The sequence below is a fragment of the Vibrio sp. 10N.247.311.47 genome (assembly GCF_041467535.1).
Classification (GTDB): Bacteria; Pseudomonadota; Gammaproteobacteria; order Enterobacterales; family Vibrionaceae; genus Vibrio; species Vibrio crassostreae_C.
In genome coordinates this window covers 1-207,243 of sequence record NZ_JBFSUR010000006.1, presented here as the reverse complement: position 1 = coordinate 207,243, position 207,243 = coordinate 1, and the positions used below count along the sequence as shown (strand labels likewise).

Here is a 207,243-nt window from a genome sequence, read left to right as displayed (position 1 = left end):
CTAAGCTAATGACTAGCTGCTCGGGTAATATCGCCCGACACCGTTTCATCAGGCCAGTACTTTTCGCCATTTTTTGGAGGGTGTCAGCATTAAAGAATTGCTTAAATTGCTTCTGTAAGGAGATAATCGTCATCGGCTTCACTATTGATGTAGGTAGTTTGTTTGGCGACGATTATCTGATCATAAATGAAGCCTTTTTTCTATCTAAATAAACAAGTTAGCTCTTAAGATCCTGTCTATGACAGAGTTTAAGGAAGGCATTCTTCCACAAAGTATCCAGCAACCCATCGCATTGGTATTGGACGAATACGACGCGGGTCGACCTGATGTGATGTTTGTGATTCAGCAACTCTTAGAGCAAGACGGCAAATACACTTCTCTCGAGCAAAACCGCGTGATCACTCCCCACCCTTCTTTCCGCCTGTTTGCTACGTGCAACACGCTTGGCTTGGGTAATTTTTCAGGTTTGTATTCGGGTACTCAAGTGCTTAACCACAGTCAGTTAGATAGATGGAACATCATCGCTACGCTCAACTATTTAGACCCACAACATGAAACCAAGATAGTGTTGTCAAAGCGCCCGGAGCTAAACGATGAAAGCGGTCAACAATTAGTAGAGAAAATGATCGCCACCGCTGGTTTAACGCGTAACGGGTTTCGGGCTGGCGACCTTTCAACGGTGATGTCTCCGCGTACAGTGCTCACTTGGGCTGAAAACATCCAAATATTCGACGATGTAGCGACGGCATTTAGGCTTTCATTCTTAAATCGCTGCGAAGACGAAGAGAAAGAACTGGTTAGCGAATACTATTTCCGTTGCTTTGGTGAAGCCTTGGAAGCGCATACTCAAAATTATTCGCACTCGGAGTCGTAAACCATGGCCAATATTTCTTCTCAGCAGAAAAAGATCCTCGATATTGGTGTGTCTGTCGCCAGAGCAATCAGTGGTGAACTCGATCTGAACTATCGGGGAGAACGACTCTATAAAGGCAATAAGCCCTGTTATTACCAGTCTGCCCACACCAACGATCTCACCTTTGTATCTCGCCACGAGCTGAAAAACAGTAAGCTTTCGATGCAAGGCAAGATCGATTCATCGGCATTACGACTCTTGCTTTCAGATGCTGATCTTCACTACTCATTGCGACCGAAAAACGAGGTCGAACGTCTGTTATATGACTTCTGCGAGCAGGTGCGAATTGAATCGCAAGTTCCATCTTATCTAAAAGGCGTTACCACCAGCATTCAGTTCAACTTTGCGTATTGGAGCGACCAATATCATCAGAATGGCTTCACCGAATCACGAATAGGCATGTTGCTGTTTACTCTGATGCAAGTCATCCACACCCGCTTAACCGGTGTTCCGGTTTCGGAACCCATTGCTGAGACCATTGAATCGACTCGCGCCGGCATCGTGCCTACCTTCGGTCACAGCTTTAAACGCTTAAAGCAACATAGAACAGACCAAGAACAGTTTGCACACAGTGCCAATGAGCTTGCAGCCCTTGCACAAGAGTTAATCATCCAAGAACAGGAAAGTGATAACTCACCCACACCAACCGTTGAAGAAGACATCAAGATCCTTGCACAGCTTGCCTTGATTGTTGATGGTGACATTCAAGATCAAGACGTCGATACCGACATCACAGGCAGTAGCAAGGTATTCGAGTTGTCGGGCGCCAATTATCAGGTCTTTAATTCAGAATTTGATCAAGTCATCGCCGCAGACAAACTCGTCAGGCGTACCCTATTACTCGAACTGAGACAAAAGCTAACCGATGACATCATGGCGAGACAAGTCAACACTCGCCGTTTAGCCGCTATGCTTACTAGCTTTGTTGCCACACCACAGAGGAACCGACGTCAGGACCATTTAGAAGAAGGCATTGTTAACGCCACCACCATCACCAAGCTCGCCACATCGCCATTGGATAGCACTGTCTTTTATCAACCTGACATCGGTACATCTCATCAATGTGCCACCACATTTTTGATGGACTGCTCTGGCTCAATGCAAAAGCACAGTCACAAGCTAAGCCTACTGATTGATACAATTCTCAAATCCGTTGGACTGGCCAACATCCCTTTCGAGATTATTGGCTTTACGACCAATAACTGGAACGGTGGCAAGGTCTATCGGCAGTGGCTTAAACAAGGCCAACCAAAGCACCCGGGCCGCTTAAACGAAGTTCGGCACATCGTGTTTAAGGATTTTGATACCCATTGGAGACGTTCTCGACTTGGCATTGCGAGTCTTCGTAAAGCCGACATCTTTAAAGAAGGGATTGATGGCGAAGCGGTTCAGTTCGCGAGTCATCGATTGCAGCAGCACACCGCCCAGCGAAAGGTTTTGATTGTGTTCTCAGACGGCTGCCCGATGGATACCGCTACCAGTACCGCCAACGATCAGTTCTATTTAGATAACCATCTCAAACAGGTGATTGAACGTGAGTCGACCAAAAACGGTATTGAGCTTCATGGTGTGGGAATGGGAGTGGATTTGAGCCCGTACTATCGGAGCAACATCACGCTAGATGTACAAGAGAGCTGCTTGTTTGGGCTATCTAGGAGCATATTTGAGATGCTAAAGCGTGTTTAAACAGGGAAGCTTAGGCTAGCGAATCACTAGCCTCCTTTGTCGAGAATGGTTTTACGAGGAGCCAAACAACGACCATGCAGAGGCAGCCATCAAATATCCGCCTATCAGCATTAACACCGTAAACACCAGCTTTCTGAGTTGATCATTAGACAACGGCGGTGGGAAACGCCGAGCAAACATTGTGACAAGCGCCACCAGAGGAACAGCAATAGCGGATAACCACAATATGCTCTGTTCCATGTCGCCCGCCGCATAGACATTGACCGTACGGGACATCGACGTACAAGCGAAAACCATCAGCAGTGTGCTTCGCACCAGATCGAGCGAAAAAGGTTGCCGATAGAGATGATAAACAATCGGTGGACCTGCCATCCCAAATAATCCCCCCGCTAACCCAGAGCTAAATCCTGAGACAAGGAAAGATACGGTTGTCGAACGGACCGTTCTAGTTTTAGGTTTAAACATAAAGCTCAAACCAGCGAACAACACCATGGCACCCAATAGCCCTCGTAGGATTTGGGTTGCCGACTCGCTCAACGCGTCCAGCAAGTACACGCCCATCGATACGCCGGGAATAATACCGATGACTAACACCACCAGAATCTTGAGTTCCCCAAGCAGTGGCTTACCCATCAACGCCACCAAGCAATTGAACAAGGTCACAATACTGACCACAGCGGCTATAACGGGTAGGGATACCAAATTAAGGCTGACCGTTAGCCCAATCACAATGATACCGAGACCAAATCCAGTGACAGTTTGGAAATAAGTACCTACCGCAATGGTGGCAAGAATGGCGAGTAAAACAGGTAACTCCATTAGCTATCCTAATTAGGTTATTTGGGGGTAAATATGAGTGCAAGATTCCGCATTAGTTTAAGCAACGAGTGTTAATACCGGAATTCAAACTCCGACTCTTCTCTTTCTTCAACATCAGCTTCAGAGTCAGCCTTAGAGTCAGATGCTTTCCCTTGCTGCGCTTGTACCGCGGTAACGGCAATGACATTAAAGATATCTTCGGCACTACAGCCTCTGGACAAGTCATTCGCTGGTTGATTCAGCCCTTGCAGCAACGGGCCAATCGCAACAGCCCCACCTAGCCTTTCCGCAAGCTTATAACCGATATTACCGGCTTCTAAGTTAGGAAATATCAACACGTTAGATTGACCTTTGACCTCTGAATCAGGCAACTTTTTCGCCGCTATTTCAGTGACAATCGCCGCATCGAGTTGAACGTCCTGATCGACGGCGATTCCGGGACAACGTTGTTTCACGAGTTGAGCAGCATTACGAACCTTATCGACCGATTCGTGTTTGGCACTCCCGTTGGTCGAAAACGACAGCATCGCTACTTTAGGCTCTTCCATCAGTAGCGTTTGAGCACTGTTTGATGCGGCCACGGCAATCGATGCCAGCTCGGTTTCAGTGGGGTTAATCACCAAACCACAATCGCTGAAAATCATACCGCCTTTAAGATTATGGAAAGGCTCACACAGCATCATCAAGAAGAAACTCGACACCAATTCGCTGTCCGGTGCAGGGCCGATAATCTGCAGCGCAGCTCGCACCACATCAGACGTGGTATAAACCGCGCCATTAACTGTGCCGTCTACCAGTCCTTCCCTTACCATCAAATTGGCAAAAACAAGTGGATCTTGAACCAGCTCTAGGGCGTCATCATAAGTCATGCCTTTAGCTTTCCTTAATGTATACAGCCGCTCAGCGAGCACTTCTTTGAGTGACGACGCCTGTGGAGAAACAATATGAATGCCAGCGAGGTTAATGTGGTGAAGTTCTGCAGCAGCGATGATCGCCGATTCATCGCCCACAAGTGTGATGTGAGCGAGCTGTTTGTCGATTGCTATTCTTGCAGCAGCTAGCACTCGCGGGTCCTCCGCTTCACTCAAAACAACGCGCTTACGATCTAAATGAGCTTTATCAATAATCCGTTCAATCGCATTCATCTTTAAATCCCATTTATTGAGATTAATTGTTCCATAATTTATATTTATATTATTGGAATAACAAAAAAGGTCAAATTTTATTCAGATAATTGAAGAATAATGATTTGGTATGTACACTCTTAGGCATAGACATATCGCAAGGATGAATCACTGTATGCAAACAGAAACACCGCAAGTTCAAGGGGATACACCGACCCTCCGACTTTTTGCACTATTAGAGGTGATAGCGCAAAAAGACGAGTTTATTTCTCTGCAAGGTTTAGTCGAAGAGACCGGATTGCCAAAACCCACGCTGCACCGAATGCTTCAACAGTTAGAAGCGGCGGGCATCATTCAAAGAGATGGCGACGAAAAGCACTACAGCTCAGGTATTCGACTCAGAAAACTTGCCGAAAACCTACTTTTGAATAGCACCATGCACAGCGCGCGACGCACTATCCTTGAGAACCTGAGAGCAGAAGTCGGTGAGAGTTGTAACCTGACCGCTCTTTCAAGTGGCGAAATCATCTATCTCGATCGTGCCGAAACTGAAGCCCCCCTTCGCTTTCACCTGCACCCCGGCTCTCGCGTTCCCGTGCACTGCTCGGCTACCGGCAAACTGTTTTTAGCACACATGTCTAAGTCGCAGCGCAGACGATTAATTGAAAACGTGCCGCTGACTCAATACACCGTGAACACGATTACCGACTATTCGACTCTAGAGAAAGACATCGAAGAAGCGAAAATCCAAGGTTTTGCTATTGATGATGAAGAGTTTTTGCCAGGCTTAGTCTGTATCGCTGTGCTGATACCCTCACCAACAGGTCAATCAAACCTAGGCCTAGCGATACAAGCACCTGTGATTCGAGTGAAACCGGACGAAGCAATAAAATTCTTGCCCGCACTTCAAAAAGCAGCAAAAGCATTAGCGAAGATAGAAGCAGACAACTGGGCGCAAGAATAACCTTGGCAGGCTAAAGCGAATCATCAGCACTGCATAGACATCAACTCAATAACAGCACCAACACGTGTTAAGTAATCATCAAGAAGGAATCACATGCTAGAAATTAATAACCAGCGCTTACTCTCTTTTATGGTGACAGAAGCGAATAACGCGGTTGCCGTGACCAATCCAGCAACGGGTGAACTCATCGGGCACGCACCGGTATCATCAAAAACAGAGTTAGCGAGCGCGATTGAACGAGCTCATTTAGCACAGAAAGAGTGGGCAAAAATTCCTGCTAAATCTCGTGCTGCACTGCTTCATCGCTGGCACCAGTTGATCCTTGAAAACAAAGATGACCTTGCTCGAATCATGACAATGGAACAGGGTAAGCCGTTAGCCGAAGCGACAGGTGAAGTGGTGTATGGCGCGAGCTTCATTGAATGGTTTGCAGAAGAAGCGAAGCGCACTTATGGTGATTCCATTCCTAGCACAGTCGCTGGCAAACGCTTGGTGACCATCAAGCAGCCTATTGGTGTCGCATGTGCGATTACGCCATGGAACTTCCCGATTGCAATGATCACTCGTAAAGCGGCTCCTGCCTTAGCAGCGGGTTGTAGCTTTGTCGTGAAACCTTCAGATGAGACACCGCTTTCTGCGTTTGCTGTGGTTGAACTGGCTTATCAAGCGGGTATCCCTAAGGATCTACTTCAAGTCGTTCTTGGTGAAAGCCCTGAACAAGTGGGCAACCTATTCACTTCGCATCCGTTGATCAAAAAAATCTCTTTCACTGGGTCGACCCGTGTGGGCAGCATTTTGATGGCTCAAGCTGCAAAAGGCATCAAACGCACCTCTATGGAGCTTGGTGGCAATGCACCTTTTATTGTGTTTGACGATGCTGACATCGACGCGGCCGTTCAAGGCGCAATGGCGTCGAAGTTCCGTAATGCAGGTCAAACATGTGTCTGTGCAAACCGATTCTACGTTCACAGTAAAGTGTACGATGAGTTTGTGGCTAAATTCGATCAAGCGGTTCAGCAGCTTAAGATTGGTAACGGTTTAGATGAGGGTGTCACGATTGGACCTGTTGTCAGCCTGAATGCGAAGAACAACATCCAAGCTTTGATAAACCGAGCGATTGAACAAGGTGCTGCGCCTGTCACGCCAACTCAGGAGCTTAATGGGCTTTTCATTCAGCCTGTTGTTCTTAAAGATGTAAAACACAGCATGGACATCGTTCAACAAGAGATCTTTGGCCCAGTCGCGCCTGTGATGAAATTCGACACGGACGAAGAGCTTATCGAGATGGCCAACGATACCATTTATGGATTAGCGTCGTACTTCTACAGTCAGAACATTCATCGAGTATGGAACATCGCAGAGGCACTTGAGTACGGTATGGTGGGTATTAATGATGGCCTGATCTCAACCGAAGTCGCGCCTTTCGGTGGCGTGAAACAATCAGGTATTGGCCGTGAAGGTGCGAAAGAAGGCATCGATGAGTACATGGACATTAAGTATCTTTGCTTTGGCGGAAAATAAGGTTGGTAGTAACTAAGTTCTGGCAGTGATTAGGGCTCGGAAATAATTAAGTCTTAGTGATCACTAACCTGACCTACTTTCCACCTTTCCCTTCACAAAAATGAATCAAAAAAAAGCCGCGCTATAAAAGCGCGGCACCTTGGGCTCGGTTAAAGGGGGGTTTCTTTTTTTAGTATTTTACATTCTCTATTTTTGTTATTCGGTTGCTTCGCTATTCCTGTGCTTTCAGTTTTAGACGCATCGCGTGCAGTACTGGCTCGGTGTAACCGCTCGGCTGAGCACAGCCTTCGAATACCAACTGACACGCCGCTGAAAATGCAATGCTGTTTTCAAAGTCAGGCGCCATGTTACGGTAGCTCTGGTCGCCAGCGTTTTGCTCATCCACCACTGCGGCCATGCGCTTCATGGTTTTCATTACCTGAGCTTCCTCGCAAATGCCGTGACGTAACCAGTTCGCAATATGTTGGCTTGAAATACGCAGCGTCGCTCGGTCTTCCATCAAGCCGACATCGTTAATATCAGGTACCTTCGAACAACCAACGCCTTGATCAATCCAACGAACCACGTACCCCAGAATACCTTGTGTGTTGTTATCCAGCTCACTTTGAATATCTTGCGCAGTCAGCTTTTGGTTGCCCAGTAGCGGGATAGTAAGAATATCATCAACATTGGCTCTCACTCGCTCACGAAGCTCTTTCTGACGGCTTGGTACACTCACCTTGTGATAGTGCAGCGCGTGCAAAGTCGCGGCGGTTGGAGAAGGAACCCAAGCAGTATTGGCACCCGCTTGTGGATGTCCGATTTTCGCGTCCATCATCTTCGCCATATTATCCGGCTCTGGCCACATACCTTTACCAATCTGGGCTTTACCTTGCAGGCCACAAGCTAAGCCAAGATCAACGTTTTGATCTTCGTATGCGCCAATCCAAGTCATGGTTTTCAGCTGTGTTTTAGGAGCAAAAGGCCCCGCTTCCATACTGGTGTGAATCTCATCACCCGTTCGGTCTAAGAAACCTGTGTTGATAAACACAACACGATCTTTAGCTGCACGAATACATTCTTTAAGGTTAACCGAAGTACGACGCTCTTCGTCCATGATGCCGACTTTTATCGTGAATCGATCTAGCCCTAATGCATCTTCAATACGGCCAAACAATTCATTAGTAAAGGCGACTTCTTCAGGGCCATGCATCTTAGGTTTTACGATGTTGATACTGTTCGCAGTCGAGTTTTGGTACGCGCTGTTGCCTTTTAAATCATGCATCGCAATTAACGAAGTGATCATGCCATCCATAATGCCTTCAGGCACTTCATTACCTTCGGCATCAATAATCGCAGGGTTAGTCATCAAGTGGCCGACATTACGGATGAACAACATGCTGCGGCCTTTTAGTGAAATCTCACCACCCGTCACGCTGGTGTATTGGCGATCGGGATTAAGGTTACGAACAATAGTTTTGCCGTTTTTCTCTAGTGATTCTTGCAGATCACCTTTCATCAAGCCTAACCAGTTACGGTAAGCCAATGCTTTGTCTTCACCATCAACTGCAGCAACCGAGTCTTCGCAATCCATAATGGTTGTTAGGGCAGCTTCGACCAACACATCTTTAATACCCGCCACATCAACGCTACCAATCGGTGCGCTTGGGTCAATTTGAATTTCGATGTGCAGATTATTGTGTTTAAGAAGAATGCACGAAGGGGAACTTGCGTCACCTTGATAGCCAATGAACTGGTCGCTATCAATGAGAGTGACTTCTTCGCCGTTATCGAGTGTCGCTATGAGCTTATTGCCGATGCTAGCGTTACTGATGCTGTATTTGGTCACGTCTTTATGAGAGACACCGTTTAATGGCGCTGCATCATCAAGGAACTCACGAGCATAAGTCACTACTTTAGCGCCACGAGCAGGGTTAAAGCTTCCACCCTTTTCCGCGCCATCACTTTCACTGATCACGTCCGTTCCGTAGAGCGCATCATATAGACTGCCCCAACGCGCATTGGCTGCGTTAAGTGCAAAGCGTGCGTTCATGATTGGCACCACAAGCTGCGGCCCTGCTTGTGTTGCGATCTCAGGTTCTACGCTGGCTGTCGTCACTTGAAAGTCATCGCCTTCAGGAACCAAATAACCGATCTGCTGTAAGAACTGTTTGTACTCTACAGGATCTAGCGTTTGCCCGGCACGCTCTTGGTGCCAAACGTCAATTTGATGTTGAAGATCTTCACGCTTGATAAGCAATGCGCGATTTTTTGGCGCCAAATCTTCAAGAATGGTTGCAAATGATTGCCAAAAGTCTTCAGCGACAATGCCTGTTCCAGGAATCACCTGCTCATTAATTAATTGGTAGAGGGTGCTATCAATGTTCAAGCTTCCCTGTTGAATACGACTGCTCATAAAATCTCTCTCAAACTAATTTATGGCTACTCAATAAATTTTCGTGACTAGCTCAAATTTACTTTACTGACTTAAACTTACTTAACGGACATGAATTTAGCTAATTTATGCCGGTTATATTGGATATTCATATAAAAAATACCCTAAAAACTGTGTTATTCCGTTACTCCACTCTCGATTTCGTTAGCGACACTTTTAATCAAACGACGCATCCACTGGTGGTCTGGATTGGTTTGTAACAATGGACTCCACGCCATCTTCACCTCAAAGGGTTCAATCGCAAATGGCGCAGGCTTGATCAACAATCTAGGGTTATTGCGCTGCAGTTGAGCGGCTTTGGTAGGAATAGTCAGGATCAGGTTCTTCTGTTGTGCGAAGAGAATCGCCGACAAGTAGTGTCGCGTAAACACCGTGATGTTACGGGTTTTACCAATGCGCATTAGTGCTTCATCTATCCAACCAAGCTTTTGTGCTTCGCTTGGGTTTATCCCGACTCCCGTTCCCATACCAGTCTTACTTACCCAAATATGTTGCGCCTTTAAATAAGACAAAATATCGAAATTGTCGGCTATCGGGTTGTCACAACTAAATAGACAAGAAAACCCGTCGTGCCAAAGGCTCATCTGGTGAAACGACTGAGGAATATCGTCAAATCGGTTGATAATTATATCAACGGTACCTTGCTCTACATCCTGATAGCTCACATCACTTGGCGTCATTATATCCAGTCGTATTTTCGGTGCTATCTCGCTCAGTTTTTTTAATAGCGGCTGAATAATGGTCGACTCTGCATAGTCACTCGCCATGATACGAAACACGCGTTCACTGTCTTCTGCATTAAACTCTGTGGTCGGCTGCAGTGTCTTCTCTACATTCGCCAAGATGTTTCGAATCAGTGGCTGCAACTTGTGCGCGCGTTCGGTCGGTATCATCCCTTCACTTGTTCTCACTAATAGCGGGTCTTCAAACAGATCACGCAATCGGCGAAGGCCATTACTCATGGCTGGTTGAGTAATACCCAATTGATTTGCTGCTCGTGTAACGTTTCTTTCACGTAGCAACATGTCTAAATACACAAGCAAATTAAGGTCTATACGAGCAATATTCATAAGAAAAATACCGAATATAATAACTATAAATTAACAAAATTATCACATGCGTGGTTATTCTTTGTCCATAGCAAAGTTTTAATCCAAGCCAATTTGGCAACCATACCCCACGTGAAACTAAGGAATAGTTATGTCGCAAATTACACAAGATATCGAAATGATAGAAGTTGCAAAAAGCGCTGCAGGTGCTCCATGGGATGCAATCAATGCTGAATCTGCTGCTCGTATGCGAGCTCAAAACAAATTCAAAACAGGTCTAGATATCGCGCAATACACGGCAGATATCATGCGTGCGGATATGGAGGCTTACGATAAAGACAGTTCTCAATACACTCAGTCTTTAGGCTGCTGGCATGGTTTTATCGGCCAACAAAAGTTGATTTCTATTAAGAAGCACTTTGATGGCAAGACAGACCGACGCTACCTATACCTATCAGGCTGGATGGTTGCAGCACTTCGCTCAGACTTTGGTCCACTTCCAGACCAATCTATGCATGAGAAAACATCGGTTGCAGGCCTAGTAGAAGAACTATACACATTCCTGCGCCAAGCTGATGCACGTGAACTGGGTGGTTTATTCCGTGAGCTAGACGCTGCACGTGAAGCGGGCGACGTTAACCAACAAGACCTTATCCAAGACAAAATCGACAATCACGTAACACACGTGGTGCCAATCATCGCCGATATCGATGCAGGTTTTGGTAACGCAGAAGCGACCTACCTAATGGCTAAGCAGATGATTGAAGCAGGCGCATGTTGTCTACAAATTGAAAACCAAGTTGCCGATGAGAAGCAATGTGGTCACCAAGACGGCAAAGTAACGGTTCCACACGCTGACTTCCACGCAAAACTTCGCGCACTTCGTTACGCTTTCCTTGAACTAGGCATCGACAACGGCGTTATTGTTGCTCGTACCGATTCTCAAGGTGCTGGCCTAACAAAAGAAATCGCAGTAGTGAAAGAGCCGGGCGACCAAGGTGATATCTACAACTCATACCTAGATGTTGAAGAGATCGATGTTGCAGATATGGCAGAAGGCGACGTTTGCTTTAACCGTGACGGCAAGCTAGTTCGACCTAAGCGTCTACCTTCAGGCTTATACCAATTCCGCCAAGGTACTGGTGAAGACCGTTGTGTATTCGACTGTATTGAAGCAATCAACGCGGGTGCTGACCTACTATGGATTGAGACTGAGAAGCCACACATCGGTCAAATCAAAGAGATGATGGACGGCGTACGTGAAGTTCACCCTAATGCGAAGCTGGTTTACAACAACTCTCCATCATTCAACTGGACGCTAAACTTCCGCCAACAAGCATACGATGCGATGGTAGCAGAAGGTAAAGATGTTTCAGCTTACGACCGTGCAAGCCTAATGAGCGCGGAATACGATGAAACTGAACTGTCTGCAAGCGCTGACGAGAAGATCCGTACATTCCAAGCAGACGCATCACGTGAAGCGGGTATTTTCCACCACTTGATTACGCTACCGACTTACCACACTGCTGCGCTGTCTACTGACAACCTAGCGAAAGAGTACTTCGGCGACCAAGGCATGTTAGGTTACGTTGCGAATGTTCAGCGTAAAGAAATCCGCCAAGGCATCGCATGTGTTAAACACCAAAACATGTCTGGTTCTGACATGGGTGATGACCACAAAGAGTACTTTGCTGGTGAGAACGCACTAAAAGCTGCAGGTGAAGCGAATACATCGAACCAATTTGATTAATCGCTAACGCTAAAGCCTCCCCCGTCCTTCTCTCTTACTTAGGTAAGATCCGGGGGAAGGCTTTGAGATAAAGCTTGTACTGCCAGCTTTATCTCAAAGCCTCAGATTTGTGTTCCACACCACGGTTAACCGAACAACTTCTGTTTAAGCTAACTGTATACGTATTTGTTCAGATTCCTATTTGTTAAGATTCTTATTTTTTGAGAGTGCCTATGACTTCAATACCTACACACCTACAAGATGCAAAAACACTGTTATCAGAGAATGGTTTCGCGACGGGTGATACTTGGTATCACGGCACATCTTCCGCTTTATTGGCTTCTATTCAAGGCCAAGGTTTAAAACGTTCTGGAGACAAAGCGCTCAACGAAGCAGCTTCAAAAACTATGGCGACCATCGGCAACAACTACACCGAATCGGTTGAGCCAGTGTTTCTCACCCAGAGCAAAGAACTGGCATATTACTGGGCTCAACAAACCGTTCGTGAGCGAGGCGTTCGCTTCGAAGGTGAAGAACAGCCTATCGTATTAGCGGTAAACTTATCTGAAAAGCAACGTGCCAAAGTAAGACCGGACGTAGGAGCAATGAGTCTATTGATGATGAGTGTGGGCGAGCAATTCATGTCTCACCTCACTGAAATTTATCAAGCCAATAACATTGCAGGCCCCGACATCGAGCTTCGCACTGCTGATCGCATGGACTACCTCAATAAACTCGGTATGGCCTACATTGATGAAGACATCAGCCGTGCTTGTGTTCAGGAGTTAGCTGAGCCCGAGTTGGCCGACTGAAAACGTTCAACAAATCAGTCTTCTTAAAAACAAAAATGGCTCCCAATACGGAGCCATTTTTATTTGCTATAAGCCTATCTCACAAGATACAGACGCATCTAGATTATGAGCACAGAAGACCTTTCTGTGCAGGTTGCGTCATTTCGATGTCACCTTGTAGAGAACGGTAAACGATGGTGTTCCACACTTCACCATTATCCATTTCAAACTCAATAGCGTAATTCAAACCCGCGACAACCTGAGTTCGAACACTCAAGATCTGCTTGAGCTCAGCTGAAGTGTTCATTTGGCTAAGAACTGCGTTTAAAGCTTGCTTGGCTTCTGGTGTTATCTCACTTTTCGACCAACCACCCGTCAGGTTTTTAGTGCTGCAGATGGGGTTCGCATTCTCTTGCGGTTGAGTTGGTACTTCTGATTTCTGACTACACCCAGCTAACGCCACGACACTAAACAAGGTTGCTGTTCCAAGTAATGATGTTAATCGTACGTTCTTCATAAATTCTCTCTACCTCAATCATTTACGAGGGATTACTCGCAATAATGTTTCATATGCAGGCAAGCTTAAACCTCGAATGTCATCACTTCATCAGAGATTATGGTGTAACTACTCTATAAACACAGGAGATTGTCAGGAAAACAAGACGAGCACTGGAGCTCTGCTTTTATCCACCTGATATTTAAATCATTAAAATGAGTAGCGAGAGAATAAGCGAGTAATAATACAGACACAATTAATCAGATAATTACATACTTCACACCAAAAACATTCCTATCACGATTAATAAGATGAGCTCATCTTGATGTGGATTGTGATATTGGTTCAAAAAATAGATATTTGAAATTATTTTATAAATCCAAAAGTTTATGCTCGACTTAATCATGTCTAATTTTAAAACTGTGATCCAACCCTACAAGTTGTTGATAATAATGTATTTTGTTCATCTTTGAATTCATTCAAATATGGAAAATCTTTATTGTTGAGGGTGAGTGCAAGTAGTAAAATCTCGCCCGATTATGCAACTTACCTCTCACACCATGGACACAAGTAAAGTTACGATTGGCTCTCTCAAAGTAACGTAACTTCAAACACATACCTAAAATCAGTGTCCTATAGATAATGCAGATCAAATAAAAATAATTATATAAACCTAGGCTAGGTTAAACATGAAATTAACGTCGTCTTTAGGCTCACTGTTGGCTAGCAGTCTGTCTATCGAAATAAAACAGCGAGCGCTGATAGAGCTCGTCATCAACACTTATCAGCCACATGAGCGCACTGAGCTTTTTCAAAACGTGACTGAATATCGTAGAAGCCAGTTAGAATTGCTTTTCCCAGAGCATCAAAACAAAAGCTACTCTGTATTGTTTGAGGTGATGGACTACCGCGATCTGATTCTGCGCTATCCAAATACACTATCTGCAGAAATTGCTCTTCTAGAACAGGCTGTAGGGCAGTGCTATATGCATTGGCTAGATTTCTGGTGTGAGTGTGAAATTGCTGCGATCAAAGCAAAATCTCCATTAAATCCAAGCTCCATTTCTCATGTCGACCTCCCTATCAATGACAGTGCTTATTACGGTGCGATCATCGAACAGATAGAACATGAGCCACTTTTGGTACAAACACCGAGTCACCCACAAGGAATGCCAATCAGCGATGCCATTGCTTTAAGCAATCTCGAGGTGTTCATCAAGGGCGAGAAATGGTTTGAGATGCTGCCTTTATTACACCTTTCTCAGGCAGGTAAGCATTTTATTCTGCTCAAGCATCCAGTCGATGAAGCCTTTCCAACACTGGTTTCCTCTGCGCTGATTCAAGACTGGTCTAAGAATGACACTTGGCTAAGTTACGCACCGCCGTTCAGCAATGAGCAATGGCAATACTGTTTACCCAATTACGGCTACGATGAACTCGCAGGGTTACAACTTTTCACACCGCCTACACTGTCAAAATGTTACTCTCTCCCAGAATTTGACCAACAATTCCAGTTACAATTGTCCGACAAAGATGCCCTGTGTGAGGTGTTACGTCTGACAGTCAGTGGCAATACCCAACAAAAGCTCTATTTCCTCTACCTTTCTCAAAAAGAGCTGATGAGTGTGTTACACCAAATAGGCTATAAGATTGGCTTCACTATTATCGAGCAACCTTTCATGCTTCAGTTTTATCAAACCATTGATTCCAATGCATACTTCCATTCTGGATATTGCGAATTAAATGACGATGGCACGACAATTTATCGTGGATTCTGGAATTTTGAGATGATGGTAAAAGCGTTCAATAATGTCGCTTTTCGAAGCTACAAACGCGCAGTGCGAGAAAGCAGAAAGTCATTAGAAAAGTCGCGCTCGGCAGGAAAAACTAGCTCGGTGAAAAAGGATGAACATGTTTGATTTCGGCCTAGAGGCGATCATCTATGCAAAAGCAATCACACTGCTTGCAACCGTGGCTGTGGTTGTCATGTGGTTGTTCTATTACTGCTATCGCCTGAAACAGAAGAACGAAGTGATCGCAGGGACACACCATGCCCCTTACATCGCGTATTCGATCTGCATTGTTGCGTGGATCAGCAGTAACGCTTATTTCCATACCGACTTATTACCGGAACTTGGGGCCTCGGCCGCCGTGTTCGCCGCAAAGTTTGCCAACCTCGCCTCGTTCTTTGCGTTTGCCTTTGCCTATTACTTCTCGTGCAAACTCGCCGCTGAACAACGTAATGGTAAGGTTCATGTGTGGCAGCAAGCCATTTTCGTCACCCTGACCGTCTACTCCTTCTTTATCAATTTAAGTCCGGGGTTAACCGTTGAACACGTCACCATTGCAGGCCCAAGCCAGTTCGTGATTGAGTTTGGCCCGCATACGCCGTACTTCTTTATTGGGATGATTAGCTTTGTAGTGCTAACACTACTCAACCTGGTGGCCATGCGCGCCAACAGCAGCAAGCTAACTTTAGCCAAATCCAACTATATGATCGCCGGCATTTTAGTCTTCATGCTGTCTACTGCGACGATCCACCTAGGCATGACCTACTTCTTGCGTGATTTCTCGCTCACTTGGCTGCCACCAGCTTTGTCGATAAGTGAAATGTTGTTCGTTGGCTATGCCCTGCTGACCTCGCGCTTCTACAGCGTGAAATACCTGGCGTACATGAGCCTAAATGCGATGTTGGTTTGTGCTATTTTGGTGATCCCTTTTGGCGCGATATTTATCCCGCTGACAGACGACAGTCAATGGCTTGTTGCTATCCCAATCTGCGCGATTATCGGCATCACGTGGCATGTTCTCTACAAGCGCGTAAGCCACTACGCCTCGTTCTTTGTCTACGGAAACAAGAAAACGCCAGTACAACAGATCCTCGCGCTAGAAGAGGATTTCAAGCTATCAATTGATGATGCAATGCGTCGTTTGGGTAGCCTACTGCAAATTCCAGAAGATAAGCTACGTCTAGTTAACAGCAACTATAACGAAACCTTCTACGAAGATTATCTGTCTACTAACAAGTCCGTTTTAGTGTTCGATGAGTTGTCTCAGGAGCTTGATTACACCGCACCAGCCAAGCGCTCAATCAAAGCCCTGTATGACAAGATGAGCTCCAACGATACCGCTTTGGTGATGCCTCTGTTTGGTCAGGGGAAATCGGTCACGCACTTGTTAGTATCGTCACACAAGAGCAACGATCAGATGTTCTCTAACGAAGAGATCTCTGCCCTGCAAACCTTGTTAACTCGAGTACAAAGCACTATCGAAGCCGATAGACGCATCCGCCAAAGCCGTGCCCTTGCTAACTCAATCGCTCATGAAATGCGTAACCCACTGGCTCAAGTGCAATTGCAATTTGAACTATTAAAACAGCACATTGATAATCAAGCCCCAGCTAAACAAATCCTAAAGGATATTGAGAATGGCCAAGCTGCGATTCAACGTGGGCGACAACTGATTGATATCATCCTGCGCGAAGTCAGTGACAGTACGCCTGAACACGGCCCTGTGGCCATGACCTCTATCCACAAAGCCGTAGATCAAGCCGTAAGCCACTATGGTTTTGAGAATGAAAAGATCATTGAACGCATTCGTTTACCACAACACGCTGATTTTGTAGCAAAGCTCAATGAAACCTTATTCAATTTCGTTATTTTCAACCTGATACGTAATGCAATCTATTACTTTGATTCTTATCCAGAAAGCCAAATTGAGATCAGCACCAACACAGGGCCTTACGAGAACGTTCTGATATTCCGAGATACCGGCCCTGGCATTGACGAAGCCATTGCACATAAGATCTTTGATGACTTCTTCTCTTACCAAAAAAGCGGTGGTAGCGGCCTAGGGCTTGGCTATTGCCAACGTGTGATGCGTTCATTTGGCGGCCGAGTTGAGTGCCACTCTAAACTTGGGGAGTTTACTGAGTTCCACCTGTACTTCCCGGTGGTACCCAATGCCCCCAAAGCAGACGCACTTCGTACGCCTTACTTCGATGATTGGAAAGGTAATCAAACCGCAACTGAAAACAAAACCAACGCTGAAGCTAAGCCAGATAACCAAGCAGAAACGCAAAGTTCAGAACCAACAAGTACGCTAACCCCAGAGAATCATTTGGCTCCAACCGTGCTTATCGTCGATGACAAAGAGGTACAACGCACGCTTGTTCAGATGTACCTGAGTCGACTTGGTGTAAATAGCTTGCAAGCCAAAAACGGTGAGAATGCCGTCGAGCTGTTCAAAACACACAAGGTCGATTTGATCTTAATGGACGTACAAATGCCGATAATGAATGGTTTTGACGCAAGCCAAATCATCAAGGCACGCTCACCTCAAACACCAATCATTGCTTTGTCTGGCGAATCAGGACAACACGAGTTAGATATGATCAGCAAACTGATGGATGGTCGCTTAGAGAAGCCAACCTCTTTGAAGGCACTGCAACGCGTGCTCGATAACTGGCTAGAGAAAGGCTGTGCCTCAAATGCTTCCAAAGAAACCGAAGATGAAGAGTAGATGCAGGAAAACACGAATCGCAATTTAGCCAGTTGATTACTGTTTGTCTCATTACATTGCTTTAATTATTCATCAAAAAGCCAGCCGAACAAGGCTGGCTCTATCAGAACTAAACGCTCTAATTAATCTAAAAGTGAACGAACATAATCAGCGATTTCTTGGTTTTGGCAATGCTCAAAGAAGCATTGTTGGAAACGTTCGCTGCCAACCGCTGTTTTCACTAGATCTTGGTCGATGGCTCTCAGAGAATCAATAAAGTTATCTTTTACCACCGCCGCTTTCACTTCATTCAAAATTGCTGCATTACGTTGCTGTGGTTCTGCACGCTCTAGTGGATACCCATTACCACGCTCGCCTGTGAACGCTTTTTCAAAGATATAACGAATGTTGAGTTCACCTGCCCAGCCAAAGCCTTTAGCAAAAGCGAGAGCGAGAGCATTACCGTTGTTAATTTGGTTAAACAAGAAAGCATCTGATGGCTCTAGGCAGTAACCACAAACCACCCCCGGATGCAGGTTCAGTGACATCAAAGCACCTTGGCCAGTGCCACATCCTGTCACAACAAAGTCAACAGCCTTTGAGTTAATCAGAATGCTCGCCATAATACCTAGATGAATATACGTTAAGTGGTGATCGTTCTCGTCTGTCATTCCTAGGTTGAAGACATCGTGACCAAAACCACCAGCAACTGACTCTAGTTCAGCTGATACCATAGCATTTTTGCCTGCTTGACTGTTTTCCATCATTAAAGCGATTTTCATTTATCTTCTCCTGCAAGATTGCTGCAAACTCAAAATTTAGAATAAAAAACTAATTAGCGTGCTAACCAACCACCGTCAACAGCAATGGTATAGCCATTAATGTAATCCGATGCTGATGATGCTAAGAACACACAAGGACCTGCGATATCTTGCGGTTTACCCCAACGTTCAGCCGGAATACGCTCAAGAATCGCTTGATTACGCTCAGCATCTTCACGCAGAGCTTGAGTATTGTTCGTTTCCATATAACCGGGGGCTATCGCATTCACGTTGATATTATCGCGCGCCCATTCGTTCGCCATCGCACGTGTCACGCCCATCACAGCACTTTTTGAAGCCGTATAGGAAGGAACTCGAATGCCACCTTGGAATGAGAGCATCGATGCAATGTTAATGATCTTTCCGCCAGTACCTTGAGCCTTAAATTGCTTTGCAACAGCCTGAGACATAAAGAACACCGTCTTGGTGTTCACGTTCATTACGTCATCCCAATCTTGCTCTGAGAACTCAATAGCATCTTGGCGGCGAATAATTCCTGCATTGTTCACGAGAATGTCGACTTGGCCAAACTCAGCCAAAGTGCGCTCTATAACCCCTGGAATGCACGCTTGCTCGAGAAGATCAGCACTCACGTTTAGGAACGAATGACCTGCTGCACTCATTTTCTCAATAGTCTCTTCAGGCTCTGTTCGGTTAACACCGACAACCTTACAACCGGCTTCCGCTAGGCCTAATGCAATACCTTGCCCAAGCCCCGTGTTACAGCCCGTCACTATCGCTACTTTACCTTCCAGACTGAATGACTCTAAGATCATGCTCGCTTCCTCAATTACATTGGATTCATTGCGTATCGTTATTACCAATAATTAAATCATACAATAAGATGTAAATACGAGAGCGACGTTGTAGAAGTTCGATCTTGCACCAAAATCAGTCGAACAAGTGAAACGGCACCACAAACTAAATGAATAGGGGAAAGTGATTTGAAGACGAGAAACCTATAACCCACTATGAACAATGAGTTCGAAGATCACCCAAACCAGATATTGTAGGGATTTGACAACAATTCATGATTTAAAAGAGTAAAAGGGTTATACATAATAATGTGTTATCTAAATTACTGAAATTATCATGACGCTCAAAGAGATCCTTAAAATTCCTAATGTCCGCTACTTCTTAATGTTTAGAAGCAGCTACTTTGCGCGTTTTTACTACCCTATATTCACCCTACTTTATTTAGATTACGGGTTAACCCTGTCTCAATTCGCGATGCTCAATGTAGTTTGGGCGGCCACCATTGTGCTTGCTGAAGTACCGTCGGGTGCATTCGCCGATACCTTAGGCCGCAAGAAACTGGTGGTGCTGTCTTCGATTGTGATGTTTGTTGAGATCGCCATGATAGCGCTCGTACCAACCGGAAACCCAGACTTGGTGTTCATTGTTTTTCTGATTAACCGGATTCTCAGTGGCTTAGCGATGGCACTGGCCAGCGGTGCTGACGAGGCATTGGCTTACGACACCTTAAAAGAACAAGGCAATGAAGAGTTGTGGCCTCGAGTGCTGCAAATCCAGCTTCGTGTCGCCTCAACGGTCGGTATCTTTGTCACACTAATTGGTGCGGCGATGTACGACGTGAATTTTATGACGAACATCTTTCATTTCCTTGGACTAGCCGAACCAGAAAGCACCAAAGATCTGATGCGTATTCCTGTGTTCGCCACCCTATTTGTAGCGATGATCGCTATCTATGCCGCGATTAATATGCGCGAAGAAAAGAAGGTGATGCCAAGCGACCAAACCAAATTGGCAACCACCATCTCAAGTCTTAAATTGACGATCGATGCAGGTAAATGGGTATTCGCTACGCCTTACGTGCTGTTCATCTTGCTCTACTACAGCCTATTCGAACACACCTCACGCATGTTCCTAACCATGAACAGCCAATACTATCTGGCCATTGATATTCCAATTATCTACTTTGGTTTTATTGGTGCGGGTATCAGCTTGCTTAAGATTATATTGGCAGGACAAAGCCGAAGATTAGCAGAGAGTATGGAGGCTAAAACCTTCATTGTGGTTATGGGATTGGCAAGCATGGCGACTTATTACTGGATCAGTTTAGGTTGGTCGATTTACGGAGTCATTCCGGCACTAGTATTAATCTTTATCATCATGACGATGAACATTTTCATCAGCTACCACCTGAATAAAAAAACCGAATCACACAACAGAGCCACCGTTCTTAGTTTCAAAGGTTTGATGTTTAACCTCGGATACGGTCTGATCGGTATCTTGTACGCTTACTACTATAAGTTGGTGTCTCAGGGCTACACCGAACAAGAAATAGAACAGAACCTTGCCTTCTTGGCCTCACTGTCTTCTTTTTTCTATTACTTCACCTTACTGTTCGTTTTGATCAGCGCGCTGTTCTACTTCAAGAACAGAAAAGAAGCGATTTTCTAAACAATCGATTGATGTCGAGTGACAAGTAAATGAAGCCGTTAAGGTTTACAGCGCAAGTTTTAAAGACCGAATATTCTTCAAAACCGAGCGATTCACGCAACTGACTATTGCTTATTAAAAGAACAAGTCGCTTCTTATATTGGTTTTATTTGTTAATATAATCAGCAAATTACATAACACATGGACGCGTCATGTCTTTTAGTTGGATAGCCTTTACTCTCCTTGCTGCCTTTAGCCAATCTTGGCGCAATGCCTTTCAAAGTAAATTAAGTGGCACCATGAGCGTGGCTGGCGTGACGTTGGCGCGTTTTATTTGGGCTGGCCCAATCGCCCTTATTTACCTCTACACCCTCTATCAATGGCAGCCAGTCTCCGCACCGGATTTTTCGGGTGAGTTTGTTTTCTATATTGTTGCTGCCGCCATCATGCAGATCCTCGCGACCGGCTTAATGGTGATGCTGTTCAAGCTAGGAAACTATGCGATAGGCGCAGGATTAGCCAAGTGTGAAGCCCCCGTGTCTGCGGTGCTATCCGTATTGTTTTTTGGTACTGCTTTGACACTAACAGGTTGGGTCGGCGTACTTATTGGTACTTTAGGCGTGCTAATCATGAGTAGTGCTTCTGGCTGGCGAAGCTTGTCCCCGAGAGTGTTCTTGCTAGGTATGGCGTGTAGTACTGCTTTTGCTTTAACATCTCTTTGGGTACGGGAAGCAAGTTTGAGCATAGGGTTGCCCTTCCCTCATAGCGCCGCATGGGTGCTGTTCCTCGTCATTTCCCTTCAGACAGTGATTATCTGTACGTATCTCTTTTTCAGAGAACGCGACACGCTGCGCCTGATATTCAAGAAGTCGAAACTGGTCGTAATGACAAGCCTAGCGAGTGTTATCGGTTCTCTGGGTTGGTTTAGCGCAATGTCACTTCAAGCCGTTCCGTACGTAAAGACGCTTGGGCAAGTCGAAGTGATCTTCATGGTGTTGATATCCTACTTCTGGTTAGGACAAAGCATCGCACGCAAAGACATTCTTGCACTCATCTTACTCTCTATTGCAGCGGTATTGGTGATGTGGCAGTGACGATCTCGTTAATATGACTAGGACAAATTGAAGTCATATTGCGACCGTTTGTTTTCGCTTGATATAACGCTTTGTCGGCTCGAGTAATAAACCCATCCCAATTCTCATCTGGGTGAAGCTGAGCGACACCGAAACTCGACGTCAGAAACATCTCATTCCCTTGTACGGCTGAGATCTCTGAAATAGATAATCGCAGCTTACAAGCAATAGCCTGTGCTTGTAGGAAATTAACATTGGGCAATAAAATCATTATCTCGTCTCCGCCAAAACGAAACGCACTGGCTGTTGGCGATGTTTTGATTGCACTTTGAACCATTTCAGCAAAAGACTTGATCACGAGATCACCCACAATGTGTCCGTGTTGGTCATTGATCGACTTAAAGTTATCAATATCCATCATAATGGCACTAACAGGTGCAGTCCCCGCCTGCTTCATGACGACTGGAACCATTTCATCTAAAGCTCTGCGGTTTCCAAGTGCCGTTAAAGGGTCGCTGTAAGACAGGTCATGAATAGACCTAAGCAACCTTGCATTAATCAACCAGAGCATTGTGAAGCTCATCGACACGATAAGAACAATACTCATTAAAAAGGCAAGTTGATGAATGAGTGCGGCTGCCATGAAATCCTGAAGCTCAGTTGAAAATAGCGTCACCAGTACTCGGAAAACCATAAACCCACCATATATCAAAAATGATAAGGCCATCATTCGAGTTGCTAGGGTCAAGTCATCACGTTGACCCTTTAACACCACAAAGGCAGTGCAAAGAGTAACAAAGGCCAAATATAAACTAATGAGAATAATTCGAGCTTTGATGGAAGGTTCATAGTACGTGAAGTGAATAAAACCTAGCAAAAGAGCCAACATCATCAGACTGCTGAGGTAGGTGCATTTTAGGGAATATTCTCGAAACAGGCACAAGCTATACAAAGCGAGATGAAAGCCAAGCGCAATGACCATGTTGGCGCCAATAACAGTGATCCAATCAGGGAGTTCCCCTCTTAGGCTCAACATCAACGGCCCACTTCCGATAACAAATATTGAAATGGAAAAAATTGAAAGCCCTTTAATGGACTGTTGGGTAAATTGGAACAGCAACAAGCCAATGCAGTAAATGAAAGAGAACAAAATAATAATAAAATTAAGTGTTCTCATATCCAGCGAAAAACCATCCATGATTTTCTATCTTCCATACGCAACCAAATTTCAACATGGTCAATAATCATGCAAACCACAAAAACATTCACCATATGAATCTTTTCATTTTATAAAAAAAGGGGGTAGATCACATATGCGGAGATTTTTGTCGCATGAGTCCATGATGTGGATAGGCATGTAACACTCGCCCTCAATATTGCTTCATAACATCACCGAATTTACAGGCTTCTTCACTCGTTACTTGGTTGAACGACAACTGTCTGGCATTATGCGCCCAAGAAATCTCTAGGGGCTGTTGACCTTAGTTATTATACAGCAAAGAATGAACGAAGGTAGTCAGTGGTAGAAAACAGCCAACAATTAAGTGACCGTTACGACGAACATGGTTACTTTGTTATCAGAAATTATTTCAATGAAGCTCAAATTGCATCGCTTAGAAAAGTCGTGCTGAAATTTCATGAATCATGGAAAGCAGACAACGAAGAATTCTATAAAGAAGAAGCATTTAACTCGTCTTTAATTACGGGAAGCGAGTATTTGCCTGCCGACGATAGAAGCGTGCTTTTCGACTTCATCAGCTCGAAACAAGTGATGGATGTGGTTGATGCGGTGATTCCGAACAAGCCGGCATTCATGAATACACAGCTGTTTTTCAACCCAGTAAACCCGCAGCAAAAAGACTTCTGGCATCGTGACTGTCAATACGACTACGACATTGATGACCAGATGAAAGTCATCATGGAAACCCAAGTATTGCATCTGCGAGTGCCCCTTTTTGATGAGCCCGGCATGGAACTTATCCCCGGCACGCACAAACGTTGGGATAACGAAGAAGAGTACAATGTTCGCCAAGAAGAAAACGGCAAAGTGAGCAGCGATGACATCTCTGGTGGTAAGCAGATACCGTTAGCCGCAGGTGACTTATTGGTGTTTTCAGCGGATATGATCCACCGAGGCCGATATGGCTTGGATCGTTTGGCTTTGGATATTTTGATCTTCGATTCGGCGGCAGACTATGTCGACTACGTTGATGACGACTGTTTACCGACGCCAGCTATGTTAAGCAATATTAGCGACCCAAGGTTGTTTATGAACACGCTACACTTAAAATCAATGCAGTACTCATAATCCATAAAGGTGCCCAAACTATGACTGACACTAAGCAAAATACCCGAATTAGCCAGTTCCGTTTCGGTCAGCCAAAAGAATCTCTCAAGTTAGAACATGTCGCTTTAGGGGTACTAGACAGAGATAAAGTTCGCGTACAAATTGAAGCGACTAACATCAACCCTAGTGATCTGTTGTCGATTTATGGTGTGGGCCAATACAAACATAGCCATCAGCCGCCGAGAGTACCGGGATTTGAAGCGGTAGGAAGGATTGTAGAATCCAGCAGTGCTGAGTTTATAGTGAATCAACGAGTGCTTGTGGCAACCAGTGGAACATGGCAGAACTATGTTGATGTATCACCAGATGATCTGTTCCAAATTCCTCAACATTTAGACAATGGCTACGCCTGTCAGTTGTACATTAATACGCTAACCGCATGGGTGCTAACGACAGAAATAGCCAAGCTGACCCAAGAGGATGTGTTGATCATCAACGCGGGCAGTTCAGCCATCGGTAAGATCTTCTCCCAGTTATCAGCATCACTCGGCTTCAACATCATTGTCGTTACATCACAGCAGACACAATACCCTGCCACTTCCTGTTGGGTGATAGATGCGAACGCTGATCTAGTTTCTCAAATTAAGGCATTAGGCTTGCCTATGCCAACCGTTGCCTTTGATGCGATTGGCGGCTCACCCGGAACCGATCTTGTTCACACCCTTGGCAACAACGGGCGCTTTATCAACTATGGGACGCTGTCGTTGGATTTTTACGAGCCACGCTTCTTTGAGTACGCGAAAAACCAACACATCGATTTCAGCACCTTCTTCTTGCGTTATTGGGAGGAAGCAGAAGGTAAAGATGTTCGCCGTGATAAGTTCACGACCATGCTAGATCACTTCATCACAAACGACATTCAGCTCGACGTTGACCGCTATCTACCATTCGATGAAGTACAAACCGCGATTGATCTCATTGAATCGAAAACCACACGCCTAGAGGGCAAGATCATCTTACTGCCACAGTAAGTGAGAGTTGGACGATATATACCTTGTTTATTTCAACAGGCAAGACGTTCAACAGCTTACAAGCGTGCTTGTTAATACACCATCGCTTAGGAAGTTTGATTAAAGAAATCGAAGATTGAAAAGATAGCGAAGAGTTGTGGTGCATTTCTCCATAACTTAAGTGGTTACGAGATGGTCATGAATCACATTTATTTGAAACATCAATTAGTTATATCATTAGAAATGTGATACTGATCACCCATAAGATAACCTCGATTCTATATGGTAGCGTCATACTTAAAACCACGATGTGAACATACTTATGAAAAGACACATACTATCAAGCGCCATCCTACTCTCTCTAGCCTTTCCCACCTTTGCAGCTGATGGCGATATACACGATGTCACGATACTGGGTACTTCAGATATCCACGGTCATTTTATGGCGTGGGATTACGCGGCAGATAAACTCAACACTCGTGGTAGCTTGAGCCAAATCGCGACCAAAGTTGGTGAGATCCGCAAAGAGCAATCTAACATTATCCTTGTCGACGCTGGCGATACCATCCAAGGCAACTTCGTAGAAACCTTCAAAGACGAGCCCGTTGATCCAATGATACTTGGCTTTAATCACATGAAATACGATGTGTGGGTTTTAGGTAACCACGAATTCGACTTTGGCCTCAAAACCCTCAACAGGGCCGTTACCCAATTTAAAGGGCAGTCTCTCGGTGGCAACATCAAGAACAAAAACGGAAACCCATTCCTGCCTGGTTACACCATCCTAGAACGCGGTAGCATTAAGATCGGCGTGATCGGAATGGATACCCCAATGACGGAGGTCTTTGCGCAAGGTACCAACCGTTTAGAAGGCGTCACTTTCACTAATCCAACCTTGGAAGTGAAGAAAATCGTCAAAGAGATTGATGATAAAGTGGATGCCATCATATTGGTTGCCCATATGGGAATTGAGAACGAGAATGACATTGCCGACACCGGTGTCACCGACATTGCCAATGCAAACCCAGAGCTTGATGCCATCGTCGCTGGCCACATGCACACTCGCATCGATAAAGCCGTTGTAAATGGCGTTATTATTACTGAACCCGACAAATATGGCCGCGCCCTATCTCGTATTGATCTTCAATTTGAAGAGCGCGATGGCACATTCACTCTCGTCAACAAAGACAGCTTCACCTATAAAATTAAAGGTATAGATTCTGATCAGAATATGGACGAGCTATACCAGCCTTATCACAAACAACTCCGAGAAATGGCGAACAGACCTGTCGCTCAGCTTACCGGCGTTGATTTAGTCCCTGAAAATGAAATCCGCGGTATCCCTCAAGTCCACGTTCAAGACACAGGCATCAGTGCGCTATACCAAGAAGCGAGCTTCTTCTATGCACCCAAAGCCAATGTCATTGCACTTCAAATAGACAACGACAATGCAGAGCTCGATGTTGGCCCAATCAAAGCCAAAGACATCGCGTACAACTACCAATACGCAGGTGGCGAAATCACTGTCTACCAGATGACAGGCAAAGAGTTAAGAACCTACATGGAATGGTCTGCGGGCTACTTCAACTCAGTGCAACCCGGTGATGTGACCTACAGCTTTAACCCTGAACGCAGAGCTTCAAAATACTCAACTAATGACTTCTTCGCGGGCGTGACTTATACCATCGACCTCACTCAGCCTGCAGGTACACGCATCACCAACCTCGCGTTTGCAGATGGCACACCGGTTACTGATCAAACAGAAATCCGTATTGGTATGAATAGCTATCGAATGGGTCATCTAACCAAGAAAGGCGGCGTGCTAGAAGGTGAATCATTCCCTGTACTCTTTGATACGGAAGCAGAGTATGGAGAAGAAGCAGGCACGATCCGTAATATGACAATCAAGTATCTTAAAGAAGAAAAGAACGGTCAGTATGAAGGTAAAACTCAGCAGCGATGGGCTCTTTCTGGTTTAGAGAGCCGCTACAATGAACAGCGAGAGATCGTAAAGTCTTTGATTAATGATGAAACCATATCAATCCCGACCAGTGACGATGGCCGCTACACAAACATCGCTTCTATCAACGTAAAAGAACTGATGTTCACATCTGACGAAGCCAAACAAGCAGCCATAACCACACGCGAAAAGAAACTGGCGCAGGCAACTGAGCAAGAGAGTAAGCAGATCAAACGCGAAATCACTCTGATCGAAGCACTCAATTAACCCCTGACCTCAAACCAATAACGACTTAACGACGCTTAGAGCGTGGTTAGGTCGTTTTTGTTCCCATTTTCCAACACCACATCTGTACTGAGTAAAACGGTTAATATTGGATGAATGATCTGCAAAGGCCAACTCATAGTTGGACAAAATCTTCTCAGCGAGTTTCCTAAATTAGTGATTTATGAATCACTTCAAGTATTGCAAACCTCCAATCAAGTGGCCAAATTCACTCAGCCACTACAGTACCACTACACGGTTGCTATAACGCCAACTCGTAAAGGTGATAAACGTCTTCACTGGTCAACGTTCTTGGGTTGCCTCCCATACAAACATCATCCATGGCTTTTTGAACCCAACCATCAATATCCGCATGCTTAACCCCAAGATGAGCCAGCCCAGAAGGGATACCCACTTCACGAGACAACGTGCAAATCAGGTCCACCGCTAATAGGGCTGCATTAGTGTCGTCTAACTGAGACGTATCCCCACCCATCGCTTCAGCTACTTCCCTAAACGCACTTGGAATCGTTTGAGCATTGAATGCGCTCACCACAGGCAGCAAGATAGCATTACAAACGCCATGCGCTAGGTTGTGTGTTGCCGAAGGCTGATGTGACAACGCATGAACCGCGCCTAATCCGGCTGAGTTGAACGACATCCCCGCTAAAAATTGCGCATCAGCAAGTGCCGACCGAGCTTCTATGTTCGCTCCATCCTTTACTGCCATAGGCAGCCATTTGGCAATTAGCTTAACCGCCTCGAGTGCGGTCGGAAGTGTTAAACGATGGGCGCCAGGAGTCACAACCGACTCAATGGCATGGGTCAGCGCATCCATACCCGTTGCAGCGGTAACAGAGGCAGGCAAACCAACCATCAATGATGGGTCGTTAACCGCAACATCTGGAATCTGTTTGGTGTCGACGATCACCATCTTAACGAGATTCTTCTCATCGGTAATCACCGAATTGGACGTCATCTCCGCCGCTGTTCCCGCCGTTGTATTAATAGCAATAAAGAACGCACCGCTATTCTTAACCAGGCCGACCCCATTATAATCGGTGATTTCGCCTTCATTTGATGTGACAATACGAATCGCTTTCGCACAATCAATAGGGCTACCGCCACCAACCGCAATCAAACAATCGCACCCGCTCTGTTGGTAAAACTCAGCACCTTGATTAACCAAACTAACGGTCGGGTTAGGGGTGACCTTATCAAAGGTGACATAATCGAACCCTTTATCATCGAGTGCACAATAAAGAGAATCTAATATCCCCAATTCAATAAGGTTTTTATCTGTCACTATCATTGCTTTTTTTACGGGTCGACAGTCCAACACTGCAACAGATTCTGCCACCGCACCTACGCCGGATAATGATAGTTTTGGTAAATTTAATGCAAACACCATAGTCATTCCTTTACGGTAAGAGCCCGACGGATCGGGCCGATATCAATTACTTCTCAACTCGCAATCCATACGTCTTGAACTTATCGAGTACATGATCCATCTCTTGGTTTGGAAGCACTGGAACGTCTGGCTGAATCGCTGCACACTTGAGATAAAGCTCAGCCAATACCTCGGTTTCATGTGCTAACCACAATGCTTTCTTCAGATTTTCACCAACGGTGATCATGCCATGATGTTGAAGAAGAATAGATTTACTTTGACGAATGCCAGCATCTACATAATCAGCCAACTTAGGAGAGCCAAAGGTAGCATAAGGTACACAAGGTATTTCTGCCGCGCCCGATGCTGCAACCATATAGTGGATCGCCTGGATTGGACGATTGAGTATAGACACTGCTGTCGCGTTAATGGCGTGGTTGTGAACAACGGCATGGCAATCCTCTCTCGCTTGGTAGCAGGTTAGGTGGAAAGCCCATTCGCTTGATGGAATTTTGCCTTCCTCAAATTCTCCGGATTCGCTTACAAAAACGATCTTTTCCGGTGTCAGATTCTCATATTCAATACCCGTTGGAGTGATCAATAAACCACCTTCATAGCGCACCGAGACATTACCTGCGGTGCCTTGGTTTAATCCCAGCTTAGTCATCTCTAAGCATGTATCGATAATGTCTTGTGCTAGTTCATTTCTTGTTATTGTCATCGTATTACTTCCTTAAGCTGGCGTTACGCCTTTCTTTAAAATGATGTTTCCGTATTTAGCGGTTTCGCCCGTCAGTACAACTGCAAAGCATTTTTCGGCGCGGTCGTAAAAATCAAAACGATCCATGTGTTCTAATGCAGGCTTGTCTTTCGTGGTCTTTGTGATTGCCGCCATGTATTTCGATTCAACTGTTGGGTCGAGCTGGTCACCCTCTACTGCTTGCATCATGATCAGCGGGCTTTGGCAGTACACGTCGAGCTCAAATAGCGGTATTGTGCCCTCTAACAGCGTATCGATATTCACGCCATCGGCTCTTAGCACCACATGCGATCCAAACGTCTCCGCAGGAAAATGGGCGTCGGCAAACAGAATTTCATCGCCATGCCCCATTCGACTTAATACGGCAAGCAGTTCTGGGCTTATTGCCGGATGGATTCCTTTAAGCATTGTGTATTTCCTCCAATAACTGGGCGTATTGTTCACGGCTCTCAGACGGGGTGATGACTTGGTAAGCAGGCTTCATATTTTCTTGGGCATGATTGGCATCAATAAATACCCCAGCCCCTGCAAAGGCATACATCGCTGCCCCCGTCACTGTGGCTTCAGGCTGTTCAACCACATGGATAGGGATGCCAACAACGTCAGCTCTTATTTGGTTCCACAGTCTATTTTTAGACCCACCACCCACCACCATTAAACACTCGGTATTTAAGCGACAAGTCGTGGAAAGATAGTGCAGACTGCTCTTGAGTTTGAAGGCCAGTCCTTCTAGAGCGGCGCGGTATATCTCACCCCTTGTGGCATTAATGGACAGGCCAGTAATCGCACCATTTCCTTTACCGTCACCACCAAGTAAAAAGGATGGATCGAACCTAACGCCATTTGCACCGATAGGGGCCGCTTCCCCTTCCGAAACCATCACCGCGTATTTACTGCTGCTCTCGGCAATATCCGTAAAGTAGGTGTTGGCGACCCATTCCATTACTGCACTAGAGAGCCATTGGATTGCTGGGTTAAACAAATCATTTTTAGCATCAAGCTCTGTTGTCATGCCCTCTTTGAGATAGTCAGGTTTTAACTGAGGACGTGGCGAACGAGCCATCAAGATCTCCCAAGTCCCTGAGCTTAAGAAAGACTGATTCTCTTTGGCACCAGAGCCGAACAAAGCAAACTGAGTGTCGTGACCTGCTGAAATCACTGGAACTCTGTTTGGAATGCCAAGCAGGAAGGCGACATCGTCTTTTAAACAACCCACTATTTCGCCCGCTTCAACCATGGGAGGAAAGTGCGCCTTCGTCAGCTCTAGGTACTGTAATACCCCTTCATTCCAGTCACCGCTGTCTAGGTCCGTCATCATCGACGTGCCAGCCATCGTTCGATCGGTTGTTAATTCGCCCGTCAGCTTTTGTGTCAACATCGACGAAATAAACACCCACTTATCCATATTGCTATAGACTTTTGGTTCGTTGTCTTTCAACCACTTAAGCTTGAATAAGGTATTGAACGAATAATCCCCGATGCCGTTGGTCAAATACAGTTCATCGCGGTCAATATCTTGCGAGATCTGGCTCATCACAGGCGCGGTACGAGCACATTTCCAAGAAATAATGGGATAGATCTGCTTTCCATCTTTATCGAAGGGCGCCCCGTCCACTCCAAAGGTAGTGACAGAAACGGCAACAATATCCGTCGAATTAATTTGAGCCGTTACCTGCTTTGAACACTCAACAAGCTTTTTCCAAATCTGTTGAAAATCCCAAACATGTTTAGTGCCATTCTGTAGCGTTTCATTAGCAATATAGTGCGACGCAACAATTTCACCTTGCTGGTTAATCGCAATAGAGCGGACGTTGGTGGCTCCGCAATCAAGAATAATAGCAATCGACATAACTCACCCCTTTAAGGCCTACCCCAAGTTGGGGCAGGCAAAATTAGTTACCTATTGAATTACTTATAGATAGGGCCGAAGTTCTGACAAGCGCGATAGTCCTGTCCCTCAACATCCTGACCAAATGCAGACCAAGTATGCGGACGAAAGATGTCTTGGCTATCCACGTTATGCATCGATACCGGAATACGCAGCATTGCAGCGAGAGAGATTAAATCGCCGCCAACGTGGCCTGAAGTGATAACACAGTGGTTAGCGCCCCAGTTTGCCATAACGTCATAAACCGATTTAAATGCGCCTTGGCCAGTCAAGCGAGGGACGAACCAGGTCGTTGGCCAAGTCGCGTTAGTGCGCTCATTTAGGGTATTATGAACATCTTCTGGCAGTTCGATAGAGTGCCCCTCAGCAATTTGCAGCACTGGACCAATACCCGAGATAATGTTGATTCGATGCATAGTAAATGGCATGCCACCTTCAGTTAGGAACTGAGACGAGAAGCCGCCCCCACGGAAGTATTCTTCAATGGCTGGGCACCATTTCGTTGCATTTAGAGACGCTTCAACGTCGGCTTGTGTCAGTTCCCAGTGCGGTTTCATCGCCGGCTTACCATCAGCTGTTCTCGCTTTACCTGCCCCATCGAGCGCTGCTGAGCCAGAGTTAACCAGGTGCAAGAAACCGGAATCTGGGCGGGTCCCTGTCACACGCTCTACCGCATCTTCAGACCAGTAGGTACGAACATCATGGAAAACCTGAGCCTCACCCGTCAGTAGCTTACCAAACATCATATTTACGCCGTTCAACGCGTCGTTTTCTGTTGCCACACAGATTGGTTCACGAATGCCGTTCCAATCAAATGAGGAGTTCAAGATGGCCTCTGAAAAATCGCCATTGGGCAAATGATCGGTCCAATGACGCTGACCTTGGAAGCCAGCCAGAATAGCATTGTGTCCTAGCGATTCTTCACCAAAGCCTAGCTCTGCAAGTTTTGGGTTGCCTTGCATCAAATCGCGCATGATCATGGTCATCTTAATGACGGTATCCCAATCCTCTGCTTTACGCTCTTCGGTGAAAGGGGTGCCGTTATAATCTTTACCTTCTTTACACCAGTCTCGTACCCAAGCACGTGCCAGTTCAAACTCTTTCTTGTCATAGACTTCTCGATCCAAACGGCGTTTGATTTCTGTCATATCGACATATTCATTACGCATGCCCAGATACTTCTGGAAGAACTCAGGGTTAACCACAGAGCCCGCGATGCCCATAGATACAGAGCCCATCGAGAGATAAGATTTACCGCGCATTGACGCGACGGCTAAACCTGCACGGCAGAAGCGAAGAATCTTGTCCTGTACGTCACTTGGGATTGACTCGTCTCCTGCGTCTTGCACTTCTTTGCCGTAAATTGAGAATGCCGGTAAACCCACTTGTGAGTGGCCTGCCATCGCGGCGGCTAGGTATACTGCACCTGGACGCTCAGTACCATTGAAACCCCAGATGGCTTTTGGTGTATGCGGGTCCATATCAATGGTTTCTGTGCCATAACACCAACACGGTGTTACTGTCAGTACAAGGCCCACATTTTCACGTTTAAATTTGTCAGCCGTCGCAGCAGATTCTGCTACACCACCAATACAAGAGTCGGCAAGGACACACTTCACTTTCTCTCCGCTAGCATGGCGAATATTCTCTTGAATAAAATGAGCTGCGCGCTGAGCCATTCCCATAGTTTGATCTTCAAGAGATTCGCGTACACCCATTTGACGACCGTCGATGGTAGGACGAATACCGATTTTAACTAACTGTGACATCATTGATGTTCCTTATTATTTCTTTAATTCAGGGGGCAGGTTAATGCTGCCCCTGTGGATAATTCTTTACTTAACTTGGTAACCTTTTGCGCCGTAGTACACTAGGTAAACGAAGCCAATGAATGGGATAACAAATGCGGCACCAATGCCTGCTGCATCTGAGATTTGCCCCATGATGGCGGTTAGCAGTGCACCACCCAGGATTGCCATGATTAAGAAGCTTCCACCAAACTTTGAATCAGACCCTAAATCTCTCAGTGATAGCCCAAAAATAGTCGGGAACATCAGAGACATACATGCAGACACACCGACTAGTGCATAAGCTCCTGCTAACCCACCCACTACCATGATTACAGCGACTAAAATCGCAGCGATCGCAGCCAAAGCAGCAAGTAGTTTTTGTGGTTCAATGTGTTTCATCAGCGCGACACAAACCCAGCGCATGACAGAGAAAATCACAATAGATGTCAGTAGGTATGTTGATGCTTCTGCTTCTGTACCGCCGACTTCTTGCATCACGTAACGAATAGTCCATGACCAACAACCAATTTGCGCACCGACATAGAAAAACTGAGCTAACACGCCTTTGGTGAAGTGGCTTCGCTTGACAATACGGCGGTACGCCTGACCAAATGTAGACTCACCGGTAGTACTTGTGTCCTTTGCGGCCGGCATCTTAGTTTTAAGAATCAATAGCCAAATTAAAGCAATAACAACTGCTACGCCCATATAGGGCATCATTACTGCGTACAGTTCGTCAGATTGAATTTTCGCTAGTTCGTCAGCAGCCATGGCCGCACGTTCACTATCCGTTGCAGGGTTTAGTTGCGATAAGATGTAAAATTTGCCAATTAACACCCCAGTGATCGAACCAATAGGGTTACAAGCTTGAGCAATATTTAGACGTCGAGTTGCGGTTTCTTCAGGACCCATCGCTAATATGTATGGGTTGGCACTTGTTTCTAGAATGGAGAGACCGCCAGCTAGAACAAATAATGCCAGCAAGAAAGGTAAATATTCCATTGCTTGCGCGGCGGGATAAAATAGCAGTGCGCCGGTTGCAAACAATCCAAGGCCCAAAAGCACTCCGGCTTTATAACTGTATCGCTGTATGAAAAGCGCAGCGGGAAGAGCCAAACAAAAATAAGCGCCATAGAAAGCCGTTTGTACCAAACCGGATTGCATATCGGTTAAAGTAAATACTTTTCGAAACTGTGCAATAAGTACATCAGTCATGTTATTTGCCAAACCCCACATGGCAAAACAACAACATAGTAGCCAAAAAGCAAATTTAATTTCCTTTGGTATTACCTCTACTTTATTATTCCTCTGTGTTTCAGACGAACTTATATTGAGAGTATCATTCATAAGATATCCTTATTTATTAATTAAATTATTTATTTTTATTTTAAAGTTTATTTTGTTTCACGTTATTACAAATCAGTTATTACTACATCTACCGATTCGTTATCACATATTTTAAGAAGACTTCTTTTTTTGTATTTAGATTTATCGGCAATTAGAATAACTTGATCAGATATATCGATAAAACTTCTTTTTATTTGATAGTTATATTCATTTGAATCCCAAACTCCTGAGTCATAATCAAACCCAACGCAGGAAAAGAAGCAGACGTCCAAAGACATATTAGCCAGTGTCTCCACTGCTAGTGGACCATAGAAACTACTGTACTTCTCGGAATAACTGCCACCAGTACAAATTACATTAATATTACTTTTACCTTCAAGGGCAATAACATTCTGAAGAGAATTGGTAATAATAGTGCAACTGATATTTGGAATCTCTCGAGCGAGACACCAACTTGATGAACTTGCGTCTAAACCTATTACCATTTCTTCTTTAATATAATCTAACGCTTTGCTTACCAGTAATTCCTTTTCTTCTATATAGTCCTTAGAACGCGCATGAAAAGAAAGACCTTCATCAATTTCTTGAACACTAATAGCCCCACCATGAACTCTTTTAAGTGCGCCCGATTCATCAAGCTTTTTTAAATCTCGACGAATGGTTTCCACAGAAACATTAAAGGCTTCTGCTATTTCTTCGACGGTTGCACTTCTTTGATCATTTATTAGTTCAACAATTTGTAGGCTTCTCATAATGGTCTCCCGCTTGCTTGATTATTAATTTACCAATGAAAAAATGGCAAAACTGTGACGAAATCGCCATCAAGCCCGTTATTGACCGATTTGTGACTGATATTGTGGACTATTAAACACAAATGCCCGAAACTTATAAAAACAGTCATTCATTAATAAGGAATTATAATTGTTAGAACAGCTTGTAATCACCACTTACATAGATTGAATGATATTGCGAATACTTGCCTATTTAGACCAAAGCGTATAACTCAGGAGAGGGGAGGACACGAAATGTCTGCACAGAGACAGTAATAAGAATCCACCAAGTAAACATGAAACAATGATTAGTTGAACTTGGCTAACTAAAGTGGGTAAAAACAAGAGAATTAATACTCTAAGAAACTTGGGGGCATTAACAAGTTAGAGAAACAGCACTATCCCCCTCCCCCAACACACTTTCATAAAGAAAACCTTTAACACGTTAAACCATGATTTATTGCACTTAAACGTGGTCACGAACCGTCTGACGATAAATTCGAAAGCCTCTGAGGTGACTCTAAGCTCCCACAAACACCTGTATTCCTCCTCACACTGATCTATTTCTCTCTTTTCGCAGTACAAGTTATTAATTATTCGATATAAATCGCTTTCTTTTTCAAATTGTTGTCTACAGTTTTATAGAGCTTGTCGCTTCAGTAATTGCCACAAGTAACGACACCTTTTGATGGTAGGTTTTGTTTATAAGGAAAGGAAATGGAAAGCCCAATTGTCACACTCACACATGCCAGCAAAAGCTTTGTTGATGGTAAAGACACTCATAGCGTGTTGGAAAATGTCGACTTCGCTTTGGCAACAGGGGCAAGCGTGGCTTTGACAGGGGCGAGTGGTAGCGGGAAAAGTACTCTGCTGAACATCATTGCGGGGTTTGAACCTCTATCTGGTGGTGAGTTGTGGCTCGATGGCGAGAACTCATTAGATTGGAAAGATCCACAGTGGAGCCGATTCCGCCATCAAAATTTGGGCGTTGTCTTTCAACAGTTCAACTTGTTAACCCCACTCAACGTAAAACAGAACATCGCCTTCCCTCTCCATTTAAATCAACAAAAATGGGGCGACTGGTGCGATTACTTAGTGGAAGCGTTAGGCATCAGTGAATTGCTCGATAGGCATGTATCTGCACTCTCTGGCGGTCAACAACAACGAGTCGCAATAGCGCGTGCGCTAGCCCATAAACCCAAACTATTGCTTGCCGACGAACCCACAGGCAACCTCGACCACAAAGCAGGGTTAGAGGTTATGAAACTGCTGAGTGAAATCACTACACAAGGCAACACTGCCGTGCTTTTGGTTACGCACAGCCCGGAATGTGCCAGCTTTATGCAGACAAAATTGGTGTTAGATGATGGTTGTTTAAAGAACGTAGATCGAACCAAAACCAAAGAGCAGCAACTTTGTGAGTAATCCAATGAAGCAAACTGGCTTCGTTCAGAACCAGCTCACCCATACCAAACTGACTCTGAACCTATTCGCGGCACACTATCGTCAATCACCATTGCAAGCCGCAGCGATTCTGATCGGCATTGTGTTAGCGGTCACCTTGTTTGTCGCAGTGCAAGCCATCAACCTCAATGCCAAGCGCAGTTATGCAGAATCGACCGAGCAACTTAGCGCTCAAGCGCAGAACCTTATCATTCCACTAGCAGGGCAAAACTATTTGCCGGAATCGCTCTACTTCAGCTTAAGACAAAGTGGATTAAGCGCAGCGCTACCTGTTATAGAAGGGCGAGTAAGAGACGAGCAAGGTCGACGTTGGTCAGTTCAAGGCAGTGAGTTGATCGCCGCCCTCACTTCAAGATCTCGTCACGCTCGCGTCGACGAACAAAGCAACACTCAAACCAAAGAACCAAACATTTCCCTGTTCGACAATGCCTTACCTTTGCCGCAACTCTTAGCGGGTGAACCCATTGTGATGATGAGCCAGTCGCAACACCAGAACTTGGGAGGAGTAGACACACTCACTTTGGATGAAGTGCTCACTCAAGTGGTAGTGCTACCAGATGAATGGCAGCTAGGTAGCCGAATGTTGATGGATATTGGGTTCGCTCAGCAACTGCTTAACAAGCAAGGGCAACTGAGCTACATCGCTATTTTTGACACTAAGAGCGACACTAAGAGCAATCCTCAGGATAAATGGCAAAGCCTTATTGGCGAGCAAGGACGATGGATTTCCAACAACCAAAGTACGGATCCGGGTTCAATTACCGATAGCTTTCACCTCAATCTCACCGCCATGAGTCTGTTGGCGTTTTTGGTTGGCCTATTCATCGCTTACAATGGTGTGAAGTACAGTTTACTGAAGCGTAATCGGCTATTGGTGCAAATTCAACAAGCCGGCATTGCGCCAAGCATCGTGTTTTCAGCTCTGTTAGTCGAGCTGACTCTTTTAGTCACACTAGGCGCGTCGCTTGGTTTCATTCTCGGCATCCAACTCAGCCATTGGCTGCATCCAACCGTCGCGATAACACTTGAGCAACTTTATGGTGCAACACTGCTTCCCGGTACATGGCAGTGGCAATGGTTAATGCAGGCACTGCTACTCACGCTGGCCGCAACGCTTGTCGCTTGTTGGCAACACTTTAAACAGCGGGTGCGACAACCCCTCTCTTCCCATGGCGGTTTCTATCAAGCGCCGGAAACGTCTAACGAAAATCAGCTGTTTGTTATCGGGTCAGTATTAACTATTCTCGCGTTAGCAGGTTTATGGATGAGCGAACATCATCGCTTCACCATGGCATGGCTCGGTGTGTTAGTGGTATCGATTCCTTTGTACCTGCCCAAAACGCTAAGCGTGCTAGCGAACTGGAGCGAAAAACGCACCCAATCGGGGTTAATACAATATCTGTTTGCTGAGCTACGTGAACTTATTTCCCCTCTCTCCCTTGCCATGATGGCGTTGCTTCTCGCTGTCACCGCCAATATCGGAATGAATACCTTAGTCGGCAGCTTTGAATCCACGTTAAAGCAATGGCTTGAACAGCGCTTACATGCCGATATTTACGTTAGCCCTGCCCAAGGTGAAATCGCGAATGTGGAACGTGCGTTAGAGCAGTTTGAAAATGTTGAAACCGTTTATAAGCAATATTATGTCGATGATAACTTGCAGGGCTTACCTACTTTGCTCGGCACCAAAGACAAAGACACACTTGAGCAAACCATGGTATTTCAATCCCACCTTGATGATTTCTGGACGCGCTTTTACCAAGGTGAATTCGTGGCGATCAGCGAACCTACGGCAGTGAAGCTCGGCTTGCCGCTTGGAAGCCGACTCAAGCTCGACGCGATCCAAGACAAAGCGCTCATCGTCGGGGCGATTTTCCACGATTACGGCTCACCGAATGGCGAAGTGTTACTTGCACCTAATCTATGGCTCGAAAGCGGATTTACTGACTTACCCACCAGCTTGGGAATCAAGGTCTCTGGCGACCCACAAGTGGTATATGAACAGCTACGCCAACAACTCAATCTGCACCCTAGTCAGCTTTACGATCAAGCGCAGATCAAATCGATCGCTTTAGATATCTTCTCACAAACCTTTGCTATCACTCGGGCGCTTAATGGCGTCACTTTAATGGTGGCGGTGATAGGGTTGTTCTGCGCCTGTTTCATGTTGCTCGATGCACGCAAAGCCGCCATTGCAAGGCTGTATGCGCTCGGTGTAAGTCAGAAAAATTGATGGCGATGATGGTCGGGCAAATCGTTGTTCTGGTCGCCTTCACTCTGGTTATCGCTTTACCACTCGGCGCTATGGTCGGTTATGTGTTGACGGACATCGTTACCCTGCGCGCCTTTGGTTGGAGTTTAAATTATATGTGGAATTGGAGTGATGCACTCAGCATCGCAGCCATCACCATTTTAGTGGCGGTGATTGCGACCTTGATTCCACTGTGGCGTTTGGTCAGTAAACCCGTGGTATCCAGTTTGCAAAGCGAGGTGTTGTGATGAATCGAGCAATAAGCGTTTTTGTTCTCACGCTTGCCGTCTTGTTTCTTTTAGGATGCGAGGAGTCCACTCAACCATCAGCTCAAAATATGGGTTCGATACTCGGTACTGAAACACAAACCGAGAATGAAACGGCAATCGATCAAGCGCAATTTTCTCCGGTAGTAAAAGGTATCGACATCACTTTCCCTGCCGACCATCAAGCACACCCTGATTTTCGTCATGAATGGTGGTATTTAACCGCAAACTTGATTGATGAAGAAGGCAATGCGTTAGGCGTGCAATGGACACAGTTCCGCTTTGCGGCTGCACCACAGGAAAGTGGCAATAGCACCAAGGAAACCACGTGGCAAAGCCAGCCAATCTACATGGCGCACAGTGCTGTCACCACTAAAGACAAACACTATGCCGATGAAAAATGGTCACGTGACCAAGCTGAACTGGCGGGTGTCAGCACTTCACCGTTTCGGGTCTATCTCGATGATTGGCAATGGACGTCGACGACCGATGACCTGTTCCCAGCTACATTGGTCGCTAACTCGAGTCAATTTGGATACTCGCTTAAGTTAACCAACAACGCGCCTTATCAAAAGCAAGGCGAACAAGGCTACAGCACTAAAAGTAGCGATGGCAAAGTGGCTTCCTATTACTACAGCCAACCATTCATCGATGTATCGGGCGAAGTAACCATTGATGGCATCACGCATCAGGTGTCTGGTAAAGGTTGGATAGACAGAGAGTGGAGCTCGCAGTTCTTACTCGACTCGCAACAAGGCTGGGATTGGTTTGCGCTGAGGCTTAATGATAAAACCAGCTTGGTCATGTTCCAACTACGAAATTCAACAACAGGCGAAGCCAGTTATGCTAACGCAAGATTAATGCAGCAAGACGGTTCTGGCATTGCCATTTCACAACAAGAGATAACCCTAACCGCTATTAATCAAACGGAAATCGATGGACGTGACTACCCAACAGAATGGCAAATTTCGATTCCAAGCCAGCAAATAGAACTGACCGTCTCGGCACTCAATCCAAATGCCAAAATGCCGCTGTCGGTTCCCTATTGGGAGGGGCCAATCGTGATTAAAGGTTCTCATTTCGGAGCTGGCTATATGGAATTGACTGGGTATTAAGTCGTGTATTAATAAAGGTGGAATCTGACAACAAATACATAGCGATAGCCATGGACTAAACCACTTTTAACCAAAGCCTCCACGACGGAGGCTTTTTGCTATTCATCATGTTCTATTTATCTAAACGCTTGTTACAAAATATCTAATTTAACCAAACACTGAGCTCCCCTAAAATACCAATCAAATGATTAGGGGAGATAGAACATGATTAGCTCAGTACACAATGACGAACTCAACAGATACATAGAAAGACTAGACTTAAACCTTACAAAGGCTCAGGTTCGTGAACTTGGTTGGCAGCAAAGCAATGAAGAGGTAGGAAAAGAAAAAACAGTATTAGGCTTGTGGTTTTTCTTTTCTTTCTTTGGTTTATGTACGTCTGCATGTCTTGCGCTGCTGATGTATATCTCATGAAGATAAACAAAACAATGACCACGTATAACCAGCATGGAACGTTCAATTGGTTCGAGGTCGATGGAGAAACGTACATACTGTTCAAGGTCGGCAGCATCAGTGCTCTATTGAATCAATACTATGAGGATATCACCGAACAACAGAGCGAAATATATGGGCTGTTGGGTGCGATTCCATAATCTCCTACTGCACGTATTCACTTATGGTGTATCTATTTACTTATGGTCTATCGACTCACTAACTAGTGAAAACATCCGTTCTTTTGGGAACACGAGCTAGCTACAACAAACGGTTCTTATACTGTTCTGGCGTTTGGTTCGCGTAACGTTTGAACATGGTGATAAATGGGCTTGCTTGGTTATAACCCAATGTAAGGGCGACCTCTTTAACCGATTGGCCGTTTCTTAACAAGTCCATTGAGTACAGGTAGCGCACTCGTAGTCGCCACTCGGTAAAGCTCATTCCAAGCTCCGTCTGGCAGTGGCGAGAAAGGGTTCTTTCCGTAGTGTGGACACGTTCAGCCCAATCTTTCAGCGTCACTTCATCGGTTGGGTTCTCTTCAACAGAAGCTAATATAGGCGCTAGATACTTATTGTCGGTTGAAGGCAAGAAGTGGTGTTCAACCTCACGCTGCGCAAGTTGGTCAAGCAGTACCTGAACGAGCCTTTGATCTTGCTCTTTTTCTGCAACATTGATTCCACGCTCGCGAAAGTCATCGATAATAGAAGACACAATCGGCGTGATCTTTATAAGGCTGGTTTTATCTGGCAGGTGTTGCGTGAGTTCTGGGGCGATATTTAGCGAACAGTAGTCCAAAGGCTTACGGTTATAACTGCAATGCATCACCCCGGCAGGTACCCAAATCGCCAAATGTGGTGGCGCTAGAAATCGAGTGCTTTCCGCTTCCATCTCTAATATACCGCCACTGATCAATTGAACCTGTCCCCATGAGTGGCTATGAACTCGGGTTTCAGTGTTCGAAAGAAACGCTTCAAAATTCATAAATACGTTGGATGGTGCCTTATCAATTGATAAGGATGGATGAAGGTTTCTGGACTGTTTTTTCAAACTTGTCTTCCTATCGCGCCTGATGTCTTTCTAAAGATACTTGTAAGTATAACGACCTGTCAAACTAGCCGCATCAACTCATTTGCGACGGAATTCACATGCATTATCTCTTACCATTTTTTACAGTCTGTATCTGGGGCGCCAATGCAATCGTCAACAAGCTTGCTGCAAGCACCATAGAACCTAGCGCGATGAGTTTTTACCGCTGGTTTTTTGCGATGTTAATTCTCACGCCTTTCTGTATTCGCCCGGTGATGAAGCAGTGGGCTGTCATTAAGCCAAACCTATCGAAATTAGCGTTCCTCGGATTTTTAGGCATGGTATTGAACCAATCTCTAGGTTACTACGCAGGCTTAACCACAACCGCTTCCAACATGGCCTTGATCACGTCTTTAGTCCCATTGATCAGCGTGTTTCTAAGCGTTCCTTTGTTGCACAAGTCGATTTCTAGTTTGAGTATTGTTGGCGGTGTGTTGTCACTGTCAGGCTTAGCTCTGATGTTAGGTAAAGGCGACCCTTTGTTCTTCATGCATCAAGAATTGACTCAAGGTGATGGTTATATGCTAATTGCAGCCTTTGTTTATGCGTCTTACTGTGTGCTCTTGAAACGCTGGAAAATGCCCATCAGTAGCTGGGTGGTGATTTACATTCAGGGTCTGTTTGCTGTCGCGATGCTTACGCCACTTTGGCTTACCAGCGAACAGCTTTTACCACCACAACAAGCGATCCCATTGATAGCTTACGCCGCAGTTGCCGCTTCAATTTTAGCGCCTTGGATGTGGGTGAAGGCGATTGACACGATTGGTGCTGACTCAAGCGCGATGTTCATGAACTTGCTTCCGGTTGTTGCGATCGTATTAGCCACGACATGGCTTGGTGAAGAGATTAACCAGTTCCACATCATTGGTGGTGTGATGGTGATTTCCGGTGTCATCCTTGCTCAAATCAAAAGAAAACCAAGGCTTGAGGCTCCTCTCCCTCAACAAAGCTAAACGCATTACCCAACGCTCACATTAGGGTAAAAATTCAAACTCACGTTTCACACAGCAAATGAGAGTGGCTACTGTAATCCATACTATGATGAGCCCTTACAGCAAGCGAGTAAAACGGAAGGTTAGTCTAAACGCTTTACTTTATATCAGCACGATGAGTCGTTACTCAACTATTCTTCAGTAGTTATACCTTTATATCATTACAATCACACACGATTAGTGCGAAATACACTAAAAGGCTTCCCAAACAATAATCCGAAAGGAAATATCTACGCGAAGGATCTATACTTTTTAAAACAGTAAAAGTGAGCTGATAAGAAAACAATAATCACTACCACTTTAGTGGTATCTGAGATACAGCCACTTTAACTAAACCAAATCAACAGCGGTTGGTTGGCTAACACAAAAAAGTACCGACATGAGTACCACACGGCTTAGAAACACCTAGCATTACGCTAGGTGTTTTTTTTGCAATCGACCTATCTAGTGACTTAATCAGTATTTCTATTCTCTTGCTTGATATCACTTCATCCATGTTTGCCATTCGCCTGATACGCCTTTAAGCACCAATATTCATCAACTGATCATCTGTTTGAAAAAAATAGTCTTAACCATGAGATTATCCGCTTTAACTTATGTCATCTTAAGTATATTGTTACTAGCAAGTAACAAGCATGTTACGCAGCAAAATAATAATGAAGGAAGATAGATGAGCAGTAGCAATAGCCGACAAGATGGTAAACGAGACGTTACTCTGCGTTTTTTAGCTGAACCCGGGGATGTGAACTTTGGTGGTAAAGTTCATGGTGGTGCAGCAATGAAGTGGATCGATTTAGCAGCCTACGCTTGTTCCGCAGGTTGGAGCGGTAAATACTGTATAACAGCCTATGCAGGCGGAATTCGATTCGTTGCCCCAATTCATGTAGGCAACCTTGTGGAAGTAAGTGCAAAGGTCATTTACACAGGTTCATCTTCAATGCATATCGCTATCGACGTGCAAGCAAGCGACCCTAAAGAGCTCAATAACCGCCTAACAACTCACTGTATCGTTATTATGGTCGCTGTCGATGAGAATGGTAATCCGACTAAAGTGCCAGAGTGGATACCAGAGACGCCAGAAGACATCGAATTACGAGATTCGGCTATTCGCCTAATGAACATGCGAAAACAGATTGGTGAAGAGATGGAAGCTCACGTGAAGTACCTTAAGTAAGGTCCACCAGCTGCCCTCCCCCTACAAAACCTTATTACAATGCCAAGCGCCTGCTTGGCATTGATCTATTTGATACCTTCGTGCTCTACACAGCCAAATCCGCTGCACACCCAATACAGACGATAAGAGCGTGATACCCAGCCAAAGGTTGAAATGAATCGGCACTTGTTCACTGATTTATTTTGACTGTAATAAAGTCGTCATTTTGCTCTGATTAAATACCGCCAATCATAATAGATGCATTTGAATTTCTTGGAGCCACTCTTGAGCGTCATACGCCCCACTCTTAGCGAGTCTACACTGAACAATTTAAAGGCTGTTGAGTACCAATGGGTTAGAACTTTGTACGTCGAAGGCTACGACAGCAATGAAATCAACCACTATATCCAAACGTGTTTCGGTGGAGATCCGACATTTGCCGATCTATTTCGTCGCGTGGCACTCGATCAAGAAAGCATCTATGTGCTATTGCAACACTTAGGTTGTGCTCCTTCTAGTAAAGAGTTCTAACTTCTAAGTCCCACCAAAAACCAGAAGCATAAATAAACCCACCTCCATAACCCTCATGAATGTCACTTGAATATTCTGTAACTACCTCTCGCTTACCCATACATTTTCAGTGCAATTTCAGGTTTTGTTGCATACAAATCATTGAAGTATCACGCATTGGAATATTCACAACATATCAATAGTACAACAGCCACTTATACTGAGTGTCTGATTTGTGAGACTAGTTCATTTCTACAAGTAACCAAAATGAAGTGGTCGGTATTTAGGAGAGAAGTAACTCGAAACTTTGGGTTTTAAAGTAGATATGAGCGCGATAGTTAACGAGTAACGCTGACACAAAAAACAAAAAGTAGCAGGCATAAAAAAACCCAAGTAAATACCTGGGTTAGAGTTACAAAAACCACTAATCATTAATAGCGTAAGGAACCTGATTAGTAGCCAGCTATGCGTAACCTGAGGGTTATTTTTATTACTGATCGGCGGCCAAACCAAATGATGTAATAAAAATGCCAATATAGAGCGACCTAACGGTCGCTCTTTTTCTTTCTTATAGAGTACAGCTTATCCTTTTACACCACCTGCCGTCAAACCACCAACTAACCAACGTTGAGCAAGTAAGAACACGATAGTAATCGGAAGTGCTGATAGTACAGCCGCTGCCGCAAAGTCACCCCATAGGTAGTTCTGAGGGTATAGGTACTGCTGCATACCTACTGCTAGCGTGTAAGAGTTCACATCTGTAAGTAGGATAGACGCTACTGGCACCTCACCCACTGTCGCGATGAAAGATAGGATAAACACAACCGCTAGGATTGGCACAGACAGCGGTAGTAGAACCAGTCTGAATGCTTGCCAAGGCGTTGCACCATCAAGGGCTGCTGCCTCTTCCAGAGAGTTATCAATCGTCTCAAAGTAACCCTTAATCGTCCATACGTGCAGTGCAATACCACCAAGGTAAGAGAAGATTAGACCACCGTGTGTGTTCAAGCCTAAGAACGGAATGTATTGACCAAGTTTGTCAAACAGCGCGTAGATTGCTACTAGAGCCAATACTGCTGGGAACATTTGGAAAATCATCATCGCTTTCAGGATTGTGTTCTTACCTTTAAAGCGCATACGAGCAAACGCGTAAGCCGATGTCGTAGACAGTGTCACAATCAGAATCGATGTGATACCTGCAACCTTCACTGAGTTCCATAACCAAGTTAGCACAGGGAACGGAGGTGACGTTACCGAGCCATCTGCGTTCGTTACTGACATACCCAATGCTAACTTCCAGTGTTCCAATGATGGGTTATCTGGAATCAAACTACCGGTTGCGAAGTTACCTTCACGGAACGAGATCGCGATGATCATCAGTAGTGGGAAGATAATCATTGCCAAGAAGCACCACAACACTGCATGCGTTGCCCACACTCGGTATTTAAGGCCTTTACCTTGTACCATAGCCATTGTCGTGCTCCTTAATCTTGAGACAGTTTAGTGAAACGAAGGTTTAGTAACGCTAGTGCACCAACCAATAGGAAGATAAGCGTTGCGATAGCACTTGCTAGACCGAAGTCTTGACCGCCGCCGCCTTCGAATGCAATTCGGTACGTGTAGCTTACAAGCAAGTCTGTGTAACCCGCTGGCTCAGAAGTACCAATCATGTTCGGGCCACCGTTCGTCAATAGTTGAATCATTACGAAGTTGTTGAAGTTAAAGGCAAACGCTGCAATCAATAGCGGTGTAAGCGGTTTAATCATCAATGGGAACGTAATGCGCTTGAAGTTATCAAGGAAGTTCGCACCATCGATTGCTGACGCTTCGTATAAATCATCAGGAATCGCTTTAAGCAGACCCATACATAGAATCATCATGTAAGGGAAACCTAGCCATGTGTTAACCATCAACACCATGGTTTTCGCTAAGATAGGGTCTGAGAACCAGTTCGGGCTTAAGCCGAAGATATTCTCGAGTACCATGTTGATCTCACCAAAGCTTTGGTTGAATAGACCCTTAAAGATAAGAATCGAGATAAACGCGGGTACGGCGTAAGGCAGAATCAGTAGAACACGATAAATAGAACGACCTTTCAACTCTTCCCATTGCACGATGTTAGCCAATACAAGGCCGATAACTAGCGTGAACGCTACGGTACATACCGAGAAGATAACCGTCCAAATAAAGATGCTGATAAACGGTTCTTTAATGCCGTCATCTTTCCATACACGCTCAAAGTTATGCGTACCAATGCTAACCACGAAACCTGGAGAGATGGTATTACCCGTAAACTCACCATTTGCATCAACAGGCTGGTAGAAACCCACATCCATATTTGGCTTGAGAACTTCACCCGTTTCATTGTTGATTAACGTTTCTTCATCGTCTTGTAGCGTGTAAAGCGGAGCAACAGAAGCAAACTTACGTAAGCCACTCATGCGGATGTCACCACCGTCAGGTAGATTGAAATCAACACCACTGATTGCTGCTCGGTTTTGAATGATCGCTTTGATCTTCTCTTTTTCACCTTGCGCAGACTCAATAACAGATAGGTCCATCTCTGTTTCTGTCATATTGTCTAGAGAAAATACGTCAGTCGCTAACAGTTGATCGCCATCTTTTACAACGATCTGGTGACCGTCATCTGTCTTGTACAAAGTAAATGGGTAGCTCTCACCGCTTTGGAAAGAACGGTCTAAAAGAACGGTTTGAGTACGCTCTAGAGAAAGTTGGTTTTTCGCGCTGTAGTTAGTAAACGCAAGCCCTACGGTGTATGCCAATGGGAAAAGAATGAACAAGATCATTCCGGCAATACCTGGGTAAATATAACGGTGGGCGTAAGTTTTTTTACTACCAAAAATGTAAAGTGCCAAAGCCGTTAAGATCACTGTAAGCAGCGCAAAAGCGAGCTCACCGCGAGAATACATTAGAATTGTAGCGTAGCCGTTTATTAAGCCAACGCTACCAAGCAACCCCCATTTAATGAAGACGCTTTTACTGCCTGGAAGGCTTGATGGTGCTGGGATAGCATCTGTACCTTGAACTGACTGCATAGAGGAACCTGCTAGCGATATAGATAAAAAAATAGAAAAGTAAGGAGAGGTTACCCTCTCCTTAAAAGGTAGTGCCTGGGTGTTACTTAACCATACGACCTTCAGCAGCTTTTAGTGCTTGGTCTACTGATTGACGGCCGTCAACTACGTTGCCGATCGCTTCTTCCATGCTGTACCAGAATGTTGTGAACTGAGGGATGTTAGGCATGATTTCACCGTTCATCGCGTTGTCCATTGTTGCTGCAATACGAGTATCGCTGTCTAGTTGACGTTGGAAAGAGTTAAGAGCAACAGCGCCTAGTGGCTTGTCGTCGTTCAGGCTCTTCATACCTTCATCTGTTAGTAGGTAGTTTTCCATGAACTCAACAGCTAGGTCGCGGTTTGGAGACGCAGTGCTGATACCACCTGCCCATACACCAACGAAAGGTTTAGACGCTTTACCGTTGAACTTAGGTAGTGTTGTTACGCCGTAATCTACACCAGCTTTCTTGATGTTTTCCCAACCCCAAGGGCCGTTGATTGTCATTGCAACGTTACCCGCAACAAATTCAGACTCAGCAACTGAGTAATCCATGTCTGCAGAGATAACCTTGTCTTGTACCATCTTCTCGATGAAACCTAGAGACTTCTGAACACCATCAGTCGCTACGCCCGCATCTTTAATGTCGTAACCTTCTGCAGTCTGTTTGAATGCGTAACCGCCGTCAGCTGCAAGTAGAGGCCATGTGAAGTAAGCGCCGCCACGTAGAGGCCACATGATCGCTTTCTTGCCGTCTTTTTTAAGTTCAGCATCAAGTGCTGGGATTTCTTCCCAAGACTTAGGTGGGTTAGGAACAAGCGCTTTGTTATAAATTAGCGAAACTGACTCAACAGCAACAGGGTATGCGATTGTTTTACCTTCGTATGAAACAGCGTCCCATGCGAAGTCTACGATACCTTCTTTAGTTTCTTTAGAAGGTTTGATATCAACAAGAAGTCCCGCTTCTGCATAGCCGCCAAAACGGTCATGTGCGTAGAAGATCATGTCTGGGCCATCGCCAGCTGCTGCTACTTGAGGGAATTTCTCTTCTAGCTTGTCAGGGAAAGCGACGGTTACTTTAACACCAGTATCTTCTTCGAAGCGTTTACCTACTTCAGCCATGCCTTCATAAGCTTTGTCACCACCTACCCAGATTGTTAGTTGTCCTTCTTCGATAGCAGCATTTGCACCAAAAGAACCCAGAGCAACTATTGTACCTAGAGCTACAGCGCTTAGAGCGTTTTTCATGTGAATATCCTTTTTATATTTATACGTAGGGCACATCTACCAAGACGAGCCAGTTTTCGGAGGTTATGATCTGAGAAAACAGACCCTAGCTCATCATCCCAGCCACTACGCCCTAGCTATTATGGCTTAAATTCGTGATCGCCATCCGGTCAGATTAGAGACTGCAATCACAAAACGTATACTCATCGTGATCAACATCACCGTTACGTGGTGGATTTATTTGAACTGGATCGCCAATTATTAATAACCCCATTTATCTACTCCTCCCCTCCTACTCCCCCTAGTTAATTTTCCATTAGGAGGATGTACCCTTACGCCAATTCACCGAAACTGCATTCATCCAAGAGTGGATAGTAAGAACCCTTTACCGGCAAGTGTTATGCGTTGACGCATTATTCATTTAGTTGGCTTCACTGCCCGCTGGTGTCTTATATTAGCATCGAGCTAAATCTGTGATTGAATCACGGGGGAGGTTTAGCTGGATGTGGGGGAAATGGGCATCAGTTTGGCTATGACGGGTGGGCTTGGTTAAAGAAGCCAAGTCTCACCCACTTTTTTCTTACTCACTCAATACTTACCAATTCCTACAGTTACTGCTGACCCAAAAATTTCTTATAATGATAAGCAGTAAAACTTAAAATTTGATCGATCGAGGACAAGCTAGATGGCGAGTGTCACGTTAAAAAACGTTTATAAATCATATGGTGATGTACAGATTTCTAAGGACGTAACCTTAGACATCAACGAAGGTGAATTCGTAGTATTCGTTGGACCATCAGGTTGTGGTAAATCGACGCTATTACGTTGTATCGCAGGTCTAGAAGACATTACGTCTGGTGATTTGTACATTGGCGACCAACGCATGAATGACGTTGAACCGTCAAAGCGTGGCGTAGGTATGGTATTCCAGTCTTATGCGCTTTACCCTCACCTTAACCTATACGACAACATGTCTTTCGGTCTTAAGCTAGCAAACGCAAATAAAGCTGAGATCGACAAACGCGTTGAACATGCGGCAGAAATCCTTCAGCTTGGTCACCTTCTTGAGCGCCAACCTAAAGCGCTTTCTGGTGGTCAACGTCAACGTGTTGCGATTGGTCGTACTCTGGTTTCTCAACCAAACGTATTCCTACTTGATGAGCCTTTATCAAACCTAGATGCCGCGCTACGTGTTCAAATGCGTTCGCAAATCACCAAGCTACAGCGTCAACTGGGTTGTACCATGATCTACGTTACCCACGACCAAGTGGAAGCGATGACAATGGCGGATAAGATCGTTGTTCTGGATGGTGGTTATGTATCTCAAGTCGGTAAGCCGCTTGACCTTTACCACTACCCTCAAAACCGTTTCGTTGCTGGCTTTATTGGCTCACCGAAGATGAACTTCATGTCGGTACACATTGAACAAGCTGAAGCAGAACGCGTATTGGTACAACTTTCTAATGGCATGACTTTCTGGATCCCTGTTGATGGTACGACTGTCAATGCTGGCGATCGTATGTCTCTGGGTATTCGCCCTGAACACTTGATGTCTGCTGAATCAGGTGACGCGACGATTGAAGCTGACGTGATGATGGTAGAGAAACTAGGTAACGAAACTCAGGTTTACCTAAACCTTGAAAGTGCCGATGCTGATGTTATCTATCGCCAGCCAGACACGTTGAAAATCGAATCAGGTGACAAGTTGGCGATTGGTATTCCAGCGCACCGTTGTCACCTGTTCCACAGCGATGGCCGCGCATGTCGTCGTTTGTACAAAGAATACGGCACAGACTAATCGCTTAGCCTTTTAGGATATAACTTGCCCATATCGAATCCCTCTTACTCAGTAAGGGGGATTTTTTTATGTGCTGGATATTTTTATGTGTTGGATACGAGTTTCACTTACATTGAATAGTTCATGAGTCAGCCACTCGGTCTTTCGCTAGCGGCAATAAAAAAGGTCTAGCAAGCGCTAGACCTTTATCTGTTAGTTAGGCTATGAACCCAACCGCTAATATCACTTCTTTCAGACATGAAACCTGTCTAAATCAACTTAGTGAATTGGCGTATCATTCTGTTTGTTGAACTGGCCAAAATGCTTCTCTAACACTTCAGGAGTCAGTTTGCCTTCCGCCTCTAGTCGCTTGAACTCAGCAACAATTGCTTTTTGCTCTTCAAGTGATGGCAGTTTCACCTCAGGCTCATCGCCCATCTCTTGAGTCATCTGCTCTAGTTCTTTTTCAAAATCGCTCATGATACTTACCTAAATATTAAACCTAACGAGATTTTACTCATTTACGCCCTATGATGCTAGGGCGATTGAGTGCAAAGCCCGAAACCAGATCAAGCGAACGTCAGTTAGAAGAAAACAAGCACGTAAATAAAAAGAGCTGAATTCACGATTAAATGAATCCAGCTCTTAGTTTATGTATCTTTGTAAGCCATGCTACAGCTTAAAGGGATTAAAGCTTAAATGAACCAACCATCTTATCTAGACGAGACGATAGATCACGAAGCTCTTGGCTCGCTTCAGCAAGTTGCTCAGCCGTGCCCGTTGTCACTTCGTTGATTGCGTTAATCTCTTCAATGTTCTGGTTGATGGTGTGAACTACGGTTGATTGCTCTTCCGTTGCCGTTGCCACTTGAGTGTTACGGTCTGTGATATCAACGATACGGTCTGAAATGCCACTCAGCACGTCTACCGCTTCATCCGAAGCCGATACACCTTCAAGGGTAATCACCTTACCCGCACTCATTGCCGTTACCGCATCTTTAGCATCGCTTTGCAGTTGGTTGATCATCTTTTGAATCTCTTCCGTTGAATCTGCGGTACGGCTTGCTAGGTTACGTACTTCATCCGCTACAACCGCAAAACCACGACCTTGCTCACCAGCACGGGCGGCTTCAATTGCAGCGTTTAATGCGAGTAAGTTAGTTTGCTCTGAAATATCACGAATAACACCCAGAATAGAACCGATGTCTTGAGTTGTAGAAGCCAGTTGCTCTACTACCTGACCCGTGCTTTCAATATCTTGCGCCAAACGACTGATCGCGTCTTTTGCTTTGTTCACCACAGAGCGGCCTACTTCCGTATTGCCTGAAGCTTGAGTTGCCGTTTCTGCTGCGGTTGCCGCGTTCGATGCAATCTCGCTGATGGTCATACCCATTTGGTTAATTGCAGCCACCACTTGAAGCGTTTGGTCGCGCTGTTCTTGGCTGTTGTCGTGGGTGATGTGGGCTTTGCTAGAAACACTCTCTGCCGCCACTTGAAGCGCTTGGCTTGTCGAACACACCTCTTTCATCGACTCGTGAATCTTTTCAATGAATCCGTTGAAGCCTTTTGAAAGCTGTGCAATTTCATCGTTGCCTTTCACTTCGATACGCTGTGCAAGGTCACCGTCGCCTTCACCTAAGTCGCCGAAACGCTTAGCCAAAAGCTTGATCGGTTGAGTAATGCTGTTCGCCAGAACTACGCCCATTAGGATAAAGACTAACGCCACAACCGCAGTCATGATCAGCATCTTCTGCGCAGTCGCATCAAGCTCAGCAAACACTTCACCGGTTGGTACCACACCAATAACGAACCAGTCCATTGAAGACACATACAAGCTCGCCACGAACAGCTCTTGGCCTTGGCTTTCTGTAGTAATCAGGTTGAAGCCCGACTTGTTCAGTAGTTGGCTTGCTTGAGGACCGTAAAGTTGTTGAAGTGAAGAGTCACTGCGAGAACGCTCGCGATGAATTTGAACATCACCTTGGCTATCGGTTAAGAAGACAAAACCGGTATTTTCAATCTTGAAACCGTTCAGCAGGTTAACCATGTCATCCATCGACTTTGATAGACCAGACATAGCCAAACCAGAAGGCTGTTGGTAGTTAGCAAACATCTTCACTTCGCCATTGGCTTCTTGGAACATGCTCACCATGGTCGGCTGTCCAGATTGCGTAAAGCCAAAGAACCAACCATCTTGCTGTTGGTTTAACTGACGTAGGAAGCCATTTTGGTTCCAGTAGTAAGCAGTTTGACGGTTCGCCACTGAGGCATCGTTCAACTGATACTGGTTACGAACATTGTTCAGCTGTTTCACCAGTTTATTTTCTAGTGCGGGATCGCGATCGGTCGATTCGATAGCATCAGAAATAAATTCATTTGAAGCAATTTGCTCCGCCGCTAGTAATAGCTGAGAGACTTCTCGGTCAATTTCACCATTGATTCGCTCTAGCATTCCTGGAAGTTCAATATCGATCAATCGATGACTTAATACATCTCTTGCTTGTTGTTGTGCCATTGCGCCGACAATCACTGTCGATGCAAGAACCGCAAAGGTAATTCCAAGTACAACTTTTTGCTTGATACTCAGAGAGTTAGTTTTAAACATATTTGGACCTTTAAAAAGAATCGCTCGTTATTGGTATACCCTGAACAGGACTTTTTTAGTGCACTCCAACAAGCAATGCACAATCTGAGTGATGTATCGGCCACAACCAATAAAACTAGAGACTTTCTTCTCAAAAAACTGCAAATATGATGTAACAATTAGAAATATTCACCTTGAGCATGAATTAACTAAGCAAATACCGCATTGTCGAGAGTCAATTTTAGTTCTCACCCCCTGAGACCCAACCGAACTCAAACCACTCCCCACCGCCGAGCTTTTGTATATAAAAACCAATTGATATAGTAATAATCACAACCTAACGATGTTTTTAGCTAACCACTTGTAAATATTTCCAATTTTGAAAAAATAAATTACGCAAATGTACTGGAACTTTTTCCTCGAAATCAGTGACCAATACTCAAAATAAAAATCAAATGGATACCCAGAGAGTCCAAAATGCACAAAACAAATTTCGAAGTCCTTCAAAACTATCTAGAGTCTCAAATCATTGGTCAAAAAGAGCTCGTTAAGCAACTGATGATCGCCCTTTTAGCAGATGGTCATATCCTCGTTGAAGGACCTCCCGGCTTAGCAAAAACTCGCGCAGTAAAATCATTGGCTGACTGTGTTGAGGGTGACTTCCACCGTATTCAATTCACTCCCGATCTGTTGCCAGCTGATTTGACGGGTACCGACATTTTTCGCCCTGAGACTGGGGAGTTCACCTTCCAATCAGGCCCGATTTTCAACTCACTGATTCTAGCGGATGAGATCAACCGAGCTCCGGCGAAAGTTCAAGCGGCAATGCTGGAAGCGATGGCAGAAAAACAAGTAACTGCCGGTCGAAAAACCTATGCGCTGCCTGAGCTATTTTTGGTAATGGCAACACAGAACCCAATTGAACAAGAAGGGACTTACCCGCTACCGGAAGCTCAGTTAGACCGATTCTTGCTTCACCTAGAGGTTGAATACCCAGATATGGAAAGCGAGCTTGAGATCTTACGACTCAACCGTGGTGAGGCTCAAGGTAACGAATCAGCTCAGCCACAACAGATATCTCAGCAAACGATCTTTGAAGCGCGCCAAGAAGTGCTCAACATTCACATGGCAGACACCATTGAGCAGTACATCATCAGACTGGTTATGGCGACTCGCCAACCTAAGCAATACAGTGACCAACTTGATCAATGGTTAGACATGGGTGTCAGCCCGCGTGCAACCATTGCGTTAGACCGTTGTGCCCGCGCTCACGCTTGGCTTGCAGGACGAGATTACGTCACGCCACAAGACGTTCAAGCGATGGCATTCCCTGTGTTACGCCACCGTCTACTGCGCAGCTACCACGCACAAGCTGAAGGTGTCACCGCAAACCAAGTGATCGCACACCTTATTTCATTGGTTGGCAGCGCATAGGGATACGCGCATGAATAATCAACTACCCAACCATAGTGACGGCGTCACGTTAAATCTGGATGAGCTGCTGCAATACAAAGCGCAGTCTGTTCGCTGGTTGCCTCCCGCCAAGAGCCTTTGGTCACAGCTTAACGGCCAACACGAGAGCAACCGTAAAGGTCGCGGGATGAATTTCTCTGAAGTTCGTCAATATCAAGCGGGAGATGACATTCGCAGCATTGATTGGCGTGTAACAGCCAGAACGGGCAAAGCGCATACCAAACTTTTCTCTGAAGAACGAGAACAGCCTGTCATTTTATTCTTGGATCTATCAAGCAGTATGATTTTCGGCTCAACCTTGTTGCTGAAATCGGTTCAACTTGCACACTTTGCTAGCCAACTGTGCTGGCTTACTGTGGCTCAAAAAGATCGAATTGGCGCGGTGATCGATACTGGCAAAGAGGTCATTGAGATTAAGCCAAGTGCAAGCAACCATGCTCCACTGCGTATTTTGCAAAAAGTCATAGAAATCAATAATACGGCACTGACTAATCACGACAATCATAATGACACGACCTTAGAGCATGGACTGAAATCTCTGCACCAGCTTTGCCCTAAAGGAAGCGATATTATTATGCTCAGTGACTTTGTGCGTTACCAAGAAAGTGACTACTCACTTATCAGTCAAATTCGCCGACACAACAGAGTACGTCTTGTGCATTTCTACGACCCGCTAGAGCAAGGTGAAACCACCTATAAAGGCTCTAAACAGGTCACCGATGGCAGCAAAACTCAATGGTTTAATTTCTCTTCTAATAAAGAAAAGCAAAAGCTTAACCATGCTTTTTCGCTTAAGAAACAGCAGCTGCAACAGATGGGGTTATCTCTCGCGATACCTTATAGCTCGCTGTCGAGTGCGCAGTCACTCATGAGCCAGATATCAGGAGCTCAGTCATGAAACAGCCCTTAGATTTAAGTCCGGTGATTGCGCCAGACGCCCCGACTTGGTGGCCTTTGGCGTGGGGTTGGTGGGCAGTCATTATCACAGCCATTTTCCTGATTGCCTTGGTGTTTTTCATTCTAAAACGTAGAAAAAACAATCAACAGGCGAAACAAGAAGCGCTGTCTTACTTTAGTAATAGTCAGTCCCAAGATGGCTTGTCTCCGAGCAAAGCTCAAGACATCGTTCGTCAAGCAGCACTGAGCTATTTCCCTCGTGAAAAAATTGCAGGTTTGTCTGGTGATGATTGGTTGAAGTTCTTAGATGCGCAATTGGCGAAGCCGTTATTTGTAGCAAAACAATCCCAGTGGCAACAAGCGCTCTATCAAGATGTAGCCCTTATGAACGACGAACAGAAAAAGGCTCAACAACAATTAGTTAATGATTGCGAAACTTGGCTTCGTAAAGCCCTTCCTCCTAAGCGAGGTCTTTATGAGTGATTTTCTAAGCCCTATGTTTCTAAGCGGGGACTTGCTAAACATCGAGTTCGTTTGGTGGTGGATGTTCTTCATCGCGCCACTGCCGTTGCTCGTTTACTTGTTCTCACCAAAGTCAGAATCAAGCCATGTCCTAAGACTTCCATTTCTGCCAGAAGACAGTAATACCAAAACACCGAGCAGTCGCTTACCAAAGGCGTTGTCCGTGATTATCTGGCTTCTGCTGGTTACGGCGAGCGCGCGCCCTGTATGGTATGGCGAACCGGTAGAGTTTCAACCGAAACATCGTGATTTGATGTTGGTTGTCGACCTCTCCTACTCGATGAGCCAAGAAGACATGCAGTTCAATGGCGAATACATCGACCGCTTGTCGGCGGTGAAACGCGTATTGAGTGACTTTATTGAGCGACGAAAAGGCGACCGAGTTGGACTGGTGTTATTTGCTGATCACGCCTACTTGCAGACCCCGCTTACGCTAGATAGAGATACGCTTTCACAACAGCTCAATCAAGCGGTGTTAAAGCTGATTGGTACTCAAACAGCGATTGGTGATGGTATTGGTCTTGCCACCAAAACCTTTGTCGATAGCGATGCGCCCCAACGTGTAATGATTCTACTCAGCGACGGCAGTAATACCGCCGGGGTATTAGACCCATTAGAAGCGGCGGATATTGCAAAGAAATACGACGCAACGATTTACACCGTGGGCGTCGGTGCAGGCGAGATGATGGTCAAAGAGTTCTTCATGACGCGCAAAGTCAATACTGCTCAAGACTTGGATGAACGTACACTAATAGAAATTGCCAAACGCACCGGCGGTCAGTACTTCCGAGCGCGTGACAGCAAAGAGTTAGCGACGATTTACGACACCATTAACCAGTTAGAGCCCGTGACGAACGCCACTAAGATCTGGCGACCGCAACAAGAGTGGTTTGTATGGCCACTGTCGGCGGCAATGTTCTTCGCATTTATGCTGTTAGCCATTAGGAGAAACAATGTCTAACTTTACTTTTATCTACCCATATTGGTTCTTGGCGCTTGCCGTGCTGCCCGCTATTTGGTGGCTGAGCAAGACACAGTCCAAACAAGGATTACTCGCGTCACACATCGCCCGTTACTTGGCGCCAGAATCAAGCAAGCCATCGAAAAATCGCAGTACTTACTTCGGTATTTGGTGGCTGGTCGGCGTTATTGCGTTAGCTGGGCCAAGCTTCGAGAAAAACGAACAACCAAGCTTTGAAAAAACGCAGGCACGAGTTGTGATCATGGACATGTCGATGTCAATGTATGCCACAGATATTAAGCCGAATCGCTTAACTCAAGCGCGATACAAGGCTCTTGATCTGCTTTCATTATGGAAGGAAGGGCTAACAGGCATGGTGGCGTATGCTGGGGATGCTTACACCATTAGCCCGCTAACGTCAGACATCAACACCATCAAAAACCTAGTGCCTAACCTATCGCCAGATATCATGCCTTATCAAGGTGGTGATGCCGCATCAGCCGTTAAGCTTGCGATTGATATGATGACTCGCGCGAATATCTACCAAGGTGATTTGGTATTGATTGCTGATGACATCGATGACCAAGAGAAGAAGCAGATCGACTCCCTACTCTATGGCAACGATTGGACATTGTCGATTCTAGCTGTAGGGAGTGAAAACGGTGCGCCAATCTCGTTACCTACGGGGTCGATGCTGCAAAGCGACTCAGGACAAACCGTGGTGGCAAGAACCAACTTGAAGAACATGCGCGAGCTTACACGCAGCTATGGTGGCACGTTCACTGAAGTTCAATTTGATAACTCAGATGTTGAACACATCGCGAGCTACCTCGACCGCGTTGCAACAACATTGGAAGTAACCAAGACCAAGAACTCACTCAACACCAGAGTAAACAACGGTTTCTGGTTACTGCCTTTGCTATTACTTCCGGCACTTGGATTATTCAGGAAAGGGGTTATTTGGTGTGCCTTAGCTGGAGTTATCTCTTTTAGCCAACCAAATACTGCGTTTGCGAACCCGTGGAAAACCGATGATCAAGTAGGCTATCAGCTGTATCAGGACGAGGACTTCCAACAAGCTGCTGAACAGTTCACCCAACAAGAGTGGAAAGGCATTGCTCAATACAAAGCCGGTGATTTCGAAGCCGCAGAGCAGACGCTGCAAGACCTTTCTGGTGAAGATGCTCGCTACAACCTTGCTAACGCCCAAGCCCAACAAGGTAAGTACGATCAAGCAATAGAAGAGTATCAACGTATTCTCGAAATCAACCCTGAGCATGCTTATGCGAAGAAGAACTTAGAGGTCGTCGAACAAGCCCAGAAGCAACAGCAACAGCAACAGCAACAGCAACAGCAACAGCAAGGCGATTCTGACTCCAAAGACCAGAATGACCAAAATCAGCAAGGTCAGCAAGGTCAGCAAGGTCAGCAAGGTCAGCAAGGTCAGCAAGGTCAGCAAGGTCAGCAAAATGATTCTTCGCAAGGCTCACAGGATCAACAACAAAACTCTGCAGACGCTGAAAATTCGCAGAGCAAAGCTGATAGCCAATCTCAAAACACAAACCAAGATCAAGCCGAAGACCAATCGAGTGCAAACGCAGGCGAACAAGAGGGCGAGCAATCTAAGCAGCCAAGTACAGCAAACCAGTCTGAGGAAAAAGAACAGGATAAGTCGCAGCCTCAAAGTGCAAGTGCACAGCAAGCTTCAAACGAGAAAGGTGCTAAAGATGCTCAACAAGCTGTAGCACAAGCCTCAGAGAAGCCGCTATCAAATGACCCGGATATGCGAAAGCTTGAGCAGGTAGAGAGTGCGCGTGACCCAAGCCAACTGCTTAAAGCGCAAATGATTTTACAAGCACAACAAAAAAGTGCTCCTAACAACCAGAACAAAAAGTGGTAACCATGCGATTTTTAAACAAGCCATTTTTATCCGTACTCCTAACATTGTTGTTGGGAGCTTTCTCGTCCTTCTCAGTATTGGCTGCAAACGCCGTGGCGAGCGTTTCACATAACAGTGTCACCAAAGATGAAGTGTTCCTTCTTAGAGTTGCAACCGATGAAAAGGTCTCCTCTGATGCTCTAGATCTAACAGCGCTCCAGCAGGACTTCTATGTCGGTACACCAAGCTTTGGCTCGTCGATGCGAATCGTCAATGGCAGCCGTTCGGTGTCAAGCGAGTGGAACATCACCCTTGCTCCACTGCGCTTAGGCCGGATACAGATCCCTAGCTTTGACATTGAAGGGGCTAAAACCAAGCCTATCACCATCAATGTCGCCGTTAATAAAGCGGCGCCAACTCAACATGACATGGCTGAGTTTCAACTTAATCTCAGCAAGAACTCACTATACCCACAAGAGACCGCAGAGCTTGATGTAAAGCTGATCATTAAAGCGGATCCAAGAAGGCTTCAAGATCCGAAAATCGCGCCACCGAGCTCTTCAGGCTTAGATGTGGAACCTATTGGGGAATCGAAGCAATTTCAAGACGTTCTCAATGGAAAGGAGGTGACGGTAGTTCAACAGTCATTCCGTATCTCGTCACAAAAAGCAGGTCAATTTAAGCTGAACGGGCCGAAGCTAACAGGAGCTGTTGTCTACTCAACCAATAACTCTAGTACAACACGTTTGTTCCAACTCGACACACCCGTTGAAACCTTAGATGTCACCGTAAAGGATGTGCCAAAAGGCTACAAGGGTGAGTGGTTACCAACATCAAACTTCAAATTGATACAGCAATGGTCGGATAGCCAAGGTAACGAATTAACCAGTACCAATGGATTAGAAGGCGACAAGCAAGCCATCGAAATAGAAGCGGGGGATTCTTTAACTCGTACTATTACCATGACGGCGAGTAACTTAACGCAGCACCAACTGCCGAAGCTGAATATCACCTACCCTAAATCGGTTCGTGTTTATGAAGAAAAGCCGCAATTTGGTACCACACAGTCCGGCGATGCGGTGGTGGTGTATAAACAGGTTCTAATCCCAAAAGAGGCAGGAAACATCTCACTTCCGGATGTTTCCCAAGCTTGGTTCAATACTGATGCCCAATCAGAACAAACCAGTAAAGCTCAGGGCCTAGAGCTAACAGTAACAGCAAGTGATCGTGTTGTATCAAGCGCACCTCCTGTTGCTAGCGTGCCGCTCCAACAAACAGCGCCAACGGTGATTAACGTCGATAACCCAGGGTTCTGGCCTTATCTCACCGCCCTATTTGCAGCTTTGTGGCTAATCAGCTCAGCATTGGCATTCTACTTCTGGTCACGCCGCGGTGTAACGACAAAACCAACACACACTGTTGAACGTCAATCAGATACCGCAGAAGCGCTTATTGAAGCTCTAAGAACGAAAGATGGCGTGATGACCAGAACCTTATTTGAGCAATGGAAATATGAAAATACAGATCTAAGTGATGAGACGTTACAAACCGTTGAAGCCGAACTCACCAAGCTAAACCAAAGCCTTTATGGTGAAGCCGGTTCACCAGCCCAAACATGGAGCCCTGAGCTGGCAATCAAAACTGTGAAGAAGCCCAAGAGAGTTGCGAGTAAAAAGCATAATAGTTCGCTAGAAAATCTTTAGTCGACGCTGTTCATCAAGAACAGTAAAACACAAAGGCCGTTGATCATCTTGAGATCAACGGCCTTTATTTTAAGAAAGAGAGGCTGTGACTTTTTTACGTTTTAAGGCAGAAACAATTCGATTTCGCCCCGAGTCTTTGGCTTGATACAAGGCTTTATCTGCCTTGCCATACAACAAATCAAAATCGAACTGATGCTGGTCAGACGTTATCGAGGCATAGCCAACGGATGCCGTTAAATATGGGCTGGTACTACTTTCACAATGCAGGATTTTTGCCTCTTCAATGCATTTTCTAATCGACTCTGCACGTTGCTTTGTCTCTGAGTGATTCGTGCCAATCATCAACAACATAAACTCCTCTCCGCCAATCCGGCAGAAGGTTTCTTTATCATTGTGAACATGGGCATTCAGTATCTCACCTACCGTCCTCAGAGCCGCATCCCCTTCAGTATGACCATAGACACTGTTGTACAAACCAAAGTGGTCGAGGTCGACAAGAATCAAGCCAAATGTAATTTCGTTCTGTAAGGCAAAGGCACCTTGATCGTCACCGTTCAAGTCTTCTAGAACCTGCGACAACATACGGCGGTTTCCAAGGCGCGTCAGTGGGTCTAATTTAGAAATGATATCCAATTGCTCATTCGCCAACTCTAGCTCTTGGGTACGCTTACTGACTTCTTGCTCCAATGTTTCATTGAGCTTTTTCAGTTCCTCTTGCGCCATGGTTCTTTGCAACACCTCTGCGAGGCTAGAGGCAAAGATACGAATTACTTCGCGAAGCTGGGAAGTTAAAGGGCTGCGTGTTAACAAGTTATCAGCAGCGATAAACGCAATCGGCTCACCCGTATTGGTGGTGAGCATGGTCATTGCCGTCCAACCGACTCCCACAATATTGAAATCGTGATAGATAGGAACTGATTCTTCAAAGGCAACTTGATTAGGGCAAGCACGAGCTGCGGCTACAATGTCACGTTCCACCAGCTCAGAGCGATAATAGGACTCATCGACAATATCGCCTTTGATGTCAGTGCCCCAAGTACCTTGCATGTAACTGCACTTTTTGTCTGTTAGGAAAACAGCCAGTCGATCGATACCTAGATGTTGAATCGCAAAACTAACCGCGGACTTACAGACTTCACTGACGCTATCGCATCGAGACAGCTCAACCATGCTCGAGTGCAACATACGTATGTTCTGCTCTTGGCGCTTGCGAATATAGATTTGAGAAAGCAAAGAGCCAAAAGACTCAAGCATCTGCTTTTGATAGTTAGTAATCGGTGAGCGATGAATGTAGTTATCCATGGCGATCCAGCCGACAGGTTTGTCGCCTTCACGCAAGATAAGCATGCCATTCCACCCCTGCCCGACCACCTTACCTTCTGTATACAGGGGCGCATTATCGATGATGACTAGATTAGTATGGTTATCAGACAGCGCTTCAATGTATTCCGCTTCAAGTTGGTGCAAATCGTATTGAGTGTGGTGTTCACTGTTGGTTTTACCCGCTTCGTCAGTGCCATAAGTGCCGCTGAAACAACGCTTTTTCATATCAAGCAACATGAAGATCGCACGATCAAACCCTAACCTGTCTCGCACAGCCTCAACCGATGCTTTATACAAAGCATCGAGTGACTCAGGGTTAGAAAGCTCAAGCGCGACCTGATGAACCAGCTTCATGTTCTCTACAAACAGCTCACGTAACTTTATCTCATCTAAGTATTGAGCTTCACGTGTGTCTCTGTGTTTGATTTCTAGCGCCGCGTTCTTTTCGGCACGAATACATTGCCAACGGGCAGCCGCGAGCTGTAACACATCAAGATCTTGGTCAAAGGTTTGATTAACCTTCTCAGCATTGCAATTTTGAACAATTAAATAAGTTCTGGAGGCAGGTGCGTTGTCGAGCATCATGATAAACGACTCCCCACCAAGCACTTTCATGTGTTCCCACTTGCAGGTGTTGATAGCCATTGGCAAAACCCCGTCTGCGGTATCAAACTGTGAGACCCACGGCCAAAATGTAGAGGGGTAGCTCGCCAATGAGGTTAGGTCGCCATAAGAAAAAAGCGGTAATGCGTCGCTCTCCGGCGTCGGTTCAGCAAATATTCCTATCCCTTTTGGAGTAAGTACCTTAACCAGATAGTCAAAAAGAGACTCAGCCAACAGACGATGGTCGCGTGTCGCAGATATTTGTTTTGCAAAGGCTTTAACAGGCACAGCTTCCTTCCATTGGCGATTAAGAATAAAGCAAAAATACAGAAGGCTTGATATGCAATCAATGTAAGTAAAAATGAGATGTTAAGCGGGTCGCAGTTTCACCTTTAACATTATCACAAGCATGAGAAGGACGACAAAAATGGGATTCTCTGCCCAAAATCACATCGACATTGGGGATTTTTTAGACACATAAAAAAGCCCCACCTATAGTGGGGCAAAACTTCCATCGCTTATAGTTATAGTGATAATTCTGTTGTTCTATTCGATTATCTAACCTGCGTTTCAGTTAGTGTGCACAGGTATCTAATCGCTTAAACACCGCACGTAAATAATCGATTAACCGAAGTCACCGTTTACGTAACCTTTAGTACGATCATCTTTTGGTTCACTGAAGATAACGCTGGTTTCGTTATGCTCTACAAGCTCTCCCATTAGGAAGAAAGCAGTACGGTCTGAGATACGACGCGCTTGCTGCATTGAGTGCGTTACGATAACGATAGTGAAGTCTTTCTTCAGATCTTCCATCAATTCTTCAATCTTGTGTGTCGCGATTGGATCTAGAGCCGATGTTGGTTCATCCATCAGGATTACATCTGGTTCCATTGCAATGGTACGTGCGATACATAGACGCTGTTGTTGACCACCAGACAGACCAAATGCATGCGCTTTAAGACGGTCTTTTACTTCATCCCACAGTGCAGCACTGCGTAGCGAGCGCTCAACCACTTCATCGATGTGTTTTTTGTCTTTGATACCTTGAGCACGTAGGCCGTATGCCACGTTCTCGTAGATGCTCATTGGGAACGGGTTTGGCTTTTGGAATACCATGCCTACGCGGATACGTAGGTCAGCGACATCGATATTACCGTAGATGTCAGTGCCATCCATATCCAGCTTACCCTTAATCGTAACGCCTTCAATTAGGTCATTCATGCGGTTCAAACAACGCAATAGTGTTGATTTACCACAGCCAGACGGGCCAATCAGAGCAGTAACCTGGCGAGTTGGAATTGGCAGGTTGATAGATTTAAGCGCTTGGTTGTCGCCGTAAAACAGATCTAGGTTCTCAATATCAAATTTATTCATGTTCGTAATCTCTAAATTCTTAAATTCGTGTCTAACTTGATGCTTTCTTTATCACGGGGGCTCGCTTTATTTATGAGCCAGCTAATGAGCTTAGTAAGTTGCCGTGTTGAAGCGTCTCGCAATCAGTTTTGTAACCATGTTGATCAAGAGAACCAGTACGATTAGGACTGTCGCCGTGCCGTAGGCTTGGTTCCACTCATCGATAGTAAATAGCTCTGTTGTCAGCTTATATAGGTGAACCGTTAGTGTACGGCCAGAATCGAATACCGACTCAGGAACACGTGCCACCATACCTGCTGTTAAAAATACAGGTGCTGATTCGCCAATTACACGACCAATACTAAGAATGACCGAAGTTAAGATACCTGGCATTGCGCTTGGTAAGATCAAACGCCAAATAGTGTAGATTTTTGAAGCGCCAAGGCCGTATGAGCCTTCGCGGTAAGTTTGTGGCACTGCCATCAATGCTTCTTCTGTAGTACGAATGATTACAGGAAGAATCAGGATACTTAGCGTTAGTGCACCCGACAGAATCGAGAAGCCAAGACCAAGAATCGAAACAAAGAAGGTCATACCGAACAGACCAAAGATGATCGATGGGATACCAGCTAACGACTCAGTACAGAATCGAATCACTTTCACCAATCGGCTACCTACTTTCGCATATTCAGTTAAGTATATCGCCGTCATGATGCCCAGTGGCGCGGCTACCGCAATCGATGCGATTACCATGTAGATCGTGGCAATGATCATTGGGAAAATACCACGTTCTTCACCAGTACGAGTGTAATCGTCAGTGATGAAGTTCCAATCTACGTATTGCAGACCGTTCGATAGGATGTACCAAATAATCCAGAATAAGAAACCAACGGTTACAGCTGCAGCTGCCCAGATAAAACCTTTTAGGATGTTATCTTTGGTTTGACGTGCTTGTTTTAGTTTTACGCGATCCATATTACTTATCCTCGCCTACTTCGCTTTTTCACGGTTAAGATAAAGTAGAGCACCATTTAACATCATGATGAACACTAGAAGTACAACACCTGTTGCGTACAGTGCGTTAGCGTGAACGCCACTTGCGTAAGACATTTCAATTGCAATGTTTGCTGTTAGCGTACGAGCAGAGTCCAAAATGCCTTCTGGCATTGCTGGCGCGTTACCCATAACCATGATGATTGCCATCGTTTCGCCAAGTGCGCGGCCGATACCCAAAATCACACCAGTCATAATGCCTGAACGTGCAGCAGGAACGAGTAGCTTAAAAATCGTGTAGATTTTCGAAGCACCCAGTGCAAGTGAACCTTCTTTGTATGTACGAGGTACCGCACGAATCGAAGTTTCAGAAACCGTGATAACGGTAGGAAGAATCATGATACCCAGAACAATGATACCCGCCAGGATAGTGTTACCCGCTGGTACTTGGAAAACGTTTTGAATCATTGGAACGATAATTACTAGACCGAAGAAGCCGTAAACTACCGACGGGATACCCGCTAGAAGCTCAACTGCTGGTCGAATAATATCTGCAAGACGCTTTGGAGCAATCTCAGCAATAAAAATAGCGGTTAATACACCAACTGGCACACCAACAACTACAGCTCCAAGTGTCGAAACAATCGATGCAACAATCATGGTTGCAACACCGAATAGAGCTGGAGGTAACCAGTCAACACCCAGAACGATGCCAGAAACACCGGCCTCTTGGAATGCAGGGATACTCTCTGCAACGATAAAGTAAGCGATAACGGCTAGTGATACGATGCCGATTACAGCACTCGATAAGAACAAGCCGTGGAAGATTCTTTCTCTCCAGTCGATGCGCTTCTTAGCACGTAGACTTGGCTTGTTGATTTGAGTCGCTTCAGTATTCATAAGCTTTTCACTATTTGCGATGGTCATATATAAAATCTCAAACTTTGTGGCTCAATAAGAGCTCGAAATAAACAAAGTTGAAAGAAAAGGCTCAGCCTAAAGCAGGCTGAGCAATAATTAAGATTGAGTCAGTTAAGATTAGTTAACTGTGATGTAGCCTTTCTTACCAGCGATAGCTTGAGCTTCATCTGCAACCATCCAATCTAGGAATTGTTGAGTTTCAGCTGTTGGAGCGCCTGCTTTGTAAAGAACTAGGAATGGACGAGCAACTTTGTAAGAACCGTTCTTAACGTTGTCTACAGTCGCAGCAGCGCCGTCGATAGTTAGAGCTTGAACAGATTCGTCAACTGTACCTAGAGAGATAAAGCCGATAGCGTATGGGTTGCTTGCTACAGAAACTTTAAGTGCGCCGTTACCGTTTGCAACTTGTGCACGTTGAGAGATAGCCGATACTTTCTTATCGCCAATCTTCTTCTTAAGCTTCATGATGTCTTCGAATGCACCACGTGTACCTGATGCAGTATCACGAGTGATTGCTACGATTGGCTTGTCAGCACCGCCAACATCTTTCCAGTTAGTGATGTCGCCTTTGTAGATTGAAGTGATTTGCTCAGCAGTAAGAGCAGATACTTCGTTGTTCGGGTTAACAACAACTGCGATACCGTCACGAGCGATAACTAGCTCTTTCAGGTCAGCTGTTTTCTCTTCTTCTTTTAGGTCACGAGAAGAGATACCAAGGTCAGCACTTCCATTTTTTGCTGCTTTGATGCCTGCAGAAGAACCTGGTGCTTGAATTTCGATGAACACTGGTTCGCCTTTATTCATGTAGGTTTCTGCAAAAACTTCAACCAGTGGAGAAGCACTGTTAGAGCCAACTACAGAGATAGTTTCTTTAGCTGAAGCTGTATTCACTGTTAGAGCGCCTAGTAGTGCGATTGCACCGATAACTGTCTTTTTCATCACAAATTTCCTTTAGTGGCGTTATTGCCGTAATGTTTTGCTTGAACGAGGCCTACTTTAGAATCCGAATGTGACAGTTGTGTTTCACTTAATTGAAGCCTATATGACAACTACAAATTAATGGCTAATTTCTCTCCTACTCGATGAATTGATAGTCGCGCCCCCATCAGATGCAGTTAGTGAATGCAGGTCTCACCATCGTTTGAGCACCAAAAAGCTAGATTTCCTTCCCTATTTATATCGAATACTAACCAATATATTTCTCTATTTATCAATCAATTAGCCCTAACACGATGGATAAATAGATCCACCTTTATCGCCATTTAGAACAATAAACAACCATCTATATCAAATACCTATCGCATATAACGAAATCAAAGCCTTTACTGATTGAATTGTCAGTCTCATTAGTTAGAATCGCCAACTAATTCTAATAATAATAATTCTCATCTTTTTATTTTATTCAAAGAAGGACATTACATGCGCCAACTTCTCAGTGGCTTATCAATCAAAATACAAATTCTTATACCCGTACTATTTTCCGTTGTCTTACTTTTAGCCGGTGTCATTATCGGTGGTGAAAAACTAGAAAGTGCATTCAAAGATGTGTCAGTAGCAACCGACCAGTTAATCTTACATAAAGAAGAACTTAGCGAAATCGTCGACAACAGCTATGGCATGCGCATCAAAGCGATTTACAGTCTATTCAATGCTGATGACGTAAAAACATTGGTTGAAACACTAAACCAAAAACGCGATCAGAATACTCGCCTACTGAATTCATTAGACACAGTGCCAGGCATGCAAGATGAAGTGGCCGCGATGAACAAAGCGATGAATCACTATGTCGATTTTTCTCGTACCACCATGCTTCCGCTATTAAGAGCGAAACACGGCGATGCATCACTATCTTCAGATTTTGAAAACCGCTACCAGATCGCAAGCGATCAATACTCTGTCTAAAAAGCTGAACTTGCTTGCCACTCAAGAGGTCGACATCAACGGCCAGCAACACGCTAGCACGCTGACTACTGCGACCATTGCACTGTTGGTGATCCTGTCTGTAGCTCTAATTATCAGTTGGACGCTGGCTGGTATCATTGTTAAGCCGATCAGCAACATTCAAGAAACGATGCGGGAAGTAGCAAAAGGTAACTTGTTAGTTAAAGCAGAAGAGTATGGCGACAACGAAATCTCACGCCTAGCGCAAGACGTAAACCAGTCTGTTGAACAGCTGCGTGACACGGTAAGCTCGCTGTCTCGAATCAGTATCGAAGTGGCTTCTGCGTCGACAGAGCTAGCGGCTGTAATGACACAGTCCAGCGTTAACTCAGACCAAGAGAAGCAAGAGGTGGAGCAAGTTGCTTCTGCTGTGAACCAATTGGAAAGCACAGCAGCACACGTTAATGAGAACGCAGTACAAGCCGACTCAGCGTCTAAGCAAGCTGACGAAATGGCGACACACAGCATGAGCTTGTTTAATGAAAGCAACAAAGCTAACGAACAGATGGCGATTCAGCTAAGCGAAGCCGCAAATGTTGTGGGCACGCTAAAAGAGCACTCTGAACAGATTGGTAAAGTGATTGAGGTAATTCAAAGTATCTCTGAACAAACTAACCTGCTGGCGCTTAACGCAGCAATCGAAGCCGCTCGTGCAGGTGAAAGCGGTCGTGGTTTCGCAGTGGTTGCTGATGAAGTTCGAATGCTAGCGGCACGTACACAAGATTCAACCAAAGAGATCCAAACCATCATAGAAGGTTTGCAGGTTCAATCCGGTAACGCGAATGAAAGCATGAGCAGCTCATTATCTATGCTGGAACACAACCAAACTCTTGCAGGTGAAGTAAGCGCGGCGCTTTCAGGCATTGCTAACTCGGTAACGGACATGACTGAGATTAACACTCAGGTTGCCTCTGCCGCCGAAGAGCAAAGCCAAGTAACCTCAGACATCAACCGTAACATCTCAAACATCTACAGCCTAGTAAGCCAAAACGTTACCGGCATTACTCAAGCCGCTGCAGCAAGCCACGAGCTTTCTAACCTAGCAGAACAACAGAAGCAGCAGTTGGATTACTTTAAGGTATAGGCTTCAAGGTACGAAGTTCAAGGCAAACAGATTCAGGCTGTATGCTCTTTAGAACTCGCCGATAAACAAAAAGCCAGCCATCATGGCTGGTTTTTCGCTTTTAGACACTACTGGCGAGATTCAGCCGCTCGAATTCTTTCAATCGCTTCTACCCTTCTAAGCTGTTCTGGTAGGAAATGTTCAGTCCTAAGTTGCGCAATCTTCTCTTGTTGTTCGGTTTTTGATAGGAATGAATCTTTCAAGACATCATTTCGTTCTGCGAAGTAGACCTCTAACGAGTCTTCAAAGGCCGCTCTTTGTTTATCAAGTGCTTCAAGTCTCTGGGTTGCTTCTTCACCGACAAGTTCGCTTCTCTTTAAGTATTTACCCTGTTCATCGAGACCTTCAGAGCTAGAGAGCTGTTGGAGTAACACCTGATTCTGGTGACTCGACTGAACATAATCAGGTTGCTCAGATAGATAGGATTCGAGTCTTTGTTGGTATTCTTCATCCTCTAATCCCTCCTGTTTCAGAAGTAACTTTTCTAAGGCGATTTCTCTCATTCTGTTGTCGTGCGTAAACAGAATACTTATCTCGCTCTCACTGAAAAACTGAGCTTGGAGGTCAAGGAGCGCTTGATTGAGTGCACGTAGATCATCAGCGGAAATGGATGTGGTACCGAACTGCACGTCCAACGATGTCAGTGCCGACTTATACTCAAGATATTTGGCAAACAGTGCTTCATCAACCACGGTTGTTGATGCTTGTTCGTGGTGTTTCGCCACGTTGTCTCGAATATCTTCAAGGGTTAATTCTGCATTACCTGACACGAAATATTCCATCATGTCTTTTGCTGATGCGTTATCGATGTCGGTATCTTGCTGAGAGGTGACTTTCAATGAGGAGACGCGTTGTTCGTCGTCAGTATGTGTATCTTGATTATTTAGATATAAAAAGACCGCCGCTGTGCTCATCAGGGCTATCGTGGTTATCGACAAAATGGCGGTCTTTTTCATCATACTTCCCTTGTTTTCTTATTAAACGGCTTTGCAGACTACAAGCCAGCCAACTTCAATCGATTGGCATGCTGACGATATAGTGTTACAGGATCTGTCTCAAACAAGTGGTGAATTCCCAATAACCCATTAATCTCATCTAGGTGGTTCATTTTGTAATCATCACCAATCACTTTGCCCAAATGCGCGCTGCATGCTCCTACTAAGCCATCATTAGGTTCGTTGAAGGCTAAGCCTAGGATTGTCATCGCTCCGTCGGTAGGATCAAGAAGGTTGGTAAAAGTGGAAGACCCTGTCCATGAATAGTAATAAACGCCGTTACTTGCTTGCCACTCACCATCGCCACACTCAGACGTCGGAACGCCCTCAGGGTAAAACTGGTTGAAGGCTAGCGAGCCTTCTGTGGTCAATGCTTCAAGAGAAGCGAGGCCGTCTTGGTCGAGATCCGTTCCACCAGATAAAAGGTTAATCAGTGTCGTTAATCCACCTGCTAATTTAACCGCGATACCTTCTGTGACAGAGCCTTCAGATACGTTCCCTCGAACGAGATCAGCGACCTTAGAACCTTTATGCACACCGCCAATACTGGTCACTGAAGCAACAAGATCAGGTCGAACTGACGCAACATAACGAGCCGTAGGCCCACCGTGGCTATGACCAACCAGATTCACCTTACTTGCTCCTGTTGCAGCTAACAGCGTTTCAACTTGGCTGAGTAACTGTTCACCACGTACCTCTGAACTGTTGGTTGCAGAGACCTGAGCGACATATACGTTCGCGCCATCTTTGGTTAGGGATTCAGGTACGCCATAGAAATAGTCAACGCCCGCTAATGTATCGAAACCAAACAGACCATGTACCAACATAATGGGGTATTTCGTTTCAGTGTATCCGCTGGCTTCTAATGCTGATGCGCTCGTTCCGGCATATACGCCAAAACTGGATAGGCAGGCTATCGTCCAAATTAATATCTTTTTCAATGCTCTTTCCTTAAACAGATTAGACCTCTGATGAGTAAAAGAACCGTAGATGATGATTTTATAAAACAGAAAGTAACGACTTCATATTTGTGATGGCGAACTTGAATTAAACAGGTGCGATGAACATCAGGCAAACAGAATCAGGAGAACAAAACATAAGCAATTGATTAAATTAACATTTAACTAAGGTTGATGAGATTGTTCTTTCAATATCCCGACTCAAATATCAATTCAACATTCTCAATAAACCAAAATTATTCGACAAATAACCGTTTGGAAACAGGTATTTTTCAACCAAAAACTCGTTGATAACTTGAGGCTTATTCCATTAACGACACACCATAACCCTGAATATATTGACGCTAATTATTGATTTTAGATATAGGTCGTACCAGTTATTTACTTATCCACTTATCCACTTATCCACTTATCCACTTATCCACTTATCAAGAAACAAGCAACAAGCAACAAGCAACAAGCAACAGCGTTTCTGTTTGGCTCATCTAAATATAAAAGAGAATACAGTGATGAAAAATACGGCTCTAATACTCACGTTAGCCCTGCCTTTTGCCGCTTATGCCGCTGAAGACTCAATACCAACACCTGAATCGATTACATCTGCACAAGTACTCAGTGCACAAGGCTCAGAGACCTATTCATATGTTAGATGTTGGTATCGAACCGATACCTCTCATGATTCCCCAGCCACCGACTGGAAGTGGGCAAAGAAAGAGAGTGGTGATTACTACACGATCAACGGATATTGGTGGTCTTCTGTTTCTTTCAAAAACATGTTCTACAGTGATGCGCCTCAATCTGAAATCAAACAGCGTTGCGAACAGACGCTCGACATCCAACATGACGCCGCTGACATCACCTACTTTGCCGCAGATAATCGCTTCTCTTACAACCACTCCATCTGGACCAACGATAACGCGTTCCAGGCCAATAGCATCAATCGTATTGTCATCTTTGGTGATAGCCTGTCCGACACTGGTAATATATTTAATGGCTCACAATGGTTTTTTCCGAACGCAGATTCGTGGTTTTTAGGGCACTTTCGAATGGTTTAGTCTGGACGGAGTATTTAGCAAAAGCGAAAGATGTCCCTCTGTATAACTGGGCTGTGGGTGGCGCCGCAGGTACCAACCAATACGTGGCATTGACTGGTGTTTATGATCAAGTCACCTCTTATCTGACCTACATGAAAGTCGCCAAAAACTATCGTCCGGAAAACTCACTGTTTACTTTAGAGTTTGGCCTCAATGACTTCATGAATTACAACCGAGAAGTCGCCGATGTAAAGGCTGACTTTAGCAGCGCGCTGATCCGCTTAACAGAATCTGGTGCGAACAATATCCTGCTGTTCACCTTACCCGATGCAACCAAAGCCCCTCAATTCAAATACTCTACCGAACAAGAGATAATAAAAGTTCGTGGCAAGATCTTAGAATTCAACCAGTTCATCAAAGCTCAAGCCGAGTATTACCAAGGTATAGGGAAAAACGTGGTGTTGTTCGATGCAAGTGCGTTGTTCGCCAGCATTACCGATAACCCAGAACAACATGGCTTTCGAAACGCGAGCGATGCTTGTCTTAATATCAATCGAAGCTCAGCCGCGGACTACTTGCGAAGCCACAGCTTAACCAATGACTGTGCCACCTATGGTTCAGACAGTTATGTATTTTGGGGCGTGACACACCCAACTACAGCTACTCATAAATACATTGCCGACCACATCTTGGCGTATTCGTTCTCGACGTTCAATTTCTAACTAAATATCGAAAAGTAATGGCTGAGCCAAGGTCGAGATACAAAAAAACCGCCTAATATTGGCGGTTTTTATTTATGTCAGTTTTACTAGCAAACGCTTTAAAACTGGCTGGTGATTACTCGTCGTCCACTTTTGGTGCGACTTTCTTCTTAGGGATAAACACGGTATCACCCACGGCCACATTCTGGTGGAAGCTCTTATCGCGCTTAACTGGTTTCTTCGGCGTTTTCTTCGCTTGAGTGTTGGTCTTCTTCTTAGCAGGACCGCCTTTAGCAAACGCAGGTTTACGAGGTTTAATACCTTTGAACTTACCTTTTAGGCCTTCAAGCACAGAGAAAGTAAGATCTTGTTGAAGGTAAAGCTCAACACGCTTGAAGCTGTCCCAGTCTTTTGGACCAACCAAAGAAATCGCATCGCCTTTGTTACCCGCACGGCCAGTACGACCTACACGGTGCACGTACTCTTCCGTATGCTTAGGCATATCAAAGTTGATAACGTGGCTCACGTTTGGAATATCAATACCACGTGAAGCAACATCGGTAGTTACCAAGATCTTGTAAACCGCACGCTCGAACTGGCTCATAATAGCATTACGTTGCGTTTGGTTTAGGTTACCACTCAGTGCTACCGCTTTAAGCTTCTTCTCGTTCAACTTATCTGTTAAACGGTCAGTATCAGCGCGTGTTGCTGTGAAGATCATTACCTGACGGTATTCAGCTTCTTCCAGTACACGGTCTAAAATCGCTTCTTTGTGATCTAGGTGATCACATAAGTAGAATTTCTGTGTGATATCTAAGTGTTGCTCGTTAGAAACACCAACAGAGATACGCTTAGGTGCGTCTAGCATTTCATTTGCAATGCCATTTACTTCAGCGTGATCTAACGTTGCAGAGAACATCAACGTTTGACGACGACGGTGTTTAGCTGCATTGGCAATGCGACGAAGTTCTGGAGCGAAACCCAGATCAAGCATACGGTCCGCTTCATCAAGGATTAGCGTTTCAACACCATCTAGGAACAATGAACGATGTTCTAGGTGGTCAGCAAGACGGCCTGGAGTCGCAACGATAAAACGAGGGTACTTACGCAGTGCTTTAACTTGGTCGTTAAAGTTCTCACCACCTAAGATAAGCGCCGCTTCATAAGACAGACCACCAAGCATGCTACGCAGTTCGCCGTAAACTTGCTTCGCTAGCTCACGAGTAGGAGCCAAAATTACACCACGAGGATCTTTAGCAGAAAACGCTTTTGTTTTTAATGCTTTATGTATCATTGGCAACACAAACGCCAATGTTTTTCCTGATCCCGTTTTTGATGAAGCCAATAGATCCTTACCAGCAATAGCAACAGGGATCGCTTTTGATTGGATCTCTGTCGCCTTCTTGAAGTCGTAATGTTTTAAGTTCTTCAGTAAGCGGTTATCTAAGCCTAAATCTTTAAAGTGCAAAGGACTCTCCAGTCATGATGGTATTGAATAAAATTAATTTAACGTGACATGATACCGCGAAAGTACTTTATAAGGATAGAGATCACAGTAAATTTATCCCTTTATCTATCTTTAGCTAGAACAACGTATGCATTGCTAGCAAAGGGATAGCTCTCCAAAAACACCTTCAAGTCGTCTCTAAATCCTTCATCTCATAAATGAGACACAACGTGATACTTAGCTAATTAACTCAAAAATTTAGCAATTTCTTTAGTTATTGTTTTTGCAGTTAAAAAATTAGTCGCTACAATCATTAATGAAGCGACTATATGATAAAGAATGTATAGCGCATCTTTTGATGATAAATAAGCAAGGAGTTCTTATGAATAAGACGTTAATCGCAGCTGCAGCATCAGTTTTCATTTTAGCCGGTTGTTCTTCAGAGCCAGAAGAAGCTGCAGTGTCAGAAATGGATCAACTAACTAACCAAGTCGCTCAACTAACAAGCGAAGTTGAAGCACTTAAGAGTGACAAAGCAGCCGCAGAAATGAAGGCTCAAGAAGCAGAAGCAGCCGCAATGGCAGCGAAAGAAGAAGCGGACCGTGCTAACGACCGTATCGACAACATCGCTGAGTCTTACACTAAGTAGTTTGAGATCTAATCGCGATTAAGCTGTAGATTAAATAAGTCGCAAAAAGCAGTATATAGACAGCACCACTTCTTATCGGATGTGGTGCTTTTTTTGGGTGACACTAATGCGAGTAAACAAGATAAAACCGCCCCTTGTTGCAGAAGAGGCAATCGAATTAAAACTCAATCACAGGTGGTGCTATCTCTACAGGTACGCCGTTTTGAGCAAAGATAACCGCTTTCGCCTTTGAATTTGGCAGTTCTGCGTCTTCAAGCCACCATTTTAGTTCCACAGGGATCTGTAATGATTTCTTTGAACCATCACTTCGAGTTAATGGCTCGTGCGCTTCTACAAACACACTTCTATCAGGCTCTAATGACACCTTAATCGGCTCATTGATAATGGTGACCTGTTCACCACGGTTCACTTGCTCAAACAGCCACTCAATGTCTTTAGGTTCCATTCGGATACAACCAGAGCTAACTCGTAAACCTATCCCGAAATCTTTGTTTGTACCATGGATCAAATAGTCGCCAGCGCCATAAGCAAGCCTCAAAGCGTACTCTCCCAATGGATTTTCCGGCCCGGCAGGAACCACTCTCGGTAATTCAATGCCCTTTTCAAGATACTCGTTGCGGATTGAATTTGGTGGCGTCCATGTTGGATTCGGTCTTTTTTGGCTTATCTTGGTGATCATCTCGGGAGTATCACGCCCCACTCGACCGATGCCGACAGGGAAAACATGCACCTGATTTTTCTCAGGCTCAAAGTAATACAACCTTAACTCAGCAAGATTGATGACAATCCCCTTTCTTGGGGTGTCAGGCAAAATCAAGCGGCTTGGAATGCTTAACACATAGCCTTCCGCGGGAAGAAAAGGATCCACCCCTTTGTTGGCTGCCATTAAAGAGAGAAAACCAATATCGTATTGCTTGGCAATGATGGCCAAGGTTTCGCCCGCCGCCACTTCATGCTGCTGGATTCTGCCCACAATGCGGCTTTCCGTTGGTGGCAATTCAAAGGTTGCAGCAGACACCCACGATGAAGCTATCCCGCTGGCAAGCAAAGTAGTTCTTACAACAAGCGACACCGCCCTGTGAAGTCGTGTTTTCATTGACGGCAAAGGCGTCGAGTTAGCGCAATGCGACATACAAATCCTTGGTTTGTCTTTTATCAAAGTTTAGATTATCTCTGATCAAACGTCTCTACAACGTATTGTTGTCTCGAAACTGATAGACAACAAGTTTATGTGTGGGCCTTTTCCTCTCATTCGCTTGCAATTAACCCATACAAAATCGATTGCCTTTACGCTTTCAACAGATTTAGTTATCAATATTAATAAAACTATAATGGCAGACCTGTTTTGTGACTAAAGTCTCATGGATCCACGTTCTAACTCGCTAATATTGCCTCAACAAAACGAATTCAATTCAACAGAATCGGTAATTGATTAAATCCTGTTCCTATAATTACCGTTTAAACTTTGGAGAACGACCATGGCTACACCTCATATTAATGCTCAAGCTGGTGATTTCGCAGAAACAGTACTTATGCCGGGCGACCCGCTTCGCGCAAAATACATTGCAGAAACATTCCTTGATGACGTGAAGCAAGTTTGTGACGTTCGCAACATGTTTGGCTACACAGGCACTTACAAAGGTAAGAAAGTTTCTGTAATGGGCCACGGTATGGGTATCCCATCATGCTGCATCTACGTACACGAGCTAATCGCTGAGTTCGGCGTGAAAAACGTTATTCGTGTAGGTAGCTGTGGCGCGGTACGTGACGACGTTAAACTAATGGACGTTGTTATCGGCATGGGTGCATCTACTGACTCAAAAGTAAACCGCATTCGTTTCAACAACCACGACTTCGCTGCTATCGCTGATTTCGGTCTTCTAGAAGAAGCAGTAAACCAAGCTCGTGCACAAGAAGTTCCAGTTAAAGTTGGTAACGTATTCTCTGCAGACCTTTTCTACACTCCAGAAGCTGACCTTTTCGAAAAAATGGAAAAGCTAGGCATCCTAGGTGTTGATATGGAAGCGGCTGGTATCTACGGCGTTGCTGCAGACCTTGGTGCTAAAGCACTAACTATCCTAACAGTATCTGACCACATCATCCGTGGTGAAAAACTAAGTTCTGAAGAGCGTCAAAAGTCTTTCAACGACATGATGAAAGTTGCTCTAGAGACAGCAATCAACATCTAACGATTTGATAAAAGATACATTGAAAAGCGTTACCCCGCAGCCAGGCTCGCTTGGCTGCTCAAATAATCCCGAGGGGGAGATCGTGTCTAACGACAAGCTGCCAAAAGATGCGGATGGTTTGCAACTCAACTTTTGTAAAACATTGGCGTGTGACAACTTTGGCTTGAGCGATGCAAAACGGTATGTTTTGCAACACGCGAACCCTAAGCGTCCAGCGATGGTTTGTCGTGAATGTGGAGCTTTCCCCCCCTTACTTAACAATCGTGAAGTGTTAAGCGAACTTCATCGCTTAAGACAACTTCACAGCGACGGGCTCCCTGCTTGTCGTAATGATGATTGCGATAACTTCGGCTTATCGGTTCATACCCATAAACATCTTTATCATGCCTTCGGCTACAGTGGCGACAGGCAGCGTTATCGATGCAAAGACTGCCAAACAACCTTCGTTGATAAATGGTCTGGATCCAATAAAAAACTCCAATTTCAAGAGAACCTCATGGGCTTACTGTTCATGGGCTATTCCGTACGTGAAATCTGCCGAAAATTAGAGATCAACCCAAAGACTTTCTATGATCATGTTGACCATATCGCGAGCCGTTGTCGTCGTAAATTAGCGATGATCGATGCACGATGGGTTAACCATGCGAAAGATTACGAATTCGCATCTCACTACCAGCGTCTGCAACCACAAAGTAACAACGGTGTGGTATGGATAGCGACGGGCGAGGCGCATTCTGGTTATATCCTTTGCCAGCACGTCAACTACTCTCAAAATGAAGAACCATCAGGGAACGTCGACCACAACCCTTATGATGATGTGGCACGCTTTGTATCCAAGGAGCACTCTTCAGAAGCAAATCTCGAACTGCCTCAGCCCTCAGACAAACTAAAAGAGCGCATTGAACAGCAATACCAAGTGATTCTTGCGAGAGGTAACGTTGAGGACCCTATGGGTAACCTCACCACATTTAGCTACCCTTCAAAAGGCGCACTCATTCGACCGCCTTATACCTCTTATGCTCACTTCTTACATGTGTTGGATATGTGTAACGAAGACAAGCATGTCGCCATCTATATGCCACAAGATCCATTACTAAGATCTGCCGCTTTAAGCGTATGTTTGCCGCGTATTCAGAGTCAAAATATTGACCTCATGTATGTCGAAGAAGATTCAGGCTGGCAAGACGACCAAAGTTTTGAAAAGATCGACATCGTTCACATGAGTTGGTGGCGAGATCGCTGGGCTATTGCCAATCAGGGTGATAACCAGAAAGGTATCTGCTACCTAACCGGTAACAATCCAGAACCAAAACAGTGGTTTAACACAGCCTCAATTCAACAAACTAAGTTCTATCAACAGCGCTTTCAGTTGTTATTTGATAGCTTTATTAATGAGCCCAGACGTAAGCTTCGTCCTGGGGGCATTCTTCCATTGCTCGACATATTTAGAGCTTGGCACAATCTGTGCTACCAAGATAAGCAAGGGCTCACGGCAGCACAACGCTTAGGCGTAGGGGAGCTGCCATTAACTCTAAAGCAACTACTTTCATAGCAACAAAGCCTCTAGGTAATTATTCGGGAACTCATTGATTTTAAAGCGACAACATGAGGTAACACCCATAATTAGAAAAGATCGATGTTCCTTTGACGCTCTACGAAAGATAATTGGTGCTTATCTCAAATTACACTCTTATAATGATTGTGTTATCAATATGTTCGATAATCATGGATGTAAGTCTTGGACAAAAATCAGTACCTTCTTGAAACAGAATTAGAAAAACTCAAAACTCGTGTCGACTCTGAGCCATCGGTGATCCTAGAGATTGCCCAACAGTGCCTAGTCCGATCAGAGCAAGTTCTGTTTGAAGAGGGTGCCATCCAGTCATTAATGTTAATGGCAAGATGTAGCTGGAACCTGATGGATTACCAAAAAGGTTTGAAGTACATCAAGGAAGCCTACAAGCGCCAGAACCGATTAGATACCGACCTTTTCCTCCCTGAAATCCTCCATTTACACGCGCTCCAGTACTGGGGACAAGCCAAGTACTATTCCGCCCAACAGTTCTGGATCAATGCCTTAGAGCAATCTGCATTGGTTGATGAAGTCGAGATTCAAATTGAATGTCTCATTGGGCTTGGCAACATTTGGAGAATGACTCATGAATATAAGCTTGCACGTTCTACCCACCAGCTTGCCGTTAAAGTGGCTAACAACAGCCGCATTGGTTGGCTAGAGGGCAAAGCAAGAATACTGCTCGCTTGGGATTACTACCTGCTCAACAACTATGTTGAAATGCTGTCGGTATTGGACGGTGCAGAAGAAGCATTAAAAGACCATAAAGATAACACTTGGCATGCCGAAGTATGGGACTTTCGAGGCCTTGCCCTACTTGGGCTTGAACGCCTAGATGATGCAGAGCGCGCGACAGCCAAAGCGCACAATCTAGCCGTAGAACATAACCTCGTTTGGATGAAAGCGCACTCATACATCAGCCGAGCTAGATTGGAGCTCCTGAGAAAAAGACCAGAACAAGCGGCGGAATTACTGAGGCTCGCAGAACAATCCGCAAACGAGTTCGATAATGGCGAGTTGCTGAGCCAAATCTGTTACCAACAATCCTTGGTGGCGGAAGAAAACCAAGACTTCCAAGCCGCGCTCGTCGCCTTTAAAAAGTACCGTCAATATTCTATCGGCATGCTCAAAGAGCAAACGACACGTGTCGGTTTGGACAAAGCACGCAGTTCAAAACGCCAACTTGAACAGAGAGCACGAAAACTGATTAATCGTATTCGCGGTCAGCACGAGTACGATCCTGAAAAGCACCTCTCTTACGTTGTCTCTGAAACCTTTTGGTGGGAAAAGTTGGTGCTGTTCAAGACAGAGCTTAAACGTTCAAACCACAGCATCATTATGTTCCATCATGTCGATACTGATTACTTAGATGTCTGTACCGAGATTGCTCATGCTTTATGTAACCAGAATGACTTCATCGCAAGGCTAAGTTCTGAACGTGTGGCCCTTATGCTTTCCGAAAAAGGCGAAGCCGCAGAGCAAACCTTCCAAACTCTCAGCACCATGCTTGATATCTATCCATGGCATAGAAAAGGACTAAAGGGTTCGAAACCGACCGTCAGCCTCAATGATATTTTGACGTTCCCGTTCACGCTTGAACAATTAGAAGAAGACGATGCTGAGGTAATAGAATAATGGAAACTCTATTAAGCAAGATCACAGACGCCGGTTTAGACCCTTCATCAGTATCAGGTGAAGAAGCGATCATCTTCTGGAACCACATTCGTCAGCACGTTTCGACAACGCAAACAGAGCAAGCGCACTGCTATATCATTAGCTCTGAATACCGTGCCGAGTTACAACAAAATCAAACCAGTATCGAAGAGTTGAGACGAGCACTCGATCTGCTCCACCTTCCTGCCGATATCGAAGATATTCTGACAGTCAAAACCAGTTTAAGTGACCGCTTAGTTGAAACTGGTGATTACACCTCAGCACTCAATGAATTCGTCAGTTCATCGACTATCGCGGTTGAACACGGTCATATCGATGAGTATGTATTAGCTATTTTAGGCATGGGCAACCTGTGTGATTCCTATGGCGATCACAACAGAGCACTTCGTTACTACCAAAAAATCAGCAGCATAGACCATGCGATAAGCAGTCGCTCACTTCGCCTCAAATTCAAGCTGCATATGGTAGCAAGCCTACTTCTACTCAATCGCATTACAGCAGCCAGCGATTTACTGAATGAGTGCGAAGAACTGAGTATTTTGGTCAGTGACAAGTTGCTCACAGCTCAAATACTGCTTTACCAAGCAAAGGTGCTGCGCGCTAAGAAAAAACACCATGAAGCGCTACGCTGTCTGTCTAAGGTTCAATACCCAGCCAACAGCACTCAAGCAAGCTGGCTTGCAACCATGACTCGTCTAGAGCTCTCACATTGCCTAAGTGCAACCGGCAAGCAAGACTACGCGAGCATGATTTTGTCGAGCACAGACAAACGCGTGAAAGCCTACTCGTCGCCAGTACTTGCAAAACGATTCTACGATTCGCTGAGTGATGTGTGTATGAATCAAGGGCGTTTTCAAGAAGCGCTAAGCTATGAGAAAAAAGGCTACCGAATTGAAACCGATCTGATGAAGCAGATCCCGATCAGTGAACTCGGTGCAAGCCAGCTACGCCGACTGTCTCGTTTTGAGTTACAACTCAAACTCATTCTCTCTGAACAAGAGAACAAAGAGCTCAAAGAGACAACCGAACAACACAAGAATGCGGTGGCTCAGCTTCAACAAGACGTATTCACAGATCCATTAACAGGGTTGCACAACCGCCGCTGGTTAGATGTGAAACTGAAAGACATGCTGCTGCACGATACCTCTTTCGCGCTGATGGTTATTGATATTGACCACTTCAAGTCTATCAATGATGAACTGAGTCACTTAGTGGGTGATAAAGCGATTGTTAGCGTGTCTCAAGAGCTGCGTTCATACTTTAAGTTTAGAGGCGCATCGTGTGTCAGGTTTGGCGGAGAAGAGTTCCTCGTCATTCTAGAGAACACTGATCTTCCGAAGGCAGAAACGCACTCTGAAAATTATCGAGAGCGCATTTTCCAATTCGGTTGGCATGAGATACTTGGGGAGCGCGGTTTGACCGTGAGTATTGGTATCACTTTGCATCGTGACGGAGAGAATACTCAACGCACCTTCTACCGTGCGGATAAAGCGCTATACCGAGCTAAAGCCAACGGCCGTAATCAAGTGTGTACAGAGTAGTGGCATATAGCTCTGTAGCTTAGGCCAACTGCTTATTGATAAAAGAACAGAGAAATACCAGCAAGGGCGGCAAGTGTGCCTATGATACTTTGCTTTGACACCTTCTCCCCTTTCAGCGCATAAATCACCAAAATAAAGACCGGGCTGGTCGCTATCAACGTTTGTGCAATCGCAGGGTTAGCATTCTTCAACGCCACTTGTTGAAGCCATAGAGCGAGAAACGTCCCGACAAAGATTGCTCCTAATAACCACAGTTTATCGAGCTTGGTCATTTCCCATAAATCTCTTTTTATCGATGAATACGGCTTCTTTTCAACGAAAGGGATAATCAGCATCACAGCAAACACGCCAATCGTCAGGCGAATCAAAGCACCTAACAATGGTGGAATATCACCCGCCACTAACGCGTAATGAGAAATCACCACACCGGATGCCTGACAAACACTCGCCACAAGCCCATAACCAATGCCACCCCACTGCGCTTTATCATTCGATTCACCGCTCGCCGATTTTGATGGCTGGAAGACAACGAAGGTCACCGCTAGTGTTGTAATCACGACACCGAGCCAACTTTGTACTGTCAATACAGCGCCAAGGAACATGAGTGCCAGCACACCAGAAAGAGGTGGTGCTAAAGATTCCAGTAACAGCGTCTTATCGGCACCGATTCTTTTCAACGCCGCAAAATAGGCGCTGTCTCCAATCGCAATACCAATCACACCTGAAATTGCCAATATCAGAAAATGGTTGGTACTCAATTCAAATTCAGGCATCGGTATTAACGGCATGACCAACAGCATCATGCCAGAGGCTACTACACCCTTAACAATGTTCAATTGCATCGCAGAGAAGCGATGTCCAAATTGCCCATAGATCCATGTCGCACATGCCCACACAATTGCAGCGCCAATGGCCGCCAATTCACCTATATACATCCGTATTTATCCCTTGTGGTTATGCACGTCATTTAGAATCGTAGCTGTCATCATTTCAGCTGAAATACCAACCAGAAAGCCGAAATAGCCTCTTCAAACGCGATGAAATTTTATAAGATTCATCAATGCTTTTATTCGCATTAGAAGCGACAACACATTATTTTCAACTCGGTAAATCATTTTTATAACAATTACTTGGATGATAGCGTAGTATATTTATAACTAATATCTAACATTACAAGGATCTGTTATGTTTTTAGACTACTTTGCGCTCGGCTTACTTATTTTCGTAGCATTAGTAATCTTTTACGGCATCATCGTTATTCACGATATTCCCTATGAAATTGCGAAAGAACGCAATCACCCTCATCAAGATGCTATTCACGTCTCAGGCTGGGTTAGCCTATTCACTTTACATACTATTTGGCCATTTCTTTGGATTTGGGCAACATTATGGCGCAAAGATCGTGGTTGGGGCTTCGCTAAATTAGAAGAAGAACAACACGATATTCATCATCGCGTCGATATTCTCATCGATCAAGTGAGTACTCTTCAGGAAGAAATCGCACAGCTCAAGCAAGCAGGTGCTGAACAAAGCAGTCCAGAGAAAGAGACAAACAACGTTCAAGATCAGGAGGCTAAGTAATGGATTTACTGCTGATAATGACCTATGCGGCACTTTGTATCACCATTTTCAAGGTGTTCAATATACCGCTAAATAAATGGACAGTACCTACTGCCGTACTTGGAGGTGTGATCATAGTAGGTACCCTAATTCTACTAATGAACTACAACCATCCATTTACACAAATCGGTAACCAAGTTTACTCAACAACGCCAGTCGTTTCAGGCGTTAGGGGTAAAGTTATCGAAGTGCCTGTAGAAGCAAACAAACCACTGAAGCAAGGGGATATTCTTTTCAAAATCGACCCAGTTCCATTCGAAGCTGAAGTCGCAAGGTTAGAAGCTAAGGTAAAAGAAGCAAGCCAAGGTGCGCTTGGAATGGAATCTGAAGTGGTTGAAGCAGAGGCTGCAAAAATCAAAGCCATCGCGGAAAGAGATAAAGCTCAACGTGAGTTTTCTCGTTACAAGCGCGGTTACGACAGTGGCGCTTTTACCGAGCAGCAATTGGATACTCGCAGACAAGCTTACAAAGCATCGGAAGCGGCCGTGAAAGTTGCAGATGCAAACCTAGAACAAACAAAGATCGCCTTGGACTCTGAAATTGGTGGCGAGAATACAGCCGTTTTAAGCTTATTAGCTGAATTACGTAAAGCTCAGTTTGATTTAGAACAAACCGTGGTTCGAGCTCCCACTGACGGATACGTTACGCAACTAGCATTACGCCCAGGTGTAATGGCAGTACCACTTCCTTTAGCTCCCGTGATGACGTTTGTTCACACTGAAGCTCAGTTCTATACCGCTGCATTTAGACAGAACTCCTTACAACGCCTACAACCGGGTTACGAAGCTGAGTTCCTGTTTAGAGCATTGCCAGGAAAAATATTTAAAGGACGTATTGATGAAGTGATTCCAGCTATTGGTGAGAGCCAATTCCAAGCTAGAGGCGCGCTTCTAGGTACTGATGCGTTGCGTACTAGTGGTCGTGTGTTTGTTAAATTGAGCATCACTGATGACCTGTCTGACTACCATTTACCTATGGGTACCGCGGTTGAAGTTGCCGTTTATTCTGACAGCTTCACCCACGTTTCAATCATGCGCAAGGTCCTTATTCGCATGAAGAGTTGGCAAAACTATCTATACCTAGACCACTAAACGGTCAAAGGTACGTGACGAACCCGCTTAACACATTGTTAAGACGAATGAAAAAGTCAGACTCGCTCTGGCTTTTTTGTTGCTGGATTAACCGTAAAATTACGCTTTTTACACGACATTTAGGTGTTCAGATGGAATTTTAGACATCTAGACACTTACCTTCCCTTATGGAAGGGTTCTACTGTATAATGCGCGCCTTATTTTTTATATTTGCCCAAAAAACGTTCTCATTGAGACGCATATTAATAATGGCGAATATTTATTCTTTATTTTGCTTTATTTTTCAGAATTCGAGGTTATCTATGAACTTTTCAGCTAAAACAGTGGTCGTTATCGCCATTGGCGCGGCACTGTACGGCATTGGTGGTTTACCTATGTTTGGTGTCCCAGTGTTTGCTAACACGACATTGAAACCAGCAATGGCAGTTCTAGCACTGTTTTCTGTTTTGTTCGGCCCTATTGTTGGCTTCTTAGTTGGCTTTATCGGTCACTGGGTAACGGATCTGTTCGCAGGTTGGGGTGTGTGGTTAACTTGGGTTTTAGGCTCAGGTATCGTAGGCATGGTTATCGGCTTATTCCCGATGTTGACCAAGAACCGCCTTCAGCAAGGTGAGTTGCCTATGAAGGACTTCGCGCTGTTTGTGGTACTTGCCCTTGCCGGTAATGTGGTTGGTTACGGCTGCTCTGCATTCCTAGATACCATCCTTTATGCAGAACCGTTTACTAAAGTCTTCACTCAACTCTCTATCATTGCTGCGGGTAACACCGTTCTGATCGCTGTTGTTGGCTTACTGATCCTAAAATCAGTCGCTAAACGCAACAAACAAAGCCGTAACCTGACTGAGGCATAAGCGATAATGACTATAGCATTTTCGAACTTCTCTTTTAGATATGAGTCGCTGGATAAACCGACGCTAAAAAATATCAATCTAAGGATAGAGAAAGGAGAGAAAATCGTCATTATTGGACCAAGCGGTAGTGGTAAATCTACCCTAGGTCAATGCCTTAACGGTCTGATTCCTCATGCTATCAAAGGTGAGGTGACTGGCTCTCTAGAGATCAACGGTAAGAACATTTCTGATTTTTCTATGCACGACTATACCGAGCAGGTTGGCACAGTATTACAAGATACTGATAGCCAATTTGTCGGTTTGAGTATTGGCGAAGACATCGCATTCGCACTGGAAAATCAGTTAGTGTCGAACATTGATATGTACCCTCTGGTTAAGTCGACAGCAAAAATGGTCGACTTAGCAGATATGCTTGATCGCTCGCCACATGATTTATCCGGCGGCCAGAAACAACGCGTGTCATTAGCGGGCATCTTAGTTGATGACGTTGACATCCTGTTGTTTGATGAACCTTTGGCTAGCCTTGACCCGAAAACGGGTAAAGCGACTATCGAAATCATCGACCAACTTCATAAAGAAACCAACAAGACTATAGTCATCATCGAGCATCGCCTTGAAGATGTACTACATCGCGATATCGATCGAGTGATCTTGATGGAGCGCGGTGAAATTGTCGCGGACATGACACCCGATGAAATCTTAGCTTCTGAACTGCTTGAAACACACGGTATTCGTGAACCACTTTATTTATCTGCTCTGAAGGCAGCGAAAGCACCTTTGACCAGTGAAGATAAGCTATCAAACCTCAAAGCTCTCGATTACAAAAGATTCCGCCCTGCGGTTCAGGCTTGGTTTGCAGAGCGCCCGACTCCAGTTGCCGAGAAGCAGTACCAACCTTTGCTTGAGGTCCACGGCCTGACTTACTCTTACGATGGTGAAAAGAACGCTCTCGAAGATGTCAGCTTTAAGATTGGTAAGGGTGAGTTCGTTTCAATCTTAGGCAAAAACGGTTCAGGCAAATCTACCATCACTAAACTCATCATGGGTGTGATCGATGCCGATTCAGGCTCTTCCTATCTAAATGGTGAAGACCTATCTGAGCTTTCTATCTTTGAAAGAAGCCAGAAAGTCGGTGTCGTGATGCAGAACCCAAATCATATGATCTCTCATCATATGATTTTTGATGAAGTTGCATTCGGTCTGCGTAATCGTGGGGTTGCAGAGCAGGAAATCAAAGAGAAGGTGGAAAACGTTCTTGAGCTGTGTGGCTTGAGCAAGTTCCGCCACTGGCCAATCGAAGCGCTAAGCTACGGTCAGAAAAAACGCGTAACGATCGCTTCTATCTTAGTATTGGAGCCAGAGCTTCTGATCTTGGATGAACCAACAGCGGGTCAAGATTACCGCAACTACACCTCAATGCTGGCGTTTATCCAAAAGCTTAACCGCGAGTTAGGTATCACCGTCGTGATCATTTCACACGACATGCACCTTGTTCTAGAGTACACCACACGCTCAATTGTCATTGCTGACAGCAAGCTGATTGCCAATGCCGCGATGACGGAAGTATTCAGTCAGCCATCGCTGTTAGAACGCGCAAATCTTTGTACCACCAGCATTTATGAACTCGCGACTATGATGAAAATCGACGACACCAACGCATTCATGCAGTACTTCATCGACTACGAGAGAAGCGCTCAATGAACGTATCAAAAGTAAAATTCGGCATCAATTACATTGATACAAAATCACCGCTTCATGCACTTAACGGCATCACCAAATTTGCGCTCTTCTTAGCTTGGGTAACCGTGGTATTGACTACGTTCGACCTAAGATTGATTACGCTGCTTATTGTGACTGGTTTATACCTGCTAAAGCTCACCAATGTGCCTGTACGCGTATATAAGCCTCTGTTATTGGGTACGGCGAGTGTATTGAGCCTAAATGCTTTGTTCATGTATCTGCTGGCTCCACAGCAAGGTACTGAGCTCATCGGCAGCGAGACCTTATTGCTGACATTGCCGGGTAACTACTCGTTGAGCCAAGAGACTCTGTTTTACTTAGTCACTGTTACGCTCAAATACATGAGCATGTTCCCGATAGCGTTGATTTTTGTCTTCACAACGCATCCAACGGAGTTTGCTGCGAGCCTCAACCGTATCGGTGTTCCTTACAAGATCGCCTATGCGGTCAGCTTAACACTGCGTTACTTGCCAGAAGTTAAGAAAGACTTCATCAATATCATGCATGCTCAACAGGCTCGTGGTGTAGAGCTCTCAAAGAAAGCGCCTCTAATTACTCGAATCAAAAATGTGGCTAAGGTTCTAGGCCCGCTCATTTTCTCTAGCTTGGACCGAGCAGACGAGATCTCTAACGCAATGACGTTACGAGGTTTTGGCCGACACAAAGCTCGCACTTGGTATAGCTATGCACCTTTGAAACGTATCGACTTTGTTTGTTTAGGTGTCATCGCTTTTATCGTGGTGTTAGCCATTGCGAAACGCATTCTAGAGCCGCAGTTATTTTGGTATCCGTTCTAGTCATCTGAATTAGCATAGATAAACAAAGACTTTAAATAACACACCGCTCAATAGGGCGGTGTTTTTGTATGGACTCAAAGCCTGGTCAAAATTCAAGCGAACGAGCTATAGCTATCGACTTTTGACGATAAACTAACGCTTTTTTTACCTCTAGCGTTTGAGATATCTATAAGAAACTCTTAATATATGTTGTTTACAGAATGTTACACTCAATAGAGATTTGTAATGGCTCGAATTACTCAAGTACAAAAACTAGAAAATCAAAAAAACTACGATGAGATCGTACTAAACCTTTTTCTGGCTGAAGGACATGAAGCACTAACTTATGCAAGGATTGCTCAAGAGAATGGCATTAGTTTAACGACGCTTCAGGGCTATTATCCGTCGACCCGCGCTATTCGTTCAGTACTTCACGAACACATGCTATCGATCGTTATAGACGGTCTAGACTTTTCATCGGAAGCGCTTTTTATCCAATCTTGGCAAGCCGCTCTAGATAATGAGCAGTTTCGATACGTGATTAAATTGATGTTTTTCCATGCTTCGCAAATAAAGAACCCTGAGCAATTTAACCTCAGCTCGAACGGCGAATTTCGTGAAAAGATGTTGGACAGTTTCGGCAACAACTCAGTTCGAATCCTTGAAATGGTAGTCGGACGCTCAATGTTCTATCTCACCAACTTCAAGTAACGCTAACCAGCTTACTGAAATAGAAAAAGGGAACCCTAGGGTTCCCTTTTTTAGACTTTCAGAAAAGTGAGCAGCGATGACCTGCTCAACTTATAGACCTAATTTAGCTTGTAAAAAACGGTCGATAACGGCGGCAAACGCAGCTCAATCGATGTGTCTAGCCCTTCGCTTTCTACAGATTCAATCTCAGCAGTCTGCTTCACTTCAAAACCGCTGCCTGCATAGTCGACAGAGTCTGTATTCAACAACAATGCGTATTCACCTTTTGCAGGAACACCTAAGCGGAAATGCTCGTGAGGCACTGGCGTAAAGTTAGACACTATCAATACTCGCTCACCAGATTCACTGATGCGCTCGTGCGCAAGAATGCTCGCTTCAGCAGAGTCCTGTAGACGCCATTCAAAGCCTTTCGGATCAAAATCAAGATCGTGCATTGCAGCTTCAGAGCGGTACAGATTGTTCAGGTCTTTCGTTAAACGCTGAACACCTTGATGACGCTCGTAATCCAGCAAAAACCATTGCAGCTGGTCGTCATGGTTCCATTCAGCCGTCTGACCAAATTCTGCACCCATGAAGTTCAGCTTCTTACCTGGTTGCGCATACATGTAACCCATATAAGCACGTAGGTTTGCCGTTTGCTGCCATTCATCACCAGGCATCTTGTTGTGGATAGAACCTTTACCGTAAACCACCTCATCGTGAGACAGAGACAATACATAATTCTCACTGTGTGCGTAAACCAGTGGGAAGGTAATCGTATCGTGGTGATATTTACGGTTGATTGGGTCTTCTTGAATGTAAGACAAGCTGTCGTGCATCCAACCCATGTTCCACTTAAAGCCAAAACCTAAGCCGCCCATAAAAGTCGGTGCTGAAACACCAGGGAAAGCCGTTGATTCTTCAGCAATCGTCATCGCATTCGGAAAGTGTTTATACACTTCTTCGTTCATCCACTTAAGGGTTGCGATAGCGTCGTAGTTTTCGTTGCCGCCATCCGCATTCGGGATCCATTGGTCATGGCTACGCGAATAGTCGAGGTACAACATCGAAGCAACCGCATCAACACGGATGCCATCAATGTGGAATTGCTCGAACCAGTACAGTGCATTAGAAACTAAGAAACGACGAACATGCTCTTTGCCTAAATCGTAAATGTACGAGTTCCAATCTTGATGCCAACCACGACGTGGATCTGGATCATGGAATAATGGCGTACCATCGAAGTTTGCTAGGCCGTGATCATCACTTGGGAAGTGAGCAGGAACCCAGTCCAGAACAACGCCAAGACCCGCTTGGTGACATTGATCGACGAAGTATTTGAAATCATCTGGAGAGCCAAAACGGCTAGTCGGTGCAAATAGACCTACAGGCTGATAGCCCCAAGAACCGTAGAATGGATGTTCTGAAACTGGCATTAGTTCAACGTGCGTGTAGCCAAGATCCGTTAGGTATGGGATCAGCTCTGCCGCAAGCTCGCGATAATTTAAGAATTCACCTTCAGCGTTACGCTTCCAAGAACCTGCATGCAATTCATAGAACGAAAGCGCTTCTTTGCGCTTTTGCGTTACCGGGCGATTTTGCCATTGAGTATCTTGCCACTGGTAACGAGCGTGATCGTAAGTTACAGATGAGAACGATGGGTATTGCTCAGAGTAGAAACCCCATGGGTCAGCTTTGTGTGGTAAGCCTTCGCCATTTGGTCCTTTTAATTCAAACTTGTATTGAGCGCCTTCTTCCAGTTCAGGAATGAATAAGCCCCACATACCGTAATCTAGGCGTTGCATTGGGTGGCGGCGACCATCCCAAGCGTTGAAGTTACCCACCAAGCTTACCGCAGTTGCATGCGGTGCGTACACCAAGAAACGCGTACCTGAAATCGTCTGTCCATCACGCTCTAGCGTAATAAACTGAGCCCCCATGTGATGATACATATCTTTCGGTGTATGAAGATCTTCATAACTCGCGTACAGATCGTGGTACTGGTAAGGATCATCGATGATCTGTTCTACGCCAGCCCAATCAACCGCAAGCTTATAGTGAGTAAAACGTAAGTCTCTCTCTTGCTTAAGAATGAAACCACTTTCACCCTCTCGCGCTAACTCAATACGAGGTTCCTTTCCAACAATCAACTCGACTTTATCTGCCCCAGGAATCCACACACGTAATGCACCTTGCTCAGAAGGTAGGTATGGCCCTAAAAACGCGAATGGGTCTGTGAAACAAGCCTGTGATAGTTGGGTATATATTTGTTTTTGCTTTGAAATCGAACTTAGTTCCAAAACGTTTCTCCCTAACCAAACATCCAAAAAACATAATACAAAAATGCCCGCTATTAGTGCGGGCAATATAACGACGGTTTATTCTACCAGATGAGCATTCATTATTGAGTGACCGAGGTTGTAGTTTCGTACGGCTTAAGCAAAAAACCACCTAATTTCAAGTCACTCACGTCATTACTTAGCGGCTTTTTCTCGAACGTCAGTCAGCTTAGAAGCGATACGATTAACGCCTTCGTGAGCAAATATTTCGTCCAAGTTCATTGATAGTTTACGACGCCAGTTAGGGTATTCATCAACCGTGCCAGGAATGTTTACTGGCTTGTCCATCTCTAGCCAATCTTCTAGCTGAACGCTCAGTAGTGTTGAACCACCAGCCGCTACGTGCAGTTGAAGTGCCTCAGCAAGGTAAGAGTCCATCGGTACTTGGCTCGCATCGCGGCCCACACCTTCTGGTAGGAAACCATGCCATGCTACTGAATCTAAGATACCTTGCTTGCACTCTAGGCGGTCATCGAACAAGGTTTCTAATTGTTCTGCATCTGGGTATAAGCCAATCTCTTGGCCCATTTTCAGGTCATCACAGTGCCAGAAGCCACGAAGCGTTGGCATATCGTGAGTACACAGTGCCGCCATCGATTGTGATGCGTAGTGTTTTGGTGAGATGAAACCACCGTCATCTTCTGATGTTTCGAAGAAGAACACTTTGTAAGAATGCACGCCAGCATCTGCAAGGATGTCGACAATCTCATCCGGTACCGTTCCTAAATCTTCACCGATAACGCTACATTGGTAACGGTGAGATTCAAGCGCCAGAATAGACAGCATATCTTGTACTGGGTAGTAGATGTACGCGCCCTTAGTTGCGTTCTCACCCTTTGGAATCCACCACAAGCGCAGTAGACCTAAAACGTGGTCGATACGCAGTGCACCACAGTGCTTCATGTTCGCACGAAGTAGCTTGATGTAAGCGTCGTAGCTTGTTTCTTGAAGCACTTCTGGGTTTAACGGAGGTAGACCCCAGTTCTGACCCAAAGGACCAAGAATATCAGGTGGAGCACCAATGCTCGCATCCATCACTAGGTTGCCTTCGTCAGCCCAAGTCTCGCTGCCTGAATCTGCAACACCTACCGCTAAGTCACGGTACAGGCCAACAGCCATGCCCTTCTCTTCTGCAAGAGACTGTGCATCGTTGATCTGGCAATCTGCTAGCCATTGCAGGTACATGTACAGATGAACGTTTTCTAAGTTCTCTTTGATGTATTTCTGTGTCGCTGGGCTGTCGAATGTACGGTACTTCTCAGGGAATACCGGCCATCCCCACATGCCAGAATCTTCTGCATGCAGTTCACCATGTAGAGCATCAAACGCCGCTTGATGCATCAGGCTATCGCCACCCTCTTCTACGAAGGCTAAGAACGCTTGTGCACGGTCGCTGTTTTTGTCTAGATGACGAGTCTTAAATTCTGCGAATAGCAGAGGCAAGATGCTCATCTTAAGCTCAGACACTTCGGTGTAGTTTACCCAGTGTGCTTCACGCGCTTTTTGTAGACGCTGTTGGAACTCTGCGCTGCCGACTGTTTGTTGTGCTTCTGCACTTAGTGCAAATTCAGGAACTGAACTCACATCAATGTATAAGATGTTCAACCAGCGACGAGAAGATGGGCTATATGGGCTCGCACCTTCAGGGTTCGCAGGGAACAATGAGTGAATTGGGTTTAGACCAACGAAGTCACCACCACGAGAAGCGATATCCGCAACAAGCTGTTTTAGGTCTCCGAAATCACCAATACCCCAGTTATGCTGAGTTCTTAGGGTATAAAGTTGAACACTGGGTCCCCAAAGCTTTTTGCCTTGCTCGATTGGTGACTGCTTGAAACACGCTTTTGGCGTAATAATCAGTGTCATCTCGTAAGGCTTCTTACGGCGCTTACGGCTCACAATGAGCTTGTGATAACCCCATGCCAAATCACTTGGCAATGCAAACACTAAAGGGCCACCCTCGGCACGCTCGTCACGAATGACTTGAGATTGAAGATAGCCTTCAAGTACCTCTCCTTGCTCGGTTTCTAAGCGCCAGCTGAACTCACTTTCACGAGCACTTACACCTAGATTAAGCGCCACTTCTACTGGCTCACCGTCACGCAAGACAAGAACTGGGTCTAGTACATCTTTTTTGTGTTTTCTTTCTGCTGACTTAAGCAGTGCATCATCGCTGCTTGTATCGTAGCCCAACGAAGCCAATAGAGACGTGATCGTCTCGTCTGATACTTGTGCTTCATCGCCCCACGCACTAACGTAACTGTCGGCAATGTTTGCCATTTCTGCGACTTGTTTTAATACGGTCTGTTCTTTCATCGCTCTCTCCGAAAACGTTCTGACGCTTTCTATTTTGTAGGGTTGTTAATTTAATTTTTACTAATCAATTAGCTTGTGACAATCGGTTTGTAAGCAGCTTGTTTATAAACGAAACCTTTAAGCCTTTCGTTTGCTCACAAGCTAATTGAGCCAAGGCAGAAACTGCCTTGGCTACTTTGGAAGTATTAACGGTTAACCGCTTCAAGTTTCCAGATGTTGTTCACGTAGTCGCGGATAGAGCGGTCTGATGTGAACTTACCAACCAATGCTGTGTTAAGAATTGCTTTCTTAGCCCAACCTGCTTGGTCTTTGTATTGCGTGCCCATGTCTTCGTGCGCTTTCACGTAAGATGCGAAGTCAGCAAGACATAGGTAAGGGTCACCACCGTCTAGCAGGCTATCAAACGTTGCACGTAGAAGGCCTGGTTGACCTGGAGTGAACTCATCGCCAGTCAGTAGGTCTAGAGATGCTTTCAGTAGTGGGTCTGCATTGTAGTAGTCGTATGGGTTGTAGCCTTGAGCTTTCAGAGCTTGAACACCATCAACGTCTAGGCCGAAGATGTAGATGTTTTCATCACCCACTTCTTCACGAATCTCAACGTTTGCACCATCCATCGTACCGATAGTTAGCGCGCCGTTTAGAGCCATCTTCATGTTGCCCGTACCAGATGCTTCTTTACCCGCTAGTGAGATTTGCTGAGAAACGTCTGCTGCAGGGATGATGATTTCAGCCATGCTTACACGGTAGTCAGGAATGAATACCACTTTCAGTTTGTTACCGATGCGAGGGTCATTGTTGATCTTCTCTGCAATCTTGTTAACCGCGAAGATGATCTCTTTCGCTAGGTGGTAACCCGGTGCTGCTTTCGCTGCGAAGAAACATACGCGTGGCTCACACTCGAAACCAGGTTCGTTAAGAATACGGTGGTACAGAGATAGAATGTGTAGCAAATCTAGGTGCTGACGCTTGTATTCGTGAAGACGTTTGATTTGAACGTCAAAGATAGCGTTAGTATCTAGCTCGATACCCATGTTCTCTTGAACCCAATCAGCAAGGCGCTGTTTGTTTTCTTTCTTAACAGCCATGAATTCTTTTTGGAATTTCGCGTCTGTTGCAAACTTAGCGATGCCTTCTAGCTGCTCAAGTTTTGCTGGCCACTCAGTGCCGATCTTGCCAGTAATTAGCGTAGATAGGCCTGGGTTACAGAACTTCAACCAACGACGTGGCGTGATGCCGTTCGTTACGTTAGTCAGTTTGCCTGGGAAGATTTCGTTGAACTCTGGGAACAAGTCTTTCTTAACCAGTTGAGAGTGAAGCGCAGCTACACCGTTTACTTTGTAAGAGCCAATCACACATAGGTTTGCCATACGAACCATGCGGTGGAAACCTTCTTGGATGATAGAAAGCTTCGCTTGCTTCTCACCGTCACCAGGCCACATCTTGCGAACTTCTTGCATGAAGCGGTGGTTGATTTCAAAAATGATTTCCATGTGACGTGGAAGAAGACGTTTGATCAGTGATTCAGACCAAGTCTCTAGTGCTTCTGGAAGTAGTGTGTGGTTCGTGTATGCGAACGTATGAGCACTGATTTCCCAAGCTTGGTCCCAAGTTAAACCTTTTTCATCGATCAGGATGCGCATCAATTCAGGGATAGCGATCGTTGGGTGCGTATCGTTCAGTTGAATCGTTTCTTGCTTAGGCAGATCTTCTAGAGAGAAACCTGCTGCTTCGTGACGACGTAGAATATCGCGAACAGACGCTGCTGAGTGGAAGTACTGCTGCATTAGACGCAGTGTCTTACCTTTCTCGTGGTTGTCGTTCGGGTAAAGTACTTTAGTGATGTTACCTGCATCGATTAGCGAGTGTTGTGCTTCAAAGTAGTCACCGTTGTTAAAGCTTGCTAGTGAGAATGGTGCGATTGCCTGACATTCCCAAAGGCGCAATGGGTAAACCGTGTTTGACTCGTAACCTACGATAGGTAGATCCCAAGGCATTGCTTTCACTTCCATACCCGGAACCCAAGTACGAACTTCTTTGCCGTCGATGTATTCAACTTCTACATGACCGTAAAAACCAATGTGTTGTGCTAGTTCTGGACGAGCCACTTCCCATGGGTAACCTTCAACACCACGCCATGCGTCAGGAGCTTCTTGTTGACGACCGTCTTGGAAAGACTGTTTGAATAGACCGTATTCGTAGTGAAGACCGTAGCCCACTGTTGGATATTCTTGAGCGGCACAAGAATCCATGAAACAAGCGGCTAGACGACCAAGACCACCATTACCTAGTGATGGGTCGCGTTCTTCTTCTAGAAGGTCAGTTAGGTTTTGACCTAGCTCTTCCATTGCATGAGTGATCTGTTCGTAAAGACCCATGCTGATCAGGTTGTTACCTGTTAGACGACCAATCAAAAACTCTAGTGATAGGTAGTTAACGCTCTTAGCGTTCTTAATTTTTTCATCATTTTCAGTTTCTAGCAGGTCAAAAGTCGTTAGCTCTGCAAGAGCACGACCCATTGCTAGATACCATGAACGGCTGTCTGCTGTTTCAACGGTTGTTGCGTAGGTTGCAGATAAATGTTTCTTAACACTCTCTTGGAATGACACTTTATCGAAAGTTTTTTGCTGAGTTGGTTTCATTTCAGAAATCTCGCTTTTAATAGTTCTAATTCATCTGTGACATATCGTGCATGGTCACCATAAACTAAACATCCTCCCGCTAATGCAACTGACTAGGAGTAGATGGGAGGGCGTAGGGGGCGTACCGACTTAGGGTTAGTGATCTGACTCTCATGTTCTGACTGAGAACAAAAACTTGGAGTGACTAAGATCACAAGCTCCCGTTCGATAACTTAACTTCAATTGATGTGACTTTTATTTAACCAGATTAAAGTCATTGTCAAATCTGATATTCAGATCACGAAAATAATTTCCAACTCTCATCTTTTGCATAGATTCCCGTGTAGGGATGAACGAAGTCACATTCACAAACCAACCCGCAACGTGAGCAAAGTCTCAAATAAAGGGCGTAGACACCCAAAAACATGCAGGAGTGCAAGGTTTCTGAGGAGGATCGTAGTCGGTAACGTTTGGCTTCACGTAATATGAGTAAAGACTTAAGTAATTAGGCTCATGTCATTGGAGTGCACTCAACGATAGATTGGGATATTCCAGAACATAGCCACGGAATAGGTGTAAAACTTCGATATGTGGATCCCTTCGAAACTGACTCGTCCCGGCCGCTTACATAATGCAATCCTACGACCTAGGGTTCTCGATCTGCTTCACAATGCAGATTGCTATAAGCTTGTGTTGTTCCGCTCTCCAGCGGGCTACGGCAAAACCACCATGGCTGCACAATGGTTGGTAGATAAACCCAATGTGGGTTGGTACAGCATTGATGATAGCGACAACGATGCCTTCCGCTTTATCAACTACCTACTTCAATCACTTAATAAAGCGACTCAAAATGCCTGTCCGAATGCCCAAAAGCTGGCAGAAAAACGACAGTTTTCATCGCTGCATTCTTTATTAAGTGAAGTATTTGCCGAGATGTCGGAATTCCATCACGAGTGTTTTCTGGTGTTGGATGACTATCACTTGGTCAACAATGACGACATCCACGAAGCCATGCGCTTCTTCCTCAAACACATGCCCGATAACCTAACGTTGGTTGTCACCAGTCGTGGTACGCCACCACTTGGTACAGCAAACCTGCGCGTTCGTGACTTAATGATCGAATTAGGTAATGACTCGTTGGCGTTTGATACCGAAGAAACCACACGCTTTTTCAACCAACGCGTAGCCGACGGCATTGATGACACGACGGCAGATAGCATTTGTAGTTATGTAGAAGGTTGGCCTTCTGCACTGCAACTTATCGCGCTACAAGCACAACACCAAAAACGCACTCTTGCACAGTCCGCAGAGTCGTTCTCTCACTTTAATCACGCCCATCTTTGGGACTACTTGGTTGAAGAAGTATTCGACCTGCTAGACAAAGAAACCCGACAGTTCTTGATGCAATGTTCTGTGCTTGATCACTTCAACGATGAGCTTGTGTGTGCACTTACACAGCGTGAAGATGCGTTAGGTATGATCGAATCACTCAACCGTTTTGGTTTGTTCATCTACCCGCTTGAAGGTGAAAAGAACTGGTATCGCTTCCATAACTTGTTTGGTGAATTCCTCGCACATGAGCGCCAAGCTCGAATTCCTCAGCAAGAAGCTGAACTGCATCGAAGTGCTGCAAAAGCGTGGATCAAGCAAAACACACCACACCAAGCACTACGTCACGCACAGCGCGCTGAAGATCCAGAACTGATCATTCAAATCCTGACTGAGCACGGTTGGCCGATGTTCAACCAAGGTGAGCTTTCGTCATTAGAAATGGCGATCAAACAGCTAACCACAGATCAACTATACAGTGAGCCAAAGCTTTCGATGTTGCGCGCTTGGCTTGCACAAAGTCAGCACCGTTATGACCAAGTGGGTACTTTGTTGGAAGAGGCTGAGACTCAATATCAAGCTCGAAACATTGAGCTCGATACTCAGCAGCAAGGCCAATACAACGCCTTGCGCGCCCAAGTTGCCATCAACAGCAATGAGCCTGAGAAAGCATTGGAATTGGCTGAGCTTTCATTGAGCCAACTGAACACCACAGTTTATCGTAGCCGCATTGTTGCAACCTCGGTTGTGGGCGAAGTGAATCACGTAATGGGTAATCTGAGCCGTGCTCTACCAATGATGCAACAAACCGAGAAGCTGGCTCGCCAATATCAGGTTTACCATCAGGCTCTGTGGGCGATTCTGCAACAAAGCGAAATCTTGATTGCTCAAGGTTATGTTCAAGCTGCATTTGAACTACAAGACAGTGCATTCAAATTGATTGAAGAACATCAGCTTCAATATGTGCCGTTGCATGAGTTCTTGCTGCGTGTTCGCGCTCAGATCTTCTGGTGTTGGAACCGACTAGATGAAGCGGAAGAGTGTTGCTACAAAGGCTTAGATATCCTTGGTCACCACTCTCCGAGTAAACACCTGCACAGCTATTCTATGTTGGCTCGTATTTCATTGAGCCGCGGCGAGATTGATAAAGCGTCGAAATTTATCGACCAGATTCAGCACCTATTGCGTCAATCGACTTACCACGTAGATTGGACGGCAAATGCTTCTTTGTCTTTGATTCTTTTCTGGCAAGTAAAAGGCGATAAAGAGGCGATACGTGATTGGCTGAGTGTGGCGGTTCGACCTGAATCGGCAAGTAACCACTTCTGCCAACTTCAGTGGCGAAACATCGTTCGTGCTCACATCATCCTTGAGCAATATGAAGACGCGGAAGAAGCGCTGACCTTCCTTAAGAGTGAAGCCCAGCGTTCGCACCTGATTACCGACACCAACCGCAACTTGATCGTTGAAGCCGTGTTACGTACACAAATTAACGATGAAGACAGCGCACGAGTACTGCTTGAAGAAGCGCTTCATATGACTAACCAAACCGGTATGGTCGGTAACTTCTTAGTAGACGGTGGGACCATCGGGCATATCCTAGATAAGTTGAGCAACAAGCCAGGCTTAGGTGATTTAGAACGTCACCGCGCACAACAAATCATGAAGGATATCTCAACTACGCAACGCAGTCGTTCGGTGCATTTCGATGAAGACTTTGTTGAGAACTTGGTTAATCACCCGAATATTCCTGAGCTGGTGCGTACTAGCCCACTCACTCAGCGTGAATGGCAAGTGCTTGGTCTGATCTATTCAGGATTCAGTAATGAGCAGATCGCTCAAGAACTCGATGTAGCGGGTACCACAATCAAGACTCACATCCGTAACCTTTACCAAAAGCTCAACATTGCTAACCGTAAAGAAGCAATCAGCACAGCGGAAAACTTGCTGCAGTTGATGGGATACTAAAGCGGATTCGAGATTCGAGATTCGAGATTCGAGATTCGAGATTCGAGATTCGAGATTCGAGAAAAGTTTAAGCTAGTCGCCAATGGTGGCTAGCTTTTTTTTGCTTGGGACATGGGAAAATAGCAACTTACCAAACGACAGGCAAAAAAATAGCCAACCGCAATAATCGCGATTGGCTCTATATATTTGTGAACAAATCATAAGTTCACTAACAACGTCAGTTGGCTAGGTGACCCTCGGCTTAAGAAGGGTCAATGTATATAATGCAGTTAGCGTGCCAACTTTTATTCGACGTTTTATAAGCCCTGCATCGCATAAAAACCATGAATTTGTCATGCGAATTGCAAAGTGCATTTGCATAATGCAACCAAGATGCAATATCGATAAGAGATCTGTTTCATCGCTGCTGTTAATGACAAATCACTAAGTGGTTGTTATCTAAATGTTAGGCAAATATTCACTTCAACTTATTGCCTTACAATTAATAGAGTAATAAAAGCCCTTCCCCAAAAGCATATTCATACTTTTTTTACACTAAAGTTTGTATACTGCACAAAATCATCCTCAACTCTATGAAGCAATGAACTACTTAAGTACTTTTTTCAAAGGCATGGCTATGGGCGCAGCAGACGTTGTTCCTGGCGTGTCGGGCGGAACCATCGCATTCATCACTGGTATCTACGATACGCTGCTAGAAAGCATTCGCAGAATTAACCCTAGCGTACTTGGCTTATGGAAACGCGAAGGCTTCAAAGCCGCGTTTAATCACATCAATGGTTTCTTCCTAATTTCACTGTTCGCGGGCGTATTCACGAGCATTGCGACATTCGCAAAATTGATTTCTTGGTTATTAGTCACCCACCCTGTTCCACTGTGGTCTTTCTTCTTCGGCCTGATCTTGGTCTCGGTTTTCCATATTCTTAAGCAAGTAGAGAAACGCGATATGATTCGCTTCGTGTTTTTGCTGCTTGGCGTTGCTTTCGCTTATAGCATTACCGTGCTTAAACCGCTGCAAATGGAACCAACCAGCATCAACGTATTGATTGCGGGTGCGATTGCTATCTGCGCGATGATTTTACCCGGTATTTCAGGCAGCTTTATTCTGCTCCTGATTGGCATGTATGGCCCCGTGCTTGGCGCCGTTAAATCATTTCAAGTCGATGTACTTGCGCTATTCCTTGCGGGCTGTGTGATCGGACTGCTGACTTTCTCACATGTACTGTCTTGGCTATTGCGTTCATTCCGCGACTTCACATTGGTATTCTTAACCGGTTTGATGATCGGTACGCTGCCTAAGATCTGGCCTTGGAAAGAGACCATCAGCTGGCGCACAAACTCAAAAGGTGAACAAGTTCCTCTGATTCAAGAAAACCTATCACCGTTTGATTTTGAAGCGGTAACCTCTCAGCCTTCTCAGTTGGTCATGGCGATTGTGATGATGTTTGCTGCGATTGCATTGGTTTTAGGCCTGGAGAAGTTTGCAGAGCGTAATGCTGACTAATCATTCAGCCAGCTTCTGGAAAGCGTTTAGAACGGATAATGCTTAGAAATACTAAGCTCACTTCTCGATTAAACAGACAAAAGCGAAGCCAATGGCTTCGCTTTTTTAGTTCTACCATACGCACAAAATTGCTTTTTGATACAGGCACGTATTGAGGGGTATGATAACATCGCCGCTCTTATAAAATTAGATGAGAACACGACATGCACCCAGCATTAAAGGTGGTGGCTCTTGGCATTGCTCTCGTGGCAGGTTTTTATGGGCCGCAAGTATTTCAAAAATTTAAGTCGGTCATTGAGCACTCAACTGCCGAAGTCAACTTGGATGCCTACTGCATGCTTTCAACCATATCGTGTGAGCAGGAATCCATTTCAATGTCGCTTGATCGCGAAACCGCGCAACCTCTTCTACCCACAAAGATAAAGGTCGTTTGGGAAGGTGCTGCATCTGAGACACTGATGTTATCGCTCACCGGTTTAGAAATGGAAATGGGATCAGCGCGTTTTCAATTAAAGAGCATTGGCAACAATACCTATGAAGGTGATGTGATTTTACCTGTATGTACTTTAGATAAAATGACATGGATCGGTGAGCTCACTGATGGTGTCGATACTGTAAACCCTGCAATAAGGATGGCAAGATGAGTAGAAATTGGTCGTTAGCATTGGTTGTCGCTTTTGTACTTGGCTTTGGTGTCAAAAGCTATCTTGATGGGCAAAACGAAGTTCAAGAACAACACGCTGCAAAACAAGAGTTCTCCGCAACGACTCTTTTCGGCAAAGACAACCAACCAACGGAAATCTTTGACCAAACCGATGACAGAATTCGCATCGTTTACTTCGGTTTCACACGTTGCCCAGATGTATGCCCTACTTCTTTGGCTATGTTGGCCGGAGCACTTAACCAAGTCTCTGATGAAGCAAAAGCCAAGATTCGCCCGATGTTTGTCTCTCTCGACCCTGAGCGTGATGCAGCAGAGGCCTCATACGAATACGCACAATACTTCCACCCAATGATGGAAGGATTAAGTGGTCCTTTGGATGTGACAACCACGCTTGCACACAACTACGGTGTTATTTTCAGAAAGACCAAGCTGGAAGGTTCAGAGTTGGAATACACCCTTGACCACAGCTCATATTTTTATTTTTTAAAGCCCGACGGTACCTTGATTACCAAAGTGCCGCATACGTTAACGCCAGCGCCGATTGTTGAGGCCATCAACCAATTGACGCAGTAAAACGTAAAAATAAAGAACTTAACCAATAAAGTTCGAACAAAAAAGTCAGGTCCCAGACCAAAACATAAAAATTAAGGACAACAACATGAAGTTAAAAGCACTTGCTCTAGCAGGCTTATTGCTCACTCCCCTTGCTCACGCTAATAGCGACATTATGGTTCATGACGCGTACGCTCGTGCAACACCGCCTTCAGCAGTGAACAGCGCGGTATTCACGACTCTGATGAACCACAGCGATAAAGATCGCGCTATTGTTTCTGCGACAACGCCAGCAGCAGGAAAGGTAGAACTTCATGATGTTATCGTTGACGGCGACGTAATGAAGATGCGCCAAGTTCAACAAATCACAATCCCTGCAAATGGTGAAGCGGTACTAAAGCCAGGTAGCCTACACATCATGTTGTTCGACCTAAAAGATGGTCTAAAAGAAGGTGAGCAGATCGAAATGACTCTGACTTTCGCTAACGGTGAAACGCAAACCTTTGACGCGCCGGTTAAGAAAGTAATGAGCGGCATGAAAAAGATGAATCACGATCATCACTAATCGGATTCATAATCAATGAAATAAATTAAGCCACGATGACTTCTCGCCATCGTGGCTTTTTGTTAAACTGAGCGCGCTTTTTATTCAAAGCCTGAACACATCAATAAACCAAGGAGAATAGAAGATGATTGTAATGAACACACTAAAACTGGCAGTAAAAGTAACGCGTTAATTTGTTTGGTTAATCAAACTTAAACACCGATCTACCAACTTATCGTCATCCATTGACGACCGCACACTTTTACCCGGTTTACTGTTGATCATAAGTGATCAATACCTGCATGCCCAACAACGCATGACTAAATCCGGGGTCCTATCTATTTGAATTCGACCCAAGCACAAAACATTTTTGACGTCTCGACGCTTTTTGAACTGACCAACGCTTTTCGATCTCATCGACAACCTGAGATCTTACAAGACGTTAATGCTCTCATAAGACTTTAATGCACTGATAAGACTTTAATGCTCTCACAAGAAAAGAAAGCTCGCACGTCTGGGTAAATAGACATGAATTCACAAAACGCATTTTCTCATCCAATGTCACTTCAACAACTTGGATGGCAACCTGTATTCCAACAACAACTGACACTCGAAGACTATGATCACTCCGTCATTGCTCGTATCGTCGCACATCACCGCAATGGCTATACATTAGCGTCAGAGCAAGGTGAAATTGTTCTACCCATCCACCAAAACCAACCGGCAATGACCGTTGGCGACTGGGTAATATTGAACTCTGAACTGCAATTCGATCGCTTACTAGAACGCCAATCGCTCTTTAGCCGAAAAGCTGCGGGCAGTCGTGTGGCTGAACAATATATTTCAGCCAATATCGACACAGTGTTTATCGTGGTTTCATTGAACAACGACTTTAATCTGAGTCGCATTGAACGCTACCTGGCACTCGCAAATGAAGCACAAGTTGAAGCGGTTATCGTCCTGACGAAGAAAGACTTGTGTGACGACTACGAAGACAAAGTACAACAGGTACAAAGCTTAGACCCGATGCTGATGATCGAAGCGGTCAACAGCCTAGATCAAGACTCAACCCAAGTACTTTCACCTTGGTGTAAAATCGGCAAGACCGTCGCGCTAATGGGCTCTTCTGGTGTGGGTAAGTCGACTTTGGTTAACTCATTGCTAGGTGAAGCATCGCAGGCAACTGGTGGTATTCGTGAAGACGACAGTAAAGGTCGTCATACAACCACATCACGATCACTCCACTTGCTCGCATCAGGTGGCTTGCTTCTCGACACTCCAGGAATGCGAGAGCTACAACTTGCAGAATGTGCTGAAGGCGTGAGTGAAACTTTTTCAGACGTCGAAGAGTTAGCAATGCACTGCCGCTTCTCTGATTGTCATCATGAATCAGAGCCGGGATGCAAGATAAGGGCTGCCATTGAGAGTGGTGAACTGTCTGAAAGACGATTTACTAACTATCAAAAGCTATTGCGAGAGCAAGCCAGAAATGGTGCCTCATTGGCAGAGCAACGTGCTAACAGTAAGCAGCTTTCGAAGATGTACAAAACCGTTCAATCAGAAAGTCGAAATCTTAAAAAAGCTTCTGACTAAACCTTTAAGTTAACGACTATAAGTTGTATTTGAGACAAGCTTAGCCCCTTAGTGTTAAACACGTGGGGCTTTTTGTTTCAATTTGGTCTTAGTGTGACTATTTATGCACACAATGTTCTTACCAATAGTCGTTTACATTTCCAAATTTACAGTATATTGAGTCTATTAAATGTCATTTTGTAGATTTATAGCTCAATCAAAACACATTTGATTAACATTTAGCTCTAAAAACACCACGTAGCGCAAACAATCACCCTAAAAGTAAACTATTCCTAGACACCCTCTTAGATCCCGCTAATATGACCGCCCATTCCACTAGTGTATAGTCGGATTTGGTACAACTTTATAAAAAGATACATCACTATAATAAATTAACAATTGCAGGTATTTTATGCAAAATCACAACATGCTCGCCCGCATCGCTCGTGGAAATCTCGTTCTACAGATCCTTGCTGGTATTGTTTTCGGTGTCGTTCTCGCCATGGTGTCTCCTTCAGCAGCTCAAGATGCAGGCCTACTAGGTAGTCTGTTTGTTGGCGCTCTGAAAGCTGTTGCCCCAATTTTAGTATTCATTCTTGTTGCAGCTTCTATCGCAAACCAAAAGAAAGGTCAGCATACTCATATGCGTCCGATCATTGTGCTTTACCTGATTGGTACGTTTTCTGCTGCACTGACTGCTGTAGTACTGAGCTTCATGTTCCCAACCACTTTGACACTGGTTGCTGGCGCTGAAGGTGCTAACCCTCCTCAAGGTATCGCGGAAGTTCTTCATACCCTTCTATTCAAGCTTGTAGATAACCCAGTTAGTGCGCTAATGAACGCAAACTACATCGGTATTCTTGCTTGGGCAATCGGTCTTGGTCTTGCACTGCACCACGCATCTGCAACAACCAAAGCGGTTTTCGAAGACCTTAGCCACAGTGTTTCACACATTGTTCGCTTCATTATTCGTCTTGCGCCATTCGGTATCTTCGGCCTTGTTTCGACTACATTCGCAACAACGGGCTTCGATGCACTAGCAAGCTACGGTCAACTGCTAGCGGTTCTACTAAGCTCAATGCTGATCATTGCTCTTGTCGTTAACCCACTGCTTGTCTTTGTAAAGACAAAACAGAACCCATACCCACTTGTACTACAATGTATTCGTGAATCTGGTGTAACGGCATTCTTCACTCGTTCAAGCGCTGCAAACATCCCAGTGAACATGAACCTTTGTAAGAAGCTAGAGCTAGATGAAGATACTTACTCTGTTTCAATCCCTCTAGGCGCAACCATCAACATGGCGGGTGCTGCAATCACCATCACTGTGTTAACGCTTGCAGCTGTACACACAATGGGTATTGAGATTGATATCTTCACTGCGATCCTACTAAGCCTTGTTGCTGCAATTTCAGCATGTGGTGCATCAGGCGTTGCCGGTGGCTCACTGCTACTGATTCCTCTAGCTTGTGGCCTATTCGGTATCTCAAACGATGTAGCGATGCAGGTTGTAGCGGTTGGTTTCATCATTGGTGTGATTCAAGATTCGGCTGAAACAGCACTTAACAGCTCAACTGACGTAGTGTTCACTGCGGCTGTATGTAAAGCTGAGCAAAACAAAGCTTAACAGCTCTTGGGTATTAGGCTTAAGCTCTAAGCTCTAAGCTCTAAGCTCTAAAAGCAAATAGCACACAAATAAAAAGGGAAGCATTCGCTTCCCTTTTTTGTTGTCTTGGTTTTCTAGATTACGGCTAGGAGCTATATAGATTTATAGCTTTATAGCTTTATAGCTTTATAGCTTCACAGCTTTAGTCATTCTTGTCTAACTCATCAAAGCTAACCAACACGTTTTAGTGGTTACTTTTCCAGCTTGGATCCACGGCTGCCTGACTGAAGTCTAGAGAGTTAGGACTTGCTTCTTTGTTATGCGTTGCTTGATCGCTGGGTGACCCTTGATTCGCAGCACCGCTATCATGGTTTGGCGTCGCCTGCTGGCTGTAATCGACGTTAGAACCTTGCTCACTCGACGCTTTGGTCTCTAAATGACTACCATCGACATTTAACTCCTCACCTTCTTCATCGGACGCTTCTTTAACCTTCTTAGGGACAGGGACATTGCGTTTGTAGAGCTTGTTGAGCGCCTTAATGATTGAGTGCTTAGTGATTGATTCTTGGGTCAACTTAGTCATTATCGGTTTAGTCAGAGCTTGTAAGCCCACGACAGCATCCACACCAAGTTCCCCGCCGACTTTATCCCTCAAGTGCTTGGCTTCTGAGTAACCAAAATGAGCCGATAGAAATAGCCAGATATAAGCAATGGCATTACCGTGTTCACCATGGTCAATCCAAGCTTCACCTGCTCTAAACATCGCTTCTGCACTGTTCTTTTCTGCGGCCGTCTCAAACCAGTAAACAGCCTCGCCATGGTTAGGCTCAACACCCACACCGTTCAAATAACTCATACCAAGTTTGATCTTGCCGTCTAAGCTATTCTTTTCCGCGGCCTTTTGGTACCACTCGACAGAGCTTTCGGCAGAGTAGTCTGGGTTTTCTTTATCTAGACACCAGTCACCAATGAACAGCATCGCTTCAGTATTACCACCAGCCGCAGACTCTTCAATATAGGTATAACCCTTAGGGATGTTCTTATCGGTTCCGCGACCAAAGACAAGCGCTTTGCCCATCTCAAATTTCGCAGACACGTCATTGTCCAATGCGGATATCGCAAGCTGCCAAAAGTTGGCTTTTTCTCTTAAAATCAGGTCTTCTTTACGCTTCATGCTTAGGCGCACAATGCCGTACATGCCATTGATATTATCGAGTTGCGCTGCTTTGTCGTACCAATACAGAGCTTCCTTTATATTGTTACGTTCAGCTTCTTTTGCCAAATACAGAATCGACGGTACATGACCGGTTTCGGCTTTGAAGTGACGCTCTTTTTGCTCTTGTATGCGCGCTTTTTCAATCGCTTTTCGGTAAGCGACAGCACGAGCCTTACGTTCTTGTTCCAAGCGCTGCTTTCTTAGCGATAAAGAGATCAGCCACACGGCGACAAGTATTAACGAAAGAGCCGTCGCACCAATTGCGATTCCCATTGTACTCATAAAATATTTAACCTAACTCGGCAGATACAAGACTCGACGTTGAGAGTGTGTTCTACCCATAGTGAATGTTATGTTTCGAATTACAGGGAAAAGTGCAGTTACTGGCACGTTCCGCCTTAAAATGAACTTAGTTCAGTATCTCAGGATTACATTGCGATAAGAAGCCTAGGAGGTTCAATCCGTATGCAGTCCATAGACGATGTGATCTTGCTTCAATATAGATAAATTATGAAGGCTGCCTTTCATCAGGAAAGTCCTAAAGCTTGGTGACGAAATTGATGTTTTTCCCATCAACAATTTCGTGCAACTGCCGTACAACTCTCTTACAGGAATAGCTCTATACCTAGGTCAATTGACCGTATATGTAAGCCAACTCGGCAACCGTCTTCGCTGAGAATTTCTTCATCAAGCTTGCTCGGTGTACTTCCACTGTTCTCATGGCAATGCACAATTCATCGGCTATTTTCTGGTTACGCTTACCGTCGATAATTTGTTTAAGGATGTCTATCTCACGCTCGGTTAACGACGCGTACGCTTGGCGATACACATTCATTTGCAAATGCTTTTCTGAGGCAACTAAGCCTTGCTTGATCGCCTCAGCTAACTCACTGCCTTTGACCGGCTTCTGGAAGAAATTCACCGCACCAGCCTGTAGCGCTTCAACCGCCATAGGTACATCACCATGACCAGTGAGATAGATAACCGAAAGCGGGCTCTGTGCTTTCAACATCAGTTCATGTACTTGCTGCCCTCTCATCTCAGGCATTCTGCTATCGAGCACCACACACCCAGTCGCACTTAAATCAACGGCATCTAGAAAACTCGGGCCATCTTGATAGGCTGACACCTTAAAATCATGCTCTTCCAGTAAGAACACCAATGAATCACGCATTGACTCATCGTCATCAACCACATAGACCGGCAACGTTTGATGAAGTTCAGACATAACAAGATTCCTCATGAATCATTTGAAAGAGAGAAAGGCAGTGTCACCGCAACATGACATCCATGTGGGGTGAGTGACGTGATCGTCATTTGACCACTGTGATCTTCAATAACATCTTGGCAAATCGCGAGCCCAAGCCCCAAGCCATTTTCTTTGCTGCTCACAAAGGCTTGAGTCACTTCTTGTTCAGTGAAATCTAAACCGGTGCCGTTATCGATAATCGACAACATTATTTTATCCGGTTGATACTCGGTAATCACTTTAATTGTCGATGGTTCGTTGTTTTTGTTACCAATATCAGACGTAGCGCTTTGTTCGCGATGCATCTGAGCATTACACGCATCAGTCGCATTGTTGATCAAATTTACAACCACCTGCTGCAATCCGACGGGGTCAACATGTAGCGTGATAGGTTTACCCACGACATAACGTTCAATGGTTATCTTGTGTTTCTGTAATCGAAATTGCAGTAGCTCGATGGTATCTGTAAGAAGAGCTTCTATATCAGTTTGAGATTTATCTGATGAGCGTTTTTTGATCATGTTTCTTAAGCGCTGGATGATCGCATCAGCACGGTCCACTTGCGACTGGATCTTCTCAAATACAGGCTCTATGTCAGTCAGCGGTTTGTTCTTCGAAATCCGCAGTAAACCACCTTCGCTATAATTCCGAATAGCTGCCAAAGGCTGATTAATCTCGTGTGCCAAGCTACTTCCCAGTTCACCAACTACCGCGATTCGTTGTGAGTGCTCTAGCTGTTCACTCTTACTTTTCAGCTTATAAAGCGTCGCTTCTAGTTGCTTTTTGCTGCGACTGAATTTGTATTCTAGCCAGAAGTGGTAAGCATTCAGAGACACGACAAGAATAAAGAACGCCCATGCCCACTGTTGATTGTACTTGAGCCAGATTAACGCTTCTTTCCACCAAGGTTGTTGCAGTGGATGCATGTCGAGTTGTTGATATAGCTTGTCGATCGCCAGCAAGCTTGTCGGTGACGTCCAACCCGATGCATTCGCTGCAATGGCCGGTGCGCTGCTCTTAGGCATCGCAAATAATACCTGACTCATCTGTTTGGCCAGTGCCGAAGAAGCCCGCTCTGTTTTGGCGAACGACCAGTTGGGGTACAACGGCGTAGACACTTGGCATCGGAATCCTTCTGGCGCTTGATTCTCGATAATTCGATATTGCCCCGCCACCAGCAAACCTTCACTGATCATGTTCTCAACTAAACAGCTTGGTACGACAGCCGCTTCAATGTGCCCTTCACGTAGTTGATACAAGCTGGCGTCGATCGGGAAACCTAAAAATTGGGTGTTAGAGAAAAAGTGGTTGGGATTAAGCCCTTGTTGCATCACTTGGTAACGCATAGTGAGGTAACCGCCAAACGCATTTTCAGAGACAGCAGCAATCGGCTTTCCACTAAGTTGCTCAAACGAGATATACGGTGACACTCTTCTGACCACTAATGCAGAACCGATACTGCGCGTGCTGCTCACACCTTGATCGTCGTAATTGTGACTGGTCATGGTCGCCATCCAAGAGAGCGCGTATTGACGTCCTAAACGCACTGCTTGGCCGGGGTTGGTGATAACAAAATCAACAGTGACATCTTTTACCGCTTCGGCCATCTCTTCCAAGTTGAAAGGCTTGAGAACAAAGTGTTTTCCGGGAATGCGCTCAGACAGCCAATCCATTGTCGGCTGCCAACGCTGCTGAGCGGAAAGCTTACCTCGAGTCGCCAACACGCCAACTTCTATGATTTGCTCAGACTCAACAGTGCTTGTCGTTGCAATCTCTTGCTCCGATTGAGCCGCCAAACACGCGCCTGCGGTTAGGCTCAACCAACAAAGGCCAACGATTGTCATTAGGTTTCTGACTGTCACTGAAATCTCTTTCTCCAAACGGACTGTTTATTCAATTTATTCTCGATTCATTTTATGTCAGCGGCGTGTTTCGCGCTTAGCTCATGCTTGAGCGCCTTAAATAAGCCTCTAAAACAAAGCATAACAGCTAGATTGGTAAAACCACATTTGTTCTAGATCAACTTTGATCTGGGTATGTGGAAATCCACAATACCCCGTGAACGGTCAAAAACTGACAATAAGCCTAACAGATCGAATACCCATTTATAGGTACCTCTATGGACTCATTGAAAAGACGGTTTCTCAGCCAATTCGGCAAGGTTTCCGCTGGTGCTGCGCTCATTCCCATTTCCGGAATCAACACCGCAGTCGCAAGCACAGCCATTCGCAATAACAACCAACCTGACCGCAAAGGCGAAATAGGTAAACGCTACGCCATGGCGATTGATTTACGTAAGTGCGTTGGCTGTCAGGCGTGCACTGTTGGCTGTAGCGTTGAAAACCAAGCACCAATTGGCCAGTTCAGAACCACCGTAAAACAGTATGAAGTCTCCCTTGATGATGGTTCGACTGCTCAGCAAGACGTGAAATCATTCATGTTACCTCGCCTCTGTAATCACTGTGACAACGCTCCCTGCATCAAGGTTTGTCCAGTTCAAGCGACCTTCCAACGCGAAGACGGCATTGTCATGGTCGACAATGAACGCTGCGTAGCCTGTGCTTACTGTGTTCAAGCTTGTCCTTACGATGCTCGTTTCATTAATAACGACACCCTTACCGCAGACAAATGCACCTTCTGCGCACACCGCCTTGAAGACGGCTTACTGCCTGCTTGTGTAGAAACCTGTGTCGGTGGCGCGCGTGTCATTGGCGACCTTAAAGATCCAAACAGCGAGATCAACCGTCTGCTCAATGAAAACCAAGACGACATCAAGGTGCTTAAGCCAGAGCAGAATACCAACCCCCATGTTTTCTATATCGGCATGAACGAGCGATTCGTTAGCCACATTGAAGGCCAACCTGCGATTTATGATCCAGCCGCCATCGATAACTCATCCTCTAGCAAACAAGAATTGGCAATCGCGACACAAGGCAAACAAGGAGAGACAGCATGAATATCACTGAGGTGTTAGTCCCCGCTCAAGAGATCGCTTGGCTACCGTGGGCGGTTCAATATTTCTTCTACATAGGTTCAGCCTACGCGGCCGCTATTCTGTTTTTGATTGCACTGATATTTAAGAACTCAACCAGCCACCAATTTCGTTCTGCCCTTGTGCTTGTGATGGCAATCGGTGCGATTGTTGGGCCATTAGCGCTTACTGGTGACTTGCATCAACCCGGACGTGCGTGGCATTTCTATGCTCACATCACACCTTGGTCATGGATGTCATTGGGCTCTCTGTTTCTACCTTTGTTCTCTGGTCTGGCTGTCGCGACTGCTTGGGTTTACCTGCGTGATGACATCGCACAGCTCAAAGAGAGTGAAAACCCACTTCTAAAACGTTTGTCTTGGCTGACGCTAGGTAAATGGCAAATATCATCAAAGCTGATGATTGCACTCGCTGCTGTGACGGCTATTTCGGGCCTAAGCATCGCGCTTTATACAGGCGCAGAGATTGCGATTTTGGCGAGCCGACCGCTTTGGCATCAACCGGCTTCTCCACTACTTTGGTTCACGACCGCATTCTTTGCTGCTACAGGTTTAACGCTGTTGATTTGGGCTCTGCTGCCTTCAAGCAAACCAAGCTTAAAACCAACAGACCTCGCTCTAGTACAAAGAACCATTACGTTAACAGGTGGCCTTGCCATCATTCTTACGTCGATTTGGGCATCTAACCATGGTCACTTCAATCTGTATGAGAACGACGCTTGGGGCATCAATTTAGGCATCATGACCACCAGCATTTTGCTGTGCATGATCTTGGTTCTACCACTGCAACGCCTATCGCAAAGTAAGCTAGGAATTATCTGTGTTGCGCTTGCGACCATAGTTTCTGCATGGGCGGTACGTTGGGTCACCATGATGGAAGTTCAAACCATTCCACGTTTCGATGTTGGCCCATTCCCTTATGAACTGCCGATGGGTAGCGCAGGATTACTCGGCATTGTTGGTATGTGTGGTCTTTGGTTAGCACTTGCGTTGTTCGCCTCTGAGATCGTGTCTACTGGTTCTACACGAACAACTGGTTCTGCACCAAAGACAACATCGAAGCCAAACCAAAATACACCTTCACCACTTAACCGCTCACATAGCTTGTAGTCTGAGGAATCATCATGGATAACAAACGTCGTCAATTTTTGAAAACAGGCCTTGCTGCCGGTGGTGCTGGAGCTTTTGCTGCAGGTTATGCGACAACCACAAAACACATGGTTCACGGTGCTATCGATGGCACCGCGGGTAAGAAAACCAACCACATCCATCACGGTAATTCGCTAGAGACGGAATACAGTGTCGATGAGCAAGGTAAGATCTCGCCGAATCCAAACCAACGCGTTGCACCATCAATGTGTTTCGGTTGTTGGACACTGTGTGGCTTGCGTGTACGTGTCGATAATCGCAATGACGAAATTTTGCGTATCTCGGGCAATCCCTACCATCCGCTATCAAGTGATCAGCAAATCCCGTTCAAAACACCGGTAAAAGACGCCTACATTGGCTTGTCTGGAGAATCCGGTATCAATAATCGTTCGACAGCCTGCGCCCGTGGTAATGGCATGTTAGAGATTCAAAACAGCCCATACCGAATCACTCAACCGCTCAAACGTGTCGGTAAACGTGGTGAAGGCAAGTGGGAACCGATCAGCTACGAGCAACTAATCACTGAGATCACCGAAGGTGGTGACTTGTTCGGTGAAGGCGAAGTGGAAGGCTTACGATCGATTCGCGATATCGAAACACCACTTGATCCAAACAACCCTGAATACGGTCCCAAAGCCAACCAATTGTTGGTGACGAATGCTGGTAATGAAGGCCGTGATGACATCTTGAAGCGCTTTGCATTTAACAGCTACGGCACACGCAACTTTGGTCACCACGGCTCTTACTGTGGTTACGCGTTCCGTGCGGGTTCAGGTGCGATCATGAACGATCTAGACAAGTTCTCGCACTTAAAACCAGATTTCAACAACGCAGAGTTCATTCTTTTCATCGGTATGTCTCCGGCTCAAGCGGGTAACCCGTTCAAGCGTCAAGCAAGACAATTGGCTGAGGCTCGTACCAACGGAAAACTCAGCTACACCATAGTGACACCAAGCCTTCCGGCAGGATCGTCAAGCCTTGCGGCGGGCGATCGCAACAACTGGCTACCGATCAAACCGGGCACCGATTCAGCATTAGTTCTGGGCATGATCCAATGGATCATCGACAACCAGCGCTACAATCACGACTTCTTGTCTCGCCCAAGTGCGCAAGCGATGAAGCAAGCAGGCACCACACACTGGTGTAATGCATCTCACCTTGTGATCAGTGACGAGTCGCACCCACAAAATGGGCGTATGCTTCGTGCATCGGATATAGGGTTGCTAGAAACAGGCGAACCGATGTCTGACGATGACGGATTTATTGCACTTGATGTGACAACGTCACTATTAGCATCACATCTTCAGGTGAATGAAGCGGCTCTGTTCGTCGATCAAGACGTAGAAGTTGATGGTCAGACTGTTCGTGTTAAGTCTTCTCTACAAAGATTGAAGGAAGAAGCCTTCAAATATGACCTTGCATACTACAGTGAGCAGTGTGAGATCCCGCAGGACCAAATTATTGCGCTAGCGAAACGCTTTACCAGTTACGGGACGAAAGCAGTCGTGGATACTCACGGTGGCAACATGCACACCAACGGCTTCTACAACTCGTTCTCTATTCTGATGCTGAACGCGCTGATCGGTAACATCAACGCGAAAGGCGGTGCGATGGCGAAAGCGGGTGGCTACCCGACTTCGGTTGCAGGTCCTCGTTACGACTTTACAAAGTTTAAAGGCAAGACCAAGCCACAGGGCGTGTTCTTATCCCGCAGCAAGTTCCCGTATCAAAACACCAGCGAATACAAACGTCGCGTTGCCGCAGGTGAGTCACCTTACCCGACACGCGCTCCGTGGTACCCAATCTCTGCGCCGCTGTTAACCGAGCACTTATCAGCTGCGATTGATGGCTATCCTTACCGCGCAAAGGCATGGATCAACCACATGGCGAACCCACTTTATGGTGTTCCGGGTTTAGACAACTTGCTGGGTGAAAAGCTTAAAGATCCAAAACAGCTTGGCTTGATCGTGTCTATCGATGCCTTCATCAATGAGACCACCGCGTTATCGGATTACCTCGTGCCAGACACAGTGACCTACGAAAGCTGGGGCATGGCAACACCTTGGCATGGTGTCGCGACCAAAGCGATCACTGCTCGCTGGCCGATTGTTGAGCCTAAAACCTCACGCACTCAAGACGGACGTGCCATCAACCTAGAAAACTTCTTTATTGATCTGGCGAAAACACTGGGCTTAGGTGGCTTCGGAGACAACGTAATCAAAGACAATCAAGGCAACTGGCACGGTATTCATAGCGCTGAAGACTTCTACCTGCGCTCGGCTGCTAACTTAGCGTTCGTAAAAGGTGGCGTGCCGAATGTCGATGCGGAAGATATTGTTTGGTCTGGTCTAGAACGTCTAGTGCCTGTGATGAACAAAACACTCAAGCCTGAAGAGATGCTCAAGGTAGCGTATATCTTTGCGCGTGGCGGTCGTTTCGAAGACGCCACCAATGCCTACACCAATGAAACCATGAAGTACAAATGGACCAAACCACTGGCAATCTGGAATGAAAAGCTCGGTACTTCTCGCAACACCATCAGTGGCGAACAGTACATGGGTTGCCCGACATGGTATCCACAGAAGCTGGCAGACGGCACACCTTTAGCAGAGCAGTTCCCGACCAAAGATTGGCCATTTACTCTGACCAACTTTAAATCCAACATTCACAGTGCGGTGTCTAACTTATCACCACGCTTAGAGTCGATCAAAGGAGTGAACCCAGTTTACATTCACCCGCAAGACGCCTCTTCTGCTGGCATCAAAACTGGTGACGTATTTGCCATTGAAACACCGAGTTCAACCACACACGCGTTGGCGATGGTGATTGATGGCATCAAACAAGGCACATTAGGCTTTGAACACGGCTTTGGACACAAAGAGCTCGGTGAACGCGCACACTGGATTGGTGACGCACAACAACCAGTGAAGATGAAGTCGAACGATGGCGTTAACATCAATGATATAGGCTTGATTGACCCGACGAGAGAAGGCAAAGGCGTCATGTTAGATTGGGTTGTAGGAGCAGCAGCCAGGCAAGCGCTTCCGGCTAAGATCTACAAGGTCTAGCTTAAACTCAGCAAGCTATAACTTAATCACTCATTCAAAACACTTCCTTATCTGATTTGCAGATGAGAACACAACAGGGCAACTTCGTCATTCGAGGTTGCTCTGCTTTTTCGTCCCCTTGTTCTAGAAAAGCAGGCTATTTGGATAAACGTCCAATCTACATAAAGTACCCAATCTAGATAAAGCATCCGCTCTAGATAGAGTAATCAACCCAAAGCCATTAGGAAATCTTCATTTCACCACAACTTTTTTAGCACGCATCCATAAAGCAGCTATGCTTATACAATAGGTGCCATAAAAGAGCCTTAACAAGCAGTTATACCGAGGCGAACATGGCAGTTCCCTTGCATTTCATAAACGGCAGTTGGATCAACCTACAGAAGTTCACATCAATACCATTATGGTGATTGAGGTTATTAATGTGAGACTAACCTCAAGTTCCAAGTGAATTAATGTGGAAATCCACAATAGCGCGAACAACCAATTATGTCGAAAATGCGTGCATTACAACCAATAGCGACGCCTCATGACTAAGCTGACAATTAAAACTCAAACTCTAACGCTTTGCATCGCTGCTCTAGGAAGCCTTTCTTTATCCGCTTTTGCACAAGCAGCACCCAATCCAATGCCAGAAGCCGCAGAAACTTGTAGCGGCTGCCATCAAGCCGACGGTAAAGGCATGCCCAACATTGCCCCTATGCTTGCAGGGCTCAATGCTGACTATCTAGAACATCAACTGGTTCTGTTCTCAAGTGGTGAGCGTCAAAGCGCGATCATGAAGGGAATGGCTGACGGTGTATCTGATCCCGCTGTTCGTCGTGAGGTCGCAGAATACTTTGCATCACTACCTTCATACGAATTTACCGATTTAGAGCAGCGCGGCTCACAGGCTGATATCGATAACCCCTATCGTAAACTTGTATTCCAAGGCGATTGGGATAGAAACATTCCAGCCTGTGCAACCTGTCATGGGCCAAGCGGTATGGGCGTGGACAAATTCCCGCGCCTAGCAAGCCAGCATGCTGACTACATTCAAACTCAGCTCAACGCTTGGAAAAATGGCACTCGTAAGGGTGATGATTTGAACATGATGGGTAATATCGCCGGCAAGTTAACCGACGATGAGATCAAAAACCTGTCTTACTACTTCGCCTCTTTCCGATACTAAAGGGCTCGCATGAAAACATTACTTCTAATTACCGCAACCCTTGCCTCTGGAATCGCTTATGCCGAAGGTGAGTTGCCCGATCGCCAAACCGAACTGCCCGCCGTTGAAAAACCACAAGATAATAAATATCTGGTGCCACGCGACTTGGTAGATATTCCTGATGGGGAATTTGGTGACAAAGTAAAACTGGGCTATTCCCTGTTTGTCGATTCACAACAGATGCGTGGTACGTTCGTCGGCAATGAACAAAACTGTGTCAACTGCCACATGCAAGCGGGCATGAAGCCTAACGCTGCCCCTCTTTGGGGTGCGTACATGGCCTACCCTGCGTATCGTTCTAAGAATGACAAGGTAAACAGCTACGCAGAACGTATCCAAGGTTGCTTCACCTACTCAATGAATGGTCTGCCACCGGCTGAGGGTTCAAAAGAGATGGTCGCACTGACGGCGTATTCATACTGGCTGGCGATGGGCGGCATCTTAGACAAGAACGGCATGCAAGATACACCCGTTCCTGAGATTAGCGATGCCGACTTACAAGTCGGTGGTAAAGCGGAAAGCTTCCCTCTCCCTGAAGAGCTGTTAAGCAAATACCCAATCGATGGCCGCAGTAAGTTGGCAGGGCGTGGCTATCCTAAGATTGATAATCCTGAACAAGAGCCATCGATAGCGCGTGGTGAAAAGGTTTACCAAACCAACTGCCAAACCTGTCATGGTCAAAATGGTGAAGGCATTAAAGGATCAGACGGCCGTTCATACTTCCCACCACTGTGGGGGGAAAATGCGTATAACTGGGGCGCAGGTATGCACCGTGTAAATACAGCAGCTTACTTCATCTACGAAAATATGCCGCTTGGAAAGAGCCAACAGCTTTCAATTCAGGATGCATGGGATGTAGCCGCATTTGTGAACAGTCATGAACGCCCACAAGACCCACGATACAAGGGTGATGTTGCAGGTAATGCTAAGCGTTACCACAACCACCAAGGTTATTATGGCAAAGAAGTCGACGGTAATGTACTGGGTTCAAAAGCCTACCCAAGTGGTAAAGAAGTGATTCATGAGCATTGATAGACATTAGTGCACAAGAGCCTTTCACGTCAGCTATAGCTAAGCTTTACATTGTAAATCAGCTATAGCCAGAGGAATAAAAAGGAGCTAGATCGTTCGACGTTCTGGCTCCTTTTTTTATGTTTGAACGATTAGAAAAACAACTAACCTTGCTGCATCTTCTCCCAAATCGTCGGAGAGCCGATATAGTCTTGAACCGTCGTAATAAACTCTTTGACCAGTTTGGTCTGCTTACGGTGCGGATAGACAGCGTAGATTGCAGTATCGATTGTAGAAATCGGGTAATCTGGAAGCAACGTAACCAAGCCCAGATCTTTCATTGAGGCATACAGGTTTGATTGGTCAAGGAAGCCATAGCCTAAGCCATCTTTTACGCAAGAGACCATGGTGCGAACATCACTCACCTTATAGTTGCCACGAATCGTCAGGCTCTGGAAAGTATTTCCTCCCGGCTCTTCACTGATTCTCAGATGATCGACCGTCATATCACCATTGGTATAAATCACAGCGGGTAACACGAGCAAATCTTGTGGCGTTTTAGGTTCACCATGCTGCTTCACAAAGTCGTTCGAGGCGACCAACATAAAGTTACTGTCGGCAATCTTCTTGGCAATCAAATTCGATTCAACAAGCTTGCTGAAGCGAAACGCGATATCAAACTGCCCTGCAATGATGTTGGCGATCTTATCGTCTAGTGAAAGTACGATCTGAACATCTGGGTACTTTCTCATGAACTGAGTGATGATAGGTTGCAGATATTGCTGCCCAAAATAGATCGGTGAAGTAATTCGTAGCACGCCTTTTGGCTCTGACTGGTATGAATCTGCAATTCCTTGGATCTGATTGATAGTGTCTTTCAGCACATAGGTTTGTGCGAGAATATCTTCCCCGGCCGACGTCAACGAAAACGAGCGTGTAGAGCGGTTAAGCAGCTGAACACCTAAATCTTGCTCGAGCTTTTTGATCTGTTTAGAGAGTGATGAGTTGTCCATATCGTGCAAGGTTGCCGCTTTGGTAAACGACCCTTGTTGAACCACATCTAAGAACAATAACAACTGATTGGTATTTGGCACTGCGCCTCTCCTGAAATAAAACTCGACTAGCGTTCGTCTTTAGGGGTATCCATCACAACCATAGTCGTAATAGATTGCACCTGAGCACATTCCCCAAGCACATCGGCATGAAACTTCTTATAGCCCGGTAGATCTTTGGTTTCTACCCTTAGCAAGTACTCGTTGGCACCGGTAATGTTGTGGCACTCCACCACCTCTTTTTCCATACTGACATGCTGTTCAAACTCTAGTTGAGCCGCTTTGCTGTGGCTCGATAAACCAATCGAAACGTAAGCAATAAAGCCAACGCCCATCAGGCCATTATCCAGAACTGCACGGTAACCTTGAATGATACCTTTACGCTCGAGATCTTGTACGCGCCTTAAGGTCGCAGAAGCCGACAAGCCAATCCGTTCTGAAAGCTCAATGTTGGAGATTCTGCCGTCCAATTTAAGCTCTTGCAATATCCTTTCGTCAAATCTATCCATAAGTACTTATTATTGTGCATTAAGTGATAATTGAGGAAATAAAAGCACATAATTGCCTCACTTTCCACCTACTATGTTTCTCAACACGTGAAAGTCATGACCGGTCAGTCACTTCGTTCATTTTTTGCTGGAGAACCATAATGCCTTTAGAACAACTTAGCGCACTTGCCTTGTTTGCGTTTGTCTCGACCTTCACGCCGGGTCCAAATAACATCATGCTCATGACATCAGGAGCAAATGTTGGCTTCGCCCGCACTATTCCGCACATGCTTGGTATTGCTCTGGGGTTTGCAGCCATGTTACTGCTGGTTGGTTTCGGCTTGATGGGCGTTTTCAACGCATACCCTGTGACGCACCAAATCTTGAAATACCTAAGCCTTGCTTACCTCGTGTACCTTGCGATTAAGATAGCATTGAGCGGCAAAGCCAAAAGCAGCGAGGCTTATAAGCCAATGACCTTCATCGGCGCAGCAAGTTTTCAATGGGTAAACCCTAAAGGTTGGTCAATGGCGCTGACTGCATTCTCAGTGTATAGCAGCGGCAGTTCATGGTGGGAGCTTGCGATCATCGCAGGTATCTTCACGCTAGCGAACTTACCGTCAGTCACATTCTGGACGGCAGCAGGCAAACAACTGCAACACTGGTTAACAACACCAGTACGCATCAAGAGCTTCAACTACGGTATGGCAGGCTTACTTCTAGCCTCAACGATTCCGATGTTGTAACCAGATAGCTTCTCTATGATGGTTAGTAAGTGATTACTAGCCATCAATATCATTACAAGTATCCAATAACCTCGCTAAGCCAACGCCCAAATGTTGCCTGCCCGCTTGGGGTTAACGTCCACGCAAACGCCGCTACATTAATTACCACTGTCAGCCAATAGATAGATCTGAACGGCTGCTTCTGCGTTTTATGACGCAACTTCTCTTGAGCTATCAACGCCCCTAACCAGCCACCAGCAATAGAAAAAGTATGCAGGGTTTTCTCTGGCACACGCCAATTGCCATTGATCGCTGCTCGCTTGTCCTTCGCGTACACAAAAAACGTCACGAAACCGATAACCAAATACCACACCAACAGCGCTTTAGAACTTTCCGCAAACAACACAGACACCGCCACCAGAACCAAATAAGTGATAACGATTTGAATAGATGAAGACAACATGACTCCTTTTGAGCAACAGCTCACATACTGTAGCAATTACGCCCTGTAGATTTTGATAAGGATGAGTAAGGCATATTGTAATTCGGTTAGCCTGCAAAGAATAAACAAGCCCTTTCATCCCTACATAACATGATGGAAGTTAAAGGAATTATAAATATGTACAACCAAAAGTACGCCATCTACCAAGTTTTTACGCGTTTATTTGGCAATAAAAACACCCAACATGTTCCATGGGGCACAATCGAGCAAAATGGCGTCGGTAAGTTCAGTGATTTTACCGACAAAGCGCTGTCTGAAATCCGCAAACTCGGTATGACTCATATTTGGTATACCGGAGTGCCACATCATGCGCTCATCAATGACTACAAGCACCTTGGTATTTCAGACGATCACCCTAGCGTGGTAAAAGGCCGTGCGGGATCACCATATGCCGTCAAAGACTACTATTCCGTAAACCCAGATCTCGCAGACAACCCTGAATGCCGACTAGAGGAGTTCGAGGCACTAATCAAAAGAAGTCACGACAATGGTTTAAAAGTGATTATCGATATCGTACCGAATCACGTTGCGCGTCATTATAAAGGCTTAAACAACCCAGAAGGTGTCAGTGACTTCGGCGCTCAAGATGACACAACGCTGGAATACCACAAAGACAATAACTTCTACTACATTCCCAACAGCACCTTTGAATTGCCAGACATAGAGCCCGCCTTTACGCCGCTAGGTGGTGAACAGCATCCCAACCTAAACTCCCCGTTTATAGAGACGCCCGCCAAATGGACAGGTAACGGCTCACGTTTAGCCAAGCCTAGTTTCGATGATTGGTATGAAACGGTGAAAATCAATTATGGCATGCGACCAGACGGTTCAAAAGATTTCCCTAAGCTACCCAAAGGCTATGTACAGCGTGACCACCTAGACCATTACCACTTCTGGGAAGGCGTGGATGTGCCAGACTCTTGGATTAAATTCCGAGACATCGCCTTGTTCTGGTTAGACAAAGGCATTGATGGATTCCGTTACGACATGGCTGAAATGGTGCCAGTTGAGTTTTGGAGCTACCTCAACTCATCAATAAAGATGAAAAACCACGATGCCTTTCTGATGGCAGAGGTGTATCAGCCGGACTTGTACCGTGAATACATTCACTTAGGCAAGATGGACTACCTCTATGACAAGGTAGATCTGTACGACGGCCTCAAAGCCATCATGCAAGGCAAGGCTTCAACGGCAATCATCCCTGAAATCCAACATCAAATGCACGACATTGAACATCATATGCTGCATTTTTTGGATAACCATGACGAGCAACGAATCGCCTCACCAGAGTTTGTAGGCAATCCACATATCGCAAAGCCTGCGATGCTAGTTAGCGCTCTATTGAGCAGCTCTCCAACCATGATCTACTTTGGGCAAGAAGTCGGCGAACCCGGTGCGGAGAACGCTGGCTTTGGACAACCCTCACGAACTTCCATATTTGACTACATCGGAGTCCCACAACACCAAAAGTGGATGAACCACGGCGCATTCGATGGCGGGCTATTAGACGAAAACGAAAAGCAGCTGCGTCACTTCTATCAAAAGGTAATGAACTTTTCGCTAGAGCACTCATCGATAACAGGTGATTACCAAGACTTACACCAGTGCTGTAACTTAAGTGATTCAGTCTACGCATTTCTGCGCTCTGACCACCAAGAGCTAACCATTGTTGCAGCTAATTTCAGCCAACATACCACTGAAAATATTCACTTAAAGATTCCAAGTGATGTAATCCAAAAACTCAAATTAGTTGATGGTCGTTACATACTCAATGAATATATTGAAGGCATAGCGCAACAAGTGCTCGACATTGAGAACAGTGTTGGCAGTTTTAATATTGAATTGAAACCGCTGGCGTCTTTGGCTTGGGTGTTATCCTTAAATGGATGATATACCTATCAATATAAATTACCGAACAGCTCGCTTTTAGCTAATTGATAAATAACTTAATTTCCAAATTAAATTAACACTCTCTCAATTCGATATATTACTCACAATAATAAGGATGAGCTCTCATCCTTATTAACTACGCCTAGCCTCTACGCCTTACATTATTGATATTATGCAAATGAGTCATTGATCCAATTAATTTAACAATAACCAAATACAAAGCGTGATATTGACACTAGGTTTCCTATATTTACGAATTTAAAATAACTTTATACATTGCCATCACAAATAGTTGACCTTGGTTAAAGCTAGGATATTCATCTTCATAAAAAGTGAAATATGGATATCAAAACGTGAACAACATAAATATTAATAAAATTATCTCTCTACGAAATACCTTCAACAATACCAAAAAGAAGAGCTTCAAACGCTCTACATTGGCCAAAGCAATGTTACCGCTCTTCACCGCTACTTTGATCGCGGGTTGTGGTAGTGATAATGATAGCGACAACGGTACAGCCCCTGGCAACAGTGGTTTATACCCTGCAGCTGAAAACGAAGTCGTTATTTACTACAAACGCGATGTTGCCGCTGCCAGCTCATCTGGCTCAACTTACGACGGTTGGGGGCTGCACCTTTGGAATGGTGAAGGCTGTACCAGCACAGATTTAGTCGGCATGGGATTAAGTGAAACCGGAACCGACTGGAACAGCCCTTACGAATATGATGGTATCAGCGATACTTACGGTGCTTACTATGTGTTGAAAGTCGATCCTGATGCTTCTGACCCACATAAATGCATGAACTTCATCTTACATAATGGCGACGAAAAAGCGTTTGGCAGTGCCAATTCTAAAATCGATCTAACTAAGCTTGGCGATTCACAAGGTGTATTCGGGTTCCATGGCAGCAGCGAGTTGTACTACGACCCTATTTCAGAGCGACCAGTCAATATTGATGGTCAAAAAGCACACTGGCTAGATGCAACCACAATTGGTTGGGAAGCGGCTAGCAATGCAGACTCTGTGAAGCTTTTCTATGCACTAGACAACAGCATCACAATGAACGATGACAAAGAGATTGTCGGTGGAACTGCAATTGAACTAAGCAAAGACGGAGAGCTGTCTTCTGAATTGAAAGAGCGTTTCCGCCACCTTGCAAGCTTACCTGCCATGGCTATCGACGTTGACGACAGCACACTTCGCACTATTTTAAAATCTCAGATAATTCTTGTTGCTTACAATGCCAATGGCGATGTTACCTCTTCAACTGAGGTTCAAAAACCTGGAGTGCTTGATGCAGTATTTGCTAGCGAAGATGCTGGTAATGCAATGAGAGAAGAATTAGGTGCGATTGTTGAAGGCAGTGCCGCTACCTTCAAGCTTTGGGCACCAACAGCTCAAGATGTAGAACTCGTCCTGTACAGCGAAGATCTCCAGACCTCACAAGTCATCCCGATGACGGAAAACACTGAGACAGGTATTTGGGCGACTGATGCCGTGTCTAATGCAGTCAACAGTTACTATCGCTACCAAGTGAAGGTTTACCATCCAACCACTGGCAATATAGAAACTCGCCTAGTGACAGACCCATACTCTCTCAGCTTATCGAAGAATTCGGCATACTCTCAAGTCATCGACCTGAATGATTCAACGTTGAAACCAACGAACTGGGACGACTACGTACGACCAACCGTTAAAAAAGACGAAGATCATGTACTTTACGAATCACACCTTCGTGACTTTAGCTTCAGCGATAAGCTCGGCACAGCAAGTCTGAACGGCAAGTACCTCGCTCTCACAGAAGCCGATCGTGAGTCGGTCAAGCACCTACAAGCTCTGCAAGAAGCAGGTTTAACCACGCTGCATATCTTACCGGCATTTGATATCGCTACCGTTGATGAAGATACCGCCAGCCGTGTTGATATCACCGACACCGTTGGCAAACTGTGTGATGTAAAACCGACTGCTACCTTATGTGGAAACGAAGACGAAAATAAAGTCATCGAAGATGTACTCGATGGTTATGACCCTTCAACAGGCGATGCGCAAGCGCTAATGAACGACCTGCGTATGCTCGACAGTTTCAACTGGGGCTACGACCCATTCCATTACACGGTTCCTGAAGGAAGTTACGCGACCGATCCTAATGGTTCTCAGCGTATTCTCGAATTCCGTCAGATGGTCAAAGCCACGCACGACATGGATCTTAAGCTGATCATGGACGTGGTATACAACCACACCAACGCGTCTGGTGTGAACGATAAGTCGGTACTGGATAAGATTGTCCCTGGGTACTATCACCGTCTTAACGTCAACACTGGTGGCGTAGAAAACTCGACTTGTTGTGACAACACTGCGACCGAAAACCTGATGATGGGTAAATTGATGGTCGACTCACTTAAGGTGTGGGCTGACGACTACAAAGTGGATGGTTTCCGTTTTGACTTGATGGGCCACCAGCCAAAAGATGTAATGGTCGAAGCATTGGAAGAAGTGCGCAAAATCGACCCGAATACTCTGTTCTACGGGGAAGGCTGGGACTTTGGTGAAGTCGCCAACAACGCCCGCTTCGATCAAGCAAACCAAATCAATATGGCAGGTACTGAGATCGGTACATTCTCAGACCGTTTGCGTGACGCCGTTCGTGGTGGTAGTCCGTTCGACGGTGGCGTCGATTCAGCAGGCAACCACCCACTTCGCTTTAACCAAGGCTTTGGTAACGCAGCGATTGCCAATGAAGAAACCAAAGTTGATCAAGATTCGATCAATGGTCGTTTACATAACCAAGACCTTGTTCGTTTGGGGATGGCAGGTAACCTCGCAGAATACGTACTGATTGATTACAAAGGCGATACCAAATTGGGTAAAAACGTTGATTACAACGGCGCGCCAGCTGGTTACACCAAGATGCCTTCAGAGAACATTTCTTACGTATCGAAGCATGATAACCAAACGCTTTGGGATAACAACGCTTACAAAATCGCCACTGGTACTAGCTCTGCAGAGCGTGCTCGCATGCAGTCTGTATCACTCTCTACCGTGATGTTAGGCCAAGGCATACCATTCATCCATATGGGTTCTGAACTGCTACGATCTAAGTCTATGCAGCGCGATTCTTACGATTCTGGTGACTGGTACAACCGCGTCATGTTTGATGGGACGGACAACAACTGGAATGTTGGCTTACCTCGTGAAGATAAAGATGGTGCCAACTGGGATCTGATCAAAACAATCATTGCTGACAGCGCGGCTAAACCAGACTCAGACGACATTGAGCTGACTAAGCAGCAATTCCTAGAGCTATTAAAGATCCGTAGCTCAAGCGAACTGTTCCGCTTAGATACAGCTGACGAAGTTATGAAGCGTGTCGACTTCCGTAACGTTGGCGAAGATCAAGTCGAAGGCCTGATTGTCATGTCGATCGATGATGGCGTGTCTGCGGGCGACGATCTTGACCCTGCAAATGATGCGATTGTGGCAGTTGTAAACTCAACTAATAAATCTCAATCATTCAAAATCACAGGAGCAACCGGCTTTACACTTCATGACGTTCAACAAAACTCGGCTGACGACACAGTGAAAGGTGCAAGCTTCGCCGCTGAAACCTTCACAGTCCCTGCACTAACGACAGCTGTGTTTGTACAAGCACAAAACGGTGCTCAAGGCGCTGGTTTGCCGGTTGATAACTCAGACAAGGATGTATCTAGCATTCCTCCGTACGGTCAAACAACCGTCTACGTTAAAGGTGACATGAATGGATGGGGCGCAACGGATGATTGGGCAATGAGCTTTGTCGCTAATGGTGTTTATTCTGTGACAGGCAACTTGGAAGCGGGTAACTATGGCTTCAAGTTTGCTGATGCTGATTGGGTATCACCTAACTTTGGTTGCGATTCTGTAGAGCTTGCAAGCGGGTCAATCGATATTGGCACAGGTGGCAATTGCCAATTGAGCGTAACGGAAGCGGGCAGCTACACCTTCACCTTGAATGCCATTCACGAGCTTGACGACAATGTAGACAAAGCTGTGGTATCTGTCACTAAGAATTAAGCTCCAAGCTTAGGTTCAAGTAACAGATAATAAAACAAGCGAAAGCTAGCCTTTGGGAGACGTCAGTCTCCCTTTTTTACAACTATTGAACCCAGCAGATTTAAGCAAATAATAAACAACTGCATCGCCCATTAAAATTCGGGGCATTTCCAACCATACTTTATAGCCCCTACATTCGATTACATGGCTGAAAACTTAGAACTAAAGGGAAAGGATATTCCTTAGAACCGTTAAAACCAAATCTTAACGATATATCATAGTAGGAATGCCGCTCTCCCTTAAGTGAACAGAATTAATCCTGGCAGCCTTTTTTGAAGGGTTACGCCCTACAATTACGATTAAAATACATTCAATTCTCGATGTAATATTCTATCAACAGCAAAACACCGCAGTTGTTTGCGGTGTCGTTAAATTTTGATTAGGAAAACTTCCATGAACCGTAAACATATCATCAAAACCATCCAAATGGGCATCGTGACTACAGCATTGATGGGCGGGATGGCTTTGGCTAATACCACTGATCTTGTAGAATCTACCGACGCTGCTCGCGCCCTGGCACATACTCCTAGCACTGCAACAACGCAACAAATACAAGCTGAAAATGCCGCGCACAAACAGGCACTGCAAACACTTGAAAGCAACGGTAATGTTGATCAATATATGGAAACGGATAAAGCAGGGGAAACGACTACTGGTCACGTATCAAAATGCGAAAATACAGAAGTCCCTTTAGGCGAGAAAGTTGCTGAACATTGCAAATAAAAAGCATATACATTAAAGCGGTATTCGATAGGGTTCCTTAGAAGATGCTAACCGATGCTTAACTTACAAGCATTGCACTTTTAAAGGAACCCTTTATCTATATTACTTGGCGTTGACGGCTCGCACAAAGGCTTCTTGTGCACCTTCAATACCAAGTGCTTTTGCTTCATCTAATAAGCTCAGAGCTTTCGGAATATTATCTTCACTTACTGCCGTTTGAATTGCATTGTGATAGTAAGTTTGTGTTTCTGGTTGAATGATATCTATCTTAGCAGCCGCTGGTTTGGCATTAGATTCACTGTTCGATGAACCAATTGAGAAGAAGCTCGCTTTATCGATTGTAACTTCTATTTTACCAACGTTAGCATTTGGAATCGGGATATCTTTCACTTCAGGTAAATAATTACCGCGGCCTTCCGCATCTAAACGTGCAGGGTGAATGACATCAGTAAAACCACCAAGATCTTCTTGCTCTGTATAGATAACTAAATAAACTGATTTTGCTGTTGTCGGTGGGTAAAAATCGTTATCAGCAACGAGGCGGTTCCCCAAGTGTAGTCTTGGTTTTGCGTATTCGAAGCTCTCTTTACCATAACGCTCTAGCTCTCGACCGTTTTCGTCATAGATGACCGCATTTGGCACAAACGCTGTGTCACCGATAATGCTCGTGATATTAATCGAATACTCACCGCGGTCTGCAGGTAGTTCAATCGCCACTACAGGACTGTTTATTCCTTGGTAATTTAATACTTGGCTATTTGGTGTCACATCAAAAATTGCCGAGCTTGGTAGCTTCATAGGAGCAAATTGAAGACCAGCAATCGAGTTAACTTGTTCAGCTTGTGCAACTTGCACTTGCTCTACTACTTGCGCAGATTGGCAACCAGCCAATGCAACACAACCACTCAACATCAGAGCGCGAAAATACATAGTTCTTCCTTATTTTTATTTTTTTAAGAAATTTACTTAGTTAATTACCATAACGAAAATAATTAACCTAGGAAACCTTTTTACTAATCGTACATTCCTTAAAAAAATAGCCGACGTAAGCCGGCTATGAATTAGGACAGTTTAGGATTTTAAGCTAAGTGGCTTACCACCAAGCTTCAACTTGGATACCAACAACGAAGTCGTTGTCAGCACCTTTAGCTGTTACATCTCCGCTCGCATCTTTCACTTCGCCGAATGAATCACCTTCTAGATCCATTAGGTAGCTACCGTATACGCGGATTTCAGGACGAGCCCAGAAGCTGTCACCCATTGCCCATGCTTGAGCAACAGTAAATTTAGCACCACCAAAGTCAACGTTGTCTACTTCACCAGCGTTATAGCCAGCTTCGAAGATAGTACGCATTGTGTCGTTCCACTTATACATTGGACGAGCCACGATAGAGTATTGGCTTGAATCATGCTTATCAACACCTAGGTCTGAACCTGCTAGGTATGCAAGTTGGTGACCCATTTCCCAAGATTCGCCTAGGTTCATTACACCCCAGTTAAGAATACGGTAACCAAAACCATCATCTTGAGCACCAGAGCGATCATAGTAAGCACCAGAGCCCCAGAAGTTAGCCATTTGAACGCCGTAACCAGCAGTACCTAGCTGAACAACTGTTTGGTTAAAACCGTTGCTCATGTTTTGGTGGATAATACCTGTAGCAAGTAGACCATCATCACCATCGTATTTGCCATTCTTGTTTTCAGTACCGAAGTTGTAAACAACACCAAGCTCTAAACTAGCATCTTCCCATAAACCGATATTCGCTAGGCGAGCATCAGCCATGTAACCAGCACCGTTCTCATCTTCGCCATCTTGAATAATTGCTAAAGAAAGTTTTTGGTTACCAACTGAAATGTTTTCGATACCGCCACCAGTACCAGATGTATTTAGGAAGTAGAAGTCAGTAATGTGGATGTCTTTACGTTGGTAGTATGTTTTACCAGCCCAAAGTGTCGCTTCCTCATCAAAAGAAAGGACGCCAGTTGCTTTAACAGCAAACTGAGCAACGTTAAAGTCACCGTCTTCCCAACCATTTGCGCCATCAGCACCAGAAGCAATCATTGACTCTAAACGCCAAGTTTGCTCGCCAGTTTTTAATTCTTCAGCCAGGCCAAACTCAGAATAGTTGTCGTTTTCATTACCTAGACGGCCAATACCATTCTTCATGAATGAAACGTCACCACCATCATTTCCGCTAATACCAGTACCAGCACGCATGTAGCCATTAAAATCTACAGCGAACGCAGAGCCAGCAGCTAATGTAGTTGCCACTGCAGCAGCAATCAAACTTACTTTTTTCATTCTTAACTCCATTAAGGACGATTTATTTTAGGTTTTTATATTTTTGCTCTCTTGCGGCAACCAAAGGCAGTTATGGCGGACGTAAGATAGAGAGGTTTAGGGTTTCCCCTGATTCGTTTCAACGGGGTCAATATTAAGAGGGGATGACAAGTTTGACTTCCTCCACCCCTAAGTTAATTAAGGGGGACTAGAGGGGAGTAGAAAATATACAGAACGGTATTTTAAAGAGGTAGATCACTTAATCTAGGAGGAGTAGACAGCACACAGATCTAATTATTCGATATAAGTGCGATCTAGTTCAAATATATAATTTGAACTTCATCGATGAATTATTTTTTTAACCGTAATTAATCTGTGAAGTTGCTTGACCTTATTGTGACAAAGCTTTTTACTTATAGTTCACTGATGTCGATAAACGAACAAGAAATCAAGCAATGACTAGAACGCTCGCTCGCCCTTATCCACTAGGCGCAACGCTAGGTAACACTGGCTGCAACTTCTCAATTTATTCTCCTGACTGTAAATCACTTTCCCTCGCACTCTTTGACGAGAACGATGAGTTCACCACTTATAAATTGGAAAATGAATACGCTGATATTCGATATGTGTTCATCGACGGAATAAAAGCAGGACAAAAATACGGTTTCCTTGCTGAAACTGATGAAGGCCCGATCCTGCTGTCCGACCCCTATGCGAAAGCAATCAGCGAACCACTCAACTACGTCACGCCATATAGCCATGAAAAGAGCTTTTCGATGGCAAAATGTCTTGTTGTTGATGACACCTTCGATTGGCAAGACGTAGAAAAGCCACGTATCAGCCGAGAAGATACCGTTCTTTTTGAAACCCATGTAAAAGGCCTCTCTCAGCTTCATCCAGAGATGGCGACCAACACCAAAGGTCGTTACATGGGCTTGGTTAGCCCTGAAATGCTAGCGTTCTACAAACAGCAAAATATCAACTCTTTACAACTTTTACCGATTGCTGCATGTATGCATGAACCTCATCTGCTAGATATGGGGAAAGTGAACTATTGGGGTTACAACCCATACCTGTTCATGGTGCCAGACCCTCGCTATGCAGAGAAAGATGCCGTGACCGAGCTAAAGACAGCAGTTCGCGAGCTACACCGTAATGGTATTGAAGTCATTCTTGACGTGGTTTACAACCACACGGCAGAAGGCGGTGAAGGTGGTACAACCTTCAACCTAAAAGCACTGGATAGTCGCTACTACATTAAACATGGTTGTCATTACGCGAACTTTACTGGTTGCGGTAATACGGTCGACCTAACCCACCAGCCAGCACTCAACTTAGTGATGGATACGCTTCGCTATTGGGTTAATGAGTTTAAAGTTGATGGCTTCCGCTTTGATTTAGCAGCAACGCTAGGCCGTGAAGGCGATAATTACAATCCTGAGGCCGCTTTTTTCAAAGCCGTTGCTCAAGATCCTGTACTTAAAGAAACTAAGTTAATTGCAGAACCTTGGGACATCGGCCCGAATGGCTACCAAGTCGGTAATTTTCCTTTAGGTTGGAATGAGTGTAACGACAAGCTCAGAGACATTACACGCAGCTTCTGGCGCGGTGATCAAGGCTATCTGAAAGAGTTTGCAACTCGCTTGATGGGATCGCGTGATATCTACAGTGCTGCTCATTGGCCGTACAAATTAACCGTCAACTACATCACTTATCACGATGGCTTCACCATGCAGGATCTTGTTTCTTACAAGCATAAGCACAACGAAGAGAATGGTGAGAACAACCGTGATGGACACGGCGACAATCGCTCTGAAAACTATGGCGTTGAAGGCGAAACCGAGAACCTCTTGGTCGTCGCAACACGTGAAAAACAGAAGCGTAACTTCATGGCAAGCCTGCTGTTCGCCTTTGGTATTCCGCATATTTTGACGGCTGATGTGCTATCTCATACTCAAAAGGGTAACAACAACGCTTACTGCCAAGACGGCGTAACCAGCTGGCTGAACTGGGAAGATTCAGAGCGTAAGACTTACTTCAAGACTTGGCTGTCTGAGATGATCTCCGCACGTCAGCAATACATGGTGCCTTTTATTAAGGCATTCAGTGGCGAGAAGCGTAACTCTAACCGCATCTTCTGGAGCCGTGTCGATGGCACTCTCATGGAACATGATGATTGGAACCGTTTAAGCTCGGTTGCGTTGCATTTAGGTATTGGTAAAGATGGTGACGAGTTGATTTATCTAATCAACCAAACCAACGCACCGGCGCGTTTTTCTTTACCTAGTGACCGTGATCAAAACTGGGTGACTATTTGCGATACGAACCTACGAAATGTAAAACCAGGTCATGCTGAAGGTGAAATGCTGTTATCTCCAGCTTCAATGGCGATTCTGCACTATTCGCCAGACAAGACTGATTTAAGTTAAGTTAAAAGCTAAGTTAGCTTAATAAATCACCAAAAACCATAAGAGCCAGTTATGTTTATAACTGGCTTTTTTGTTAGCCAAATATCACAGAAATCATTCATTTATATGGAATCATTTGCATTGATGTGGTTAATGAAACTGTTTAGTATGGCCGTACTATAAAAATGAATCTATAACGTCTTTGGATATCATGGCTTTACCTAAAACATTAATTCGGCTTTTTAAACCATACATTATTTTATTAACTGGAGGGATGCTCTATCTTGCTGTCGCTCAGCTTGAAAAAGTAGAAACAGCAGCAACCGAACAATCATCATCAAATATTCGAATCGCAAGCTCCACGATTCGTTCCAACATCGAAGCCACATTTGGCAAGCTCTATTTTTTAGAAACCAGTCTAGGCTTACCTCAAACGGCTCCAATCGGTGACCGAAAATTCAGAGAACTGAGTGATAACATTCTAAAAAGAACACCTAACTTCTCTGATATCGTTCGATACCAACCTCAAACCCAACAATATATATCAAGTCGTGGCTTACCTCTTTCCAACGAACAAGTTGGCTCCATCAAATGGAACCCAATAGACAGTGTTGTGGAGGATTTTTATATCTCTTCTATTTATCAAAAGCCCGATGGTCGTTGGGTGTTCGCGGTGAAACATACAGCAGAAAGATTGAACGAAGAGATATGGATTGAGTTTGATCTATTGCACACAACCCAAGGGTTAAGAGACTTAAAAACGCTTAATCACGGCTATGTGTTTGTGGTTGATCGAGCAACAGAACGACTTGTCTTTCACCCTAATCCGAAACGTATCGGCTCTAAATCTATCAGCTACCACGCTGGAATAAGCCACCAACTCTCGCAAGGCGAAACCGTCGGTAAACACGAATACTACTATCAAGATAACTTCAAAATATCGGTATTTGACGCTGACAATAGCTTGAACTGGGTGTTCATCGCAGGTACCGATCGTCATGATATCCTAACCAGCTCATATCAATTCACATTAACTGGTGTCGTACTTGGTTCTCTGATTCTGTTGTGGGTTGGGGCAAACTATTTGTCTTATCGCTTGAACGTATCTTTGTCTCAACTGAATAAGGTCGATGATCTCGTAAGCTTTAAACGAGAGTTGAAATCCATACTGGCTAGCTTTACTTACCAAAAAGGCATTCAATTCTGTCTCTATCAGCCTGAAAACCACGCATTCAGTACCATCGACTATCACGGAAACAAATCAACGGTACATTGTGACAAGGCCCTTGCAGAACGATTTACACCAGACACCATGGCTTACCGAAGCGGAAAGTACGCAGACCCATTAGCGTGTAAACTCAAAATACACCAACGCCATTACTGTATTCCTTTGCACTCTCGTAAGCAGTTGATCGCAGTGTTGTACGTAAACGCAAACTTACCGATCAGCCAGAGTATTCTGCGTATGATCAGAGATTACACGGAAGTCTCACTGTCCAACTTACTGCTTCAGCACCAGTTGAGTAGCAAGGACTTGATGACGCAATTAGACAACAAAAGTAGCTTTAATATTGCACTGGAAAACTACGCCAACCAGCCTGAAACCTATATAGCTCTACTCGATATCGATAATTTTGACCACGTGAACCGTGCTTATGGTGAAGCTGTGGGTGACAAGATGATCAAGCTGACAGCAGAAGCGATACGCTCATACTTCCCTAAACCTAAAGGGCTTTGTCTAGCACGTATTGGAGGCAAGGAGTTCGCTGTATTGTTCAAAGCAAATGATGTGAAGGATGCAAAATTCCAGCTGGACCAATGTCGAATTGGAGTTAGTGAGCAAGCCGTTGCCACGCCAGATATCACGTTATCATTAGGTGTCAGCGTCGGATTCTCGCAAATAGAAGGTGAAACAGATTCGGCTTTAGCGCTTGCAGAACAGGCGAAACTCATCGCTCAACAGCTCGGAAAGAACCGAGTGGAAGGACATATAAGGGCTGTCGCGCAAGCTTCATAACACGCCGCAGATTCGTATGTGCACACAAAGCACCTAGGATTCACACCCTAGGTGCTTTTGTTTTTATGGAAAGTCATTACAATGCGCCTTCGATACGACAATATTCCCTTTCTAACGACACGAACCTTATGAAGCTAAGTAACCGACTGCAAACTCTCCACTCCCTTGTCAGCAATGACTACCAACACATTTGGGATTGTTGCTGTGATCACGGCTTCTTGGGCGTTCAACTGTTGTCAGACAACAAAGCGCCTCTGATTAACTTTGTCGATATTGTTCCGTCTCTGATGAATGAACTGGAAGACAAGCTAACTCGTTACTTTCCCCAAGATAATTCAGACCAACAAACGGTTACCAGCCAATGGCAAGTTTACTGCATGGATGTCGCCGCTATTCCGCTCCAGAAACATACTGGTAAACACCTGGTTATTATTGCGGGCGTCGGTGGCGCTCTCACTCAGAAGCTCGTCGATGATATTCATCATCAACACCCAAACACAGCGATCGATTTCTTACTTTGCCCTGTGCATCAACAATTCGAGCTAAGAAGCCATTTAAAAGCGCTCAAGTTCGGTCTTATTGATGAAGTGTTAATTGAAGAAAACCGTCGTTATTACGAAATTTTATTGGTCAGCAATACCCAAGGTGATGCTGAAAAGAGCCAAAACGTTAACAAGATATCAAGCGTCGGCGACAAGATCTGGACACCAAGTTGTGATGAGCAAATGAAGGTATCACAGCAATACAAAGCCAAAACATTGCAGCACTACTTACGTATCCATCAAGGACAAGAGAAGCAAGGTAAGCCTAGCGAAGTGAAGCACATCATTGATGCTTACCAAGCGATTTAGCCCTCACATGTTCTGCATGTAGCATTGATTCTAATGCCACTAGATTATAGTAAGTACTAACTCTATCGTTTACCTCTGATACAGCCAATTCAATAAAAAAGCCGATAGTTCAATGAGCTATCGGCTTTATTAATGCTATCGATTCGGTTTTAGCTTACTGTTCTTGTTTCTTATAAGCCACATCAGGCTCGTCAACTGTCTCTACCTCAGAAGGCTTATCAACCCCATAAACCGTATCAAGGTAGACGTCTTTCTCTTTCCACGTGCTGTTCAACCAATTGTGGAAGCGACGTTTAAAAGCCTTATCTTCAAAGTAATTACCGTTCACGTTCTCATCCATTGGATGCAATTTAATACGCACAACGACCTTAGTCATTTTGCCCTTCAGCATATCTTCAAACGGAGAGGTTTGGTTTTCAGGGTAAGCTAAGGTCACATCCACGATGCCATCCAAAATTGGGCCCATTGCAGATAAAGCAAATGCCACGCCCCCAGTTTTCGGCTTCAATAAGTGGCGATAAGGGGTCTTTGCTGACGCCAGTTTCTCGTGGTTTGCACGAGTCCCTTCAACAAAATTAACCAATGTTGTCGGTGCTAATTTGAACTTAGTACACGCTTTATTGATTGCATTAAAATCATCATTACGGCGTTCTGGGTTGCGTAATAGGAACTCACGAGAGTGGCGTCTCATGAATGGCATATCTAAGCCCCAGCAGGCCAAGCCAACAAATGGTACGTACAACAATTCATGTTTCAAGAAGTACTTCGTCATCGGCATTTTGTCTTTTAGGATTGAAGACAAAATCACAATATCTGCCCAGCTTAGGTGGTTAGACATCATCAAATACCACTGCTTGGTCGAAATATCTTCCCCCCCTTCCACTTGCCATTCGATATCGTTATTGGCGTTCAACATCCATAAATTAAGAGAAGCCCAACACCAGAATGTGAAGTTAGCGAGACGAGTACATGACTTCTGCACAACAGGGATTGGAAGAATTAGTTTAATGAGGCCAAAGAAGCTTACGGTAAACGCAGTCATTGCAGTATTGATGGTCACGAACAACACGTTCAAGGCCATACGAAGATTATCAAGCATAAAACACGGCTATATTGAGATCGAAAGCCGCCATTATACGCATCTATAAATTATTCTCTTCAGTAATTGATTGAATATCCAAGGGGTCAAACCACTCAACCTATGTTAACGATGTTCAACCAGCTAAAGTCTATTAAAACGAAACCAAAACACATGCACGAGTCATTTGGAATCAAATAGTATATTGTCTTTTTGACAACATTCGACCCAATAATTAACCTCCAATCAGTATTGATAAGCATTCTCATTATTGGCGTGGTACATGCAACTCTAAAGTGTAAATAGTTGAGTATCCTTAATGAGATAACTTCTCTTCTTAAAGGTGGATGATATGACAGATATTCCTCATGGTTTAGTTACAGGCAAAGTCCTAAACAAAACAGAATGGACAGATCAATTGTTCTCACTCCAGGTTAGTGCACCTGTCTCTTCTTATCAGGCAGGTCAGTTTACTAAGCTTGGCTTGCTCAATAACGAAGGTGAGTTTGTGAGACGCGCTTATTCTATGGTGAATGCACCAGAGCATGAGCAAGGACATCAGCATCTAGAGTTTTTGATTATTAAGGATCAGAACGGTCAGCTCTCGCCTCAACTTCACGAATTGCAAGCTGGTGATGACATCTTTGTCGGGAAAGACCCAAGTGGCTTTATGACATTAGATGAGATCCCAGAGATCGCCGACGATCTATGGATGCTTTCAACCGGAACCGCGGTAGGCCCATTTATCTCAATACTTGAGAGCATGCAGATACAGCAAAATGAGTTGGCTTCAGACAAAGCCTCTTCATTCAAGAATCTGGTTCTAGTGCATGCTGTAAGAACAGAGCAAGACCTGACTTATCGAGATCGTATCACTCAACTCGTTAATCACTTTCAAGGGAGACTTAAATATGTGCCAATTATTTCTAGAGAATCAGTTACCGGAACTTTGCGCGGACGAATCCCAAATTTGTTACTTGGAGGCGACCTCGAGCAAGCCGCGTCTGTCGCTTTCAATCAAGCCCGCAGTTTTTTCTACCTTTGCGGCAATCCGCAAATGGTTCGTGACACAAGCGAAGCGCTAACTAGCTTAGGTTTCGAAAAGCACTTACGCAGAAAACCCGGTCAATTCAGCAGTGAGAACTACTGGTAAATAACAACCGCCACTCGTTAGACAGAAGCACAACTTTCAAAGAACAGTTAGAGAAGAGGTTTTATATGAGTCATTTACGTATTCCGTCACACTGGAAAATTCAACGTTCCACACCCAAAAGTAAGATTCATTCAGTATTGATGAACTTATAAGCAAGCAACCTCGTAATGTGATTTTTAATGTTCAATAAGTGAAGACAAAAGATCAAATAACCATAGCAATTACAAAGACTAATGGCGATAGACAAGAGAAAAAAACTCTAGCACACTGAACAGAGTTGTAGGGCATGTTGACCTATCGAGCTGATTTTTGCAGCCGTTTGTGGGTTATTTATACAAGGCAGAGAATTCGACGTGTAGCTCGCCTACATGAGAATTCGATAACGCTGTAGAAAGGAACCACAAACACTGCCCGAAGGGTTCGGCTAAAATCGTTTTACTCTTTGTTGAGAGGGTTTTGCTTAGAATGACTAGGCGGCAAACCTCTCGTCGCGATTAAAACGATTTTATCTCGAACAAAACTTAACCGCGAAAGGTCAACATGCCCTTGTTTTAATCCCGTTTCAGAGAATGAATCAGTGGGTTATTTATATTTTAGGTAAGAGAGGAAGCCATGCTCAACATTGCTTTTTTTAGCTCAAAATCATACGACGAAAAATCATTCGAACTGGCAAAAGGCGAACTCAACGCTGAGTTTCATTTTCACGATTTTCGACTCACCACAACAACAGCAAAAATGGCGTACGACAACGAAGTGGTTTGTGCGTTTGTAAACGACGACCTATCGCGAGACGTGTTAGAGATTCTTGCTCAAGGCGGCACCAAGCTGATCGCGATGCGCTGTGCGGGCTTTGATAAAGTAGACCTAGACGCAGCCAAAGAGTTTGGGCTGCAAGTGGTTCGCGTTCCGGCTTACTCACCAGAATCAGTAGCAGAACACACAGTCGGCATGATGATGTGTTTGAACCGTAAACTACACAAGGCATACCAACGTACTCGTGATGCGAACTTCTCTCTTGAAGGCTTGGTAGGCTTTAACTTCCACGGTAAAACGGTCGGTGTGATTGGCTCGGGTAAGATTGGCCTGGCGACGATGCGAATTCTGAAAGGTTTAGGCATGAATATCCTATGCTACGACCCATATCCAAACCCGTTAGCTGTTGAGTTAGGCGCTAAATACGTTAAACTCGACGAACTTTACCAAGAGTCTGATGTGATTTCTCTACACTGCCCAATGAGTAAAGAGAACTACCACCTATTAGATGCGACTGCGTTTGAGAAGATGAAAGACGGCGTGATGATTGTCAACACCAGCCGTGGTGAACTACTGGATTCCACAGCTGCTATCGAAGCGCTTAAACAGAGTAAGATTGGCGCACTTGGTCTTGATGTGTATGACAACGAGAAAGAGCTGTTCTTCCAAGACAAATCAAATGACGTGATTGTCGATGATGTGTTCCGCCGTCTATCTGCTTGTCACAACGTGCTGTTCACAGGTCACCAAGCTTTTTTAACCAAAGATGCTCTGTTCAATATCGCGAACACAACACTCACCAGTGTTGATGCTTTCTTTGCTGGCAACACCAGCGGCAACGAACTCGTTTAATAACAGATTGAGTTAACAGCAGGCTGAGTTAAAAACAAACTAGGTCTACAGATACAAAGCCACGCTATTCTGAAGTGAACAGCGTGGCTTCGTCGTTTATTCAGTATTCTAAAACCGTTCCTAGACGCAGAAATGACAATCTTCAGTGTCTAAACCATAAACGCCTTTTCTAATAGCAAGGTGCTCTTCACCGGCTTTGACGCCCATCTCGTAACCTGTATTAAGAGTACTTTGATCCATAGTTAAACGCTTAACCGCGAAGGCTTCAGGTGGCGCTATCACTTTAATAGTCGCATCTTTGGGTGGGTTACGAATGAACTCCAGAGACTGGTTGTAGTTTTCAGCACGTACCGCCATCGACTCAGCAATATTTGGGAATTTCTTTAACAGCTTTTTCAGCATCCACTGATACCTCTGCGGTTTCATTCGGTAGCTAAGAGGATGAGAAAGAATCACCGTAATGTCTCGTGCGCCGCGACGGTATGCTTCGCGAACCGGAATCGAATCCGCTACACCACCATCGGTATAACAACCACCCGAGAAACACGGTGTTTCGCGGTAAGCTATAGGTAAAGCTGTTGTTGCTTCAACCACATTAGAAAGGTTTTCTGGCTTGATATGATAGTAGTCTGCACTACCCGTATCGACATTTGTGACAGCTGCTATGAGTGGGATACTTGAAAACAACTCACCACAATCGAGCGGATAACGTTGATTGGATTCGTTCCATAACCATTTAACATCTACCAAGTTACCGCCTTTGGCAAAGCGAGCAGGATTAAAGAAAGTTTTATCCGTCGCCATCGTGGTGATCACATCATAACTGCGTTTTGGTGCATGAGATAAGTAGCCAACCAGATTCGACACACCTGCAGATACGCCGATGGCAAAATCATAAGGACGGAAATCGTCTTGCATGAAGGCGTCTAAAACTCCAGCAGCAAAAATACCTCTCATTGCTCCACCTTCAACGATTAATGCGCTCTTATTCATCTCAAACTCTTCTACTTTATAAACTGATAGTCGTAGAATAATCCCATCACTCTTACAAAGATAATGGGATAGATTTATCAATTCGATAGGTAAAAACTATCAATGTGGATTGTTTAATTTTTCAATGATTTAGGGTTGCTTGATACTCAGCGAGATCAAAAAAGGCCATCGAGTAGTTCACTCAACGGCCTTTCAATTAACAAATCAAGATGATTGATTACGACTTAAATTCGCTCACATCGATTTCAAGCAGTTTACCAATGCCTTCACCGTATGCAGGGTCGGCTTTGTAACAGTGTCTTAGGTGACGCAATTGAATCTCTTTTGGTACGCCGCCTAGGTTACGAGCAGTGTTATCAAACAGAATCGCTTGCTTCTCTGGTGTCATTAGGCGGAACAAGTCACCCGGTTGCGAGAAGTAATCTTCATCTTCGCGGTGATCCCAGTGTGCTGCTGCGCCATCTAGGTTCAGTGCTGGTTCAGCGAAATCTGGCTGCTCTGCCCACTGACCTTCGTTGTTTGGCTCATAACCTAGTGTGCCACCGAAGTTACCATCGACACGCATCGCGCCATCACGGTGGTAGCTGTGTACTGGGCAACGAGGAGCATTCACTGGAATGTGCTGATGGTTAACACCCAAACGGTAACGTTGTGCATCGCCGTAAGCAAACAGACGGCCTTGTAGCATCTTGTCTGGCGAGAAGCTGATACCTGGAACCACGTTCGCCGGGTTGAATGCTGACTGCTCAACTTCAGCGAAGAAGTTTTGTGGGTTACGGTTTAGCTCAAATTCGCCCACTTCAATTAATGGGTAATCAGCGTGAGGCCAAATCTTAGTTAAGTCGAATGGGTTGTAAGGAACCGTTGCCGCATCAGCTTCTGGCATAATTTGAACTTTCAACGTCCATTTCGGGAAATCTTGATTATCGATGCTGTCTAGCAAATCGCGTTGGTGGCTTTCACGATCATCACCGATCACTTGTGCCGCTTCTTCGTCAGACAAGTTCTTAATACCTTGCTGAGATTTGAAGTGGAATTTAACCCAGAAACGTTCGTTGTCAGCATTGATGAAGCTGAACGTGTGACTGCCGAAACCATGCATGTGGCGGTAAGTCGCAGGGATACCGCGATCACTCATCACGATAGTAATTTGGTGAAGTGCTTCAGGTAAAGAAGTCCAGAAATCCCAGTTGTTCTTCGCGCTGCGCATGTTAGTGCGAGGGTCACGTTTCACGGCGTGGTTTAAGTCTGGGAACTTAAGAGGATCACGAAGGAAGAATACTGGCGTGTTGTTACCCACCATATCCCAGTTGCCTTCTTCAGTATAAAACTTCAATGCAAAGCCACGAATATCACGTTCAGCATCGGCAGCACCGCGCTCACCCGCAACTGTTGTGAAACGTGCAAACAAGTCGGTTTTTTTACCTATTTCAGAGAACAATTTTGCCTTGGTGTATTTTGTGATGTCGTGTGTAACGGTAAATGTGCCGTAAGCACCTGAGCCTTTCGCGTGCATACGACGCTCTGGAATCACTTCACGATCAAAATGGGCCAATTTCTCCAAAAACCAAACGTCTTGAAGAAGTTGTGGACCACGTTTGCCCGCCGTTTGAACATTCTGGTTATGAGCGACAGGACAACCTGCTGCTGTAGTTAGTTTTTTACTCATGATCGATTCCTTAGAGGGTAAATGTGCACAATCGTTGTGACACCGTAAATTTAAGTAGACCCAGCATTTAAACCATTGAATTAGTGTGGATAAAGAATAGGTCGGCATTAAAAATAAACATAATCGTTTCTATTTATCTTTGTTATAGATAAAACCTATCAAGTTGACTGTTCATTTCTTCACACGAGACTGAACAACAACATCCCCGCCAAAGTTGGCATAATCCCATAAGAAAGACCATGGTATCAGTTTGCGATCAAATTTCACTACTTGCATATTGAAATCATAGTTTGAGGGCATCGTTCAAAACTTTGGGCTTAGCAGAGTGGCGTTGAATTAATCGATGATGATATAGTCCACCATAATAAAATATATTGGATATTATCATGCACTCTAGCGACATTATGAAACTGGCAAATTTGGGCGTTAATATCGAAATTTCAAAAGATTCTTCATTGCATCCTTCTGATGCGTTAGAGGTCGTGAAGATTGTTGCTGAAATCGGTAGCCAAATCGTCATCAAGAAGAAATACCATACGGACTACCTAATTAAGATGGCTGAAGTAGGCCGTGATCATGTGACTATTGCTGTTTAAGAACAGCCACTATTTCGAAATTGACATAACCTCAGCTTCAACAGTTTAGAGCGACATGTTGATATAAAAATGCAGCATATTGGGGGGCAATATGCTGCATTTTCTCTTTTCGTTAGGAGCATTGAGAACGCAAAGAGAAACGGGTTAATCATTCTAAGTAGAGCTAGTGGTCAAACAACATCGGAACACCCGTTTGCACACATACCTCGTTCAAACGCTTTTGTGCCGTCAGAATATTCTCTTTCCAACGCTCATCTTGAGCCCACATCTCAATCACGAGTGGTACGACACACTCCGTTTCTTTCAATGTTTCAAAAATGGCATTAAAGTCGACTTCACCATCACCAATCACTAAGTCTCGAAATTGACCTTTGTATTCGTCAGTCACTTTATAAGTGTCTTTGAGGTGGATCTGAGTGATATGAGGCTTGCTCAACTTTAGTTCCGTCACTATGTCGTAATTCCAACCGGAGATATTACCCACATCTGGATACGCCGTGAAATACGGTGAATTGACTTCACGACTCAGCACTTCAAACTTGCTCAAAGAGTTCAAGTAATCGGTATCCATGATCTCCACAGCGAGCATAACGCCCGACCTTTCCGCCAACTGCGCAGAAAGCTTCATGCCTTCAATGAACCTCTGGTGAGTCACCTTATCCGCAGGCTCGTAGTAAACGTCATACCCAGCCAATTGGATGGTACGAATACCCAATTTGTAAGCGAGTGAGATCGCTTTTTCCATATGGATAGCCGCTTGTTCACGAATCACCGGATCTGCAGATCCAAATGGGAACTTGCGATGCGCGCTTAAACACATGGATTGCAGCGCTACACCATGCTTTTCACACAGGCGACGTAAGACATACACTTCATCGTCATTCCAATCCAAACGGCTACGGCGCTCGTCTGATTCATCTACCGATATCTCAAGAAAATCAAAGCCGAGCTCTTTGGTTGTTGCCAGTTTGTCTTCCCAGCTGAGTTCGTTAGGTAGGGCCTTCTCATAAAGCCCTACTCGGTGGCGTAATAAGTTTTGGTACATAACGCCTCCTAATTCCAGTAACGGTCGATCTGAGCTTTTAGTGCTTCTGCTGTTTCTTTACCTTTTTCACCCGCAAGTGCGCGACCTGCAATAAAGGTTTTCGCTTTAATGCCTTCAAATAGGTAAAGGTCTTCAGGCACGATGCCACCTGTGATAGAAAGCTCGATGCCCATTTCAGACAATGCACGCATCTTCACAAGATCTTCTTCAGTCCAGCCCACACCAGCTAATTCAGCGTCACGAGAACGGTGATAGATAGCTTGAGAGATACCTAGGTCGACCCAAGATTGAGCATCGTCCATTGTCCAATTGCCGTAAATTTCGATTTGTATTTCACCGTTAAATTCGTCAGCGACTTTCTTACACGCACCAATGGTTGCGATGTGTGCAGCCGCAGAAACGGTTATCCAATCAGCACCCGCTTCGAATGCCATTCGAGCCAAAATTGCGCCGCCATCGGTGGTTTTCATATCGCACACAAGGATATGGTCTGGGTGGTTTTTACGAAGGGTAGAAACCGCTGTCATCCCTTCAGCAAAAGCCAAAATAGTGCCCACTTCAATCACATCAACAAAGCTTTCAACGTTGTTTGCCACTTCAATTGCGGCAGGAAGATTTGTTTGGTCTAGGGCGATCTGAATCATTGGTTTAGTCATGTTGTTATCCTTTAATTTGTTCACGTATTAGACGGGCTAAGCCATCATGGTTGTTATCTGTTGAGCACACGCGTTGAACGTGTGATTTGACGATGTCATCAGCATTGAGCATCGCTATACCGAATCCGGCGTACTTAATCATGGATATGTCGTTGTGGTTATCACCGACGGCAATGACGTCATCGGCGTGATAACCGAGTTCTGCGATGTATTCAGCAAGGCGTAGGCCCTTACTGTTACCTTTTGCAGCAAAGTCGATTCGGTTTGACCAAGAACGCTCACCGTTGAAGTTCTCTCCTATCCATGGGTGTTGCATTAAACGGTCGACGGAATCTTGGCTCCCCTCTACCACAAACTTCCAAACGTGTTCAGCTTGTTGAGCTGTTTCTATGAATGATTCCACTTGGTAAATTTGTGGGCGATGTTGCTCTGGTGCCGTTTCAGCCCAGCTTTCCAATGCCAACATGTAGGCAAATGGGTTGTACTGTGAGTACGTCATGGCATGAGTTATATACATCACCATCTTGAGCTGAAACTCGTCAGCCATGTTAATGAAAGTAAGTGCCTTATCTTTCTCTATGGCGTTTTGAGTCAATACCGTTTCAGTTTGATAGTCATAAACATAAGTGCCGTTACAGCAGATGATTGGAGTATCTAGCCCCAATTCGTAATAGTAAGGTCGTGCTGCTGTGTGGTGTCGGCCAGTAACAATCATGACGTGACAACTTTGTTTGGCTTCTTGAATCGCCTTTTTTACTTCTGGATGAATCGTGTGATCATCCTTTAACACGGTTCCATCGAGATCTAACGCCAGCACTTTATACATAGAGTCCTCTACTTATTCCCTGAAGTCGGGCCTAATCAATATTGAAGCTACTTCGAATAGAAACGACTTACTTAAACGAAATCCGATTTACTGTTGGCCGTAATAAGCATTTTCACCGTGCTTACGTGAGTAGTGTTTGTCGGATAGTTCTGGCTGAATTTTGATGCCGCTATTCAAGGTGCGCGTTGCCAACGCCATTGCCGACACTTCTTCTAATACCACCGCGTTATGAACGGCGTCGTTGGCATCTTTGCCCCAAGAGAACGGCGCATGTCCTGCAACAATCACACTTGGAACGGCCATTGGATCGATTCGACGTTGCTTGAACTCTTCAATAATCACCAAGCCAGTATTTTTCTCGTACTCTTCAGAAATTTCAGAGTGAGACAATCGACGTGTACATGGGATGTCACCGTAGAAATAATCAGCGTGAGTGGTGCCTAAGGCTGGGATGTCGATACCCGCTTGTGCCCAAATGGTGGCACTGCGTGAATGCGTGTGAACAATGCCACTCACTTCAGGGAAAGCTTTATAGAGCTCTAAGTGCGTTGCGGTATCGCTTGAAGGATTGAGTTTCCCTTCAACAACCTTGCCTTCGAGATCGACGACCACCATGTCTTCAGCCGTCATATCACTGTATTCGACACCTGATGGTTTAATCGCTATCACTCCGTTAACACGGTCAAACTCAGAGACATTACCCCAAGTAAATGTCACCAAACCGTATTTCGGAAGTTGCAAATTGGCTTCTAAAACACGTTGTTTCAATTGGCTATATTTAGACATCGTTGCCTCCTTACGCCGCTTCCGCTTGAAGCAATGCAGCATCAATTAAACGCGCCACTTCTTCTGGGCTTTTGCACGCGCGAAGTTTTGAGAAGTCTTCATCGAATTCAATCAAGTTCGCCACTTGCATGGTGCCTTCGATGTGCTCTTCTGAGTCCTTACCCGCTAGTGTTATCAGCACATCTACAGGCTCATCAACACCTTCAAACGTAATTGGCGTTTCAAGCACGGTTAGCGCAAACCCAGTACGAATAACACCGTCTTCAGGGCGGCAATGTGGCAGTGCGAACGCATCGTGAATACAGATATAAGGGCCTTCTTCACCAATCGCTTTGGTAATCGCGTCGTAGTAACGCTCTTCTGCAATACCCGCTTTCACCAATGCATCAGTCCCAAGCTTGATCGCCGCTTTCCAGTCAGCTGCTTTTGCGTTCAGTAGGATAGAGTTATTCTTGATAAGAGATTCTTTTAAGTTCATGTTATTGCTCACTTATATAATTGTTTTTATTGGCTCAGCAGTGCGACACCACTGAGCCGTTTTTAATTATTTATGGAAGTTGTTCTCGATGATGGAAACAAGTTCGTCGCCGAAAGTTTTCACCATAATCATGTTCTTAACCGCTAACTGTTGCTTACCTTCCGGCAGACCCGTGATCTTCGCTGCAAGAGCAACCGAAGTAACGATGATGTCGAATGAACCAAGGTGTGATTTGTAATCAGTGATGGCGCTGTTAAAGGTCGAGCTTGGGATGCCTTTCTTGTCCAAATACTCTTTGATTTTCTTAGAGCACATCATTGAAGAACCTTGTCCTGAGCCACAGCACACTAAGACACGAACCGGTTTCTGGTCAGCGGCTGGTGAGATTCGAGTTTCTGATGTTGTAGAAGCTGCCGTTGTTGAAACAGATGGTGCTTCAGCGGTTGCTGTCGATTGTTGTGGAACCGCGACTTCAACCTCAATACCTTCAGGCGTTACTGCGGTCATTGTTTCAGCAGCAGCTTCTGCGTCTTCTTCAGCTCGTAGTTGCTTAGAAGCGAAGTACATGTAGATGCCAGCCAAAGCCAAAATCACAAAGAAGAACATGCTAGAGCTTGAGATACCTTGCATGATTGGTGGGAATACCAGAGCCCAGTCAGCCATGCCCATCCAGCCATTAAACTCAGTACCTGATTGAGCGAAGATATGGATTGCCCACGCAGAGCCAACCACTTCGATGATGCCCATCACGAAACAGATCTTCATCACCGCTTTCCAGCCACCAAAGTGGTTAGCAAACACACCGATAGTGGCGTTCGAGAAGAACATTGGGATAAAGCCAGGAATGATCATGATTGGTGCGTCAAACGCTAGCATTGCAAGAACAGCGGTGAATTGACCCACTGCGCCCCACATGAAACCAAATACCATTGCGTTAGGAGAGTAGGCGTAAATAGCAGCACAATCGATTGCTAAAACAGCGTTAGGAATAAGGCGTTGAGAAATACCGTTAAATGCCTCGGACAGTTCCGCAACGAACATGCGAACACCAGTAACGATGACTTGAATGGCAACAGCGAATTTCAAACCAGTTTCAAAAATGTAGATAAACCAGTGCGTTTTACCTGCCATGTCCTGAAGGTTATCAAGACCGAACGAAAGAAGAATAATGCCGAAGAAGCCAGTCATTACTAACGTTGTTGCAGCGATACTGTCGTGGAAAATGTGTAACCACTTAGGCAGTTTGATGTGGTCAACACTGTCGTTCTTGTCGCCAAGCTTCGGTGCAACCTTGGTGGCTACCCATGAAGCAAACTGTTGTTGGTGACCAATCGAGAAACCCGCACCACCAGTGACTTCTTGAGTCGGCTTGAACATGATGTTTGAGGAGATACCCCAGTACAACGCCATCAATATTGCTGAATAAATAATGGTTTCCCACATACCTGCACCAAGCACGAAGTAGAAAACAGCAATGAGGCCAGCTTGCTGGAACATGATATGCCCAGTCAGCATGATGGTTCTGATACCCGTAATACGTCGGAAGGCAACAAGTAGAATGTTTAGCCCAAGAGCCAGTAATACTGCATACCCAACCCAAGAGTAGTTGTCGCCCATGGTTTCCATGGTGGACATCATGGAGGTGTACGGGTCAATTACCGATCCCGTTAATCCATGTATTTCACTCATTTTTTCAATAACCGGTTTAAAACCCGCTACCAATGTTCCTGCACCTACCTGCACTATCATGAAACCAACGATGGTTTTAATAGAGCCGGAGATAACAGTTGTTGCGTCACGTTTTAGAAGGATGTAGCCGAGACAAGTAACAAGACCGAGTAGCAACGGTGCTTTGGTCATTACCTGACTGTAAAAAATATAGAAAATATCGTATAAGAATTCCATATCTTTACCCCTGATTGATTTTTAATTTTAATGATTTGTAGGATGTGATGATTCTAGTTTTGCTCACGAACTAGACTTTACCAATCAAAAGTAATCATTCAATGCTCACTTGTGATTACTTTGATTTATATCAATTAACCATACCCAGAATGTGCTTAATTGAGCTTTAGATCACACGTAAAAATTATAAATACAATAAAATCAACCACTTATAAAACATTGTGATTAATGTCTGGTTTTTATAGCGATGTGGTTTGACAATCATGATGGTGATTATTAGAATCAAAACAAATCAAAAGTAATCATTAAATTGTCACAACGACAAAAAGAGTGATAAATATGAATGAAGTACAAAGACATAACGGCATCTTGTCGCTGTTAGAAGATATGCAGACAATCAACGTCTCTCATATTATTGATAAATTTAGCGTTTCTCCTGCTACTGCTAGGCGCGATATCGCTAAGTTAGATGAAGTTGGCCGACTTAGAAAAATTCGAAATGGTGCGGAACGAGTAGAAACTCAGAAGAGAAAGTGGTCACCACTGAATATCAACAGCACTGAGTTCTATGAAGAGAAATCAGAGATTGCACAAGCAGCAGCTGGACTTTGCGAGGCTGGCGATACAGTCGTTATCAACTGTGGTTCTACTGCGTTCCTACTTGGACAACAGTTATGTGGGGAAGATGTTCAGATCGTAACGAACTACTTCCCACTCGCAAGCTACTTGATCAACGAAGATCATGACGATGTCATCATCATTGGTGGTCAATACAACAAAGCGCAGAACATCTTTCTAAACCCTGCCCCTAATTCATTAGGCGGCTATGCGGGAAACTGGATGTTCACCTCAGGTAAAGGCTTAACCGATGCCGGGCTGTACAAAGCCGACATGTTAACGGCCGTAGCCGAACAACAAATGCTCGAACAGGTCGATAAGCTTGTCGTCGTGGTCGATAGCTCAAAAGTTGGACAACGTACCGGAATGCTCTTTTGCAGCACCAAGCAAATAGACATCGTCATCACCGGTAAAGACGCCAATCCCGAAGTCGTAAAACTGATTGAAGCTCAAGGGACGCAAGTCATCCTAGTTTAAATCGCAGGGCTAACTAGCCCACCAATAATAATAAATTTAGCTCAGTGCCTTAATCCAAATTAAGGCGCTCGGCTCCCTACATCCAAAATTAATCAAATTATTGAAATAAAAGGTATTATCATGAGCAATGTAAACGAAATCACTCGCGAGTCTTGGATCCTAAATACATTCCCTGAGTGGGGCACATGGTTAAATGAAGAGATTGAACAAACAGTTGTGCAACCGGGTACGTTTTCTATGTGGTGGCTGGGTTGTACAGGTATTTGGCTAAAATCAGAAGAAGGTGCAAACCTATCAATGGACTTCTGGTGTGGTACTGGTAAAAAAACACAAGCCGTTCAAAAAATGAAAAACCAGCACCAAATGATGCGTATGGGCGGTGTGGAAGCACTTCAACCAAACCTACGTACCGCGATCTTCCCATTGGACCCTTTCGCTATCAAAGAGATCGATGCAGTTATGGCATCTCATGACCACGGCGACCACATTGATATCAACGTTGCAGCGGCAGTTCTACAAAACTGCGGCGACCACGTTAAATTCATTGGCCCTAAAGCGTGTGTTGATTTATGGATGAAATGGGGTGTGCCAGAAGATCGGTGTGTTATTGCTAAAGTTGGCGACGAGATCAAAATCAAAGACGTGAACATCAAGGTTCTTGACGCATTCGACCGTACAGCTCTAGTGACACTTCCTGAAGGAACATCTTCCCTAGACAAAGAAATTCTAGACGGAATGGACGACCGTGCAGTGAACTACCTAGTAAAAACAACAGGCGGTTCAGTTTACCACTCTGGTGATTCTCACTACTCAAACTACTATGCTAAACACGGTAATGACCACAAGATCGACGTTGCACTGCTTTCTTACGGTGAGAACCCACGTGGCGTAACAGACAAAATGACATCTTCAGACATTCTTCGTGCTGCTGAGTCTTTGAACTGTGAAGTAGTTGTTCCGTTCCACCACGACATTTGGGCTAACTTCCAAAATGACCCGCGTGAAATCGAAATGCTGTGGAACATGAAGAAAGAACGTCTTCAATACGGCTTCGCACCTTTCTTCTGGCAAGTTGGTGGTAAATACACATACCCAACAGATAAAGGCCGCATGCACTACCAGCACTTCCGTGGCTTTGCAGACATCTTCACAAATGACCCAGAACTGCCATACCGCGCATTCTTGTAAACATTAAGAAAAGCACTAACTAGGGAGCAATGCGCTCCCTTTTTTTATCATCGAATAAGGATGTTGATATGGTATTACGTGAGTTCAAAAAACATTTCAGTCGTGGCGACCTGAAAGCAGCAATTGGTGTCGTGTCCCCTGGAGCTAATGGTTATTACTTAATGGTCAAAAGTCATAAGTGGGGAGTAAACAGCTTTCTTGAATCCGACAGAAAAATGCAACCCAGGGTATTCAAGACTCAACAAGCTTTGTTGAACGCCGCTAAAGCAATCGGTTTTTCCTACCACTCGATTGATATCCAACATTTATAATCAAGATGGTTAGATATTGGGTTGATTCTGTTATCGGTGTCGCTTCGTAAAATAACCAAACATTCAGAGCCTGAATACCACCACTCCAAAATCATCTATTTATCTACTCGACAAAAATAATTCTTACAATTAAGCGTTTATATTCATTAATAATATTGGCGGCGGGCGGCATAATAGCCGCGAATCCTTCTAACGAGTTTGGTTATGTTCTACAAGCGTCTTTTGGTATTGGCTTTACCGCTTACTTTTATGTTTCCCATCCATGCTGAAACGTTTGGTGAGCGAATGGCGCGTATCGAACAAGAGAATGTACTGGCGAAAGCCATGAGTGAAGAACAAGTTGAGTTGATACAAAAAGTCGTACAGACCAATCACTGCGCTAAAGTGGCGTTAACCCACCACCAACGCATTTTAGGCCAATATAAGGTTGAGACATCTTCTTCTGAGTTATTCGTAAAATGGCGTCAACTCGGTAAGCAGTTAGACGCTCAATACGAGACAGATTACCCCGGCTACCCTAAGCACGCTTTTCAAGAATATCCTGCGGCTTCAAGCAAAGTCGATGGCTACCTTTTTGCTTTAATCGACAATGGTTTAAACGAGCAATCGTGGATCGCCAAAGAGTTTAAGCAGTGTAAAAAGAATAAGCTCATATTCCGAACCTAAGCTCAAGTCTGCTCTGGTTCGAGAGTACTCACTCACATTGGTTCTAATAAAGTAAGAACAGCCCTTCATAACCGCCAATTTCGATTTCACTCACATAGTCACCAACGTTACCGTTAGCATCAACAGGTTTCATTGGAACATCCAGCGTAATGGTGAGTTTTGCCGCGTCATAAAAGCTCGGATTCTTGCCGTGGAAATCCGTGCGATACAACACACGACCATTGCTGAACTCTCTCGCTAACACCATGTCCTCAGGGCCACCAGCGACCACCTGATTTTCAGATTGATACATAAAGTACGTAAACGTCGGTAGAACGTGAGTGATACCATTGGGCAGATCAGCATGCACCATTTCGTTCATCGAGGAATCGCCAACGATGGTGTAGTCAGCAGGCTGAGGTGTCGTTGTCGAAAGCATCAAAGGAATCGGCGCAAAGCCATATGGGATTTGATGACTCGGCTCTCCCAAGTCAACGGCCAATAACGAACTGGGTTGGTAGGCGATGTTTTTAGGGACACCACTTTGCCAGAAAGTGTCAGCCGTCGTATTGCCACTTCCATAGACGTAACCATTGTTCCACTGATTAAAGTAGCTATGTTGAGCGTGTCGATTGAGGTGGTAGATCGCTAGGGTCGAGTATTGGTCTTGCTTCCAATTATCTTCACTATTTCCAAGATACTGAACTCGCCCATAACGCGTTGTCGCCTGAAAAATAACACTTTGCCCATTGTAGGCGAGCGCAGAATTATCCCAGAATTTTGAGATCCCCGAGTAACCACTAAACCCAGTAGACGGAAAAATGTAGTGCTCGCGTAAATACAGAGAGCCCGCCTCGCTAAGATGAGACTGTCCATTTCGACCCAGTAAGTTCGCGGTTCCGATATTCAACCCAATCGACGCATCACTTTCTAAAGCAGAAAGATTTTTGAGAAACGCTGAAAATTGTTGCTTGTAGAGATCATCCGCTTGATTCGAACCCGCAACAGCTCCTAACTCTTGAACATGCCCGCCAGAGTGAACATAGAACTGGTTCGAGCCAATGAGTTTATTTGTGTCGTCGTTGTACGCACCATTCAAACCTTGTCTTGCCCAGCTTTGCTTGTAGTAGCGATGAATAGCAGATAGATAATCCGCGTTTGCGACGTTCGTTAGCGACCAAGATGAGTTAGCGCTCCACATTCGACCAAATGGCACCACTCTTGATTCCCAACGAAAACGTGCTGTCGCGTTCTTATTGGTTCGATTTCGATACTCGCTTGGCGACAAGTAGTTATCACCATCTAGATCTGCAGACACATCAAAACCACGGATTTTTCGCCATTGGCTGATAGCATTGCTGTCCGGGGTTGAAGTCGGAGCATCGGTTAACTTGACGGTTGGAAAACTGTTTTTGAGTTTTACTTCTTTTAAACGCGGCCTGTCGTCGGCATTCTCACTTTGCCAACGAACTCTCACAACGTATAAGCGCCCACCATCTCTCAAAAAGGTTGAACCAAAATACTGGCCGCCGCCATAACTCGCACCGCTCCCATCATGAGTTGTAGCTCTTAACCAGTTATCCGGAAGGTTCCAGATCACCGATTGGTTTTTGGTCATATTGAGCGTTTTGTCTTTCTTTACATCAAGCCTTTCCCATTGTGAAACCCTACCCTGAGAATCAATAGCAGTTGGGTATTCAATCCAAAATTCACCGCTGCCAGCAAACTGTGAGAACTTAAAGGTCAGCCGTTCGAACTGTTCAGCATGATAGACATACAAAGCCCCACCCTGTTCGAAATTCTCAAACACATCGGCATCCCACGGAGGCTCTTGATACAACCAAAAACCAGCATGGTCTTCACTGGCTGTATAACCCAAGATCATAGGTTTTCGGTTTAAAAGGGTCTTTTCGCCATGAGTTTTATCAACTTCGGCAATGACAGTATCTTCAGAAAAGTGCAGGAAATAGTCTTCGAAATTGAGGCCTTCTAACTCAGCTTGGTTACGGAGATCGTTCTCCAACCAACCCGAGTTCATCGCCATGACTTGGTTGTACATATAACCAATTGTCGTGGCCCGCTCATTGTCGGCTTTGTCGGCATAAGCTCCGAACACAATATCACTGTTGGAAATTTCCCAATCAATGACGGCATTCGTAGATAGTGGGGAGCCCAAAAGATCAACACCAACTTCATGTTGCCCTGGCAGCACAACCGCTGTACCAACAGCAAAAGCGTAACCAGCGATTAAACATGACGGTATGAGTGCGAGCAGCCCAGAAATGTAGGTTTTCATGATTCAAATTTCCTAATCGATACTGTCATGCCTTAAATCACAAAACGAAAAGTCAGCCAACTTACGTGTCAATTTAGGAATCAAAATACGAAAAAAGTATCGACTACATGGCTCTATTGTTCAAGTGCTCGTCTGTCTTGTTTCATCGGTGGCAAGTAAAACGAGCAAATGCCGATTCAAAATCAATGCATTAAGGAAAATATAAGTTTTTGTGATTTTAATTTTATTTGGAAACCAAGTATCTCCGGCTAACGAGAAATCAGCTCAGATTTTCTCAAAATGAGAATAATACGGTTTGGAAGATGAGAAGTTATCAGAGCCTAGAACTCAGAATAGGACTTGGATTTGCTGTATCGAATCTCAGTTTGAGCGCCACACTATTGAAACTCAATTTGGATAGGCTGTCTAAACAAGAACGATGACAACGCTCCTTAAAGCCTCTTGTTCCACTTCCCTTGATGGTCGCGATCGCAATTTTCTTGCGTATCGTAGCTAACATGCTTATCGATATTCTTCAGTTGAATTCCAACTTGATTGAACGCTTGTTGAATAGCCCCTGAGACACTCTGTTGACCTTCGCCACTTAAGAAGTTCGTTCTATCCTGATTGGTATCGAATACACAGACAATTTTCAAACTTTGCGGAAAAGAGGAAAAGTTGACCGAGTGAGTCACCCACAAAAAACCATCGAAGCCTTTCAGCGTGTCTTCACAAACGTCAGTTAACACGTCTCTGATTTGATTCTCGATTTTCTTATCTGATTTACGCATGCGGCAAAGGTCCTATTTAACACCTTAAAAAATAAGGTTTTTCGGTCAGTTTCGTACTACCTGATATTGGACACTGTGGCGGTTTCAAATGCAAAGTATTTATTGGGGAGAGTCGACTGGAAGATATAGAGGAAACGCCTCATGTTTGATAGCTTACGAGGCGATCAAACATGAGACGAGTATAGAATTTACTAAAACATTAGCTCGCCGCTTGTTCCCAATCAGTTAATAACTTCATGATTACGCGAGAGTCTTGGTGGGTTGCCATTGGCGCAGCAAGTTGTGTATCACCTTGCTCAACCGCTTGGCGGATATTGCGCACTTGATAATGGAAACCATCACCTTGCGCTTCGACTTTCACTTCACGTGTCGACGTTTCATAGATCTCTACCGTAAACGTGTTTTCTGCCGTCGGTAGCCATGGATTAGTATCTAGCGTGATACAGCCTTTGCTGCCTAGGATCGTAAAACCATGCTTTAAACCGTGGTCTTCAGCAGTGTGGATTTGTGCGGTAAAACGGTCGTTGAAATGCATCATCGCCGACGATTCACAGATATTGCCATCTTCGCCTCGTCGACCGATTGCTGAGATCTGCACGTCATCGAACACGCTCTCACCAAATTGCTGCTGCGCAACAGAGTGAATCAGCGACATTGGGTAACAGCCAAGGTTGTATAGCGCGCCTTTGCTCGCAGGATTCACGAACTGATCAATCGCCGCAACGTAGGAACCTTGAATTGAACGCACTTCGCCAATCTCACCAGTTGCCAGTTCTTGATGAAGCTTGGTGATAAGTGGATGGTTTAAATACATCAAACCTTCAGCAAAGAATACGCCCGCTTCTTTCACGGCTAGTAAAGCTTGCTCGGTTTTTTCCATATCTACCGACAAAGACTTCTCACACAAGATCGCTTTGCCTTTTTGAGCCGCTTTAATCACATACTCATGATGAACGTGGTTTGGTAGAGCAATGTAGATAATGTCGACCGACTCATCTTCAATCAAGGCTTCATAGTTGTTGAAGGTTCGTGTTGGCTGGTATTGGGCAGCAAACTCATTGAGTGTTTTCTCTGTGCGTCCAGCAACAGCATACAGCTCACTTTGAGCATCGCCTTTAATCGCATCCGCCATTACGCCTGAGATAAAGCTGGTTCCTAGGATTCCCCATTTCATGTCTTAGATCTCCTGCTCTTGTGCTTTGATAGGCCCACGTTGCGTTTCGAATGCTTGAACCAACTCGGTAATATCACGCTCAATAAACACTTGGGTATGAGGCATCACAAAGTGCTGATTGATCGCCTCGCGGTTTACGTATTGCTCAAGCAAGATCACACGATCGCTTTGGCTTTGATCATAGGTTGCAATTGCTTGTAGGCAGCCCGGTTCGCTTTGCATGTCTAAACAAAACTGTTCGATAGCTTCGAGCGCAGCTGCTCGTTCTATGTTGGTTTTGATCTTAAGTTCGGCAGTAACAAAGATAGTTTCATTCGTTTGAGGCATTGCACGCTCTTATTTTAGTTAATTATCGGTTTGCCATTAATATAATTAACCCCTAATAATTGATAAACTCACGTTTTGTTTATTGTTTATCAACCAAAAGTGTTCAATGGATAAGTTAACTAGCATGAAAGTCTTCGTCTATGTGGTGGAACAAGGTAGCTTTCGCAGCGCCGCAAACCACTTCAACCTGTCGGCGACTATGATAAGCAAACATGTCCATTCCTTAGAAGCCAGTTTGAAGTCTCAGCTGATCCACCGCACCACGCGTAAGCAATCGTTAACCGATTCAGGACAACTTTACTATCGTGAGTGTAAGCGAATTCTCGAAGACATCAGCAATGCAGAGAACCTGATTCAAACCTTGGAAAATCAACCACAAGGCACGGTAAAAATAAACTGCCCTGTCACCTATGGAAACAAGGTACTCGCCCCTATCGTAGCTAAGTTTCTCGCGCATCACCCAACCATTAACGTTGAGCTGATGTTGAATAATGACCTTGTTGATCCTTATTCATCTGACATTGACCTGATTGTGCGAATTGGTGACCTATCCGATTCAAGCTTGGTCGCAAGGTATTTAGGGGATTATGAGATGTGTTACTGCGCGGCGCCCGCTTACCTAAACCAACATGCTGAAATCAGAGTATTGGAAGACTTGGCGCAGCACCCATCGCTTGGATTCAGTTACAGCAGCCAAGCCCCTCACGCCACACCGAATAAAGAACGTGTGCGCTTGATGTCGAATAATGGTGATGTGTTGCGGTATGCCGCCCTGCAGGGTGTGGGCGTGTTGTTGCAACCGACTATCTTAGTCGCAGAAGAGATTGATCGTGGAGCGCTGTTGGAAATCCTACCCGGCATGGCGCCGTTACCAAAGCCGATTCACTTGCTCTACAAAACCAAGCAACTGTCGTTGAAGAACAGAACCTTTGTCGAGTTCTTGTTAGCTGCGTTTGCTGAGTAACTAAGCGCTTTCTAAACAACAAAGACCGCTAGACTGTTTGCCATTGGCTCATCAAGCGCTTGCCAAGATCAGAGGGCGTGGTGTTATGGACGATCATCTCATCACATTGGTTGAACACCATGAAGTGTTTTAGTTCATCGCATAAAGCATGAACCAACAACTCATGGTTTTTAATTCGCTCTTCCACAACCAAGTTACGGATATTGAGCAAACCACTCTTCCTGTCGACCTTGCAATCCATTCGTGCCACCAGCTCACCTTGCCACAGAATCGGTAAGCTAAAATAACCAAACTGACGCTTGGCCTCTGGAACATAGCATTCTAGGAGGTAATCAAAGTTGAACAATGATTGCATTCGCTTTCGTTGAATCAGCAGGTTATCAAACGGAGACAGTATCTTAAGCTTGGTTCTGGAAAGAGGTTGATTCAGCAGTTCAAAAGCACCTGGCAGGACATAGTAATCAGAGCCTTGAATCTCTACTTTCAGAACCTGCTTATCTTCAAGCATCTGTTGGAGTGCTCTCTGAATCAAAGGCTTTGTGTTCTTGAGTAGGTAGCTCATTTCCGACGCTATTCCAACTCCGTTAGCCTCTAAATAACGTGTTATCAGATGCTCGATGTACTCTTGTTCTGTCGGCTCAGAGGTATCAATTCCGCTCGGTAAAACTCGCTCGGTTAGGTCATACACCTTATGAAAGTTAACTCGGCTTGGCACCATTAAGTCGCCTTGCATGAACAATGTTTCTAATGCTTGCTTGGCCGGTTTACCGCCCCAACCGCCGGGGTTTGGCCTATCCCCTTCAAAATCTTTCGCCATCAACGGCCCTTCATTCTCAATACGTTTGAGAACATGAGCCATCAGTGCGTCATCCTTTTTATACCAATGCTTGAGCTTACCGCTCGCAAAACCATTCTTGCGGTGTAGGCTGAATCGGAAGTCACGCATGGGTAAATACGCGGCGGCATGCGACCAATACTCAAATACTTCTCGACGCTCTAACAGCTTATCAAGATGGTTCAGTTGGTAGTCTTGATTTCGATTCCACAACGTATGATGGTGAGCTCGTTGAATCACAGAGATGGTATCAATTTGCACATAGCCAAGGTTTTCAATCGCAGACAACGTGTTCGCCAAAGCGCCCCCATTGCGTTGCTTTTTAGGTGGCAACTTCTTAGGCGGCAGCTTTTGCGAAAGCAATACCAGTTTTTGCGCTTGAGCGAGTGACAGTGATTCCATGAAATTCAGACTCTAATTGATAGCAATGATCCGTTTATGATTCAGCAATAAGCTCTTGAAGAATCTGCTTGTAGGTTTCTACCGTCTGCGCGCCCGTTACTGCACTCTTACGGTTGAACACCACAGTAGGAACCGCAGAGATCCCCATGCGTTGCCATTCAAACTCTTGCGCTTCAATTTGCTTCAAGTTGTCGGTGTTCTTTAGGCGCTTCAGTGCCTTCGTTGAGTCTAAGCCAACCGCTTCAAGCTCTTGTGCAATGACTTCAAGATCGGACAGGTCTTTTTGCTCTGTGAAGTGAGCAGCAAAGAAGCGTAGCTTTAACTCAGTCTGTTTGCCGTGCGCTAGTGCAAAATCGAGAAGTACATGTAGATGACGTGAATTGACCATTCTCATACTGTCATAGAAATTGAAATCGAAACCAACCGCTTGGCCGCGAGCCGAAAGCTGTTCTCGTGAACGTTGGCTCTCTTCTGCGCTAGAACCGTATTTTCTCATGATATGGGCACGCAGGTTTTCGCCCTCTTGCGGCATGTCAGGGTTAAGCTCAAACGGCTGCCATTCAAGTTCAATCTGGTCTTCTAAACCAAGTTCCGCAACGGCTAGCTCTAAGTTTTTGTAACCGACTACGCACCACGGGCACATTACGTCAGAAATAATATCAAGTTGAAGTTTCTTGCTCATAATCATTCCAAATATCGTTACTAAGGCGTATCCAATTCAAAGTGAATACCCATCTTTCTGGTTAGACTACAACAAGCTGAACACTCGTTCAAATTTAACTCAATACAACAGCAGCCAACAAAAAAGCCAACTCATTTTCACGAGTTGGCTTTGATAAAAATCGAATCTAGCTTAAGAGCGTTACGCTAGCAACTTCTCAAGTACTTGGAACACACCCGCGTCAACGTTACTTGGCGCGCCAAAACGCGCGATCTCTTTTAACTTTGGATGCGCGTTTTCCATCGCGTAAGAGTGGTAGCTCTCTTTAAGCATTTCCAAGTCATTTAGGTAATCACCAAAGCTCATGGTCTGCTCGTAAGTGAAACCTAATGTGTTCTGTAGATGTTTAATCGCCGCACCTTTTGACGCTTCAGCGTTCATCACATCTAACCAAATTTTTGCGCTTACAACCACTTGGTAGTTCTCACCGAATTTGGCATCAATAGTTGGGTTCACTTTCTCTTGTGAACCGTCGAAGTGACAGATAGCCACCTTGATGAAATCGTCTTCTACCGCCAGTAAGTCTTCTACTTGCTCACGGCGATGGTAGTACTTAGAGATCTCCGCCAGAGCACGCTCATCTTTGGTTTCGATGTATGCCGATTTCTTACCGCATAGCACCACATGCGCGCCTTCAATAGCTCGAGCTTCTTTAATGATCTCTTTAATGGCATCGGTATCAAGCAAGCAGCTGTAAAGTTCTTGGCCTTTGTGCATCACTAATGTGCCGTTTTCAGCAATAAACATCATGCGATCTTTAAGCGGGGAAAATGTTTCTAGCAAGCTGTAATACTGGCGGCCAGACGCGGCAGCAAAAATAATATCTTGCGCTTCTAAGCGCTCATAAAGATTGAAAAACTCAGGGTCGAGCTTTCCATGCTCATCGAGTAAGGTGCCATCCATATCAGTCGCGATAAATTTGATGTTTTGTTGGGGCATGTCGGGCGTACCTATTATTGGATTATGATCATTCGTTATCTTGAGTAACGGTTCTGGGTTCGATTATATCGCTAGAGTCGCTGGTGAATACAATGCTTATTTTACCGCCTGTCAGTCACTGTTTCACATCTTTCCAAGGCAAACGCTAACAGAAGCGCATTCCAGTTTGAAGGGTTAAGTCCTACATACAAGATGTGCGTTAGGTCACACTCCACTATATTCTTTCCTGTCTCTCCATCACTTTATTCCGACCACAGTCATTATGATTTTAGCTATTATTACGACCTTGCTTTGCATCGTTACCGTCAAGTTTCTAATCACACTTGCGAACTTAGAGCGCCATCGTATTCACATTGAACCTAAAATATCGTTCAAAAGAACTGAGTGGCCGACTGTTTCCGTCATTATTCCTGCGCGAAATGAAGAAGACAATATTGAAATCAGCCTTGGCTCTCTATTGAAGCAGAGCTACCCAAAAGACAAGTTTGAAGTCATTGTTGTTGATGACTTTTCTACTGACTCAACCCGTGCAAAAGTAGAAGCATTGATCAGTAAGTTCGACGTTAACGCGCGCTGTATTTCAGGTAGAACGTTACCGACCGGATGGCTTGGTAAGAGCAATGCATGTATGGCTGGCGCACTCAACGCTAGCGGTGAATATGTGTATTTCATTGATGCAGATACCGATTCAGCACCCGCGATGCTACAGAGCGTTATCGACTTTGCTATCCAACAAAAAACTGATCTCTTATCGTTTAATCCAAAACAAACTTTTGCGTCTGTGGCAGAAAAAGCGACCTTGCCGGGCATCTTTCTATCGATCGCATCTTATATGAACTTTAAAAACTCGAACGACATGACTAAGGAAGAAGCGATTGCTAACGGTCAGGCGATGTTGTTTACCCGAAAATCCTACGACGCAGTCGGTGGACACGCCGCAGTAGCAAACGCGATATCGGAAGACATCGCCTTTGCAAAAGTCATGAAGGTCAATGGATTTAAGATTTTCTGGGCATTTGCAGACAAACTAATGAGTACGCACATGTATTCAGACTTCAACTCAATCTGGGCTGGCTTTTCCAAAAACATGAATCTTATTGTGAATTGTCAATCGCAAGCACAAGCTTTAAAAGTCTTCATCAAAGCCAACATCATCGCATGGGCGGGACCGCTTTTGATGCTGGTATCGGCGAACGCCTTCATCAGTGACATGTCTGCCATTCATGCTTATTCGCTCATTGTCAGCTCTGTGATGCTCTTGGTGTCGATCGTCACCTACTTCATTTTGGTTAAGGAACTGTTTGTTCCCGCAAAATTTGCGTTAACCGTACCCTTCGGTATTTGTGTTCAAAGCCTACTCGTGCTGAACAGTTACCGCTTATCTAAAACCAATAAAATCAGCTGGAAAGGGCGCTCATTAACATGATGAATAAGATTATTACTTTGCTTCTTCTTGCTTGTTCAGTTTCGGTGTTTGCATCAGACACCGATGGCTGGTCACTGGCACGCGATAAAAAAGGCATCGAGGTTTATAACCGTAAAATTGAAGGCAGTCACTTTAAAGAATTTCGAGCAGAAGGCGACATCAACGCGTCCCTCACTTCTATTATCGCACTCTTTATCGATACCTCTGTTGGCACGCAATGGGTAGAAAACATCGATGACATGGAAGAAATAGAGCATTTTAGTGCGGCGCACACGATCACCAAAACCTATACCAAGGCACCTTGGCCAGTTGCCGATCGTGAAGCTATCGTAGAGAACGTCATCACTCAAGATCCAGAGACGATGGTTGTCACCATTGATCAGCATGGTAGGCCTGATTACCTGCCAAACAATAATAAAAAAATCATCAGAGTGGCTGAATTAGAGGCGAGTTGGATCCTGACACCAATCGACGAAAACACCACCCATATCTCTTATCGAGTATTGAGTGATCCAGGTGGCGATATTCCGTATTGGCTCATTAACATGGTGGCCGTTTCTCAGCCTTACAACACGCTTCGCGGGTTATCTAAGATGTTGGATTCTGGTGAGTACACCGATCGTCGCCTTGATTTCATCGAGAACTACACGTCACTTTAACAATGCAATGAATACTCTAGAGGTCTATATTGTGAAATTTCCATTCTCTCCAATCGCAGCGATATTGCTTGTAGCATCAAGTTCAGTATTTGCTAATCAAATCATTGTCGATACTAAAGGTGTTGATGAAACACAGTATCACGCCGATCTGTATGAATGTGAGCAATACGCTCAACAAGTGAAGCCTGAAGAGGTCGATTCTCTTGGCAGCGATATTGTCGGTTCAACCGCTAAGGGTGCAGCGCTGGGTGCGGTTGGTGGAGCCGTCTCTGGCGGGAGTGGTCATGATGGTGCAAAAATTGGTGCTGGCATCGGTATTATCAGCGGCGCTTTAAAGCACGGTGCTCAAAAAAGACAATCCGCCGAGCTATCTGAGCAGCAGAAGTTTCAAGTGAATCGTAACTGTATGATCAACCGAGGCTATACCGTTCTTAACTAGCGGATAACCGAGCAAAATGGCGTTTAATCGATGTTCACGCCATTTTGCGTAGCTGAGTCAAACCATAGTCCCTGAATCGCCACCTTAAAGTTCGTTCAAATAGACAGTGAGCATTGACCCCTATTTAAAATAGGCTTATCATTAATCGTCTTTTAACGATTAATGAAAGTGAGACGTCAATATGAACTCAACTTGCTCGACATCTGGTGGCTGTTCTCTGCCCATCGAACACGGTGATGCTAAAGCAGAAAAGCAAATGGCCGCACTGGCGAAAGCACTCGCTCACCCAGCAAGAATACGTATATTGAGTATCCTTTCCACGTTAGAAAAATCGGGCGGCTGCTTGAACAGTGATCTGGTGAGTGAATTGGGTTTAGCTCAATCAACGGTATCAGAGCACTTAAGAATATTGAAAGCCTCAGGTTTTATTACGGCTGAGTCGATTCCGCCGAAGATGTGTTACCGCATCGACCGCGACAATATTCAACGCTTCGAATCGATATTTAACAGCATTTTAAAATAGAAGTTCACGCTTGAATGATCGGCTTTGATAGCCTTTACTTTTAAGCGTGTTTTTTTGCCACAACCAATCGTTTTTCGACGATTTACGATATCAACTAAGAGAGATTATCATGAAACCAAAGTTAGGTTTTCTAGATCGCTACTTAACACTGTGGATTTTTATTGCCATGGGCCTTGGTGTACTACTCGGCACCCTATTCCCACAGATCGAACAGTGGAACGATTCAATGTCTGTTGGCACCACTAACATTCCGCTTGCGATTGGCCTTATCTTAATGATGTACCCACCTCTGGCTAAGGTTAACTACAACCTGCTAGGCACTGTGGTAAAAGATAAGAAAGCCATTAAGCTCTCTTTGATCATGAACTGGATCGTTGGTCCAATTCTGATGTTTGTATTGGCACTAACTTTCTTGGGAGACCACCCAGGTTACATGGTTGGGGTGATTCTGATTGGTCTTGCTCGTTGTGTGGCGATGGTTCTGGTTTGGAACGACATCGGCGGCGGTAACAAAGAGTACGGCGCGGCATTGGTTGCTCTAAACAGTGCATTCCAAGTGGTGAGCTACAGCTTTATGGCGTGGTTGTTCATCAGCGTTCTTCCACCAGTATTTGGTTACGAAGGCATGTTGGTTGATATCTCGATGATCGACATTGCACACAGTGTACTTATCTACCTAGGTATCCCATTCCTAGCGGGCTTCCTAAGCCGTAAGATCCTTGTGTCGGTGAAAGGCGAGCAGTGGTACAACGACGTATTTATTCCACGCATCTCTCCAATCACACTGATTGCACTACTGGCAACCATCGTTCTGATGTTCAGCCTGAAAGGTGAAATGATTGTTGAACTGCCAATGGACGTTCTATTAATTGCGGTTCCACTGACTATCTACTTCACTGCGATGTTCTTCATCAGTTTCTTCATCGGTAAAAAGATGGGCATCGAGTACGACAAGAACGCATCAATTGCATTTACAGCAACAGGTAACAACTTCGAGCTAGCGATTGCCGTGGCTATCTCAGTATTCGGTATCAGCTCAGACCAAGCGTTTGCAGGCGTTATCGGTCCACTGATTGAAGTCCCTGTGCTGATTTACCTTGTGAACGTGGCGCTTAAGATGAAAGACAAGTACTACAACGGTCAGACGGTTAAACCTAGCGTATAGCATCTACGTCTACACCTAGAACTAGAACTAGAACTAACAAAAAGCAGCATCACTTTGAACAGAAAGACTCACACGTTAAACGGTGAGCCTTTTCTTTATTCAGTTTCGTCTAATAGGCCTTTCAATGCTTGTTCAAGCCAAAGTAATGCAGGACCTTTTGAGCGTGTTTTAGACAGAACAAGATCAACCGGAGGCGACCAAGTTTTATGGTCAAATGACACATTCACCTCTACCAAGCGCTGTTTAATAAGCTCTTCTTCAACAAGGTGTTTCGGTAAGTATGCCCAACCGATATCGCTACCAAGAATCATCTCTTTAATGACGATAAAGCTGTTTGACCACCATACCTTTCCGGCAATCAGCGGAAACTGATCCATCACCTTACCTTTGTCTCCCCTCAACATTAACTGACGATGCGGGAGTAAGTCAGAGAGTTTCGCCACACCTGTTTTTGCGAGCGCATGACTTGGATGACACACAGCAATAAACGGTAAGTGACCGATAAAGCAAGGCTCAGAACCGACATCAAAAGCCAAGTTAGTAAACATTAATCCAATGTCGGCCCTCTCTTCGATAATTAACGGATTGACCTCTGTTGTGGTACACGCAACCAGTTCAACTTCAGTCGCAGGGAATTGCTTACTGAATCCACGAAGGATCTTAGATAGGTTCGGGACCAATAGTGAATCATCTAATGCAATTTTGATGAGCCCCTCTTCACCGCTACCCATCGCGTTAACCGTTACATTAAGATCTTCAACCTGAAGTACGATCGCTTTCACCTGTTTAAATAACTGCTCGCCCGCTTTGGTTAGTGAAGGCTTTCGAGTCGAACGATCAAAAAGCTCAACATTAAAATCTATTTCAAGATTACTGATGCCTTGGCTCACCGCCGACTGCACCTTCCCCAAATGACGAGCACTGGCAGAAAATGACCCTAATTCAACGGCATACACAAACATTTTCAGTTGTTCAATGTTGTACATTCGGTGTCTCCCAAAACTTACTATCACTATATGTGATGCTAACTATCTTTATATTATCACTTAAGTAGATATTATTTAGCCAAGTCATTAGCCCATCGGCGGCTATTTAATCGTAAAGAGAGTTAGAAAAATGTCACATAAAGAACGCATGTTGCACATGGTGCTATTTGAATTGGTTGCTTTGGTTTTGATGGCAGGGCTTGCAACCTATATTACAGGAAACGGCGCAGGTGAAATGGCAGGCTTAGCGCTCGCAATATCATTGATAGCGATGGCTTGGAACTACGTTTACAACTATGGCTACGACAAAATTTACGGAGCAGACCGAAGCAAAAGAACCACGAAAACACGTATCCTGCACGGATTAGGTTTTGAGCTTGGCTTAATGACAGTGACTCTACCTGTCTTGATGTGGGTTCTACAACTCGACTTCCTAACCGTACTGATCATGGACATCGGCCTAGTTATTTTCTTCGTACTTTACGCGATTGCGTTCAACTGGGCGTATGACTCGGTTCGATATCAATTGGTTGCGAAAGGAAAAGTGGCAGCTCTGGTTTAGAGCGGTAAGTTCGTCTCGTATAACAAGAACATACACCCAAATGAAAACTGCCAAACTACAACATAGTTGGCAGTTTATTCATTTATGCATATAAGCTCATTTGTTAACGCCCTTGTTACATAGCAAAAACATCACACAGCCCTCCCTAATTAAGTCTAATAATCCGCCACTCACGAAGTAGCATCACAAATCCAAACATAAACTCCTCGTACCAGTTGCGCATTCATTTACATATAGGTAGTTTGAGCGGCTTCGCAACCTATCAATTCGAGCAATGACGTTCATGCGAGCATCTTTTTCGAGCAAAAGTGTTCGGATTAACATTTCAAGTGACTTTAATTAACAATTTCATGCTCAAACGCTCACTTTTTATGTTCGTTTATTTTCGAGTTCGCAAATATATGCACAATACACGTGCTAGATAAGCAAAACTAAAAAGGACTCGAACATGACAACAAACAAACACCCTTCTTTATTTGGGCAATGCTTGGCTGAATTTATCGGCACAGGATTACTCATATTCTTCGGCGTTGGCTGTGTGGCAGCACTAGTACTAACTGGTGCGACATTCGGACAATGGGAAATCAGCATCATCTGGGGCTTCGGTGTTGCGATTGCAATTTACTGTACTGCCGGCGTTTCAGGCGCACACATCAACCCAGCCGTAACGATTGCACTGGCCATGTTCCATGGCTTTGATAAAGCGAAAGTGGTGCCTTACATCATTTCGCAACTGCTTGGCGCTTTCTGCTCTGCAGCATTGGTTTACAGCCTGTACAGCAACCTATTTACTGACTACGAAATCGCACATAACTTCGTTCGTAGCAGCCAAGACGCACTATCAACTGCTGGTATCTTCTCGACTTACCCACATGCTTCACTTTCTTTCTTCGGCGCTTTTGCTGTGGAATTCGTGATTACTGCAGTGTTGATGTTTGCCATTTTAGCGTTAGGTGATGAGAACAACGGCGCATCTCGCGGTGCAATGAACCCTCTACTGATCGGTATTCTTATCGCGGTTATCGGTGGTTCTTTAGGTCCACTAACTGGCTTTGCTATGAACCCTGCACGTGACTTCGGACCAAAACTTTTCGCTTACTTTGCAGGTTGGGATTTTGCATTGACTGGTGCTCGTGATATTCCTTACTTCATCGTTCCAATTCTTGCTCCTATCGCTGGTGCGTGTTTTGGTGGCTGGTTGTACCCACGTGTTATTGGTGCTCACCTACCAGTGGAAGGCCATGGCTGCACAATTCCAAACCAATGTGAAACAGAAGAAGAAGCTGAACAAGCTCAAGCTTAACCCCAAGCGACCTTACATTTACTAAAATATAAATAACGGAACAAAAAGGATTCTTACCATGACCGAGCAAAAATACATTGTTGCCCTAGACCAAGGCACTACAAGCTCTCGCGCTGTAATCCTCGATCACGATGCAAACATCGTAAGCTCTTCTCAACGAGAATTTACTCAAATTTATCCAAAGGCTGGCTGGGTTGAGCATGATCCAATGGAAATCTGGGCGACTCAAAGCTCTACATTGGTTGAAGCGCTGGCTAAAGCAGGCATCCGCAGCGATGAGCTAGCGGGCATTGGTATCACTAACCAACGTGAAACCACCATTGTTTGGAACAAAGAGACAGGTAAGCCGGTTTATAACGCCATCGTATGGCAATGTCGTCGTACTGCAGAAATTTGTGAAGAACTTAAAGAACGTGGCCTAGAAGACTACGTGCGTGACAATACAGGTTTAGTCCTTGACCCGTATTTCTCAGGTACCAAAGTAAAATGGATTCTAGACAACGTTGAAGGCGCTCGCGAAGACGCTGAAGCAGGTAAGCTACTGTTCGGTACGGTTGATACTTGGTTGGTTTGGAAGATGACTCAAGGCCGTGTACACGTTACGGATTACACTAACGCATCACGTACTATGTTGTTTAACATCAACGACCTATGCTGGGACAGCAAGCTACTAGACGAGATGGGTATTCCAGCATCAATGATGCCTGAAGTGAAACGCTCTTCTGAAGTTTACGGCCAAACGAACCTTGGTGGTAAAGGCGGTACTCGTATTCCAATCGCTGGTATTGCGGGTGACCAACAAGCAGCGCTTTACGGTCAAATGTGTGTTGAAGCTGGTCAAGCGAAAAACACATACGGCACGGGCTGTTTCCTACTGATGAACACAGGCCAAGAGAAAGTAACATCGAAGAACGGCCTATTAACGACATTAGCATGTGGTCCTACAGGCGAACCAGCTTATGCACTTGAAGGTGCGGTATTCATGGGTGGCGCATCTATCCAATGGTTACGTGATGAAATGAAGCTACTGGCTGGCGCAGAAGACTCTGAGTACTTCGCAACTAAAGTAGATACGTCAAACGGTGTTTACGTTGTTCCAGCCTTTACTGGTCTGGGCGCACCATACTGGGATGCTTACGCTCGCGGTACGATTGTTGGCTTAACACGTGGCGTTAACTCTAACCACATCATCCGTGCAACACTGGAAGGTATTGCTTACCAAACTCGTGACGTATTGGATGCGATGCAAGCGGACTCTGGCATCAAGCTAGCAAACCTACGTGTTGATGGTGGTGCAGTAGCGAACAACTTCCTAATGCAATTCCAATCAGACGTACTAGATACAGAAGTTCACCGTCCTGAAGTAACTGAAGTAACGGCTCTGGGTGCAGCATACCTTGCTGGTCTAGCAGTTGGTTTCTGGGACAGCATCGATGAGCTTCAAGACAAAGCAGTACTAGACCGTACGTTCTTGCCACACCACGATGAAGAGAAACGTAACCGCCGTTACAAAGGTTGGAAGCGTGCTATCAAGTGTGCACAAGTTTGGTCTGAACTGCACGATGACGACGAAGAGTAAAATCGAGCGTTCGAATAATCACTCTCTTATCGATTGAATTGTTCGTTCCTCAGTAAACGAAACTAAAAAGAGCACTATTTTGTGCTCTTTTTTGCGTTTGGAGCCAATTTTTCATGTTTTGATCAACGTTTTTGCGGTTTGGACATAATTCCTTACTATCATTACTTCTCTCTCCTCATCAATTCGAGCACAATAGCGCGAGTTAATATTTTCGATTGTGACGCGCTAGAGCCCATAGCGTGCAGGGAGTGGTAAGTTAAGTGAAGCAGATACCAAGACACCAGCAGATTGTAGACCTGGTAAAAACACAAGGATATGTGAGCACCGAAGAGCTCGTAGAGAAGTTCGATGTTAGCCCACAAACCATCAGACGAGACCTCAATGAGCTGGCTGATAGCAACAAAATCCGTCGTTATCACGGTGGTGCAACCATTCCTCTTAGCTCAGAAAACACCTCTTACAACACGCGTAAAGCGCTTAACTTCAATGAAAAAGATGTGATTGCCGACGAGCTGGTAAAACACATTCCAGATGGTGCAACCTTGTTCGTTGATATCGGCACTACGCCAGAATCCGTGGCGCGCGCGCTGAACAAGAACCACAAACAACTCAGAGTCGTGACTAACAACATCAACGTTGCCAGTATCCTGCTACCAAACCCAGAGATCAAGGTTATCTTGGCGGGTGGCGAAGTGAGAAACCGTGATGGCGGTATAGTTGGCGAAGCGACACTCGATTTCGTGAAGCAGTTCCGCCTCGATTTCGGTATTTTGGGCATCAGCGGCATCGACTTTGATGGCTCACTGCTCGACTTTGATTACCACGAAGTTCGTGTGAAACAAGCTATCATCGAAAACAGTCGCAGCATCTTCTTAGCCGTCGACCACACCAAGTTTGGCCGTAACGCGATGGTTAAGCTCGGTAATATCTCTCAAGCGCACATGGTCTTTACCAATAAACAGCCACCAGAAGAGATTCTCAACATCCTTAAAGATTCGGCAATACCATTAGAAGTGATCGATACCGCTCGTCCTATGAGCGAATAACTAAACATAAAAGCTCAGTGACGCCACTTTCTTAAATGAATCACCATTCTTTATAGAAAAGTTAATAAAGTAAAACTTGCTCGCTGTCACTGTCGCTTCTATGCTCGAATTAGTCTTATTTGAACCTCTGCTTTCATAAGCAGAGGTTTTTTTATGCCCAAATCACATAAAACGCGCATAAACGAAAATAATAAATGACCGCAAACGAAAGTTCATATAGGATTCAATTATGTTCTAAAATGCTCGTTCGCTCAGAAAGAGGTCAAAACCATGAGTGCTCAACAAAATAATTCAAACAACAGTACATCTTCCACTTTAGACTTGATCGTGATTGGCGGCGGCATCAATGGTGCAGGCATCGCGGCAGATGCAGCAGGTCGTGGTCTAAACGTTGGTTTATACGAAGCAAATGATTTCGCGTCTGCGACGTCTTCTGCTAGCTCAAAGCTTATCCACGGTGGCCTACGCTACCTTGAACATTACGAATTTCGTTTGGTTTCGGAAGCACTCGCTGAACGTGAAGTCTTGTTAAGAAAAGCGCCTCACGTTGCTCAGCCAATGCGTTTCCGTTTACCTCATCGACCATTTTTACGCCCAGCTTGGATGATTCGCTGTGGCCTATTCCTTTACGATAACTTGGGTAAGCGCACCACTCTTCCTGGAAGTAAGACAGTCAACCTAGCAAAATCAGGGCTACTGAAACCAGAAATGAAGACAGGCTTCGAATACTCAGATTGCTGGGTTGATGATGCTCGTATGGTATTGCTGAACGTGTTGGCGGCGAAAGAAAACAACGCAGAAGTACGCAACTACTGCCGAGTTGAAAAAGCGCACCGCGAAGGCGACATTTGGCATGTAACGATTCTTGATGTGATGACAAACCAACGTTTTGAACGTAAAGCGAAAGCGCTGGTTAACGCGGCTGGCCCTTGGGTTAAGCAGTTCTTTGATGATGGATTAGAGCAGGCTTCGCCTCGTAATATTCGTCTGATCAAAGGCTCGCACATTGTTGTGCCACGCATTCACGACGAACCACAAGCGTATATTCTGCAAAACAAAGACAATCGTATTGTATTCATGATCCCTTACCTAGATAAGTTCTCGATCATCGGCACTACCGACCTTGAATACAAAGGCGACCCTCGTAACGTCGCAATTGATGATGTTGAAGTGGATTACTTGATTGATATCGTTAACCAGCACTTTGTTAAACAGCTTGGCCGTGAAGACGTGGTTTGGACATACAGTGGCGTAAGACCACTTTGTGACGACGAATCAGATTCACCACAAGCGATCACTCGGGACTACACATTGGAATTGGACGCAGAGCTTGATCAAGCACCACTGCTTTCGATCTTCGGTGGCAAGTTGACCACTTATCGTAAACTCGGTGAAGCGGCACTGAACAAGCTAGAACCTTACCTGAAACACATGGGCGCACCTTGGACAGCTAACGACACACTACCGGGTGGTAACTTCAGCTGCAGCCGCGAACAGCTTGCAGCAATGATGCACACTAAATACCCTTGGGCACCAGAAGCACTGCTACTTCGTTACGTGACCCAATTTGGTACTTACACATGGGACCTGCTTGAAGGCGCTACATGTGAGGCGGACCTTGGCATCCAGTTCTCAAGCGAAGCACACGGTGTTTACCAAGCTGAGATTGATTACTTGATCAACCAAGAGATGGCAATGACAGACGAAGACATCTTATGGCGCAGAACCAAGCTTGGCTTGTACTTAAGTGAAACAGAGCAGCATGCTGTTTCTAGCTACTTAAAAGAGAATCTTGAAAGCACTGTGGTGAACTTTTCTCAAGTCGGTTAGTTCTTCTAGCAAAACCATCCGCTCCTGAATATAAATAATGACAAAGCTTAGCGCTCCCCACGCTAAGCTTTTTTATTGTCTGCTATTCCGCTCAGCCTGAGACTTTATTCACACCTCTATTTTCAACAAAAACTAAATAGTGTTTTATTAATCCGGTTGATTATCAACTTCACAAAAGGTTGCTATTCTTTATCTCAACGAAACAACACATTTAAAAACGCTCACCATGTCAGCGCTTTAATAACGTTTGTCTCTATGTTTTCTCCCAATACGGCGGATTACCATAATATTCAGAGAAGTAGTCAATGAAGGATCTCACCTTTGGTGCAAGTAACCTTGTGCTTGGGTACACAGCCCAAATTGCAGGCTCTGATGTTAATGGGTAATCTTCTAATATTTGAACCAGCTGACCGCTTTTCAGTTGTTCATAGGCACACCAATTCGATGTCACCGTGATACCCATACCACCTGAGGCTGCGTCACGCAGTGCTTCTCCGTTATCTGCCCTGAACGACCCAGATGCCTTAATCGTCTTAGGCCCGCTTTCAGTATTGAACGTCCAGTTTTCTAAACCAATTAAGCTAATACACTGATGATCATTAAGATCTCGAGGTGTGGCTGGCTTACCATATTTGATTAAGTAATCAGGCGATACACACACAATACGCTTGTCTGTCGCAAGTTTTCGGGCAATCAGTGTCGAGTCTTTCAGCTCCGAGATGCGAATCGCGATATCAAAGCCACCTTCAACAACATCCACCATCGAATCTGATAGTCTGAGATCGACTTTTAACCCAGGGTAGCGCTCTAAGAATCCAGGTAAAGCAGGGACAAGATGCAAACGCCCAAAAGACGCAGATGCGGTAACTCTCAGCGTTCCGGTTGGAGAGTCACAGCCCACACCAACCGCCGATTTGGCAGCATCGACGCTCGATAACACCTCTTCAGCATGAGGCAAGAACGCTTCCCCCTCTTCGGTTAAAGAGACCTTACGAGTGGTTCTATGCACCAAGCGAACGCCTAAATTGTCTTCCAGTTTACTAATGTGCGAGCTTGCAACAGCAGGAGACAAACCAAGCTCTTGCCCAGCCATGCTGATGTTATGTGTGGAAGCTAAACGAACAAACAATTTGAGGTGTTCAATATTCATGAGATTACCAATAAAATCTTAAAAATCGTGTACCAGTAACCCTCATTATGCGTCATTAACATAACAATACAACGTATTAACTCAGTTGAATTGTGAAGAAGTGATTGAGCCAAAACGAAAAAAAACTCCCGAAGGAGTTTTTGTCTAAGTCTGTAATTCGCCATTTAGCTAGTCAGCAAAATTGCCAACTCACTAGCCAGTTAAACGAGCATGCAGTGAATCTTTAAGCTCAGAACGATCATGTTTCAATTGGTGCATCGAGCCGTCATCAATGGGTGAATCTTTCAGCTCTAGTTTACGAATCTCTTTATCAAGGTTGTCGTATGTCTTCATATCTTCTGCAAAGCCATCGTCAGTTTTAGCAAGCTCAGCAATTTTGTCTTTCATTTCAGGAAATTCGTGAACAAGAGAGTGATTTTCACCTAGCATAGAAACCTCTTAAGTTGAGTAAAGTGATTGGTAGTACACATTCATTATTTACCTTAGCAAGGGACTCAAATAACAAATGAGATCCAGTACACAGCCTAGAATATAGACAGTTCAGATTCACAAATTTACAACATCCACCAAGAAAATGGCTTTGCTGATTTTGAATTGTCTCAGCAACGGAAGTAGGTTTATGGCGATTATCCCGCCTCGAAAACAATACTTCTTTCGATTTTTACTTAGCCTGCAAGTATCGTTTTTAACTAAACGCTACCAAGCAAACGTCTGAATAACACTGTCTTTAGCCATTGGGTTTGATGCTATCGCATGGTTCACCTTAGCCAAAAATTGCTCTCTTGAATCAAGCAGGAAACCTTTCTGAGTCACGATGTTATTACCATGGTCGCCCCAATAGAAAGTGTCGATGTTTAGATTCTCAAGCAGATACTTTTCTTCTTCTAAGATCTGAAGTTGCGTCGGCATAACGAACTTGCCATCTTTTACTTCTTGTTCCATCACGGTTCCTGGCTGAATCGCTAACGCCATTGGCGCTATCTGCTCAGGCTTCATGATATTCAGTAATCTTGTGGTCTCGACAATATGTTCACGTGATCGATCACGACCGCCAAGGCCGAAGATAAACGAAAGTAAGGTTTCAATGCCGGCTTCTTTGGCTAATTCCATGCCTTCGATCGCTTGTTCTGGTGTCATGCGCTTTTTGATGTTGTCGAGTACAACCGCATCGCCTGACTCCAACCCCGCATAAGCCATAGTGAGACCGGCACTTTTAAGCTCTTTAAGTTCGCTCAAGCTTTTACGACGGAAATCGTTCAAACCACTATAGAGCGATACTTTTCTGCTTTCTGGAAAGGTATGACGAAGCTTATCCAAAATCTTAAGGAGATAATCCGTGCGGGCGGCCATCACGTTGCCATCGATAAGGAAAATTGATTCAACATAAGGATAAATCAGGCGAGCTTCTTCGATATCTTTAAACACATCCTCAATATCACAAACCTTGAATCGTTTATCGCTGAACATATTACAGAACGTGCACGTGTTGATACTGCAACCTAAAGTGGTTTGAATCAGAATGCTCTTCGCCTCTGTCCATGGACGATATACTTTTCCCTCGTAATTCATATTGGTTTCTCCGGTCTATAAGCACGAGAGCGTGCTTTAATAAAACAGAGTTTATCAACACCAGTATTCATTGATAATTCGCGATATAGTCGAATCAGTTTTTAGATTTTGTATAAAATAAAAGCCTTGTGACAACACAAGGCTTTGTAGGGGTAACTCTCTACCGGAGCAGCTGAAAATGTGTTTCCACAAAAGAAGATTAGCTGCTGCACCCTTGGGTATGAACTCGATTCATGTCGTCACCGACTTGTGCTTCTTGAGACCCCGTCGATTGGCATCCTGCCACGAATAACAGCGTTACAGATAAGATAAGCCATTTCATAATAAATCCTCTTTCGGTCATGACTAAAGCATAGTGCTTAAAAGCGCGGATACCTCAGTCATTAACTAAAACCTTACCTACCGATAAGGCCTTGGTTAATGAACAAAGCATCGCTTCTTTAACTAACGACCTGCTTTTGTACAAAAAACTTTCACTTCAACGAATGAAAATCGTACAAGAGCGAAAATAGGACAGCTATGGAACTAAGAATAAGAACTAGAAGTCAGTCACTCGTCGCCAAACGTACAGCCGCTTCTGCATGAATGGCTGTGGTATCAAACAAGGGAACATCAGTGTGTTGCTGCTGAATCAGGAGGGCGATTTCAGTACAGCCCAGAATAACGGCTTCTGCACCTTGTTGGCCTAGCTTCTCAATGATTTGACGGTATACATCTCGAGATTCTTCTTTTACTTGGCCTCGACACAGCTCTTGATAAATGATGTTGTGGACTTTCTCTCGGTCACTCTCATCAGGAATCACCACATCGATACCGAATTTGTTAGTCAGACGGCCTTTATAGAAATCTTGTTCCATGGTGAAAGCGGTACCGAGTAATCCAACTTTCTTTACACCCTGTTCAAGCAACTTCTGCGCTGTGGTATCAGCGATGTGCAAGATAGGAATCGTGACCTTCTCTTCGATCTCAGGAACGATCTTATGCATGGTATTGGTACAGATCAGGATGAAGTCCGCTCCGGCTTTCTCTACCGATAAAGCCGCGTCCGATAAGATATCCGCCGTCTCAGCCCAGCGACCTTGATGTTGAAGCTTTTCTATCTCATCGAAGTTCACGCTGTACATACAAACCTTTGCAGAATTGAGCCCGCCGAGTGTGGCTTTAACGCCCTCGTTGATGGATTTGTAGTAGCTCACTGTCGACTCCCAACTCATACCGCCGAGCAAACCGATCGTTTTCATTTTGCTATTCCTTTAATTTCCGACTAACTCGATTAAACCGTCATGCATTGAAAATTTATAGTACGTTCTTGCTTAAAGCGAACCCATAACACCTTATTCCTTTCAAACGATTGCTTTCAAACCGTTCATTCCCAAAACCTCCGCTCACAAAAAAGGCTCGAATTTAAAATCCGAGCCTTTGAAGTTTTGACCAAGGGTATACTTGCCGTTAGTACACCTCACACCAATCTGATTTCATGTCGATCAGTGTCCAATCCTCTCTGGAATTCGCCTCATCTAGCGCTTTATCAAGCTTGCCAACGTGAGACTCACGATCGTACTGCCACTCGCGCTCAGCATCAGTGTGATGAACAATCATAGCCATTGAGTTGGGTTGGCTCGTAGCCCATTGCATCATCGCTTGGTCACCGTCTGAGTTGCCGACCGCTAGAATAGGTTTCTTGCCGATAATATGCTGAATGTTAGTGACCTTTCCGGCTTTGTCATCAATGGTCAAAATCAACGAATCTTTGGTCACCGTTGGTTTGCCATCGTTGTAGCTGTAGTTGTATTTAAGCGCACTACCGATGATTTGCTCTGTAGGAATATTGTAAGCTTGTGGAGCCCACGCCCTCATGAAGTCAACGCCTCCGCCCGACACAATATAAGTCTTAAAGTCATGCTCTTGCAGGTAAGTCAGCATCTCTTTCATTGGCTGATAAGTAAGGTCTGTGTAGGCTTTGTTGAAACGTTTATCTTTTGCTACCGTCAGCCATTGCTCAACGTCTTGCTGGTATTGCTCAACAGTCATACCAGAATGTGTCGCCATGATGATTTTCAATAGCCCTTCTTCACCGCTGCCCAGAACGCTCTCAATATCATCTTCGAGTACAAACTTAAACGGTGCTTCGGTTTTCCATTCAGGGTGATCAGGCGCCATCTCTTTTACACGATCTAGTGCAAAGGCTAATTGGAAGTAATAAGGCTTTTCCGACCAAAGCGTACCGTCGTTATCGAACACGGCAATGCGATCTTCAATTGCCACGAACGTATCAGACTCAGCTTTAGTGGCTTGCCCAACAAAGTCGACGATAGCGGATTTGCTCTCGCTGTCCTTCCAAGAAGGCAGCAAGTTGGGATCACAATCTTTAGCAAAAGATGAGAAAGAGAGACTGGATAAGATCGCGACAGATAAGAGGGTTATTTTCTTCATAGCAACTACCATGTTGTTGAATTAATTGTAGGGTTTAATTCAATTCATCCTAGTTGGTCTACTCTGATTTGCCACTTATGAACACTATAACCAATGCTCATGTTGGTATTAGATTAGTACCACAGCTAAGCTGGCTGAGGGTGCTCTGCGATGTATTTATCGAGAACTTAAAAGGAGACAAACAAAAAAGCAGAACTTCAATTCCTCAAAGTTCTGCTTTAACAATCCATGACTGCTTACGCTCTGCGCTTTTTGAAAGCGTGCCAGCCAGCGCTGAAAATTGTTTTTAACACCACACCGAGTGCGCTTAATTTAGGGTCGGCATTCTTGCCAGAGGCGATGCGCCACATTTGATGTTCATACCAAACCAGCCCGACCATCGCCATCTTGTCTAATGCGGGCTTTCCTGTGGTTGGCACCGTTAGTGGCATGCCGTGGCTAGGGTCTTCAATTAACTTGTTAGGGAAATCAGGATCAACCGCCATTGTGCGTGCAATACCAATAAAATCGGTCGCCGAGGTGTTTAATGCTTCATTCATTGCTTGCGCGGTTCGAAAACCACCCGTGACCACCAGCGGAGTGCTGACGAGTTTTCTCGCCTTCACCATGTAATCCATAAAATACGCTTCACGTTTTACCGTGCTGGCCTTGATTGGTTCAGCTTTGCTCTTTGAACCCATCATTGATGGACTTTCATAGGTGCCGCCAGAGATCTCAATCAGGTCGATACCGTTATCACTCAGTGTTTGAACAACCTGCATCGACTCTTCTTCAGTGAAGCCACCTTTCATAAAGTCAGCGCTGTTGAGCTTAATTCCGACAGGGAAATCTTCACCGACCTCTTTTCGAATCGCGCGATAAACCTCAAGCACGAAACGAAGTCTGTTTTCGAGTGACCCACCCCATTTGTCTTGGCGTTGATTGTGTCTAGAAGACAAAAACTGACTGACAAGATAACCATGAGCACCGTGAATCTGCACGCCAGTAAAGCCTGCTTGTTTTGAAAGCTTTGCACTCAGCGCAAATTTATCAATGATTGCGATTATTTCCGTCTCAGTCAGAGCTCGTGGCGTATTGAAGCCTTTTTCTAATCCGCGCTCTAAAGAGATAGCTGAAGGGGCAACCGGGCTATCACATAAGAATTTAGGGATTTGCTTTCCTGGGTGGTTCAATTGCATCCATATCTGCGAACCATTTTGTGTTCCAGCCTTCGCCCACTCACGAAATACGCTTAAGTCACTTTGCTCATCTAACACCACGTTTTTAGGTTCACCAAGCGCACCTCTATCGACCATCACGTTGCCCGTCATGGATAGGCCAATTCCTCCTCGAGCCCAACGCTGATAGAGCGTGACTAAACCTTGCTTAGGGTTATGGTGTTTATCACCTAGCTGTTCACTCATTGCCGATTTGAACAGGCGATTTTTGATCACTTGACCATTAGGAAGAAAAAAAGGGTCGTTGAGGCAGATTAGATTCATGCGCGTGGTTACTTTCTTGGGTTTATACATTCAGTCCAGTATGCCCTATTTTATCCGACAGTTCTGAGCATTTAGTGCCTATTTCGAAGCAAGTTTCACTCAATAATAAAATGCCAGCGGCATAGCAGCTGGCATTAATCGATTATAAATAGAATCTCAAAAACTGGGCTGGCGCTGCTGAAATATGTCAACCAGAAAGGCTCAAACACTCTTTACGCTCATGGTAATTGTCGTTATTGTGATTCTCTACGCCATCATCACAAGGACTGTCTGAGAGTTATGAACAGCACGATTGAAACTATTCTGGGGCACCGCTCCATTCGTCAATATACAAATCAACCGATTGAAAAAGCACAACTTGATGTGATTATTCAGGCTGGTCTCGCGGCTTCATCATCGAGCTTACTGCAGGCTGTTTCTATCGTGAGAGTGACAGACACAGAGAAGCGTAAACTGCTAGCAGAATACGCAGGTAACCAAGCTTACGTTGAGAATGCGGCTGAGTTTTTAGTGTTCTGTATCGACTATCAGCGCCACGCTCAAATCAACCCTGAAGTGAAAACCGACTTTACTGAACTGACCCTAATTGGCGCGGTAGATTCTGGCATCATGGCGCAAAACTGCATGTTGGCTGCTGAGTCTCTAGGTTTAGGTGGCGTATACATTGGCGGGTTACGTAACAGCGCACAACAAGTGGATGAACTGCTAGAACTGCCACAACACACCGCCGTATTGTTCGGAATGTGCTTAGGTCACCCGGCACAACAACCAGAGGTTAAGCCTCGCCTTCCTGCTCACGTAGTTATGCACGAAAACCAATACCAACCGCTGAGCCTAGATGACATTGCCAGCTACGATGATTCAATGCAGAGCTACTACGCAAGCCGTTCAAGCAACCAAAAGCAGATCAGTTGGTCACAACAGATCACTCAAAAGCTGTCTGGCGAATCTCGCCCGCATATCCTGCCTTACTTGAACAGCAAGCAGCTGACCAAGCGTTAAGCCGTTAAGCCGTTAAGCCGTTAAGCCGTTAAGAGCTTGCAACAAACCACAGCAAACAACAGTACAAACAAAAATGTCAGCGTAATATACGCTGACATTTTTATTTATCCGGAGGCGGCTAGCTTACAGATATTTCTCAATCGGTAGCAATTGCAAAAAGCCTGACTGCATTCGTTCCCACTTACCCGTTTCTGGTTCGCTGTCCCAGCTTTGATCGCCTGAATACCAATACACATCACCGTCTTCCAGTTCCAAACGCCAGCTATTGTCGTCACTCATTGCTTGCTCAATAGTTTTTGCTAACGTTTCAGCAATCTCTTTATTCTCGATGATCAAAACCGATTCAGTATTGAGGTAGGTAGAACGCAAGTTGAAGTTAAATGAACCGATGCTCGCGATGCTGCGGTCGAATACGACTGATTTTGCGTGCAAGCCATAGGCCGTCTCAGGTGCACATTTCGACAAGTCCTGAGTCGATGCTTCACAAAGCTTAGATTCTGGTTTTAGCTCAAACAGGTCGATACCATGCTCCAACATATCGTAACGTCTGCCCGCATAAGCGGAGTGATTGGTCACCAGATCATTAGACGCCATAGAGTTCGTTAGCGCTTTTATCTCAACGCCCTTGTTATTCAATACCTGCCACTCTTCAAGCTGACCATCATCGAATACAAGGTAAGCCGATTCCAATAAGATCTCTTGTTTCGCTTCGCTCGCTAACTTACCTAGAAGAATCGCGGTCGCTTTTGGTTCATCAGTATTATCGGAGTCATCAGGGACGGGTTGATCATAAACAAAACGCGCATTCACCCAAGTCATCTCACCAACCACCTCTTTCAGTAAACTATCAGCAGCCTTACGATCTAATGGTAATTCAGGATAATTTTGATAATGCGGAACGACAATATTATCTATCTTCGAGAGATCAGGTTGTTCGTCATCACCCAGCATATCGACAGGGTAAGACCAACGGCTGTTCCAGTATTCAACAAAACTGGTTTGGATGGTGTTAACTACCGAGCCCATAACTAATACATCGCGGTCTCGGAAATTGATTTCATCAGAAAGGTCAAAGTATTCATCACCGATATTACGGCCACCCACCACAGACAAGGTACCATCTACGGTAAACGATTTATTGTGCATGCGGCGATTTAAGCGAGAAAAGTCACCAACAAAGCTCAGCCATTTACTGAAACCACGACGTGTCGGCGTTGGGTTGAAGATACGAATCTCGACGTTCGGGTGCGCATCCAGTGCCGACAGCAAACCTTCACGTTCGTTGAGGTTGATATCATCCAACATTACGCGCACCTTAACACCACGCTCAGCCGCGGCTAATAAACGGCTAGCGAGATAGCTTCCCGATTCGTCAGAGTTCCAGATGTAGTATTGAATGTCGATGGTGTGCTCGGCACTTTCGACCAGTGCTAATCGCTGTGCCAAAGCATCCCAACCGGACTCTTGCAGACGAACCGCAGTGGTGCCTTGCTCTAAAGCTTCAGGCTGAAATTCATTGGTTAGAACCGATAAAGTGCTGGGTGCAGGAGAGGTTGGCGGTTCTGTTGGATGATCGATGCCTTCAGGAAGTGAAGAACACCCACCTAAAACGGCGATTAAGATTAACGTTAAACTGATGCGTTCGAGCACAGGCATGTATCTGACTTCCTTTTCACGATGGCGTCTTTAGAAACTTTCCGTACAGCTTTTCAATGAACAAGCTATTCCGATCTATTCATTGATTATTACTGCTAAAGCCTGAAATTTATAGGTAATTATCCAGTATAAATTTAAAGGTCGGTAAATTGGCCCACAAATCACTTAAGTTGGGTGAGTGCCAAACAGTATAAACTCAGCGGCTTTTCGACCATGTCAATGGTGAGCTCTATTCGGTCTGGGTGATGCTTCACCATTGTTTGGAGATCTAGTTTCACCGCTTGATTTCACACTAACAGGCGTGTCGACTTACTTATATGAGATTGTGCAAACGCATTACTTACGTAAGCGCTAAAGCTGTTGTTCATCTAAGGGACATGTAAGGATCAACACCGAAAACATTGTTCACGCTGCATAACCTTTATCGTCTCTACACAAGCCTTCCTTATAGTAGTACCCTTTATCGTATTTCATTCTTAATGGTATTTATGTCTTATGAAGCTTTTGGTCGATCGCACTGGTGAACAGTTTTTAGAAATTCTGCAAGAATCGGGAGACACGCTGACGGTTCAATTCATTACCAATGAAGGCAATCGAAAGGGCAAGCCGTTCCAAGATCACTTGAGTGGATTGTTCCTCACAGGTTGGAAGCCGCGCACTACTTCAACCGCCATCGGATTAGAGCGCTTTAAGCAAGGCAAACTTGAAGATCCCAAAGTGAGTTTCGCATTGCACCAACTCTATCCACTGGGTCGAGACGTAAAGTTACCTTCTGGTGATATCGCAACTATCGCGAGTTACGCCAATACCCATGCCGATGGCTACTATATGTTTGTGCGCCTCAACGATGAGTTAACCCGACTCAAGATTACACCCGATTGGGAACTGCAACCTTCCACTCAAAGGTTAGCCTTGCCTTATTACCCTGCGCCAAGAAGCCAGCAAGAACTCGACAATATTGATGACTTCGATGCTTGGGCGGGTGGGTTTTAAACAGTAAAAGTTGGTAAACAATATTGAGATCACATCCACCTATCGAATCTCAATACAACAATATGTGCTCTCTAAACATTGATACGAATACCCGCTCTCAAACGATTCAAATAACGGTTTGGCTGTGTGCTGCTAAAGAGTATTTCATTCTTCCCTACAAGCTCAAACGGGGCTGAATAAAGTCGATAAACGCCGAGATACGTTTAGAGACCGATGACGACTTGTAGTAAACCGCATTCACTCGCTCTCGGTCTGTGTTGGCAAGTTTGTCTTGTTCCAGAATAGGGATTAGGCGACCCGCAGCCATATCTTCCTGCACCATAAACCCCGATAAACAAGCAATCCCATTTCCAGCTAAGACTAGTTGACGCACGGTTTCACCATTACTGGCTGTCACAGTAGGCGCGACATCACTTTGGTTTGGTAAAGGCCAATGGTTAAGCACTTTGTTACCCGCAAACCCCACAATTTGATGCGAGCTCAAATCTTCAGGTTTGGTGGGCAACCCACGCTTAGCGAGATAATCAGGTGACGCAACAATATGGAGTAAACTTTTTCCTAACGGTCGAGCATGCAATGTTGAATCGGACAACTTGCCGATTCGAATCGCAACATCAGTTCTCTTTTCGAGAAGATCTACGAAGCCTTCGTTGGAAGTGAGTTCCAATTCAATGTCTGGGTAAGCCTCTTTGAATGACTGCACCAACGGCACTAGCTGATGGAAAACGAATGGACTGGCGGCATCGACTCTTAAACGACCTTTTGGCAGCTCACCGCGCGACACGATTTCTTCTTCCGCGCTCTGAATCATCTGTAACCCTAGCCTGACTGAATCGACAAACTGCCGCCCTTCCTCCGTCAATTCCACACGTCTCGTTGTTCGGTTGAATATTGAGACACCGAGTTGCGACTCAACCTTACTCACCGAACGAGACACCTTGGCGACCTGCACATCCAACGCCTCTGCCGCCGCAGAAAAACCACCAGCATCGACAACGGTGAGTACCATTTCTAAATCATCTGAACGGGTTAACATGAGGCTCCTTCGCTATCTTCATTTTGTTTAATGTCATCTCGCTTGTGCTCATCACAGCTCAAATCATCTATGTCTTTTCGATCTCATCAGCTTAATCCAATGATCAGCTAACTCTCCGATTATTGCAAATAACACAAAGGTTATTTGTTAATGATGGCATTTTTCACAAATATATTTTGCTAGATAATCCTCGCCATCAAACGAAGCGCACCTATTGCAGTCACAAGCTGCCCCATTTTATCGCGCTCGGTATTTAACAAAGAACAGTAAGAGAGATGATTATGCCACTAGCATTACTTGCATTGACGCTCAGCGCCTTTGCCATCGGAACCACAGAATTTGTCATCGTAGGCTTGATTCCTACCATGGCGAGCGACTTGAATGTATCTCTGCCATCGGCAGGCCTATTAGTCAGTTTATACGCGCTTGGCGTTGCTATTGGCGCACCAGTATTAACGGCATTAACCGGAAAGTGGAATCGTAAAGCGGTATTGCTAACCGTGATGGCATTGTTTGTCATTGGTAACTTATTGGCGTGGCAAGCTCCAGGCTATAACACGCTGATCGCCGCACGAATTTTGACCGGCCTCGCCCATGGTGTGTTCTTCTCGATTGGATCGACCATCGCGACAGGTTTGGTTTCAAAAGATAAAGCAGCCAGTGCCATTGCGATCATGTTTACGGGTTTAACGGTTGCATTGGTAACTGGAGTACCACTGGGCACTTATATCGGCCAAACCTTTGGATGGCAAGCGACCTTCTTGATCGTTGCTCTGCTTGGCCTTATTGCTCTTATCGGTAGTGCTATCTTGGTTCCAAGCAACCTTAAGCAACCACCTGCGGCGAAGATTTCGGCACAACTAAAGGTTCTAACTCAACCACGCTTACTGTTGGTTTACGCTATCACAGCACTAGGTTATGGCGGTACGTTCACAGCGTTTACGTTCCTTGCTCCAATACTGGAAAATGTATCAGGGTTTGATTCGAGCTCTATCAGTCTCATCATGTTGGTTTACGGTGTGTCAGTGGCGGTAGGTAACATCTGGGGCGGTAAAATGGCCGACAAGATGGGCCCGATTAAAGCGTTGACCGTTATCTTCTCTGGTTTAGCCGCAGTACTGGTGGTATTCAACTTTACCGCAGTAAACCCTTACGCAGCTGTTGCTACCATTTTGGTTTGGGGTGCATTCGCATTCGGTAACGTTCCGGGGCTACAAGTGTATGTTGTGAAACTGGCTGAGAAATACACACCAGACGCAGTCGATGTCGCTTCTGGGTTGAACATTGCCGCCTTCAACGTCGGTATTGCATTGGGCTCATGGGGCGGTGGTTTGATTGTCGCGAAATCTGGATTAATGAACACCCCTTGGGTAGGTGCTGTGATCGTTCTGATCGCTCTTGTTCTGACTCGATTCAGTGGTGCGTTAGATAAGAAGCAAGCACAACAAGCTGTTCCATCTAGCATCTAGCATCTAGCATCTAGCATCTAGCAAGAATAGAAAAAACAAAGCCCGAACCTAGGTTCGGGCTTTATCAATTCAATCTGATTATTACTCGTTATCGATCGCTTTCAGCACTTTACATGGGTTACCGACTGCAACCACATTGGCTGGGATGTCTTTAGTTACCACACTGCCTGCGCCAATCACGCTGTTTTCGCCAATGGTGACACCGGGGCAGATGATTACACCACCGCCAAGCCAAACATTGTCGCCAACATTAATCGGTGTGCCAAACTCAACGCCTTCTTCTACACGGCCTTTCACATCGAGTGGGTGACCTGCAGTCAGGATTTGAACGTTCGGACCAAGCAGCACATTATCGCCAATAGTCACTTCAGCCACATCCAAAATCACGCAGTTAAAGTTAGCGTAGAAGTTCTTGCCTAGCTTGATGTTCGAGCCGTAGTCACAACGAAATGGAGGTTCTAAATGCGCATTTTCACAGCCCGGAATCAGCTCTTGCGTTGCTGCTTCCCATTCAGATGTGCCAGGAATACTGTTATTGAGTTTTTGAAGCACCTTGCGACATTCGATACGAGCTGCATAAAGCTCTTTATCCCAAGCCTGATAAGGTTCACCTGCGAGCATTTTTTGTTTTTCTGTTTTCACGTTACTTACCTGTTCTCACATCAATTAGCTATTTTCATATTACTTATCTAGCTTCACATTACTTAACTAATGGTGGTCAATTCATCGACCAAAAACGCAATATCGCACATCTAAATAACAGTGAATAAGGAGTGTTTGAGCTTGGTTTAAGAGATGCGCAGCTCGTCACTTTTTGTAGGTAAAATATGAAATTCGAACAGTGCTAATTTAGCTTCGCTATCGAATCACGTAACACCAAACTACCAGTGGTATTGATGGTGGTCGCTTGCTCTGTTTCACCGACAATTTGCAGGATCGCCTTTTGCGTCATTTGCTCTAATGGCACACTCACAGACGTTAAGCTTGGCGTTAAAAACGCCCCCACTTTGCTGTTATCAAAGCCGACGATCGAAACATCTTGAGGCAATGAGTACCCAAGTTCGGTTAACGCCTTAATCGCACCAATCGCCATATCATCGTTTTCAGACAAGATAGCAGTGAATGTGGTTCTGCTTTTTGCCAAAGCCTGAGCCGCGTGATAACCGCTCTCCATCGTCCAATCACCTTGAACAACGTTGGACTCATCCAATGCAACACCATGTTTAGTTAACACATCTTGATAGGCTTGGTAACGCAGCTCATCGGTCGAAGAACCGGCTTTACCACGAATCACTGCAATGTCTGTATGGCCTTGCTCGATGATGTGTTCAACCATCAAACAAGCACTCTGATAATGGTCGGTGGTAATAGCATGATTGGGCTTCGACGGCATTTCACGGTTGAGTACCAGAATCGGAGTGTCGGTGCTGTCGATGATCTTTGCAATCTCACATTCGGTTAAGCATTGCGGATAGAGGATGATGCCCGCGCACTTCATATCCAGCAGGAAGTTGATCGCCTTTATTTCGTCTTCAGCGCTGTGTTTGCCATCGGTGATCACCAGTTGGTGATTCGACTTTTCGCTATAAGAAGCCGCGTGATACATCAAGGAAGAGAAGTAAGGGCCATTGAACAACTCATTGGTGATAACAAAGCCGATGAAGTTGGTCTTCTTGGTCGCCAATTGCTGAGCCAACAAGTTCGGTCGATAACCTGTTTCTTGAATCGCATCAAATACCTTTTTCACCACATCTGGGCGCACGATGTTCTTGCCATTTAAGACACGAGAAACGGTCGATTTAGATACGCCTGCGCGGTTTGCGACATCAAGCATGGTTACCATTCGCTTCTTTTCCTTTATAAAAAATTAGCCGACATAGGCCGACTAATTCATTGCAAAATGACAGCTCACAGTTCACATAACTGCGCTGGGGAATGCATTCTAAATAGTGGCACCGTTAGATGCAATCACACCTTTATACCACTCGAACGACTTCTTGCGTTTGCGTTCTAGTGAGCCAGATTGATCGTTGTGCTTATCTACGTAAATGAATCCGTAACGTTTTTTCATCTCACCGGTGGTGAACGACACTAAGTCGATACATCCCCAAGGGGTGTAACCCATCAAATCAACACCATCAATCGCAACGGCTTTTTTCATCTCTTTGATGTGATCCCCAAGGTAAGCGATACGGTAGTCGTCATTAATGCTGCCATCTTCTTCAATGGTATCAACAGCGCCAAAACCGTTCTCAACGATGAACAATGGCACTTCATAACGTTCATACAGAGACGCTAAACAGAAACGCAAACCCGTTGGATCAATTGGCCAGCCCCAATCGCTAGACTGGATGAACGGGTTATCGACCGAGTTCTCATGACCGCCGTCCATCGCTTCTTCGGTTGACTGATGCGAAGAAGAATCCAAGGTATTCGACATGTAGTAGCTAAAGCCTAAGTAATCAGCCTTACCTTCTTTTAGGATCTGCTCATCTTCTGGCTGCATCTCAATGTTGAAGCCTTTGATTGCCCAATCACGCTTAGCGTAATTTGGGTAATGACCGCGAACCATCACATCTGAGAAGAAGTAACGGTCACGCATCGCTTGTTGTGCCACCATAATGTCTTCCGGTTTAGAAGAACGTGGATAGAAAGGCACCATCGCACACATTGCGCCGATTTGAAGATCTGGATTGATCTCGTGACCTTTCTTAACCACCAAAGCACTTGCAACAAACTGATGGTGAACCGCTTGATACATCGCCTCTTGCGGCTTTTCGCATTGTGGAAACTTCACGCCTGAGCATAACCAACCGAAAATATCTGCCGAGGTGTTCATCTGGTTGTTGATCTCGTTAAACGTCATCCAGTATTTCACTTTGTGTTGGTATCGTTCCATCACTGCAGTTGAATACTTAACGAAGAAGTCGATCACTTTGCGGTTCATCCAGCCGCCATATTCCTTAGCTAGATGGTAAGGCATTTCAAAGTGGCTCAGTGTTACCACAGGCTGAATGTCGTATTTCAACAGCTCGTCAAACAGATCATCGTAAAACGCTAAACCCGCTTCACACGGTTCAGCTTCATCGCCATTTGGGAAGATACGCGTCCACGCGATACTGGTACGGAAACACTTAAAGCCCATCTCAGCGAATAACTTAATGTCTTCTTTGTAGCGATGGTAGAAATCCACTGCGACTTGGTTAGGATAGTTTTCGCCATCAATCACGCCATCGGTGATTCGACGTTGTACACCATGAGCGCCCGCTGTTAATACATCAACAACACTGACACCTTTACCATTCGCATCCCAGCCGCCTTCTAGTTGATGCGCTGCTACTGCACCGCCCCATAAAAAATCGTTCGAAAATTCGTTGTTCATACCATTACTCACTACAAGTTATTCGTGAAAAAGATCAGAATTTGGGCTGCAATTACAACTCTGAAATCGATTTCAATAAAAGCAAAGATACAGATTGAAACCGGTTTCAGCAACAGTTAAAAGATCTTTTTTGATCGATCTAAAGACTAATCAACAGTCAGCATTACGATCAATGCTGTTCAAAATACTGATCATGCAGTGATTTGCCAGATTGGTCTTGAGTGCCAGGGTAGAACTGAACGAGTGTCTGATCGGCTAGTGTGAGGTGAATCCAACCCTCTTTGACTTTCAGCCAATTGGTACCGTTGGTCTCATAGACGGCAGGAAACTTGCCCCAGCCAGACTCTGATACCTGCAACTCTTGAAATAGGTTAATCGGGGCTAGCTTATTGCTGTCGAAGTTTGCGTCGGCATAGACAGATAAAGGCTCGATGGCATCGTTTGGCTTAAACGTATAACAGCTCACAGAGGCTGAAGTGCGATCAAACCACTGGTAAGGTTGTGCACCGATTAAATCGTAGACCGTGCAATCATTGAATTGAATCGCCCACTCTTGGTGAGCTTTAAAACCGAGGTAACCTATGGGTTGTGATGGTTCAGGCTTTGAGTCCGCCTCCTGCTCATACACCGGTTCTGAGGTAGCACATCCCATAAGCCCAAGACTAAAAAGGAAAGTCACAGCAAGCTTCATCATTGTCATACCTCAGTTCCGTTAGTAGATGAGTAACTCAATTAAGTCTCTACATTAAACGGTAAGTTCCAAACGATTACCATCCGGATCGAGTACACAGCTCTCATAATAGCCATCGCCTGTTCTTCTTGGGCCATCTAAGCGCTCATAGCCGTCTTCGACCAAGTGTTGAGTCAGTTGATCGACCGCCTGTTCCGAACCTAATGATATCGCCATGTGAATGAAGCCTGTGAACTGGTCATAGATGTCGTCTTTCGATTCAGGGACAGAGTCCATTTCCATAATCTCTAAACGACTTCCCGTATCAAACGAGAGGAAGTATGAAGAAAACCCTTTAGTTGGGTTGTGATATTTTGAGTTCAATGTCGCGCCGAAATAATCTTCATAAAATCGCTTCAGTACTTCGAGTTGTTTGGTCCAAATTGCGATGTGTTCAATCTTCATTTTGTTTGCCTAAGTTTGATGTCTAACACTAGATTACTCATCAAATAAGGAACAATAAACAGAACGAAATTCATCGAAATTGTTCCTGATTAACGGGCTCGATTTTATGTCCATAACTGCACAGTATTGGCATCTATGTTTGTGTAATAGTTATCTTTCCTCCATAGTCAGGTTTTACACAATCTGAGATTCAAACTGTGAGCTTTTTAAAACTGATACTACTTGCGGCTATATGGGGAGGCTCGTTTCTTTTCATGAGAATGGCCGCCAATCCATTAGGGCCCGCAGTCTTAATTGAAGCGCGAGTTCTGTTTGCGGCACTTACTCTGCTTTTAGTTTCTTTCTATTTAAAAAAGAAGCTCTCTTTTCATGATCACGCAAAACACTTCTTCATTCTCGGCCTGTTTAACACCACACTTCCTTTTTTGCTTTTCGCTTATGCCGCGCAGACACTTAACGCCTCGACACTCGCCATCTTGAACTCTACCGCGCCAATATGGGCGGCAATCATTGGTGCAATATGGACCAAAACAGCACTCGAGGCGAAAGTTCTATTGGGACTTGGGATTGGGGTAACAGGAGTTGGCGTGTTAGTCGGTTGGGATGCGATGAACATTGGCCGTGAGGCTATGCTTCCTATCTTTGCAGCAGTGATGGCGGCCTTTAGCTACGGAATAGCGTCAAACTATACCAAACAAGCCCCTAAAGTTGAGGCATTCAACAATGCTCATGGCAGCATGTGGACTGCGGTATTGCTGGTTTTGCCGTTTGTATTCTTTATTCCGATAAGAGAAACACCCGACGTTACGATCACTACATCGGTTGTCTTATTAGGCGCGGTATGTACTGGGTTAGCGTATCTACTTTACTTCAATCTCGTCTCTGAACTCGGCGCACCTTCAGCCCTGTCCGTGACCTTCATCATTCCGGTATTTGGTATTCTATGGGGTAACTTATTCTTAGATGAAGCAATTGGCATCAATACGATTGTTGGTTCAATTCTGGTTATCACCGGCACCATGTTGGTGACAGGAATGACGCCTTCTAAGATGATAGAGAGCGCCAAACAGAAACGAGCAGCAAGAGCGGCTCGTTAATCAGCCATATATTGCTGAATCTTGTTTCTCAGCCACTGATGAGCAGGGTTCAAATCGGTTCTTTTATGCCAAATCATGTATTGCTGCATCGGTAAGATTTCAAACGGCTGATCAAGGACTTGAAGCTGGAAGGATTCGGAAAATTGATTGGCAAAATCACGCGATGTACTGCCGACACAATCTGAGCCCGATACCAGCACACACATGGTCATCAGCGAGTCACACTCGGCACTCACTTTTCTCTGTTTCAGTGGCGACTTGGTAAAATAATCTGCCGTGTATAAACGGGTTCGACGCATTCTAAAAGTAACATGCTTTTCGTTGTAATATTGCTCTTGCGTCACAGAGCCATTGATTCTCGGATGCCCCTTTCGAGCTATCAGCACCAACTCATCTTCAATCATCGGCTGCTTCATGTAGCCGTTAACTTGCGGGTAATGGATATCAATCGCTAAATCAGCTTGTTGCATGCTCAAGCCTTGCAATAATTCTTCTTCGTTGTTCGGCACCATATTGAATTCAATCGAGATATTGCCCAACGTCTCATCTTGCTCGACGAGAGGTTGAAGCTTGGTTAATCCAATCTCATTCACCAGGATACGAAACACATGATGCTGCTGATTATCAAATGTCTTTAAAGTGCTTACTGCGCTGCTTATCCCTTCTAGAGCAGGCTCTACTCGGTCTGCCAATTGCACCGCAGCGTTAGTCGGAATAATCCCACGCCCTTCACGAATAAACAGGTCGGTATCAAGCTGAGATTGCAATCGCTTCAATGCCCCGCTAACCCCAGGCTGAGTCATACCAAGCGATTCTGATGCAAGCGTGATCGACTTTAATCGATACACTTCTAAGAACACGCTCAATAGATTTAAATCCAACTTTTCCACGTCGCTCACCGTTACTCTCCCTGTCAATGTGGTCTTAATCAATCATAGGTCAGGATTCGCCTTCGTTCCCCAACCATTGCATGACTCAATACATAGCCAATCGTGATGTATTAAATAAAGCTTACTTTATTTTTTGCTATATGTCTTATTCCTATAATCGCCTCAACGAAACAAAATTCTGAAATGAAGAGGCTCTTATGACGACTTCACGCACGTTCAAAAATGCATCACTGTTCCTAGCTATCTCGCTCGCATTCCCTGCAGTTGCAGCTAACCATGACCACGCACACTTCAGCGAAATTGGCGACCAAGGTGGCAAAAGCGCAACCGAGATGACGACTAAGGCAAACCAAGAGTTCGCAAAAACACTTAACTTTGCCGACACTCGCGCTTTCGACAATAACAACAAGGGTCTTATTGCTAGCTTCGACCAAGAGACGGGCGACATCATTCGCAATAGCTTTAACTTTATCGACCCAAGTGTGACGAATGCAGACCAAGCACCAGATTCAGTAAACCCTTCACTGTGGCGCCAAGCGGTATTGAACCAAGCGGCGGAAGGTTTATATGAAGTTGTTCCGGGTAAAGTTTACCAAGTTCGAGGTGCTGACTTAGCGTCTATCTCTTTCATTCGTAGTGACAACGGTTGGATCGCTTACGACGTTCTTCTTACCAAAGAAGCGGCCGCTAAATCACTCAAATTCTTCAAGAGCAATGTGCCTGATGGCGGCGAACTGCCCGTCGTTGCTATGATTTACTCTCACTCGCACGCTGATCACTTTGGTGGCGCAAGAGCAATCAAAGACGCATACCCAGATGTAAAAGTGTACGGTTCGAAAAACATTACTAAAGAGATCGTCGACGAAAACGTATTGGCGGGTAATGCAATGTCTCGTCGTACCGCTTATCAGTATGGTGCAACCCTGAACCGACACGAGCACGGTATTGTTGATGCTGCACTGTCGAAAGGCCTATCAACCGGTAGCATTACTTACGTACTGCCAGACTACGAGCTGAACCATAACGAAGAGATTGAAACTCTGGTTATTGACGGCCTAGAAATGCAATTCATGGATGCTTCAGGTACCGAAGCGGCCTCTGAAATGGTGACGTATATTCCAAGCATGAAAGCACTTTGGACTGGCGAGCTGACTTACCAAGGCATGCATAACCTGTACACGCTGCGTGGCGCTAAAGTACGTGACGGCTTGAAATGGTCTAAGAAGATCAACGAGATGTTAGTCACTTGGGGTGAAGATACTGAGGTGCTGTTTGCGTCTCACTCAGCGCCAATCTGGGGCGAACAAGAGATCTCTGATTACCTAAAAATGCAGCGTGACGCTTACGGTTTTACTCATAACCAAACGCTTCGCTTAGCCAATAACGGTGTGGTTCTACAAGACATCGGGGACGAGATTTACAAGGTAATGCCAGACAGTATTCAACAGTCTTGGCACACCAACGGTTACCACGGTACTTACTCTCACAACGCTCGCGCTGTGTACAACATGTACCTTGGTTACTTCGACATGAACCCAGCTAACCTAAACCCATTACCAATCAAGCCAGAGTCAGTGAAGTTTGTTGAGTACATGGGCGGCAGCGACGCTGTGATTGAAAAAGCACAGCAAGACTTCCAAGAAGGTGAATACCGCTTCGTTGCAACAGCACTGAATAAGGTGATTCAAGCTGAGCCAGAGAACAAAGTTGCACGTGGCTTATTGGCAGATACATACGAGCAGTTGGGTTATCAATCAGAAGGTGCAGGTTGGAGAAACATCTACCTAACCGGCGCTCAAGAGCTTCGCATTGGAACACAACCGGGCGCACCAAAGACTGCATCTCCGGATGTGTTGGCTAACATGACCATTGAGAACTTGTTAGATTACTTAGCAGTTAAAGTGGACTCGCTAAAGGCACAAGAAACACCATTTACGTTGAATATTCAGCTGCCTGATGTGAAAGAGTTTTACTACGTTGAAATGTCTAACGGTAACCTGAACAACATTCAAGTGAACGAGCTGCAAGACGCCGATACAACACTGATCATCAATAAGTCTGACGTGTCTGACATCGTGCTTAAGAAAACAAGCCTTGGAAAACTGTTAGAAGACGGACAAGCAGGCGTGAAAGGTGATAAGACATCACTTAACAAACTGCTGTCTTCATTGACAGAAGCTGACACCTCTTTTGAGATTGTACCGCGTCCAAAAAAAGGCGAAGAAGTTGATGCAGAGCTATACCAAGATTCAGCGGTACACGCTCATTAAACGCCGGAAACACTAAGTAAAAACAACAACAGTTAGCTAGAAAAAACGTTCTATAAAGAACATAAAACAAGCCCCTACCTTTTGGTCGGGGCTTTCTTATTTGTTCTCAATAAGTGCTTCTTGAACGCTACTGCGTTTGCTCTATTACTGAGACTGAGAGCTTAATAAAACTGATAATTTGTTGAAGCTGATAGATTACTGAGTTTGCCCGTTTACGTCGCAATCCCAATAAGAAGGTGAACCATAATATTGAACAAAGTAATCGATAAATACGCGCACCTTTGGTGCAAGTAACTGAGCACTCGGGTATACCGCCCAGATAGCCGCCTCATCCTTTAAAGGGTAATCCGGCAACACCTCAACCAGCGAACCTTCCGCGAGCTGCTTGTATGCTATCCAACTCGCGCACATGGCAATGCCCAAGCCATCGACACATACATCCCTTACCGCTTCACCGTGATCGACGCGGATAGCACCTAGGCTCTCTTCGAGTTTTCCGATATGAATACTGGCTACCGGAGGTGACAACCCAAGCTCTTGTCCTGCTTGACCTATATTGTGCGTAGACGCGAGTCGCACAAACAATTTTAGATGTTCAATGTTCATCAATAATGGCTAGCCTGCGCTGAGTACACGCTGCTTATTGGCCGCAGCGGCACGGGGAATAATGTGAGTTTTAATATAGGCATTAAGCTTAAACCATGCAAAAGCGCCCGCTAAAACATTGGCGACTGTCGCCGCAATAACCGCGTTGATCATGTCTCCGGTTATCGAGCCAAGCCATAAAGCGGGAATGTAGAAAACAAACAAGCGTAAGAAAGAGACATTCAAAGCTTTGCGAGGCACACCCAAGGCATTAAAGACCGAAGCAACCAACATGCACAGCCCAAGCGGCCCATAGCTGAACGGTATAAATAACAAGGTCACTTCAAACCAGCTGCGTATGCTTTGTTCTTCCGAGATAACAGGAATAATCCAGCCACTAAACAGCGCCAGCAATGCTGCCATCACGGTGTGAAAAACCAATAAGAACTTCGCTGTTGTATTCAATAGCTCAGGGATTTTGCATCGCTGCTGCGCCCCTAGGTAACGACCAATCATAGGCGGGATAGACATGGTCAGAGCAAGAGAAAACACCAGCATAAAACTTTCAACACGGGCGAGTAAGCTCCAAAAAGCCATCTCATCGGTTCCGATTCTCGCAATCAATAGCATTGAGAAGAACGCGCTGACCGCAGGTAATATCTGATTCGCAGTGGTTGGCATTACCGTCTTGAATAACTCAAAACTGTAGCCTTTGATTCGGTTACTGCACGCGCCATTGAAGCCAAACCAACCTTTGCCGCGAGACTTGATTAGCATGTAGATTGCGCCGAAAGCGTAGCCAATGCTCGATGCGATCGCCGCCCCTGCGATGCCCATATCCAATCCAAAGATCAGAATAGGGTCGAGAATTAGGTTAATCACGCTAGCAGCCAAGAACATGCTTCCGGTTGTTTTGGTATCGCCATTGGCACGATAAACGCAGGTGGCCAGATAAAGCACCGCCACCATCAATGTACTGAACAACCACAGTGGCCAGTACACATTAAAAATAGACAGCATGGATTGGTATTGAGCGTCAGAGACATCATTCACAAACGACGCAAAAACAGAATCGCTAAAAACAATCAGCCCTATGCAGATCAAAGCAATCACCAACACTCCAAATCCAACCGACAGCGTCGCAATTGAAGTAGATTTACGTTGCTCTTTTGCCCCTACCGCTTGAGAAATAATGGACGTTGCCGCCACACCGATGCCCACTTGAACCCCGGTAAACGCTGCTTGAAATGGCAAGGTGATACCGTGAACCGCCAATTCATTCACCCCTAGCTGACCAATAAAGATCGAATCGACCAATTGAACCATCATGATCGCAAACACACCCAGCGTCAGTGGCAGCGTTTTCTCAATAATGGTTTTCAAAGTCGCGGATCTCATCTGCATAAGTCGGTTCACTCTTGTCTGTACCTTGGGGCTAATTACCTAGTTGAGCAGTATACGAAGCTAAATGAAAAGGATAAGAGCGCCAGACAAGGAATGAGTTTTTAGATTTCGTTGACAATCGAATTAGCAAGATACCTTCAACGTTAAAATATCCATCTAAGACACTGAATAAATTGAAATTATCAAACGCGCCAACACTCTTAATAATTCGTTAATAGTGTTTCGTTTAATGGTTAATTGTTGGTTCGAACATTTCTCGCTAGCCTGAATTTAGGTCGCATTCACACTGAATAGGCTGAAATGAAATCTCTCAGAAGGAATATGGAAATGGTATATCAAGGTTATACAACGTTTAAAGCTCAAGCCGAGGATGGAATTCTTACCGTCACTTTTGACTTCGGTACTGTGAATGTTCAAGGGCAAGAGACTTTGATGCTGACGAAGCCGAAGCACTCAAAGCGAAAGCTTATTGGTTGTATCAAGCTACGAGCAAAACCCCTGCGGTTAAGCGCTTCCAAATTGCCGATGAGCAAGGCCTAGAGCACGATATGGAAAACCAACGTAACTGGGAAACTCTGGTTATGAACGTTCAAGACATCAAATAACTCGGTCACTTCTCTTAACATCAAATAACTCGGTCACTTCTCTTAATTTGGGTCAGTCACAAACTGACCCATTGTCTTACTTAATCGTTAAACGCCAACGGTTAACCACCAAGTGTTAAAATGGTCATTATTTGCCCCATAGACTCACATTTGAGTCTTCAGCTTGTGAGCCAAATGCAACTATGTGTCATTAATCTTTGTTATAACGTTGTTCAAACTATTTTTTGAAGGACGGAATATGCAAAAAATAATTCTGATCACAGGTGCCACGGATGGCATTGGTTTAGAGACCGCAAAAGCACTAACGCAGCAAGGGCACCATGTTCTAATTCATGGCCGCAACCCAGCTAAGGTCAATAAAGTCGTGACCGCTCTGTCTCGCCTGTCTAAGAATGCAATCATCGAAAGCTACATCGCAGACCTATCGACGCTCTCTGAAGTTGAGGCGCTCGCAACCCAAATCAAAAGCGATCACAAACGACTCGATATACTCATTAACAACGCAGGTGTGTATAAGGTGTCGGACATCACCACTCCAGACAATCTTGATGTGCGTTTTGTCGTAAACACCATTGCGCCGTATCTACTGACAAAAAAGCTGCTTCCTCTTTTTGATGCGACAGGTCGTATCGTCAATCTATCTTCAGCAGCCCAAGCCCCCGTAGATTTAGATGCATTAATCAGCCCGAATGCGGGTGAACTTGATGGTCCGGTTTACGCGCAAAGTAAACTGGCGCTAACGATGTGGTCCATCGAATTAGCCAATACTCTTTTAGACAAGGGCACCGCAATTATCCCTGTAAACCCAGCCTCTTTCCTTGGCAGTAAATTGGTGAAAGATGCTTATGGCGTTGATGGAAACGATCTGGCGATTGGAGCCGATATTCTTTGTCGTGCTGCTCTCAGTGATGAGTTTGCCAACGCTTCCGGTAAATATTTTGATAATGATTCTGGGTTGTTCAAAGACCCGCACGCCGACGCATTAGACAACACTAAGAACCACAAGCTGGTGACAGTGCTTGATCAATTACTCGAAGAAAAGCTGTGCGTTGCGCATTGATCATTCATTAGTAAAGAACGACCACTAACACTCCCCCCACCACCACACACACAATCCAAGCCGCAGTTCTATCTATACAGACAAAGAACTGCGCGCTCTTTCGATTATTAAAATTTCTTTAATACTGATTCCCCGCTTTGCCCAATTATCACCCAAGATGCAGATTGCTAAACTTGCCCTCGTCGAAACAACACAGGCTACGGCTGAGGAGCATTTATGCGTTTTGAAGGTAAAGTTTATCGTCCTTGGATGGAAGCAGAGAGCGTACTCATCCAGACAACATTGGGGTGCAGTAATAACCAATGTACCTTCTGCACGATGTTTGATGATAAGCGTTTCAAAGTAAGAGACATCAAAGACATCTTTGAAGATATTGACGCGGCGAGAAAGATCTACTCGCATGTAGAGTCTATCTTTTTAGTCGATGGTAACGTGATGGCGATTAGAACCGAGATGCTGATTTCGATTCTGGATTACATCAAGATCACCTTCCCAGAGATCAAGAACATTTCTCTGTATTCAGGGTTCAATGACTTCCGTCGTAAGAGCTTGTCTGAACTGAAAGAGATTAAGTCGGCAGGTTTAAGCATGGCCTATTCAGGCTTGGAGTCAGGTGACCCAATTTTGCTTGAACGCATTCAAAAGCGCATGACGCGTGAGCATGCGATTGAAGGAATGAACCTAGCCCGTGAAGCAGACATCAAGGTGCTGGCTTCATTTATCTTTGGCCTTGGCGGCAAAGAGCGTTCTATAGAGCATGCGATTAATACCACCAGCTTGTTGAACATCATGCAGCCGGATGCGATTGCACCAATGGCTTTAGCCGTGCAACCGGGATCGGTATTGGAAAAAGAAGTAAACCGTGGCGAGTTTGTTTTACCAACGCCATTGCAGATTCTGGAAGAAGAAAAATACTTGCTCGAAAACCTAGAAGATTTCGATTGCTACTACTGGGGTGACCACGGCAATAACATCTCACCAATGCGTGGCATGTTGCCTCAGGCTCGTAAGCCGTTTCTTGATAAGATAAATCAAGACATCGCGCATAACCCAATCACTAAGCAAAACGTCATTAAAACCTTTGCTTGGTAACGAGTAACCTCTACATCGTTTGAAGCAGCCACAAAAAGGGCCAGTGTCAGCTGGCCCTTTCATTTTCTAGTTATGTCGCTCTCTATCGAACTATCTGGAGCCGACCGCTCGGACTAATTCTGCGATTCCATCCCAATCACCCTTGTCCATTTTGTCTGTCGGTACCATCCAAGTTCCACCGCAGGCAACGACTGATTTCAGTGCTAAGTAAGACTCAACGTTCGCTGGGCTTACACCGCCTGTAGGCATAAAGTTAACCGGGTAAACAGCCGTCAACGCTTTCAACATTGCGACACCGCCAGATGGCTCGGCAGGGAAGAACTTTAGTGTCTTAAGCCCCATTTCCATTGCTTGTTCAACCAAGCTTGGGTTACTCACTCCAGGAACAATCGTAACCCCTCTTTGCTGACAGTATTTGACTGTGGTTGGATTCAAACCTGGGCTGACAATGAAATCAACACCCGCATTAATGGCAGTATCCACCTGCTCTGTAGTCAGCACAGTACCTGCGCCAATCAGTAACTCAGGGTAAGCTTCACGCATCAAACGAATCGACTCAGCTGCCGCTTCTGTACGAAATGTCACTTCAGCACAAGGCAAGCCATTTTCAACCAGTACTTTCGCAAGCGGCACAGCCTGAGCAACGTCATTAATGGCGATCACCGGAACGATGCGAATATCTCTGAGTCGCTGTTCAATTGTTTTCATTGTTCATTTCTCTCATTATCAAACAGACAAATTAAGCCAAGTCGCTGCCGTTGCTTGCGATCACTTTTTTGTACCAGTGGAATGACTTTTTAGGAATACGATTTAACGTACCATTGCCTAGGTTGTCTCTGTCCACGTAGATAAACCCATAGCGCTTGCTCATCTCTCCGGTCGACGCCGCAACAAGATCGATACAACCCCAAGGTGTGTAACCCATCAATGGTACACCGTCTTCCATTGCTTCATGCATCGCAACAATGTGCTGACGAAGGTAATCAATGCGGTAATCATCGTTCACTTCTCCATTGTCATCCAAGGTATCACGAGCACCTAAGCCATTTTCTACCAAGAAAAGTGGTTTCTGGTAACGGTCATAGAGTGTGTTCATCGTAATTCGAAGACCTGTAGGGTCAATGACCCAGCCCCAATCACTTGCTGGAAGATGAGGGTTTTTGATGGACTTAACGACGTTCGCTGCACTCGTATTTCCTGCATTCATATCAGCGGAAGCACAGCGTGAAGCGTAATAACTGAAAGAAATGAAATCGACAGTATTTTTCAGAATCTCGAAATCTTCTTCTTGTGTTTCAAGCACCACACCTTTGTTATCAAACACTTTTTGAGCATAAGATGGGTAGTAACCACGCGATTGAACATCGATAAAGAACAGGTTCTCGCGGTCTTTTTCCATAGCCATCAGCACATCTTCTGGCTTACATGAATATGGATAGAAGTTACCGCCCGCCAGCATACAACCCACTTGGTTTTGCTCATCAACTTCATGGGCAATCTTGGTTACCAAAGCGCTTGCTACTAGCTCATGGTGAGCTGCTTGGTACTTCACTTGATCGTGATTTTCGCCTTCCTGAAACAACAATCCAGCACCAGAAAACGGGCTCGCTAGTAAAATATTGATTTCGTTGAAAGTTAACCAGTATTTCACCAAGCCTTTGTAGTTTTCGAAACAGGTTCTCGCGTAACGGCTAAAGAACTCAATCATCTTACGATTACGCCACGAACCATACTCGTTGACCAAGTGCATAGGCACATCGAAATGGCACAAGGTAACGAGCGGCTCAATACCGTATTTCTTACACTCTTCAAAAACATCACGGTAAAAATCTAAGCCAGCTTGGTTCGGCTCTAGCTCGTCACCTTTTGGAAAGATTCGGCTCCAAGCGATGGATACGCGGAAGACTTTAAATCCCATCTCTGCCAGCAAGGCGATGTCTTCTTTGTAACGGTGATAAAAGTCTATCGCGTTATGGCTTGGGTAGAACTCGTCTTCGCTGAGCGTCACCTTATCAACCTGACCAAGCTTAATTGGCATGCGGTTCTCACCATAAGGGATCATATCTACGGTTGTTAGGCCTTTACCACCCGCTAAGTGAGCACCTTCAGACTGGTTTGCAGCAATAGCGCCGCCCCATAAGAAATCTTCGGGAAATTGAATGTTTGACATCGAATACCTCGGAAACAATAAAAGTCACCTTACGCTGAAGTAAGGTGACTGAATAAATTAATCAATTCTAATTAAGACGCGGACACTACTGTCGGCTTGTCTTCTGCCTTACCAGCTTCTTTGTTTGCTGACTCTGAAGTTGCTTTCTCATCGGCATCATCTTCTGGAACATCTTCAAAGCCTAAAACTAGGGTTAGAACAAATGACAGAACAATAGACAATGCGATCAGACCGAACACCCAAACGATACTCATTGGGTCATTCACATCGAAGAACTGAACACTCGTAAACAAGCTTGGTGCTGCCATCGAGTGACTCGCAAGGCCACCCATGCCCGCTAATGCACCTACGATAAAACCAGTAATCATTGTTGCGATAAGTGGACGTTTCAGACGAACAAGCACGCCGTACAATGCAGGCTCAGAGATACCGGCGAAGATAGCTGAAGCACCTGCGGCTAATGATGTCTGCTTTAGTGCGCTGTTTTTGGTTTTGTAAGCAACAGCCAGACACGCACCACCCATACCGAGGTTGGCACCGATTTCTGAAGGCATAACCATACCTTCACGACCCGTCTCAGCAATGGTTTGAATAATCGTTGGAGTAAATACACGGTGCATACCAGTAAGAACAAGTAGAGGCCACAGTGCGCCCATGATAGCAACCGACAACCAACCTAATGTGTCATGAATTGTGTAAACAAGCGCTGAAAGTGCAGTACCAACCCAAATACCAAATGGACCGATAAGTACGATAGCAACCGGAGCTGCAATCAATACGATAAGCATAGGTTTCAGGAAGTTTTTAGTCACAGCAGGGGTAATGCTATCTACCCAACGTTCTATGTAAGAAAGAGCCCAAGTCATCACAAGTACAGGAATAACCGTGTAGGTATATTTCACTGACGTGATTGGGATACCGAAGAAATCAACGTGCTTGCCTTCTGCTGCTTGCGCCATCAATTCCATAAAGTTCGGGTGGATTAAGACACCGGCAATCGCAATGGAAAGAGACATATTGGTCTTGAATTTGATCGATGCGGAAGCGGCAACCATAACCGGTAGGAAGAAGAAGGCGCCATCGCCAATCGCTTTCAAGATAATCAAGGTAGGTGCATTTGGCTCAACCCAGCCCAGCATCTCAAGTACCATGGCGAGCAGTTTGACCATTGAAGCGCCAATGATTGCTGGGATAAGAGGCGACATGGTACCAACCAGTGCGTCCAACATTTTCGCACCAATTGACTTAGCCGTTAGCTTCTCTTTTTTAGCAGGAACCTCTGACTCAGATACAGTGGATAGCTCACAAAGCGCCATCACTTCTTTGTATGCATACGATACCTCGTTACCAATGATAACTTGTACTTTGTCTCCATTATCAACAACACCCATCACACCTTTCAGTGCTTTTAGCTTGTTAATATCGACGCCATCTTGGCTGTGTAAAACGAATCGTAGTCGAGTCATACAGTGTGTTAGGGCAGCCACATTTGTCTTGCCCCCAAGATGCTCAACAACAGATTTCGCAATTGCGCGGTAATCGTTGGCCATTTTATCCCCCAAAGATCTCTTTCCAGTGATTTTTAAACGCGAATATAGTGAGATGTGACTAATTTTCCGTCAGTAGGATGCAAAAACAATCACAATTGTTGTGAATTGTTGTGAATTGTTGTTTTGTGTCCTTCATCACACTTCCTTAAGTTACCGGTAACATGTTACCGGTAACGATTATAAGATAAAGCCATATTTACAAGCGATGTTCAAAATTGAGATCACGCGCAAATTTGTTAAGAGGATTGAGTTATGGCTGGTAGTAGTGTCATCGTCATGGGTGTCAGTGCTTGTGGGAAAAGCACGATAGGCGAGCAGTTGGCAAAAAAACTTGGGCGTAAGTTCATTGATGGTGACGACCTTCATCCTCGAGCAAACATTCAAAAAATGGCGTCAGGCCAACCTCTTAATGATGATGATCGCATTCCATGGCTGGAACGCGTTCGTGATGCAGCGTACAGCCTAGAAAGTAAAAATGAGCACGGCATTATTGTGTGTTCTGCGTTGAAGAAGAAGTACCGCGACCAAATTCGCGAAGGGAACAAAAACCTCACCTTTCTCTTTTTAGATGGCAACATTGACCTGATCTTGCATCGAATGCGTCAGCGCCAAGGCCACTTCATGAAAGAGAACATGATTAAAAGCCAGTTCGAAACATTAGAAAGACCCGATCACGAGCCAGATACGGTTGTCATCAGCATTGATGGCGATATTGATGACGTTGTGGACTGTGCTGCCATTGTGCTTTCAATGACTGATGAGGCAGAAACAGCATGACCCTTCCAACCATCCAAGCGGTGACTCAACGATTAATTGAACGAAGCAAAGAGACTCATGAAGCGTTTCTAAACCGAACCCAACACCAAGCCTCTGCTGGCAAAGGTGGTAAAGGGCTTTCTTGCGGCAACTTGGCTCATGCTGTCGCAGCTTCTTGCTCCGATGAGAAACGCTCGATTCTTGATCTCACTAAATCCAATGTGGCGTTAATCAGCTCTTACAACGATATGTTAAGCGCTCACCAGCCGTATCAACACTATCCAGATCAGATCAAAAAGGCGTTAGCTAAGTTCGGCCACACCTCTCAAGTAGCGGGCTGTGTTCCCGCGATGTGCGATGGGGTAACTCAAGGCCAACCAGGCATGGATATGTCTTTGTTTTCAAGGGACTTGATTGCTCAATCGACCGTTCTTTCACTGAGTCACAACGTGTTTGATTCAACCCTATTACTTGGTATTTGCGACAAGATAGCTCCAGGACAACTGATGGGCGCGCTCTCTTTTGCACATCTACCCACCGCTTTTGTTCCGGCGGGCTTGATGGCAACGGGCATCAGCAATGATGAGAAAGTACATATTCGCCAAGAATACGCGGCTGGTAAGGTAGGAAAAAGTGCCTTACTGGATATGGAGTGCAACGCTTATCACTCAGCGGGCACCTGCACTTTTTACGGCACAGCCAATACCAATCAGCTGGTATTTGAAGCGATGGGGCTGATGCTTCCGGGCTCAGCGTTTATTCACCCTGACTCTGAATTGCGCGCATCACTCACTCAGCATGCCGCCATTGAAATTGCTTCAATGACACCACAAGCCGCAAACTTCCGCCCACTTTCTGAAGTCTTTACCGCTAAAAGCTTAATCAATGGCATTGTTGCCCTACTCGCATCAGGTGGCAGCACTAACCACAGCATTCACATGGTCGCAGTAGCACGCGCAGCAGGATTTATTCTGACTTGGCAAGACATCAGCGATCTATCCGATGTAGTGCCTTTACTTGCTCGAGTTTATCCCAACGGTCCAGCAGATATGAATGCGTTCCAAACGGCAGGCGGAGTTCCCGCGCTGCTACGCCGTTTAGATCAAGCCAACTTACTGCACCGAGATGTCACACCTACCTTTGGCTCGTTTGAAGATCAAATGAGTATTCCAGAGCTTGAAAATGGAAAGCTAACGTGGAAAAAGTGCAAACAGTCGGCAGATGCAGAGGTAATTGCAGGCCAAGAACAGGTATTCCAAAGCACAGGCGGAACGCGAGTCCTTTCAGGGAACCTTGGCAACGCAGTGATTAAAGTGTCAGCGGTTGCAGAAGAGCAACGTGTAATAGAAGCACCCGCGGCAGTTTTTGATTGCCAACATAAGGTAGAAGCTGCGTATCAACGAGGTGAGCTCAACAAAGATTGCATTGTTGTGGTGATAAATAATGGACCAGCTGCGAACGGTATGCCTGAACTGCACAAGCTTATGCCGATTCTAGGTAATGTTCAGAAACAAGGGTTTAAAGTGGCTCTGGTTACTGATGGGCGCCTTTCTGGAGCCTCAGGAAAGATCCCATCCGCGATTCATGTCTCACCAGAGGCCATTCGAGGAGGAACTATTGGGCTTGTTCGCGAAGGCGATATCCTGCGCTTAGATTGCGCGAGTGGCGAACTCAATAACCTCAACGACATGCAGTCTCGCCAAGCGAAGGTGTTTGAGGTAGACGCTAACCAGCAAACCATGGGGCGCAACCTATTTAGCGTGATGCGCCAAAGCGTTTCGAGTGCAGAACAAGGGGCGAGTTTTATCGTCTAACTGTGTCATCGCTTAAATGTAAAAGCAAAAGGGGCATCATTTCGATGCCCCTTTCAGTTTCCACGATACTTGGTTAAACGCTTTCGCCATCCGTGATGCGATAGCCCATATCCACTACCGTTTCCGTGACTGGCTCACCTTTCAATCGGGCAAGCAGTAGCTCGGCACTTTTCTTACCTATTTCATAACGTGGCGTATCCACGCTAGTCAGTTTTGGGCGTATGGTTTGACCGATATCTAACGCGTTATAGCCCACCACAGATAGCTGTTGCGGCACTTGGATTCCACGTTGCTGGGCAATGAGCAAGGTACCTATCGCGATGTCATCATTGGTGCAGAACACGCCATCTAGATCTGGGTAATCCGCAAGAGCGCGATCAAGCAGATCTTCAGCCAAAGAGAAGTTAGAGTGCTGTTCAGTCAACACGTGTTTAGGCTCTAATCCAGCCTCATACATCGCTTTGTCATAGCCTTGCAAACGCAACTTGGTTCGCGCATCCAATCGAGCGCCAAAGTAAGCAATAGAGCGTTTACCAGCTTCAATCATTCGCTTCACGACATGGTAAGAAGCATCAATATGGTCCAAGCCAACAACCATATCGATCGGATTGGTTGGGAGTTCCATCGTTTCAACAACAGAAACACCTGAATTCTTGATCATCTGTAACGTGCGGGGGGTGTGGTGGCTTTCCGTCAATATCAACCCATCAACTTGATACGAAAGCAGAGAAGCAATCTTTTCCTCTTCTTCCACAGCATCATAGCTAAAGTGAGCAAGCAACGTCTCGTAGCCATTCTCTTTAGTAACCGTTTCGATACCTTGAACAAACGCGGCAAAGATTTGGTTTGATAACGAAGGGAGCAAGATACCGATCGCTTTACTCGACGATTTAGAGAGCATAGCTGGCGCTTTGTTTTCGATGTATCCCATCTCTTCAATAACCGCTGCAATTTTAACGCGAGTTTTGGCTGCGACTGAATCGGGATTGCGCATGTAACGAGAGACGGTCATCTTTGTGACCCCCACTTTGTCTGCAACATCTTGAAGTGTGGTTCGAGTTTTCTTCTGCTGTTCTGTCATAACTATTTGAACTCTTTATTATGTTACAAGTAACATTATAAAGTTCTCACCGCCTCAAGTTCAACCCATTCGTTCTCATCGACACATAGTATTGAAATCGTTCTACCATCGGCAAATTAGTTTGGCGTTAACGAAAGGTTGGTATCACGCATGCTTGATGAAAGCTTGGCTTAACTGCTGAAAGAGTGAGTCTACGTTGGGTAGAGTTGTCAGATGTGCGGACAACGGAGTATGAACTTGCGCGTCCACCACGGTTGGATTGCCACAAACTTGATTATAAAAATTTACGGGTGCAACGATGTTCTCTAGGTCGACATCCAACAAGATACAAGCTTGCGAAAGTACGATTTGGCCGCCCCCTTGTTTAAGCAAAACACGCTGCGCCGTGCCCACTATTTTTTGTTTATTGATATTGAGGTTGTAGTCACCATCACAATAAGAACCGGGAGTCGCGTGTACATCCACATCGATGCCCAGTTCTTTAAAAAACAGGGTTAAGACATTGCACAGATGTAGATACGCTTTTTGGATGTTGTAGGCTTCATCACGAGGCCAATGGTAAATGTGCGATAAGTTAATGATCCCCGGCAGTTGGGGAACGGGAGCGCCGCCTGTTTTACGTGAGGTGAGTTGCCAACCTTGTGCCGCGAGTTGTTTTCTAGACTCTACGGTCACAGGCCACTTTTTACCTGCGGGCAAAACAAGTGTCGGCGCTTTTGCTTGCCACAACATTAAGGCTTGCCCAATCTCACCCGCCTGAATTTGCTGCAATAATTCAGCTTCTTTTTCAAACGCACGATCAACATCAATGTGCGGGTAACGTACGAGTTTATTGGTTAACTTCAATGCACTTTCCTCTACAGATTGTGGTGACCTATCATTTAACGTTCTGCAATGGTTGATGAGATATGGGACTATGTGCGATGAAACATAGCACCAAAAGTTAGTTATTGGCGCCATAGTAGCTTGTCAGTTGCCCATCTCAAAGGTGAGTGCTAACATTTGTACACACACCAATAAAGGAATACATCATGGACACTAGAATTCAATTTCGTGTTGATGAAGAAACAAAACGCCTAGCTCAACAGATGGCTGAGAGCCAAGGTCGCACACTGAGTGGTGCTTGCCGTGAGCTTACTGAGCAACTCGCTGAGCAACAAAGACAGACATTATCTCACGATGCATGGCTAACTGAACAAGTAAACCTAGCATTTGAGAAGTTTGACTCAGGAGAATCCGTTTTCGTTGAACACCAAACTGCTAAATCTCGAATGGAAGAACGCAAAGCCAGAATACGTAATCGAGGTAAGCAATGATTTTATGGGAAGAAGAATCACTCAATGATCGTGAAAGGATCTTTGAGTTTATCTATGACTTCAACCCTGATGCGGCAGAAAACGCTGACAACCTCATTGAAACAAAAGTAGAAAACTTGCTTGAGCAGCCTCTAATGGGTGTACAGAGAGACGGCATTCGTGGGCAATTACTTATAATTCCTGAGATTTCAATGATCGTCTCCTATTGGATCGAAGGCGACATTATCCGAATTATGCGCGTACTCCACCAGAAACAAAAGTTCCCAATGGATTGATTACTTCCTCTGGGCAACTAGCCCAATTAAGGGGTGAACAACGCCTCCACCCAACCTAAAGCATTGTGCCATAAACACTAAATTTGAAGTAGAAGAAAAATGCCAAGCGTTGTGAATCACTCTTAAATTGCTTGTTATAACACAATTGCTACACGTCACTTTCCGTTAGTATCTGACGACAATTTCGTACTGTGAGGACGCGAATTTCATGGCTAAGGCTATATATGATGCGATAGTGACCAAACAAAATTTCACGGTAATTGGTATGAGGCAGCTCAGGAACCATTCGCCCCATGTCAGGCATACTTGAGAGTAAATCAGTTTTATCAAAAACCTCATTAACCCAGTTTTCTGCCGCCACTGGATTATCCAGTGAAATAAACTCGGCTGCATCACCTAACTTTTGTAATGCTAGTGGTGACCAGACTACTTTCATTTCTTAATGCGCCCCAATACTTGAGCACGAGCGTCTTCATTGGAAACACCTAAACCTGAAGCTAATTGTGCTTCAGCAGTACGCATTTCTTCCAGTAACTCGATCTTCTCTTGCATTGCTTCATATTCTGCAACATCAAGGACAACCGCAACACCCTTACCACGTTGTGTGATAACTAGTGGTCTGCGAGTTTCGTTAATCTGTTTAATAAATGACGTCACGCCAGCACGAAATTCAGACAAAGGCTGAATATCTTGATCAAAATGGATGCGGCTCATGTTGAACTCCCTATGGTACAATTTAATGTACAAATAATAGTTCAAATAGCAATTTTGAGCAATAGCCTGATTTTGTGTTATAGCCCTGTTAAGGTGTGAGCAACGCAATACCGATGCTACCGTATACCGCCTTAAACACTGAACGCAACGCATAATAAAAATGCCACGCGTTGCGAATCACTCTTAAACAGTTTGTATGGATAATAAGCGCTCCAATCGGGTAATGTGAGACCCAGGCTTTAGCTGCAACTAAAGCTTTCTATGTAGCAGTTCGTTTAAACGCTGGCTCCTCTATCGAGAGACCGATAACAAACATGAACGCTACATAGGACTTCAAGCATAAACCTCGAATAGTCGACTGGGTCTCGAACCCGCATTACGCAAGCATGAGTTAGCTTATTATGAATAC

Annotated in this window: 168 protein-coding genes and 8 pseudogenes; 92 read left to right on the top strand and 84 right to left on the bottom strand. The window is 45.0% G+C overall.

Features of this window, described 5'->3' with window-relative positions; translation table 11 throughout:
• A pseudogene (locus AB6E51_RS06675) lies at positions 1-133 on the bottom strand (IS4 family transposase); the annotation flags it as partial.
• Between the two features lie 99 nt (positions 134-232).
• Between AB6E51_RS06675 and AB6E51_RS06670 the strand changes: the two are divergent.
• Together AB6E51_RS06670 and AB6E51_RS06665 are read left to right on the top strand one after the other, a co-directional pair.
• A pseudogene (locus AB6E51_RS06670) lies at positions 233-874 on the top strand (aerobic cobaltochelatase subunit CobS); the annotation flags it as partial.
• Between the two features lie 3 nt (positions 875-877).
• Positions 878-2,599, top strand: coding sequence for a cobaltochelatase CobT-related protein (locus tag AB6E51_RS06665; protein WP_372058999.1), 1,722 nt, complete (start codon positions 878-880; stop codon positions 2,597-2,599).
• Between the two features lie 51 nt (positions 2,600-2,650).
• Here AB6E51_RS06665 and AB6E51_RS06660 read toward each other — a convergent pair whose 3' ends face one another.
• Together AB6E51_RS06660 and pta are read right to left on the bottom strand one after the other, a co-directional pair.
• A complete protein-coding gene (locus tag AB6E51_RS06660) occupies positions 2,651-3,418 on the bottom strand; it encodes a TSUP family transporter (RefSeq protein ID WP_372059000.1) in 768 nt (255 codons plus the stop codon).
• A 71-nt stretch (positions 3,419-3,489) separates the two neighbouring features.
• Positions 3,490-4,563: a phosphate acetyltransferase gene (gene pta, locus AB6E51_RS06655; protein WP_372059002.1), complete on the bottom strand. Its 1,074-nt coding sequence runs from the start codon at positions 4,561-4,563 to the stop codon at positions 3,490-3,492.
• Positions 4,564-4,717: 154 nt separating this feature from the next.
• Between pta and AB6E51_RS06650 the strand changes: the two genes are divergently transcribed.
• Positions 4,718-5,506: an IclR family transcriptional regulator gene (locus AB6E51_RS06650; protein ID WP_017064281.1), complete on the top strand. Its 789-nt coding sequence runs from the start codon at positions 4,718-4,720 to the stop codon at positions 5,504-5,506.
• Between the two features lie 93 nt (positions 5,507-5,599).
• A complete protein-coding gene (locus AB6E51_RS06645; protein WP_136981764.1) occupies positions 5,600-7,027 on the top strand; it encodes an NAD-dependent succinate-semialdehyde dehydrogenase in 1,428 nt (475 codons plus the stop codon).
• 211 nt (positions 7,028-7,238) lie between these two features.
• On the opposite strand, the gene AB6E51_RS06640 is transcribed toward AB6E51_RS06645, so the two are convergent.
• Together AB6E51_RS06640 and AB6E51_RS06635 are read right to left on the bottom strand one after the other, a co-directional pair.
• The gene (locus tag AB6E51_RS06640; protein WP_136981763.1) at positions 7,239-9,422 is read right to left on the bottom strand and encodes a malate synthase G; all 2,184 of its coding nucleotides are present in this window, start codon (positions 9,420-9,422) and stop codon (positions 7,239-7,241) included.
• 155 nt (positions 9,423-9,577) lie between these two features.
• Positions 9,578-10,531 (bottom strand): LysR family transcriptional regulator, encoded by a 954-nt coding sequence (locus AB6E51_RS06635; protein ID WP_009845781.1) that lies wholly within the window; start codon positions 10,529-10,531, stop codon positions 9,578-9,580.
• 130 nt (positions 10,532-10,661) lie between these two features.
• Between AB6E51_RS06635 and AB6E51_RS06630 the strand changes: the two genes are divergently transcribed.
• Complete coding sequence (locus AB6E51_RS06630) at positions 10,662-12,260, top strand: isocitrate lyase (RefSeq protein ID WP_372059003.1); 1,599 nt, start codon at positions 10,662-10,664, stop codon at positions 12,258-12,260.
• A 212-nt stretch (positions 12,261-12,472) separates the two neighbouring features.
• Positions 12,473-13,051, top strand: coding sequence for a hypothetical protein (locus AB6E51_RS06625; RefSeq protein ID WP_017067975.1), 579 nt, complete (start codon positions 12,473-12,475; stop codon positions 13,049-13,051).
• Between the two features lie 103 nt (positions 13,052-13,154).
• Here the strand turns inward: AB6E51_RS06625 and AB6E51_RS06620 are convergent, their stop codons facing one another.
• The gene (locus AB6E51_RS06620) at positions 13,155-13,547 is read right to left on the bottom strand and encodes a cystatin domain-containing protein (protein WP_017064277.1); all 393 of its coding nucleotides are present in this window, start codon (positions 13,545-13,547) and stop codon (positions 13,155-13,157) included.
• 668 nt (positions 13,548-14,215) lie between these two features.
• On the opposite strand from AB6E51_RS06620, the gene AB6E51_RS06615 reads away from it, so the two are divergent.
• Positions 14,216-15,445 carry an acyl-homoserine-lactone synthase gene (locus tag AB6E51_RS06615; protein WP_372059004.1) on the top strand — a complete coding sequence of 410 codons (1,230 nt, stop codon included), beginning with the start codon at positions 14,216-14,218 and terminating at the stop codon, positions 15,443-15,445.
• Complete coding sequence (locus tag AB6E51_RS06610; protein WP_372059005.1) at positions 15,438-18,047, top strand: response regulator; 2,610 nt, start codon at positions 15,438-15,440, stop codon at positions 18,045-18,047. The genes AB6E51_RS06615 and AB6E51_RS06610 overlap by 8 nt, the downstream gene beginning before the upstream one ends.
• Before the next feature lie 122 nt (positions 18,048-18,169).
• Here the strand turns inward: AB6E51_RS06610 and AB6E51_RS06605 are convergent, their stop codons facing one another.
• Together AB6E51_RS06605 and kduD are read right to left on the bottom strand one after the other, a co-directional pair.
• Positions 18,170-18,808: an RpiB/LacA/LacB family sugar-phosphate isomerase gene (locus tag AB6E51_RS06605; RefSeq protein WP_017067927.1), complete on the bottom strand. Its 639-nt coding sequence runs from the start codon at positions 18,806-18,808 to the stop codon at positions 18,170-18,172.
• 53 nt (positions 18,809-18,861) lie between these two features.
• Complete coding sequence (gene kduD, locus AB6E51_RS06600; protein ID WP_017067926.1) at positions 18,862-19,623, bottom strand: 2-dehydro-3-deoxy-D-gluconate 5-dehydrogenase KduD; 762 nt, start codon at positions 19,621-19,623, stop codon at positions 18,862-18,864.
• A gap of 316 nt (positions 19,624-19,939) precedes the next feature.
• On the opposite strand from kduD, the gene AB6E51_RS06595 reads away from it, so the two are divergent.
• Together AB6E51_RS06595 and AB6E51_RS06590 are read left to right on the top strand one after the other, a co-directional pair.
• Positions 19,940-21,271, top strand: coding sequence for an MFS transporter (locus AB6E51_RS06595; protein WP_136974696.1), 1,332 nt, complete (start codon positions 19,940-19,942; stop codon positions 21,269-21,271).
• 191 nt (positions 21,272-21,462) lie between these two features.
• Positions 21,463-22,344 carry a multidrug transporter gene (locus AB6E51_RS06590; RefSeq protein ID WP_372059006.1) on the top strand — a complete coding sequence of 294 codons (882 nt, stop codon included), beginning with the start codon at positions 21,463-21,465 and terminating at the stop codon, positions 22,342-22,344.
• Here AB6E51_RS06590 and AB6E51_RS06585 read toward each other — a convergent pair.
• Positions 22,313-23,521, bottom strand: a complete 1,209-nt coding sequence (locus tag AB6E51_RS06585; protein ID WP_372059008.1) for a GGDEF domain-containing protein — start codon at positions 23,519-23,521, stop codon at positions 22,313-22,315. The two genes, AB6E51_RS06590 and AB6E51_RS06585, sit on opposite strands and share 32 nt — an antisense overlap.
• A gap of 321 nt (positions 23,522-23,842) precedes the next feature.
• Between AB6E51_RS06585 and AB6E51_RS06580 the strand changes: the two genes are divergently transcribed.
• The 3 genes from AB6E51_RS06580 (at position 23,843) to AB6E51_RS06570 (ending at position 27,847) form a co-directional block, all read left to right on the top strand.
• Positions 23,843-24,631, top strand: coding sequence for a phytanoyl-CoA dioxygenase family protein (locus tag AB6E51_RS06580; RefSeq protein WP_017059991.1), 789 nt, complete (start codon positions 23,843-23,845; stop codon positions 24,629-24,631).
• A gap of 20 nt (positions 24,632-24,651) precedes the next feature.
• Positions 24,652-25,641, top strand: a complete 990-nt coding sequence (locus AB6E51_RS06575) for a zinc-dependent alcohol dehydrogenase family protein (protein ID WP_372059009.1) — start codon at positions 24,652-24,654, stop codon at positions 25,639-25,641.
• Positions 25,642-25,942: 301 nt separating this feature from the next.
• Positions 25,943-27,847, top strand: a complete 1,905-nt coding sequence (locus AB6E51_RS06570; RefSeq protein ID WP_372059011.1) for a bifunctional UDP-sugar hydrolase/5'-nucleotidase — start codon at positions 25,943-25,945, stop codon at positions 27,845-27,847.
• A 259-nt stretch (positions 27,848-28,106) separates the two neighbouring features.
• On the opposite strand, the gene AB6E51_RS06565 is transcribed toward AB6E51_RS06570, so the two are convergent.
• The 7 genes from AB6E51_RS06565 to AB6E51_RS06535 all read right to left on the bottom strand — a co-directional run bounded on the left by AB6E51_RS06565 (position 28,107) and on the right by AB6E51_RS06535 (position 35,771).
• Complete coding sequence (locus AB6E51_RS06565; protein WP_017059994.1) at positions 28,107-29,255, bottom strand: iron-containing alcohol dehydrogenase; 1,149 nt, start codon at positions 29,253-29,255, stop codon at positions 28,107-28,109.
• A gap of 46 nt (positions 29,256-29,301) precedes the next feature.
• The gene (locus AB6E51_RS06560) at positions 29,302-29,949 is read right to left on the bottom strand and encodes an L-fuculose-phosphate aldolase (RefSeq protein WP_029236427.1); all 648 of its coding nucleotides are present in this window, start codon (positions 29,947-29,949) and stop codon (positions 29,302-29,304) included.
• An 18-nt stretch (positions 29,950-29,967) separates the two neighbouring features.
• Complete coding sequence (gene fucU / locus AB6E51_RS06555; protein WP_017059996.1) at positions 29,968-30,402, bottom strand: L-fucose mutarotase; 435 nt, start codon at positions 30,400-30,402, stop codon at positions 29,968-29,970.
• Complete coding sequence (gene fucK, locus AB6E51_RS06550; RefSeq protein WP_017059997.1) at positions 30,395-31,843, bottom strand: L-fuculokinase; 1,449 nt, start codon at positions 31,841-31,843, stop codon at positions 30,395-30,397. Before fucK ends, fucU begins: the two co-directional genes overlap by 8 nt.
• Before the next feature lie 59 nt (positions 31,844-31,902).
• Positions 31,903-33,651 carry an L-fucose isomerase gene (locus AB6E51_RS06545; RefSeq protein ID WP_372059013.1) on the bottom strand — a complete coding sequence of 583 codons (1,749 nt, stop codon included), beginning with the start codon at positions 33,649-33,651 and terminating at the stop codon, positions 31,903-31,905.
• Between the two features lie 66 nt (positions 33,652-33,717).
• Entirely contained in the window at positions 33,718-34,887 is a 1,170-nt protein-coding gene (gene fucP / locus AB6E51_RS06540) for an L-fucose:H+ symporter permease (protein ID WP_017059999.1), read from the bottom strand.
• A 197-nt stretch (positions 34,888-35,084) separates the two neighbouring features.
• Positions 35,085-35,771: a DeoR/GlpR family DNA-binding transcription regulator gene (locus AB6E51_RS06535; protein WP_048662208.1), complete on the bottom strand. Its 687-nt coding sequence runs from the start codon at positions 35,769-35,771 to the stop codon at positions 35,085-35,087.
• Positions 35,772-36,506: 735 nt separating this feature from the next.
• On the opposite strand from AB6E51_RS06535, the gene AB6E51_RS06530 reads away from it, so the two are divergent.
• The 5 genes and pseudogenes from AB6E51_RS06530 to AB6E51_RS06510 all read left to right on the top strand — a co-directional run bounded on the left by AB6E51_RS06530 (position 36,507) and on the right by AB6E51_RS06510 (position 41,478).
• Entirely contained in the window at positions 36,507-37,214 is a 708-nt protein-coding gene (locus tag AB6E51_RS06530) for an ABC transporter ATP-binding protein (protein WP_108192246.1), read from the top strand.
• A 4-nt stretch (positions 37,215-37,218) separates the two neighbouring features.
• Positions 37,219-39,752: pseudogene (locus AB6E51_RS06525) on the top strand (ABC transporter permease).
• Positions 39,752-40,885 (top strand): lipocalin-like domain-containing protein, encoded by a 1,134-nt coding sequence (locus tag AB6E51_RS06520; RefSeq protein WP_372057807.1) that lies wholly within the window; start codon positions 39,752-39,754, stop codon positions 40,883-40,885. Before AB6E51_RS06525 ends, AB6E51_RS06520 begins: the two are co-directional and overlap by 1 nt.
• 204 nt (positions 40,886-41,089) lie before the next feature.
• Positions 41,090-41,299 carry a hypothetical protein gene (locus tag AB6E51_RS06515; RefSeq protein WP_108111587.1) on the top strand — a complete coding sequence of 70 codons (210 nt, stop codon included), beginning with the start codon at positions 41,090-41,092 and terminating at the stop codon, positions 41,297-41,299.
• Positions 41,296-41,478: a hypothetical protein gene (locus tag AB6E51_RS06510; RefSeq protein WP_108111588.1), complete on the top strand. Its 183-nt coding sequence runs from the start codon at positions 41,296-41,298 to the stop codon at positions 41,476-41,478. Before AB6E51_RS06515 ends, AB6E51_RS06510 begins: the two co-directional genes overlap by 4 nt.
• 100 nt (positions 41,479-41,578) lie before the next feature.
• On the opposite strand, the gene AB6E51_RS06505 is transcribed toward AB6E51_RS06510, so the two are convergent.
• Positions 41,579-42,367 carry a helix-turn-helix domain-containing protein gene (locus AB6E51_RS06505; RefSeq protein ID WP_032546831.1) on the bottom strand — a complete coding sequence of 263 codons (789 nt, stop codon included), beginning with the start codon at positions 42,365-42,367 and terminating at the stop codon, positions 41,579-41,581.
• A gap of 98 nt (positions 42,368-42,465) precedes the next feature.
• On the opposite strand from AB6E51_RS06505, the gene AB6E51_RS06500 reads away from it, so the two are divergent.
• From AB6E51_RS06500 to AB6E51_RS06485, 4 genes and pseudogenes are all read left to right on the top strand, one after another.
• Positions 42,466-43,359, top strand: coding sequence for a DMT family transporter (locus tag AB6E51_RS06500; RefSeq protein WP_372057808.1), 894 nt, complete (start codon positions 42,466-42,468; stop codon positions 43,357-43,359).
• Between the two features lie 48 nt (positions 43,360-43,407).
• A pseudogene (locus AB6E51_RS06495) lies at positions 43,408-43,662 on the top strand (peptide ABC transporter substrate-binding protein); the annotation flags it as partial.
• Positions 43,663-44,068: 406 nt separating this feature from the next.
• Positions 44,069-44,572: an acyl-CoA thioesterase gene (locus AB6E51_RS06490; protein ID WP_019822926.1), complete on the top strand. Its 504-nt coding sequence runs from the start codon at positions 44,069-44,071 to the stop codon at positions 44,570-44,572.
• A gap of 237 nt (positions 44,573-44,809) precedes the next feature.
• Entirely contained in the window at positions 44,810-45,082 is a 273-nt protein-coding gene (locus tag AB6E51_RS06485) for a hypothetical protein (RefSeq protein WP_019822928.1), read from the top strand.
• A gap of 561 nt (positions 45,083-45,643) precedes the next feature.
• Here the strand turns inward: AB6E51_RS06485 and malG are convergent.
• From malG to malE, 3 genes are all read right to left on the bottom strand, one after another.
• Positions 45,644-46,534: a maltose ABC transporter permease MalG gene (malG, locus tag AB6E51_RS06480; RefSeq protein ID WP_017060050.1), complete on the bottom strand. Its 891-nt coding sequence runs from the start codon at positions 46,532-46,534 to the stop codon at positions 45,644-45,646.
• Positions 46,535-46,545: 11 nt separating this feature from the next.
• Positions 46,546-48,117 (bottom strand): maltose ABC transporter permease MalF, encoded by a 1,572-nt coding sequence (malF, locus tag AB6E51_RS06475; RefSeq protein ID WP_017060049.1) that lies wholly within the window; start codon positions 48,115-48,117, stop codon positions 46,546-46,548.
• A gap of 82 nt (positions 48,118-48,199) precedes the next feature.
• The gene (gene malE, locus AB6E51_RS06470) at positions 48,200-49,384 is read right to left on the bottom strand and encodes a maltose/maltodextrin ABC transporter substrate-binding protein MalE (RefSeq protein ID WP_017060048.1); all 1,185 of its coding nucleotides are present in this window, start codon (positions 49,382-49,384) and stop codon (positions 48,200-48,202) included.
• Between the two features lie 664 nt (positions 49,385-50,048).
• On the opposite strand from malE, the gene malK reads away from it, so the two are divergent.
• Positions 50,049-51,161, top strand: a complete 1,113-nt coding sequence (gene malK / locus AB6E51_RS06465; protein ID WP_017060047.1) for a maltose/maltodextrin ABC transporter ATP-binding protein MalK — start codon at positions 50,049-50,051, stop codon at positions 51,159-51,161.
• Positions 51,162-51,419: 258 nt separating this feature from the next.
• On the opposite strand, the gene AB6E51_RS06460 is transcribed toward malK, so the two are convergent.
• Both AB6E51_RS06460 and AB6E51_RS06455 read right to left on the bottom strand, forming a co-directional pair.
• A complete protein-coding gene (locus AB6E51_RS06460; RefSeq protein WP_010431457.1) occupies positions 51,420-51,620 on the bottom strand; it encodes a hypothetical protein in 201 nt (66 codons plus the stop codon).
• Between the two features lie 208 nt (positions 51,621-51,828).
• Positions 51,829-53,745, bottom strand: coding sequence for a methyl-accepting chemotaxis protein (locus AB6E51_RS06455; protein WP_017060046.1), 1,917 nt, complete (start codon positions 53,743-53,745; stop codon positions 51,829-51,831).
• A gap of 456 nt (positions 53,746-54,201) precedes the next feature.
• Between AB6E51_RS06455 and AB6E51_RS06450 the strand changes: the two genes are divergently transcribed.
• The 6 genes from AB6E51_RS06450 to AB6E51_RS06425 are packed head-to-tail and all read left to right on the top strand — an operon-like array spanning position 54,202 to position 61,159.
• On the top strand, positions 54,202-55,158 hold the full coding sequence (locus tag AB6E51_RS06450; protein WP_017072421.1) for a MoxR family ATPase: 957 nt from the start codon (positions 54,202-54,204) through the stop codon (positions 55,156-55,158).
• Between the two features lie 10 nt (positions 55,159-55,168).
• Complete coding sequence (locus AB6E51_RS06445; RefSeq protein ID WP_017060044.1) at positions 55,169-56,095, top strand: DUF58 domain-containing protein; 927 nt, start codon at positions 55,169-55,171, stop codon at positions 56,093-56,095.
• Positions 56,092-56,577 carry a DUF4381 domain-containing protein gene (locus tag AB6E51_RS06440; RefSeq protein ID WP_065583800.1) on the top strand — a complete coding sequence of 162 codons (486 nt, stop codon included), beginning with the start codon at positions 56,092-56,094 and terminating at the stop codon, positions 56,575-56,577. Before AB6E51_RS06445 ends, AB6E51_RS06440 begins: the two co-directional genes overlap by 4 nt.
• Entirely contained in the window at positions 56,570-57,577 is a 1,008-nt protein-coding gene (locus tag AB6E51_RS06435) for a VWA domain-containing protein (protein ID WP_017060042.1), read from the top strand. Before AB6E51_RS06440 ends, AB6E51_RS06435 begins: the two co-directional genes overlap by 8 nt.
• Positions 57,570-59,477: a VWA domain-containing protein gene (locus AB6E51_RS06430; RefSeq protein ID WP_372139843.1), complete on the top strand. Its 1,908-nt coding sequence runs from the start codon at positions 57,570-57,572 to the stop codon at positions 59,475-59,477. The genes AB6E51_RS06435 and AB6E51_RS06430 overlap by 8 nt, the downstream gene beginning before the upstream one ends.
• A gap of 2 nt (positions 59,478-59,479) precedes the next feature.
• The gene (locus AB6E51_RS06425) at positions 59,480-61,159 is read left to right on the top strand and encodes a BatD family protein (RefSeq protein ID WP_372057811.1); all 1,680 of its coding nucleotides are present in this window, start codon (positions 59,480-59,482) and stop codon (positions 61,157-61,159) included.
• 69 nt (positions 61,160-61,228) lie between these two features.
• Here AB6E51_RS06425 and AB6E51_RS06420 read toward each other — a convergent pair whose 3' ends face one another.
• The 5 genes from AB6E51_RS06420 to AB6E51_RS06400 all read right to left on the bottom strand — a co-directional run bounded on the left by AB6E51_RS06420 (position 61,229) and on the right by AB6E51_RS06400 (position 67,291).
• Positions 61,229-63,373 (bottom strand): GGDEF domain-containing protein, encoded by a 2,145-nt coding sequence (locus AB6E51_RS06420; RefSeq protein WP_017064257.1) that lies wholly within the window; start codon positions 63,371-63,373, stop codon positions 61,229-61,231.
• A 336-nt stretch (positions 63,374-63,709) separates the two neighbouring features.
• The gene (gene pstB, locus AB6E51_RS06415; RefSeq protein WP_004737715.1) at positions 63,710-64,459 is read right to left on the bottom strand and encodes a phosphate ABC transporter ATP-binding protein PstB; all 750 of its coding nucleotides are present in this window, start codon (positions 64,457-64,459) and stop codon (positions 63,710-63,712) included.
• A gap of 90 nt (positions 64,460-64,549) precedes the next feature.
• The gene (pstA, locus tag AB6E51_RS06410) at positions 64,550-65,413 is read right to left on the bottom strand and encodes a phosphate ABC transporter permease PstA (protein ID WP_017064256.1); all 864 of its coding nucleotides are present in this window, start codon (positions 65,411-65,413) and stop codon (positions 64,550-64,552) included.
• A 15-nt stretch (positions 65,414-65,428) separates the two neighbouring features.
• Positions 65,429-66,358: a phosphate ABC transporter permease subunit PstC gene (pstC, locus tag AB6E51_RS06405; RefSeq protein ID WP_017064255.1), complete on the bottom strand. Its 930-nt coding sequence runs from the start codon at positions 66,356-66,358 to the stop codon at positions 65,429-65,431.
• A 111-nt stretch (positions 66,359-66,469) separates the two neighbouring features.
• Positions 66,470-67,291 carry a phosphate ABC transporter substrate-binding protein gene (locus tag AB6E51_RS06400; RefSeq protein ID WP_017064254.1) on the bottom strand — a complete coding sequence of 274 codons (822 nt, stop codon included), beginning with the start codon at positions 67,289-67,291 and terminating at the stop codon, positions 66,470-66,472.
• 480 nt (positions 67,292-67,771) lie between these two features.
• On the opposite strand from AB6E51_RS06400, the pseudogene AB6E51_RS06395 reads away from it, so the two are divergent.
• Positions 67,772-69,377: pseudogene (locus AB6E51_RS06395) on the top strand (methyl-accepting chemotaxis protein).
• A gap of 107 nt (positions 69,378-69,484) precedes the next feature.
• On the opposite strand, the gene AB6E51_RS06390 reads toward AB6E51_RS06395, so the two are convergent.
• Both AB6E51_RS06390 and AB6E51_RS06385 read right to left on the bottom strand, forming a co-directional pair.
• Entirely contained in the window at positions 69,485-70,372 is an 888-nt protein-coding gene (locus AB6E51_RS06390) for a lipase secretion chaperone (protein WP_017060037.1), read from the bottom strand.
• 38 nt (positions 70,373-70,410) lie between these two features.
• Positions 70,411-71,352 (bottom strand): triacylglycerol lipase, encoded by a 942-nt coding sequence (locus AB6E51_RS06385; RefSeq protein WP_050547032.1) that lies wholly within the window; start codon positions 71,350-71,352, stop codon positions 70,411-70,413.
• A 527-nt stretch (positions 71,353-71,879) separates the two neighbouring features.
• Here AB6E51_RS06385 and AB6E51_RS06380 point away from each other — a divergent pair.
• Positions 71,880-73,126, top strand: a pseudogene (locus AB6E51_RS06380) (SGNH/GDSL hydrolase family protein).
• Positions 73,127-73,241: 115 nt separating this feature from the next.
• On the opposite strand, the gene AB6E51_RS06375 reads toward AB6E51_RS06380, so the two are convergent.
• Positions 73,242-74,573, bottom strand: coding sequence for a DEAD/DEAH box helicase (locus tag AB6E51_RS06375; protein WP_017061883.1), 1,332 nt, complete (start codon positions 74,571-74,573; stop codon positions 73,242-73,244).
• A 361-nt stretch (positions 74,574-74,934) separates the two neighbouring features.
• On the opposite strand from AB6E51_RS06375, the gene AB6E51_RS06370 reads away from it, so the two are divergent.
• Positions 74,935-75,201: an Lpp/OprI family alanine-zipper lipoprotein gene (locus AB6E51_RS06370; protein ID WP_017064250.1), complete on the top strand. Its 267-nt coding sequence runs from the start codon at positions 74,935-74,937 to the stop codon at positions 75,199-75,201.
• Positions 75,202-75,358: 157 nt separating this feature from the next.
• Here the strand turns inward: AB6E51_RS06370 and AB6E51_RS06365 are convergent, their stop codons facing one another.
• Entirely contained in the window at positions 75,359-76,333 is a 975-nt protein-coding gene (locus tag AB6E51_RS06365) for a L,D-transpeptidase family protein (RefSeq protein WP_029235850.1), read from the bottom strand.
• Between the two features lie 346 nt (positions 76,334-76,679).
• Between AB6E51_RS06365 and deoD the strand changes: the two genes are divergently transcribed.
• The 4 genes from deoD to AB6E51_RS06345 all read left to right on the top strand — a co-directional run bounded on the left by deoD (position 76,680) and on the right by AB6E51_RS06345 (position 82,178).
• Positions 76,680-77,390: a purine-nucleoside phosphorylase gene (deoD, locus tag AB6E51_RS06360; RefSeq protein ID WP_017061880.1), complete on the top strand. Its 711-nt coding sequence runs from the start codon at positions 76,680-76,682 to the stop codon at positions 77,388-77,390.
• An 82-nt stretch (positions 77,391-77,472) separates the two neighbouring features.
• Positions 77,473-78,942, top strand: a complete 1,470-nt coding sequence (locus AB6E51_RS06355; protein WP_017061879.1) for a lactate dehydrogenase — start codon at positions 77,473-77,475, stop codon at positions 78,940-78,942.
• 186 nt (positions 78,943-79,128) lie between these two features.
• Positions 79,129-80,598 carry a hypothetical protein gene (locus AB6E51_RS06350; RefSeq protein WP_372057813.1) on the top strand — a complete coding sequence of 490 codons (1,470 nt, stop codon included), beginning with the start codon at positions 79,129-79,131 and terminating at the stop codon, positions 80,596-80,598.
• A complete protein-coding gene (locus AB6E51_RS06345; RefSeq protein ID WP_372057814.1) occupies positions 80,598-82,178 on the top strand; it encodes a diguanylate cyclase domain-containing protein in 1,581 nt (526 codons plus the stop codon). The genes AB6E51_RS06350 and AB6E51_RS06345 overlap by 1 nt, the downstream gene beginning before the upstream one ends.
• Before the next feature lie 32 nt (positions 82,179-82,210).
• On the opposite strand, the gene AB6E51_RS06340 is transcribed toward AB6E51_RS06345, so the two are convergent.
• A complete protein-coding gene (locus tag AB6E51_RS06340) occupies positions 82,211-83,113 on the bottom strand; it encodes a DMT family transporter (protein WP_372057816.1) in 903 nt (300 codons plus the stop codon).
• Positions 83,114-83,363: 250 nt separating this feature from the next.
• Between AB6E51_RS06340 and AB6E51_RS06335 the strand changes: the two genes are divergently transcribed.
• From AB6E51_RS06335 to AB6E51_RS06310, 6 genes are all read left to right on the top strand, one after another.
• Positions 83,364-83,759: a DUF3302 domain-containing protein gene (locus AB6E51_RS06335; RefSeq protein ID WP_017064245.1), complete on the top strand. Its 396-nt coding sequence runs from the start codon at positions 83,364-83,366 to the stop codon at positions 83,757-83,759.
• Complete coding sequence (locus AB6E51_RS06330) at positions 83,759-84,889, top strand: HlyD family secretion protein (RefSeq protein ID WP_017064244.1); 1,131 nt, start codon at positions 83,759-83,761, stop codon at positions 84,887-84,889. Before AB6E51_RS06335 ends, AB6E51_RS06330 begins: the two co-directional genes overlap by 1 nt.
• A gap of 302 nt (positions 84,890-85,191) precedes the next feature.
• Positions 85,192-85,740: an ECF-type riboflavin transporter substrate-binding protein gene (locus AB6E51_RS06325; RefSeq protein ID WP_017066579.1), complete on the top strand. Its 549-nt coding sequence runs from the start codon at positions 85,192-85,194 to the stop codon at positions 85,738-85,740.
• A gap of 6 nt (positions 85,741-85,746) precedes the next feature.
• Complete coding sequence (locus AB6E51_RS06320) at positions 85,747-87,441, top strand: ABC transporter ATP-binding protein (RefSeq protein WP_017064242.1); 1,695 nt, start codon at positions 85,747-85,749, stop codon at positions 87,439-87,441.
• The gene (locus AB6E51_RS06315; RefSeq protein WP_372057818.1) at positions 87,438-88,277 is read left to right on the top strand and encodes an energy-coupling factor transporter transmembrane protein EcfT; all 840 of its coding nucleotides are present in this window, start codon (positions 87,438-87,440) and stop codon (positions 88,275-88,277) included. Before AB6E51_RS06320 ends, AB6E51_RS06315 begins: the two co-directional genes overlap by 4 nt.
• Before the next feature lie 225 nt (positions 88,278-88,502).
• Positions 88,503-88,967 (top strand): TetR/AcrR family transcriptional regulator, encoded by a 465-nt coding sequence (locus AB6E51_RS06310; RefSeq protein WP_372139841.1) that lies wholly within the window; start codon positions 88,503-88,505, stop codon positions 88,965-88,967.
• Positions 88,968-89,065: 98 nt separating this feature from the next.
• Here the strand turns inward: AB6E51_RS06310 and glgB are convergent, their stop codons facing one another.
• From glgB to AB6E51_RS06295, 3 genes are all read right to left on the bottom strand, one after another.
• Positions 89,066-91,246: a 1,4-alpha-glucan branching protein GlgB gene (glgB, locus tag AB6E51_RS06305; protein ID WP_017064240.1), complete on the bottom strand. Its 2,181-nt coding sequence runs from the start codon at positions 91,244-91,246 to the stop codon at positions 89,066-89,068.
• Between the two features lie 174 nt (positions 91,247-91,420).
• On the bottom strand, positions 91,421-93,601 hold the full coding sequence (gene malQ, locus AB6E51_RS06300) for a 4-alpha-glucanotransferase (RefSeq protein ID WP_017064239.1): 2,181 nt from the start codon (positions 93,599-93,601) through the stop codon (positions 91,421-91,423).
• Between the two features lie 185 nt (positions 93,602-93,786).
• Positions 93,787-96,240 carry a glycogen/starch/alpha-glucan phosphorylase gene (locus AB6E51_RS06295; protein ID WP_065583789.1) on the bottom strand — a complete coding sequence of 818 codons (2,454 nt, stop codon included), beginning with the start codon at positions 96,238-96,240 and terminating at the stop codon, positions 93,787-93,789.
• Between the two features lie 567 nt (positions 96,241-96,807).
• On the opposite strand from AB6E51_RS06295, the gene malT reads away from it, so the two are divergent.
• From malT to sstT, 7 genes are all read left to right on the top strand, one after another.
• Positions 96,808-99,516, top strand: coding sequence for an HTH-type transcriptional regulator MalT (malT, locus tag AB6E51_RS06290; RefSeq protein WP_017067440.1), 2,709 nt, complete (start codon positions 96,808-96,810; stop codon positions 99,514-99,516).
• Between the two features lie 580 nt (positions 99,517-100,096).
• Positions 100,097-101,017, top strand: coding sequence for a DUF368 domain-containing protein (locus AB6E51_RS06285; protein ID WP_017064236.1), 921 nt, complete (start codon positions 100,097-100,099; stop codon positions 101,015-101,017).
• A 203-nt stretch (positions 101,018-101,220) separates the two neighbouring features.
• Complete coding sequence (locus tag AB6E51_RS06280) at positions 101,221-101,661, top strand: hypothetical protein (RefSeq protein ID WP_372057820.1); 441 nt, start codon at positions 101,221-101,223, stop codon at positions 101,659-101,661.
• Positions 101,658-102,254, top strand: coding sequence for an SCO family protein (locus AB6E51_RS06275; protein WP_065583787.1), 597 nt, complete (start codon positions 101,658-101,660; stop codon positions 102,252-102,254). Before AB6E51_RS06280 ends, AB6E51_RS06275 begins: the two co-directional genes overlap by 4 nt.
• Positions 102,255-102,339: 85 nt before the next feature.
• On the top strand, positions 102,340-102,798 hold the full coding sequence (locus AB6E51_RS06270; RefSeq protein WP_065583786.1) for a copper chaperone PCu(A)C: 459 nt from the start codon (positions 102,340-102,342) through the stop codon (positions 102,796-102,798).
• 507 nt (positions 102,799-103,305) lie between these two features.
• The gene (rsgA, locus tag AB6E51_RS06265) at positions 103,306-104,370 is read left to right on the top strand and encodes a ribosome small subunit-dependent GTPase A (RefSeq protein ID WP_372057821.1); all 1,065 of its coding nucleotides are present in this window, start codon (positions 103,306-103,308) and stop codon (positions 104,368-104,370) included.
• A gap of 391 nt (positions 104,371-104,761) precedes the next feature.
• A complete protein-coding gene (sstT, locus tag AB6E51_RS06260; protein ID WP_004732110.1) occupies positions 104,762-105,976 on the top strand; it encodes a serine/threonine transporter SstT in 1,215 nt (404 codons plus the stop codon).
• 223 nt (positions 105,977-106,199) lie between these two features.
• Here sstT and AB6E51_RS06255 read toward each other — a convergent pair whose 3' ends face one another.
• From AB6E51_RS06255 to AB6E51_RS06245, 3 genes are all read right to left on the bottom strand, one after another.
• Positions 106,200-107,444 (bottom strand): tetratricopeptide repeat protein, encoded by a 1,245-nt coding sequence (locus AB6E51_RS06255; RefSeq protein ID WP_372057885.1) that lies wholly within the window; start codon positions 107,442-107,444, stop codon positions 106,200-106,202.
• A gap of 352 nt (positions 107,445-107,796) precedes the next feature.
• A complete protein-coding gene (locus AB6E51_RS06250) occupies positions 107,797-108,399 on the bottom strand; it encodes a response regulator transcription factor (protein ID WP_372057822.1) in 603 nt (200 codons plus the stop codon).
• 11 nt (positions 108,400-108,410) lie between these two features.
• Complete coding sequence (locus AB6E51_RS06245) at positions 108,411-110,282, bottom strand: PhnD/SsuA/transferrin family substrate-binding protein (protein ID WP_372057823.1); 1,872 nt, start codon at positions 110,280-110,282, stop codon at positions 108,411-108,413.
• Positions 110,283-110,539: 257 nt separating this feature from the next.
• Between AB6E51_RS06245 and dsrO the strand changes: the two genes are divergently transcribed.
• From dsrO to AB6E51_RS06220, 5 genes are all read left to right on the top strand, one after another.
• A complete protein-coding gene (dsrO, locus tag AB6E51_RS06240) occupies positions 110,540-111,376 on the top strand; it encodes a sulfate reduction electron transfer complex DsrMKJOP subunit DsrO (protein WP_372057824.1) in 837 nt (278 codons plus the stop codon).
• Positions 111,373-112,521 carry an NrfD/PsrC family molybdoenzyme membrane anchor subunit gene (gene nrfD / locus AB6E51_RS06235; protein WP_372057825.1) on the top strand — a complete coding sequence of 383 codons (1,149 nt, stop codon included), beginning with the start codon at positions 111,373-111,375 and terminating at the stop codon, positions 112,519-112,521. Before dsrO ends, nrfD begins: the two co-directional genes overlap by 4 nt.
• 14 nt (positions 112,522-112,535) lie before the next feature.
• Complete coding sequence (locus AB6E51_RS06230; protein ID WP_372057826.1) at positions 112,536-115,628, top strand: tetrathionate reductase subunit A; 3,093 nt, start codon at positions 112,536-112,538, stop codon at positions 115,626-115,628.
• Positions 115,629-116,154: 526 nt separating this feature from the next.
• Positions 116,155-116,796 (top strand): c-type cytochrome, encoded by a 642-nt coding sequence (locus AB6E51_RS06225; protein ID WP_017064226.1) that lies wholly within the window; start codon positions 116,155-116,157, stop codon positions 116,794-116,796.
• Between the two features lie 9 nt (positions 116,797-116,805).
• Positions 116,806-117,867: a c-type cytochrome gene (locus AB6E51_RS06220; RefSeq protein WP_372057827.1), complete on the top strand. Its 1,062-nt coding sequence runs from the start codon at positions 116,806-116,808 to the stop codon at positions 117,865-117,867.
• 143 nt (positions 117,868-118,010) lie between these two features.
• Here the strand turns inward: AB6E51_RS06220 and AB6E51_RS06215 are convergent, their stop codons facing one another.
• Positions 118,011-118,940: a LysR substrate-binding domain-containing protein gene (locus AB6E51_RS06215; RefSeq protein ID WP_171732933.1), complete on the bottom strand. Its 930-nt coding sequence runs from the start codon at positions 118,938-118,940 to the stop codon at positions 118,011-118,013.
• 26 nt (positions 118,941-118,966) lie between these two features.
• Entirely contained in the window at positions 118,967-119,407 is a 441-nt protein-coding gene (locus AB6E51_RS06210) for an Lrp/AsnC family transcriptional regulator (protein WP_009845852.1), read from the bottom strand.
• 140 nt (positions 119,408-119,547) lie between these two features.
• Here AB6E51_RS06210 and AB6E51_RS06205 point away from each other — a divergent pair, with 140 nt between their 5' ends.
• The gene (locus AB6E51_RS06205) at positions 119,548-120,132 is read left to right on the top strand and encodes a LysE family translocator (RefSeq protein WP_004732137.1); all 585 of its coding nucleotides are present in this window, start codon (positions 119,548-119,550) and stop codon (positions 120,130-120,132) included.
• A gap of 52 nt (positions 120,133-120,184) precedes the next feature.
• Here the strand turns inward: AB6E51_RS06205 and AB6E51_RS06200 are convergent, their stop codons facing one another.
• A complete protein-coding gene (locus tag AB6E51_RS06200; RefSeq protein ID WP_372057829.1) occupies positions 120,185-120,574 on the bottom strand; it encodes a DUF1294 domain-containing protein in 390 nt (129 codons plus the stop codon).
• A 156-nt stretch (positions 120,575-120,730) separates the two neighbouring features.
• Here AB6E51_RS06200 and AB6E51_RS06195 point away from each other — a divergent pair, with 156 nt between their 5' ends.
• The 3 genes from AB6E51_RS06195 to AB6E51_RS06185 all read left to right on the top strand — a co-directional run bounded on the left by AB6E51_RS06195 (position 120,731) and on the right by AB6E51_RS06185 (position 127,317).
• On the top strand, positions 120,731-122,503 hold the full coding sequence (locus tag AB6E51_RS06195; RefSeq protein ID WP_372057830.1) for an alpha-amylase family glycosyl hydrolase: 1,773 nt from the start codon (positions 120,731-120,733) through the stop codon (positions 122,501-122,503).
• A 353-nt stretch (positions 122,504-122,856) separates the two neighbouring features.
• Positions 122,857-126,555 (top strand): pullulanase-type alpha-1,6-glucosidase, encoded by a 3,699-nt coding sequence (pulA, locus tag AB6E51_RS06190; protein WP_372057832.1) that lies wholly within the window; start codon positions 122,857-122,859, stop codon positions 126,553-126,555.
• A gap of 432 nt (positions 126,556-126,987) precedes the next feature.
• Complete coding sequence (locus AB6E51_RS06185) at positions 126,988-127,317, top strand: hypothetical protein (RefSeq protein WP_017058851.1); 330 nt, start codon at positions 126,988-126,990, stop codon at positions 127,315-127,317.
• A 102-nt stretch (positions 127,318-127,419) separates the two neighbouring features.
• On the opposite strand, the gene AB6E51_RS06180 is transcribed toward AB6E51_RS06185, so the two are convergent.
• Entirely contained in the window at positions 127,420-128,247 is an 828-nt protein-coding gene (locus AB6E51_RS06180; protein WP_372057833.1) for a MalM family protein, read from the bottom strand.
• 163 nt (positions 128,248-128,410) lie between these two features.
• Complete coding sequence (gene lamB / locus AB6E51_RS06175) at positions 128,411-129,619, bottom strand: maltoporin LamB (RefSeq protein ID WP_102478861.1); 1,209 nt, start codon at positions 129,617-129,619, stop codon at positions 128,411-128,413.
• 434 nt (positions 129,620-130,053) lie between these two features.
• Here lamB and glgX point away from each other — a divergent pair, with 434 nt between their 5' ends.
• From glgX to AB6E51_RS06160, 3 genes are all read left to right on the top strand, one after another.
• On the top strand, positions 130,054-132,027 hold the full coding sequence (glgX, locus tag AB6E51_RS06170; RefSeq protein WP_372057835.1) for a glycogen debranching protein GlgX: 1,974 nt from the start codon (positions 130,054-130,056) through the stop codon (positions 132,025-132,027).
• A 253-nt stretch (positions 132,028-132,280) separates the two neighbouring features.
• Entirely contained in the window at positions 132,281-134,023 is a 1,743-nt protein-coding gene (locus tag AB6E51_RS06165) for a diguanylate cyclase domain-containing protein (protein WP_372057836.1), read from the top strand.
• A 128-nt stretch (positions 134,024-134,151) separates the two neighbouring features.
• Complete coding sequence (locus AB6E51_RS06160; RefSeq protein WP_372057886.1) at positions 134,152-134,874, top strand: tRNA (adenine(22)-N(1))-methyltransferase TrmK; 723 nt, start codon at positions 134,152-134,154, stop codon at positions 134,872-134,874.
• Positions 134,875-135,028: 154 nt separating this feature from the next.
• On the opposite strand, the gene AB6E51_RS06155 is transcribed toward AB6E51_RS06160, so the two are convergent.
• Positions 135,029-135,973, bottom strand: a complete 945-nt coding sequence (locus AB6E51_RS06155; protein WP_229648081.1) for an acyltransferase — start codon at positions 135,971-135,973, stop codon at positions 135,029-135,031.
• A 331-nt stretch (positions 135,974-136,304) separates the two neighbouring features.
• On the opposite strand from AB6E51_RS06155, the gene AB6E51_RS06150 reads away from it, so the two are divergent.
• The 3 genes and pseudogenes from AB6E51_RS06150 (at position 136,305) to AB6E51_RS06140 (ending at position 138,710) form a co-directional block, all read left to right on the top strand.
• Complete coding sequence (locus AB6E51_RS06150; RefSeq protein WP_372057838.1) at positions 136,305-137,105, top strand: ferredoxin--NADP reductase; 801 nt, start codon at positions 136,305-136,307, stop codon at positions 137,103-137,105.
• A gap of 65 nt (positions 137,106-137,170) precedes the next feature.
• Positions 137,171-137,251: pseudogene (locus AB6E51_RS06145) on the top strand (cytoplasmic protein); the annotation flags it as partial.
• Between the two features lie 466 nt (positions 137,252-137,717).
• Positions 137,718-138,710 carry a 2-hydroxyacid dehydrogenase gene (locus AB6E51_RS06140; protein ID WP_372057839.1) on the top strand — a complete coding sequence of 331 codons (993 nt, stop codon included), beginning with the start codon at positions 137,718-137,720 and terminating at the stop codon, positions 138,708-138,710.
• A gap of 120 nt (positions 138,711-138,830) precedes the next feature.
• Here AB6E51_RS06140 and AB6E51_RS06135 read toward each other — a convergent pair whose 3' ends face one another.
• A complete protein-coding gene (locus AB6E51_RS06135) occupies positions 138,831-139,703 on the bottom strand; it encodes a patatin family protein (RefSeq protein ID WP_372057840.1) in 873 nt (290 codons plus the stop codon).
• Between the two features lie 217 nt (positions 139,704-139,920).
• Positions 139,921-141,372, bottom strand: coding sequence for a catalase (locus tag AB6E51_RS06130; RefSeq protein ID WP_372057842.1), 1,452 nt, complete (start codon positions 141,370-141,372; stop codon positions 139,921-139,923).
• Positions 141,373-141,758: 386 nt separating this feature from the next.
• Between AB6E51_RS06130 and AB6E51_RS06125 the strand changes: the two genes are divergently transcribed.
• Positions 141,759-141,968, top strand: coding sequence for a hypothetical protein (locus tag AB6E51_RS06125; RefSeq protein WP_065583766.1), 210 nt, complete (start codon positions 141,759-141,761; stop codon positions 141,966-141,968).
• A gap of 163 nt (positions 141,969-142,131) precedes the next feature.
• Here AB6E51_RS06125 and AB6E51_RS06120 read toward each other — a convergent pair whose 3' ends face one another.
• The 6 genes from AB6E51_RS06120 to AB6E51_RS06095 all read right to left on the bottom strand — a co-directional run bounded on the left by AB6E51_RS06120 (position 142,132) and on the right by AB6E51_RS06095 (position 147,664).
• Positions 142,132-143,013 (bottom strand): L-ribulose-5-phosphate 3-epimerase, encoded by an 882-nt coding sequence (locus AB6E51_RS06120; RefSeq protein ID WP_017064000.1) that lies wholly within the window; start codon positions 143,011-143,013, stop codon positions 142,132-142,134.
• An 8-nt stretch (positions 143,014-143,021) separates the two neighbouring features.
• Complete coding sequence (locus tag AB6E51_RS06115; RefSeq protein WP_017064001.1) at positions 143,022-143,669, bottom strand: 3-keto-L-gulonate-6-phosphate decarboxylase UlaD; 648 nt, start codon at positions 143,667-143,669, stop codon at positions 143,022-143,024.
• A gap of 4 nt (positions 143,670-143,673) precedes the next feature.
• A complete protein-coding gene (locus AB6E51_RS06110; RefSeq protein WP_372057844.1) occupies positions 143,674-144,495 on the bottom strand; it encodes a pyridoxal phosphatase in 822 nt (273 codons plus the stop codon).
• A gap of 87 nt (positions 144,496-144,582) precedes the next feature.
• A complete protein-coding gene (locus AB6E51_RS06105; protein WP_372057845.1) occupies positions 144,583-145,281 on the bottom strand; it encodes an L-ribulose-5-phosphate 4-epimerase in 699 nt (232 codons plus the stop codon).
• A gap of 10 nt (positions 145,282-145,291) precedes the next feature.
• Entirely contained in the window at positions 145,292-145,759 is a 468-nt protein-coding gene (locus AB6E51_RS06100) for a PTS sugar transporter subunit IIA (RefSeq protein WP_017064004.1), read from the bottom strand.
• A 66-nt stretch (positions 145,760-145,825) separates the two neighbouring features.
• Positions 145,826-147,664, bottom strand: coding sequence for a PTS ascorbate-specific subunit IIBC (locus AB6E51_RS06095; protein WP_017060920.1), 1,839 nt, complete (start codon positions 147,662-147,664; stop codon positions 145,826-145,828).
• A gap of 339 nt (positions 147,665-148,003) precedes the next feature.
• On the opposite strand from AB6E51_RS06095, the gene ulaR reads away from it, so the two are divergent.
• From ulaR to AB6E51_RS06075, 4 genes are all read left to right on the top strand, one after another.
• Positions 148,004-148,759, top strand: a complete 756-nt coding sequence (gene ulaR, locus AB6E51_RS06090; protein ID WP_372057847.1) for an HTH-type transcriptional regulator UlaR — start codon at positions 148,004-148,006, stop codon at positions 148,757-148,759.
• 120 nt (positions 148,760-148,879) lie between these two features.
• On the top strand, positions 148,880-149,947 hold the full coding sequence (gene ulaG / locus AB6E51_RS06085) for an L-ascorbate 6-phosphate lactonase (protein WP_372057849.1): 1,068 nt from the start codon (positions 148,880-148,882) through the stop codon (positions 149,945-149,947).
• A 68-nt stretch (positions 149,948-150,015) separates the two neighbouring features.
• Positions 150,016-150,258, top strand: coding sequence for a hypothetical protein (locus AB6E51_RS06080; RefSeq protein ID WP_017064006.1), 243 nt, complete (start codon positions 150,016-150,018; stop codon positions 150,256-150,258).
• A 204-nt stretch (positions 150,259-150,462) separates the two neighbouring features.
• Positions 150,463-150,924, top strand: a complete 462-nt coding sequence (locus AB6E51_RS06075; protein ID WP_372057850.1) for a hypothetical protein — start codon at positions 150,463-150,465, stop codon at positions 150,922-150,924.
• A gap of 43 nt (positions 150,925-150,967) precedes the next feature.
• Here the strand turns inward: AB6E51_RS06075 and AB6E51_RS06070 are convergent, their stop codons facing one another.
• The 4 genes from AB6E51_RS06070 to AB6E51_RS06055 form a co-directional block, all read right to left on the bottom strand.
• Complete coding sequence (locus AB6E51_RS06070; protein ID WP_372057852.1) at positions 150,968-153,199, bottom strand: hypothetical protein; 2,232 nt, start codon at positions 153,197-153,199, stop codon at positions 150,968-150,970.
• Positions 153,200-153,630: 431 nt separating this feature from the next.
• Positions 153,631-153,969, bottom strand: coding sequence for a hypothetical protein (locus AB6E51_RS06065; RefSeq protein WP_017060926.1), 339 nt, complete (start codon positions 153,967-153,969; stop codon positions 153,631-153,633).
• Between the two features lie 199 nt (positions 153,970-154,168).
• On the bottom strand, positions 154,169-155,143 hold the full coding sequence (locus AB6E51_RS06060) for a Gfo/Idh/MocA family protein (RefSeq protein WP_229648087.1): 975 nt from the start codon (positions 155,141-155,143) through the stop codon (positions 154,169-154,171).
• Between the two features lie 3 nt (positions 155,144-155,146).
• Positions 155,147-155,470, bottom strand: a complete 324-nt coding sequence (locus tag AB6E51_RS06055; protein ID WP_372057854.1) for a putative quinol monooxygenase — start codon at positions 155,468-155,470, stop codon at positions 155,147-155,149.
• A 106-nt stretch (positions 155,471-155,576) separates the two neighbouring features.
• Between AB6E51_RS06055 and AB6E51_RS06050 the strand changes: the two genes are divergently transcribed.
• Positions 155,577-156,434, top strand: coding sequence for a LysR substrate-binding domain-containing protein (locus AB6E51_RS06050; RefSeq protein ID WP_017069718.1), 858 nt, complete (start codon positions 155,577-155,579; stop codon positions 156,432-156,434).
• 28 nt (positions 156,435-156,462) lie between these two features.
• Here the strand turns inward: AB6E51_RS06050 and AB6E51_RS06045 are convergent, their stop codons facing one another.
• The 3 genes from AB6E51_RS06045 to AB6E51_RS06035 form a co-directional block, all read right to left on the bottom strand.
• Complete coding sequence (locus tag AB6E51_RS06045; RefSeq protein WP_372057855.1) at positions 156,463-157,671, bottom strand: winged helix-turn-helix domain-containing protein; 1,209 nt, start codon at positions 157,669-157,671, stop codon at positions 156,463-156,465.
• Between the two features lie 34 nt (positions 157,672-157,705).
• Positions 157,706-158,353: a DsbA family oxidoreductase gene (locus tag AB6E51_RS06040; protein WP_017060931.1), complete on the bottom strand. Its 648-nt coding sequence runs from the start codon at positions 158,351-158,353 to the stop codon at positions 157,706-157,708.
• Between the two features lie 180 nt (positions 158,354-158,533).
• Positions 158,534-159,331, bottom strand: a complete 798-nt coding sequence (locus tag AB6E51_RS06035; protein WP_017069716.1) for a Cof-type HAD-IIB family hydrolase — start codon at positions 159,329-159,331, stop codon at positions 158,534-158,536.
• Between the two features lie 262 nt (positions 159,332-159,593).
• Between AB6E51_RS06035 and AB6E51_RS06030 the strand changes: the two genes are divergently transcribed.
• The 5 genes from AB6E51_RS06030 (at position 159,594) to arsB (ending at position 163,543) form a co-directional block, all read left to right on the top strand.
• Positions 159,594-160,757, top strand: coding sequence for a glycosyltransferase family 2 protein (locus AB6E51_RS06030; RefSeq protein ID WP_017064013.1), 1,164 nt, complete (start codon positions 159,594-159,596; stop codon positions 160,755-160,757).
• Positions 160,754-161,416: an START domain-containing protein gene (locus AB6E51_RS06025; RefSeq protein WP_065583761.1), complete on the top strand. Its 663-nt coding sequence runs from the start codon at positions 160,754-160,756 to the stop codon at positions 161,414-161,416. Before AB6E51_RS06030 ends, AB6E51_RS06025 begins: the two co-directional genes overlap by 4 nt.
• A gap of 31 nt (positions 161,417-161,447) precedes the next feature.
• Complete coding sequence (locus AB6E51_RS06020; RefSeq protein ID WP_029235181.1) at positions 161,448-161,855, top strand: glycine zipper family protein; 408 nt, start codon at positions 161,448-161,450, stop codon at positions 161,853-161,855.
• Between the two features lie 181 nt (positions 161,856-162,036).
• A complete protein-coding gene (locus tag AB6E51_RS06015; RefSeq protein WP_017064015.1) occupies positions 162,037-162,378 on the top strand; it encodes a helix-turn-helix transcriptional regulator in 342 nt (113 codons plus the stop codon).
• A 109-nt stretch (positions 162,379-162,487) separates the two neighbouring features.
• Positions 162,488-163,543: an ACR3 family arsenite efflux transporter gene (gene arsB, locus AB6E51_RS06010; protein WP_372057856.1), complete on the top strand. Its 1,056-nt coding sequence runs from the start codon at positions 162,488-162,490 to the stop codon at positions 163,541-163,543.
• 95 nt (positions 163,544-163,638) lie between these two features.
• Here the strand turns inward: arsB and AB6E51_RS06005 are convergent, their stop codons facing one another.
• Positions 163,639-164,529 carry a LysR family transcriptional regulator gene (locus AB6E51_RS06005; RefSeq protein WP_372057857.1) on the bottom strand — a complete coding sequence of 297 codons (891 nt, stop codon included), beginning with the start codon at positions 164,527-164,529 and terminating at the stop codon, positions 163,639-163,641.
• A 130-nt stretch (positions 164,530-164,659) separates the two neighbouring features.
• On the opposite strand from AB6E51_RS06005, the gene AB6E51_RS06000 reads away from it, so the two are divergent.
• The 5 genes from AB6E51_RS06000 to glpD all read left to right on the top strand — a co-directional run bounded on the left by AB6E51_RS06000 (position 164,660) and on the right by glpD (position 170,849).
• Complete coding sequence (locus AB6E51_RS06000) at positions 164,660-165,091, top strand: PACE efflux transporter (RefSeq protein WP_017066100.1); 432 nt, start codon at positions 164,660-164,662, stop codon at positions 165,089-165,091.
• Between the two features lie 448 nt (positions 165,092-165,539).
• On the top strand, positions 165,540-166,394 hold the full coding sequence (locus tag AB6E51_RS05995; protein WP_017069711.1) for an MIP/aquaporin family protein: 855 nt from the start codon (positions 165,540-165,542) through the stop codon (positions 166,392-166,394).
• Positions 166,395-166,452: 58 nt separating this feature from the next.
• A complete protein-coding gene (gene glpK, locus AB6E51_RS05990) occupies positions 166,453-167,973 on the top strand; it encodes a glycerol kinase GlpK (protein ID WP_008215951.1) in 1,521 nt (506 codons plus the stop codon).
• A 260-nt stretch (positions 167,974-168,233) separates the two neighbouring features.
• Positions 168,234-169,019, top strand: a complete 786-nt coding sequence (locus AB6E51_RS05985; RefSeq protein ID WP_017096306.1) for a DeoR/GlpR family transcriptional regulator — start codon at positions 168,234-168,236, stop codon at positions 169,017-169,019.
• Between the two features lie 270 nt (positions 169,020-169,289).
• Positions 169,290-170,849 carry a glycerol-3-phosphate dehydrogenase gene (gene glpD, locus AB6E51_RS05980; protein WP_372057859.1) on the top strand — a complete coding sequence of 520 codons (1,560 nt, stop codon included), beginning with the start codon at positions 169,290-169,292 and terminating at the stop codon, positions 170,847-170,849.
• 253 nt (positions 170,850-171,102) lie between these two features.
• Here the strand turns inward: glpD and AB6E51_RS05975 are convergent, their stop codons facing one another.
• The 7 genes from AB6E51_RS05975 to AB6E51_RS05945 all read right to left on the bottom strand — a co-directional run bounded on the left by AB6E51_RS05975 (position 171,103) and on the right by AB6E51_RS05945 (position 177,482).
• Positions 171,103-171,999 carry a LysR family transcriptional regulator gene (locus tag AB6E51_RS05975; RefSeq protein ID WP_372057861.1) on the bottom strand — a complete coding sequence of 299 codons (897 nt, stop codon included), beginning with the start codon at positions 171,997-171,999 and terminating at the stop codon, positions 171,103-171,105.
• A 192-nt stretch (positions 172,000-172,191) separates the two neighbouring features.
• On the bottom strand, positions 172,192-172,428 hold the full coding sequence (locus tag AB6E51_RS05970) for a YdcH family protein (RefSeq protein ID WP_065606862.1): 237 nt from the start codon (positions 172,426-172,428) through the stop codon (positions 172,192-172,194).
• A 267-nt stretch (positions 172,429-172,695) separates the two neighbouring features.
• Complete coding sequence (locus AB6E51_RS05965) at positions 172,696-173,568, bottom strand: radical SAM protein (protein WP_372057863.1); 873 nt, start codon at positions 173,566-173,568, stop codon at positions 172,696-172,698.
• 199 nt (positions 173,569-173,767) lie between these two features.
• Entirely contained in the window at positions 173,768-173,890 is a 123-nt protein-coding gene (locus AB6E51_RS05960) for a hypothetical protein (protein WP_258182976.1), read from the bottom strand.
• Positions 173,891-174,113: 223 nt separating this feature from the next.
• Positions 174,114-174,809 carry an aspartate/glutamate racemase family protein gene (locus AB6E51_RS05955; RefSeq protein WP_372057865.1) on the bottom strand — a complete coding sequence of 232 codons (696 nt, stop codon included), beginning with the start codon at positions 174,807-174,809 and terminating at the stop codon, positions 174,114-174,116.
• Positions 174,810-175,017: 208 nt separating this feature from the next.
• A complete protein-coding gene (locus AB6E51_RS05950) occupies positions 175,018-176,001 on the bottom strand; it encodes an HAD family phosphatase (RefSeq protein ID WP_029235499.1) in 984 nt (327 codons plus the stop codon).
• Between the two features lie 236 nt (positions 176,002-176,237).
• Complete coding sequence (locus AB6E51_RS05945) at positions 176,238-177,482, bottom strand: NADH:flavin oxidoreductase/NADH oxidase family protein (RefSeq protein ID WP_372057866.1); 1,245 nt, start codon at positions 177,480-177,482, stop codon at positions 176,238-176,240.
• Positions 177,483-177,761: 279 nt separating this feature from the next.
• On the opposite strand from AB6E51_RS05945, the gene nfsA reads away from it, so the two are divergent.
• Entirely contained in the window at positions 177,762-178,484 is a 723-nt protein-coding gene (gene nfsA / locus AB6E51_RS05940; protein ID WP_108111048.1) for an oxygen-insensitive NADPH nitroreductase, read from the top strand.
• A 123-nt stretch (positions 178,485-178,607) separates the two neighbouring features.
• Here the strand turns inward: nfsA and AB6E51_RS05935 are convergent, their stop codons facing one another.
• Positions 178,608-180,140: a phospholipase D family protein gene (locus AB6E51_RS05935; protein ID WP_372057868.1), complete on the bottom strand. Its 1,533-nt coding sequence runs from the start codon at positions 180,138-180,140 to the stop codon at positions 178,608-178,610.
• Positions 180,141-180,635: 495 nt separating this feature from the next.
• Between AB6E51_RS05935 and AB6E51_RS05930 the strand changes: the two genes are divergently transcribed.
• The gene (locus AB6E51_RS05930) at positions 180,636-181,133 is read left to right on the top strand and encodes a hypothetical protein (protein ID WP_372057869.1); all 498 of its coding nucleotides are present in this window, start codon (positions 180,636-180,638) and stop codon (positions 181,131-181,133) included.
• Between the two features lie 154 nt (positions 181,134-181,287).
• Here AB6E51_RS05930 and AB6E51_RS05925 read toward each other — a convergent pair whose 3' ends face one another.
• Positions 181,288-182,169, bottom strand: coding sequence for a LysR family transcriptional regulator (locus AB6E51_RS05925; RefSeq protein ID WP_151407554.1), 882 nt, complete (start codon positions 182,167-182,169; stop codon positions 181,288-181,290).
• A 281-nt stretch (positions 182,170-182,450) separates the two neighbouring features.
• Between AB6E51_RS05925 and AB6E51_RS05920 the strand changes: the two genes are divergently transcribed.
• Positions 182,451-183,638 (top strand): MFS transporter, encoded by a 1,188-nt coding sequence (locus AB6E51_RS05920; protein WP_017062388.1) that lies wholly within the window; start codon positions 182,451-182,453, stop codon positions 183,636-183,638.
• An 81-nt stretch (positions 183,639-183,719) separates the two neighbouring features.
• Here AB6E51_RS05920 and AB6E51_RS05915 read toward each other — a convergent pair whose 3' ends face one another.
• From AB6E51_RS05915 to AB6E51_RS05895, 5 genes are all read right to left on the bottom strand, one after another.
• A complete protein-coding gene (locus tag AB6E51_RS05915) occupies positions 183,720-184,280 on the bottom strand; it encodes a sugar O-acetyltransferase (RefSeq protein WP_372057870.1) in 561 nt (186 codons plus the stop codon).
• A 202-nt stretch (positions 184,281-184,482) separates the two neighbouring features.
• Complete coding sequence (locus AB6E51_RS05910) at positions 184,483-185,481, bottom strand: LacI family DNA-binding transcriptional regulator (RefSeq protein ID WP_017059467.1); 999 nt, start codon at positions 185,479-185,481, stop codon at positions 184,483-184,485.
• A gap of 99 nt (positions 185,482-185,580) precedes the next feature.
• Complete coding sequence (locus AB6E51_RS05905; protein WP_372057872.1) at positions 185,581-187,020, bottom strand: 6-phospho-beta-glucosidase; 1,440 nt, start codon at positions 187,018-187,020, stop codon at positions 185,581-185,583.
• A 169-nt stretch (positions 187,021-187,189) separates the two neighbouring features.
• On the bottom strand, positions 187,190-187,714 hold the full coding sequence (locus AB6E51_RS05900; protein WP_029235182.1) for a hypothetical protein: 525 nt from the start codon (positions 187,712-187,714) through the stop codon (positions 187,190-187,192).
• Between the two features lie 51 nt (positions 187,715-187,765).
• Positions 187,766-188,155, bottom strand: coding sequence for a VOC family protein (locus AB6E51_RS05895; RefSeq protein ID WP_017064032.1), 390 nt, complete (start codon positions 188,153-188,155; stop codon positions 187,766-187,768).
• A gap of 197 nt (positions 188,156-188,352) precedes the next feature.
• Between AB6E51_RS05895 and AB6E51_RS05890 the strand changes: the two genes are divergently transcribed.
• The gene (locus tag AB6E51_RS05890) at positions 188,353-189,252 is read left to right on the top strand and encodes a DMT family transporter (protein ID WP_372057873.1); all 900 of its coding nucleotides are present in this window, start codon (positions 188,353-188,355) and stop codon (positions 189,250-189,252) included.
• On the opposite strand, the gene AB6E51_RS05885 is transcribed toward AB6E51_RS05890, so the two are convergent.
• Positions 189,249-190,151 (bottom strand): LysR family transcriptional regulator, encoded by a 903-nt coding sequence (locus AB6E51_RS05885; RefSeq protein ID WP_017059462.1) that lies wholly within the window; start codon positions 190,149-190,151, stop codon positions 189,249-189,251. The genes AB6E51_RS05890 and AB6E51_RS05885 overlap by 4 nt on opposite strands.
• A gap of 188 nt (positions 190,152-190,339) precedes the next feature.
• On the opposite strand from AB6E51_RS05885, the gene AB6E51_RS05880 reads away from it, so the two are divergent.
• Entirely contained in the window at positions 190,340-192,412 is a 2,073-nt protein-coding gene (locus AB6E51_RS05880) for an alkyl/aryl-sulfatase (protein ID WP_372057875.1), read from the top strand.
• 195 nt (positions 192,413-192,607) lie between these two features.
• Here AB6E51_RS05880 and AB6E51_RS05875 read toward each other — a convergent pair whose 3' ends face one another.
• Positions 192,608-193,018 carry a LysR family transcriptional regulator gene (locus AB6E51_RS05875; RefSeq protein WP_017059460.1) on the bottom strand — a complete coding sequence of 137 codons (411 nt, stop codon included), beginning with the start codon at positions 193,016-193,018 and terminating at the stop codon, positions 192,608-192,610.
• 9 nt (positions 193,019-193,027) lie between these two features.
• On the bottom strand, positions 193,028-194,401 hold the full coding sequence (locus tag AB6E51_RS05870; RefSeq protein ID WP_372057877.1) for an MATE family efflux transporter: 1,374 nt from the start codon (positions 194,399-194,401) through the stop codon (positions 193,028-193,030).
• A 446-nt stretch (positions 194,402-194,847) separates the two neighbouring features.
• Here AB6E51_RS05870 and AB6E51_RS05865 point away from each other — a divergent pair.
• The 3 genes and pseudogenes from AB6E51_RS05865 to AB6E51_RS05855 form a co-directional block, all read left to right on the top strand.
• Positions 194,848-195,006, top strand: a pseudogene (locus AB6E51_RS05865) (enoyl-CoA hydratase/isomerase family protein); the annotation flags it as partial.
• Between the two features lie 238 nt (positions 195,007-195,244).
• On the top strand, positions 195,245-196,066 hold the full coding sequence (locus AB6E51_RS05860; protein WP_372057879.1) for an SDR family NAD(P)-dependent oxidoreductase: 822 nt from the start codon (positions 195,245-195,247) through the stop codon (positions 196,064-196,066).
• 216 nt (positions 196,067-196,282) lie between these two features.
• Positions 196,283-197,158, top strand: coding sequence for a radical SAM protein (locus AB6E51_RS05855; protein ID WP_372057881.1), 876 nt, complete (start codon positions 196,283-196,285; stop codon positions 197,156-197,158).
• Between the two features lie 90 nt (positions 197,159-197,248).
• On the opposite strand, the gene AB6E51_RS05850 is transcribed toward AB6E51_RS05855, so the two are convergent.
• The 3 genes from AB6E51_RS05850 to ascF all read right to left on the bottom strand — a co-directional run bounded on the left by AB6E51_RS05850 (position 197,249) and on the right by ascF (position 200,878).
• Positions 197,249-197,866, bottom strand: coding sequence for a bifunctional 4-hydroxy-2-oxoglutarate aldolase/2-dehydro-3-deoxy-phosphogluconate aldolase (locus AB6E51_RS05850; protein ID WP_065583747.1), 618 nt, complete (start codon positions 197,864-197,866; stop codon positions 197,249-197,251).
• A 31-nt stretch (positions 197,867-197,897) separates the two neighbouring features.
• The gene (ascB, locus tag AB6E51_RS05845) at positions 197,898-199,328 is read right to left on the bottom strand and encodes a 6-phospho-beta-glucosidase (protein ID WP_017059454.1); all 1,431 of its coding nucleotides are present in this window, start codon (positions 199,326-199,328) and stop codon (positions 197,898-197,900) included.
• Between the two features lie 71 nt (positions 199,329-199,399).
• On the bottom strand, positions 199,400-200,878 hold the full coding sequence (gene ascF / locus AB6E51_RS05840) for a PTS cellobiose/arbutin/salicin transporter subunit IIBC (protein WP_017064040.1): 1,479 nt from the start codon (positions 200,876-200,878) through the stop codon (positions 199,400-199,402).
• A gap of 252 nt (positions 200,879-201,130) precedes the next feature.
• On the opposite strand from ascF, the gene AB6E51_RS05835 reads away from it, so the two are divergent.
• The gene (locus AB6E51_RS05835; protein WP_017059452.1) at positions 201,131-201,655 is read left to right on the top strand and encodes a gluconokinase; all 525 of its coding nucleotides are present in this window, start codon (positions 201,131-201,133) and stop codon (positions 201,653-201,655) included.
• Entirely contained in the window at positions 201,652-203,448 is a 1,797-nt protein-coding gene (gene edd / locus AB6E51_RS05830; protein ID WP_372057883.1) for a phosphogluconate dehydratase, read from the top strand. Before AB6E51_RS05835 ends, edd begins: the two co-directional genes overlap by 4 nt.
• Before the next feature lie 73 nt (positions 203,449-203,521).
• Here the strand turns inward: edd and AB6E51_RS05825 are convergent, their stop codons facing one another.
• Positions 203,522-204,529, bottom strand: a complete 1,008-nt coding sequence (locus tag AB6E51_RS05825) for a LacI family DNA-binding transcriptional regulator (protein WP_017059450.1) — start codon at positions 204,527-204,529, stop codon at positions 203,522-203,524.
• A gap of 144 nt (positions 204,530-204,673) precedes the next feature.
• Positions 204,674-205,375, bottom strand: coding sequence for a lipoyl protein ligase domain-containing protein (locus AB6E51_RS05820; RefSeq protein ID WP_017059449.1), 702 nt, complete (start codon positions 205,373-205,375; stop codon positions 204,674-204,676).
• Positions 205,376-205,560: 185 nt separating this feature from the next.
• Here AB6E51_RS05820 and AB6E51_RS05815 point away from each other — a divergent pair, with 185 nt between their 5' ends.
• Together AB6E51_RS05815 and AB6E51_RS05810 are read left to right on the top strand one after the other, a co-directional pair.
• On the top strand, positions 205,561-205,845 hold the full coding sequence (locus AB6E51_RS05815; protein ID WP_017059448.1) for a hypothetical protein: 285 nt from the start codon (positions 205,561-205,563) through the stop codon (positions 205,843-205,845).
• Positions 205,842-206,120, top strand: a complete 279-nt coding sequence (locus AB6E51_RS05810; RefSeq protein WP_017064043.1) for a type II toxin-antitoxin system mRNA interferase toxin, RelE/StbE family — start codon at positions 205,842-205,844, stop codon at positions 206,118-206,120. Before AB6E51_RS05815 ends, AB6E51_RS05810 begins: the two co-directional genes overlap by 4 nt.
• A gap of 148 nt (positions 206,121-206,268) precedes the next feature.
• Here AB6E51_RS05810 and AB6E51_RS05805 read toward each other — a convergent pair whose 3' ends face one another.
• Positions 206,269-206,556 carry a type II toxin-antitoxin system RelE/ParE family toxin gene (locus tag AB6E51_RS05805; RefSeq protein WP_017064044.1) on the bottom strand — a complete coding sequence of 96 codons (288 nt, stop codon included), beginning with the start codon at positions 206,554-206,556 and terminating at the stop codon, positions 206,269-206,271.
• A complete protein-coding gene (locus AB6E51_RS05800; protein ID WP_011080399.1) occupies positions 206,553-206,834 on the bottom strand; it encodes a type II toxin-antitoxin system Phd/YefM family antitoxin in 282 nt (93 codons plus the stop codon). Before AB6E51_RS05800 ends, AB6E51_RS05805 begins: the two co-directional genes overlap by 4 nt.
• Positions 206,835-207,243 lie beyond the last annotated feature (409 nt).

Bases quoted from the DNA above. Each gene is read 5' to 3' on its own strand.
- AB6E51_RS06070 (WP_372057852.1), bottom strand. From the start codon at position 153,199: ATGAAAACCTACATTTCTGGGCTGCTCGCACTCATACCGTCATGTTTA.
- deoD (WP_017061880.1), top strand. From the start codon at position 76,680: ATGGCTACACCTCATATTAATGCTCAAGCTGGTGATTTCGCAGAAACA.
- AB6E51_RS06660 (WP_372059000.1), bottom strand. From the start codon at position 3,418: ATGGAGTTACCTGTTTTACTCGCCATTCTTGCCACCATTGCGGTAGGT.
- sstT (WP_004732110.1), top strand. From the start codon at position 104,762: ATGCAAAATCACAACATGCTCGCCCGCATCGCTCGTGGAAATCTCGTT.
- malK (WP_017060047.1), top strand. From the start codon at position 50,049: ATGGCGAGTGTCACGTTAAAAAACGTTTATAAATCATATGGTGATGTA.
- AB6E51_RS06340 (WP_372057816.1), bottom strand. From the start codon at position 83,113: ATGTATATAGGTGAATTGGCGGCCATTGGCGCTGCAATTGTGTGGGCA.
- fucK (WP_017059997.1), bottom strand. From the start codon at position 31,843: ATGTCGATTGCTATTATTCTTGATTGCGGAGCCACCAACGTCCGCTCT.
- AB6E51_RS05950 (WP_029235499.1), bottom strand. From the start codon at position 176,001: ATGAAGAAAATAACCCTCTTATCTGTCGCGATCTTATCCAGTCTCTCT.
- AB6E51_RS06015 (WP_017064015.1), top strand. From the start codon at position 162,037: ATGAACTCAACTTGCTCGACATCTGGTGGCTGTTCTCTGCCCATCGAA.
- AB6E51_RS05930 (WP_372057869.1), top strand. From the start codon at position 180,636: ATGAAGCTTTTGGTCGATCGCACTGGTGAACAGTTTTTAGAAATTCTG.
- AB6E51_RS06255 (WP_372057885.1), bottom strand. From the start codon at position 107,444: ATGGGAATCGCAATTGGTGCGACGGCTCTTTCGTTAATACTTGTCGCC.
- AB6E51_RS06345 (WP_372057814.1), top strand. From the start codon at position 80,598: ATGGAAACTCTATTAAGCAAGATCACAGACGCCGGTTTAGACCCTTCA.
- lamB (WP_102478861.1), bottom strand. From the start codon at position 129,619: ATGAAAAAAGTAAGTTTGATTGCTGCTGCAGTGGCAACTACATTAGCT.
- AB6E51_RS05860 (WP_372057879.1), top strand. From the start codon at position 195,245: ATGCAAAAAATAATTCTGATCACAGGTGCCACGGATGGCATTGGTTTA.
- AB6E51_RS06220 (WP_372057827.1), top strand. From the start codon at position 116,806: ATGAAAACATTACTTCTAATTACCGCAACCCTTGCCTCTGGAATCGCT.
- AB6E51_RS06510 (WP_108111588.1), top strand. From the start codon at position 41,296: ATGAAGATAAACAAAACAATGACCACGTATAACCAGCATGGAACGTTC.
- AB6E51_RS06210 (WP_009845852.1), bottom strand. From the start codon at position 119,407: ATGGATAGATTTGACGAAAGGATATTGCAAGAGCTTAAATTGGACGGC.
- AB6E51_RS06275 (WP_065583787.1), top strand. From the start codon at position 101,658: ATGAGTAGAAATTGGTCGTTAGCATTGGTTGTCGCTTTTGTACTTGGC.
- AB6E51_RS06460 (WP_010431457.1), bottom strand. From the start codon at position 51,620: ATGAGCGATTTTGAAAAAGAACTAGAGCAGATGACTCAAGAGATGGGC.
- malQ (WP_017064239.1), bottom strand. From the start codon at position 93,601: ATGAAAGAACAGACCGTATTAAAACAAGTCGCAGAAATGGCAAACATT.
- AB6E51_RS06585 (WP_372059008.1), bottom strand. From the start codon at position 23,521: ATGGATGGTTTTTCGCTGGATATGAGAACACTTAATTTTATTATTATT.
- AB6E51_RS05960 (WP_258182976.1), bottom strand. From the start codon at position 173,890: ATGAAATGGCTTATCTTATCTGTAACGCTGTTATTCGTGGCAGGATGC.
- AB6E51_RS06485 (WP_019822928.1), top strand. From the start codon at position 44,810: ATGCATTTGAATTTCTTGGAGCCACTCTTGAGCGTCATACGCCCCACT.
- AB6E51_RS05905 (WP_372057872.1), bottom strand. From the start codon at position 187,020: ATGAACAACGAATTTTCGAACGATTTTTTATGGGGCGGTGCAGTAGCA.
- AB6E51_RS05875 (WP_017059460.1), bottom strand. From the start codon at position 193,018: ATGAACATTGAACATCTAAAATTGTTTGTGCGACTCGCGTCTACGCAC.
- AB6E51_RS06390 (WP_017060037.1), bottom strand. From the start codon at position 70,372: ATGAAAAAGACCGCCATTTTGTCGATAACCACGATAGCCCTGATGAGC.
- ulaR (WP_372057847.1), top strand. From the start codon at position 148,004: ATGAATGAAGTACAAAGACATAACGGCATCTTGTCGCTGTTAGAAGAT.
- AB6E51_RS06320 (WP_017064242.1), top strand. From the start codon at position 85,747: ATGACTATAGCATTTTCGAACTTCTCTTTTAGATATGAGTCGCTGGAT.
- glpD (WP_372057859.1), top strand. From the start codon at position 169,290: ATGAGTGCTCAACAAAATAATTCAAACAACAGTACATCTTCCACTTTA.
- AB6E51_RS06165 (WP_372057836.1), top strand. From the start codon at position 132,281: ATGCTCTATCTTGCTGTCGCTCAGCTTGAAAAAGTAGAAACAGCAGCA.
- AB6E51_RS06430 (WP_372139843.1), top strand. From the start codon at position 57,570: ATGTCTAACTTTACTTTTATCTACCCATATTGGTTCTTGGCGCTTGCC.
- edd (WP_372057883.1), top strand. From the start codon at position 201,652: ATGACCCTTCCAACCATCCAAGCGGTGACTCAACGATTAATTGAACGA.
- malE (WP_017060048.1), bottom strand. From the start codon at position 49,384: ATGAAAAACGCTCTAAGCGCTGTAGCTCTAGGTACAATAGTTGCTCTG.
- AB6E51_RS05965 (WP_372057863.1), bottom strand. From the start codon at position 173,568: ATGAATTACGAGGGAAAAGTATATCGTCCATGGACAGAGGCGAAGAGC.
- nrfD (WP_372057825.1), top strand. From the start codon at position 111,373: ATGAATATCACTGAGGTGTTAGTCCCCGCTCAAGAGATCGCTTGGCTA.
- AB6E51_RS05855 (WP_372057881.1), top strand. From the start codon at position 196,283: ATGCGTTTTGAAGGTAAAGTTTATCGTCCTTGGATGGAAGCAGAGAGC.
- AB6E51_RS06130 (WP_372057842.1), bottom strand. From the start codon at position 141,372: ATGAGTAAAAAACTAACTACAGCAGCAGGTTGTCCTGTCGCTCATAAC.
- AB6E51_RS05955 (WP_372057865.1), bottom strand. From the start codon at position 174,809: ATGAAAACGATCGGTTTGCTCGGCGGTATGAGTTGGGAGTCGACAGTG.
- glgX (WP_372057835.1), top strand. From the start codon at position 130,054: ATGACTAGAACGCTCGCTCGCCCTTATCCACTAGGCGCAACGCTAGGT.
- dsrO (WP_372057824.1), top strand. From the start codon at position 110,540: ATGGACTCATTGAAAAGACGGTTTCTCAGCCAATTCGGCAAGGTTTCC.
- AB6E51_RS06630 (WP_372059003.1), top strand. From the start codon at position 10,662: ATGTCGCAAATTACACAAGATATCGAAATGATAGAAGTTGCAAAAAGC.
- AB6E51_RS06000 (WP_017066100.1), top strand. From the start codon at position 164,660: ATGTCACATAAAGAACGCATGTTGCACATGGTGCTATTTGAATTGGTT.
- AB6E51_RS06515 (WP_108111587.1), top strand. From the start codon at position 41,090: ATGATTAGCTCAGTACACAATGACGAACTCAACAGATACATAGAAAGA.
- AB6E51_RS06005 (WP_372057857.1), bottom strand. From the start codon at position 164,529: ATGTACAACATTGAACAACTGAAAATGTTTGTGTATGCCGTTGAATTA.
- AB6E51_RS06400 (WP_017064254.1), bottom strand. From the start codon at position 67,291: ATGAAAAAGACAGTTATCGGTGCAATCGCACTACTAGGCGCTCTAACA.
- AB6E51_RS06110 (WP_372057844.1), bottom strand. From the start codon at position 144,495: ATGTATAAAGTGCTGGCGTTAGATCTCGATGGAACCGTGTTAAAGGAT.
- AB6E51_RS06270 (WP_065583786.1), top strand. From the start codon at position 102,340: ATGAAGTTAAAAGCACTTGCTCTAGCAGGCTTATTGCTCACTCCCCTT.
- AB6E51_RS06455 (WP_017060046.1), bottom strand. From the start codon at position 53,745: ATGTTTAAAACTAACTCTCTGAGTATCAAGCAAAAAGTTGTACTTGGA.
- AB6E51_RS06030 (WP_017064013.1), top strand. From the start codon at position 159,594: ATGATTTTAGCTATTATTACGACCTTGCTTTGCATCGTTACCGTCAAG.
- AB6E51_RS05895 (WP_017064032.1), bottom strand. From the start codon at position 188,155: ATGAAGATTGAACACATCGCAATTTGGACCAAACAACTCGAAGTACTG.
- AB6E51_RS06185 (WP_017058851.1), top strand. From the start codon at position 126,988: ATGAACCGTAAACATATCATCAAAACCATCCAAATGGGCATCGTGACT.
- AB6E51_RS06365 (WP_029235850.1), bottom strand. From the start codon at position 76,333: ATGTCGCATTGCGCTAACTCGACGCCTTTGCCGTCAATGAAAACACGA.
- kduD (WP_017067926.1), bottom strand. From the start codon at position 19,623: ATGATCTTAGAGTCATTCAGTCTGGAAGGTAAAGTAGCGATAGTGACG.
- rsgA (WP_372057821.1), top strand. From the start codon at position 103,306: ATGAATTCACAAAACGCATTTTCTCATCCAATGTCACTTCAACAACTT.
- AB6E51_RS06435 (WP_017060042.1), top strand. From the start codon at position 56,570: ATGAGTGATTTTCTAAGCCCTATGTTTCTAAGCGGGGACTTGCTAAAC.
- AB6E51_RS06295 (WP_065583789.1), bottom strand. From the start codon at position 96,240: ATGAAACCAACTCAGCAAAAAACTTTCGATAAAGTGTCATTCCAAGAG.
- AB6E51_RS06535 (WP_048662208.1), bottom strand. From the start codon at position 35,771: ATGAGAAGCCTACAAATTGTTGAACTAATAAATGATCAAAGAAGTGCA.
- pta (WP_372059002.1), bottom strand. From the start codon at position 4,563: ATGAATGCGATTGAACGGATTATTGATAAAGCTCATTTAGATCGTAAG.
- AB6E51_RS05995 (WP_017069711.1), top strand. From the start codon at position 165,540: ATGACAACAAACAAACACCCTTCTTTATTTGGGCAATGCTTGGCTGAA.
- AB6E51_RS05925 (WP_151407554.1), bottom strand. From the start codon at position 182,169: ATGTTAACCCGTTCAGATGATTTAGAAATGGTACTCACCGTTGTCGAT.
- AB6E51_RS06060 (WP_229648087.1), bottom strand. From the start codon at position 155,143: ATGAAATGGGGAATCCTAGGAACCAGCTTTATCTCAGGCGTAATGGCG.
- AB6E51_RS06200 (WP_372057829.1), bottom strand. From the start codon at position 120,574: ATGTTGTCTTCATCTATTCAAATCGTTATCACTTATTTGGTTCTGGTG.
- malT (WP_017067440.1), top strand. From the start codon at position 96,808: ATGTGGATCCCTTCGAAACTGACTCGTCCCGGCCGCTTACATAATGCA.
- AB6E51_RS06285 (WP_017064236.1), top strand. From the start codon at position 100,097: ATGAACTACTTAAGTACTTTTTTCAAAGGCATGGCTATGGGCGCAGCA.
- AB6E51_RS05945 (WP_372057866.1), bottom strand. From the start codon at position 177,482: ATGAATCTAATCTGCCTCAACGACCCTTTTTTTCTTCCTAATGGTCAA.
- AB6E51_RS06035 (WP_017069716.1), bottom strand. From the start codon at position 159,331: ATGCCCCAACAAAACATCAAATTTATCGCGACTGATATGGATGGCACC.
- AB6E51_RS06425 (WP_372057811.1), top strand. From the start codon at position 59,480: ATGCGATTTTTAAACAAGCCATTTTTATCCGTACTCCTAACATTGTTG.
- AB6E51_RS06230 (WP_372057826.1), top strand. From the start codon at position 112,536: ATGGATAACAAACGTCGTCAATTTTTGAAAACAGGCCTTGCTGCCGGT.
- AB6E51_RS06500 (WP_372057808.1), top strand. From the start codon at position 42,466: ATGCATTATCTCTTACCATTTTTTACAGTCTGTATCTGGGGCGCCAAT.
- AB6E51_RS06105 (WP_372057845.1), bottom strand. From the start codon at position 145,281: ATGTCTAAATATAGCCAATTGAAACAACGTGTTTTAGAAGCCAATTTG.
- AB6E51_RS06640 (WP_136981763.1), bottom strand. From the start codon at position 9,422: ATGAGCAGTCGTATTCAACAGGGAAGCTTGAACATTGATAGCACCCTC.
- AB6E51_RS06150 (WP_372057838.1), top strand. From the start codon at position 136,305: ATGACAGATATTCCTCATGGTTTAGTTACAGGCAAAGTCCTAAACAAA.
- AB6E51_RS06440 (WP_065583800.1), top strand. From the start codon at position 56,092: ATGAAACAGCCCTTAGATTTAAGTCCGGTGATTGCGCCAGACGCCCCG.
- AB6E51_RS06490 (WP_019822926.1), top strand. From the start codon at position 44,069: ATGAGCAGTAGCAATAGCCGACAAGATGGTAAACGAGACGTTACTCTG.
- fucU (WP_017059996.1), bottom strand. From the start codon at position 30,402: ATGCTTAAAGGAATCCATCCGGCAATAAGCCCAGAACTGCTTGCCGTA.
- AB6E51_RS06445 (WP_017060044.1), top strand. From the start codon at position 55,169: ATGAATAATCAACTACCCAACCATAGTGACGGCGTCACGTTAAATCTG.
- AB6E51_RS06570 (WP_372059011.1), top strand. From the start codon at position 25,943: ATGAAAAGACACATACTATCAAGCGCCATCCTACTCTCTCTAGCCTTT.
- AB6E51_RS06635 (WP_009845781.1), bottom strand. From the start codon at position 10,531: ATGAATATTGCTCGTATAGACCTTAATTTGCTTGTGTATTTAGACATG.
- AB6E51_RS05805 (WP_017064044.1), bottom strand. From the start codon at position 206,556: ATGAAAGTAGTCTGGTCACCACTAGCATTACAAAAGTTAGGTGATGCA.
- AB6E51_RS06160 (WP_372057886.1), top strand. From the start codon at position 134,152: ATGAAGCTAAGTAACCGACTGCAAACTCTCCACTCCCTTGTCAGCAAT.
- AB6E51_RS06650 (WP_017064281.1), top strand. From the start codon at position 4,718: ATGCAAACAGAAACACCGCAAGTTCAAGGGGATACACCGACCCTCCGA.
- AB6E51_RS06565 (WP_017059994.1), bottom strand. From the start codon at position 29,255: ATGGTGTTTGCATTAAATTTACCAAAACTATCATTATCCGGCGTAGGT.
- AB6E51_RS06180 (WP_372057833.1), bottom strand. From the start codon at position 128,247: ATGTATTTTCGCGCTCTGATGTTGAGTGGTTGTGTTGCATTGGCTGGT.
- AB6E51_RS06125 (WP_065583766.1), top strand. From the start codon at position 141,759: ATGCACTCTAGCGACATTATGAAACTGGCAAATTTGGGCGTTAATATC.
- AB6E51_RS06250 (WP_372057822.1), bottom strand. From the start codon at position 108,399: ATGTCTGAACTTCATCAAACGTTGCCGGTCTATGTGGTTGATGACGAT.
- ulaG (WP_372057849.1), top strand. From the start codon at position 148,880: ATGAGCAATGTAAACGAAATCACTCGCGAGTCTTGGATCCTAAATACA.
- ascB (WP_017059454.1), bottom strand. From the start codon at position 199,328: ATGTCAAACATTCAATTTCCCGAAGATTTCTTATGGGGCGGCGCTATT.
- AB6E51_RS06095 (WP_017060920.1), bottom strand. From the start codon at position 147,664: ATGGAATTCTTATACGATATTTTCTATATTTTTTACAGTCAGGTAATG.
- AB6E51_RS06025 (WP_065583761.1), top strand. From the start codon at position 160,754: ATGATGAATAAGATTATTACTTTGCTTCTTCTTGCTTGTTCAGTTTCG.
- AB6E51_RS05815 (WP_017059448.1), top strand. From the start codon at position 205,561: ATGGACACTAGAATTCAATTTCGTGTTGATGAAGAAACAAAACGCCTA.
- AB6E51_RS06065 (WP_017060926.1), bottom strand. From the start codon at position 153,969: ATGCGTAAATCAGATAAGAAAATCGAGAATCAAATCAGAGACGTGTTA.
- AB6E51_RS06120 (WP_017064000.1), bottom strand. From the start codon at position 143,013: ATGTACCAAAACTTATTACGCCACCGAGTAGGGCTTTATGAGAAGGCC.
- AB6E51_RS06040 (WP_017060931.1), bottom strand. From the start codon at position 158,353: ATGAGCAAGAAACTTCAACTTGATATTATTTCTGACGTAATGTGCCCG.
- ascF (WP_017064040.1), bottom strand. From the start codon at position 200,878: ATGGCCAACGATTACCGCGCAATTGCGAAATCTGTTGTTGAGCATCTT.
- AB6E51_RS06080 (WP_017064006.1), top strand. From the start codon at position 150,016: ATGGTATTACGTGAGTTCAAAAAACATTTCAGTCGTGGCGACCTGAAA.
- AB6E51_RS06645 (WP_136981764.1), top strand. From the start codon at position 5,600: ATGCTAGAAATTAATAACCAGCGCTTACTCTCTTTTATGGTGACAGAA.
- fucP (WP_017059999.1), bottom strand. From the start codon at position 34,887: ATGACTGATGTACTTATTGCACAGTTTCGAAAAGTATTTACTTTAACC.
- nfsA (WP_108111048.1), top strand. From the start codon at position 177,762: ATGAACAGCACGATTGAAACTATTCTGGGGCACCGCTCCATTCGTCAA.
- AB6E51_RS06225 (WP_017064226.1), top strand. From the start codon at position 116,155: ATGACTAAGCTGACAATTAAAACTCAAACTCTAACGCTTTGCATCGCT.
- AB6E51_RS06055 (WP_372057854.1), bottom strand. From the start codon at position 155,470: ATGCCTCAAACGAATGAAACTATCTTTGTTACTGCCGAACTTAAGATC.
- AB6E51_RS05825 (WP_017059450.1), bottom strand. From the start codon at position 204,529: ATGACAGAACAGCAGAAGAAAACTCGAACCACACTTCAAGATGTTGCA.
- AB6E51_RS05975 (WP_372057861.1), bottom strand. From the start codon at position 171,999: ATGAATATTGAACACCTCAAATTGTTTGTTCGTTTAGCTTCCACACAT.
- glpK (WP_008215951.1), top strand. From the start codon at position 166,453: ATGACCGAGCAAAAATACATTGTTGCCCTAGACCAAGGCACTACAAGC.
- pstA (WP_017064256.1), bottom strand. From the start codon at position 65,413: ATGGATCGCGTAAAACTAAAACAAGCACGTCAAACCAAAGATAACATC.
- AB6E51_RS05810 (WP_017064043.1), top strand. From the start codon at position 205,842: ATGATTTTATGGGAAGAAGAATCACTCAATGATCGTGAAAGGATCTTT.
- AB6E51_RS06100 (WP_017064004.1), bottom strand. From the start codon at position 145,759: ATGAACTTAAAAGAATCTCTTATCAAGAATAACTCTATCCTACTGAAC.
- AB6E51_RS06590 (WP_372059006.1), top strand. From the start codon at position 21,463: ATGTCTTTTAGTTGGATAGCCTTTACTCTCCTTGCTGCCTTTAGCCAA.
- AB6E51_RS05835 (WP_017059452.1), top strand. From the start codon at position 201,131: ATGGCTGGTAGTAGTGTCATCGTCATGGGTGTCAGTGCTTGTGGGAAA.
- AB6E51_RS06280 (WP_372057820.1), top strand. From the start codon at position 101,221: ATGCACCCAGCATTAAAGGTGGTGGCTCTTGGCATTGCTCTCGTGGCA.
- AB6E51_RS06115 (WP_017064001.1), bottom strand. From the start codon at position 143,669: ATGACTAAACCAATGATTCAGATCGCCCTAGACCAAACAAATCTTCCT.
- AB6E51_RS06045 (WP_372057855.1), bottom strand. From the start codon at position 157,671: ATGGAATCACTGTCACTCGCTCAAGCGCAAAAACTGGTATTGCTTTCG.
- AB6E51_RS05880 (WP_372057875.1), top strand. From the start codon at position 190,340: ATGACGACTTCACGCACGTTCAAAAATGCATCACTGTTCCTAGCTATC.
- arsB (WP_372057856.1), top strand. From the start codon at position 162,488: ATGAAACCAAAGTTAGGTTTTCTAGATCGCTACTTAACACTGTGGATT.
- AB6E51_RS06665 (WP_372058999.1), top strand. From the start codon at position 878: ATGGCCAATATTTCTTCTCAGCAGAAAAAGATCCTCGATATTGGTGTG.
- AB6E51_RS05920 (WP_017062388.1), top strand. From the start codon at position 182,451: ATGCCACTAGCATTACTTGCATTGACGCTCAGCGCCTTTGCCATCGGA.
- AB6E51_RS06545 (WP_372059013.1), bottom strand. From the start codon at position 33,651: ATGTCACAGTTAGTTAAAATCGGTATTCGTCCTACCATCGACGGTCGT.
- AB6E51_RS05800 (WP_011080399.1), bottom strand. From the start codon at position 206,834: ATGAGCCGCATCCATTTTGATCAAGATATTCAGCCTTTGTCTGAATTT.
- malF (WP_017060049.1), bottom strand. From the start codon at position 48,117: ATGCAGTCAGTTCAAGGTACAGATGCTATCCCAGCACCATCAAGCCTT.
- AB6E51_RS06575 (WP_372059009.1), top strand. From the start codon at position 24,652: ATGACTGACACTAAGCAAAATACCCGAATTAGCCAGTTCCGTTTCGGT.
- AB6E51_RS06595 (WP_136974696.1), top strand. From the start codon at position 19,940: ATGACGCTCAAAGAGATCCTTAAAATTCCTAATGTCCGCTACTTCTTA.
- AB6E51_RS06450 (WP_017072421.1), top strand. From the start codon at position 54,202: ATGCACAAAACAAATTTCGAAGTCCTTCAAAACTATCTAGAGTCTCAA.
- AB6E51_RS06615 (WP_372059004.1), top strand. From the start codon at position 14,216: ATGAAATTAACGTCGTCTTTAGGCTCACTGTTGGCTAGCAGTCTGTCT.
- AB6E51_RS05870 (WP_372057877.1), bottom strand. From the start codon at position 194,401: ATGCAGATGAGATCCGCGACTTTGAAAACCATTATTGAGAAAACGCTG.
- AB6E51_RS06140 (WP_372057839.1), top strand. From the start codon at position 137,718: ATGCTCAACATTGCTTTTTTTAGCTCAAAATCATACGACGAAAAATCA.
- AB6E51_RS06520 (WP_372057807.1), top strand. From the start codon at position 39,752: ATGAATCGAGCAATAAGCGTTTTTGTTCTCACGCTTGCCGTCTTGTTT.
- AB6E51_RS06050 (WP_017069718.1), top strand. From the start codon at position 155,577: ATGGATAAGTTAACTAGCATGAAAGTCTTCGTCTATGTGGTGGAACAA.
- AB6E51_RS06370 (WP_017064250.1), top strand. From the start codon at position 74,935: ATGAATAAGACGTTAATCGCAGCTGCAGCATCAGTTTTCATTTTAGCC.
- AB6E51_RS05900 (WP_029235182.1), bottom strand. From the start codon at position 187,714: ATGATGAAGCTTGCTGTGACTTTCCTTTTTAGTCTTGGGCTTATGGGA.
- AB6E51_RS05850 (WP_065583747.1), bottom strand. From the start codon at position 197,866: ATGAAAACAATTGAACAGCGACTCAGAGATATTCGCATCGTTCCGGTG.
- AB6E51_RS06205 (WP_004732137.1), top strand. From the start codon at position 119,548: ATGCCTTTAGAACAACTTAGCGCACTTGCCTTGTTTGCGTTTGTCTCG.
- AB6E51_RS06155 (WP_229648081.1), bottom strand. From the start codon at position 135,973: ATGCTTGATAATCTTCGTATGGCCTTGAACGTGTTGTTCGTGACCATC.
- AB6E51_RS06530 (WP_108192246.1), top strand. From the start codon at position 36,507: ATGGAAAGCCCAATTGTCACACTCACACATGCCAGCAAAAGCTTTGTT.
- pstB (WP_004737715.1), bottom strand. From the start codon at position 64,459: ATGAATAAATTTGATATTGAGAACCTAGATCTGTTTTACGGCGACAAC.
- AB6E51_RS06315 (WP_372057818.1), top strand. From the start codon at position 87,438: ATGAACGTATCAAAAGTAAAATTCGGCATCAATTACATTGATACAAAA.
- AB6E51_RS06335 (WP_017064245.1), top strand. From the start codon at position 83,364: ATGTTTTTAGACTACTTTGCGCTCGGCTTACTTATTTTCGTAGCATTA.
- AB6E51_RS06330 (WP_017064244.1), top strand. From the start codon at position 83,759: ATGGATTTACTGCTGATAATGACCTATGCGGCACTTTGTATCACCATT.
- AB6E51_RS06195 (WP_372057830.1), top strand. From the start codon at position 120,731: ATGTACAACCAAAAGTACGCCATCTACCAAGTTTTTACGCGTTTATTT.
- AB6E51_RS06325 (WP_017066579.1), top strand. From the start codon at position 85,192: ATGAACTTTTCAGCTAAAACAGTGGTCGTTATCGCCATTGGCGCGGCA.
- AB6E51_RS06075 (WP_372057850.1), top strand. From the start codon at position 150,463: ATGTTCTACAAGCGTCTTTTGGTATTGGCTTTACCGCTTACTTTTATG.
- AB6E51_RS06620 (WP_017064277.1), bottom strand. From the start codon at position 13,547: ATGAAGAACGTACGATTAACATCATTACTTGGAACAGCAACCTTGTTT.
- AB6E51_RS06605 (WP_017067927.1), bottom strand. From the start codon at position 18,808: ATGAAAATCGCTTTAATGATGGAAAACAGTCAAGCAGGCAAAAATGCT.
- AB6E51_RS05935 (WP_372057868.1), bottom strand. From the start codon at position 180,140: ATGCCTGTGCTCGAACGCATCAGTTTAACGTTAATCTTAATCGCCGTT.
- AB6E51_RS06625 (WP_017067975.1), top strand. From the start codon at position 12,473: ATGACTTCAATACCTACACACCTACAAGATGCAAAAACACTGTTATCA.
- pstC (WP_017064255.1), bottom strand. From the start codon at position 66,358: ATGACCATCGCAAATAGTGAAAAGCTTATGAATACTGAAGCGACTCAA.
- AB6E51_RS06135 (WP_372057840.1), bottom strand. From the start codon at position 139,703: ATGAATAAGAGCGCATTAATCGTTGAAGGTGGAGCAATGAGAGGTATT.
- AB6E51_RS06310 (WP_372139841.1), top strand. From the start codon at position 88,503: ATGGCTCGAATTACTCAAGTACAAAAACTAGAAAATCAAAAAAACTAC.
- AB6E51_RS06610 (WP_372059005.1), top strand. From the start codon at position 15,438: ATGTTTGATTTCGGCCTAGAGGCGATCATCTATGCAAAAGCAATCACA.
- malG (WP_017060050.1), bottom strand. From the start codon at position 46,534: ATGGCTATGGTACAAGGTAAAGGCCTTAAATACCGAGTGTGGGCAACG.
- AB6E51_RS05970 (WP_065606862.1), bottom strand. From the start codon at position 172,428: ATGCTAGGTGAAAATCACTCTCTTGTTCACGAATTTCCTGAAATGAAA.
- AB6E51_RS05910 (WP_017059467.1), bottom strand. From the start codon at position 185,481: ATGGTAACCATGCTTGATGTCGCAAACCGCGCAGGCGTATCTAAATCG.